The sequence below is a fragment of the Candidatus Nitrosopumilus sp. bin_6a genome (genome assembly GCF_054095695.1).
In genome coordinates this window covers 110,512-326,425 of record NZ_JBSWSR010000005.1, presented here as the reverse complement: position 1 = coordinate 326,425, position 215,914 = coordinate 110,512, and the positions used below count along the sequence as shown (strand labels likewise).

The window sequence follows — 215,914 nt, the reverse complement described above, 5'->3', positions numbered from 1 at the left end:
AGGTATGTAGAGGCAACATGGCCAAGATGAATTTCTCCGTTCGCGTAAGGTAGAGCACTTGTAATGATTGCTTTTTTATTCATTTGATACAAGCCAGTGACTGGATCGGGGTTAAGAAGTTTTACCAGTTGTTTGCATACTTTACTTGTTCTGGAGTAAGTTTGTCAATTTTTACATCCATTGCTTTTAGTGCATCAACTGCAATCTGTTTATCAATTTCTTCAGGTACATTGATAATTTTATTTTCCATCTTTTTGTGATTTTTAAGAATATACAGGACAGACAAAATCTGATTTGAGAAAGACTGAGCCATGACTTCAGGAGGATGGCCCTCAGCTGCAACTAGATTTGCAAGACGGCCTTGTCCAATGAGATATACTTTTTTTCCGTTTTTCAATGTACACTCATCAAGATTAGGTCTTACTTCTTTAACAGATTTAGATGATTTGAGTAAAAATTTACTATCAATTTCAACATCAAAGTGGCCAACATTGCCCATGATTGCACCATTTTTCATTTGCATGATGTGCTCTTTACGAATTACACTGGTCATTCCAGTACATGTGATAAACATATCACCAATTTTTGCAGCTTGTGCCATCGGCATCACTTCAAAGCCATCCATATGAGCTTCAAGTGCTTTTACTGGGTCCACCTCAGTGACAATAACTTTAGAACCCATTCCTTGACATCTAGAAGCTACACCACGTCCAACCCAACCATAACCTACAACAACAACACGTTTTGAGGCCATCAAAAGATTCATTGCACGAAGATAACCATCGATTGTACTTTGTCCAGTGCCATACCTGTTGTCAAACATGTGTTTTGTATATGCCTCATTGACCAAGATAACAGGATAGCGGAGTTTTCCTTGATTTTCTACTGCTCTAATTCTTGTTACACCAGCAGTTGTTTCTTCAGTAGCTCCTAAAATTTTCAGATTTTTAAATCGTTTATCAAAATGAGCTTTGATGTTCATGTCAGCACCATCATCAGTGAGAATTGTTGGACTGTGTTTCAATACCTGATCAATGCACCAATCATATTCTTTTACTGATTGTCCATGCCAAGAATAAACATGAATGCCTTGAGAAGCCAAAAATGCAGCAATGTCATCCTGGGTAGTTAAAGGATTTCCACCACAGCAAGCAACCGTTGCTCCTAATTCTTTTGCACCCATTAGTAAAACAGATGTCTCTTTAGTAATGTGAAGACAAAATCCCAAAGTAATTCCTTTCAGAGGTTTTGTTTTCTTGTAACGATTAATGGTATTATCAAGAATTTGCATGTGTGATCTGGCCCATTCATAAGACAGTTTTCCTTCTTTGATTAATTTTGGACTAGACTTTACTTTGCTCAATAAATCAAACCATCTTTATGACTATAAAATTCTATCATGCGAATGTAAATAAATGACAAGAATCACACAAAAATATTGACTTGGAAGAAAATTGCAGATAAAGGCGCAGTGGAAGCAGGAAAAGGAAAAGCATTCAAAGTAGATGGAAAACAAATTGCAATTTTTAATCAAGACGGATATCATGCAATAGATGATCTATGCGTTCATCAAGATGGATCTATCGCACCAGGAAAACTTGATGGAGATATTGTAGAGTGCCCACTCCATTTTTGGCATTATAATATCAAGACAGGGGAACTAACAGACTATCTTAAAGATGTTAAACTAGAAACATATCCAGTAGAAGCCAGAGATGACGGAATCTATATCGATATTTAATCATAAAATTCGTATGTAAATTAATAAAAAGACATTCTAATTTCGGTCATGATTTTTGTAATGTCAAAAAATTACAAAATAGATGAAATTCCACTAATGGAATGTTTGCATATTTCTTTTATGTCTAGAATAAATCATTAAATTATGCAAAATAGAATTGTTTTCTCAATACTTTTAGGCATTATAGTGGTAGGAACATCACAGATTGTGTTTGCCGAGGAGATAGAGAAAACAACACACATTGCAGTAGATGAAGAGAAATTTGAGCAACCAAAATCAAAATACAATAATCAAGAAATAGTATTTTTGGGATTTATTGAAGATTATGCTAGAGGAGATCAGGTCACAATCAACATAATTTCTCCAGATGGAACACAAAATGCAATTAACACATATGCATCTAAAAAAGGAGACATCTACATAATACTTCACATTACACAAGATTCTCAAATTGGAGTTCACCAAGTAAATCTAGAGTATAGAGGAGTCGAGATTGCATCAACTACATTTGAGATTCTAGAAAACAATTAAGATTTGCAGCAAAGGTTTGAACTATAGTTATGGGAGCAAAAGAGAGGGACCAATCCCCCTCTAGTGCTAGGTATGGGTTATGTTGGGCACAGATTATTATTCTGTAATTGTATTGTGCCAACAAAGTATATGGAATATTGTGTGTTCAAAATGAGCAAACTATGATTGGATATCAGGAATAAGTTTTATTCTTACATCATTCCAAAAAATATTGTTGAATCAAAAAATCATAGATGATATTAAAAATCAAAATTATTCTGAAATTACGGAGATTATCGAAAAGTTTCTTTTAGAACAAATTGATAAGAATCACGCAAAAGGAGTCATCTTAGGATTAAGTGGAGGGATAGATTCAGCTGTTTTAGCATACATTTGTAAAAGAAAATTACAAGACAAAACGCTTGCATTGATAATGCCAGATACATCAATTACTCCAAAATCAGAAACAGAAGATGCACTCAAAATGATTTCACTGACAGGAATAGAATACAAGCTGATTGACATCAAGCCGATTGTAAATGAATATTCGATGTATCTTGAACCAAACGAGAAAGCAAAGGGGAATTTAAGGGCCAGAATTAGAACAAACATTTTGTATTATTATGCAAATTCAAAGAACTACCTTGTATTAGGATCTAGTGATAAAAGCGAATACATGATAGGGTATTTTACAAAATTTGGAGACGGAGCATCAGACATCACACCAATTATTTCATTGTACAAACTACAGGTAAGAGAAATTGCAAAATATCTAGGGGTGCCAGAAAAGGTGATTGTAAAGAAAAGCAGTCCTCATTTGTGGAAAGATCATGACGCAGAAGAAGAGTTAGGTGTATCATATGAAGAAATAGATTCTATTTTGTATTGCCTGTTTGAAAAAAAGATGTCAATTGATGAAACTGAAAAAACCATTCAGATCGATAAAAAAATAATTGAGAGAATAAATCAATTGCACACGAACAGTGAACATAAAAGATTGCCATCACAGAAACCAGATAGAGATTAGAATGAAAATCCAAGATACGTTATCAAAGGCATTGCAAGAAGTAGACATTTCAAAAAAAGTCAAAATTTATCTTTGTGGAGTGACAGTTTATGATGAATCTCATATAGGACATGCAAGAACAATTATTGTTTTTGATGTCCTTAGAAAATACCTTGAAAGCAAGGGAATAGAAATTGAGTTTATTCAAAACTTTACAGATGTAGATGACAAAATCATCAATCGTGCCAATGCAGAAAATAAAACTGCAGAAGAGATTAGCACAAAATATATCGAAAATTACTATAATGACTTTGATGGATTAAATGTAAAACGTGCAACAAATTATCCTAAAGCAACGGAGCACATTACTGAAATTATAAAATTCATTGAGAAATTAATTGAAAAAGGTGTTTCATATCCAACAAAAAATGGAGTGTATTTTTCAGTATCAAAATTTCCAGAATATGGAAAGTTATCTAAAAAGAAAATTGATGAGCTCCAATCAGGAGCTAGAATCGAGGTAGATGAGGAAAAAAAAGATCCATTAGACTTTGCAGTGTGGAAATTATCAAGCAAAGAACCAGTATGGGACAGCCCTTGGGGAAAAGGACGACCTGGATGGCACATCGAATGCTCAGCAATGAGTATAAAGTATCTTGGAGAGAATTTCGATATTCATGGAGGAGGAAGAGATTTGATATTTCCCCATCATGAAAATGAGATTGCACAGTCAGAGTCATTTACAGGTAATCGATTTGCAAAAATCTGGATGCATGTAGGAATGGTAACAATTGATGGAGAGAAAATGTCAAAATCCATTGGAAACATCAAATCGATCAAGCACGTGTTAGAAAATTGGGGATCAAACATTATCAGATTATTCTGTTTGTCTGGTCACTATTCAAAGCCAATAGATTATTCTGAAGAATTACTAAAAGAGAATCTAACAAAATGGAGACAAGCAGAAACTTGCTACTATGAGTTAATTCATGCAAATGGTGAAAATAATGAGAATGCAACTGAAATGGTTCAAAAATTAGGCTCAGAATTTGATAGAGCATTGGAAGAGGACTTTAACACACATCTAGCATTATCAGCGTTTTTCCAACTAGTCAAAGAAGCAAATAGACTAGCTGCTGAAGAAAAGTTAGGAAAAGAAGATGCAAAAATAATCAAGGCAGAATTTCAAAGAATGTTGAAAATTTTAGGACTAGACATTCCAGAGATGACAGACAGTGTGAAACAAGAGATTAACACCATGATTCAAAACAGAGAAAAATTTAGACAGGAAAAACAATTCCGAGAAGCAGACCAAATTCGGGACAAACTCAATGAGATGAATGTGGAATTAATAGATCATAAAGGAAAGACAATCTGGATGAAAAAAGAAAACATCAAAGCTGAAAAATAAAGAAAAGAATTAAGGATTAACCTTTGCTAGTTTGCCCTCGATTCTGTCATAGTATCCATTTTGGTCCATAGCAGGAACATAAAATGTTGTAGAAATTACATCTCCAACACCTGCATCACAATCTGTCACAACAACAGAATAACCTAAAACAGATTCACCAACACAGCCATAATCAGTAACAGCAATGACCGATACGTCTTCAGTAACTAGTGTTGGAACTATATTCCAAGGAGTCAATGTGAAAACGAGCATTACGGATCCCAAATTCTCATTTAGTATCATCCATAATCCTATTCAAACCAAAATTTTTTGCAGTTGTAGCATTTTTTTGAAGCAATTATCTCAGATGTAGTTACAGCTTTAACTTTTTTAGAACCACATGTAGGACACCTTAATTCTGTCAAAATATCAAACATCCTTCATTCTTTTAGAATAATCATAATTGAAAATTTTTTCAGGAGTGATTTCAATTGCTACTTCAGTTTTTGCATTATTTTTTAAATACTCTGATAAAATAGATTTTTTCTCTCCAAGGTATTTTGCCATCAAAATTAAAAGAATTTTTTCTCCATCCTCAGGTATAATTTTTGCAATACCATTACCACGAGTTCCTTTGTATGGAGGTTTGTCCGTTGCAATCTCAAAACCACATTCAGGGTTATTTAGCAAGTATGAGACAATTTTTGAAGAACTTTTAGTTGCACAATATATTTTTCCATTAATTTGCTCATACCAAAGAGAAATAATATTTGGAGTTCCATCAGGTTTCAAAAAAGCTAATCGGATTGGAATTTTTTGATCAGAAATCAAGTGATCAAAACTAAGTTTATCCATTTTTTGCATTAATTATTCACCAGATCTTCCAATTACTGATTTCGTATAGCAATGATCACAAGACCATTCATGAAATGTCTTGCCACATGATTTGCAAGTTGAAAATATTCTTAATTCCATATTCGTATATGGTTTTAATCATATATAACTAGTGTTAATTTTATAAACTGGTGCCAACTTACCACTAGGAATGATATTTATCACTAGTTAAATACAATTAGCGCGCAATAGTCACATGGCAGAAGAACAAGAATGGGCAAATCTACTTGCTGAAGTTTTTGACAAACTAACTGAAAAACATGCCTCAATCACTTATGATTTTGACGATCTAGAGATGAAAGGTAAAGTCGAAAAAAACGGCAAAGTTGTTCCAACAGGTACAGTTTCTCTTAAAGGGAAATTGACAATTACAGCAAAATGAGGTTTGTGAGAATGGTCAAAAATAATCTCTCAACCAATTTTTTATCTTACTTACAAAATGGAAATCTCAAAATATCCACAGATGATAAGCCTTCAATTCATTTTAGTGTAAGTGGCAATCTAAAAGTAATTAACATAATTGATCTTCCAATAAAAATTCCTAGAAAACAGGGAATTATCAAAAAGCTTTCAGAAGCTAAAGAATTAGCTAAAAATATGAACAAGAGCGGAATGACTTTGGAAATTCAACTACAAGGTAAGACGGTGTTAAAAATTGGTAAAGATGCAAATCCCAAATTAGCTAAAATTGTTACATTAAGCAGCCATATCGAAATTAGAGATTTGAAAAAATTAAAGAGATTAAGTGAAATTCTTTGAAAAAAATTGTTTTCTTTGGAATTGGTCTTTTGATTATTGTTTCAATTAATCCTGCATTTGGTCATAAGCTCATTCCACATGATGATTCCCATAGAGATTTTGATACTGCATTACAAATTCCTGATCATAAAATTTCATGGGCAATTTATGAAAACTTAGGCACAAATGAAGCAAAATTTTATACGTTTGATGCCAAACAAGGAGACCCATTCTATGCGAGTATTGTAATTCCAAAAATAGAAGGGTTGGAAAATTATTCTCCAACACTCGTATTAATGAAAGAGAATAATTCAAACATACAAAAAATTATTTATGAAAAAGGATTTCCAGGAAATGAATTCTATGAACCATTTGGTCAAGTGACATATTGGGAAAGACAGGAATTAAAAGCAGAAATACCAGACAATGGAAAATATTTCATTATTGTCACAGACGAAAAAAATCAGAGTGGAAAATATAGTTTGGCAGTTGGGACAATTGAAGATTTTTCAGGTGAAAATATGTTTACATTATTACCCAAAGCATGGTTAGACACAAAATTATTTGTAAATGATTATGTTTCAATAGCAATTTTATTTGTGATTATTTTCATGCTGTTTACTATTCCAACAATAATCATAATAAAAAAAAGAAAAATGAAAATAAAAGCTTAAGCTAATTTTAGAAAATTTACGCACAGAAAAATTAGTTCAGTCTAATTAGTTTTGTCTAATTTTCGAGTTGTTTAATAGAATTAAAAACCAAGTAACTCCATGAATGTATGGAATAAATTTTGGAACTGGTATGAAAATAAAATTCTTGGAAGTGTAATTGTAATTGCAATTATTCAATTCATTCAAGTACCTCATATGATATGGAATGCAGACATTATGTTAGAAGCAGGTCTTGTTTCAAGAGTACATCCTGTAATTGATTGGTTCTTGTATGGAGTAGACCTTATTGAAATCATTTCAATTGTAAATGTAGGAATGATCATGTTTAGTTTGCTCAAGAAGAAAAAAGCTCAAAAAAAGATATCTGTAAATGCAAAGTAACTAATTTTTTGCATTCCAAATTACACGTTGAGGGAATGGAATTTCTATTCCATTATCATCCAAGGCTTTTTTAGCAACTTTGAGTAAAATTGGACCCACCTGATCCCAATCATCTCTAGGATGCCAGACTAAAATTTCGATATTTACGCTTGAATCAGCTAGCTCATTGATTCTAAATTCAGGTTTAGGTAACATTAGAACGTATTTCATAGATTTACGAATTTCTTTATCCATTACAGATATTGCACCTTCAATATCTTCCTTATAGGCAATTCCAATCATTGCCTCAGTTCTTCTTACAGGTGTGGAAGATAATGAGCGAATATTTGAAGTGAAAAAAGATTCGTTAGGAATTCTAATTATAGTTCCATCAAATTTTTTAACACGAACAGAAAAAGTGCTAATATCTAACAAAGTGCCAGAAACATCAGAGCCAGGAATTTCAATCTTATCGCCTTGTTTTACAGGTTTTTCAATCATCAAGAAGATTCCTGAGATTAAATTAGAAACTACAGATTGAGTTGCAAAACCAATTACAATACCAAAAATCCCTCCAGCAACAAGCAATCCAGAAAAGTCAACGCCAGTAGTAGACGTAAAAACCAAAAATGAGAGAATTATGATTCCAAAATAAATCAGCCTGCCAAAGTTTTTTGCAGAATCTTGTGGTAATTTAGGAGCATAATATTTTGTAAATAAGACTCGAACAGTTCGTGCAATAATTATACCAACTGCCATGATAATTGCGCCAATGAATAATGTAAGAAGTGTCAGCCCCCCAGTGATCTCTATATCAGATAAACTGGATAGAAATTCCAAAGCCATCATTCAACACCCATATCCATATGTTTTACAGTTTCTATTTTTTCATAGGTTGGGGATAAAATAAAATCAGTTTGAATTTTTTCAGAATTTACATCAATTATTTCAATGGTAAGTTTTTTCTTCATCACAGCAAATAGAGAGTCAAATATTGCTTTTGAGTCTTTATAATAAATGGAATTTTCAGACATTTGAAAAACAACTTTGCCAATACTGAGACCTTTAGATAATTGATTTTGAAGATTTATTTTCAAAACAGCGTTAATGAAAGGAATGGAATCGTCGTATGATTCGACTATCTCAGTTTTAGCATACTTGCACAAAGTGCCAGATTCAGGAGGACCATAAAGACAGAATCGAGAATTTAGAGGATCGCATGTGAAACAATCCAAAGAGTCCTTATGATTATCATGTACAAGGAAAACACCAATTTCAATAGGACAACGTAAGAAAACAGTTGCAGAAGAATCTTCAGACAAAAAGACAGGCGTGTCAATATCCAAATACATGAAAGAAGTTCTCATAGCAGGAAAATTCAAAGGCCTAATTGGACACAATTCAACTTGAAGTTTAGACGATTTGATAGGAATTATCTTCTCAATCAAATCATCTTCAGAATCTCTTCTTGTGTATGAAAACACATTTTCACTGATTTTTTTGATTTTAATCTCAACATTTGGGAGGTTTAAGTCTAGAGATTCACCAATATCATATAATCCATAATTTGAAAAAGTGTTATCCATAGTTTCAGCACTCATCTTTTCAACATTAACAATAAAATCTTGAATTTAATCTCTTGTATCATAAAAAATAATGTATTTAAAAATAGGAAAGAAATGGATTTTACTCCAAATATAGAGGAATGCTAATGCTTCCAAATCCTTCACTTACTCTAAAGTAGTAATCCCTACTTGAATCATATTCAAAAGTAGTTCCACCACCACCAATGTTTGGTCCAAAGAAGAAGTTGAAGAATTTTGGTTCCCCAGGTTTTAGTACCAACTGACCGTTTGTAAAGTCCATCTGAGAGTATTTGTAATCAGAATTACCGTTTGTAACATCATAGTTACAGATTGCAGGTCCAGTACAAAACAGTGCTTCGTTTTGATTAGAACCAGTATTCTCTACTAACATTCTAAGATAAAGCATTGCTTGACCAGAAGAGGTAATTTCAAAACTACTTCCTTCAGTATCAAGTCCTGCCCAATAGTAAGTTATTGGACCTGCTTGATAAGACTGAGAAATCAGCTTGTACTCATATGAGGCAATCAACTGTTTTGCAGATCTTTCACAGTTGAGTCTATCATAGGCCTTGGTTATTTCAGCACATCTATTCAATTCTGCCTGAAGTAATCCTAATTCTGAATCATCAGAAAGATTGGAAGTTTCTGTAGAAATAGATTCAGAGACATTTATTATTCCTAAGGAAATCAAATGTTGAATTCCATTTACAAATTCATCATCAGAGATGATTCCATCTGCCCACCATCCAGCGTTGTTTTTTACCCAATCTGGAACACCATCAGATGTTTGAGAAGATACGGGTGCTGAAGCAACTGTAATAATTCCATCGTTAATCAAAAATTCAATACCTGAAATGAATTCAGATTCGGATATTGTACCATCTGCCCACCATCCAGCGTTGTTTTTTACCCATGATGGAACTTCTGCATAAACAGATGAAACATTTGATGCAATTATGATCATTGCAGCGATTGCCATAATCGTTGTTTTCATTAGGATTATTTTTCGCTGATAGTATTTAAGCTAGTGCCAATAAACAAGCTAGTGGTAACATCATTGCAAGAAGTATAGTGCCAAAGGATTGAAAAAGAGATTTTCCTTATATATAAAATGAAAAGAACTTGAAAAGTGCAAAAAAAATCATCAGATCTTGAAATCAAAAAAGTCTCAGAAAAGGAGGTAATAGAATATGTGCTTGAAAGATTTGAAGAGGTAAAAAAATCAAACAAAGTAAAAAACCTAGTATCATTTCAAGCCATGAACAAATACATGATTATGGTGCATAGCCAGCAAGAATTAAAAATTTTAGGAAATATTGTTGCAAGTAATAAAAAAAATAATTTTTCAAACATTTTACAAGAATATGAAGAACATTTGAAAAAGGTATTTGAGAGCCAACCCACAATAAAAAAACATAGCAACGTAATCATGCACATTTTCGGGTATTTCTCAGACAGTTTTAGTAATCAAGAAAAAAAGAAATTTTTTGAATCATTGACAAAATTTCAAAATGAAGAAATATCAATTGGAGAAATTCTTTATGAAATAAATCCAACAGTATATCGATTTGACAACACATATCTTGCCAGTCAGACATATTTTTTACTATATTCAAATCCAGAACCTCAAAATTTATTTAAATTATTATAGAAAAGATTCTAAAAAAAATCAGAAATTGTTTTTTGTCTGATCAATTCTACAATATGGCCATGGGAAATCCATTCAGATTTACTTATACTAGTTTTATTTGATGCCAAAACCAATGCATTTTCAAAATTATCTGCAATCATATGAGTTTGATTCATTGCTTCGCGTATACCTTCTCTAACCTGCCATACACCTACAGGAATAGTATATTCTGGACGAATTTCTCGTAGAATTACAACACCAGCCTGAATTTTTTTTTCTTTAAGATACTCCAACACACCTAATTTTGCTGCAAAATAGGCACCGGCAATTGCAGGGGGATGATCAATCCCACGAGCATCCTCATAATCTGAACCAAATCCCAATATCCCATCAGAATACCAAGCCTCAATCATCTCATAGACCCATCGATGAGGAAATAACACAACAGTGAAGATATTTCCCAAATGTTCATATGAAAAAATCCGATGAGAGTCAATCAATCCATAATCTAAAACATCATCAGTAAGAGATTTGCAAATAATATCATCAGTTGCAGTAATACTCCATTTAGTAGGAACTAATTTTCTTTTCTGACCCAACATTCCAATGCTAAAACATTTCTGAATTTTTGATATCTCAATTCCAGAATTATACAAATTCAAAACAGCATCCTGAGCTTTCAAATCTTTATCATAGTATGTTTTTTCGATAGATTTTACAGAAGAAGTTCCAGAAAATTTTGCTGTTTTGATTTCACCAATAGGACCAAAAGGAGCACTTTCGCCATCTAATGAGACTTTTGGAGAAGTGGTTTTTTGAAAAATTAAATCAGCATCAGTAGCTTTTGAAGACATTGTAACTTCTTGAAGATTTTCAATATAACGTCCTTCAGTTTGGTCTATTGAGATTTTTTGCACACCCCTGACTAAATTTAGTCTAAAATTTACTATGTCCTCTAATGATTTTCCCTTCCATCGTTCAGGACTATCAAGCAAACTAGTATCACCATGAATTGGAGGGACCATAGGACCAACAAAGACTTTAGGATAATCATAAGATCCAACAAAAACAGAAGGAGGACTAGTACCACTTACCGAATCAGATGAAAATAGATTTCCATATTTTGAAATAGACTCATGCCATTTAGACAAGATTTCACGGCGTATATTTTGAGAATCTGAAGACATGATTTTTCGTGCTTAAAATGAGCCTATTAACGTGACTAGTGAGAAAAATTGATGGTTTGTTAACGGATGGTGTTTAAAGGATCACCAATAAGAAAAACAGTGGCCGTAAATAGAATTGTTTCATTTTTGCCTAGTGCGACTGAATTAATTTATGAATTAGAAGAACAGGATAAGATTTTTGGAGTCACACATGAATGCAAATACCCAAAAGATGCAGGTTACAAATCCAAATTAATCAACACAGTTATTGATTCAGAAAAATTAACCAGCAAAGAAATTGATTCCACAACATGTAAGTTGTTAAATGAAGGAAAAGATATTTTTGTACTAGATGAAGAGAACTTAAGAAAAGCCAATCCAGATTTAATTATATCACAGGAGATCTGCGAAGTGTGCGCTGCACATACCAATCTAGTCAGCAAGGCAATGGAAATTTTAGACACAAAACCAATTCTTTATTCCATGGATCCTCACAACATGAAAGAGATCATAGAAACAGTTAGAGAATTAGGAGAAATTCTAGAATGCAATCAAAAAGCTAAAGACATTACAAATTCACTTGAAAAAAGAATTTCCTACATCAAAGAATTTACTAATATAAAAAAACCAAAAGTGCTTGCAATTGAATGGATAGAGCCATTCTTTACTGCAGGACATTGGATTCCAGAAATGATTGAAATTGCAGGAGGCATCAACATGATAAGTAAAACAGGGGAACATTCCAGACGATTGACCATAGATGAAATAATCAAGTCAGAGCCAGACATCATTGTTTTAATGCCATGCGGTTTTGATTCAAAAAGAACAATATTGGAATATAATCAAATCCTAAAAAATAATGATGCTTGGAATTCACTAACGGCAGTAAAAAACAACAAGGTTTTTGCAGTAGACGCAAATTCATTTTTTAGCAAACCAAGTATTAGAACAGTTGAGGGAATAGAAATTCTTGCAAAAATCATTCAGCCTGAAAAATTTGCTAATTTGAAAGTCTCGAATAAAGGATTCAGGATTATTAAGAGGGCCTAAAACAGGCTCAAAAAAAGACTGTCACATAACATAACACACTACTGGTTATCTCCAATTTTAAAAGAATTATCACATGATGAAAAATTTTGCAGGAGATGCCAAAATCAGTGATTTGTTAAAAATGACAAATGAAGTAATTGGGAAATTGAAAAAAGAAATCATATAAAATCTAAAGAGGATGTCCCTTATGTTGATAATCTATTACTTTATGGAATAGATTATGGGAAGATATAACGGTTAGAGAGGCAAAGAATATCCCAATGAAATTTCTCACAGTCATCAACTCACCAGGTTGAGCTGCAATCAAAGAGGTTTCAAAAACGACATAAAAATTATCAAGTAACCAAAATGCGAGTGTTGTCCAAGATAATAAACCTGCCAAAAAATATCCCAAACGTGTTTTATTACGAATCAAAAGTATGGATATGAAAATAACAGCATACCACACGGTAGATGCAATTAACCAAAGTGTTTGATAGACTTCAGGTCTATCGTCAAGCCAATAATATGATGTCCCAATTATAGCCAATGCAATAAGAGAAAATTGAATCAATTTTTGATTAATTTTAAAACCAGTCTTTTCTTCTTTCAAATTTAACTCAGGAGGAGATGACTTCATTTCATTTGTAGCAATTTCAATAGATTCACGAACGGATTTCAACTTTAAAGGAATAATTTTTGTGATTTTGTTATCTGTTACAATTGTGTCATGTACAAGACTGTCAATTAGTGGCCTTGCAAGAGATGCTTTGACAGGAGTAATTAGATCGACCCAATAAGAAGAAAGTCGAGTTGTCAAGAAGGGAATTTGTAAAATAAATAATTTTTTATTCAAAAATGAAGAATATACTCTCATTAATTCTTCATAAGTCATTTTATCAGGACCGCCAATTTCAAATATTTGCCCTTCAGTATCAGATTTTGAAAGACATTCTGCCAAATAATAAATCACATCATCAACAGCAATAGGTTGAGCCAAAGATTTTACCCAGGAAGGACAAACCATAATTGGAAGACGTTCAACAAGATATCGGAGCATCGCATATGAGCCTCCCTGAGCACCAATAATCAAAGATGCACGAAATTCAGTTACAGGAATATTACCAGATGCAAGTATCTCACCTACTTCTTTGCGACTTTTCATGTGTGGTGATAAATCTAAACTATCATTTACTAATCCTCCAAGGTAAATGATTCTTTTAACACCAGCTTTAGTTGCAGCATAAAGAAAATTCTGAGCTTGGATTCTTTCTCTAGATGCAAATTGCATCCATTGATCTTTACTTCCCTCCATAGAGTGGAGTAAATAATAAGCGACCTCTATCCCTTTCATAGATTTAGATAACTGATCTTTGTCAAATACATCGGCCTGAACATATTTTACATTTTTAGAATCATTCAGTTTTTTTCTACTTAAACCTGTAACAGTGTATCCACGAGAAGAAAGTGCAGAGATCAATCTAGAACCAATAAAACCAGTTGAACCTGAAACGAGTATTGAGTAAGGAGAGGATTGTTCAAATATTTTTTGGGGCAAGATTTGTGGCATGATTATTGAAGATCCACTGAAGATAAGAGCAATAAACTATCCAATTTGTAATTCATGGACATTTTCCATAATTAAATTATTTAAACTAGTGGTAATCAAAAATACTAGTGCTAAACACAGTATTATGAAGAACCTGCAGACATTATAAAATAAAGAATAAATGGTTAATTAGCACTATTTATCATAATTAGCACCAGTTAAATAGTATTCAGTGAAAAAATCAGCATGGTCTACATAAGGGCTAAAAAGGTAAAAACAGATCAATATCTATATCTGGTCAAAAGTGTATGGGATTCGAAAAAAAGAACATCTAAGCAAGAGATTCTAAAATACCTTGGAAAAGCCTCAGATGTAATTAAAGACGACATCCCAATAGAATATAGAAACGATCCTAAATTGCTATCAGTTCTAGCATCATTTAATCCAAAAGATATCAAAAAGAGAGAAGAAGCTACAAAAAAATCAAAAAAACAACTCTACAAGAAACTGACAGAAGGAAACATAGAAGACTCGATAAAAATTTATGAAGAGTATGTCAAAATTTTTAGCTCAGCAGATTTCTTTGACAAAATCTTAAAACCAGTAATGTATGACATTGGAGAACATTGGTCAACAAACAAAATCAGCATAGCAACAGAACATGTAGCCAGCAACATCGCACAAACATTAGTAAAAATAATAATGGATAGAGTTTCAGGATCTGCAAACAAGAAAAAGATATTGATATGTGTACCATTAGGAGAAGAGCATCATTTAGGTTGTGATGTTTTAGAAACATATCTATCAATTAAAGGATTCAAAATTTACAATATGGGAACATCGCTTCCAACAGAATCAATAATGAGTTTTATAGAATATAATAGACCAGACATCATATTCATTTCAATCACTTTGCAAGACAATATTTCTGCGGGACAGAGACTAGTTAAGAAAATTAAGGAGGAGTACAAGATCCCCATTCTGATAGGAGGTTATGCAATGCAATCAGAAAAAATGCCAAAGTTTGACGGAATAGTCGTTAATTCAACATTAGAAGAACTCCCAAAAATAATTAGAACTGCATAGTAGATTATGATCTTAGATAAGATTCGATTTTAGGTGCGCATAAAATAGAACTGTGTGCTGCAGAATCAGTGCCTATTCCATAACTAATTGTAGAATCACCCACAAAGAAAAGGCCTTCAATTCCAGGTATATTATGAGGCATTTTTGATTTCCAAACTTTTCCAGGCTCCTTTACTACAGATTCCACAAGTTTCCAAGCCATAGGACGCTCCCAAATTAATTCAGAATTAAAAGTAGGGTAAATTGAGGAAATTTCCTCTTTCATTTTATTTACAATCTCTTTAATTTTTTGTGGATTATCCGTATCTTCTGAAGGAACAGGAGTGCCTGCAATTATCAAATGTTCTCCAGGAGGCGAGACGGAAGGAGTAATGTTAGAAATGAAGAATATTCCTTTAGTAGTATATTGATCACCTACAGGAAATATCACTTGGCGAGAATCTATTTTGGATTTTAATGCAAAATGAACTTCTACAACTGAAGTGGTTTTGTTTAACTTGTTAATTTTTTGAAGGAACTCTTCTTCAATGATATTTTTATCAAATAATTCATTTAAAGCATCATATGCAGGGTATGAAACAACCACACATTTTGTACGAATTAATTCATCATCACCAGATAGTCCTCTTACGACAACACCAGTGACTTTAGAATTTTCAATAATTATTTTTTTAATAGATTGTCTTGTTTTAATTTCACAATTTTTAGAATGAAGATAATCATATAAAACATGAGAGATAGAATCATACCCACCATTAGCAGGATATGCGAATTCACTGGTTCCTCCTTTAAACGGATTAGCTCGGATTATGGTTCTTGTGAATTCACCTAAAGATATATGATCTGCAGTGTCAGCAAACGCCAACATGCATATTGCTTCAAAAAAAGCATTTGTGTCAGAATCTAAATCGGAAGTAATGCTAGTCAGAGAAACATTATCCCAAGATTCTGTTTTTTCAATAGAAGTAAATGCAAGAGGAAGAAGTAATTTCAGAAGTTTGATTCTACTTTTTAGAGGCAATAAAGAAAGCTTTAGTAAATCCAACATACCTTTTGGATATTTATGGAATTCATTTTCAGAATGAAAAGCAATATCATCAACTTTTGCAAGCTTTAATTTTGATTCGATTTTTAATTTTTTTAATACACTAAATATTGCAGATTTTTTATAAAAGGGCATAATATGAAACCCATTATCTAAAATATGATTTTTAAATTTTATCGAGGCGGTTCTGCCACCCAATTTTGAAGATTTTTCCAAAACACGAACGTTATGTCCTTTTTCGGCTAATAATGCAGCAGCAGTCAGACCTCCAATGCCAGCACCAATTACAATTATGGGGGTGCTCATGGTTAAATTCTACAATTTCAATATAAAAACAAGTGCCAATTTTTTGTCATAGTGCTAATTAATGATAACCCGAATTTATTTTAGCATAATTCTCAGAGCAGGCAATAAATTTACTCATAACCCCATCCATTTTTTTTGCCAAAATTAAATCCAGAAAAGGAATGAGTTTTAGAAATCCATTAAGCTGCAAGGATATACAAATCTTAATTTCAGTTCCGTTTTCAAATATTTCATAATATTCAATAAATGATGTTCCCTTTAGAGGGCCAGATAAAATTAATACTTTGTGCATGTTAGGAGGTAAAACTACATGTTTAGTTATGACATCCAAAGTTTTCCCTAAAAAAGATATTTTTTCAAGAACAGTTTGTTCAGAATTTTCAACATTGATGATTTTTAGAGATTTAAAATAATTTGGGATTATCTTATGGAATTGAGACACATTTGTACTAATATTAAAAATAATATCCCGATTTAATTTGCTGTATCTTAAAAGATTAAAAGTTCTCATTATGCAGCTTCCAATTTAACATAATCCCACAAATTTGATTTTGAAATATTAACTTGAGAATCAAATTGTTTAATTAAAAAATAGACTTCTGCCAAAGAAGATTTTACAGCATCAGTTTTTACAGGATCGGTAATTGGGAGTAATCTTATAGTAGTTTTATTTTCAGTAGTCAATATTTGAATAAAATATTCCTGATGTCTTTCATCAATAACAACCGTAGGTAGTAACGCATTCAAGCCATTCTTTTCAACATATATTGTAGAAATTTTTATCAATGGAGACTTTTGAAATACGGGTGAAAAAAAATTTGCAAATTCAAAAAGATCAATCTTTCTATCCATGGCAATGTGAGGCATTTACAAAGTCTTTGCAATCTTTTTATTTATACAAGAATTAAAAAATCCACTAGTGCCAAAATTCATATAAGATAACCACTTTTTGGTAGGTTTTAGCACTAGATAGTAAATTATTGCCGGCTTAAATAATTTAAAACCATAATCTATTCATGTATACAGAATTAGTGCACCAAAAAAATTGTAAAAAAAATTTAGTTATTACAGATCTCCATACGGGTGAAATTGCATGTAGTGGTTGTGGTTCTGTATCTTCTGAAAAAATGATAGACCAAACTGCAGAAACTACAGGTCTTAATTCAGAGCAATATCAATCAAATTCAAGAATAGGTATGAAGACATCGTTAAAAATGGCAGATAGAGGATTATCTACAATAATAGAATCTCAAGATAGAGATTCTACAGGTAAATCACTATCAAATGAAAATCGTAGAATGTTTTACCGTCTAAGAATGTGGGATAGAAATAGTCGCTCTGCAATATCAGTCAAATCATTTCAAAAAGCATTTACATTATTAGATGGAATTGGTTCAAAATTAGCATTACCAGAATCAGTAATAGAAGAAACAGCTTATTTGTTTAGAAAAATAGCATCTAAAAAAATTCTTGCGGGAAGATCCACTACATCCATGTTATGTGCAACAGTCTATGCTACATGTAGATTAACAGATACGCCAAGAACACTTCAAGATGTTGCAGATGCAGGAAATATAAAGAAAAAGAATTTGCAAAGGATTTACAGATTTATTGCAAAAGAATTAGACTTGCATCCTGAGGCATACAATCCAACTGAATTTGTCAACAGAATATCAAAAGAGGTCAACATATCAGAAAAAACAGAAAGATTGGCATTTAAAATTTTGAACTTGTCTATTCAGAATAAAGTCTCAACAAGTAAAAACCCAATGGCAATGGCAGCAGCTGCGGTTAATTTGGCATCCGTAATGAATCATGAAAAAGTAACACAATTAAAAATTTCAGAGGCATCCGGAATTAGTGCTGTAACCATCAGAGACAGAACCAAAGAAATCAAAGAAAAAATAGGAGGTGAAATTAATGGGTAGAACGTGTAGAGGAATTTGCCAGATGCACAAGGCAGAATCAGTACCAAACAAAGTCAGGTACGAAATAGGCCAGAAAAGATGTACTTTCTGCGGAATTTTTTTGAAAATAGATGAAACAAGATGTATTTGCTGCAAGGCAGTATTGCGAACAAAGCCAAGAAGTAAAAAGCAATAAAGTTTATTTTTTTACTGCACTGACTAGAGAGACTACATCTCTATCCCTTAGTTGGTAATCTACAGGTAGTCTCAGATTATATCGCAAATCTTTCCCATAAAGAAGTCCTTTTGTTAAATCAGAGTGAATTTCCTTTGCAAGATCACTGATTGTTGCTCCGTCTTTTAACAAAATCAGATCAGGTAATATTCTTCCTTTTTTATCTGCCATGTTCTTTTCATCAGCTACAGGATAAATAGAATTCATCTTAAGAAGTTTGAATACTGCAACGTTGATTGCAAATTGAACACCAGTCCTCATATATTCTCCCATAATTTCACTTTTAATGAAATCCAATGCATTGCGTTGTTTTTCATTTAGATCATGAGATTTTATTATTTCAAATGTTTCAGAACCAGGAGAATATTTTATCAATCCTTTTTGTTCTGCGCGTCTGAGAACAAATTCACTATCTCCACTGACAGGAATTATGATAGAATCATTGTATCTTTCTCTTAATCGTGCAAAATTCTTGTCAGCACCTTCAACATCAACCTTGTTTGCAACAATCAGTGTGGGTTTTGAAATTTTTCGTAAATGCGATGCAAATTTTTTGCTGTCAACCATATTGAAATCATCAAAAGTGGTTTCTTCAAGACCTGTTGCATGAAAAGTATTTTTCACATGGGTTTTAGTCACACCAATACCACGATAGAGATCAGTAATAGCATCTAATACATCAGTACCAGTTTTTATCAATTTTGAAACTTTGTCTCGGTTTCCTTCTAGAATTTTATGATACCACATGATTAATTCCTCTTCTATATCTGCAAAATCAGAAATTGGATCTCCAGTTCCAACTTCAGTTATTTTTCCAGTTGAATCAATCCCACCAGAAGCATCTACAACATGAAGTAATGCATCAGACTGTGCAGCAATAGAGAGGAATTGATTTCCAAGGCCTTTTCCCTTCCAGGCATCTTTAATCAAACCGGGCAAATCAATTAGTTCTATTGGGATATATCTCCAGCCATCAAGGCATTTAGAATTATTTGGATTATCTTGAATTTTAAATTCAGGATGAACACATAATGAAATAGCATGTGCAACTCCAGACACAGGAGATTTTGTGGTAAAGGGATATGATGAAATTTCTTCTGAGGATAAAGTTGCAGAATTGAAGAAAGTGGTCTTCCCAGTGTTAGTCTTGCCGATTAATCCAATCTTGATAGGCATGAAATTATTATCAGTTCAGAATATTTATCTCTGCCTAGCAAGAGGAAGTTTTTTTCTTTTTGATCTTCTCCAAGGTTTGATTCAATTCTTTAATTGCCCATTCAATATCAGAAATATCTTCTTCAGAAAGAGAAGACTTCCATTTTTCCAATACTGTGTTTGTGATTTCAGAACAATTGTATATTAAATTCCAAAAAGGATGATGTTCTGCAGTAGTATATGCAAGTTCAGTTACATCACCAAGACCATTCTGAGCTCTTGCCAAAGAAGAAATTCTTTCACCAAATATTTTGACAATGTCATTTTCAAGATCTTTTTCTATTTTTAGAGGAATGTTTTGATTTTCATATTTTTTTGTAAATTCCAACAAATCATGGTAAAAATCTTCAAAATCAGTCATTGTAATAATCTCTGGTGTTCAGCCAACATGCATCGATTAAAAACCACTTTGATTCCTGCTTTTTTTGCCAGATCTTCAGCTTCAGAATTATGAATTCCTTCTTGAAGCCAAATCACTTTAGGTTTTTTCTTTATTGCTTCTTGTATTACTGGCAATACTTGATCAGAAGGTCTAAAGACATCAATTATGTCAATTTCACCATTAATCTCAGAAATTGAACAATAGCATTTTTTTCCCAAAATTTCATCAGTTGTTGGATTTACTGGAGTGACATCATAGCCGTTGTCTGCCAAATATTTTGGTACATAATGTGCAGCTTTTGAAGAGTTTTTTGACATGCCAACTACAACTACTTTCTTTAACGAAAGAATTTCACGAATACGATCATCAGATGAAGGATCTTGTTCCACAAAAATCATAAAAGAATCATGAATATAATTTTTGAACTTGAATCATGTAAACAAAGAATTTTTTAATAGAGACGAGATAAAAAAGATGTGGAATCAGAACCTAAAGACCTCATAGTATTAGGAGCAATAAAACACGGAGTAAAAAAATTTGAAAAAATCCAAAAAATGACTCAAATTGAACCTAAAGAGTTGAATTTAATTTTAGAACAGTTAGAAAAAAGAGGCCTCATCCAAGCCAAAGAGAAAAAAGGATGGTTTGGGACAAAAATAGAAATTACAACTACTGACAAAGGCAACAAAGAAGTAGATGAAAGAGTCCATGAGATTCAAACAAAATGGAACCAAATGTCATTATTGTACAAGACAGGAGATAAAGACAAACTAAAAGAAGAGATGGAAAACAACAAATCATTCATTCCTACCATGATGTTCTTTGGGATAATGGATATGATGATGTTTTCTATGATGTTCAGTATGATGGGTATGGCAATGTCTGATTATGTTGCGCCTGAAAATATGCCAGACACAGCAGATGGAGGCATGGGGGATGCAGAAATGGATGATGGTGGATTTGATTTTGACATCGGATTCTAGTTTGTGTTTTATACTTGAACGAAAAATAAATCATAGTTGATTTACAATTCTTTTGACAACCCAGGATTAGTCAAAGTATTGAGATTTTTACAAACTCACAATACAGAATATCTATCTGGTCAAGACTTGAGTGATGTATTGCACATAAGCAGAGTAGCAGTATGGAAACATATCAAAAAAATTCAAGAATTAGGATATATTGTGGAATCAAAACAAAAGTTAGGATACAAGTTAATCTCAAATTCAGAATTATTACTGCCATGGGAAATTACTACAAATTTAAAAACAAAGACAATTGGACAACAGGCATACTATTTTGATTCAATAGATTCAACTCAAAATCAGGCATTAAAAATGGCAGACGAACCTGCAAATGCAGGGGCAGTAATAGTTGCAGCAAAACAGACAGGAGGCAGAGGCAGATCTGGCAGAAAATGGGTTTCACCTAAAGGAGGTATTTGGATTTCAATTATCCTTCGACCAAAATTTGACATTTCGATTACAACATTATTTCCCATAGCATCAGCACTTGCATTGTCAATTGCAATAGAAAAAATATTTTTTATAAAACCAGAATTAAAATGGCCTAATGATTTAACAATAAAAGGCAAAAAAGTAGCAGGAATGTTAGTGGACGTATCATTGGAGTCAAATAAGATTGAAAACTTGGTGTTAGGGGTTGGAATTAATTTTAATGTTAATGTAAAACAAATTGAAAAATCACTTAAAGAAACTCCCAATTTTTATGGAGTGGCGTCATTGAAGAAAGAAAAACAAGAAATCAAACCAGTACAACTTGTTCAAACATTTTTGCTAGAATTAGAAAAAATTTACAAATTATTAAATGCTAAACAAACAAAGAAGATTATTTCAGAGTGGACAAAAAGGTCATCAACAATAGGAAAAAATGTAGAATTAGACACCACCGATGGAAAAATCACTGGAAAAGCAACCAAGATCGATGATGACGGGGCATTAATAATCACAGCAAACAGCAAAACACACAAAATTATTGCTGGAGATATTGTACATTTATCAAAATAAAATTATTTTTTCTTGGATTTTGTTTTAGATTTTGTTGTTTTTTTAGAATCTACAATCAGAGAAGATTGTTCTTTCAAAATATCCTTAAGATCTTTTTGGATATCAAAAACAGAAGACAACAATTCTTCAAGGGCCGATGAATATTGTTTATATGCAATTAGCAATTCAGATTTTTTTTCATTGGCTTTTGAGAGATATTCGTTTGAACGTAGTAAATTAGTAGTTTGAATCATTTGAGGGATATCAGTTGTAGGTTCGCCCAATTCATCTAAACTTGTTTGAATTTCTTGTATCTTTTTACGTAATTCATAAATGATTTCGCCAGCACCAAGATTTGTCAATATAAAAATACATAATCATTATCAATTAAAGATTTTCCAAGATATCGAAATTAGTGAGACATCCTTGAAACGGACATTGGAAGAGTACAAATTAGAAATAAAGTATAAACAAAATCAAACATGCTTAAACATAAGATGAAAATTGTTTATTTTTTATTTGTAATTTTATTTAGTTCATCCTTTTTTCTTCAAAATGCTACTGCTCAAAGTAATGAAGATCCAGAAACCATGTTTTACTTAGCAAAAGAGCATTTTATCAATGGAGAATATCAAGAAGCAATTATCATTTATGACGAAATATTAGAAATTGTTCCCAATAATATTTCAACATTAAAAATGAAAGGGATTGCTCAAAGTAATCTTGAGCAGCACACTAGTTCACTTAAACAATTCTTCAAAATATTACAACACAAACCAAATGATGCTATCTCATTAACTGGAATGGGAGTAGGTTTTGGAAATCTTGGAGAATATCAAGAAGCAATGACATATTTTGAAAAAGCATCAAAAGAAAAACCAAATAGCATTGTGATAAATAATTATAAAGAATTTATCAATAACGTAATTTCAAAATATCCATACATACCTACCGAAAAACCAAAAGAATTAGAAGAAATCACATCAATCCCAGAATGGGTACGGCCTATTGCAAAATGGTGGTCTGAAGGAAATATAGAAGATTCTGAATTCAATTCAGCATTAATTTATTTAATCGAAAAGAAGATAATTCAAATTCCTCATGTAGAAGCATTTGGAAAATCAGATGAAAAAATCCCTCAGTGGATTAAAAATAATGCAGGATGGTGGGCAGACAAACAAATAGATGACAAAGCATTTGTCTCAGGCATCCAGCATTTAATAGAGAATGGAATTATTACAGTTAACATTGATAATACATCACAAAAATCTCAAGAAAAATTAGATCACGAATTTTATTTATTTGAAAAATACCTAAGAGACATTTCAAATAATATTTCTAAAGAGAAAAGATACATAGAATATGCTAATCCAAGTCAAGATGTCATAAAAAAATTCCTCAGAGATTACGTAAGATGGAATTTTGAAGAAGAGGTAAAAACAGCATCAGACAAATTCCCTTATCCAATAATCGAAATTGAAGATGAAACATACATTATTCATTACAAAGTTTTCATTAATGAACAGCCATCTGGACTACCATTAGATCATGTTAGCACATTAAAGAATTCTTTTGAATTTTGGGAAGACACAGAGTTGAATTTAGACATCTCCAAAAAAAGTACAAGAGCAAAATTTGAAATTACAAATCTCAAACACGAGGCAAACATTTGGGTAACATGGGTAGTCAGAGATATCGGAAATGGAGTATTAGGCCATGCACATCTAGGAAAAGGAGTAGTAGAAGTCACATTGGGAGACTACAATTGTGATGGGAGATTCCAATTATACGATCTCAGCAGCGTTGAAAGAATAATGACACATGAACTAGGTCATTCAGTTGGACAGATCCATGTAAACGACAAAAACAACATCATGTATACATCATTTACTCCATCATATGCATACTGTCTACTAAGTTAAGATTGAAAAACCAATAGACATTCTAAGAAACAAGAATGAGTGTTAGCTTGACCTACACACAATTAACCTGCAGATAGTATGTAAAATGGATAATAAGGTATTTTTGAAATTATCAATATTATGCTTAAAAATCCAATGACTGCAGGACCAAAATGTCCATCATGTGGTGATAAAAAAATGGTCACAGACCAAAATACAGGAGAATTATTTTGTAGTAAATGTGGATTGGTAGTTACAGATAAGATTGCAGATACAGGTGCTGAGTGGCGTTCCTTTTCAAACGATGAAGGTAACAAGGCAAGAACTGGAGCTGGTACATCTCTGACAATGCACGATATGGGGCTATCAACTGTGATTGGGGCAGCAAACAAAGATGCAACTGGAAAGCCATTATCTGCAAGTGTAAAAAGCTCAATTGAAAGACTGAGAACATGGGACAGCAGAAGTCAAGCACATTCTTCTGCAGACAGAAATTTAAGACAAGCATTAAATGAAATGGACAAATTAAAAGACAAACTTGCTTTAACAGATGCAGTGATTGAGAAAGCAGCTTACATTTACAGAAAAGCTATGGAAAAAAAATTAGTTCGAGGTCGTTCGATTCAAGGATTAGTTGCAGCATGTCTTTATGCATCATGTAGAAATACAGAAACACCAAGAACGTTAGATGATATTGCAAAGGGAATAAACATCAGAAGAAAAGATGTTGCAAGATGCTATAGATTGATTTTCAGAGAATTAGAACTAAAAATGCCAGTGGTTGATCCAGTTAAAGGAGTATCAAGAATTGCAAGTATTGCAGATTTGAGTGAGAAAAGTAAACGTAAAGCAATTACGATTTTAAATCAAGCAAAAGATCTAGGCATGGTTGCAGGAAAAGATCCAATGGGAATTGCCGCAGCAGCACTTTATCTGGCATGTATTAGCACAGGAGAAATTAAATCACAAAAAGATATCTCAATTGCATCAGGAGTTACCGAAGTAACAATTAGAAATAGATGTTCAGGTTTGAGAAAAATGCTTAATGATTAAAAACACAAAGTATCATTCTTGTGTTCTATGAAACTCTAATTTATCCCAAGGAAAAACTACGTATGCATTGTTATTTGTTTTTTTAGCATAAACAATCTGTTTAGGATATTTTTTGCCACGTCTTGCAAATAAAGTAGCAAAAATTAATTTTGAAGGATTATCAACCTTAGGAATCATTTCATTGAAGGTATTCCCAGTATCAAAAATATCATCAACAAACAAAGAATCGGATGAAATCTTTTTTTTATCCACATATATTTTCTTAATGCCAAGATGGTCTGCAAGTAAACGTGAAGGAACTAATCCACCTCTGCTAAGAGTAGTAATGCTAGAAAAAGTTCGTGGTAATTTTAGAATTTTTTTAGCAAGAATTTCAACAAGAGATTCAATCTCATCCCAACTAACACTTTGTGTAGACATTATTTAGTCGTAAGATTAGAAGGATTAAGTTGTTGTGAATGATACATCCAAAGAAGAATTTTATCATTAGCAACCTTTGAACAACAATTTGTAAACACCATCTTACATTGTTTCTAACCATCAAGAAAATATACAACCCCACACAATACAAGGTTTCAAAATTGGCGAGCCTGTGAAAATACACATTGTAAATCGATTTTGGTATTTTGAAGACACATTCAGTACATTTAGTCTAATTTAACAATCGAACTATTTATTGCGCTCTGTAATAATAGATATCTGTGCAGACAGATTCTTCAAAAACCACAATGGATTACTATAAACACCTGTCATTATTTTGGACAGACCTAATACATTTGATGTCCAGCAAACCACAGGCTTTGACATCCACAGGACCAATGAGGGCATTTGCGGCAAATTCAAAAAAAGTAACTACAGAACTAATTGAAATCAACGAAGATTTGATGGGATTTAACCAATACCTTACAGAATATTATAAACAATTAGCAAGCGCATGGGAAGTTGCTCAAAAGAAAGTGAATCTAAAAGCCCCCGAAGTCCCGCAAGATGTCGAGCAAATTGAAGCATTCAAGAGAATTTGGATCGATATATTCGATAACGACTTTACCGAATTATTTGATTCTAAGGAATTTGGGGAAAATTATGGAAAATTAGTATCAAAAGAATTAGAATTAACTAAGCACTGGAACAACATTACAAATGTAGTTTTGCAATCAGTAAATCTTCCAAGCAAAGAAGAGATTGATGAAGTTTACAAAGAACTTCATTCATTGAAAAAAAGAGTTGGGAAGCTTGAACTAGAGTTAAAGAAAAGAGAGGTAAAGAAAAATGCAAAGTGAATCTAAAATTGATCCAAAAATCATAGAAGAAGTTTTGAAATTCAGTAAGAATGTAATTGATGCCCCAAAACTTGTGTCTGCACCTGATGAAATCAGTTTAGAAGTGACACCTCACGATACAGTATTTGAGTTAGACAAGACAAGATTATTGCATTACAAATCGCTTACAGAAAAACAACACAAGACACCCCTTCTAATATCATATGCATTAATCAACAGATATCACATACTAGATATTCAACCAGAAAAAAGCTGGGTAAGGAATCTTCTTCAGCAAGGATTTGACATGTATATGTTAGATTGGGGAACGCCAACCAGCATGGACAAATATCTTGATTTTGATGATTATGTTAATGGGTATCTGGATTCAGCTGTTGAATATATTAAAAACGAATCATCAAATGAAAAAATTTCATTGCAGGGATATTGTACTGGAGCAACAATTTCAACGGCATATACCGCATTACATCCAGAAAGTGTGAAAAATTACATTGCCACGGCGCCTGTAATTGATGGATGGCGAGATACTACAGTCATAAGCAATCTTGCAAAGCACATGGATGTGGATAAAATGGTTGAAACCATAGGCAACATGCCTCCAGAGTTTATGTATTATTGTTTTTCAGTACTAAAGCCATTTGAGCAAGGAATAGAAAAATACGTTAAATTTTTCAAAAATATTGATAACAAGAAATTCGTAGATAATTTTCTCAGAGTTGAAAAATGGTTAGGGGACACACCTCCAATTCCAGGAGAATTATTCAAACAGTGGATCAAAGACATCTATCAGGACAACCTGTTAATTCAAAACAAAATGCACATAGGAGGAGAACACATAGATTTGAAAAAAATAGACATGCCCACATTCACACAAATTGCAGTAGGAGATCATCTAGTATCACCAGAGTGCAGTATGCCGCTACACTATGCAATTGGAAGTGAAGATAAAACATTGAGAATGTATCCCACAGGCCATGTAGGAATGATAGCTAGCTCATTGTCACAAAAGAAAGTTTTACCAGAATTAGGAAAATGGTTAGCTGAAAGATCATAAAAAAGGAAAAAAATTAAAAAAATAGGTTATTCACTAGTTTGCTTTTGTAGTGAATGCAGAAATCCAAGATTGGAGAATGTTTCTGTTTAGGTCAGCAAATGATTTTGCATTATCGTTGAAAGTCTTTATGTTTTGTTGTGTTGCATCGATAGTTGCAAGGGTCACTTGATTTTGTATAGAGGCTGCCTTTACAAATTCTTCTGTAGTATCATTAATTACTTTTAATGTTGCTTCAGGAATATTTGCTGCAATACCTGCTTTCTTTACATATTCTTTTTGTAGTGTGATAGTTGAATCTACTACGTTTTCATATGCTTGAAGATATTCCTGTTGCACATTAGTGATTGATTGATGATATTGTGGTACTGATTGTTTAATACCGTTGAAGAGTTTGTCAATATTTTCTTGATATACAGAAAATACATCTTTGGAATTTGTTTGTGTTGTTTCGTTTTTACTCATTGTTTCACCTCCTTATTTTTTGATTTTTTGGCTATAGGCAAAATAATGACTTGAACTAAATCACCATCACCTAAACCGAGGGCATTACGTTCAGCTTCAGGAATTGAGATTCTGCCATTGCTACTAATTGTAGTTTTGTAAGCACCCCAATTCATGAAAGATGGAAGCATTTGTCCTATGCTAAACATAGTATCCATGCTTTTGCTTTGCATAGTAGACATGTTATTCATCATGTTAGATTGAGTTTGTCGTGCAGTTTCAGAAACGCCTTTGAGAGTTTCTAAAGGATTGAAAGTTTGGCCAGATTGATTTGTCATCAAAGAACCAAAATTTTTCATAAATTCTGCTTGAGCACGTCCACTTTTTTGAATCCAAGATTTAAACATCTCAGAAGGGTCGTATAGGTTTTGATTACCACTCATAGGTAATGAATGGAATCAGATGTATTTAAACAGATCTAAATCCCATTTAAAAACTCCAAAGCCTTAGAAGCAAAAGTTTCAGGGTCTTGAACGTAAGGAGTATGGCCAATCCCATCCATTCTAAAAAATCTACAGTCTTGGATTGATGAAACAAAACTATCAGCATAATCAATAGGAATTACAGGATCTGCAGAACCCCAAATTATCAAAGTAGGAGTCTTAATAGATCCAAGTTTTGTAGAAATGTGTTTAGAATTTTTCAAACCTAATACAGTAGACATGAATGCAAGTTTTGCATTAGGCAATTGCATTCGCTCAACAAAACTAGTAATAATTTCGCGTGGAATTTCTTCTCCAGATCCCTCCATCAATTCAAATGCATTTTTGGCAGTTATTTCACTAGGATATAGTGCTGCCATGACATAGGCATCAAGTGCAGGAGTTGATTGCTGCATAGCTCCAGCGGGAGAAACAAGAATGAGTTTTTCAATTTCGTCAGGATGCGTTGAAGTATAAGTAACTGCAATTTGACCTCCTAAGGAAGATCCAATCAAGTTTAGACGAGAGATTCCAGTTTGCGCAAAAAATTTTTCTAAAAAATCAGAAAAGAATTCAGGAGTATAATCAGTCTGAGGTTTATCACTTAATCCAAATCCTATCAAATCAGGAACAATCACAGTATAAGTTTTTGAAAAAAGTGGAAGTACATTTAGCCATCTCTCAGCGGATGCCCCCAATCCATGGAGCAAAACAAGAGTGTTTTTGGAATTGCCAGATTCCAAATACCGAATTTTATTTCCGTCAATTTTGAGGAATTTTTCTTCCATTATTTTAGCAAGAAATGTCATGACTAGATAAGTTTTCAGAAATTTGTCGATCAGTCACAATAAAGACAATGGAAATTTTTAGATGTTTGAAGTGTGTTTTTCAACATCGATGTTTGAGAAAGATTGTGATAAAACAAAAGATTTCAAAAATTTTGGCTTCATTGGATAGATCTAAAAATTCCAGTTGTTGTAAAATAATCTAAGAAAATCCGTGTTTTTTGAAATATTTTTGATGGTATTCTTCTGCCTTGTAGAATGTAGGGGCAGGGACTATTTCAGTAACAATAGGATTATCATATTTCCCTGACTTTTCAAGAGAATGTTTTGAATTTTCAGCTATTTCTTTTTGTCTTTCATCATGGTAAAAAATTGCAGAACGGTATTGAATTCCAATATCTGGACCTTGACGATTTAAAGTGGTAGGATTATGATTAGACCAAAATACATCTAAAAGTTCTTCAAAAGAAATTTCATTAGGATCATAATCTACCTCTACAGCTTCAGCATGTCCTGTCTTGTCAGTACACACTTCTTCATAAGTGGGATTTGGTAGTTGACCACCAATGTAACCTACTGCCGTGGATTTAACACCATTTGTTTTGTTTAGCAAATCTTCAACATGCCAAAAGCATCCTGCAGCAAATGTAGCTTTCATGCAAGAAATTGTAGTGAATCAAATTAAAAGTATTCTAAATCATTCAATCAATATAATATCTTCTTGAATCAGATATTTTATGGAATTAATGAACTCTTGTTGAGAAATTAGATCATTTGACCACCAATGAGATGTATTTCTAAACCATGATGGAATATGATCTATGGATGAATCACCATATGAAAAATTAGGAATTACTATGATTTTATTTTGAAGCATAAAATCCAAGCCAGTCATAAACTCATCATCTGAAACATCACCAACTGCCCAATTTTTTGCATATGTCTTTATCCAATCAGGAATAAATGTAGAAAATCCCAATACATCATAAATTGTTTGTTCTGGGAATTGTGAATCAAACCAAGATTGGTATTCAGGTTCATTGTTGTATCGGTCAATATAGTATTGTGGTGATTTATCAAATGAAGGGAAATTCTCAACAGATGTAGGGACATAACCTACAACTTCATCAATTGTGTAAAAGGGAAATTGTGAATCAAACCAAGATTGGTATTCAGGTTCATTGTTGTATCGGTCAATATAGTATTGTGGTGATTTATCAAATGAAGGAAATCCCAAAATTCTCATTTTTGGATTCTCTGTAAAAGAGATGCTCGAATTTTCATGAAGGTTTTCATCTGTTGGAGATATGTCAGTCAAAGAATTTTTGGGAGCAGTATTTTTTGGTTCAGTTGATTGTGGCGGAGTATAATCAGATGTTTTTTGATAATCTATTAATTTTTCAAGATTGCCACCATATGAAATTTTTATTTTGTATTTGCCATTCTCATCCCAAGTTGGACCTCCAGCACGTATAGTTTTTGTAAAAGTTCCATCACTTTTTGGCACAACACTATCAATATGAGCCAGACCATTCCCACTCGGAGTGATTATCTGAACAATTACTGAAAAAAATGCAGGATCATAATCGACAGTTCCAGAAATTTTAATCAAGTCGCCAGTAGAATATGATGATTTGTCAGTAGTAAAATCACCAACAGCGGCAAAACCATATGTAAAACTAGAGAATGCAAAAACAAATAATAAAAAAAATACAAAAAACGAACGCATGTTCAGAGATTAGATTTATTCACATATAATTAAAGAATTCGTCAGATTGAAGAGACTCGTATCTAATTTACATCGGTAAAAATTTCAACTACCTTTTTTGCCAAACTTTCAATGTTAGCAGTAGGTTCAGCAGAAATTAACAAGAGAATTTGTGTGATCGGGAACGGAAAACTCACTAAAACAGCCTTGTCTCTTCGAGCTGCGAGGTAGTTGATAGGACCTAAACTTTCATCATATTCCTTTCTTATGGATGCTTTTGAAACAAATTCTAAAAAGGATTGCAGTCGTGTTTCATCGCCTTCATGAGGCACAAGGCCTTTTTTGAAGCCACCGGCTATCAGATGGCCATCTTTATCCACAATTCCTGCAAAGCGAATCTCAGATTCAGTTAAGAGTTGATTGCATTTTTCAGTATATAGTTTCAATCCAGTATCAGACATGATATTTACATTTGAGATATCAAAAATAAAAACCTAGTCAATTTTAGAATGGATGTAAAGAAGAGTAAACTTATCAGAGAATCCAAAAAAGATCCAGATTGGCCACAAGATTTAAGAAATTTTCACATGGAATTAATAAGTAAAAAATTAACCATAAAATTATTGAAGATACTAGGTTTTGGAATCATTGTAATTGTATTAGTGTCAAGTTTCAGCCTTCAAAATATTTATGGACATGATCCAGATTTTCAGGTAAATACTGTAGTAGATATCTTAAATTTTTGTGAATTTTTTTATGACGAATATCAACTTCTAGGAGTAGACAATTTATCTCAACAACATCCAAGTTTTCCCAATCTTAGAGCATGTGTTATTTTATACAATCATATAGCATGGAACAGCACGCATCCAGCTAGAAATATAGTATTAATATCAGAAATTGAAAAATATCTTGGAGATTCAAGTTACATTAAAGAAAGACACATGGAGATTTCTGAGACCATTCCAAACTGGATTAAGAAAGAATCTCAACTGTGGATAGATAACGTAAATCAAGATACAGATTTTGCATATGGTATTAGAACTATGATTAAAGCAGGCATCCTTTTTTCAGAACCAATAGAAAAAAAATGTGAACAAAAAAAGTTGTGTCTAGAAGAAACAGATTTTATCAAATATTCACATATTGATAAATTCAAAGAGGTTATCACAGTAAAACACGAAGTATATTCCATCATTGATGATGAAATAATTTTAAAAGTTACAGAAACATCAAAGGAAGGAACCGTAACTACACAGATGAATCTTAATTGGAATGGATTGATCAAATCAGAACAATGCTGTAAATTTTATGAATATGTCATACCAATACCATTAAAGTTAGGAGACAACATTTCAAAAAATTTGGAAATCATAGCTGAAACGACATTTACAGTTGATAATCAAACCAGACATGTATGGTTAGCTGAGGATAGCACAGGTCAAAATGTCAAAATTATCGACAAGAATACAGGTCTTGTTTTTTTATATGAATTTCATGAAACAGATGTTTTGTCAGTAGGAGATGAAACAAAGATTACTGATACCAATTTCTTTGATACAAAATATAATGGAAAAACACATCAAACAAAAATTCCAGGATGGTTGAAAATTACAACCATATGGTTATTGGAAGAAAAAATTTCAGAGTTAGAATATTTGCGAGCCATAGAAAATTTGATTTCAAGAGACATACTAAGGGTATAATTACAAATGACATTTCAAGAGAACATAATCAATTATTTTAGATTCAGATGCTTTTTTCATTTTTTGAATTGACTTGAATAATATTTTTTCAACATATGACGGATAACTTTTCAGAATCGCGTCCCTTATTTTTTCCCTATTTTTAACATAATAGTTTGCCAAAGGATCATAGACATTTGAACCAATTAATTTTTCTTCAGAAATTGAAAAACCATTAACTAAAATCAGATTTTTTAGATAATCCATATTGTAATGTTCAGAAGACCAAGTGAATTTCAAGAGACCAAGATCTTTGAAGGAAGCATTTTTGGTGGTTATCGGAATAGCCATCATAAGTAAACCAGATGATTTCAAGATTCTCTTAGATTCAAGAATGAAATCAGACAAAGGTTTGAAATGTTGTGCAGATTCTAATGCAAATACACGGTCAACAGAATTATTTTGAAAGGGTAACTTTGTAGAAGTCGAATTCAAAAATTCTATATTTTTTTGATATCCAGAAAAAAGTAATTGTTTGAAATTGATATTTACGTCATACAATTTAAGATCAGGATATTCATCTCTCCACATCATAGATGGTGCAGATAGACCACTGCCAACATCAACTACATCCATTCCTGCAGATAGTTCTGCCATATTTGCAAAAATACGACAGAGATTTTTTTGTGCAGTGATCGGATCAGAGTGATCTTGTGACCAAAATCCAAAATTAAGCATAGAACCTCCTGTGGCTAATTGCATAACAGGAGAAAGAGAAGTGTAAAGATTCACAACATCTTTTTCATTTCTGCGAAATGTCCATAAAAATAAGTCTAAAGGGTTTATCGATATCAAAAATAATTCTAAATTATTTTAAATATATGACTATTAATTTCTAAGGTAACCCTTCTGAATCCTCAACACAGTGTTTGTGAACCCAATTTTCATCCCTGTTTTTTGCAATCTCTTTTCCAGGTTGTATTTTATCACCGCAAGAAGAACAGGATGTTGCAAACTTTGCTTTCATGAATTAACACCAGCAATGGAAGATAAATCAACTGTGTTGCAAATAATGTCAACCAATGATTAACATGTTTTATTAATTTGAAATATCCAGTTATTACATGAATGATGATTATGGAACAGATTCCAACATCATACTTGCAAAATGGACGGATCGGTTTCTTGCATGGTTAATTGACTTCATAATAATTTCAAGCGTTTCTACAATGATAATTTTTTTATCGTTTGGGTCAATTTATTATGAATTTGATGAAGGGGGTTTATGGGCGGAAAATACACAATATATTCCAGCCAGCATCTTGTTTTTTGCATATTGGGTGATTTTAGAATACAAAACAGGTCAAACAATAGGGAAAAAAATTCTTAATTTAAAAGTCACAGACATTAAAGGTGAAAAACCAAAGTTGGGAGGAATTCTGCTTAGTTGTTTTGGAAAATCATTCCTGTTGCCATTTGATGTAATTCTAGGATTGATTTTGACTAATGAGAAAAGACAAAGGGTTTTCAACAAATTGGGAGACACTATAACTGTAAAAATTAAAGATTCTCAAGATGTATCAGATATGAAATATCTAAAAGATTGAATTTAGTCATATTTTGTTGAATAATTACTTTGAAGAATTAAGCAACAGATCTATTAGCAAGTTGGGATCATTTTGTTCAATGTCTGAAAATCAAAATGAATGGTGGATAGGATTGCCAAAAGAACTTCAGAGAGATATTGAATTAGAAGAATAATAATCGAAAAACAATCCTATAGTGGCAAAGTGAATGTGAAGGTAGTAGGTTTGTTACTCACAGAGATGTCTCCACCATGTTGTTCGACTATACTTTTACAAATCAATAATCCTAAACCAGTACCAGTTGTTTTAGTTGTAAACATCGGCTCAAAAATCTTTTCTAGATTTTTCTCAGGGATTCCAGGACCAGAATCAGAAATTTTTACAGTTAAAAATTTAGAATCTGAAGAAACAGAAACATCAACTTCACCATGTCCATCTACTGCCTGAACAGCATTATTGATTAAATTAGATAAGACCCCCTCTATTTTTCGAGCATCACATTTGACTCTGAAATCACTTTCAGGCAAATTGATAGTGACCCCATAAGAATATTTTACATGGTTCATTGCCAATTTCAGAATACTCGAAAAAGAATTAGACTTCTTTTTGATTTCTGTAGTTCTAGCAAAATCCAATACGTCTTCAATGATTCTATCCATATCAAAGATAGAATTTTGCATTCTTAGCCACTTTTCTTTGTCTTTAGAGTCAAGCTTTGCCAAAATTTCAGGAGTCAACATTTCAGCATATGTGTGCATTATTGTTAATGGATTTTTTAAATCGTGTGCAATTCTACTTGCCATAGTACCAATGGTTGCCAATCTCTCAGATTTTACAAGTTCACTAGTTTTTCTTTCTATTTCTGAAACTAAATCTTCATTTTGTTTAGTTAGTCTTTTTTCCATTATCAAAAGACGTTTTTCAAGTTCTTTTTCTTTGGATTTGTTTTGAACCAATGTTCTGCTAATACATTCATAGAATATAATACAATCAGTTGTATGTATTTTTCAATAACATTGTAAATAGTCGTGTATAGTTTTCACTAGGTAAATTTCAAATAATCATCTTTAGCTTACGCTAGAAAAAATGATCAAATTAAAAATGCATAGCTTTCGCTATGTATGATTAAAAATGAAATCATCGTACAAGTCGTGTATTATGTAATCCACTTGATGAATGAAATGATTCATCGCGCATAGTCTCTATGTAAGTGGCTGAACCGATGTGTTGGTCTATTAGTAAAGGCTGGCTCACCACTCGCCGAAGCTTGTGATCTACACCACCTTCCTATCAACGCAGTATTTTGCTGCCGACCTTCATCTTACGAAAGAATAACTTGTCTCGGGATAGGATTCGTGCTTAGATGCTTTCAGCACTTAGCCTAAACGGCTTAGCTGCCCGGCCTGCCTTATCAGACAACCGGTAAACCAGTGGCCACGCTGCTCTGTTCCTCTCGTACTCGGAGCAACTTCCCCTCAGTTATTCGCGCTTCCATCAGGCAGAGACCGACCTGTCTCACGACGGTCTAAACCCAGCTCATGTTCCCTTTTAATAGGCGAGCAGCCTCACCCTTGGCCCCTGCTGCAGGACCAGGATAGGAAAAGCCGACATCGAGGTACCAAACCGCGGGGTCGATAGGAGCTCTCGCCCGCGACGAGCCTGTTATCCCTGGGGTAATTTTTCTGTCACCTCCGGGCCCCAATAGTGGGCACACGAAGGATCGCTAAGCCAGACTTTCGTCTATGAATTCCGTGCGTTTGGAAATCCATTCAGTCGAGTTTTTGGCTTTGCCCTCTTCAACGGATTTCTGCCCCGTTTGAACTCAACTTTGGGCCCCTTTGATATCTTTTCAAAGGGGTGCCGCCCCAGCCGAACTGCCCACCTGCACGTGTCTCCGGTCTTCACTGGATAAGTGGTACTGCAAAAAGAGTCTGGTGTTACATCGTTGCTTCACTAACATCCCAGAGAATGTTAGGCATAGCTCCCAGATACCCTGTGCAATTCTTACTATACCACAAGCACAAGCTGCAGTAAAACTCCACGGGGTCTTCTCTCCCCGATGGAAGTTGATGGACTGTTCGTCCACCTTATGTGGCTTCACCGGGTTGTAGGCGGGGACAGTGGGGCTCTCGTTGTTCCATTCATGCGCGTCGGAACTTACCCGACAAGGCATTTGGCTACCTTAAGAGAGTCAGAGTTACTCCCGGCGTTAACCGGCCCTTAGCTCGGTTGAACCCAAGTTTTAGGTACCGGCACCGGCCAGGATTCAGCGACTATACAAATCCTTTCGGACTAGCAGTCGCCTGTGTTTTTATTAAACAGTCGAAACCCCCTTGTCATTGCAACCTGCGGTCCCCATTCCTCATGAAGACCGCAGGCATCCCTTATACCTAAGCTACAGGACTAATTTGCCGAATTCCCTCGCCATACGGTATACCCGTAGCACCTTAGCTTACTAAGCCAGCGCACCTGTGTCGGTTCTGGGTACGAACTTGTATCTTGCTAACTACACAATCTTTCATGGTCTCCTGGAATCGAGGAAACTTCGCTAACGCGAAGCCATTCCTACCTCGGACTGGTTCTCGTCATTACGACACTCCCCAATCCTCGAATAGTTGGATACAACGATAGTTGTACAACCCCTATCCGGAAGCGAACCATATAGCTCAAACGCTTGATACAAGGTACTAGAATATTAACTAGTTTCCCATTCGGTGTACTCTGTTGAGGTACATCTTAGGATCGACTACCTCCAGGCTGATAACGCATTGCCTGGAAACCCTTGCGCTTACGGTGGTATAGATTCTCACTATACTATGCTGTTACTGCCGCCAAGATCTGCAATAGAAACCGGTCCACAGGACGTTATCGCCCTGCTTCGACCCAATCACTACGCCAACCTACCACGAATCATCCATTGATGATTATCCAAAGTATCGGTATTTTGCTTTAGCCCCGTCCGTTTTTGAGGCATCCCCCCTCGGCAGGTAAGTTGTTACACACTTTTTAAAGGATAGCTGCTTCTGAGCTTACCTCCCTGCTGTCTTGGCGAGAACACACTCTTTAGCTTGACACTTAGCAAAAATTTGGGGACCTTAACTTCAGTCTGGGTTAAACCCCTTTCGGTCATGAGCCTTACGCCACATGAACCCGTGTCCTTGCTTCTACGATGTATATCCGTTCGGAGTTTGAATGAGAGGTGAGGGATTTCTCCCCCGCGCCTCTCTATCAGTGCTCTACCGGAAACACTATCTCCACAAAGCACGCCCTGCGAGACGCTTCGGTTGGAACTAGCGAGCGCCAGTCTAGATTGGTTTTTGACCCCTATTCCCAAGTCACAACAACGATTTGCACGTCAGAACGTCTTAAGACCTCCAGCGGGCTTTCGCCCGCCTTCATCTAGCTCAGGAATAGATCGACTGGCTTCTAGCCTAGCCGCCATGACTCTACGCACTTTCACACGCTTCCCCTGACTTCTTGCGAAGCTGCGAGAACTCGGTTTCCCTTCGCCTACACTTTGAAAGTTTAAGCTTGCCATGACAGTTAGCTCCTTGGCCCGTGTTTCGAGACGGAACGCGTGACACTGATGATTTGAACATCAAATCTTCAACTCTATTGCTAGAATCTCTAATCTGAAAAAATCACCTTCCATGCCACGCACGTCTGTAAGTAATAGGTTTCATGCACTTTTCGCCCCCCTTCCGGGGTACTTTTCAGCTTTCCCTCACGGTACTAGTCCACTATCGGTCTTGAGAAATATTTAGCCTCGGATGCTACTTTCACCCATATTCATTGCCCACTACCAAGGACAACTACTCGGGTATGAATAGGACCATTCCCACTTCGCCTAAGGGGGTATCACCCTCTTTGCCAGAACTTTTCAGATCATTTCAGCTGTGTTCCAGGATTCCATATTATCATACCAAAACACCACATCTCCCGAAGGATTCAGTTTGGGCTTTTTCCTTTTCGATCGCCTCTACTTGGGAAATCTCAATTGATTTCTTTTCCACGTGGTACTAAGATGCTTCAATTCCCACGGTTCGACTTCCAATACTTGTGTACTGGAATGTGCATAAGCACAAGATTCTCATTCGGACATCTCGGGATCATAGGATGCGTGCGCCTACCCCGAGCTTATCGCAGCTTGCCACGTCCTTCATCTCTCCTCAAGCCTAGCAATCCACCTATTACCGTCTTTACACCGGCATATTCAGCCACATATTACACGACTATGCACGACGATCATTGCAAGTCCCCTGGCAGGGACCCACTACATCCTTCATACATCACTTTTGGTGATGCATTGCATCGATGATTTCAATGTGAAGATTATGTACACCCGTACACTTTCCATGTCTAAGGAGGTGATCCGACCGCAGGTTCCCCTACGGTCACCTTGTTACGACTTTTCCCTTGTCACGAACCCCAAGTTCGATAACGCCAATCAGACGTCACCTCGCTAAGAGCTCACTTCAATGAAACGACGGGCGGTGTGTGCAAGGAGCAGGGACGTATTCACCGCGCGATAATGACACGCAGTTACTAGGGATTCCATATTCGTGAGGGCGAGTTGCAGCCCTCAGTCATAACTGTGGTAACGTTTGAGGATTACCTCATCCTTTCGGATTTGAAACCCATTGTCGTTACCATTGCAGCCCGCGTGTGGCCCCAGAGTTTCGGGGCATACTGACCTGCCGTGGCCCCTTCCTTCCTCCGCATTAACTGCGGCGGTCCCGCTAATTCGCCCCACTACTCCTGAGAGTAATGGTGGCAACTAGAGGCAGGGATCTCGCTCGTTACCTGACTTAACAGGACATCTCACGGCACGAGCTGGCGACGGCCATGCACCACCTCTCAGCTTGTCTGGTAAAGTCTTCAGCTTGACCTTCATTCTGCTGTCTCTCCGGGTAAGATTTCTGGCGTTGACTCCAATTGAACCGCAGGCTTCACCCCTTGTGGTGCTCCCCCGCCAATTCCTTTAAGTTTCATACTTGCGTACGTACTTCCCAGGCGGCAAACTTAACGGCTTCCCTGCAGCACTGCATTGGCCACAAGCCAATGCATCACTGAGTTTGCATAGTTTACAGCTGGGACTACCCGGGTATCTAATCCGGTTTGCTCCCCCAGCTTTCATCCCTCACCGTCGGACGTGTTCTGGTAGACCGCCTTCGCCACAGGTGGTCATCAATAGATCAAAGGATTTTACCCCTTCCTACCGAGTACCGTCTACCTCTCCCACTCCCTAGCTCTGCAGTATTCCCGGCAGCCTGTACGTTGAGCGTACAGATTTAACCGAAAACTTACAGAGCCGGCTACGGATGCTTTAGGCCCAATAATCATCCTGACCACTTGAGGTGCTGGTTTTACCGCGGCGGCTGACACCAGAACTTGCCCACCCCTTATTCATCGGTGTTTCTAGGACCGACAAAAGGTTCCTTTAGCAGAAACCACTCGGATTAACCTTGTCGTGCTTTCGCACATTGCAAAGTTTTCTCGCCTGCTGCGCCCCATAGGGCCTGGGTCCGTGTCTCAGTACCCATCTCCGGGCTACTCCTCTCAGAGCCCGTACCTGTAATAGTCTTGGTGGGCCATTACCTCACCAACAAACTGATAGGCCGCAGTCCCATCCTACGGCGATAAATCATTTGGAACACAAACCATTCCAGATATAGTGTTCTATCGGGCATTATTCTCAGTTTCCCGAGGTTATTCCCGTCCATAGGTTAGGTTGACTACGCGTTACTGAGCCGTCTGCCTTGTATTGCTACAATGACTCGCATGGCTTAGTATCAATCCGATAGCAGTCAGGTCCGGCAGGATCAACCGGATTCTGATTTATTTTTTGTATTTTGATTATTGAAGTACATTTGTACTTTAATTGGAATTGACGGATGCACATAATCTTCACATTTCAGATATTGATCACTTGATCAAATCCTCATTCTTGTATGCGTAACTGGAGGCCCATGAATCACAAAGTGGCATCTTGCCATACTTCATCACGAGCGCCGCCTATTGCGTTACGTATGCAGAAGCCGAAGAATGCAGAAACCATATAAACCATACGTGAAATTATGCCTGATCGGACAAAAAATTGTAAAAATTACATGTTTTTTGAAGGGAATTTTTGCCACAGAGTAAACAATAGAGGTCAATAGTTAAAATGACAGATCTTATTCTGAAAATTGCTTTTGAGTTATATTTCAGAATACAAAAAGAATACAAAAACATCTGCAAAAATATTTGCACAATCATCTAAACTTCATGTAAATGGTGTTTCTCATAACATAAGATTTTATGAACCATATCCATTTGTCGTAAAAGCATCTAAAGAGACAAGCCTTATCGATGTAGATAACAACAAGTACACAGATTATTGGATGGGTCATTGGTCTTTGATTTTAGGCCATGGTCACAGTAAAGTCAAAGAATCTTTGAAAAAACAAATTGAGAAAAGCTGGATGTATGGAACAGTAAATGAGCAAACAATAAAGCTATCAGAGATAATTTCAAAAGCAGTACCTGTCGCTGAAAAAATTCGTTATGTCACATCAGGTACTGAAGCTACAATGTATGCAGTAAGATTAGCTCGTTCTGTTACTGGAAAGAAAGTTATTGCAAAAATTGATGGTGGATGGCACGGATATACATCAGACTTGCTAAAGAGTGTGAACTGGCCATTTATAGAATCTGAAAGCAGTGGAGTAGTAAATGAAGAAAAAATTGTTTCAATTCCTTATAATGATTTAGAGAACTCTCTAAAAATCTTGAAAAAATATTCTAAAGATTTGGCAGGAGTGATCATTGAACCAGTGTTAGGAGGAGGAGGATGCATTCCAGCAGATGCAGATTATTTGAAAGGAGTACAAGAATTTTGCAAGAAAAATAACTCGTTGTTTATTTTAGATGAAATAGTTACAGGATTTCGATTTAGATTTGGATGCCTATATCCTACAATGAAATTAGATCCAGACATTGTGACTTTGGGGAAAATTGTTGGAGGAGGTATGGCAATTGGAGTAATGGCAGGTAAAAAAGAAATCATGGAGTTTGCAGACACCAGAGGTAAGAAAAAGTCCGAGAGGAGTTATGTTGGTGGTGGAACATTTTCTGCAAATCCTGCAACAATGACATCTGGATTTGCAACTTTGTCTGTTTTAAAAAATGAAAAATCAATATATTCCAAAATTAACAATTTGGGAGACTATGCAAGAAAAGAATTAACCAAAGTTTTTGATGGTAAAGTAATAGTCACAGGGAAAGGGTCTTTGTTTATGACTCATTTTGTGAAAAATGGAATTACAGAAATCAAAAATTCTGCAGATGCTGCCAAATGTGACAATTCCGCTCTACAGAAATATCATTTTAAGATGATAGCACATGATAAGATATTTTTCTTGCCAGGAAAGTTAGGTGCGATATCTAATGCCCACTCTAAAGAAGACATCGAGAAGATGGTTCTAGCCTCACAGAGAATATGAAAAAATCTGTAATTGTAGGGATAATTTTTCTAGTAATAATTACAATTATTGTTTTATTTGCATATTCGTACACACAAATTGCGGTTAGTCTCAACGGCGTAGAATTTCAAAGCATAGATTGGGAGCCAATAGACAAAGAGATTTTACTAAAAATAGGATTGAACGTCTTATCAGGGAATTGGTTTGATGCGGCATTTGGTTTGATTCAAGGTATTAATCTGAATTTAATCTTCAGTCTAAGCAACAACGGATTTCTTCCGATATACATCCCAGATTTGCATTATGATGTTTTAGTAAACGATATTTCAATAGGAAGCGGTAACAGTAAGATTAACGCCACAATCAATCCAGGTCAAACAAAAGAGATCATATCGTTTCAAAATATTCAAAAAACCAGCATAGCCCCAGCATCTATTTCCATTATTGACTCAGAGGGATTGATGGATATCAAAGTGAAAGGAACCGCATATTTTCAGTTATTAGGATTTAGAATTCCCGTATCTTTTGAATCAGTAAAACAAATTTCAATTTATGACGAGGTGAAAAACAAGATGAATGCAGAAATTCAGAAAAATCTTGTATCAGAAGATTTGAATTCGTTGATATGTGGTGAGGGCACACATGTTGAAAATGGGAAATGTGTTCCAAATAGCATAATGGAAGGAGTTGCAGATATTTTTGATGAAATAAAAAAACAGGTAGATAATTTGTTAAAATAATATCAGCATTATCAAAAACAAGTTTAGAATCTACAGTAAAATTGGATATTTCATATCAATTATTTATTTTAAAAAGAGTAAGAACAGATTTGTATTTATGGATCATTTGAGAAAAATCTATTTTTCCAAGAAGTCAGTTCTGTAAAAACATCGACATAATTTTCAGATTTTATAGTAACATGAACATGTGCAAAAAAAGATTCAAATTTTCCCTCAAATATTAGGGTGCATTCTTTTTTGAAAAAAGGTACAGTAATTCCAATTTTTTTAAGAGATTTAAATTTGAAATTTTCAATCTGGATTTCATTTTCTTTAAGGATGACTGTTTTTTCACGGAGATTTTTATTAATTGAATCGTCAAGTTTCTTTTTGATAGAATCACTCCACATAGGAGAATCCATAGGCCACCTGTGAACATGGATTTTTTTTACAGCATAATGAAGTAGAAAATCAGTCAACAATGAAATAAGAACCCACCATCATACAAATGTTAATAGATCAACTTCCATTGTAGATGTAAAACGAGATTAAAACAATCATGATAAAGCCAAACTTTCATTAGCAATATCATTTTTGAGAAATCATGGGATTGTTCGGTTCCAAAGATAATGTAGAAGATTTGATGTATAATGCAATGTCATTGATGGAGAAAAACCAGCCAAAAGGAGCAATTTCGTTATTTAACAAAATACTAAAACAAGAATCAAAAAATGCTTCAGCATTATTTAACAAAGGTTTGGCATTAAATCAGATTAAAAAATACAGTGATGCAATTACGTGTTTTGATACATTGCTAGAGATCAACCCAAAAGATGCTCAAGCGTGGAATAACAAGGGAATTTCAATGGCAGAAAACGGAAATATTCAAGCCGCTGCAGAATGTTATGATAAAGCAATAGAAATGGATGCAAAAAATGCTTCATCATATTTTAACAAAGGTGTCTTACTTGACAAACTCCAAGAACATGAAGAAGCGTTAAAGATTCTGGATAAAGCAATAGCAATTGAACCAAGAAAACCAAACGCACTGATCTACAAGGGAATTGTACTCGGTAAATTAAAAAAACATGAAGAAGCGTTGAATTGTTTTCAGAATGTTTGTAAAAAATATCCAAATAATCAAGATGCATTTTTTCAAAAAGGTGTTCAATTAGCAGAACTAGGACAACATGAGAAAGCATTAGGTGTGTTTGACGAGATTTTAAAAAAATACAAAAACAATGTTAATGTAATTTATGCAAAGGCTAGAAGCAAGGCAGCATTAGAAGAATTTCCTGAATCATTAGAATTGTTAAAACAGGCAGTTTCTGCAAACCCCAAAATAATTCGTTCATGGGCAAAAGAAGAGCCCATATTTGTCAAACTACACGCCAATGATCAATTTAGAAAAATAGTGAAACTCTGAATAAAGTCAAAGTATTTTTTTACGTACTGCATCAATTCTGAGTAACCCGACTTTCTTTTTTGGACCAATCAATCTTGCTTCAAAAATAGGTACGTAAACTTCAGAAATATCATGTAAAATGAATTCTTCATTAAGATTTCTCACATCAGCCTCCAAAGGTTTTTTCAAATGATTTTGAAGAATATCAATTGCTGCGTCATGAGCCATTTCAGGTTTTTTTACATTAGAAATATTTTCTTCCAGTAATTCTTTAGGATAATTTTCCATGGTATTGGAATTGATTTTGAATTGAAACTCTATCTCTCTTCCATGAGGATCAAAAGTCAACTCATCTTCTTCTTCAACAAATACATGTTCTTCCAAGTCCATGTCAACCTTATTTTTGCCTCGTTTTCCAACAAATGCCTTTTCCAAGGTAGATTTAGAACGAACCGGAAACACACCATCGCCCAGAATTACCTCATGTACATTTGAATCAACAGAAATCGTATGAGTTGCCGTTCTAAAATAATCTGCAGTGTATTTCCCAGATACTATCAACATGCATTCATAGTATAATTTTAAAGAATGAAAATGAACATCTTCTTTTTTGGGTCTAGATAAAAGAGATTTGAAAAGAGTTGTCTTTTTTTGTTCCACAATTTCGGATGCTTCTTTTTCATCAATATTTTTTTTAAAGACAACTGTTTTTACATCATATTTTGGTTTAGACAAAGATACTGCAATAACGTGTTTGTACCTATTAAACCAATTCTACTAGAGATTAAATAATAGAATTCTTATCTAAATGATATGGCAGCAAAAAAGAAAACAGGATACATTGAGAGATTTTTGAAAAAAGCAGATAAAGCAATTGATGATGGAATTAAGAGAGCAGATGAAGCACTTGAAGATGCGGTAGAATTTGGAGAAATGGCAGCTGCTCAAGCAAAAAAAACAAGTGAAGAATTAACTAGAAAAGCATTAAAAGAAAAAGAACAGATCAAATCAAAAGGAATTAAAAAAATCAATGAAAGCATAGCTGCTGCAAAAAAAGCAACAGGTAAAACAGAAGAAGATTTGATAACACTAGAAAAGCTTGGAAAATTAAGAAAAGACGGAATTTTAACTGAAAAAGAATTCCAAGAAAAGAAAAAGAAAATTTTATCTAGGATTTAAAATGGAAAAAGCAAATATTTCAGGCACTAATGATCAAAGAAAAATAAATCCAGAATGGTTTACTGCAAAAACATGGATGAAAGTATTATCAGAGAAAATTAAATCCAAAGATCAAGACATTTATCATGTTCATTTTGAGAAAGGATCAAGAACTAAACTACATAAACATAATGGGAATCAAGTGTTAATTGGAATAAAAGGGAAAGGAAGTCTAGAGATTTTTAAAAAATACGGCACAAGTAAAGATAATTTTAAAATTAAAAAAATTAAAAAAATTAGCCTTAATGAAGGAGACATTGTACACATTCCAGCAAAAACTCTACATACACACGGTTCTACAGATAAGAAAAAAGAATTTTCTCACATTGCAATCAATATTCTGCCAAGAAAAAATGCAACATACAAAACAGAATGGTATGAATCAGATTTTAAAACAAGAGTTTCAAAAATAATTTAGACAAAATGTCATTGCTTAAAGATTCTGAACTAAACTTTATTGAAGGTAGTGAAGGGACAAAAATTAAACAATATTTTCACCCCCACAACACATTAAATGGAATTAACTACAGTTTAGCTCAATTTACGTTAGAACCAGGAAAAAAATCAAAACTCCACAAAATCAAATCTTCAGAAATTTACTATATTATAGAAGGTACAGGAAATCTGACGATCGAAGGGGAAAAACATGCATTGCAAAAGGATGATTCAGTATACGTTCCACCAAATTCCAAGCAATTTATTGAAAATTCAGGAACAATAAATTTGAAATTTCTGTGTATTGTAGAACCCGCATGGAAAGCAGATGATGAAATTATACTAGAGCAATAAGATACCCTAACAATAGCAATTATTTTTAACATATAACAAATCTCTACATCTAGTGAATACATATCAAGCACTCAGAGTACTAAATGTTGATTCAAGTTCATCACAAGAAGAAATCAAATCAGCATATAGGAAGCTGGCATTAGAACATCATCCAGACAAAAAACAAGGCAATACAGAAGACGCAGAATTTAAGAAAATTACAGAGGCGTATAACCATCTAAAGAAAAATTACAATCAGCATCATTCACCATATCACAGTACATCTGAAACAAAGCAAAAACCCACAGATAATTTTAAAAGAAAACCTCAATGGGGAGCACCAAACGAACAAAAGATTCCAGAACAAGATTGGGGGAAATATACACGAGAATTTGAAGAAGGAGATCCAGATTTTTGGAAAGAATATGAAAAAAAATTTTGGGAAGAATACAATGCAAGAATACGTTCAGATGGAAGAAATGGAGAATATGAAAAATCACAAGAACCCAAAAAACAGCCTGAACTTTTTGTAGATGTAGATGAAAGCTTGTGCATAGGATGTTGTAGTTGCGAGATAATCGCTCCAGATGTTTTTGAGATTAACAAATCCAGCAAATCAAACCCAAAATCATCTGTAATTAATCAGAAAGGTGCAGGAATCAATAAAATAATGAACGCAGCTGAAACATGCCCAACAAAAGCAATTAAAGTGGAAAACAAGATTACAAAAGAAAAATTATTTCCACATTAGATTTTTAGTTTATTGTATAATTCATTCATTTCAGACTCGGATAAATTCACATTGGAATTAAACATACTATGAATTGCTCCAGCAGAATCATCCTTGCTCCTTGGGACTAAATGAACATGAACATGTGGAATTTCCTGGCCTGCATCTTTTCCATTGTGTATTGCAACAAGTGTGGAGCCAGTAATTTTATCGACATTAGATATAATTTCATGTACTAGGGAAAACAAGTCGGTATTTTCCTCTAGACTCATATCTTGAATTTTTTGATGGTGTTTTTTAGGAATGACAAGCACATGCCCCGCTGCAAGAGGGAAAGCATCAAGAAAAGAAACAGAGAAAGGAGTTTCTTTTAGAAATTTTGATTTTATTTCACCAGAAATAATTTTACAGAATACACAATCCACAATAATATAACAAATGTTTTAAAATATTAAATCATCGATTAAGGTTCAACAATAGTTGCCCAGGCCAAATCTTTTCCAAATTTGATCGTAGTCACATCTCCTGATTTCAACGTGCAATTTTCAATTATTTTTGGAATAGCATCTTTAGTTTCCACATAACAAACTCCATCGTCATTTGTCAATATGATCACTTCCTCATAGACATCTTCACGAATTAAATTCCAAAAAGGGAAAACCAGAGTAGACAATACAATTCCAGCAGTAAGGAAAGCACCTACAAACACAAGACTAGTCTTTTGACCTGAACTGAGTTCCAATTACCAAGTACCGCCATCGCCTGCATTAGGATCCATCTTTTTGGCAGGTACGTTTCCATGTGCTTTTTTCATATGTTTTTTTAATCGTTCAGGATCATGTAATTCTGTTCCACATACATCACATTTTGTTTTATGTTCATCATCCTTTTTACGTTTAAACAAGCCCATAATTTTATAAAATTTTGAAATACATTAAAAAGTATCTGAAACACCATTTAAAATATTCATAGTTTTTTTGTATTATTCAAACCCTAGGTATTCAGATACTTTTTTGGGAAAAATAATGAATATGGATGAGATTACACGCCAGAAATTTGTTTAATCATGATACCCATCTTTTTCTTTTGAAACAACCATAGAATCAGATCTACCCATAACATAGAAGTTAAAAAGCATATCATATTGGAATTTTTGGAATCATTTTCTAGAATAATAAAATATGATCAACAATCATGAAATACATTATAAAGGATACACGATTTTTGCTTTATTGTGACAGTAAAAAATATCACAGTTTTAGGATCAGGTGTAATGGGGCATGGTATTGCTCAAGTCTCAGCAACTGCAGGGTATAATGTAGTTCTACGAGACATTAAACAAGAATTTCTAGATAAAGCAATGGAGAAAATAAAATGGAGTTTAGATAAACTAGTTGCCAAAGAAAAAATTTCCAAAGAAGAAGGAGACGATATTTTTGGAAGAATTAAACCAATAGTAGACTTGAATGAAGCAGTAAAAGATGCAGAGTTGGTAATTGAAGTAGTACCAGAAATTATGGAGTTAAAAAAATCAGTATATGCAGAACTAGACAAGGCAGCAGGGCCCGATGTGATATTTGCATCCAATACAAGCACACTGCCAATCACAGAAATTGCAAATACAACATCTCGTCCTGAAAAATTCATAGGAATTCATTTTTTCAATCCTCCACAATTAATGAAACTAGTAGAAGTGATTCCAGGTGAAAAAACTGCACAAGAGATTACAGATTTAACACAAGAATATGTAAAATCAGTTAACAAGCAAGCAGTACTATGTAGAAAAGATGTACCAGGATTTATCATCAACAGATTATTCATTCCAATGGTTCATGAAGCATGTTATGTGAAAGACAGAACAGGATTATCATTAGAAGAAATTGATTCAGCAGTAAAATTCAAACTAGGTTTTCCAATGGGAATTTTTGAATTAGCAGATTTTACTGGAATGGATGTAATTCACAAAGCAACAGTTGAAATGCATTTGCGTGACAAAAAAGTAATCAATCCACACCCACTTGTCGAAAAAATGTTTGATGAGAAAAAACTGGGTCAAAAGTCAGGAGAAGGGTATTACAAATATTCTGATGACAAATATGAAAGAGTTGCACTGTCAGAAGAATTAGCAAAAAAATGTGATCCAATTCAGATTGTTGCAAATATTCTAAACAATGCAGCATGGCTTGTTTCAAACGGTGCAAGTGATATTGAAGAAATTGAAAAAGCAGCACAGTTGGGATTAGGCCTCAAAAAACCATTATTTGAAACAGCAAAAGAGATAGGCATTAAAAAGATCGTAGAAGAATTAAACAAACTAGCTGATAAACACGGGGAATTTTACAGACCAGATCCGCTTTTGGTATCTATGCAGTAATTAATTCTAAAATCGTCTTTACAGCTTCTTGTGCATTATCCACACCCAAAATTTTTACATTTTTTCTGTGATCAATATATCCATCAATGTATTGTGCTACAGGCCCATTTAGATTTCTAATTGCAACCATAGGTTTTTTGTTCATATATGCAGCACATGTTTCAGACAGAGTTCCAGAACCACCGCCTACAATTATGACACCATCAGCAGTTAGAGCATTCAAAAAATCACGAGTCAGACCCATGCCAGTAGGAATTACAATATCACAATATTCGTTGGCCTCAGAAGCATCTGCTTGAGGAATTATACCCACAGTCAGGCCACCAGCATCTTTTGCACCATGAGCAGCTGCAGTCATTACTCCCCCCAAACCTCCTGTGATTAAGACAGAATCAGATTTTGCAATCTCCATTCCAACATCATATGCTACTTTTTCGTGTTCTGGAGTACACCCATTAGTATTATGACCAATCACCAAGATCTGTCTTTTCTTTGCCATGATCAAAGTTATGAAAGTGGTTTGAAATATCTTTCCAAGAGAAAAGGATATTAGTAAAAAATGTAAACATAATGTATGGAAAGACGTTCAATGCCAGTATGTTTCACTGAGAAACAGTACAAAATGATCGAAGAGTTTGCAAAGAGAAACGGCATGTTAAATGCAAGTCAAGCTCTTGAGAAAATTCTAAGCCAATAAACGCTTTTTTGTTATTTTTATTTTATTTACATTTATAGATTATATCATATAATAATGATCAAAGAAAATGGGATTATTTAGCAAAAAACCATCATTTTGTAGTGTATGTAACAAAGAACTGACCCACAAACACAAACCAAAAAGAGAATGGAACCTCAAAGGTCCACTTTGTGGAGATTGTCATTTTGACAAATCAAAAGAATACTATGAAGGAAAAGTAAGACAACCATGTGTTATCTGTGGAACAACTCAAAAAATCACTGATTTGTGGGAGCCTAGATGGCAATGGGATATGGAAGGGTTGTTATGCAAAAAATGTTTTGATGGCAAAGAAGAAGATCACGGTAAGAAGAAAAACTTTTGTTCATTATGCCAAGGTAAAATGGGCTTAATCAGATACAATCCAAAGGGAAGCTGGAAAATTGAAGGTCAGCTATGTAGAAAATGCTGGGATGAAAAAAAAGCAGAGTTTGGATGAATTGGGATTCTTTAAGAAAATCAAATGTGATTTGTGTGAAAAAAAATTTTCAAAAGAAGAAGAGAGAATGAATCATAAACAGATAATCCACGGTAAAGATTTACAATACGATTGCAAAGAATGTAACAAATATTTTTCAAATATGGAAGATATGAGAACTCATTTACAAAGAGAACATAGTTACAAAAAAGACAGATAACTAGATTGCTTTTACTGTTTTGACTACTGGTGGTCTTACTTTAGTAAATACTCTGAATCCACAAATACATTTGATTTCAGGTAATCGTGACAACTCAGTGTTTGAAACAACAGTTCCACATCTCAAACAAGCATAATTTACTTCAAAAGTTTCAACAGGAGTTTCTTCCACTTCGCTTAATTCTTCGTCAACCATGTTTATCATCAAAATTTCTATAATTTAAGGCTACCAAATTATGTTAAAGATAATTCAATGTAAACGTCATCAGGAATTTTTAGTCGCATTAATTGTCTAATTGCCTTATCATCAGCATTTATGTTGATAATTCTTCTATGCATCTTCATTTCCCATTTCTCATAAGTTTCAGTTCCACTACCACATGGAGATTTTCTAGTTGCAACATGTAGTCTCTTTACAGGAAGTGGTGTTGGACCTTTGACTTTGACACCAGTTTTTTTACCAATACCCATGATTTCGCCACATACGCCATCCAACTTAGGTAGACTCGTAGAGGTGAGTTTAACACGGGCGGTTTGTGTCATAAAAATACGCCTATGGTTTGTACTCTTCGGTAATTTCCTTTACAATACCTGCTGCGATAGTTGCACCCATATCTCTAAGGGCGAATCTACCCATTTCAGGGAATTCTTGGAAAGTTTCGATACATGTTGGTCTCACCGGTCTGATTTTGACAATTGCAGAATCTCCAACTTTAAGGAATTTTGGATTTTCTTCTTCAACTGCACCAGATGCAGGGTTGATCTTTTGGAGGAACTCAGTAACAGTTGCTGCAACTTGTGTAGTGTGTGCATGCATTACTGGTGTATATCCAGGAGCAATTGCTGTTGGGTGGTGAATTACAATAATTTGGGCTTTGAATTCTTTTGCAACGTTTGGTGGGGCATCAGGAGTACCAAGAACATCTCCTCTCTTGATATCTTTCTTTTCAATACCTCTAAGGTTGAAACCAATGTTGTCACCTGCTTCTGCAGATGGCATTTCAGTGTGGTGAGTTTCAATTGATTTGATTTCACCTAGTGCACCTGAAGGCATCACAATGATTTTTTGTCCTGCTTTCATGACACCTGTTTCTACTCTACCTACAGGTACAGTACCTACACCAGTGATGGAGTAAACGTCTTGAATTGGAACACGTAATGGTTTACCTGTTGGCTTTTCAGTAACAGTAAAGTCATCAAATGCTTCTAACAAAGTTTTACCTTTGTACCAAGGCATATTCTCAGTCTTTTTAACCAAGTTATCACCTTTCCATCCAGAAACTGGAATGAATGGTACATTTTCTAATTTGTAACCAACGGATTTGACTAGTTTTTCACCTTTCTCTTTGGCTGCATTGTATGCATCTTCTTTGTATTCGACTGCATCCATTTTGTTGATTGCAACAATTAGTTGGCTTACACCGAGTGTTTTGAGCAAGAATGCGTGTTCTCTTGCTTGTCCACCTGCTGCAATAGCAGTATCAGTTTCACCTTCTTTTGCTGAAAGTACTAGAATGGCTGCATCTGCTTCAGAAGCACCAGTAATCATGTTTTTAATAAAGTCCCTGTGACCAGGAGCGTCAATCAAAGTAAAGAAGTACTTTGGTGACTCAAACTTTTGGAAAGCTAGATCGATTGTAATACCTCTCTCTCTTTCGTCTTTAATGTTATCCATAACCCAAGCGTACTTGAAAGTATCACCTTTTCCGGTCTTTTCGGATTCTGCTCCGTGAGCTGCAATTGTTCTTTCATCTACAACTCCAAGATCCATCAAAAAATGACCCATAGTAGTTGATTTTCCATTATCAATATGTCCTGTAACAATCAGGTTCAAGTGTGGTTTATCTGCCATATGAAATGCCTAATCGAGGGCATTTATTACTGTTATGAATTTTTTAAGAAAAGTTAGAAAATTTTCAATTAATTACAGATCATAAAACTTTGCTAAAAGCACATAAATCAAAGGGGTAAAAATTAGATTTATGAAAATTACAGTTTCAGTTATCAAAGCAGATGTCGGCGGAGTTGGCGGACATACAAAACCAAGTGATGGTCTAATAGAAGCAATTAGAAATACCGTCAAAAAGTCATCAGATTTACTTATTGATTATTACATCGGATATTGTGGTGACGATACCCATATCGTAATGACACATACACATGGAGTAGATAATCAGCAAATTCACAAATTAGCATGGGATGCATTCATGGCAGGAACTCAAGTTGCAAAAGAAGAAGGACTCTACGGTGCAGGACAAGACTTGCTAAAAGATTCTTTTTCAGGAAATGTAAAAGGAATGGGTCCAGGTGTTGCAGAAATGGAATTTGAAGAAAGACCAAATGAAGCGTTTACTGTATTTGCAGCAGATAAAACAGAACCAGGTGCATTCAACTATCCAATTTACAGAATGTTTGTAGATGCATTAAGCAACACAGGACTTATCGTAAACAAAAGTCTAGCAAAAGGAGTAGTAATGAACATCATGGATGTTGAGAAAGCTCAGATTGCAGAGTTACATCTATGGGAGGACAAGCCAACAATTGAAGCTGCATTAATGTATCCAGGAAGATATGTCGTAGATTCAGTTTACACAAAAGATGGTGAACCAATACTTGATGCATCAACTGACAGACTACACAACATTGCAGGAACATATGTTGGAAAAGATGATCCAATATGCATAGTTAGAACTCAAAAGAATTTCCCAGCAACAGAAGAAGTAGGAAGTGTATTTAACAATCCACACTATGTTGCAGGCAATACAAGAGGCAGTCACAACATGCCACTAATGCCTGTAAAACTAAATTCAGCAGCAACAATCAACTTTTGTATTCCAATTGTAGAAGCTTTGGTTTTCAGCATGCATAACGGAAAACTTACAGGTCCATTTGACGGATTCTCAACACCAGACTGGGATTACATTAGAGAAAATGCAACAAAGAAAGCTATGGCAATTCGAAGTCAGGGATTCATTCATCCAGCAACTCTAGTACCATCAGAATTAGAATATGCTGAAGGGTATAGGGCAAGAATGGATGTTCTTGAAAGTAAAATGAAACCAATGGAAGAAACATCCAGTGGTGAAAAGAAAGAAAACTATGAAGATCCAGACTAGTAATTTCAAATATTGCTAATCATAAGAAATAGTTAAATCGAAAAACCACATAGTAAAGACATAGTCATGAATGCTTTTCAGAAGATTTTTGATTGGAAAACGTATATTTTTACAGCACTAGCAGTCATATCTTTTTCAAGTTTTGTGGCAGTATTATTTGGACAGACAATCCCAGGGATTATTTTAGCATTTTTTAAAATTGCTGGAGAATATGTAATTTTAGGAGCAGTGTTTATTTTTGCACTAGCGTGGCTCCTAAAAGCAAAACCACATAATCGTCCAAAGAAATATTCTGTAATCCCATTTGATGTATTTGGAAAAAAGAGTATGATAGAAGGCATCAGAACAGAATTTACAACACATGATGTAGCATGGAGTTTTATGAAGCAATACAAAGAATCATACCCACTTTACAACTTTGCACTAGTTTCAGATCTTCCAAAGTCAGACAAACCAACAATCTTCAGATACATCTAATTCAGACTTTTATTCAAGATTACATAGAGAAATGAAGTGGAGTTTGCAATTCTAGCTGAATCGTTTAACAAGATGGAATCTACTGCAAAAAGATTGGAATTAACACAAATCCTAGTAGAATTATTTAAAAAAACACCTCACGAAACAATTTCAAAAATAGTATATCTGATTCAGGGGAAGTTAAGGCCAGACTTTGAAGGAATAGAGTTAGGGGTTGCAGAAAAACTTGCAATAAGAGCCATTTCAAAATCATCAGGCATTCCAATAAAAAAAATTGAAGACGAGTATAGAAAGGGAGGAGACTTGGGGCATGCATCTTCAATAATTTTAGAACAAAAAACTCAAACTACATTTCTTGTAGAAGACATTACAGTTGAAAGAGTCTACGAAACACTATTCAAAATTGCAAAGTTAGGCGGCTCTAGGTCTCAAGACATGAAAATGAAATACATTTCTAGTTTGTTAAATGATGCAACACCTCTAGAAGCAAGTTTCATTTTGAAAATTTTGCTGGGGACACTTAGACTAGGAATTGCAGAAAATACAGTGATGGATGCATTAGCAGTAGCGTTTTCAGGCAATAAAGAGAACAGGAAAAAACTACAACATGCATACAATGTTTCAAGTGATTTAGGTAAAGTTGCAGAAACAATTGCAACGAAAGGATTAGAAGGAATCGAAAAATTTGAAATTATTTTATTCAACCCCATTAGACCAATGCTAGCTGACAGAGTTAGAAGTGAAGAAGAAGCAATTGAAAAAATGGGTGATGAATTTGCAGCAGAATACAAGCTAGATGGGGAAAGAGTTCAACTACATATTGAAGGAGATAAAGTAGAATTATTTTCTAGAAGTCTAGAAAGAATTGAAAGTTATTATCCAGACATAATAGAAAAAATTCCCAAGAATATTCAAGCTGACAATATAATTTTGGAAGCAGAAGCAGTAGCAATCAATGAGAATACAGGAGAATTTCTACCATTCCAAGAACTAATGCACAGACGAAGAAAATACAAAATAGAAAAAGCTGTAACAGAGTATCCTATCACAGTAAACTTTTTTGATATTTTATATTGTAATGGGAAAAGTTGTGTAGAATTAAGTTACAAAGAAAGAAGAGAAAAGCTTGAAAAACATGTTAAAGAAGACGAATTTGCAAAATATATCCCAATGAAGATAGTGAAAAACCAGAATGAGATAGAAGACTTTATGGAAAACAGCATCAACGCAGGTAGTGAAGGGTTGATGTTAAAGATGCTAGACAAACCATATCAAGCAGGCTCTAGAGGAAGTCACTGGTTAAAACTAAAACGAGAATACAGAAACGAATTAGGAGACAGTTTAGATCTTGTAGTGATAGGAGGATTCTTTGGCAAGGGCAGAAGAACAGGAAATTATGGAACGTTGCTTTTAGCAACTTATGATGAAGACGAAGATGCATTTCCAAGCATTTGTAAAGTTGGAACTGGATTTTCAGACGAATCTTTAGATCAACTATATCAAATATTACATCCAAATGTTTCAATTAAAAAAAATCCGCGCATCATTAGTGATATGGAAGCAGACGTATGGTTTGAACCAGAGTTGGTTATAGAGATCGTTGCATCAGAAATTACACTCAGTCCAATTCATAAAGCGGCATTCAATACAATTCGAAAAGGCTCAGGGCTAGCTTTGAGATTTCCAAAATTTACAGGAAAGATCAGAGTTGAAAAAGCAGTTGAAGATGCATCGACTAATGAAGAAGTCATCACATTATACAAAGGGCAGAAAAAAGTAGCGCATGATAAAAGTTTGATGTAATCGTGCTCAAAAAATATCAAAAACCATAGAGGATTTAAATTACCTCAAAGTATTTTCACTTATGTTATGTATAGCGGAGAGCTTGAAGTTCAAGCAAAAAGAAAGGCTATAGCAGTTTTACAAGACGAAATCAACAGAATTCTAAATGCATCCAGAGAGCTTGCAACACTTCCTGAATTGATGATGAAAAAAGACAAATCTGGAATCAAAAACACACTAGAACAAATTTCAACAATTGAAGAAGAAGTAGAGAACTTGAGAAGAAAAATCACACGTGAAGTTGCAGATGTTGGAGGATTGATCATGAACAGAGAAAATCTTCTAAATACGGCATATACAATGGATGAAATTGCAGGTTACATCACAGGCATTTCATTCAAACTATCAAATGTGAAAATCACTACCCTGAAAAGTGCAAAGCTGGACCAAGACATTACAAAATTGATTGAGTTGGTTGTAGACGAAGTTTACAAACTAAATGAAATCATTCGTAGTCTTAATACAAACACTGCAAATGCAATCGAGTTAGCTCAAGAAACTCAAACAATTGAAAGAGAAATAGATATCAAATACAGAGCAGCCACAATTAAACTTCTCAATGAAGTAACAAACACAAAAGAACTGTTATTGATCAAAGATGTAATAGAAGGAATTGAAGAAATGTCAGACAAATGTCAAAGAGTGTCAGATTCTTTTATTCTATTAGCATTAAGCCTATAATCAACCAAATTCTCACACTTTCACTTTATTTTAGTTTCTAAAAATACCTCATCTTATTAGAGAATTCATATACAGAGAATTACATCCAATTATAATGAAATGTGAACTAATTGAAAATAGAATCATAGTATGGGATATTGAAAATTCACGAAAACTTTTCAGCCAAGGATATTATGGAAAACCAATTGGAATTCCAAAACCAAAAATTGAAGAAATAGATGCACCGTTAATTTTAGATCTTATAGAAGGACTATATCTATTGGAAAATAAAAAAATCACAATTACAAAATCAAAACAAAAAATTTCAACAGAGCAACTAGTTGAAATTTGTAAAAATGAAGTTCATGAATTTGATAAAAAATATCTAGTATACAAAAATTTCAGAGACAAAGGATACATCATCAATCCAGGAATCAAATTTGGATGCGACTTTGCAGTTTATGAGAAAGGGCCAGGAATTGATCATGCGCCATTTTTAATCCAAGTATACACACGAAACGAACCAATCACTTCTACAGGAATTGTTCTGGCAGGAAGACTAGCATCATCAGTAAAAAAGCAATTCATTTTAGCAATTCCAAAAGGCAAAGACAAAGTAGATTTTTTAGCGTTAGACTGGTGGAAAGCTTAGACAGACTTTATGTGGCCTGCTATTTTATCATAAATTTCAAAAAGCTCTTTTGTAATTCCAAAAGCAATGTGATTGTCCCATTTACTTCTAATTCTAACTGCTTTTACAGTAGGTTCAACATAGATAGTGGCATCTTTAACAGATTGTTTTGCTATCATTTCATTTAGTTCTGTATCAGCATTTAGTTTTGATGCTAGACTACCAGAGCCAATCCATTCAACCTTTGTCACAGATTTTGAGGCAAAATGGCCTTTTGTAGTAAGTTTAGTTTTTGCAACATAGTTATTGTAATTACGGCCAGTTTCTTTTTTTACTATGAATTGAGCTTGAAATCTATCTAAAGCGCCCCATGGTAGTGGATTTGGATCTTGCATGATTATCCCTTTTGAATTATTTGTACAACATCAATATTTGAATTCTTGATATCAATACATCCGCGATTAGTTACCATTCTAGGTGTTTGAGCAAAATATCGACTATAGTAATCATCTTTTTCAACTTCATCAGTTCCAATTTCTTTGGATTCGGAATCAACACCGATCTCTTTTAACATATCAGCAAATTTTTCAGGCCATGATTGGTAGACAAATGTGTCTGACTCTGTATCATGCATTATTCATCTTGAATCATACCCACAAATAAAGATATCAAGAAAAACGACAGAGATCAATCGAATTAAATATCACAGAAGTTTTGGTACGTTATCCAATGTTAAAATTTCAAAATAAAATTGCTCTGGTTACAGGAAGCGGCACTGGAATAGGCAAAGCCATCGCCACAAAATTCATTGAGGAAGGGGCCAGCGTAATTATTCTTGGAAGAAGAAAAGAACCATTAGAAGAAGCAGCAAAAGAACTAGAAGGGAAAATTCCCCAAGGCAGCAATGCTTCAGTTAGAATTTTTGCAGGAGTAGATGTTGCAGATGAGGCAGCAATGAATAGTATGTTTGACACATTAAAAAATGAAAATACAACAATAGATTACATAATTAACAATGCAGGAGTTTCAGGCCCTGTTACATGTTTTTCAAATGCATCACTAGAAGAATTCAAAAGCACGATAGGCATTCACCTCACAGGCACATTCTGGGGTTCTGTGCAAGCATTAAGAGTCATGAAACCAGGAGGTAAAATTATCACCATCTCCACATTCTTCACAGAAGAAAAACCATTAGAACAAAGACCATATAGATTTAGAAGTCCATATACTGCATCACAAGGTGCAAAAAACAGATTGGCAGAGTTGATGTCTTGGGAATTAACAGATAAAGGAATAATTTCAATAGCAACAAATCCGGGACCAGTTCATTCAGATAGAATTTACAAAACAGTATATCCAAAAGCAGCAGCAGAGTTTATGAGAGTAAGTGGATTTGAAGACCTAATTCCAACTGAAGTGGATGAAGCAAATAAAGAGTTGCTTCCATTATTAGGAGAAGATGAAAAGGTCATCAAAGAAGGGATTGCAGCAGCAGCAGCAAAACTTGCAAATGGCAAAGATGTTTCAAAACTTACAGAGACATTTACTAATTTACTAAACAAAATACAAATCATTGCAGAGAAAGTTCAAAATAACACATCACATATGATTGCAAATAAAGAATTTCTCTCACAAGGACAAGTGGCAGAAACTGTTCTCAATTTATGTGATGATGAAATTGCAAAAATAATTAACGGCAAAGTAATTCCGGGAGATAGAGTATTTTATCCAGTTAAACCACATATCGGTACTGCAACACCGGGAGTTCATCAACCAGACTTTACAGGAAAAGCAGTTGTTTTTACAATTGATGCAACAGACAAGACAGACGCAGAGCGAGTAGAGTTTTTGGCACAACATGTTGAGAAGAACGGGGGAAAAGTAGCTTGTTTCATTTCACAGACAACATCATCAGAACTACAGGAATACATCAGTAGCAAATTCCATTCCCACATAGTGGATTTGAAGAATCCAGAAGAAGTTGCCAGATGGTTAAACACTGCAAAAACCAACATAGGAGACATTTTAGGCGTGATTCATATAACTGGAAATCTTCCAAACATACCAAAATTAACAGAAGTCACAAGAACAGAATGGGAATCATTAACTGAGAAATTCATTTCAACCCCAGCAACTGTTGCACAAAGAGCATTAGAGCAATTTGTCCCAGGAGGAAGTAAAGATCCTCGCCTTTACAAGGATGCCAGAGGATCTATTATGATAATTGGTCCAGATTTGCCCATAGGTAAGAAAGTTACAGGAACACAAAGAGCACAAGTAGAAGTTTTCAGAGGTGCACTAAGACCATTCACAACTACGGTTAATCAAGAACTAAGTGATGTTCTAAAATCAAAAATCAGAATGTTTACAATTTTCCCAGGAACAGTAGACGGTTCAGAACCAAACAATCAAAAAATTGCAGACGCATTTAATTTCCTAGTAACAGACAATGCATTATCATCAGCAGAAATTGTCTTTTGTGTTGATGAATCAAGATAAGAATGAAAAAATTTTCAGAGTTTAGAGTAGGGGATTCATTTTATTCTACATGCAGTATCTCAGATAAAGAGTTAGAAGAGTACCTAAAATTTTCAAGAGTAAAAAATGCATTTTTGGAAGAAAAACGAAAGGGAGAGCAACAGTTAGTTTCTGGAAGAGCAGCACTGTCAAGAATGGAGGGAGAATTTACAAGATTAAGTCAGATTTATGGCAATGATATTATTTTAATCGGAACAAACGGAGATCCCGAATGGGAAAATAGGAGTACACGATTTCTTAGACCACTATACACAGACGAAGTATTGAAATTGAAATTTACAGTATCTCAAAAAGAAGACATTGACGAAGAGTACGGTAAAATTTTTGTCGATTATGAAGGAACGAATCAGAATGATGAAACTATTTTAATTTCAAAAAAAAATATCTATAGAATCAAGAAAGAACCTCCAAGATAAAAGTTAAAGAAACACAATAGTCAGCCATTTCAAACTGTATTTTATCTCCGTTTAGTCACAATTAAAAGTAAATTCCAGATAAAGAGTCAAAGAATAATTTTGCAGATGCAATTAGAATTACAAGTGAAACAAGAATCTGTAGATAGCGTTCCTTGATATCAAGTGATAGTCTTGCTCCAACTAAACCTCCTATAAAAGAACCAAATGCAAGCAAACCAGATTGAAGAAAGTCAGGATGGCCTAACAAGCTATGTACAATAACACCGGAGAAAGATGCAAACAAAAGGATCATTTGAGATGTAGGAGCAGCTTTTTTCATAGCCATTCCCATACCTGCCACCATTAAAGGAACAAAGATTATTCCACCACCGATGCCAAAAAATGAAGAAATAATTCCTGCAAAAAAGCTTGCGCCAATAGCAAAAATCATTAATTGCTTAGATGTTTTTTTCTCTTTGCTTTCAATTTTTTTTCTCAAAAATATGTATGCAGCAGATGCAATCAATACAAATCCAAATAATATTTTAAAAACATCTGGGGCGACATTAGTAGAAAACAATGCACCCAAAACAGTTCCTGGAATGGACAACAATCCAAGTTTAAGACCTAAAGAATATTCTATTCGTCTTTGTTTTGAATAAGAAATTGTAGATGCAACTGAATTGCTTAATGCAGCAAATAGACTGTTACTTGCAGCAACAGTTGGGGGAAATCCTAGAAATGTCAAAATAGGAACAACAATTATCCCACCACCAAGACCAATCATTGAACCTAAAACCCCAGCAGCAAACCCCAAAGGAATTAACCACAGTTGATCAATCATGATAATGTCAATCAGAAAATGGTCTATTATATAATTAAACTACTTTAAGATGACCAATGTCTGTAAAACAGAATTTTCCTTGGAAGTTATTTCCAATATTATTTGATGCCCATGTAAATTATCAATTTTTGATTTGATGTTTCGGCCATTGGAATCAGAATAAAACTTCTGAGCAGCCTCCAACCACGCAGTAATTGACGGATAATCTACAGATTCTTCTTCCCAGCAATCACAAACAAGATTTTTAATCATAGTCTCAAATATTGCAGAGATCTCATCAGGATTAGAATTCAAAGTTTTAGTTTCAATATTAGCTACTGCCATAAAGGGTGATTGTATGTCACCTCCGATGTTGATGTTTCCAAGAGGAGTCCCTTCAGAATCTAATACAGCAGTAGTGGTGCAATATTCAACAGTTCGTAGAAGTCCATCTTCAAAAAATGTACAGTACTGACTAATGGTATGATCGGTGATAGGGGCAGGTGCAGATACAAAAATATTTTGTTCTGTCAAAGAATCTTGAATTTTTTCAATATCATAATATGTAAACCCAGAGCCATAGATTGATTTTGATTCAGAGGGTGTGTCATAGAGAAGTAACGAAGTTAGAATTGCAATTATGGTTATGATAAAAACAGGAATTATGATTAACTTGTTCATAGTCTGTGAATTTTTTATTCAAAGATAAGGTTTTGCAATACTAAATTGAGATTATTGTCAACTTGGAATCTTTGGTGATATTATTTTGATCAATAAATCCAGATGTTACTTCAAGAACATACAATGCCTCATTATCAGGAACAACACTTTGACATGTAGTTATTTCTAATGCAGTTTTACAAGGAGGTACATTTTTTTCAATATGTACAATGTTCCCGTATTGATCAAACCAAATCATATCTAAAGGGAATTGCATGTTTAACATCCAAAGAGAATACAGTCCGGGTTCATCAAATACAAATATCATTCCTTGATCATAAGGCAGTTGATCTTGGAACATTAATCCACGGACACGTCTTGGTTCAGAGTCTGCAATTTGTACCTCAAGTGCAATATCATCTACCAAAATTGTACCTCTTGGAAATTCAACAGATTCTAATTTACTATCACTAGGAAGAGTAAGTATCCCAATGACTCCAATTATCACAGCAGCTATTGTTATAGGAATTAATGCCTGAGCACGAGTAGTCATAGACAGCCTACTCTAATCCTTTTAAAATATGTTAGAGCGCCTAATACCCAACAATCGTTCAAACGTCAATAATAATACTGAAAGATTCTCACATAGCAGACAATTTAAGAACTCCAACTGCATAGATTTTGTGTTGGTCCATTATTTTATTAGCAAAATTAAGCACACACCACAAAAACCAACTTATTGTATTAATTGCCAAAAAACAGATCTTAAAGATGATGCAGTTTTAGCTACAACTGGACCGTCTGAGAAATATGCAGACTATGTTCCATCAACTTTATGTCTATCTTGTGAAACTTTGATGATAATAACATCCAATCCAGGTGCGGTCATAGGAGTCAACCATACGACTGGAAATCAAGTCACCATACGAAACTGACAATACAAACTATAGAAATTCTTACCAAATTATTTCACAGTACAGATCAGTTATATCTGTAAAACATGCAATGAGACTATGAGTATACATTGTGAATGCGGTATTTGCGGACACAGAATTGAAAAAGAATGTGATACAAATCAATGAAGCTGTTGTACTAATTTTCACGTACGTTCCGGATAGAAAATTTGTCGGTTGGGGATTGGAATTATTTTAGCAGTATTTTTATTTCCTGTTTTAAACATGTGTTAAATTAATCAGAGTCAAGACTTGCAATGTCATAATCTTTTTTTCCATCGGTGTCAATATTATCGCATTCAGGAATAGACATTGAAGTCTGATCATCTTGTTTTACTAAATAATCCAACAGATTCATAACAACTTTCAATTCTTCTTACTGATAATTATTTTGCTTTGAATTAGTAGGCATTAAAATTTAGAGAAATAAAAAATCAAAAAGATTAGAATCAAATATCATAATAGGGTCTTCTAAGATCACATTACTGAATTCTTAAAATCACTAATTGAGGACATTGTATTTTTTGTCTGATTCCCAATGTCATGTATAGTAGAGCCATTGTATTTTTTGTCAAGATACCGCCCTGCAAGAATCATCGGTCCTCCAATAGCACAAGTAACTCCAGTTGGTTCAGGTATCCATAACATCAGAAATCCAATTTTCTGTAATTTTTTACCAGGGGCAGGAGCTTTTTGTAGAGCACCTAATGAACGAGCAGTATGCTTGTCATCCATATTAGTTACTTCAGCATACAAATTTGCTCTTCGTTTGGCAGAATCTGAGAATTTTTTTAATTTATCTAGACGTTCCTTTAAGGGGTCAACCATTCCAACCTTGATTTAGAAGAAAATAGTTAAGAAACAAAGATCAACTCCGGTCACACTCAAGTCAACAAAGAGTAACTAAATTCTACTCAAAAAGACACTCAATTATAATAGATTTAATTTAGATACAAAGACAACATGAAATCTAAAAATTCCAAAAGGTTGGATTCAATTAAAGCAGCACACCAGTCAGAAAGAACCCGCTCTAGTACAAGAATGGAGGATTATTTGGAAATAATTTCAGAATTAGTTGAATTGAAAGGATATGCCACAACATTAGATATTTCAAGATATATGAATGTCAGTGCACCAAGTGTTACCAAAATGCTTCAGAGATTAGATGAGAATGGATTTCTAGAGTATGAAAAATATCACGGGATTAATCTAACAGAAAAAGGAATAGAGATTGCAGAGGGAATTAGGCAAAAACACGGAATATTATTGGAATTCTTTGAGATTTTGGGAGTAGGGTATGATACAGCAAATCAAGATACCGAAGGAATTGAGCATCACCTAAATCCCAAGACAATCAAACAGTTGAGAAAATTCATTACATTCTTGAAAGCAAATCCAAAGATCATTGAAAATTTTAAAAATCTTTAAGATAAATTTTGATATCGTTTTGAGATCTTGTAAAATCCATCAAAGTGCGTGCAACATCAGAACGTTTTGGTATTTTGATTTGTCCTTTTTTCCCAATTCTTACAGATGCAATAAATTTCTCATTTGCATAAATATCAGCATGCATTGAACTGAAATCTCTATTGACAGTTAACAGTAATGCAGTTTTTGACTCAGAAAAACTAAATGGTAAATCATTAGAAGTCAGCGAGATCTCATCAGATGATTTTTGAACTACGTCAATATGGACTCGAAGTAATTTTTCAATTTCATTAATGTTTGAGCCTCCTCTGCCAATTATTGCAGGAATGTATTGTTCATTAACCATGACTTTGACTCTATTATCAGATAAAATTTCAACTTCCGCACGTGGATCATATCGCTTGAATGTTTCTTTGATTTTATCTTCAGCTAGTTTTTCAATTCCAACTTTATCAGCCTTTTTCCCTACAGGAACAATGACATTTTCTTCACCAAATGTGTAAATTTCATGTTCCAAAACATTATCTTCAAAATTCCTAATTTCAATTACAGGTCTTGCTAAATCAGATTCAGTCATACCAGTTGGAACTTTGACCTTTAATTCCAAATCATATACTTTTTGAATTCCACCGTCTTTTACAAAAACTACAGTATCCAAAACATTTGGGATAATTCCAAGTTCGATTTTTCCAATAAACCGTTGAATTGCATCTAATGGAGAATTTGCATGAATTACACCCACCATGCCAACTCCAGTCAATCGTAAATCAGCAAAAGTTCCAAAGTCTTCTTTTCTTCTTACCTCATCAAAAATTGTATAATCAGGTCTTACAAGTAGTAAAATATCTGCAGAGTTATCAAAACTTCCATCAAGTTTACTATATTGGGTAATCCCAGGATCAACTTGCAAGTCACGTGGAGATTCAAATGTTTTTACGATTTTTCCTTTGTTATGGTAAAAATTTGCAAGGCCAGATGCAAGTGTACTTTTTCCAGACCCAGGAGCACCTGAAATCACAATACCTTCTGCACTATCAGAAAATCGTTTCATTAATTTTTCAGAAATAGTATAATCATCAAGGGATAATTTTACAATAGGATGAACGATTGTAATCTCAAAAGATTCTGAGAAAGGAGGATATGTAATTGCAATTCTATAATCTCCATGTTGGACTACTGAAGCACCATTTTTAGAAATCTCCAACGTACTAGAATCATGTACATTAACTACATCCAAAATCTGAGATGAAATCATTTCCAAATAGTCTTTTGAAAGAATCTCATCGTTTATCTTCGTCAACACAAATTCTCCAGGCTTGCCTTTTTTTCCTAAGGGATATTGATTTTCTTTAAGATGTATACTCATAGTGTCAGAATCAAAAAATTTTAAAAATTCCAAAGATTCATTTTTAATTTCTGATTTTAAAAATACCGTTTCAACACCTTCAGCACGAGCAACTAAATGTTGAACATTGTCAGAAGTGTACAATATAGCATCATTCTGTTTAGCCATATCGACAATCAAAGAATCAATTCTACCACTACTGGCAAGTTTTATGTCATCAGATGAAGGATGAGAACCACTAACAACAACATTCAGCCCATGACTTCCAGATAAAGACTTGAGTTTTTGAATTCTTTCCAGTCCAATGAATCCTTGCTCTTTATTTTTTGATGCCTGAGATTGAAGTTCATCAAAAACAGCTTGAGGTATTAAAATTTCGGAATTTCTAATACTACCAGATTCAATTTGTGCAATTAATTGACCATTAATTATCACGCTAGTATCAGATACAATTTTTGTCAAGACCTTATCAACTAGAATTATTACAATGGCCTAAATTACTTTGCTAAAATATCAGTAATTGCTTTTAAGACAAGTTTGAAATCAAAAGGTTTTGAGATATAAGATGATGCGCCATTATCCAGACATCCCTGGATAATTTTTTGATCATCACTAGCAGTAATGAGAATTATCTTAGCTTTAGAATCAAATGCAATTATTTCCTTAATAACACACAATCCATCCTTTTTTGGCATTGCCAAATCTAACAAAATCAAATCAGGTTTTATCTCCTTGTACATTGCAACAGACTCCGCACCGTCAATGGATTCACCAATCACTTCATGACCTCCAATAGTGAGAATATCTTTCATAACAAGTCTAATTGCATCAGAGTCATCAGCAATCAAAATCTTTGCCATGATAAAATAGACTCAATGCCATTTTAAAAAGATTAACTAAGATAACAAAGTCTCGATTTTTGAAATTTTTTCATTTACTTTTTTAGAATCAGATTCAGGCTCAATCATCAATGACATCATAAAAGGAAAGATTTCAGATAATAAAGAAAATACACCTTCAGCATTAACATCAACCAATTTTTTCAATAAAGAATCACTGGATTTTGCAACTTTTCCAAGAGGGTCCTTGCCCATCATAGGAGCTAGCCCCATAATCTTGTGAGTATGATTCTGTAATTGGGGAGCAATCATAACAACATCATGATCATTTTTACACCCAGCCAAAAGATCATTTAATGCATCAATTTCTTCATTTATCTCTCTTTTAGCAACATCCAAGAATTCATCAGACATGTCAGATAATTGGGAACTTGTGCCATTATTTTTATACTCTGTGGTAAAGAAAACAAGTTGTGAAATTAATTAGTAAGACATACTTGCTAGTAACAATACTAATTTTTGCAGCAGGGGTAAACTTGTTCTTATTTTATGAGGACAGCGATACAGAGACAAACCAATCAATTGCAATTCTAAAATTGGCAGATGTAAAAGTAAATTCTGAAATAATTGCAACGTCGGCAATATCAGTAGCTAGTGGAAACACACAAGATAGAGAAATACTAGAACAGAAAGCTCAGAAAGTTGAAAAAACAATCAATACCATAGGAACCGGTGGATTACTAGATGGACGAACAGCAGAAAAAAGTCCTCAAACATTAAATTCAAAATATAAAAAATTAACAACCTCATGGAAAAATTTTAAAGACTCTACAAATCAAGTTGAAGAGATAACTGTTTTTGATCAAGAAGCTTCAGATGCAATTAACTATATTTTAAATAAAAATAACGATTTAGTTTTAACAACAAACAATCTCTTCAAAGAAATAGAAAATTTGGATAGAGATTACACCAGACATAAAGAAATTGTAAAGGATCTAGCAGAATACAGTAAGATCATTGGACAGCAGACATTATTGATTTCAATTGGAGAAGATACTAATGCCCAAGAAGAATTGAAAGAGAAGAGACTAAAATTCGAAATAGGAATTAGGAAAATATTGCAAATATCCACTTTGGATTTGGATGTAGAAAGTGTCGGAGAAAAACATGAAGAATTAATTCCATTGCCAAGAGAAAAATCCAATTCATTGCGAGAACTTGATCCACTATGGGAATCAATGCAACCAAAGATAGCAATTTTAGAAGAACGTGCATTGCTTTCTCCAGAATTCAATTCAGCAAAAAAAGACATGATTGCCAATAAAGAAGTGTTTTACTCAGATATTGACGATATTCTTCAAAGCTGGAACATAGAACTTACAAAACATCAAACTAATGAAATAATGATTATTCAAATAATTTCAATCATAGATGTAGTAATTTTCTTTTTAGTGCTATTTTTAATTAGAAAATCATTAGCACCATTTGAATCAATAACTCAAGCCATTTCAAAGATTAAAGACGGGATATATGGAGAAACGATTCAGTATTCAGGCACAGACGAAGTAGGACAGTTGGTGGAGAACTTCAACATGATGTCCAACACAATTAAAGAAAAAGAAGAAGCAGCAAAAAAAACAGATATTGCAAAAGATGAATTTTTAGCAATGATCACTCATGAACTAAAAACGCCGCTAGTTCCAATTCAAGGATATTCAGATATTTTACTTAGTGAACATTTGGGGAAATTAACTGACAAACAAAAAGAAAGAGTAACCATCATCAAATCAAGTTCTGAAACACTGCTTGCAATGATTTCAGATTTACTTGATGCGCAAAAATTAGAACTTGGGCAATTAAGAATGACAAAAATAAAAAGTGGAATTAGAGACACGATTGATAAAGCTATAAAATCACTAAAGACAGAAGCAGATTCAAACAACATAGAAATCTTTTCAGAAGGAGAAAATATTCAAGTAGAACATGATCCAGAAAGAATCACACAAGTTATTACAAATTTAATCAAAAACAGCTTAAATTCAGTAGAGCCTAACAAAGGAAAGATTGAGATCAATATAGAAAATGATCAAAAAGAAGTAAGAATTCATGTTAAAGATAATGGAAAAGGAATACCACAAGATAAGCAAAAAGATCTGTTCAAAAAATTCTATCAGGTGGATGCGACACTAACAAGAGAGGGAGGAGGCAGTGGATTAGGACTGGCCATTTGTAAAGGGATTATAGAGAACCATCATGGGAAAATATGGGTCAATAGTGTTCCTAATCAAGGGGCTACATTTTCATTCTCAATTCCAAAAGAAGATCCTGCTGAAAACAGAACACCACTATAATCTGCTTAAAGAAAACATACTTTCAGAACTAAAATCACTCACACTCTTAACAAAATGGATATTTTGAAAACCAAAGTATGGAAGAAATCACGGCTAAAAATAAAGAGTTTTACGATAATTGTACCAAATATTTTGAATTTTTACGTAAAAAAGGCACTACAGACTATGATTTCGAGGATGAATACTATTTCACCATGCCTGCAATTTCAAGTCATAGATAGCATAAGATTTACGAACCGCATAGAATTCTAGATGGTGTGGATTCAAGATTACAAGATTTTGCAGACAAGGCAGTCAAATATTCAGAAAAACTAGGAGTTCAATATTGCGACGCCAGGGCAGAGCAACAGGAACAGAAATCAGTGTTAATAGAGAATAATGAAATAGAATACGTTAGAACAAATGAGGATAGAGGAATAGGAATAAGAATCATCAAGGATGGAACCTGGAGATTTTTTTCAATTACCAACCCAGAATCATTTGAACAAATCAAAGAAAAGATAGAAAAATCAGTCAAAGACATATCCAATAACACAAAAAACAATATTGACCTTTATCCAAATATTTCAAATAAAACAAAAATTAATTACCCAGTTTTAAAAAAGCCCACATTAGAAAACATAATTAGTTTAGGACTAGAAGGCAATAAAATTATTTTAGATACACCAAAAATCATCAAGTCTATTGTTAATCCACGATATACAATCAATTCAAAATATTTTGTAAACACAGAAGGATCAGAAATTGAACAGAATTTTACAGATACAATAATAGAAATGACTGCAGTGGCTCAAGAATCAGGAATTACACAGTCAATTAACATAACTGAAGGAGGAAGAGGGGGCCTAGAACAAATAACTAGCAAAAATAAAATCCAACACAGCGCAAAAGAGATTTCAATAAAAGCATCACAATTGACAAATGCACAACTAGTAAAAGAAGAAAAAGCAACTCTAGTAATGAACCCAGATTTTGTTTCATTGCTCACACATGAAATACTTGGACATCCATCAGAAGCAGACAGAGTTTTAGGAAAAGAGATGGCATGGGCAGGAGGGGCATGGTGGAAAAACAAACTAGGAGAAAAAATAGCATCAGAGAACCTGAATGTGTTTGATGACCCAACTATCAAAGAGAGTTTGGGGTGGTACTATTTTGATGACGAGGGAGTAGAGACTAAAAGAACAACCCTAGTTGAGAAAGGAATTTTAAAAAACCACATGCAAAATAGAGAAACGTCAAAAATATTCAATTCAAACCCCACAGGCAACATGAGGGCAACAAATTATCGATTCATGCCACTTATTCGCATGGCATGCACATGCATAGGTAACGGAGATTGGGACGTGGATGAAATAATCAAAGGAGTCAAGCACGGATATTTGATTTCAAATATGAAAATTCCTTCCATAGACATGAAACGATACAACTGGAGCATATCATGCCAGTATGCGCAAAAAATCGAGAACGGTGAAATCACAGACATGCTAAGAGACGTCATCGTTATGGGCACAGCGCCAGAATTTTTTGAGTCAATTGATGCATGTGGTAATGATTTTACTGTAAGGCCAATTACTAATTGTGGAAAAGGAGATCCAATGCAATCAATGATAATGGGTAATGGCGGTCCAACAATCAGAGGGACTGCAACAATAAAGAGTGTTAATTAAAAATGAACCAAAAATTACAATCTATCAAACAAAATGTTATTGAATGTGTAAAATGCGATCTATGTAAAACTAGAACAAATTCAGTTCCAGGGAAAGGAAATTTCAAGTCAAGTGTAATCTTTGTAGGAGAAGCACCCGGAAGAAATGAAGATAAAAACGGAGAACCATTCATAGGAGTTGCAGGGAAAAAATTGTCAGCAGCACTAGAAGCCGCAGGTGTGTCAAGAGAAGATGTATACATTACAAACATTGTAAAATGCAGACCCCCAAAAAACAGAGTTCCAACTTCAACAGAAAGAGAAACATGCCAAGATTATTTGAAACAAGAAATATCCATCATAAAACCCAAAATTATTTGTATTTTGGGAAATACAGCATTCAATTCACTCTTAGGAGGATCAGAGATTACAAAATTCAGGGGAAAGATTGTTCTAAAAGACAAACAATTGTATTTTCTAACTGTTCATCCAGCAGCTACAATTTACAATCAAGAATTAATCAAAGTGTTAAACAAAGATATTTTAAAATTATTTGATTTAATCACAGAGTTAAAAAATAACAAAGAAATTCAGACAGATATTGACTATACTACCTAGAGAATTTTATTCAAAAGACACCGTTGCTGTAGCAAAGAATCTTTTAGGGAAAAAAATTATCAGGAAAATAGGGAGTAATGAAATTTCAGGAATAATTACAGAGACTGAAGCATATAGACATAAAGATGATCCTGCAAGTCATGCATTTACAAAAGTTACAAACAGAAACAGAGTGATGTTTGAAGATGTTGGAATAGCATATGTGTATTTTACATATGGAATGTATTTTTGTTTCAATATAGTGGCACGAGCACCAAAAACAAAGGCAGGAGCAGTGCTTATTCGTGCAATCGAGCCTGAAAAAGGCATAAACATTATGCAAAAAAATAGGAAAAATGCAAATTTAAGAAATCTTACAAACGGTCCAGGAAAGCTAGCACAAGCTCTTGCAATAACTAAAGAAGATTACGGAGTAGATTTGACAAAAAAATCAAAGTTATACATCACCGAAGGGATAATGCCAAAGAAGGTAATTGCCTCACCAAGAATTGGAATCAGTAAAGCAGTTGACAAGATGTGGAATTTTAAAATGAAAACCTAGTCTTTGTTGTTTTCATCCAAAGTCCAGGGAGCAAACTTTCCAAGAATTTTTGCCCAATCCAATCTTAAAAGCAATATTATCACAGAAGTCATCATGACACCAAAAATAATCATGCCAATGTAAACAGGTGTTGCATCATCAACATTTTCAAGGAATGGCTCCACCAAAGACAATCCCAAATGATGCGAGATAAACACAATAGAGTAACTTAGAACAATTTTTCCAGTCAATGTTGCAATAAAGAATCTCTTAGGATTGTATTTGGCCAATCCAAGAGGCACATAGACTAGATCATCTGGGATAGGAGTTGCAGCAGCAAAAAATGCTGCGCCTGCACCATATCTTTTGATCAACCTTTCAAATGGGCGCATTCTCTTTCGAGTTTTTTCATTGATTATTTTTCGTCCACCATAACTGACATAGAAAATTATTTGCTTTGCAACAGTTGCTGTAATTGCAGAGACTAATGCCAATATATGTAGATCATATTGATTGCCAACAGACATTGTTGCAAGAAGTAAAAATCCAGGAAGAGGTACAAAAGGTATCAAAGAACCAAAGAAATTGACTAGAGCCAGGAGGGAATATCCAACATCAGGTGCAAAGGGGAACAAGTCAACAAAATCCACAAATCAGACTGTTTTCAGGCTTTATTTAATTAAATCTAGAAAAAAATCATACAATTCATTAAAATATCATCTTTTCAGAACATTATCAAATGTCAAAGAAAGATTTTGAAAAAATATGTGATACAATAGCAGGAATAAGCCCATACATCAGATTTGTAGGCGTAATTGGAGAAAGTGGAGAGCTACTAGCATACAAAAGAAGACCGGATTTGATTCCACTTTTAAATGAAAAAGACACACAGTATCAGTTCTCACATATTGCCATTAAGACAGATTTGGAAGGATTCTTTGATAAAAACTTGGGAGAAATTGAATTTGTTTGGGAAGAAAGGAAGAAAGTCCAAACCATTTCATTTGCAATTAAAAAATCAAGAGTATGGATTTCAATTGATAAAAAAGTCATTAGATCTGAAATGCTAAGAATAATTGATTCATGTTTGCCTATTGTAAGAAAATTCTCAAAGTAAATTGAAATGCCCTTATTGTGAAATTGATTTGGATTCATTAAGCATGACAGACGGATTAAAACACATACTTGAACATAAAAAGAAAATACAAAATTAACATATTTGAGTAAGTCTAACTAAAATCATGGAAGAATCAGACGAGATTCAAAAATTAATCAATGAAACAAGTCTTAAAATAAATTCAAAGAATTATGAAAAAATGAATGCAAAAGAAATCAGCAAAGAATTAAGGGCCATTATGAAATTTGAACAAGAAGCATATAAAAAAATCGAAGAGTTTGGAAAAACTCATGAAAATCAAGACCTGGTAGAATATGCTAAAATGATTTCCAGAAATACTACTGCAAGAGAAATTGCAGAATTACAAGAGACATATTTAAAAAAAATTGACGAAGAATATCTAAAATAAGTTATGTTTCTTCTTCATATAACCAACATCTAACATAGCCAGTTTCAGTTTTAAATTTAGGTGGTAGTTCTTTGCATTTTTCAACAGCTAGTGGGCATCTTTCAAGAAATCTGCACTGTGTTGGAATGTCAAGCAAACTTGGAGGTAGTCCTTTGATGTATTTTGGAGTGTTGCCACTTAATGTGGGAATAGATTCCAAAAGACCTTGGGTGTAAGGGTGTTTTGGGTTTTTGTAAATTTGTTCTGAAGATCCAAATTCAACCATCTGTCCTCCGTACATTATGCCAATTTTATCAGCAATTTCAGATAAGACTGCCAAATCGTGCGTAATTAGCATCAAAGACATGCCATCTTTTTTTAGAGATTTTAATAAATTGATTATCTGAGCTTGGATTAAAACATCCAATGCAGTAGTAGGCTCATCGGCAATTACAAATTTTGGTTTTAAAAGCAAAGCCATTGCAATAACCACTCTTTGTTTCATTCCACCACTTAATTCATGAGGATATTTTTTCAAAACATGCTCATCAAGAGAAACAGAATTCATTGCATCCAAAATAATTTTCTTCGAATCGCCATCAAATTTGTGCTGTTTGAGAATCTCCACAAACTGTTCGTTTATTGTAAATACAGGATCCAATGAATTCATAGCACCTTGAAATACCATAGAAATTTTCTTCCATCTCATTTCATCATTAAATTTAGATTCATCCATCTCCAAAATAGAATTGCCATCAAAGATAATTTTTCCACTAGTATTACCTGAAAGCATTCGAATTATGGACAAGCCTAATGTGCTTTTTCCGCATGCACTTTCACCAGCAATTCCAATTGATTCTCCGGAATTCAACTCAAAATCAACATCATCTACAGCATAAACTGGTCCTTTTGATGATGAGTATGTAGATGATAATCCGTCAACTTTTAGAAGTGTCATAATGTTCTTAGATCCAATCTTGAATTTTTATTTTGCACTAAGGGATATAAACAACATTATCGGAATGAAAAAGTCGATTCAAATGAAATTACCAATTTGTGGCTTTGATGCAAAAAACGCAATTCTTTGTCCCCAGTGTGAAAGCAAGGTGGAATCAGGAAAATTAACCAAGGCAGATGTAGATGCATCAATGAATCTTGCAAATATTGCAAAATCAAATAAAGAAATTGAAAATTTTACATTATATTCGTGCAAAGAATTTGATGGGAATTTTGTATTATCATTAGCAAAAAACGACATCATGATCATCAGACAAAGCCGTACATTATATCGAATATTACAGGAGCAATTCAAAGGGAAAATTTGGCTTGTGGAGGCAGATGAGACAGATAAGCGATTTATCGAGGATTTGTTCTTTCCAACTAAAATTTTATCAATAAATGCAGTATGGGCTCCAGGAGGAGTTCAAAAGACAAAGGCAGTGGTTTCAGGCAAATGGACGCCTAAATTTCCAATAGATACTGAAAAAGTCGTTCACATAGTCAAAAATGCCCGAAACCTTGACATTGAGATAGAATTCGAGGATAAAAGATAGAGATGGTGTTTGTAAAAACTCACGATATTTCAGAATTAAATCAAGACTTAATCGGCAAACAAGTTGTTTTGGGGGGATGGATTGAAGATTTAAGAAAATTGGGGAAAATGTCATTTATCACACTGCGTGATGTGTCAGGAATTTCACAAGTCATTGTAAAGGGGGAGTTAAATGACAATCTAGGAGAAATTAATCGTCAGAGCGTTGTAAGCATCAAAGGGATTGTGCAAGAAACCAAAGCCCGAGATTTTGCATTTGAGATAAAGGCAGAAGAGATTGAAATATTGGGAAAAGCCATTCATCCATTGCCAGTAGATCCAATAGGAAGACTAGAAAGTAATATCGATACAAGATTAAATCATCGCGCACTAGATATGCGAAATCAAAAGACGGCGTCAATTTTCAAATTGCGTCATCATGTTTTACAATCACTACGAAAAACTCTGGCAGAAAAGAAATTCATAGAGATTACAACACCAAAAATAATAGGAAGTGCCAGCGAAGGAGGAGCAGATTTATTTTCATTAGATTATTTTGGAAAAACAGCATATCTTGCTCAAAGTCCACAATTATACAAAGAACAGATGACAATTGGACTAGAAAGAGTATTTGAGATTTCAAATTTCTATAGAGCAGAGAATTCCCACACAGGAAGACATTTGACAGAATTTACCAGTATTGACATCGAAGCTGCATTTATGGACTATGAGGACGTCATGAATGTTTTAGAATCACTTGTGCTTGCAGTTTACAAAGATGTTTCAGAAAAATGTAAAACAGAGCAAGAGGCAATTGAGCATGAAATTAAAGTTCCATCATCACCATTTGAGCGAATTACATATTCTCAGTGTATTGAAGAATTGAAAAAAGAGGGGGAGAAAGTAGAATTTGGAGACGACTTGCTTGACTCTCATCTTAGAATTATAGGCAGAAACCATCCAGGATTTTACTTTTTGACAGACTGGCCAATGAAATTAAAACCATTTTACATCAGAGAAAAAGATGAAGATGCAACACTTTCGCGTTCATTTGATTTACAGTATGGATTTTTAGAATTGTCATCAGGAGGAACAAGACTTCACAATCCAGAGATGCTAAAAGAGAGATTAAAAGAGCAAGGCCTGGACCCAACACAATTTGCAGACCATCTTAAAACATTTGATTGGGGAATGCCACCACACTCTGGATGGGGAATGGGTTTAGACAGACTAATGACCACACTTATCGGAATAGACAATGTTCGAGAAGTTGTCTTGTACCCAAGAGATCCGGATAGATTGAGTCCATAAATATCTCAAAATTACAATATTATCTAATAAACAAATCCAGAGAATTTTTGAATTTCAACAACATGAATCATGGAAATGAACCTAACACTTGTCACCGCAGCCAAAATCATTTTTTTGGTTTGCCAACATTAATTGCCACAATTCCTGGTCAGTAAATCCTGCTTTTTTCTTTGCACAATCAAGACAATATCGCTCTTTAGGAGATGAGGGATTTTCAATAAAATTCTCCTCTCCCAATACACACACATTACAATCATCCCCTGAACAAGTATACTGGTCTAGATGATTTTCACAATTGCATGCCATTTTATCTGTTCTTTGCAGTATTGTTTACATATTTTTTATTTTCTAAATCATTGATCGTTTTAACTCAAGATAGTTTCCAATACGCTTAAGTTCATTATTCTTTAACAAAATTCATGATTGAACAAATAGACGCAAAAAAAGTTGTAGAAGTCATTGGAAACAATCTCATCGGGGTATCTCATGATTCAAGCAGTTTTGCAAAATTGCCGGATTCATTTTGGGGATACTTTGCAAGAGGTCACGACAAAAAAGGGACATTTGGAGTGATTGTGACTTATTCTGAAGAAGGTAAAGACGTAGACGAACTAATCAAAATGTATGAAGAATGGGCTGCAAAAAACAAGACCAAAAATTCAGAATAATTTATTTTGTTTCTTTGAGTAATTTACGATATCCCTGACACTCTTTGCAGATAGGCTTTCCTTTGTATTTTGGATTCCCATCAGAAATTTTTAGTGTGCCTGGTACTACTTTACAAATACAACAAACAACCATAGCATTATGCTAAAAAATCCAATTAATAAAAATTGATATTTTCTGAAAATAAATAAATTCAAAGAAAAGAATTCAGAATAGTGTACAAATGTGATTATTGTGGATCATCTTTTGGGGATAGAATATGCTACTTTTGTGAAAAAGATTGTTGTACAAATTGCATGACAGATGATAGAACACGTTGTAAGAACTGCTACATTCAAAAACGAAAATTAAGCCCAAGGCAAATAATCAAGAAAAACAAGCCTCTTTTGATTTTTGTAGTATTGTTGTGGCTGTATGCTGTATTTCCAGGCCCATTCATTCCAGGACTAGATCCTAATTTTTACGTGATTTCCGTGGTTGCAGCAGTGTTAATTATGATTCCAGTTGGATTTGCAATGTTTTTTTGGTCACTAAATCCCCCCAAATCAGACATAAAAAAAAGAAAAGATTAGCAAAAAATCAAATTTATTACACTTTTTGATCCTTAACAAAAAATTAAAACAAATTTTCATGAATGCAAATTATCAAGTGTTTTTGTGGATAGTTCAAAACCAGAAAAAAACACATGAAGAATACATTCAGAAAATATCTTAGATCCCAAATATTCTTGCCACTAGGTGGGAATTATGATCAATGTTAAATATGATTTTGACGTAATAGATATGACGAGAAACCGTTGTTCTGCGTAGTAGAATGATAGGTCTGGAAAACACATCATGTTAGGAAATACGTCCTTGAATCAAGCGTGTTTTCCATGTATCTCGTTGTTTTCAAATTTCTATTTCACCACTGTTTTTCAGATGGGAATCCCAATAAACTTCAATTGATTCAGTGTCAACACATGGTCAATTTTTCGTTTTCAAATAGGATTATCACACATGTGTTTCCAGTGGAAATAATTTGCCACAACTGAAAATAAAAAAAATAATTTCAAATAAGATTGCAGATATTGGTAAATTTCAAATTTATGAAAAACAAGTAAATCTCAATGCTGACAGGAAAAGGATGTGGTTTGGTCAATTAGATGGTATTGATCAAAAATTAAACAAATCTGTTCCTTTATCATTTAATCATTTTTTATTAGAGCAGATTTGATCTAAATAAAAGGAACAATTTATCCATTAGATGTATTGTATTTTCTTCCTGTTTCAATTAATTCTATAATCCTATCCAAAGAAATTGGGGTGTAATCTACTAATTCTGCACAAACATTTACTGTCTTATTTTTTTGGTTGATAAATGGATGATCTTTTAGACTGTTATTGTGCTTGTCTCCATGAATAATCCATCCGTCATATCCATTTGGCCTATGTGGATCATGCATTAAGAGAAATTGATATTTTTTGTATTGGATTCCATAATGTGAATGAATTACTGTAGCACGATTAATGATGTCCTTGTCATGATTTCCTCGGATGTAGCATATTTCTCCATTTAGTTTACTCAACCAATAATCTATGGGTCTTCTGTCTCGTCCATGAGACAGATCTCCTAGAAAAAACACTTTGTCATTATCACCAACTGTATGATCCCAGTTCTCAACTAGTGTTTGATTCATCTGTCTTGTAGAATGAAATGGTCTTTTACAATATTTGATGATATTTTTATGATCAAAATGCGCATCACTAAAAAGATAAATTTTACCCTCTTTTGTAATATCTTCAAATTTCCTATCAGTTGTTTCACGAAGTTTTTCTAATTTTTTAATTGTTTTACTATGAATGTCTCTATTTAGCGAATCAGTACGGTTTAACAGCTTTTTTAATATCAGATCATATTCTGCTAAAATTCTACTGTTTTTGAGAATTGTAATTCTTAGAACATACTGCTCCATTTCAGGAATTCTCCATGTTTGCAAATAATCCCAAATTCTATGGAATTTTCTTTCAATATCTTTTAGAACTAGAGTAGAATGAAAAGTAAAATTCCTATCATTGTCAAATTTAGTAGTATTGCAAAATTGGTACAGCCTTTCAGCAATTTCCAATCTTAGATTTTTTAGTTCCTCAGAAGGTTTTATTCGAACATAAATTACTCTGTCTTCAAAATTATCAAATCCATCTATCTTGAATTTAACTAGATCATATTTTTTACAAATATCTACAATTTCGTGTACTAGTCTTTTTTCATCTTTTGTCTTTAATGGACCAGCAAGTGTGATGTGCGGAACTATTTTTTTCCTAGTGACTCCAAATTGTTTTGTAATGTTTGATTTTAATTCTTTAATGGATTGCTTTGCATATCCTGAAAATCGAAATTCAATTAGATAGCTTGGTTCTCTAAATTTCATTTTCCCAACTATTTTCTGATAAATGGGATCTGAGGGTCCACCATTAGGCATGTTTCTTCACGGTTATTCTGTGATTTCATCTTTGTGTATTTCAAATAGGAATCAGAGAATTAACAATACGCTTAAGTTCATACAATCATTAGAAAATTATTGAAACTTTGGCTAAAAATGCTGATTATAGGAATTGTAATCCTTTTTGTCGGTGCTATGATTCCAGTAAATGGAACATATGGTTTTGGTGGAATGTATGTAGTAGGGTTGGGATTGTTGTTGATTATCGGCGCAATTGTTGCATTGGGTAGAAGACTAATGGGTCGAATGGTAAGTGAATAATTTTTCTAAAATACTAGAGGATTCAAAAGATATGCCTGATTTTACGCTTGTTTGCATAAATAATGTGAAATTATGAAAAAAGTATGAGATTAATTCTGATTGCAAGTTTGGCATTGATGGTGGTGTTTAGTTCAACTTTACCTGCGTTTTCACAAATAGGTTCTAGAGACATTATGCAAGAATATTGTCAAAAGAATTGGGATACAGATCCTTCTGGTTGTTCAGAGTATATTGTTAATGGCCGTTTTGAGATCCCTCAACGTTCGGAAACTCCTCAGCAAACTCCAACAATCCCATCTCAAACATCTGAAATTATCAAGTTAAGTGATGACTCAATTACAATAATTTTAGTGGGGTTGGCAGTAATTATTGCAATCGCTGTTGTAACTTTTAAAATTATTAATAATAAAAATGATAAACCATCAAAAGTTAAACAAGTTCCAAACCCTGTCATTGATGATAAAAAACTCCAACAAAAGAAAGAGCAACATAAACAAGAAGAACAAAAACGTTGGGAACAGTTTCAAGCAGAAGAAAAAATTAGAAAAAAAGAATATGCCAAGTTAGAAGAAGAGCGTGCAATGGAGATAAAGAACGAAAGGAAATTAGATAAACATCAAAGAAAGGAGGAAGAGATAAAACGAAAAGAAACAGAAGAGAAAAGAAAGTTAGAGGAAATAGAGAAAAAGCAAATACTAGAAGAAAAAATTAAAAACAATGAAAATCTCTATGATCCTTCGGTGATTGAATCATTAAGCGATTCAGCATCAGTTAGAGTTTTTTATGATTTAGAAAAAAAAGATGCAAAGTATTGGAAAGAAACTGACATCTTAGATAGAATCCATATCAAAGATAGTGAAATCCGTAATGAAATAAAAATAAAACAAAATAAAATTACTTGGAGGATTTCAGTTGAGAGGGGTGGCAAACATCAATTTGCAAAATTAATTTCAGGAGGAAATATTGACTTTTGGGATCATGATGTTGGAGGATATACATTACAGGTTCACCTCTCAAAGCCTGAAGAATTTCTTAAAGCAATTATAATGAAGCACATCAGACGTAGTAATCCCAGTATGGAAATTCATGATAGTTCACACTCTATCACTGGAATACTCATTAGGCAAGATGCAGATCATCATGATGCATCTAACATATTGAAAAGAGTTATCGAGAAAACTTGTAATGAGTTAACCGAGTTTGGAGATGTCTTAGTTGAGTAGTTTTTTGAGGAGTACTGATGTTGGGTTTCTGTAAAAGATGCCGAATGCGGTTTGAGGGTTCAAACTGCCCAATTTGTCATAGTAAAAAGCAAACTAATGCCAAACCTGCGGCTATTGGTGTTGTAATAATCGGGACTGTAATTATGCTGGGAGTTTTAGTGTATGCTGGTGAAATTCAAATTGATCAAGCAAATTTAGAACAATCTATTGAAACAATGCCTGGGAATATTCAAGATGTTGGTAACACAGTTGGAAACATTGCATCTGAAACCAGTGAAAAATTAAGCAACACAATTAGAAAAAACATTGAAATTTCAGATATAGAACCTACGATTAATCAAATCACAAAAAAAGTTACAGAAATTAAAGAAAATATTCCAGAATCCGCTCAAATTCAAAATACCATTATCCAAAAACCATCACATGATTCATCAATGATAGGGAAATTGGTCCACCAATATACAAATGAGCAAAGAAAACAACACGGATTAAATCAATTATCAGTTGATAGAAATCTTGAAAAAATTGCCTATGACCACAGTCATGATATGGCAATAAATAATTTCTTTGATCATGTAAATCTAAAAGGAATGGAGCCAACAGACAGGGCAAACAATGCTAGATATTCTTGCGTAAAAGATTATGGCAGTTACTATACTGACGGAATTGCTGAAAACATATTCCAAAATAATCTGTATAATTCAATATCATACATTAATGGAATTCCAACATCTTATGATTGGAACACAAATGAAGATATCGCAAGACAAGTAGTCAGCGGGTGGATGAATTCTCCTGGACATCGTGCCAATATTTTAGAATCAACTTATGACCGAGAAGGAATAGGTGTCGCAATTGCCGATGATGATAAAGTGTATGTGACTCAGAATTTTTGTTAATCTCTAAATCAACATGCTTACAACTCTAAATCGCAATGTATTTGAATTTCTTATTTGAAAGAGTATAGATCTCTTTAAAAGTAGCTAGTTTGAGAAAATGATATTGAGAAATTCATATTTTGTTCTTCTAGTAGTTGGATTTAGTTTATTGTTTGGTGCAAATTCTGCTTTTGCAGATCACTCAGAAGTCACAATTAATACCGCATCAGGTTCTGGCGCTCCAGGATGTGAGGCAACATCTTCAGGATGTTACAGTCCAAGTACTGCAACAGTTGATGTTGGCGGTGTTGTTATCATGACAAATACAGACAGTGCAGCACATACATACACATCAGGAACTCCCGACGGGGGACCTGATGGAGTATTTGATACCAGTCTACTAATGGTAGGTGGATCATACGAATGGAGTCCAGAAACTGTAGGTGAACAACCCTACTTTTGTATGGTGCATCCTTGGATGGTCGGTTTAATTATAGTTCAAGAATCTTCTTCATCTTATACTCCAACACCAAAACCAACACCTGCACCTGCCCCAACATATTCAATTCCTCGTGGAACTGATGTAACTGTTGCCAAAGGAAGTGGAGTACCCGGATGTGAAAATTCAAACTCTTGCTATACACCATATCGATTTACTACTACAGTTGGAAAAGAAGTAGATTGGTTTAATGCAGATTCTGCAGCACATACTGTCACAAGTGGGACACCCAACGGTGGACCTGATGGTATATTTGATTCTAGTTTGTTTATGGGTGGAGGCACATTCTCAGTTACATTTAGAGATGCAGGAACATACGATTATTTTTGTATGGTACATCCATGGATGGTGGGTCAAGTACTAGTAAAAGAAATTCCTACACAAACTCCTACACCCACACCAACTCCAATACCAACAACTCCAGGTACAATTTCAGTCTCAACTGATGATTATCAATATAGTCCAAATGATCTTGTAACCGTCAAAGTATCTACCTCAAAAAGTGCCAATGTTGCAGTTAGCGTAATTGGTCCTGGTGGAGATAGTATTGTTTCACGTTCAGTCTCTACTGATTCTCAAGGAAATGGTTCTTTACAATTCAAACTACCTGACTCGTCACAAAGTGGATCATACAGAGTTGATACAACTGCAACAATTTCCGGAAGTAAAGTTTCAGATTCTACGACATTTACCGTAAAATCCAATTCAGCAAGAATAGACATCATATCATTACAGCCAACTGATCAACAAGGAAATGCAGTATCTTCATTTACTAAAGGCAAACTAGGATTTGTCAAAGTTGTACTAAATTCTGATTCAAATACAAACTCACTTGTAACAATTAATCTATTTGATTTAGAGTTAACTAGTTTAGGAATAGGATCTTTCAAAACAACACTTGGTTCAGGACAATCTGAAATGACTTTATCATTTTTCATTCCAAATGATGCATCAACAGGAAGTGGAGATATTTATGCAAATGTATTTTCTGATTGGCCAAGTCAAGGAGGAGTCCCACTTACTGGTGAATCCTCAACTATGGTGAGAATTCAATGAAGTTAGTTTTGTTTTTAGCCGCAATACTTGTAGTGTCGGTCATTCCTGCTTCGTTTTCTGAAATTACAATTAACACAAACAAAGAACAGTTTGCAGGAGGAGATACTGTAGAGATTAACGGTAATGTGGAAAATGGGAATAGTGGTGACTTTGTTGCATTAGAAATTAAAAATCCTGATGGAGAGACAATACTGATTAGAACAGTTACTCTTGGTGATGGCGGTTCATTTTATCTCAAATTTAAAATTCCTGAATCAGGAAAAGCAGGAAGTTATGATATTGTAGCTAATTCAAAACAAGGTGGACAAACCATAACTGAAACAAAAACAATTACTCAAAATTCTGGACAAGCATCCTCTGGTGAAGAATCATCTGATAATGGTGGCGGATGTCTAATTGCAACTGCCACCTATGGCTCAGAGTTAGCTCCTCAAGTACAACAACTGCGAGAAATCAGAGATAATCAACTATTAGGTACCGAATCAGGCACAAATTTCATGAATTCATTCAATGATTTCTATTATTCCTTTAGTCCAGTAATTGCAGACTATGAAAGAGAAAATCCAGTATTCAAAGAGATGGTAAAACTATCCATTACTCCAATGATTAGTTCATTGTCATTAATGGAGTATGCAGATTCAGAAATTGAAGTTTTAGGAATTGGAATTTCATTGATTGTACTTAATATTGGAATGTATTTTGTATCTCCTGCCATGATAGTTTGGAGAATTAAAAAATGAAATCTGCAATAATTATTGTTATGACATCCTTTAGATTCTAAATTTCATCATTCTCTTTTGCTTCTTTCTTAAATTTTTCAAACTGTTCCTTTAAACTTGAAAGCATGTTTGTTGATTTTCTACTTCGCCCTTTTCTCCTACGGGATAACACACTCTCAAAGAACTCTATCTGTGTGCATGACTTCCAATAGTCCATTCCTGAATCATTAATTTTTTTTATGCATCTATTGCAATAGTATTTTTCTCCAGTATTGACACGTCCAATAAATTTTGTAGTTCCACACATACAACATACCTTTTCCTCGTCTATCACAACGTCATTACAATTTTTTAACATTAAACTAATTTCCAACAAATCAACTCCTGTCACATCTCTAGTCACTGTCACAAATTTACCCGTAAAGGAGGGGGCTATTGTTTTTAGAGGTTGTCAGTAATCTGTTTGGTAAATTCAGTAGTGCTACTAGTACCACCGATATCTTTTGTTTTCACACCAGATTTTACCAAATCAAATATTGTGGATTCTAATTTGGCTCCAACCTCAATACATTTGGAATCATTGTGTTTGTTTCCTAACCAATCAAGCATCATCTTGATGGATAGTAGAAAAGATGAAGGATTAGCTATGTTCTGTCCTGCAATATCAAAAGCAGCACCGTGAACTGGTTCAAACAATGCAAAGTTGTCTCCAATATTAGCCGCAGGAGCCATTCCCAAACCACCTACTACTTGTGAAGATTCGTCAGATAAAATATCACCAAACAAGTTAGTAGTCACCACAACATCAAATTGTTCCGGTTGTCGGATCAAATTCATCGCACATGCATCAACATACATTTCTTCAAATGCAATATCAGGATAATCTTTAGAAACATCAGCACATGCTTTTGCAAACATACCGTCAGTGACCCGCATGACATTGGATTTGTGAACACATGTTACTTTTCTCATAGAATCACGCTGTTTTGCAGTTTCAAAAGCATATTTTGCAATTCTCTTAGAAGCAGCTTCTGAAATTATTCTTAAAGCCACTGATGCATTTCCTAAACTGAACTCTTTGCCAGTGTAGAGATCTTCAGTGTTTTCTCGAACAATTACCATATCAATGTCATCACGTAATGCAGGCATGTGTGGATAAGATTTTGCAGGTCGGATATTGGCATAAAGATCAAGCATTCTTCTCAAAACAACAATAACATCAGCTGCACTTTCACCAACAGGGGCCTTCATGCAAGCATCAGATTGTTTTATTGCTGCAACTGTTTCATCTGGAAGCGCTTTTCCAGTTTCAGATAATGCCTTGTCACCGGCAGACAATTTTGTAATATCAAATTTCAAATCAAGACGATCATGAATAGTATTCAAAACAGAAAGTACAGATTCAGATAATTCAGGACCTATCCCATCACCAGTAATTAATGAAATTTTGTACATAGTATGATATCACATCAAGATAATTTTAGGATTATCGTACCTGTTTTTCATGTAGTAATTTTTTAAGCATTATATGATTAATTGCATCAATCACTGCCTTTACTGAAGTAGTTACAATATCTTCACCGACAGATTTTGCAGAGACCTTGTTTCCTAATGCATCCTCAACCTTTACTGTAACCTCACACAATGCACTAGAGCCACCAGATATTGATGCCAATCCATAATCCTTTATTCTGATTTCAGAAAGTTTTCCAGTGATTTTTTGAATTGCATTTAGTGCAGCATCAACAGGTCCAACTCCATAATCAGTACCGACATGATCCTCACCATCTACGTTTAATTTTACAAATGCATAAGGCATTGTCCCTATTCCAGTCGATACAGAGAATCCGGTTAATTGCACAATTTTTTTAAGATCTTTTTCTCCCAAGACTTCACTTGCAATAGAAAGTAATTCAACATCAGTGATCTGTTTACCTTGATCACCTAACACTTTGACTTTCTCCAAGATTTGGTGTGATTGTTCCTCAGTAGGAATTACTCCGTATTCAGATAACATTGCATTCATTCCATGCACACCGGCATGTTTTCCAACTTGGAGCCATCTTTTCCTTCCAACTAATTCCGGACTGATTGGTTCGTATGTAAGAGGATTACTCAATACACCGTGTGTATGAATTCCTGATTCATGACCAAATGCATTGGCACCAACAATTGCCTTGTTAGGCTGAACAATTATTCCAACAGTTTTAGAGATAAATCTTGAAGTATCGTAGATTAGTTCTGATTTGATGTTTGTCTCATATTTTTGTTCATATGGCAAACATTTCAAGGCCATAGAGAGTTCTTCTAATGAAGCATTACCAGCTCGTTCACCAATTCCATTAATTGTAACATGTGCACATGAAGCTCCTGCATGAATTCCTGCCAGGGAATTTGCAACAGCCAATCCAAAATCATTATGACAGTGAACGCTTACTGGAAGTTTTGTAGCTTCTACTGTATCCCTAGTAATTTCTGCCATATATTCAGGAGTAGAGTATCCCACAGTATCAGGAATATTGACACGGTCTGCACCTGCTTTGGCAACATCCCCAAATACTTTTTTCAAAAACTCTCTATCAGTTCTTGAAGCATCTTCGGCTGAGAATTCGACTTGCAATCCACGAGATTTCCCATATTCTACTGCTTCAATTGCTTTTTCAAGAGCCTGATCTCGGGTCATTTTGAGTTTATGTTCTAAATGAATGTCAGACGTTGCAATGAATGTGTGAATATAGTTCAATCCTGCATCTACTGCCGCATCAATATCTTTTTTGATAGTTCTTGTCAATCCAGCAATTTCGCAAGACAACCCTTCACTTGTGATCATTTTTACTGCTTTTAATTCACCATCAGAGATTACTGGAAAGCCAGCTTCAATTGCATCAACTCCAAGTTCATCGAGTTTTTTTGCAATAGCTAATTTTTGATTTGGGGATAAAGATACACCGATTGTTTGTTCTCCGTCTCTTAATGTAGTGTCAAATATTCTAACTTTCATGCTCCGCTCCTTTGCAAAGCAGCAACACCTGTTCGTGCAACATCAATAATGCCAAATGGTTTTGCCAATTCCTCAAATGCCTTAATTTGATCAGGAGTAGCTGTCAATTCAACCATGATAGAGTCTTTTTTCACATCATGGACTTTACCGCCATATGCATTTGCCAATTTGTTTACTTCCATGCTATCATTAGCATTACTGAGTTTTATCTTAAAAAGGCTCAGTTCACGAAAGACAGTTTTGTGCTCATCTAGATGCTCGACTTTAACAGTGTCAATCATTTTATCTAGTTGCTTTACAATTTGTTCAATCTGTTTTTCATCACCATATGTGGTGATAGTCATTTTGGAATAATCAGGGTTTTCAGTAATTCCAACTGAAATACTATCAATGTTGAAGTTTCGAGATCTGAAAAGATGAGTTACCTTAAACAAAATCCCAGGTTTATTTTCAACTAAAATAGAAAGAATAGCCCACATAATCAATCACTAAGAAGGCAAGATCATTTCCGCAAGTGAAGTTCCAGGAGCTACAAATGGCAACACATCTTCTTCAGGATCAATTGGAATGTCAATCACTGTTGCAACATCACTGCTTAATGCAGTTTTAATCGCTTTATCAAGCTCATCCATTGATTGAGCTCTGATTCCTTGAGCTCCATAAGACTCTGCGAGTTTAACATAATCAGGACAACTTTTTTGATCCACACCAATCATTCTTCTATTATAGAAAGTTCTCTGCCATTGAGCTACCATTCCCAATGAGGAATTGTTTAGTACAAATACAATTACAGGAATATCTTCCAACACAGCAGTTGCAAGAGAGTTTTCAGTCATGGCAAAACTTCCATCACCTGCAATGTCAACTACTGGCACATCAGGCCTTGCAACTTTTGCACCTATTGCTGCAGGAAATCCCCATCCCATTGTGCCCAATCCAGTGGAGCTAAAGAAAGTTCCAGGCTGAATTACATCATAAAACAATGAGGCCCACATTTGATGTTGGCCTACTTCAGTAGTTACGACAGATTCTTTTGGTAACAATTCACGGAGTTTACGTAAAATTTTAGCAGCACCCATTTCACCTGGATGAAGTTTCAAGTTTTCTTTCCAATAAGTTTTGGTTTCTTTAACATGTTTAATCCAAGGAGTTTCTTCAGATTTTTTAATAGCACGCTGTAAAAGCAATTTTACCATTACTCTGAGATTTACACGAACATCTCCAATTACAGCAATTTGTGCAGTCTGATTCTTGCCAATCTCTGCAGGATCCACATCCATGTGAATAATTTTCAATCGTTTCTCAAATGCTTCAAAAGTACCAACAGACCTATCAGAGAATCTTGTACCAATTGCCAACACGCAATCAGCTTCGGACATCATTTTATTTGCCTCTGCATGACCATGCATTCCAATTGGACCTAATGATAAAGGATGATTTTCAGGAAATGCTCCCTTTCCTTTGAAAGTAGTTACAACAGGAAGCATCAAAGTTTCTGCAATAGATTGTAATTCAGCAAAGGCTGAGGAAATAATAGTTCCACCGCCAGCTAGTATGATTGGTTTCTCTGCATGAAGTAACATGTCGATTGCTTTTTCAACATTTACAATATCAGGATCTGCCCATGGATGGTATCCTTGAATTTTGAATTCATCTGGAAAATTCATAGGTTCTTCATTTGTCTGGACATCTTTTGGAATGTCAATTAACACAGGTCCTGGTCTGCCAGATTCGGCAATAAAGAATCCTTTTTTTACAACTTCTGGAATTTCGCCAGCTGATCTTGGTTGAAACGCATATTTTACAACAGGATTTGCCATTCCGATAATGTCACTTTCTTGAAAGGCATCTTTTCCTATCATTCCAACAGGAACTTGTCCGGTAACTGCAATCATTGGAGCAGAGTCAGCTTGTGCAGTTGCAATTCCAGTTAGAATATTTGTAGCACCAGGTCCAGATGTTGCAAAGCAAACACCAGGCTTTCTACTGACTCTTCCAAATCCATCAGCCATGTGTGCTGCAGACTGTTCATGTCTTGTTAAGATATGTCTAATATTACAACGAGCAAATTCGTCATACATTGGAAGATTTGCACCTCCAGGTAAGCCAAATACTTGTTTGACGCCTTCTTTTTCCATAGCCATCATCAAGGCTTTTGCGCCGGTCATACTTTCCATTTTATTCATCAAATTAACTTCCATAATTTTAATCTAGTAAATTTTAGGCACACATTATAGTTGAACAATAGCAAGCACAGAGTTGTCAAATATTCCTGTTAATGTAGTGTCCATCGAAATCAGAAAAAATAATCAACTGATAATTAATAAAGATTCTCTAAACAATAATCGAGTTTTTGCATATAATAGTACAGAAGACTTAAACTCAGAATTTTCTTATTCGAAATAGATTATTTTGACAGATAATGAAGAGATCATCAATGTGATTGAAACATTATTTCAAGCTGGAATCACAAAAGAACTATCATCACTAAGAGACATCCACCTAAATGATCCTAGATTTTCCAGCTTTAGTGATTTACCTCCATATGACCTAAAAGATTATCAAAATACAATTGAGCTTGAAGAATTAAAATTTGTCAGCATCTCAGATTATTCCTATGAAATAAAAAATCCAAAAATCAGCATATTTGGAAATACAGCAGTAGTGGCACTAGAATTAATTCAAAAAGGAATGTTAGTGGATACTAAAGCATACACTGGAGAACATATGGAAATTAGCGGACGTGCAACATTTGTACTTGTCAAGCAACCAACTTGGAAAATTGCGCACATTCATTTGTCAAAAATATAGACAGGTAATTATTTCTGGTTTTGATTTGGTTTGTTTTGATTAGGGTTGTTTGATTTCTTTTGATTAGGGTTGTTTGATTTGTTTGATTTCTTTTGATTAGGGTTGTTTGATTTCTTTTGATTAGGGTTGTTTGGTTTGTTTTGATTAGGGTTGTTTGGTTTGTTTTGATTAGGGTTGTTTGGTTTGTTTTGATTAGGGTTGTTTGGTTTGTTTTGATTAGGGTTGTTTGATTTCTTTTGATTAGGGTTGTTTGATTTCTTTTGATTAGGGTTGTTTTGCTTGTTTTGATTAGGGTTGTTTGGTTTGTTTGATTTCTTTCTTGGTTCTTCACTAACTAATTTTTTGTATAGTTTGAAGGCTTGATCAACATTCTGATTATTGTGAACGATTGCTCTAACGGCTCTAATCATTGAAACTGGGTGTTCTGATTGCCAGATGTTTCTACCCATATCTACACCTACTGCGCCACCTTTGATTGCATTATAGGTTAATTGTAAGGCATCACGTTCAGGAATTTTCTTTCCACCTGCAACAATTATTGGAACAGGGCAGGACTGTACAACTTTTTCAAAGTTATCACAATAGTAAGTTTTGACAATGTGGGCTCCTTGTTCAGCAGCTACTCTACATGCCAACGACAAATATCTAGCATCTTTACCAAGTTCTTTTCCAACTGCAGTTACTGCCAATACAGGTATTCCATATTTTTCAGCCTCACTGACTAGTTTTCCAAGATTTACAATTGTTTGATATTCATATTTTGAACCAACAAAGATAGACATTGCAAGAGCACTTGCATTTAGTCTAATTGCATCTTCAATAGATACAGTAATGTCTTCTTGTGATAAATCCTCTCCAATAATACTTGAACCTCCAGATACTCTCAATACCATTGGAGTGCCAGTAGTTGCAGGTACAGATGCTCTTTGAACACCTCTAGTAACCATAAGAGAATCACAGTGCTTCAAGAGGGGGGCAATGACTTTTTTTGGATCCTCTAATTTTTCAGTAGGACCTAGGAAATATCCATGATCTACAGCTAACATTAATGCACGATTATTTTGCGGTTTGATAATACTAGAAAGTCTATTTTTTAATCCCCAATCCATATTTCTTCGATTTTGAAGCAAGAAAAATCCCTTCTTAAGCGTTTCTTATTTTGTAATAATTATTTTCATAGCATTTTCACCAGTACGAGCATGATCAAATGCTTTTTGAGAATCAGAAATTGGATATGTGTGAGTGATTAATTGTTTGACATCAATCTGAGAAGATTCGATTAGATTTAGTGCTTCTTTGGTATCAAAGTCAGATGCAGCATAACTAGTTACAAGCGTGATTTCTTTTGAATAAACTTTGTTCATATCTAAATCCAGTTTTGCACCTTTTGATGGAACACCAAACATCATTACAGTCCCGCCCTTTCGTACCAGATCTATGGCATCGTCTAATGCTTTGAGGCTACTTGTAGCAACTATTGCCACATCTACACCTCGACCATCAGTATGGTCATGAATCTTTTGTTTTCTGTTTTCATCCATAGAATTCATAGATTCAGTAATTTTGAATTTTTTTGCAAAATCTAATCTGAAATCATTTACATCAAAACAGAAAATTTTTGAGAATTTTTTAGCATGAGCAAGCATTACGTGCATCATTCCTGTTGGACCTACACCAAAAATTGCAGCAGAGTCACCTTCTTGATAAGAAAATTTAGACCACGCTCTAACACAGCATGCCAAAGGTTCAATCATTGCAGCTTCTTCAAAACTTATAGAGTCAGAAATTTTTAAGACGCCACCATGTGAAACGTTCCAAGCTGGAACTACATACTCTTCAGATAAACCACATGGAGAAAGATTAGTTTCATAGTATTTCTGACACATTGTTTCATATCCATGATTACAAAAATGGCAGTCATAACATGGAACGTGATGATGTGTGAATACCCTGTCACCTTTTTTGAAATCAGTTACATCAGAACTCGTATCTACCACAATGCCAGCAGGTTCATGTCCTAAACGCATGGAAGGTTGCCCATATTGCCCAAAAACTTTTTCCAGATCAGAGCCACAAATTCCACAAGCTTGCATCTGAACTAAAATTTCACCAGACTGCAACTGAGGTTTTTCTGTTTCATCAACGGAAATTTTAGAAGGTTCTTTAACAGAAGCAGTTTTCATGGTTGAACATTAAAAATTTGATTATAAGTAGATTAAACGCCTAGAATTTTCTTCAACATTACTCTGTAATCAACTTCAGTTTTTTCGCTTCCAGTTGCAGGTAATGCAAAGACCAAAGTTGATTTTTCAGCTCGAAGTGCAGTTAATTCATCGTTAATAGATTCTGTAATATCATCACTGACCAAAACTAGACCGACATCAGAATCATCAGTCAATGTCTTGATTTCTTCTAATGCCTTTTGTGGATTTTCGGAAATTTTTCCTGGAATTCCAGCTAATTGGAAACTAGTTACAAAAGATTTGCTTCCAACAGTAAAGATTTTCACAGTTGAGAATTTTGTCCGTTCTAATTTAACCCTTTTTGGGGATAATAGATCAGGAAAGATTGATTTAGTTTAAAAAATCAGTGAATTCATGGCAGAAATTGACACTCAAAAAGACGTCTATTTGTTCCTGCACGGAAGAATGGATCTTAAAGAAAAAGCCACAAATGCATTGACTGCAAAAGGATTTGCAGCAGACAAAGTCATCATGGCCTTGCCAACTAAAGTTGGAAAAGCAGGAGACTATATGGCAATGTTATGGATGCCTCCAAATCCAGACCACGTCAAGATTCAACAAATTACTAAAGTTGAAGAAGTAAAACCAGAAGGAATGATCGGTCTTTGGAAAGGAGCTTCAAAAGAAGATATAGATTCTATACCATTAGAATAGATTAGCTGAATCCAGCTCCAAACTCATTACCTTTTTCTAAAACATCACTTGAATCAGAATTTTTTAATTTTCTATAAAGCAATGTCTCGTAAACCATCTTCAAGGAATCTTCATCATCTAGACCACAGTCTTCTTTGATCTGATTTTTGTATTTTTCTAGTTTAGAAGCATCTTGCTCATCAGGAGAGATATCGTCATGAACCATAAGATTTGCAATTTTTTCTATTTCAGAATTTTGTTGTTCGTCATTCATGATTCTATAATGATTTTCTAGTTATTAATAAGTTCGAATAATTGATTATTTTAGATCATCAATCAGACCAAAAAGAAAATCAGAGAATTCATCATCAGAAAAAACAATCTCCTCTACCTGATTTTTAGCCCTAGCAAGATGTGCAGATTCCAAATGATAGCAAGTAGTTTTTCCATTTAGTTTACCAAAGTAAAATCCAGGACAGGAACAATAGTTGCAATCAGGATCAATCCAATGTTCCTGACCTTTTCCAACAACAGTCCAAATTTTTCTTTGACTTGGTTCAAAAACATGTAGCTTTACTCGTTTTTCAGAAACAATGGATTCAATTCTTTCCAGGTCTTTGTACACAAGAATTTAATCAGATATCTACAGTATAACTTTGATGTTGCAAACTAGAATCATCCCATCAAAACCGGTACTGGTTTTGGAAGGTGAAAAAAAGAATCTAGTTGTCACAGATATTCATATTGGGTTTGAAAACAATATGGCATCAAACCAAATCTTCATAGGCAAAAACTCAAGCATAAACGAATCAATTCAAGAACTATCTGAAATCATTGATGCAGAAAAACCAGACTCGGTAATCCTATTAGGAGATATAAAATCAAGCATAAAGAATATTTCAAGAAACGAATGGGACGAAGTGCCATTGTTTTTTAAAAAGATACGAGAAAAATGCGATGTAATTCTAATTCCAGGCAATCATGATGCAAATATTCAGAAGTTAGTGCCAGATGACATTTCAATGATAAGCTCTACAGGGATGGTAGAAGAAAACATTTTGTTAACACATGGACACACAATGCCATCAGAAAACTTTTCTCATGTTGATAAAATAATCATGGGACATGTTCATCCAGTTTTTTTTCAGGAAGACTCGGTGATGAATGGTCAAAGAGTATGGGTCTCAATTAAAACAGAAAAAGAAAATATTTTTCCAAACAAAACAGGAGAGATTGAAATTACGATAATTCCATCATTTAACAAATATTTTTACGCGACACATAGAAGACAATACAAAAAATCCATTTCACCAATAATAAATAAAATTAAAGAAATATCAAAAGCAAAAATAATCACATTGGATGGGACAATAATTGGAAACGAATCAAACATTAACCAAGTAATCTGATCAAATCAGTTTAGTTGCAAACAGCCCTTTGAAGGTACAATTAGGACATCTTTGTGATTTTGCCCAGTACCAAATTTCTCAATTTTGCTTAGAACTTTATCGAGTTCATCATCAGAGAATTTTTTGCCACATTCTTTTTTTAGAATACTTTCGTTTATGTTTTTAAAATTAAATGGGATTAAATGGTACAAAAAATGATTTTAATAATCGTAATATCATAACTTCATATTTCCTTGCAGTTTAATAAATTGGCAATTTAATAAATTGGCAATTTAATAAATTGGCAATTTAATAAATTGAAACTCTATCTTTTAATGCAACAGTACCGTTAATCCTTTGTTGTCAAAGAACGGACGTCCGACAAAACAAGAACAGGTTCGGTTAGACGAATCTTTTCGGGACTGTTTTGTAAAGGGATATGATCCGCTCTATGCTGCAACTGTTGTTGGAACAAACAAGAGGACAGCCTACAAATACTATGAAAAACTTTCAGATGAAATCATATCTGTCCAAAAAACAGATTACTTCAAGAGTGTCAAGGAGAACCTTGAGCAATTGATACAGTGTTATGACCACTTGCTTGGAGAACTCCACTCTGTACTTGACGGTATCAATGAAAAATTAACTGACGGGAAGCACACTGAGCTTAACAGGTCCAAGATTGCCGTGATCAAGGAGATCAAAGAGATTCTAAACGAAAAAGCAGATCTGAAGATGAACCTTCCACATCACCTTAATCTTGAGGATATGGTTGAAGAGAGGATCAAAAGATATGTTGAATCTCATTAACTCGATGGATAATGCTCAGAAGAAGGTATCAAAAACCCTTGATTTTTTTGTCAATCACATTTTTGAGATGCACTATCCACAGAAACTTACAAAATTTCGCGGAAAAAAGATTATTCCACTTTATGACTGGGATAATTTGTATCCAAAGGGGGTTGACAAGTTATTTGACTTTCTGCCTGCAGAAAAGACAGACATGCTTCCAAAATTTTTCTGCCTTAGCATGCGTGATGAGGCGAAACTCAAAGACTGGTATCGTGACTATTTTGCATATGTTGCCAGAATTGAAATTGGAAAAGCCAACAGTGAAGGTGGTTCACATCAATGACCTTCTAAGCGTGTTTAATGGAAGAATCAGTGCCCAAATGACTGCTGAGAAGGTAAATTCTGTTGCAGAAAAACTATTGCAATTAAAGTAATGTATGTTGGAATTCCTACTAGTGTAATTGTACTAGGTAGAAAGTTTGCTGTTACATAATCAGCAATACGCTTAAGTTCAAAATTAAAAAGGAAAATTCATGGGATGGTTTGGGAGATTTTGGAAAAACAATGATGATACTAAGGGAAAGACAATAAAGTTCTCTCCTGGAGATGTTGACAAATATACTAATGGTTACACATGTCCTAACTGTGGTGTCTTTTTCAACAGGGCATATGATTACAATTTACATTCGTGTGACAAACAAAAGGGATCTTAGATTCTAAACTCTATTGAAATTCATGTCAAAACAAAAAATGTACAAGTTGGCGCCAAAATTGTTCCATCCATGAAAAACAGAGTAGAGGGAATTGAATTAGGGTGTAATTCTATTCAGAATTTTCTTCAGAATTTTTTTCTTTTTTGAACTCTTGGCGTCTTTTCTGGCTATTTCCGCCACCAATGTTATGTCCACGAGGTAATTTCTTAGTCATATCAATTATTTCCCTATCGTTCATGTATACCTTTGTAGTTTCAATTCTAACAAAAATCAGTAATTCTGTTTCTTTTCCCCTATTTCATTGAGGGAAAAGGAAAATCAATTTGAGAACAGACAATACGCTTAAGTTCATAGAAGATTTAGAATGTTATGGGATTTTTAGACAAATTCAAAAAAGACAAAGAGAAATCAACTGATTCTGAAAACATAGCATCTGAACAAGAAGAGATGAGAGAAGAACAACATGAGCTTGATCTTAAAGAAAACTATGAAAGTGATGAAGACTTTGAAGAATCCAAAGACTAAATTCTAATCTCTTTTTCGTAGCTGAGTAGTTAGTTCAGTCCTTCTTTACAGATATGCAAACTCACACCACTACGATACATTGCTATGCACTATCTGTCTAATAGACTCTCTTTATCTGAGATTGATTCTAACCTACTCAAAAGATAACAAAATAACCCATACTTTTAGGCTCAAAAATCCCTAGATTACTTCTTATGATTTGTAATATGCTAGGATGCAACAGCGAAGCTTATGCACAGGTGATGCACTATTATTTTGAAGAGGGGATTAGAAGACCATTTGCAAAGTGTATCATGAGATTTTGTGTTATTCACGCAAAGATGCTTTCAGAGGATGATGTTACTACAAGGGTTCAGGTTTTACAATGAGAAAGATAGAGATTGGAATAAAGGACAAGGACTATCTTGATTTTCTCTCTATCTGTATTGATGAGGAATTGTCAGTTGAGGAGAAACTCAAAAGCATAATCCGATACCACATAATCACGTACAGGAATAGAGCAAAGCTTGGAAACTCCAAGTTATTTTGATAATACTTAAGTTGACAATTTTTAGATTATTTTCATGAATCTAAAATTACTTCGTAACTTGGGAATAGCAACAGCAGTTGTAATTGCGACGATCTTTGCTGTTGGGTTTCTTGATGAGATTAGTGGTATTCCATAGATTCTAAACTCTAATGGTGCCTAAATTTGTATTTTGAAAAATAATTCTTGTAATCATTAAAAGATAATACACAAATTAAGACATTTTAAAAATTAATCATAATTATCATATGGCTCAATAGGATCTTTTGTAGTCTTATTGGTCCTTAACCACTCTAATGTTTTTACAAAAGAGTCAGCCAATTCCATAGTAGTTAGAACAGGAATTCCTAATTCAAGGGATTTACGTCGTATTTGATATTCATCGTCAAGCATTCCAACATATTTTTCCAATGTAGATGTACTAGGAATGTTTATGATAAAATCAATTTTTCTCTCATAAAGCAAATCAGAAATATTTGGTTTTCTTTCAGGTTCTGAAATTTTATGTACAATCTCAACTTGACCAATTTTTTCCTCAAAGAACTCTGCAGTGTGCTCAGTTGCTAAAATTTTGAAACCCAATTGTTTGAGTTTTGCAATAGTAGGAAGTAATTTTTCTTTATTTTGAGCTCCTCCAACAGTTACTAGTGCAGAGCCTTTGTCAGGCAAATTATACCCAACTGAAGTCAATCCTTTAGACAATGCATCATAGAAGCTATTTCCAAAACATGCAGCCTCGCCAGTAGATTGCATTTCAACACCTAATGCAATATCTGCGCCTTCTAATTGCATAAATGAAAACTGGGGAACTTTAATCCCGTAATTAGTGATTTTTTGCCATTTATTTTCAGGAATGTTAGGTAGAGGTTTGTTCAAAATTGCCTTTGCAGCAAGAGATATGAGGTTTGTTTTTACTAATTTAGAAACAAATGGCATAGAACGTGAAGCTCGTATGTTTAGTTCTATTACATACACATGATCATTGTGAACCAAAAATTGCAGATTAAATGGTCCTTTGATGTTAAATGTCAAAGCAATCTTTTTTGTGTATTCATTTATTGTTTCGATAATTTTGTTACTCAAACGCCATGGCGGAATTACCATCATTGCATCTCCAGAATGGACACCTGCACTATCAATATGTTCAACAATTGCTCCAATCACAACTTCTTTTCCGTTACTAATTCCATCTACATCTACTTCAAGCGAGTTTAACATGAATTTTGAAATTACAACAGGATGATCAGGGGATACATCTGTTGCTTCTTTGACATATGTTTTTAGTTCTTCTTGAGACCAAACAACTTTCATTGCAGCTCCAGATAAAACATAAGATGGCCTAACAATTACCGGAAATTCAACTTCTTGTGCAAATGATTTTGCCTCATTAAGATTGGTAAAAGCTTGCCATCGTGGTTGCTGAATGTGTAATTTGTCTAGTTCTGCACTGAATTTTGAACGATCTTCTGCTCTATCAACATCATGTGCACTAGTACCTAGAATATTCACGCCGTGTTGAGCAAGGCCAAGAGTCAAGTTATTTGCAGTTTGCCCACCAACACATGTGATTATACCTTTAGGATTTTCAAAGTCTACAATATCCAAAATTCTTTCTTCGGTGAGTTCTTCAAAATATAATCTCGTACAAATATCATAATCAGTCGAAACTGTTTCAGGATTGCAATTAACTACTGAAACATTTTTCTCTCCATTTTCTTGAAGACCCCATACCATGTTTACAGTGCCCCAATCAAATTCAACACTACTGCCTATTCTGTACGGACCCGCTCCAAGCACTATAGTGCCTTTTTCATCTGAAGGGATGACTATATCATTAGAATGCCCGCCATATGTCAGATACAGGTAGTTAGTCACTGCAGGCCATTCAGCAGCTAGCGTGTCAATCTGTTTAACAGAAGGAATTACGCCTAATTTCTTTCTCAAATCACGGATTTGATCAGGAGTCTTGTCTTTAGCACGAGCAATTTGCTTGTCAGAAAAGCCAGTTTTTTTAGCCTCCCAAAAAAGAGATTCATCAAGCTCTGATTTTTTGAGTTTTTCTTCAACATCAACAATATGTTTTATTTTTTCTATAAACCAAGGATCAACAGTAGATAGTTTGTAAATTCGTTCAACAGAAATCCCCATCTTTAATGCAATTGCAACATGGTAGAGAACTTGATCATCGTGATGAGATAATTTGTATTCAATATCTTCTTCAGTATATTTTTGTCCGTTAGTACGATTCAAAACTAATCCATCATTTCCAATATCCAACATTCGTATTGCTTTTTGAAATGATTCCTCAAATGTTCTTCCAACGGCCATGACTTCTCCAACAGATTTCATTGTAGGTCCAAGTCGTCTATTTACTAATTCAAATTTGTCAAAATCCCATCTAGGATGTTTACATACAATGTAATCAAGAGAAGGTTCAAAACAAGCAGTAGTATTTTTTGTGATTCTATTAACTAGTTCTGATAAATTATAACCCAATCCAATTTTTGCAGACATGTAGGCCAAAGGATATCCTGTTGCTTTACTTGCCAATGCAGATGAACGTGATAGTCTAGGATTGATTTCAATTGCAACATATCTATCAGAATCAGGATCAAGAGCATATTGAATATTACATTCGCCTACAATTCCAACATGTTTTGTAGCACGCAATGCTGCAGAACGTAGCATATGATATTCATGATTGTCTATTGTTTGTGATGGAGCAACTACAATGTTGTCACCAGTGTGTGCTTTCATGGAAAGTACATTTTCCATGTTACAGACAATTACGTTATTTCCATCATAATCTTGCATCACCTCATATTCAATTTGTTTCCAATGACCAATGTATTCTTCAACTAGAACTTGTTTGACCAGACTAGCTTTGAGACCACGCTCTACAATTTCGTGCAATTCAATCTCATTATACGCAACGCCACCACCTCTGCCACCCAGAGTGTATGCAACTCTGATAATTACAGGATAGGATAGTTCTTCAGCAGCCCTTTTGGCATCTTCAAAATTATTAACAGTCTTGCTTTTCAGCACAGGAACGCCTGCTTCACCCATAGAATCTTTGAAAAGTTGTCTATCTTCGGTTCTCTGAATGCCTTTAATCTGAGTCCCAAGTACATTTACCCCGTATTTTTTGAGAATTCCAGCCTCATCAAGACTAACACCACAATTCAGAGCAGTTTGTCCTCCATATGCCAACATAATTCCATCAGGTCTTTCTTTTTCGATAATAGATTCAACATATTCGGCGTTTACAGGAAGTAAATACACTTGGTCTGCAAATCTAGTATCAGTTTGAATAGTTGCAATGTTGGGGTTGATTAGAACACTGTTTATTCCATCTTCATGAATTGCTTTAAGACATTGACTTCCAGAATAATCAAATTCACCAGCCTCACCAATTTTGATAGCTCCACTTCCAAGTACCAAAATTTTCTTTAATGATTCATTTTTAGGCATCTCTTATTTCTCCATGAGTTGTTTTAATTCTTCAAAAACAAACTTGCAATCAAAAGGACCAGGTGCAGCTTCAGGATGAAATTGTACTGCAATGCAATTTTGTTTTTTGTGTTTAATTCCCTCTACGGTTTTATCATCAGCGTTTGTAAACCACAATTTAAAATCAGATTTTTCAATAGATTCTGGAGTAATACCGTATCCATGATTTTGACTTGTTACATATACTTGATTATTTTCAAGATTGATACAGGATTTGTTTTGTCCTCGATGCCCGTATTTTAGTTTGTAAGTTTCAGTGTTTCCTGCAATGCCAATTATTTGAGCACCCAAGCAAATACCTAGTGTAGGCACATTGTTTTCGATTAATTTTTTAGCAGTATCAATTGTGTCAGGACATTTTTGTGGATCACCAGGACCGCTACTTAGAACAACACCATCAGGGTTATACGACATAATTTTCTCATATGGAGTATTCCATGGAACCAGTATTGCTTTATAGCCAAGTTCTAAAACATTTCTTAAAATTGCATTTTTTGCACCAGTATCAACTACAACAACAGATTTTTCGTTATTGCCAAAGATTTGTTCTTCTTTTGTAGATACAGCATCCATGAATTGTTCGGAATTGTAATGTTTTGCAGAAACAAGTTGTTTTTTTATAGATTCAACATCAATTTCAGTATCAGACACAACAAGTGCTGCCATCATGACACCGCTAGTTCGAAGTTTTTTTGTCAATTCACGAGTATCAATGCCTGAAATTCCAGGCACTTTTTCATTATTCATCCATTCATCCAAAGTCATAGAAAGATTCCAATGACTAGCAGTTAGTGATAGTTCATGAACAACTAATCCACGAATTTGTATTTTATCAGATTCAAAGAATTTTGGTATTCCATTATCGTCTTTGACAGATGGATCTGGAACCCCATAGTTTCCAACCAAAGGATAAGTCAAGGTGAGAATTTGACCATTGTATGATGGATCAGTTAGAGCCTCAGTATACCCAACCATCCCAGTATTGAAGACAATCTCCCCAAAAACAGTCGTAGAATAACCAAACCCTTGGCCATCAAGAACAGTACCATCGTCAAAAATCAGCTTCCCAAACTTGTTTGCGTGGTTTGATTTCTTTGTAGTAATTGTGACCCTCGTAAAGTCCGAGTCATTGTGAATTTAAGTTTTATGCGTTATGAAAATTCAAAGAATTGATCGCAAAAAATAAAATTCGATCAGAGGGCTTGGAATTCTTCGCTCCATTTGTGATAAGCGCGAATCATTTCAGTTGAAACACTAGGTTTTCTTCTCTCCATAATATTTTTGAAATCAGCTGTGGTAAGTTCTCTGGGTTGAATTGGTTCCTCACCTTCAACTGGTTCATGATAATCAGGAGCATTAAAAATTTCATGAACTGTTTTTATTTGCGCAGCTTGGCAAATGTCTTTAATGTCACTTGCACTGTATCCATCAAACAGTTTTGCCAATTCAGCATTATTTACTCGGTAATTTTTGTTCAGTTTAGCAGTGTATTGTTCAAAGAGATTTTCTCTTGCCGCTTGTGTAGGTAATGAAACATAAATTCTCTTTTGGAATCGTCTAAGAAATGGCCAATCAAGACTCCAAGGTTTGTTTGTTGCACCAATTACATACAGCATCAAATCTTTTCCTTTTCCATTAACACCATCCATTTCAGTTAAGAATTGATTTTTAGTTCTGACTTCTCCGCCTACCTCACTGTTTCTAGAACCCAATAAAGAATCCACTTCATCTACAAATAAGATAACAGGTTTACCTTCTTTCTCAGCATATTGTCTTGCCATAGCAAATAACTTTGAAACATTCTTTTCTGCTTCACCTAGCCATTTACTCATCATTGATGATGCATCAACATTAATGAAATAACCATCCATCTCGTTTGCAGTTGCTGCTGCGAGCATAGTTTTTCCTGTTCCTGGTGGACCATACAACAACATTCCTTTTGGCCATCCAAGTGGGAAAAGATCAGGTCGTTTAGTTGGATATACTATTGATTCACGTAATGCGCTTTTTGCATCATCTAAACCAATTACCTGGTCCCAAGTAACGTCAGGTTTTTCTTTCATGATTAATTCTTCAAAATCATTTTCGTTTTCTTGTCTTTGAACAGATTTCTTTTGTTCTTCCTCTGAAGCCTTAGGGTCTACTGCAGGTTCAACACCATGAGCCTGTTGTAATGCGGTAATTCTACCATGATAGGAGTTACATCTTTCTTTGTAGATTTGGTTTAATTTACTGGTAGGATATAGTTGCAATAATTTTACGAGAGCATCAATTGCATGTTGATAATGTGTGATGGCCATTCCGCGTGCACCTTGTGAATCAAATTTTATGGCTTCAGAAGCATATTTGCTTGCTGTGTTTTCTAATTCTTGGGGGGCTAAACTCATTCTAATTACCTACGCAGTATCTCTTTGAGAATTTTGTTGGTATCCTACGGTGTGAATCTCTGTGACAAAATTGGTTAAATTAATTGCACTTGTTTCATATTCGTCATAATCAGGTCCATGGTCATATCTTTTTTTAAAATCAGATTTTTCTGAGATATGAGAATGCATGTCTTTGACCTTGTTTATAGAATCTTCAGCTGAGAGAATAAGTTCAGATACTTCATCATCTAAATCATTTAGAGAATTTGCAGTTTCAGTGATTATAGATGTAAAATACTTTAAAATGGAACGCATCTCTTTTTTATCTTCATATTTACACATCATAAAATCAGCAATTCCTACGATTTTATCTAAATCCTGTAATTCATCTAAAGAAAGTTTATCAATTTTTAAATCATCAGATTTTGCCTCAGATAATTTTTTGTCGATTTTAGAAGAAATGGATCTTATGCGTTCAATATCCTTTGAAAAATCTCGTTTTGTGGTTAACATGTCAAGTATTGCATAATTTGAAAAAATCAAGATTAGGATACTGCTTACTTAATTTAGAGCCGACCATCAATTTTACTTCATTAAGCAAAGAAGTGGATTCAGTGTTTGACTGACTAAAATCAAACTTTGCCAGAGTAAGAGCCGCTGAATCAAGCACAATACTTCCCAAATGAACTGAAATTTCAGACAATTTTCTACTACAATTTGGAATAATTCCATATAATTGAGCACTGACTGTCCTGATCATAGGAATTGATGAAGGCAAAACTACAGGAATGCTTCCAACGTTAGAGATTCTTTTCATACTCTTTCTTACTTGTAGTAAGATTTCAAGAGAATACATTACAAGATATTCAAGATTTAATGCATCAGCATGATTTCTGTCTGACTCGTCAAAATCATGAACTAAATCATTATTTTGTTCTTTTAATTCAGACTGTCGGAAATTAAGAACATCAATGATTTCATCCAACAGATTCATAGAATATTCCAATCTCGGAACTAGGGTTACAGAATGAGAGATATTTTCAATCTCTAATGGGTCAATACTGCATTTTACCAACATAGCAAATAGCACTTTTAGATTTTGTATTTTAGGACAGTGTATCAAATTATTTAGTAACCACAGTTACACCAATCTGCAGATACAATTTTGATTTTTTTTGAGTATTTGTGTAAAGGAATTTAGCTCTCAATTTTACCTAATAACAAATCAAACAGAATCATGGTAAATGAGCACGTTTTAACAGTTAGTTTAGAAGAATTTGGATTAAGCAAATATGAAGCACAAGCATATGTAACCCTAATAGCCAAAGGAACCATTTCTGCAAGTGAATTAGCGTACTATTCAGAGATTCCCAGAACAAAAACATACCCAACATTGCTAAAACTAGAAAACAAAAAACTAGTCATCATTTCAAAAAGCAAGCCAATTATGTGCACTGCAATTGCCCCAGAGGATGCTTTTGACGGGATAATTCATGAACAAATCAACAAAGTAAATGCAATGAATTCACTAATTTCAGATTTGAAAAAAGCAAGTGAAGAAAGCAGAAAATCAAGAGGGTCAGAGGAAAGAAGGTATTTCCATATGAGTGCCAACAATGTTTTGTCTCAGATTAAAACGATGATCGAAGGTTCAAAATCATCAATCAAAATCATGACAGATCAATGGGGTTTTGGATTACTAGCTGAATGCAAAGAGCAATTGTTATCAGTATTGAGGAGAAATTTAGATGTCAAAGTTCTTGTTTCACCATCACAAATTTGTTCTGAATCATATAGAACCATTCCAGATGGAGTGGAAATTAGGGCATCAGACATTACACAAAACTGTTTCATTTTTGATGAAACAGAGTTACTAATGATTGACAATGATAATGGAAAAGGAGCTATTTTTTCATCTACAGAAATTTTAGGAATAAATCAAGAGAAGATATTTTCAGACATTTGGAAAAATGCAATTAAAACCAAAGCCCTTGCAGACATGACAAAAACAGAAGCACAAGAGATTTACAAAATTATCAAGACAGTTAATGAATCAGGATTAACACATATTCTAAACTCTACAATGATATCTAAAAAAACAGATGTAGACATGTTAAAACTATTAGAGAAGAATGGGATTTCTTTAAAATCAAAAACGCTGGATGACATAATTGAGATCATAGATGCAGTAATGGAAATTACATGTTCAGGCCATGTTAATTTCGAGGCAAATACCAAAAACATAACTCTAGAATCAAAATTAAACAGCGGACACTCATTGCCATGGGTATCAATTTTGGACGGATGTCTACAAAAACAAGGATACAAGACAAGAACAGTATATCAAAACAATTCAAACAAGGGCGAAAAAGTACTTATCAAAATAAGTAAAAATTAACTCTCAAAAACAGATTCTTTATTCAGAAGAACAATCAGATCTTTTCTGTGATTCTTTATACGCAATATATGAAATAAAGTCTGAAGTACTTTGAAAAGGAGTATTCCCTCTAAGATTTTTCTCAATGTGCGCAGAGACTTTTTTTGCTAATTTTTCACTATCAGTCATTTCTGTATTCCTTTTGAAGTAATTCAAGAGTTTTAGGATCCAATTTTTCAAAACATCGGGTCAATTCTTCTTCGTCTAGTTCCTCGTCATGAAATAACATATTCTAATTAGATTTTTGCCACTCATTACATTGGTAGATAAGAAACATGTACCAAATGCTCAAAATATGATAGTTTTAGAAAATAGATTCAGGTTTAGATAAAACAAAGGACAAACTACGCTCAAAAATTTGCCGTTCACCACCAATAAATAATTCCGATTTAAAGACGAGTCATGCAGATGATTTCAATAAATTATATTTTAGAATGCATCAATGATGAAAAAAACTATTTTGGAGATATTTGGACAAACTGTTTGCACAACAAAAAACGATTCAACAGGAGTAAATTAAAAGAAATATTAAAAAAAATGGAAGAACTAGGGCACATCAAAAAACACGGTTACAAAAATGATGCATATTATGTCAAACATTATCACTATTCACTTGAAGAACATGTAGGTTTTATCAACAATCTAATTTTCACATACGAATCTAGAATTACATCTTCAATGAAAAATTTGGAAAGCAAAAAAATATTTTCAGACATATCCAAAGATCTTACTGCTCGTAAATTCAATAAAAATGCAAAAACAAATTATGAATCATTGCTGACAAGTATGACTAGCATGTTTGAATTGGCATCATCAATCCTATGGACAATAGAGAACACAGAGGATGATGAATTAAAAAAAGAACTAAAAAACTGTTTCAAACAAATCAATGAATTCATGGATGAAACAAATCAGAGATTACTTGAAGGTAGAAAAACAAATGAGAGAATATTGTTGCAAAAAGATTTTAACAGTAAAATTCCAAAATCAGGTCATCTCAAAATTTAAAAAAATGCTTAGTGTTACTAGAGACATTTACTAGATCCTCATCATAAAATGCCTCTAGCAACATAAACTGATAAATTATTTCACATATACAGTAATCACACAGTCAAACAATACAAAAAACCAATTAAAAATTATAAAAACTAAAATCAGACAAAAATTCAGTATCATTATCATGATAGAAGAAAAACTTGAATCATTAGGAGTCAAACTCCCAAACCCCCCAACACCTGCAGGATCATATGTCCCTGCGATAAAAACCGGAAACTTGCTATTTATCTCAGGTCAAATCCCAATGGAAGAAGGTAAAGTGTTATTCACAGGAAAAGTCACAGATGACAACTTAGAAACTGCTCAAAAATCAGCAAGAATGTGTGCAATCAACCTCTTAGCACAGATCAAAAGAGAACTTGGCAGTTTGGACAAAGTAACAAGAATCGTAAGACTGTCAGGGTTTGTAAATTCAGATGCAGAGTTTTACCAACATCCCAAAGTAATCAATCCAGCATCAGACTTGTTCTTTGAAGTATTTGGAGACAAAGGAAAGCATTCCAGAATCGCAGTAGGGGTTGCATGTTTGCCATTAAATTCAATGACTGAAATTGATGCCATAGTAGAATTTTCACAGTAAAGGATTGGAATCTCACCTAGATTAAAAAAAAAGAAAAAGATCCATAGTATGAGATAATAGCATTACCATTCATTTATGGAAACAATTGATATATACAATGAATTTAGAAAAGGTATGCTTAAGACATCGTTATTTTTGCTTTTTGCAGTATCAATGTTTTCCACTTTAGCTTTTGCAGAGTCAACTATAGAATTAGAAACGTCAAAAGATGAAATCAAATCTTTAGAGTCAATTTGGATTACAGGAAAGGTTACTGACGTATCACAATTCAAACCAGTCAAACTCAGAATTATGGGTCCTGATGGAGCAATAGTCTTTGCACCAATAGTAGCAATCAATGACGATGGAGAATTTAGAAAATTACTAAATCCACCAATACCAAGTTTTGCAACAGGAAAATACATGGTTACAGCAAGTCATGAAGATACAAAAATGGTTGCACAGACTCAATTCACAGTTATTTCTCAAGAGATTACAAGGAATCCAGATGCCATACAAACAGAATCAAAACCAATTTTAGAAAAAGAGCCAAAAATCATTAGCGGTATATCCATGCAAGCAGAAGCTGAAAATGGCTCAGACATTATCAAAATTATCGGAAAAACAAGTTACAAAAGTACAGACATTACATTGACTGTAAAATCACCTGCTGGAAACTTGATAACAATTGATCAAGTAACGCCAGGAATAAACGGAAACTTTGATGTAGAAATTAGAGTCGGAGGCCCAATGTGGAAAGAAGATGGAATGTACACCATTACCGCAAACCAAGGTGTCGCATCAGAACACAAAGAATCAATCAAAGTTGAAATCAAAGATGGAGTAGTAGTGCCAGAATTTGGAGTTGTAGCATCATTAGTATTGGCAATAGCAATAATTTCAATCATCATAGCTTCAACAAAGTCAAAGATTGCAATACTTCCTAAATATTAATTCCAGAGCAAAGCAACAAAAACATGTCAAAATTAGATGAAATAGAATTACACAAATGCATCTTACTTGAAACATATAGAAAAAATAAACAACCAGTAAAGACACCAGTTTGGTTTGTAATTAAAAATAATTTAGTGTACGTGGTTACTCGTAGTAAAACTGGTAAAGTAAAACGCCTTGAGAATAACTTGCAAGTAAAAATTGCACCATGTACTTTCAAAGGCAAAGTCACAGGTAAGTGGATTTCAGGTACGGCTAAAATTCTAGATAAAAAACAAACCAACGAGATTGTAAAGATCAGAGACAAAAAGTATGGGTTCATGGCCAAAGTTGCAAAGTTTTTCAGTAAAAACAAGGGAGAACTTTATGCATTCTCAATTAAAATAAACTAAATAATCTTAGATAATTTTATTTCAGTTCTTAATTTGATTTGGATAAATCCTTTTAATAAATTTCAAAAGCATGTATCCATGAATACAGAAGCAAGCCTAAAAGAAAATGTATTACATGACATAACTCATTGGGGCATTAGTGCATCAATCGGGGCAATATTCATCGTACACAGTTTGAAAAAATTTGATCCTAGTTGGCAAGAATGGCTTGCAAGTATTGGCATCCCGCCAGAAATGCAATTGCCAATTGCATTAGCAGAATTCATTGGAGGAATTTTGCTACTAGTCGGAGTACTAACTAGAGTTACAGGTTCTGTTTTTGCAGTGATTTTACTTGGAGCAATATTCCATATCAGATGGGAAAATGGATTTTTTGTCTCCCAAGGAGGATGGGAATGGGACTTGGTAATGCTAGCGGCAGTACTTGCAATAATTGTAGCAGGTCCTGGAAGAATATCAATTTCACATCTGGTGAAAAAAATTCCTAGATTTTTACAGTGATTATTTGATTTGTTTATTTAACTCAGTGATGAATTTCTTTATTTTGGGTTTTGGAATTACAGCACCACATGCTTTGTCATGACCTCCACCAGAGCCGCCAAGACTAGTTGCCAAAGTATTGACAATTTTTCCAAGATGGACTTTACAATCTTTAGAGCCACGAACAGATACTGCATAAATTCCATGATCAACTCTTTCTTTGTATGCAACACCGACATCTTTTCCAGATAAGCCCATTACAAAATTAACAGCGCCACTTGCACCAGCATCTAAAATTTCCATATGGCCAAGATTAGACATTGTTTTCAATCCTACCTTTACTTTAGCAATCATTTGGGATAGTTTTTCGACTTGTATTTGTGCAAACTCAAAAGTGTTAGGTATTGCATGAGGGAATTTGGATTCAGCTAACTCTTCAACAAGATAAAGTAGATAATCTGGCTCTTTTTGATGCCCCACTATATTGTAAGTGAGAACAGTTGCACTGATCAATGCAAATTGTCGGTCATAGATTTGTAACAGTTTTGCACCAATAGGCCTGGTTTCCATGTAATCAGTAATGGCAGCACATGCTGCAACAAATGATGCATGATCATTTAGTTTTGATTTGAATGCAGTGTAAGCTAAAACAGCAGTGCATTCATTGATATCATGAATCACCTTTACTTTAATTTTGTTTAGTGCCTTTACAACGTTAGGATCAATATCATGATGATCAATGTAAGTTACTGAAACTTTGTTTTTTCTCAATCTTGTCATAATATCGATGAATTCATCTTGGGTTTTCTTGCTAAGACCCAAATCACAAATAAATAATGATTTTAATTTTTCATCTAAAACTACTTGGTTTAGTGCTTCCATTTGTCCAGGATAGTCAACTAGTATTGCATCACCACCAAAGGCTTGGCGTATAATTGCAGCAGAACTTATACCATCACAGTCTTCTTTGTGAGAAATACAGATAACTTTGGTTCGTTGTGGTTTTGCAGTTTTTTTAGATGTAGATTTTTTTGTTACTTTTTTTGTGGTTTTCTTTATAGGTTTTTTTGCGGCTGTTTTTTTCACAGTTTTTTTAGATATTTTTTTCTTAACAGTTTTAGTTGTAGATTTTTTAGTTTTAGATACTGCCAATACAGATAGAAAATTTACAGACCCTCATTTAAATGAAGAATGCGATTAAGGTTTACGAGACTGTTTTTTGATATTTTTGTGAATCAAAGATCTAGAATCAAGATATACATCAAAAAATGATACACCCTCAAGTTGAGTTTGATGATCAATTTCTTGAATTTTTTTTAGTTCATCAGATGTTGCATTTAACACCAGGTCATCCAATTTTTGTAAATCTTTACGCTCTTTAGGAGTCAAGTAATTTTTGATTAAAAATTATCATTTATGGTCAAAAGTTGGCATATTAGACTAAATGCTAAATTTCATAGACGTGATCTTGAACGAAAATATATAGAACAAATTTCTAGGCTCATTATGGAAACAAAAAATATCGGCCTTCGAGGAATTGAAGTGGCAGATACAAGAATTTCCAATATCGATGGAGAGAAAGGCAAGCTCATTTATCGAGGATATGATATTTTAGAATTAACCAAAAATTCAACGTTTGAAGAAACAGCATATTTGCTAATTTATGACAATCTCCCAAATAGAAACCAATTAGACGAGTTCAATGCCAAATTGATTGATGCCAGATTAATTCCAAAACAAATGCAAAAAAACATGGGCAATTGGAGAAAAGATGCAGATCCCATGGATATGCTTCAGGCATTTGTGGCAGCACTTGCAGGATACTATGATGAAGAATTTGCAAACAAAGAAGCAAGTTATGATAAGGCAATAAACCTGATTGCAAAAGTTCCAACAATCATTGCAAGTTGGAACAGAATAAGAAACGGATTAGATATAGTAGATCCAGATCCAACTCTGAGTCATGCAGCAAATTTCCTATACATGATGTCAGGGAAAAGACCAGATCCAGAAGTAGAAAAAATCTTTGATGTTTGTTTGATTTTACATGCCGATCACACATTTAATGCATCTACATTTACTGCAAGGCAAGTAGCATCAACTAGGGCCCACATGTATTCAGCATGTAGTGCTGCAATAGGAGCACTGAGTGGAGAACTGCATGGCGGAGCCAACACAGAAGTAATGAAAATGTTATTGGAAATAGGCGACGTTCAAAAAGTAGAAGAATGGGTTAAAAAAGAAATGAGCGCAGGCCACAGAATAATGGGAATGGGTCATGCAGTTTACAAAACATATGACCCAAGAGCTCAAGTGCTAAAAGAGTTATCAAGAAAATTAGCAGAAAAAACTAAAGACCCTTGGTTTGACATTACAGAGAAAATTGAAACTACAACAATTGCTGAAATGAAAAAACAAAAAAACAAAGACATCTATCCAAACGTAGACCTGTACAGTGCATCATTATACTATATGCTAAAAATTCCAATGGACCTCAACACACCGATTTTTGCAATTTCACGTGTCGTAGGATGGGCAGCACATATCATAGAAGAGAAATTTGCAGAAGCAGCACCTAAACCAGCATTGTATAGACCAAAGGCCACATACGTTGGAAAATATTGTGGACCTGAAGGTTGCGAATATCAAACACTGGACTTGAGAAAATAATCTAATTTCTAGTACTTAGCCAATCTTTGGCTTTAGAATTTACATCATGTTTGTACAGAACTTCAAAAACCATATCATAAAATGTGATGCCTTTTTTCTGAGCCTGATCATCTAACCATTTAATTCCATCAGCTAATTCTGGATCATATTCGGAGAATTCGACTAATTCATCGACCATCTTTGAGAAGAAAGCGTGGGATTCAAGCATAAGTACACCTTTCAATCTTTGATCATAAGTGGGGGATTCAAAATATATTAACAAAAGACCCCTTTTTGGTTGACAATTGAACCATGTTTTTTATTCAGATGGAAATGCAACAAAGATTTCATGGATTATTCAAACAGGAGATTCAACTGCTGAGCAAAGTAGGGAACATATAGAAATTTACAAAAATAAAATAACAGATTTGCAATCAAAGTATGTTGCATTACATGTAGGTTTGTTTTGGGGAATCGGAGTTTTCATTATAAAAAATGGAGATTCACTCAAAGTAAAAATCAACGAAAAAACAATGTTTGATCAGTTAACAGAAAAAACGATGATCAGTGATCAGTTTATCCAAAAAAGAAAAAAATTCATCAATCAATTAATCATGCAAAGAAAATTAAAAATCAAGTATGAATTAATTCAGTGATCATCTAAAAATATCAAAAGCAAAAGAGCTTAAGACCAAAAACGATCAGTTACTTGGTGAGAGCTCATTCGCAGTTTGTAATTGGACTACAACATGAATTGATAAAAGAAAGATTTGTTCAAATTCATTGACAACTCCCCACGTTTAATCAAAGTGGCCCTATGAAATCTTCAATAAATTTTTAAAATTTATGTAAAAATTTGAAAAATAACGAAAATCGACTTTTTAGAAACCAATAAAATCAAAAATTTATGAAAAACTTAAGATATTCCATTAAAAATGACGATTAGATTTATTTAGTATACAGAAAGTTTGAGATTAATTATGGCAGGTATAGACAAAGCTGCAATTGGATTTTCAATCGCAATTGTAGTTATCGGTGTTGCATTTGCAATGTATGGAGATGCAGCACAAAATGCCGGTCCCAGTGTCTCAACTCCAACTGTTTCTGAAACAGTTAAACCAGTAGTGGAAGAAAAAATAAAGCCATTAAAAGATGGTTATGAGCGAGTCACATCTGATACAGATCCAGGTTTGGGTCATGAATCACACCAACTTGCAGTATTATTGGCACCAAGTGACATGACATATTCAGGTACACTTCTCTATGATGCATCTGAAAATATTCAACTAGTCACACTTAGAGGACCAATCGGAGCTGATGAAAAACCAGCAAAGACTTGGACTCCAGATGGTGAAACAATCTTTGAATTGACATTCGTTGATCCAAAGAATGCAATAGGTGAATGGGCATTTTCCGGTAATGCTTTAGCAGTTCACACAATGAAGACTACGCCATTCCAGGTTGATTACAAAATTCTAGACCTTACAAAAACAAAAGCTAAGGTTGTAGAACTGAAAGAGGAAGTATCTATGAAAGAATCAACCCCTATGGAAAAACCAACTATGGAAAAACCAGCAGGACCAACAACTCATACAGTTGATATTCCTGTAGGTACTTCAGTTCCAGGATGTGAAGCAAGTAACGAATGCTACTTACCAGCAGACATCACAATCAATGCTGGAGATACAGTAGAATGGATAAACATCGATACAGCAGCACATACAGTAACTGGTGGTAGTCCAGCTGATGGCCCATCTGGCGTATTTGATAGTAGTCTAGTCATGGCAGATGCAACTTATGCATTTACATTCAATGACGCAGGCAGCTATGATTACTTCTGCATGGTACACCCATGGATGGTCGGTACCGTCACAGTGAACTAACTAAAAACTATCCTTTTTTCTTATTTTATTTTGTTTTTCCTAATTGTTCTGTTATACGCAACACCAAATCTATGAGCCTCATCTCTTGCGTGTTGTAAAATTTTTAGTGATGCTTTGTATTTTGGAATTAGAATTGGATTTTTATGTTTAGGAAGATAAACTTCTTCATTTTCTTTTGCTAAAGATATACAAGGCAAATCCAAACCAAGAGACTCCAAAGACTTCATGGCAGAACCAAGCTGTCCCTTACCTCCATCAATTACAATTAGATCAGGGAGTTGAGAGTTTTCTTCCAATAATGCATAATATCTTCTTTTGATGATCTCGCCAATCATTGCAAAATCATCTCTTCCAGAAACGGTTTTGATTCTGAATTTTCTATACCCATCCTTGTTTGGAATTCCTCCAACAAATCTAGACATAGAACCCACAGCAAAATCTTCACCATGGTTAGAGATGTCAAAACATTCAATGATATTTGGAATTACAGGCAGTCCGAGAATTTCTTTTAGTTCAACTAAACCAGGATTGCCACCTTTAGAATGAATTAATCTAATATTTTTTAAGATCAGGTTAATGATCTCTTTTTTCTTTCCTCTGGTAGGAGTTAGGATTTTTACGTCAAAACCAGATTGTTCTGAAAGTAAAGATTCCAATAGTTTTTGATTTTCAGGAAGTTCACTGACTATAATGAATTTAGGTATTTTGTGTGTCGAATAATATTGATACAAAAAATTGGAAAAGGAATTATCGCCTACCATGTCATAAAAGAACTTGTCACTATCTCGTATTACTCCATTGATCATCCTAAAATTCATCACAGTTGCAGACTGATCCTGAATTCCTATGCCGAAATATTCTTCATTGGAATTTTCAACATATTCCATTTTTTGTTTAGTTTGAAGACTTCCAAGCCTAATCAAAGTATCACGGATGTCTTTTGCACGCTCAAATTGCTGTAATTCTGCAGCTTGTTGCATTTCTTCTTCTAATTTTTTTATAAAAATTTGTGTTTGATTTTTTCCTTTTAGAACATCTTGCAATGCTTGAACATGTTTAGGATATCTTTCCTGTGCATCCTTGAATTCACATGGCCCTTCACAATTTCCCAAATGGTATTCCAAACAGACTTTTTTTGGAAGAGTTTTGCAAATTCTAATTTGAAAAGCCTTTCTCAAAGTACCAATAGTGAGTAGTTTTGAACTGCCTTGAGTGAATGGCCCAAAAGTTTTACCTTTGCCAAGAAATTTTCCATCCCTTGTTCTTCTTGAAACCAGCAGTCTAGGATATTTTTCATCAGAAATTCTAAGATATGTGTATCTCTGTTGATCTTTTAATTCAATATTAAATCGAGGCCTGTATTTTTTGATCATGTTTGATTCTAAAAGAAATGCCTCACTCTCATTATCAGTTAAAACAAATTCAATGTCAGAAATGTTTTCAACTAGTTTTTGTGTTTTGTAGTTTTGATTTTTGTTAAAATACGATTTTACTCTATTTTTCAAATTCTTTGCTTTACCGATATAGATGATGGTTCCATCAGTATCTTTCATCAGATAAATCCCAGGTTCAGTAGGAATGGTAAGTTTCGAAATCTCAAAAGTCATTTTTTTAATATTTTCTTCAAATACTTTCCAGTATAACTTCCAGGTGCTTTTGAAATCTCTTTTGGAGTACCAGTTGCTACAACTTGTCCACCTTCATCACCACCTTCTGGTCCAAGATCAATTAGCCAGTCAGAATTTTTGATCACATCCATATTATGTTCAATTACAACAACAGTGTTTCCAAGATTTACAAGACGATTAAGCACATCTAATAATTTTTGAACATCTGCAAAATGCAAGCCTGTGGTAGGCTCATCCAGAATATAGAGAGTTTTTCCAGTGCCTCTTTTTGACAATTCAGACGCAAGTTTGACTCTTTGGGCTTCACCTCCTGATAATGTAGTAGAGGATTGTCCGAGTTTGATATAACCCAATCCAACATCATGCACTGTTTGTAATTTTCGTTTTATTGCAGGAACATTCTCAAAGAAATTTAACGCTTCAAAGACAGTCATATCCAAAATATCAGAAATATTTTTTCCCTTGTACAATACCGATAAAGTTTCAGTGTTGTATCTTTTTCCCTTACATTCATCACATTTTACATAAACATCAGATAAAAACTGCATTTCAATTTGTTTTACTCCATCCCCATCACATGCAAAACATCTACCATCAGCTACATTAAATGAAAATTGCCCAGGGGCATATCCACGTTCTTTAGATAATGCGGTATTTGCATAAAGTTCTCTAATAGGAGTAAATGCCCCAATGTATGTTGCAGGATTTGAGCGAGGAGTTCTACCAATAGGAGACTGGTCAATTGCAATCACTTTGTCAATGTTTTCCAAACCAAGAATTTCTTTGTGAGAGCCAGCCCGTACATTTGATTTGTAAAAATGATTTTCTAGTGATTTTAATAATATATCATTAATCAAGGTAGATTTTCCAGATCCAGAAACTCCAGTCACAGAAACAAAAAGACCAAGGGGGATTTCTACATCTATATTTTTTAGATTATTTTCAAATGCATTCTTTACAATTAACGATCCAGAGCGATTACGAATTTTATTTTCTAAATTTATCAAAGAATTGTTTTTGAGATATGCTCCAGTTACAGATTTGTCATCTTTGAGAATTTGATTAACTGTTCCTTCAAAAACAACATTTCCTCCATGAACACCTGCACCAGGTCCTAAATCTATCATCCAGTCTGAATTTCGGATTACTTCTTCGTCATGCTCTACAACTATGACTGTATTTCCTAGATTTCGTAGCTTGTTTAGCGTTTTAATGAGTCTTGTATTATCCCTTTGATGCAATCCAATTGTAGGCTCATCAAGCACGTATAATACACCAGTCAAATTAGAGCCAATTTGAGTTGCCAATCTGATTCGTTGGGATTCACCACCTGACAATGTAGAACTTAATCTATTCAGAGTCAGATAATTTAATCCAACATTCATTAGAAATTCAAGACGTTCTCTAATTTCTTTTAAGACATCTCTTGCAATGTATTGTTCATTTTCAGTTAATTTCAATGAAGAAAAGAAATCATAACAATGATCAATGGACATATCACATACATCCATTATTCCTTTTTCATTAATTTTGACTGCTAGTGATTCAGGTTTTAATTTTTTACCATTACAAGCATTACAAGGAGTATCCCTCATGAATTGTTTCAGCCATTCTCGTTTAGATTCAGAATCAGTTTCCATGAAAGTACGTTGCAAATTAGATAAAACGCCCTCAAACGTATTTGTAGATTGCCAAGAAGAATCTCCAGATTTTGAACGATATGTAAAATCAATCAAATCATCTGTACCATGTAGAATAATTTGAAGATGCTTTGGTTTGATTTTATCAAAAGGAGTCATCAAATCAAACCCAAATTTTTTACCGACTGCTCTTAGAGCCTGACGTCTAAATGCAGAGAATCTTCCACTCCAAGGCACGATTGCACCATCCAAAATAGATTTAGTTTTATCAGGTACAACTAAATCTGCATCAAACTCCATCTTCACTCCCAATCCATTACATGTTTTGCACATTCCAAAAGGAGAATTAAATGAGAAAGAACGAGGTTCTAATTCACCTACAGTTAATCCACAGTATGGACATGCATTGTTTTGAGAGAAGATTTTTTCAGATTTCTCAGTTGCAATCATTACATCGCCTTTTGATGCTTTAATTGCAGTTTGTATGGCTTCAAAGAGTCTAGATCTTTCGGATTTTTCAGCAATAATTCTGTCAACTACAATTTCGATATTATGCCATTTTTGGCGGTCAAGGGGAGGGATTTCATCATCCAGGCTCAAAATTTCACCATTTAGGCGTATTCGAGAATACCCATCCTTTTTGATTTGTTCAAATAATTTCTCATAGGTTCCTTTTTTTCTCTGAATAATGGGAGCTAAAACCAGGATTTTTTTTCCTGAAAAATCCTTGAGTACAGAATCACAAATTCGTTCTACGGATTGGCTTGAGACTTTACGTCCACAATTTGTACAGTATGGAATGCCGATTCTAGCAAAGAGCAATCTCATGTAATCATAAATCTCAGTTGTTGTTCCAACAGTAGAGCGGGGATTTTTACTGGTAGTTTTTTGCTGAATGGAAATTGCAGGAGAAAGACCTTCAATAGAATCAACATCAGGTTTGTCCATCATTTCTAAAAATTGACGCGCATAAGCTGAAAGTGATTCGACGTATCGTCTCTGACCTTCAGCATAGATAGTATCAAATGCTAATGTGGATTTGCCTGAACCGGATAACCCACTGATTACAACTAGTTTATTTTTTGGGATGTCAAGATCTAAATTCTTTAGATTATGATGTCTTGCTCCTCTGATTTTCAGTTTATTTTCTACCATTTTTAAATTCAATCTCCTTTTCCATTCTTTTTATTCTATCCCTGCATTCAATTGCACGTTCAAAATCCAATTCTTCAGAATATTTTTTCATTTGTGCATCCAAATCAATTATTTCTGTTGCAAGATCATGTACTGATTTTAATTTTGAATCATCTAAGGCAACTTCTTGTTCTGGAACCGATTTGATTATTGTTTTAGGAGTAATGTTGTGCTCTTTGTTATATTGTATTTGTTTTTCTCTACGACGCACAGTTTCATTCATGGCATTTTTCATAGATTCAGTTTTTTTATCAGCATACATTATGACGGTTCCATTTGCATTTCTTGCAGCCCTGCCACAAGTTTGAATCAGGCTGGTAAAATTTCTCAAAAATCCTTCCTTATCAGCATCCAATATAGCAACTAGAGAAACTTCCGGAATATCAAGCCCCTCTCGCAGAAGGTTAATCCCCACAAGAACATCAAATTCTCCAAGACGCAATTGTCTGATAATTTCAGTTCTCTGCAATCCTTCAATTTCAGAATGCATGTATCTTACTCGAACCTGCTTTTTTGAAAGATATTCAGCAAGATCTTCAGCCATTCTTTTTGTCAATGTTGTGACTAAAACACGCTCAGAATTGGCAGATCTTTTGTTGATTTCTTTTATCAAATCATCCATCTGATCTTTTGTGGGCCTGATTTCGACTTGAGGATCAAGTAAGCCAGTAGGTCTTACAAGTTGCTCAGCAATTTGAGAGGATATTTTTTTTTCGTATTCAGAAGGGGTTGCTGAAACAAAAATTGTGTTTTGTATGTATTTTTCAAATTCTTCAAATTTCAGAGGTCGATTATCAAATGCGCTTGGAAGTCTAAATCCATATGTAACCAGCTCATTTTTTCTAGAATGATCACCTTTGTACATCCCATGAAGTTGAGGCAAGGTGACATGAGATTCATCAATCACCATAAGGTAATCATCACCGAAAAAATCCATTAGACAGAATGCTTTTTCTCCAGGTCTTCTCCCGTCAAAATGCCTTGAATAGTTTTCAATTCCAGAACAATATCCCAATTCCTCAATCATTTCCAAATCATATTTTGTGCGCATCTCAAGTCTTTGTTTTTCTAGTTCATTTAATTCAGGCAATCTTGACTTTAATTCGTCTCTAATTGATTTGACGGCTTTTTTTCGGACATCTTTTGCAATCAAATAGTGTTTTGCTGGAAAAATTTTCATTTGATTTATTTTCTTTTTTTCTTTTAGCGACACATGATCTAAAAGCGCAATTTTTTCTATTTCATCTCCAAACATTGAGATCCTAACTAAATCTTGAGAATAAGCAGGAGTGACATCAATTGTATCGCCCTTTACTCTAAAATTTCCAGGAGCCACCTCAGTGTCATTTCTTTCATATCTTGCATCTACAAATCTTCGTATAATCTCGCTTCTCTTAATTTCATCCCCAATGTTCAGTGTAATAGCTAAATCCTCCCAATCACGTGGATTTCCAAGTGAGTATATACAAGATACAGTAGAGACAATGATTGTAGGCTCTCCTGAGAGCAGCATTGCAGTTGCCTCTAATCTCAACTTTTCAATTTTTTCATTTATCTGAGTGTCTTTTTCGATATAAGTGTCAGTTTGAGGAAGATAACTCTCAGGTTGATAATAGTCATAGTATGATACAAAATACCCCACATTGTTTTTTGGAAAGAATTGTTTTAATTCAGAATAAAGTTGAGCGGCAAGAGTTTTGTTATGAGAAATTACAAGAGTGTTCTTGCCAGTCCTTGCAATAACATTTGCAATAGAAAATGTTTTTCCACTTCCAGTCACACCAAGTAATGTTTGAATGGTTTTTTTCTTTACACCATTGACTAGTGCGTCAATTGCTTGAGGTTGATCACCTGTGGGAGCGTAATCTGATGCCAATTCAAATTGAGAGAGTTGTTCCAACAGATACAATCCTTGAAAACTGAATTTAAAGCAATGGTGATATCAAGATAGGATTCACCATACAGGTTCATCAACCATTTTCAAACCAGTATCAGTTACCTGAAACCCCATTATTTTCAATGTTTCACGAGCAGATGGAGAATTTTTCTTCAGGATTTTTTGAGCAAGAATCATCCTGTCATCAGACCTCATGTGTTGGCCAATTTTGTATTTGCCATGCAATGTTTGAGGAGTAACTTTGATTACGCTAACAGCATCTAAAACACGCATATCAGATTGAATCGGATCATATTGTCCCTCAGGCTGATATTTTTCCATCAAGCCGTTTAGTGCAAGTGTTTTCTCTTCTCTATCAGATACAAAAGAAGCCACTCCCTTGATTACAATGCTGATGTACAACGTATCAGCTAAAGACGCATTGTGTGGATCTTCAAAATACGAAGGTAGGAACTCTAGTTCCCGATCTGCCTCAAATCCCACTTTGTTATTTCTAGACATATTATCTAATTTTTCACCTTTTACATGTGAATGCATGTAAACAACATCATTGAGAAACACGAAATTCATAGGGATTATTTGAGGAAATCCATTTACATCGATGCTAGCAACACGTCCAACATGCTCATCGTTCAAAAACTCTTTTACTTTTTCATATGATCTGATTTGAAGAATTCCAGTTAACTGCACAAAGAAAGTAAGACAAATAATATTATAAATCCAGTGTCAAAATTCCTAAAATACAAGATGAATCAAAAACCATCATGGATGATCCGTACCTAAATGAACTAAAAGAAGATTATCAAGGATATTCAAATCAATTAAAAAAATTGAAAAAGAAATTACTAAAAACAAATTCTCCTGAACTGCAAGCAAAAATAATCAAACAAATAGATTCAATTGCAAATAAAATGGAGCATAATCAAAAACAATCAGTTAGAGTGACAAAATCTAGAATTAAGGAAAGAAAAGCAAAATCAAAGCGAAGGGATTAATCATCATCCAATTCTTTTGCCATTGCCTTAATCTCTGAAATCTTACATTCTAATTCATTGCATTCAGTTATGAAGTCCTTGCTCATAAAATAAAATCACAAAAATCATCAAAAGCCAAAAACATTCTAAAACTTGACTTTTTCATTCAAATTCTTCATCAATGTAAATTGCTAAATTTAGGATTAAATCACAATAAGAAAATGAGTGAAATAGATGAAGAAAGAGAAGAAGCCACAAAGATAACACTGAATCTTCTAGAAGAATGGGGTTCTGATTCAAAGTTCATCTGGTTTAGAGAATTGCATAGAATTACTGATATCGACAAAGGATTATTACGAAACATACTCAACGACTTGAAAAAATCAAAAGAAGTCAAAGAAATGCATGGGACAAATAACAGGATATTTTTTTGTTTGAAAAAATATTACATCAAATGCAGAGATGTCGAATACAGATTCAAGGGTAAAGAGATAATGTTAAGGGATGGAAGTAGGACAAAAATCATTCAAGGTTCAACAAATGCAACTGAGCGAACTAGGAAGAGACTAGAAAAGCAAAAAAACAAACGAAGAGCAAAATCATTTACTAAAAAGAAAAGACCTCATAAATCATAAAGAATCTTCAGCTTGACGCCTTGCAAAATTAGATTCTGCACGCTTAATCTTTGCTGACTCTGCAACATCTTCAGTCATATCATACAAATTGTGCAGACCCATATCAGGAGTCAATTCGTCTTCCTTTTCATCATCTAAATCATATTCAAGATTTGCCAAGATTTCCACATTTTCTTCTAAAATATCCAGGCATTTTTTTACTGATTCAGGAAGGTCTTCATCCATAATAATTTCTAGTAACATGTATGCTAAATGATTTTCTGTAGATTATAGAATGTCTTACTGCTTGGCTTTTTCACGTAATACAGGCATTACATGGCTTGCAAATTTGTCAATAGAACCAAAGTAGTTCTTACCCCAGAATCTAATAACAAAGTGATTTACACCAGCATCCATGAATCTCTCAAATGTTGGAATCATATCTTCAGGAGTACCAACTGCAGTAGATGAACGTGCAACACCATCAGGAATCTTGGTTGCTGCTTCTCTCATCTTTACAATCCAGCTCTGATCAGACATGGAGTATTCTGTAAAGTATTTGACGAAATCAAATCCTTCAATTTCTTTTAATCCGTGAACTCTTAAAATTTCAGGCTTGAATAGACTTACTTTGACGGCTTCTTTCATTTTAGCCCATGATGCTTCAGCATCATCAGAGAAGTAAACATCAATATCTAAAGCAAATTGGAAGTTATCTTTTTCTTCTTGGGTTCTGTTGTTCTCATTCATTGAGAACTCGATTTGTTTTTTATGATCTTCAAATAATTCAGGAGTATATCCGATTGGCAACCATCCGTCGCCTAATTTTCCTGTTAATGCAAGTGTACGCTTACCACCAGATGCCATGTAAGTTGGTGGGCGTGGTTTTCTAATTGGAGGTGCTTGTAAACATGCACCTTCGAGTTGATAGTATTTCCCTTTGTAATTTACAGTATTATCAGGAGTTGATTGATACAAAGTATGAATGGTTTCGATTTGTTCTTCCCATTTAGAGACAGGTTTTTCAAATGGAATGCAAAATTCTTTTAGATTTTGGGCCTCACCTGCTCCGATTCCTAAAATTGCTCGGCCTTTTGAAACTCTATCAAGAGTGATTGCAGCTAGTGCAATGTTTGATGGATGTCTTCTAATAGCATCAGTTACACAAGTTCCCAGTTCAACATTATTTGTAACTGCAGCAATTGCAGATAACATAACCCAAGGATCAAGAACAGTTGCATTCTTCCACTGAGGTACGTTAGTGTGGTCCATATAGAAAATTGAATCATAACCAGTTTTATCAGCAAGCATGCATGCTGTCAATATTTGGTCTTCAGTATAGCCAGCTCTTGCAACATTGAGGCCATTTTGAATACCAAATTTGATTTTTTTATCTGTCAAGTACAAGTACGACAGAGTATTAGAATAAAAAGTTTAATCAAGCTGCCAATTTCGCAGTTTATAGATAAAATAGAAAAAAAGTAAAAAATATTGAATTTTTTACAAATTACCTGCTTTGATGTCTTCAAGACACTTTACAACATCATCTTTTGATATTGGAATTGGATTTGGATCCAAGTGACCTTTGTCAGTCATTACAGTGTCAGCAGCTTCTGAAACATCAGCTTTGAGTTCTAGTTTATCAAAGCCTAGTTTTTCCATTGCCTCTTTGAATCTATCGTAGAAGATTGACTTGTTATGCTTGTGTGCAACGGTGGTACAAGAAGATAATGAATATCCATGAGGTACACCTTCATTTGAGAACACATAGGACAAAGCATGTCCTAAAGTTGTAGAGCAGTTACCAAATCCCATTCCAGACAACATTGATCCGTAAGGATAGTTTTCTGGTTTGTCATTCATAATTGCATCATATAGAATCTCAAATGCTTGTTTGCATAGAGTTCTTGTCAAGTCATTACCTAGTTTGCTATCATAGCCTTCGGTTGCTTGAGCACATGCATCACAGACAGAATTGTTTATGACTTGTTGCGGAGTTCCATCCAAGAAGTATGAATCTACAACGGCCATATCGGCTAGAAATCTGTCTTCACGTAACAATTTCTTTTTACCATCAAATTTCAGAACACAATAAGTTGTCATTTCAGCTCCAGTTCCAAATGTAGTTGGAATCAAGATTTTATCTTTTTTCATCTCAGGTGCAGCATATTTTACTACATCCATAGAACTTCCACCACCAAGTCCAATCAGGCATGATGGATCTTTGTCTTTGAATTGTGAAATAACAGCATTGACGTCATCGATTGATGGTTCAGGTTTTACTTGGTCATACAACATGTAATCCTTAATTCCCATTCTTGCAATCCATTTGTCAGAAAGTTCAGGAGGAACTGTTGTGACAATTAGGGCATTTTTTGGATACTCTGTTTCACCAAGTGCATTTTCTCCAAAGTTGATAACTTTTGGAATGCGTACTGTATTCATAACTGAAAGGCATCATTGATTATTATTATATCTTGCATTACCGAGTGACAGTATGATTATCCAAAATTTTGACGACTTGGCAACGACAGACAAGAAAAAAGAGTGTTTGCAAATTTTAGAGGCAGGATTTCAAGCAGCAAATCCAGAAAACATAATTGCAAAATTTGTAACACCTAATGAAATCAAAATCAAAGACAAATCATTCAATCTTGAGAAATATTCGAACATCTATTCAGTAGCATTTGGAAAAGCAGGAGATTCTATGACCAGGGCGTTAAATGCAATTATCCCAATTAAAAGTGGAATAATAGTAATTCCCAAAGGCTCAAAATCAATGATCAAAGGTAAAAAATTCCAGATTTTCAACTCAAGACACCCTAAACCAGATCAAACAAGCGTAAAGGCAGCTAAAGAAGTCATGAAATTTGTTCAAAATAAGCGCAGTGACGAATTGATAATTTTTCTAGTATCAGGTGGAGGGTCTTCACTTTTAGCAATACCAGATGAGATTACTCTAGATGACAAAATACATGTTACAAATGTTCTATTAAAATCAGGAGCTACAATTCAAGAATTCAACTGCATTAGAAAACACCTATCTAAAATCAAGGGAGGAAAGCTTGTTGAAAATATGAAATGCCACGGAGTCAGTTTGGTAATGTCAGATGTTGAAGGAGACGATCTTTCATCTATTGCATCAGGTACAACATACATGGATGACACAACATATGCAGATGCATTGGAAATTATCGACAAATACAAAATAAAATGGAAGATACCAGAAGAGGTTTTAAGATTATTAGAAAACAGGATGAATCAAAAACAAGATGAAACTCCAAAAAAAGCTAAGATTGAAAATTTTGTCATTGCAAATAACGATGATTGTCTAAAAGCAATGAAAGAAAAAGCGGAAGAAATTGGATATACCGTTGACATAAGGCATGTTTTTGGAGACATAAAAAAAGTAGTTACAGAAATTCTCGATAAAATTTCAACTAGTAAAAAAACATGTATTATATTTGGAGGAGAGCCAACAGTCAAAGTTTTGGGAAAGGGTATGGGCGGCAGAAATCAAGAATTAGTTTTAAGATTATTAAAAAATACTCAAAAATCAAAAAAAATAGTTATTGCATCTGCAGGTACAGACGGTATTGATGGCAATTCTGTTTTTGCAGGGGCAATTACTGAAAACGTCAAAATAGATTTAGACACAATGAAAGAATTTCTTAAAAATAGCGATTCAGGAAGATTCTTTCAAAAACAAAAAGGAAACATCATCACCCACGCAACTCATACAAATCTGATGGACATAGGCATGATTTTAAAATAAATCCAAAGATACATGTATAAAAATTTCAATTTTTTTGATTTTTACTAAACAAATGATTAGTCATTAAGAAGAGTCCTTCAAATACCATAATTGACAATTAAAAACATGATGAAAAATAATCGAGGATTCTGTAATGATTTGAGTTGTAAATGTGACTGTCATAAGGGATCAAGTTTTAGAAGAGGAAATAGGAAGAGACAGTATTGTTAGAAAAACAATTCAACCCAGAAATGCTTTACAACAGAGTAGTTCATTTCTATATCGATAAAAAAGGATACACAAAGGATAAAGCAAATCAAATTGCCCAATTGGTAGTACAAAAAGAAGCTCAGAGGCGAATTTGTAAAAATGAAAAATGCAAACACTTTTCCCATGATCATATCAGAAATGCAGAAACGTGTCTAGTTGAAAATTGTGAATGTAACGAGTTTACTAAGTAAAATCATCTAAAGAATTTTCAAGCAATGGTTGTGCACTAATACCACGTTTTCTCAAATCTTCTGCAAATTCATCGACAAAACCATGTATGGTGTATACTTGTTCTGCACCAGATTGAATCACCAAATCAATTAATTCATTGTAATCACAGTGATCACTCATCGGAATAGAGTAATCTGTACGCCGTCCAAAAGAGAATTTAGTTGATTGTGCCCATCCACTAAACCCAATTGTCACAGCACCATATTTTGATTTCATATCTTGAACAAACTTATTTTTACTTGACATCATTGGAGCAACCATTATCCAAGGTTTTTTTTCCAACAATCCTTTTTTTTCAGCCTCAGTGTGCCCAATTCCATCTTTGAGAGATACCCCAAATTTTTGATGTAGTGAATTCATATCTTTTACAGAATCATGCAGATATAGAGGACCCCAGTGACCAAAAAACTGAGTGATGGTTTGTGCTTTTCCTAACTGATAACCCATCAAAATAACGGGTATACCCTTGCCATAAAGTTCAGAAATTAATTCATTTACTTGTTTTAGAGTGTCGTCAAGTTTTGGAAAAACAAACTCAGGTAAACCAAAAGTGCATTCAGTGATCAGAGTTTTACATTTTGGGATTTTTGCTCCTTTGAGAAATCCACGGTCTCTAGTGCAAACATCCCCAGTATAGAAAATATCATCAAAGAGAAGACCTTTAGATCCAAGAATATGGCCACTGTTAATTAGAGAAAAATCATCATGGCATTCAATATGATTTTCCATCTTAAAGCCACGCAAATTAGCAATCTCATTGGTTTCAATAGAAGAGAGAATAGTACCACCATTTTTTGAGGGAAGATGATCAGAATGAGCATGAGAGACAAAATTGATCCCAGCAATATCACCATTTTTTGGATCCAAGTAAACTCGTTGATCATTGACCTCACACAGGATTCCATTTTTTGTCATCCTGACTTTTTTAGGCAACAAAAGTCAAAGTATTTGGATTTGATATAAATTGCAGGTTTGATCTAGTATTGACTAGTTGCTAAATCTAGGAATTCTAATTTCAGGTCGCGGGAGCAACATGGAATCTATCTTAAAGGCAATTAAAAAGAAAAAAATTCCAATCAATCCAGCCATAGTAATTTCCAATAAACCAGATGCAAAGGGACTAAAAATTGCAGAAAAATTAGGGGTAAAAATTGAAGTGATCGAAAGTAAAGGATTCAAAGGGAGCAGAGCAGAATACGATAAAAAAATTATTTCATCTCTGACAAAGCATGGAGTAACACCAAAAAATGGTCTTGTGTGTCTTGCAGGATTTATGAGAATTATCAGTCCAGAATTTGTAAAGAAGTACAAAAACAGGATAATCAACATACATCCAGCCTTGCTTCCTGCGTTTCCAGGATTAAACTCACAAAAACAGGCATTAGAATATGGAGCCAAAGTATCAGGATGCTCAGTGCACTTTGTAGATGCAGGAATGGACACAGGTCCGGTAATCATCCAAGCTGTTGTAAAAGTAGATGAAAAAGATACAGAAGAAACACTTGCAAAAAGAATTCTAAAAGAGGAACACAGGATTTATCCTGAGGCAGTAAATCTTTTTGCCAGAAAAAAAATCAAAATATCTGGAAGAAGAACTATAATCAGCTAGGAATCAGGTCCACCAAAAAAATACAATACTTGGAGTTCTTTTGTATTACCGTGGAAAAAATGTTCCACATCTTTTGCTACAAAAAATAATTTATTTTTAGAAACTTTGTAATCCTTGTTTTTAATTTTTAAAAAACCATTTCCAGAAAGGACAAAATATACTTCATCACTTTCGTGTGGGGTTTGTGTATCTTCTTCTCCAGGTTTTAAAACCAGTATCCCCGCAGCTAAACTTTCTTTGTTGATAAAAGTATCAAAGTAAGAAGAATTGTTTTTTATTTTTTCAATGTATGTGTCTAAGTCATACTCTAGTTTCAATTTTATTCAGCAGCTACAGTGTATGTTTTTCTTTGAGGATCTGCACTCATAAATGAATGTCCAGTTGGATGAATTTTTTCATGTTCAGGGCTTTGGTGCATTTTGATAAATGTCTCTTTGCTCTCATGTTCTACAAGAATTCTATAGCTACCATCAGAAGACTTCAAGAATCTTCTTGAGATAAACCCAGGAAAGTTAGACAATACTTTGTTTGATTCAGCAAACCAGTTTTTGAAATCTTCTTCAGCACCGTCTTTTAGTTGGATATCTGCTATCATTACAAACATGACATGACTAGTAAAACAACCATTTAATTTCTTTTCCATGAATTTCAACATAAATTCCAAGAATTAAATATCTACAAATCAAAATCATGGCATGGTAGGAGTCAGGATTGATGGCAAGATTATTGCCCAATCAGTTAAAGACAGAGTCAAAAAAGCTGTTACAGAGTTGAAAAATCAAGGAATTTCCCCATGTTTAGCCACAGTACTAGTCGGAGATAACCCCGCTTCTGCCACATATGTAAGAAACAAGCACAAAGCATGTGAAGAAGTTGGAATAATAACCAAAGACCATAAACTTGATGCCAACATCACGCAATCAGAATTAACAAAAATTATTGATGAACTAAATTCAGATAACACAGTTCACGGAATTCTAGTACAGCTTCCCCTGCCAAAACAACTAGATGAATTTACTACCACCTCGAGGATATCACCATTAAAAGATGTGGATGGTTTAACTCCACATAATGCAGGATTGCTTGCAATGAAAAAGGCAGCATTAGTGGCATGCACTCCATCAGGAGTCATGGAAATGTTTGATCATCACGGTGTTGATTTAGAAGGAAAAAACATAGTATTGATCAACAGAAGTAACTTGGTAGGAAAGCCACTATATCACTTGCTGTTAGAAAAAAATGCTACAGTAATCACATGTCATTCCAAAACCAAAAATCTAACTGAATTGTGTCAATCAGCAGACATTATAATTACTGCAGTGGGAGATAGAAATAGATTCACACTAACTCCTCAAATGATCAAAGAAGGGGCAATTGTAATTGATGTTGCAATTTCAAGATTCCAAGATAAACTAGTAGGAGATTCAGATTATGACGAGATAATTAAAAAAGCATCTTTTGCAACACCGGTTCCCGGAGGAGTTGGACCTATGACAGTTGCAATGCTTTTAAAAAATACAATCACTGCAGCATCATTGAGTAGTAAAATTGGCCAATAATCCTGAAAAAGAATCACTACGAAATCTTCTTTTAGAAAAAAGAGACAATACATCATTTGATTTAATGAAGATTGCAAGTGCAAACATACAAAAAAAATTAAAAAAAATATTTGCCTTCAAAAATGCTCAAAAAATTGGCGCATACTATCCAATAGGAAGTGAGATATTCACACAAGATATCATCCAAGAATTACTCAGTCAAGGAAAAGAGGTTTTTTTGCCAAAAGTTGTAGGAGACACCATGGAATTTAGAAAAATTACCAGTTTTTCAAGCCTAGAACAAGGTAGTTTTGACATTATGGAGCCAAAAGACGACTGTCCAGTAGATAATAATCTAGACGTGATATTGGTCCCAACTGTAGGAATATCTCCCATCGGAGTAAGATTGGGATACGGTCACGGGTTTTACGATAGATTTTTGGCCAAAAATAAGATTACAACAATTTCACTTACATTAGAAAAACAAATCATCAAAAATATTCCAAAGTCAGATCATGATGTATTAATTGATTGGATTGTAACTGAAGATAAAATGCTACAAACTCAGAGATAAGACAATCCCTTTTTTCCAATATCACATCTATTGTATTTTTGAGACCAATTGATTTTCTCAGCTGCAGAATATGCATTTGTAATTGCAGAATTTAGGGTATCACCTAACGCAGTAACACCCAATACACGTCCACCATTTGAAAGAATTTTGCCATCAGATTTTTTTGTGCCAGCGTGAAAAACAACAGAATTCTTTGGAATAGAATCAAATCCAGAAATTTCATCATTTTTGGAATAAGATTCAGGATAACCCTTTGATGCCAAAACAACACATACTGCGAATTGGGGTTTCCACAAAGCTGTAGGCAAAGAAGACAATGTGCCATCAACACTTGCAACAAAATAATCATACAAATCAAAATCCATCCTCATCGTGATTGGCTGGCATTCAGGATCACCCATTCGAACATTGTATTCTAAAACATATGGTTTACCATCTCTAATCATGATACCAGCATACAAAAATCCTTTAAACAAAATCCCTTCATTTTTCATTGCAAGAATTGTCTTTTCAATTATTTGTTCTTGTATGATTTTTGCTAAATTATCATCAATTATAGGAGTTGGAGAATATGCACCCATCCCACCAGTATTAGGACCCTCATCATTATCAAAAATTCTCTTGTGGTCCTGACTTGAGGCCATAGGAATAGCAACATTGCCATCAGATAGTGCAATATATGATGCCTCAATTCCATCGATTCTTTCTTCAACAATTATTCGATTTCCAGCATCACCAAAGGTCTTCTTTACAAGGATTGTCTGGATTGCAGATATAGCCTCATCAGTATTATCACAGACAATGACTCCTTTTCCAGCTGCCAGACCATCTGCCTTTACAACTACATTGTAATCAAGGGATTTTACATATTCTTGAGCTTTTTTAGGATCATCAAAAATTTCAAAATGGGCAGTAGGAATTTCATTTCGTTTCATGAAATTTTTTGCCCAAATCTTGCTGGATTCAAGTTGGGCTGCTTTCTGAGTGGGTCCAAAAATTGGAAGATCAAGTTTGTTGAATTTATCTACAATCCCTGCGGCAAGAGGATCCTCGGGGCCTACCACAGTGAAACAATTATTTTTTTGAGCAAAATCTGCCAGACCATCCAAATCATCCACATTAATAGGAACATTGTTTTGAGTACCCCCATTTCCAGGAGCAGTAAAAACAGTGTCAACCTTACTGCTTTGAGATAATTTCCAAGACAATGCGTGTTCTCGTCCACCAGAACCTATCACTAAGACATTTACCAACAAAAATTATCGTCCCCCCAATTATATAATCCAAGTCTCAGAAAACCAATTTAGCTTTATAATGCCACAAACATACCAAAATCCAGATGGAACTATCCACCAAATTTGATGCAAAAGCAATAGAAGTTCAGGTGAAAGAATACATCAAATCAATAGATTTGGAAAAACAAATTTTTGCATCAGACAAACCTGAAAAAATTCGATTCATAGAAGGTCCTCCAACAATGAATGGAATTCCACATGCAGGTCATCTTAGAGGAAGAGTCATCAAAGATTTGTGGTATAGATTCAATACACTTCAAGGGAAAAAAATTGAATTTAATGGAGGATGGGATACACAAGGACTTCCTGTGGAATTACAAGTTGAAAAAGAGCTTGGAGTATCAGGAGGCAAGACAGAAGCTATCAAAGAATTTGGAGTTGAGAGAATAGTATCAGAGTGTAAAAAAGTTGTAAAGAAATTCAACAAGACATGGGTAGAAGTTGACGAGTTGTTAGGAATGTCATTTAATCATGAAAAAGCATATTGGACTTTTAGAGATGAATTTATTGAAAGAGAATGGCAAGTCCTCAGAAAAGCATATGAAAACAAAATTCTAGAAGAAGATTTTACAGTAATTGCATATTGTCCAAGCTGTCAGACATCACTTAGTCATGCAGAAGTTAACCAAGGATATGAAGAAGTAAAAGATCCGTCCCTATATTACAAGGTCAAATTAGTCAACGAGGATGCATTTTTGATAGTATGGACTACGATGCCTTTTACTCTCGTTACTGATGCGATGGTGGGGTTACAGCCTGAAGAAGATTATGCATATGTCAAAGTAGAAGATGAAACATGGGTAGTTGGAAAAACCAGATTAGAGGAATTCATGACAGAAGTAAAAGTTGAAAAATATGAAATTGAAAAATTGGTAAAAGGTTCAGAATTTGAAGGGAAAAAATATACTCATCCATTATTAGATTTAATTCCAGAATTAAATGAGATTTCAAAATTAGAGAACTATCATGTTGCAGTATCTGAAACATTTGTTGATGCAAGTACTGGTAGTGGACTAGTGCATTTATCACCTGCAAATGGAGAAGAAGACATCAAGATTGCAAATAAAAGAAAAGTCAAAATTTTTAGCCCCATTGATGATGAGGTAAAATTCACAGACAAGGCAGGAAAATATCAAGGGATGTTTGTAAGAGATGCAGACAAAGGAATTGTAGAAGATCTCAAGGAACATGATGCATTAGTAAAAATTGGCAAAATCAAACACAAATATCCACTATGCTGGAGATCACACCATCCAATTGTCTGGCTCGCAAGAAAAGGATGGTTTTACAAATTAGACAGATTAGAAAACAAGGCAATTGATGCGGCAGAAAGCGTAGAATATTTTTTTGAGCAGCCAAAAAACAGATTTCTTGGAATTATTAAAGAAAGGCATCCATGGTGTATTTCCAGAGAAAGAATTTGGGGATGTCCTCTACCAGTTTGGAATTGTGAAGACTGCGGTGAAAAGAACTGGTTTTTTACAAGAAAAGATATCGTAGAATCAGCAGACAAATTACCTGACGGGCCTAATTTTGAACTACATAGGCCATGGATTGACAACATTACAATAAAATGTAAAAAATGCAACAGCGTCAATACAAAAAGAGAAGAGTATGTGCTAGACACATGGCACAACAGTGGTTCTGCGCCATATTCGTCATTAACTGATGAAGAATACAAAAAAGAAATTCCAGCACCATTTTTCACAGAAGGAATTGATCAAACTAGAGGGTGGGCATATACTCTACTTATTGAAAATGTAATTCTAAACAATGCTCCAACACCACCATACAAAGCATTCTTGTTTCAAGGTCATGTTCTAGATGAAAAAGGCGGAAAAATGAGTAAAAGCAAAGGCAATGTTCTAGAAGGAGCAGAATTACTTCAAAAATACCCAGCAGATCTTATTAGATTCTATTTCATGTGGAAAGCAAGTCCAATTGAACCATTAAGTTTTAGCACAGACGAATTAATGTCAAGGCCGTATCAGGTAATCAACACACTGTTCAATCTTCACCTGTATTTTCAACAAAATAGTAAATATGATAATTTTGACCAAACAAACACAATTGAGTGGGCAAAACAAAACAATCTATTAACATCACCAGACATTTGGTTATTATCGAAACTTCAAAAACTGATTCTGGTATTAACTGAAAAAAATCAGACATGTAAATTCCATGAAGGAGCAAAAGCAATTGACGATTTCATAATTAATAATCTTAGTCAGATATACATTCCAATTACAAGAGGAGAATTATGGGACGAGGATGAAGAAAAGAAAAACAGACGATTGTCAATATATGCAGTTCTCAGTGAAGTGCTCAAAACACTAGATATTTTGATTCATCCATTTTGTCCATTTACAAGTGAGCATCTATACCAAACAGTATTTCCAGGAAAACAAAGCATCCTACTTGACAAATGGCCTTCATATCAAGAATCACTAGTCAATGAAGAGATCGAAGAATCATTTGACATAATGAAGGACATTGTTTCTATATCATCTGCAGCTAGAATGAAAGGAAAACTGAAGAGAAGGTGGCCACTTAATGAGGCCCAAATTTGTGTGAAAAAAGGTCAAAAAACAAAACTAGAACCATTGTCAGAACTATTACAATCACAACTCAATGTTGAAAAATTCATCATTACTGAAACTGAAAAAGAATCAGGCCTAGAGCAAATTTTAGAATTAAAACAATTAGGATTACCGATAAAAGGAATTGTAGAATTGGAAAGAAAAAGAATAGGGCCAAAAGCAAAGCAACACATGGGAAAACTAGTTTCAACATTTAATGAAACAGATCCTGAAGAAATCATTTCATCATTACAAAAAGAATCCAAATATAATTTTGAAATTGACGGGGAAACAATTTCGTTAGATGGCGAGGACTTTATCATAGACTTTGATGCAAGTGAGAATTTTGCAGTTGCAAAAAGAGACAACTACATTGTATTAATTTCAACATCTAGAAACAAAGAGATGATGGCAAGAGGATTGGTAAAAGATATTGCCAGAAGACTACAAACATTAAGAAAAGAAAGAGGATACACGCCAACGGATGTTTTAGATGTAGCATCAATTTTGGAATTAGATGAAGAGTCACTTGAAATGATAAAAGAGAAAGCCAAAGAACTAGCATTTTTAGTCAGAGTCAAACAAGTCAACTTTACTGATTCTTGTAAAGAATACAAAGAAGACGATATCGATGGGCAAAAAATTAGAATTTCAGTAGAATAGATATTTCAGATTCAGAATGAGTGCACTGCAAACACATTTTTTATTTATCATCATTGCAAGATAAATTCAAAGTCCAGAGGAGCAAAACACGAGGTTTCCCTAACCCACATTTTCCCACATCTCCTCTTGAAATCAAATTCTAAAAAGCATGAAATATTTTTATTACAACAACTAAACCCATAATCAAATGTCCGAATCAAAACCAAATGTTGTTGGGATAAATGTTCTAAAACAAAATGGCCTTGATGTCGATGAATTGGTAAAAGAGTTAATCAAAAATGCAGCAGTTGAATTTACTGCATACTATTACTTTACCAATCTCAGAGCACATTGTACAGGCATGGAAGGTGAAGGACTGAAAGGAATTATCGAAGATGCAAGACTAGAAGATCTTAGCCACTTTGAATCATGTATTGAAAGAATCTACCAATTAGGAGGAGCTCTTCCAAACGATGCAACAGAATTTATCAAAATTTCTGGTTGCGAATTCTTACAACTCCCAGCAAACCCAACAGATCACAAGGCAATTCTAGAAAAATGTCTCAAAGCAGAACAAGGAGCAATAGTCAATTGGGATAAAATTTGCAAGATGACTTTAGGCAAAGATCCTGCAACATATGATATTGCAAAAGATATTCTCGCCGAAGAGATCGAACATGAGTCTTGGTTCCTAGAGCTAATCTATGGAAGACCATCTGGACACATGAGAAGAAAGTATGCAGGAGAAAGACCACATACAAGAAAACATTCTAGAGCATTAGATATGGCATAAGTGCCAAATCATTTTCTTTATTTTAAATTCTAAATTAATGTGATTTTATTAACGACATGTTGTGAAGATGCGTTGTTTTATTACGGTTAAATAGAAAAATGACGTATTACTATCATGGTAAAGCAGATCAGTCTGGATGCATGGCAGATTCAGCATTTATCAGATCTGTTAGAAAAGGGGTCAAACATAGTAGCAAAGACAAACAAACCAATAGTCCTGTATAGACAAACTCTTGAAGAAGAGGAAGAGTCCTATGAAGAAATTGTTTGTACACTTACCAATGGATATGTAATTGAGCAAATGGTCACATCAGGAGGGATATTGGTTCCAAGTTTTCACCAACAGTTTGTATTTACAATTGAGGAATACCCACAAGAATTATTGAGAAAAAGTAAAGATCGCTTTTTAGAAATGATTGATTTTCTAGATGAACAGTTGAAATAGTATCATAGTTAATAAAGACCGTAAATTTCATGATTTTTGCATGCAATTACTAGAATTTCAGGCTAAAGAATTGTTTCGAGAATATGGAATTAATCTCCTTGATAGCATATCATCGACCAATATTGAAGAAGGTCGAAAACATGCAAAAGAATTAGGATATCCATTTGTAATTAAAATTCAGGTTCCAGTCGGAGGCAGAGGAAAAGCAGGAGGCATTCAAAAATGTCAAAATGATGATGAATTTGAGTTGAAATATCCTCAAGTGATGGATTTGACGATTAAAGGTGAAAAAGCAAGGGCAATTTTACTAGAAAAGATGGCAGATATCAAAAAAGAATTGTATCTATCATTGTTTTTGAATCGTTCAAAAAGATGCTATACCATCATTGCATCAGCAGAAGGAGGAGTTGAAATTGAATCAGTTAAGAATCAGATTATCAAAGAAGTGGGATTAGGAGACGTATCTGATGAACTTGCAAGAGAAGTTGCAAAAGAAATGGGATTAGAAGGAAACACCGCAGAACAGTTTGTCGACACACTAAAAAAATTATCAAAACTCACAATTGAAAAAGAAGCAGAACTTGTGGAAATAAATCCATTAGCGATTATGCAAGACGATACAATCATGGCACTTGATGGTAAATTTGTAACAGATGATAACAGTAACTTTAGACATCCAGAATTGCAAAAATATCAAGAGAAAACAGCTATTGAAGAACAAGCAGAGAAGAGCGGGTTTTCCCTTGTAGAATTAGACGGAGATATTGCAGTTGTTGGAAACGGTGCAGGTCTTGTAATGTCAACGCTAGACATGTTATCAGACAATGGTGGAAAACCAGCATGCTTCTTAGATGTAGGGGGCGGTGCAACAACAGAGTCAGTGTATGAAGCATTAACTTTAATCAGCAAATTAAAAAGAGTGAAAGGAATTCTAGTAAATCTATATGGTGGAATTGTCAAGACAACCGTAGTTGCAGAAGCATTTCTCAAAGCATATGAAAACAACCTAATTGACTTGCCAGTCTTTTCAAGACTAAAGGGAACAGAATCAGAAAAAGCAAAAGAAATGCTTCAAGGTTCTAGAACTAAAATATTTGATTCTGTTGAAGAAGCAATTAACGCAGCAGTGATGGGAGTAAAGAAATGACAGATATTTTTGGACTACTAAAAGGAAAACCAGGAGAGCCCGATTATGAAAAAAAGGGCGTAATTGTTCAAGGAATCACTGGAGCGTATGGTTCACTGCATGCAAAACAAATGATGGCATATGGAACCAATGTTGTTGCAGGAGTTACCCCGGGTAAAGGAGGCCAAAAATTTGAAGACAAAGTTCCAATTTACAATACAATGCAAGAAGCTGTGGATGCAACAAATGCAAAAATTTCAATAATCTTTGTTCCAGCAAAATTCTTTCTAGGAGCTGCTAAAGACGCATTAAATGCAGGAATCAAATTACTTGTTGCAATTCCAGAGCATGTTCCAATTAGAGATACGATGGAGACATTAGAGTTAGCAAAACAAAAAGGAGCAGTAGTCATTGGACCAAATACACCAGGAATAATGATTCCAGAGTTAATTAAAATTGGAATTATGCCACCGATGCCTTTCAAAGCAGGAAAGATTGCAGTATTATCAAAAAGCGGAACATTGCTCTATGAGATTTCTGATGCATTAACAAATTCCGGATTTGGTCAATCAATCACAATTGGAATCGGAGGAGATCCAGTAAATGGCACAAGACTAATTGATGCGTTTGAGATGGTAAAAGACATTCCAGATTTAGAAGGACTTGTAGTGGTAGGAGAAATCGGAGGAGATTCTGAAGAAATTTTGGCTCAAAGAATTATCGATAGTGGATTTAACAAACCAACTGTAGCATACATTGCAGGAAGAGCAGCACCTAAAGAAAAGAGAATGGGTCATGCAGGTGCAATTGTGATGGGAACTTATGGTTCAGCAGAATCCAAGGTATCCATGTTTAACAAGGCAAACATCCCAGTAGCCAAAAGACCTGCACAAGTACCAGTATTATTAGCAGGAAAGATGGAAAAATCCGATTAGAATAAAAGAGAGAGATTAAGGAGAAAACTAAATGCCAGTTACAGACCCAGAAAAGAAAAGAATTGCTCAGCAAGCACGTCTTGTAATGAAAATTTGTTTCAAATGTGGGTGCAGAAATGATATCGATGCCACACGATGCAGAAAATGCAGAAATCCATACTTACGACTAAAGAATAGAAATCTCGGCGTTAAGAAATAGAATCAGGGATTCATCAATCTTTGCCTATAATCTACAATTGCAGACTTTAATTCAGTGTAATGTTTCTTTACAAATGATTTTGCGGCTTCAGGATCATCCAATTCTTCAAAAATCAGTTGCAAGTCATCAGGCAGTTGATCATTCATCTGATACAAAACTCGGGCAGCATCCACATATTGCCCCAAATTATCGGCATATTCAAAAGCCAATTTCATCCTATCAATTATTGCATCAAATTCTTGTAATGACATGATAGTTATTTTTTAAATCAGTAATAAAGCCCAAGGTAATTGTAACATATCCAGATAGCAAAGACAAAAAAACTCCTTTAGATTAATTGAATTGGACCGGTCGTCTAGTTTGGTTTGGATGACGCACTCACACTGCGTAAGGAAATTAATTTCCCGCAAAGGTCGTGGGTTCAAATCCCATTCGGTCCACCATTTCATTTATCGAAGGACACATGAATTAGATTCATCATCAAAAATTGTTCCAGGACCGCATTTTGAATCGCCAGAATCAATTGCATCCAATACCAGACCAGGCACACATGCATTGGTGTCAGGATCAAGAACAGTTCCATCACCACATTTTGAATCATACACACCATAGAAAATTTCTTCATTTTCAATGGAACTAATTGTATCAGACGATGATTCCAACGAACTATCAAAATAACCTTGAGAATAGGCAGTTGCAAAAATAATCAAGATCAAAACGGGAATTCCTACAAGTATGAGCATTTTTAACGGAATTAATTTTTTAAAATTTGAAGATACAGATTCTTCAACCATAGATTGTTTATTTGATCCAACTTCAAATAACGATGAACCGCAAATCATGCAAAAATTTGCACCTAGTGGACATTTTTTTCCACATTTCCAACAATGAATGATTTCCTCATCTACAGGTTCATTTTCAAAAACAATAGGCTCATCAGATGAAACGTCAGAAGTGTGTTTTACGAGATATTTCTCCTTCAAACCTTTGAGATAATTTTCATCAGTAATCCAAATTTTTCGATTTTGGATGTAAGTTTGTTTGATATGTTCTAATCTATATGGATCACCGACACCTAATTTCAGTAAAGAGTTAACGTCATCAACAATATCTGGAGATTCCATATGATTTGCTTTACAAGTCAAAGTCATTAAATACTAATTGGAAATGTCATTCCAAAAAACAAAATTGACAAAAAATGTCCAAAATGAGAAAAGTCCATTTTAGTATAAAGGAATAGTAATGATTAAAATCTAAAAGACGAATCAAGCCTATGAATATTTACCAAAGGAAAATAGAGGTAGAAACATCCAAAGAAATCCTCTTAGCGACAATTCTTAGCAATAAAGAAAATTTAGACACTCACATGATTGCCAAAGCCATCAAAGATTTTGTAAAAAATCATGAAAAATACAATATGGAAAAAAAGGAATGTTTGGCATTGATTTCAAAGACAGAAAATAACAATTTCAGGCTAGAAAAAAGACCAAAATAAGAAACGTCATATGTAGCCATAACAAAAAAGGAATAGAATTAGGCATAATTGGGGCTTCAAAGTATCTCAAAATCAAAATTTAATCAATAGCCTGATTAAAATTAGATAGAAATGTCAAATACAGCATGAAGGCCAGATTTAATGGAAAATGCTCAGAATGCGGAGATGTCATTAAGACAGGTAAAGAAATTCTAAAAAACAGCAAAGAGCAATGGGTTCACAAAGCATGCTGTGATTTAGAGGAAGAACTACCATAATCCAATCAAACTGGAATGAATTAGTAACAAATTTTTTAAGTGACTTTGAAAAACTATGATTGAAATGAATGGTAAAACAAATCTCTTGTTAATTGCATCAATTATGACAGTATTTGGAGCAATGTTAATTCCAGCAGAAATATCTGCTGAGACCAATCAAATCACTGTAACACCGATAAATGATAAAGTTAGTTTAGAAGAAACAATCACTACAATGAATGTTCCTTTAGACAACAAACTCCCATGGGGATTTGTAAAGGGGGAGGCATCAGATGTAGCTGAAAGATATCCAATCATCATTCAATTTTACAAAGGAGAAGATCCCGTTCACTTTGCACAAATAGATGCAAAAGGGGATGGCTCTTATGAATACAAATTCAGAGTCAGAAATCTTGATTCCAGTACAGGAGAATTTGTAAATGTGTTTGAGGGAGAATACACTGTAAAGATATACAAAGTCATTCCAAATACAAGTGATTTTGTATGATCAATATTTTGCCAAATACACCTATGTTATAAAAAAGAGTAATTATTTCATAGAATTCATATACTGAATATCCAGACCAAGAGCTAGAAAATGAGTAAGAATTTTTGGCACGACATAGAACCAGGTACAGACATTCCAGAAATCATTAATGCTATTGTGGAGATTCCCAAAGGATCCATGAACAAATACGAATACGACAAAAAGCACAACATGATAAAATTAGACAGAGTATTGTTTTCACCATTTCATTATCCCGGAGATTATGGTCTCATTCCCCAGACATTGTCTGATGACGGAGATCCATTAGACGCACTAGTGTTGGTTACAAACCCCACATACCCAGGAATCTTAATTGAAGCAAGACCAATAGGATTACTTCAGATGAAAGACGATGGAAAGTTAGATGACAAAATCATTTGTGTTGCAACTAATGATCCTAGATACCTACACACTGCAGACATTACAGATATCGAAGACCATTATCGTTCAGAAATTGCACATTTTTTCCAAGTTTACAAAGATTTGGAAGGAAAGAAAGTAGAAATCATAGGATGGAAATCTGCAAAAGAAGCTAAAACAGTAATCATTGAATCGATAAAAAGATACAAAGATACTTTGAAAAAATATTAACATGACAAAAGAATGCGAGCATTTTTCCCAAGAAAAAAATGTGTCTCAGAATACAAAAAGTTGTGAAGAATGCGAAAAAGAGCACCTTCCAGTTGTAGCATTAAGAATGTGTTTAACATGTGGACATGTGGGTTGTTGTGATTCATCTATTGGGAGACACGCAACAAAACACTTTGAAGAAACAGGTCATCCAGTGATGCAAGCAGTTCCTGAAAAGATTTGGAAGTGGTGCTACATTCACGAAGAATATTATTAATTTAGATACTTTTTTAGATTAAATAATTTAGATCAAAGCCTAATCGTAAACCATTAAACCTTTTTCTTCAAGCAAAGCATGAATTTGGTTTACAGAGCGATGAACATCTTTTTCTAATTTTGCTCCTACACAAACTAATTTTCCAGATGCAAATATGAGAATTACCGTTTTTGGATCAAGCATCCTATGGATTAATCCAGGGAATTGTTCTGGCTCGTACATACTTCTAGGAAGAGTTCTGGCGGCTTGCTCCAAATTGACTTTACCTCCAAGATTGATTGAAGATACAATATTTTGTATTGACACTATTGGATCATTTTTAATTTTGATTTTTCCTTTTCGTAATATTTTGACTACCTCAAACACGGCAGTTTCTGCTAATTCTTGTGATTTTGCACCTGTACACACCATCTTTCCAGAGCCAAAAAGCAATGTTGCAGTTTTAGGGTTTTTCAGTCTAAACACAGCACCAGGGAATTGTTCTGGATGGTATTCAACTGCAGGGAATTTTTTAGTAATATCTACTAGGTCTAATTTTTGTTCAATTGTTGCAGAAGCAACAACATTGACAATTGCAATTACAGGTTTTGTTTGAGTCATTTTCTTATTTTCCTCCCAGCATATCCATATTTTGGTCTAATCTCAAGCCTTTGTATCTATTTCTAATTGTTACTTCAGTTACATTTGCAGCCTCTGCAATATCTCGTTGAGTTTTATCTTCGCCATTTTTAACACATGAAAGGTATAATGCGGCAGCTGCTAATCCCATAGGATCTTTTCCTGCAGATTCCTCATGAGCTTGTGCATCTTTGAGTACTTTGACAGCATAACGTTTTGTTTTTTCAGTAATTCCAATAGAGCTTGCAATTCTTGCAACACATTGAACAGGATCCACTACAGGCATTTTTAGCTCCAATTCCTGATGTAGAATTCTGTAACATCTTGAGATATCTTTTTTCTTGATGTTACCTGCATCTGAAACATCTTTTAGAGTTCTAGGAGTTTCAGTATCTCTGCATGCAGCATAAAGAGAAGCTGCAATCAATGCAGATATGGAACGTCCTTTTACAAGACCTTTTTCCAGTGCTTTTCTGTAAATGTATGATGCTTTTTCAATTACTGTATCAGATAATGAGAGTTTGTCTTTTAATGTGGATAATTCACTTAATGCTTGTCTGAGATTTTTGTCTGAAGAGGCATTTACTTTACTTCTACTATCCCAAGTTCTTAGTCTTTCAATAGTACTTTTCATAGTAGATGTCAGAGGTTTGCCAGAAGAGTCTTTGTTCATAGGACTGATAATAGTTGCAAGTCCTCTATCATGCATTGCAAGTGATGTGGGAGCTCCAGTTCTAGTTGGATCTGATCCTCCTTCTTTTGAAAATGATCTCCATTCAGGTCCAGAGTCTTGCAGGGTCTCAGTGATTACGTAACCACATTTCCCACAGAATCTTTCACCAGTTACATTGTCAGTCAACATAGAATTTTTTCCACAACGACCACATGTCGAATCAGCATTGATAATTTCTAAAACCATAAAGATTACTTCTTTTATGCTAATGATTTCCTATATAAACGACTTATTTTACGACTTTTGGGGAAGATATTGAGCCCAAATTTTAGGAACAAAATTTTTGCAAATTACAACTAGATGGCAAAAAGTCTCAAAAAATACCAAAAACAAGAATTTTTAGAATAATGCCAACAATACACATATTCATTTTTTAATAGTTACAAAACAGCAAATTCAGATGTCATCATATCAGTTGGGTAAATGGGATCTCACAAAACTAGTAAAAAATCCAAAAAGTCCAGCATTTCAAAGACAGATTAAAGAATTGGAAAACCAGGCAAAAAAATTTGAAAAGATTAAATCAAAATTAGATCCTAAAATGTCAACTAAGCAATTCATGAACATACTTCATCAAGTTGAAGAAATTTCTGAAAACATGAATAGAATTGGAGGTTATGCATCATTATCATATTCTTCAGACACGCAATCAGACGAAGCAACATCTCTAATGACAAGAATGTCAAAACTTGGGGCCGAAATATCAAATAAAATTTTGTTTTTTGATTTATGGTGGAAAACCCAAGTTGACGATAAAAATGCAAAAAGACTAATGAAAGATGCAGGAGAAATTACAGAGTATCTTTCTCATAAAAGACTATTTGCAAAATATGCATTAAGTGAACCAGAAGAGAGAATCATAAATACATTAGATGTGACCGGAATATCTGCGCTTGTAAAACTGTATGACAAGATTACAAATTCTTTTGAATATAAAATGAAAATCGGAAATAAAACTAAAGTGATGACAAGAGAAGAACTTACAAATTATGTTAGGAGTAACAATCCAAAGATTAGAGAGACAGCATACAAAACGATTCTTTCGAAATACTCTGATAATAAAGGAGTCGTTGGAGAAATATACCAAAACATAGTTCTTAATTGGAAAGATGAAGGTATTGAAATTCGAGGATACAAGTCACCAATTTCAATGAGAAACATAGGAAACGATGTAGACGATAAAACTATAGAATCACTACTTGCAGTATGTAAAAGAAACTCGCCTGTTTTTCAGGAGTTTTTCGTTCAAAAAGCAAAGATGCTAAACATGAAAAAATTACGAAGGTATGATTTGTATGCACCAGCAGCAGCAAATATCAAAGAGAAAAATTATTCATATGACAAATCAGTGAAATTAGTTTTTGAATCATTGGGAAAATTCAGTAGTACACTGGAAGAGTATGCCAGAAAAGTATTCAATGAGAACCATATTGATTCAGAAGTAAGACAGGGAAAACGAGATGGGGCATTTTGCAGTACTCTTTCGCCAAAAATCACCCCTTATGTATTGGTGAATTTTACAGGCAAGTCCAGAGATGTGTTTACCCTGGCACATGAATTAGGTCATGCTGTACATAGTCAAGCGGCACAAGACAGATCAATTCTTGTTCAAGATGCACCATTGCCTCTAGCAGAAACAGCATCAACTTTTTCGGAATTATTATTGTATGATAATTTGTCTAACAAAATTTCAGATAATGAAAAGAAAGTAATGCTGTCAGAGAAAATCGATGATCTATATGCAACAATTCTAAGACAATCATTTTTCACAATCTTTGAAATAGATGCTCATAAGCAGATAGGAGAAGGCACCACAATAGATGAAATATCAAAAACATATTTGAACAATCTCAAAGTTCAATTTGGAAATTCTGTTAGTTTGACAGATGACTTTGCAATTGAATGGAGCTGTATTCCTCATTTTTATCACACGCCGTTTTACTGTTATGCGTATTCATTTGGTAATTTACTAGCTCTGTCTTTATTCCAAAGGTACAAAAAAGAAGGAAAGGACTTTGTTCCAGCATACATCAGCATTCTTGCAGCAGGAGGTTCAAAGAAACCAGAAAAACTTCTTTCAGAATACGGATTTGACATATCTAGTCAAAAATTCTGGCAGGAAGGATTTGATTATGTCAGAGACCAAGTAAAGACACTATCTACATTAAACTAGTTTTAGAATAAATGGGGCTGACAGTCCAACGCATGGACTGCCAGCTTGTTCCCCGAACGGTTTGAATTCGATGTCATTTCAAATACAATGATGATCTGATTTAAACGTTTGAAATTATTTAGTCTAATTTCTTAGGTTTTATCTTTCTGATAGAGCCTGCCAAAATCCCAATAGTGATTCCCAATTGATAAAGAAAATACAGTAAAACTTCAAAAGTACTGGGAGTTAGATCAGTGAATCTACTTACAGCAGTCAATATCAACAAAAGGGCACTGAAAAAGAAAACAAATCCTTTTGTAATACCAGTAAGATTTGTGAATTTCAAAACAACAAAACTCATGACTGTCACAGATATTGCCAATACTGTCAAAAAGCCAGTATTCATTCCAAAAATCAAGAAAAGTGAAGATATGATTTCACCAGGACTGCTTGCAGACAGATTTGAAAGAGTGATTTTTTCAGGAGAAGCAAAGCGCGGAACACTCAAAATTGCATTTGTTAGAAACAGAATAAACATCGTAACAGAGACAGTTTTAACGCGATTTTGCAAACGCGGAAATCTGACAAGTATGGCCCTACCAAGTATTATTCCTTGAAACAATCCAATGCCAAACGCACTCAAAACAGCAACCAGTTGGATTATAGGATGAAGAAGAAAATCCACTAAAACAGGAATCAATGCCATATTATCCAAATAATTGGATTAATGGGAATATTAGTTACTAGATATCACGTATTTTACAAAAAATGAAGAAGAATCAAGTTGCTGAACAAGATATAGACAAAATAGGAGTAAATTTAATAATTTCACATATAGAAACACAGCCGATGCAGCAAAAAATTATTTTCCTTGCGATTATTGCACTAGTTGGAATTTCAGTGAATTATGCATATTCCCAAGAAATAGGCCTTGCAACATTTCAGGAGACGGCACAAGTCATCATAGATAAAAGAATTACACAAAATGTAACATCATCAATCACATTACAAAGTACTAGCATTCAAGAAATTAAAATTCCAGCAGAGTTAGAACAAAGAATTAGAGAAAACGAAAATATTTCAGCAGTAATAATTACAAACCAGGACAAATGTGTTCTAGGTGTTAATGGGGAATCGTGCATCATAATCAACGTAAAAAGAAATCCAGAAGATACCAACTTTTTAAAAATTCAAAATTCAACATTGAAAATATCAGAGCAATTTATTGACGAGATAAACGACATTTTTGATACAAAAGCAAAACTGCATTCTACATTTATTCAACCTAGTGACGAAACAAATACAGCACTACAAACATCAGGAGTGGTTTCAGGCAAAGGAACAATTTCTGCAGTATATACCATGCCTATGGAAGACACCGATTCAATGTACGAAAAGATCTCAGCAATTTTAATTCCAAAAATCATCAGAGATTCGGGAGGATTTTATGATGCAGCAAAAAATCTTTCAACAGATGAAAATGCAAAGATGACATTTTCCATAATCCCGTCAGGCAGTAAATCATTGCTTCAATTGAGAGTATCAACGACATATTCTGGAATCGCACCAAGTATCGATAAAATCGATCCACTGGAATTGCTAAAGACAAATGAACTGAAAAGATCAGAGTATTTCTCAACAGGATTTTACCCTCTAAATTCAATAGTTCAGGTAGCAATTATTTCATCTGAAAACACAAACATTTCAGATGTGAGAGGAAACATCATTCCAACTCATATAATAGATAATGAAAAAATCCCAATAGACATTACAAAAAAAGGCTGGGTTTTTGATCCTGAAGAAGGACAGATGATTCAAGGAAAATACATTTTTGGCAAGGAAACAACCGTGAGCAGTAATGAATTAAAATTTTCACTTGGTGGGGATAGCATGTTAGAAGAAAAGCAAGAATTTGACGAATCAATTTTAGTTGTAATTATAATTACAATAGTTGCAATAGCTGCTGCGTTATTTTATCTTAAAGGATATAAAAAATAATTACAACAAAAGAACAGCTGCTGCAAAGACTGTGGTCCATTTTCCATCTTTGTCGCCCTTAGTAGCTGAAGTAATGTTATGAGTTTTGTAGATTTCTCCAGAAATTGACCATTGCTGCCTTTTTTCATTCCATGCCTTGTCAGCATCAAAAGGAATTCCTAAAGAAGATGCAAGCATTTGTGCTGCAATATCTTCAGCATAATCTCCTGCTTGAATTTCATTTTGTCCAAATGCCTCATATTCAGACAAGTATCCATATCGTGCTTTGTCCTTTGGCTGAGCAAGACCCACAGATGCAGAGCATACTCGATGAGGTTCATTTGTTTGATTCTTAGAATAAATAGTAAACAAGATTTGTCCAGGTGAAATTTTTTTCAACCCTTCTTTTCTAGAAATCAGTTTTGCCTTTGGAGGAAATATGCTGGAAATTAAAACAAGATTAGTTCCTGCGATTCCTGCATCTCGTAATGCATATTCAAAACTGGTCAATCTGTCTTCATGAACGCCTTTGCCTTTAGTAAGAAACAAATTCTTTGCAACTAAATCTAGCATTTCTGAATTCATGAAAGATAGTTATTATTTATACTTTAATTGGACATGACGAAAAAGCATTTTCAAATGAAACATAGAATTAATCATTTTTTCTTTTTCTTTCTTTTATCAGGTTCTTTCTGAATCTGAGTCAAAAGAATGAAGGTAAAGAACGCACCCAGCCCGATGTTTATCACACCCATAAAAGTAATCATAAGAGTTTGTTGAGGCCCAGCAATTGGAGATAGTCCAATAACAATACCAATGGAGCCAGTTGCAAAAAACATCATCATCAAAACCTTGACTCTAGTAGGTTCGATGTATCTCATATGAGGTATCAAAATATAGGATTATTATAAACTGACGGCAAATTTAGCGATTTTCGAATAAAGATCATTTTGAAACGAACCACAGGTAACACTTTAAACCTTCAAAAATTTCATTTTACTTCGTGCCAATGTAGCTCAGCCTGGTAGAGCAATTGATTTGTAATCAATAGGTCATGGGTTCAGATCCCGTCATTGGCTTTTCAAATTTTTAAATCGGTCTTTAGCCAAAATTTGGCAATACGATTAAGTATGCTAAATGTTCAATGAATTGAAATGAGTTTTGAGGAAGAAACTAATCAAAAAGTATCAGTTAAGAAATCCACGTTTAACGGAATGATGGTAGGGATAATCATCTTAGTGGGAGTTGCTGCATTCTTTGCAGGATCGTATACATCAAATTTCAACCAAATTTCAGAAGAAGATCTTGACGATGCAATAGCAAAATTGGAATTAAAATTATTACAAAATCAATTGCCCACAAAACAACCATCAGCGCCTGTAAAAATTTCAACAGATGATGATCCCATCATAGGAAATCCAGACGCTCCAATTACAATTGTGGAATTTTCAGATTTTCAATGTCCATTTTGTGCAAGATTCCACACCCAGACATTACCATTAATTCTTGAAGAGTATATCGAACAAGGAAAAGTAAAATTGGTTTTTAGAGATTTTCCAATACAAAGCATTCATCCAAATGCATTACCTGCATCAGTTGCAGCTGAATGTGCAAATGAACAAGGAAAATTCAGAGAAATGCATGATGCATTATTTGAAAAACAAAACGAATGGAATAAACTAGATACTGTGGATGCATTATCATTATTCAATCAATATGCAACAGACATGAAATTAGATCAAGAAGAATTTGATTCATGTCTTTCTAGTGGAAAATTTATTCCAGAAATTAAAAAAGATCTTGAGGATGGAAGAGAATATGGAGTTTCAGGGACACCAGGATTCTTTGTTGGAAATGATATTGTAGGATATGTTGAATTAAAAGGAGCCCAGCCATTTGAGAGTTTTAAAAAAATTATTGATGCTCAATTGGATGCATAAAGAATAACAAGCGTTTATTAGACATAAGGAGGGATCATGTATCAGAATAATGACGAGTAGGCAATGAGCTTTTTCGTCATTGCCAAAGAGAAAAAAACAAAATGACAAAATTTCAAGATTTAGGATTAAGCGACGAGATACTAAGAGGAATTACTGATCAAGGCTTTGAAGAAGCATTCCCAATTCAAGAAGCAGTAATTCCAGTGTTACTTTCAGGCAGAGATGTGGTGGGACAAGCTCATACAGGCTCTGGAAAAACAGCAGCATTTGCATTGTCAATGTTGCAAGAGATTCAGCCCAAACAAGGAATTCAGGGATTGATAATGGCACCTACAAGAGAACTTGCAATGCAAATCAGCGATGAAATCAAGAAATTTGGAAAATATACAGGAATCAAAATAGCTACAGTCTACGGAGGACAAGGAATGGGAATTCAGTTAGATGCCCTCCATAGAGGAGTTGAAATTGTAGTAGCAACACCAGGTAGATTGATAGATCATCTCAAAAGAGGATCAATAGAACTCAGAGATATTTCATATATTGTTCTAGATGAAGCAGATACCATGTTAGATATGGGATTTGTAGAAGATATTTCATTTATTTTAGATTTAGCCCCAGAAGACAGAGTGATGGCATTATTTTCAGCAACAATGCCAACAGAAATTTTGAGATTGTCTGAGGAATATCTAAAGAATCCAAAACAATTCTTGTTAGATGCAGATGATCTCAGCGGAGAAGGAATAGACCAATCATATTTAGTGATTAAAGACAGAGACAAATTCAAGTACCTACTTGATTTCATAAAACCAACAAAAGGTCAAAGCATAGTATTTTGTTCTACAAAATACAGAACTCGTGATGTGGCAAAATTCCTCCATCAAGAAAAATTCAATGCAGTTGCTATTGAAGGGGACATGTCACAGCATAGAAGAGAGCAATCAATGGGAAAATTCAGAAGCGGTAAAGCAGACATTCTTGTAGCAACAGATGTGGCATCAAGAGGTATAGATGTTCCAAGAGTAGAATTAGTGATTAATTATGATGTGCCAAATCAAGAGATGGCATACTTTCATAGAATTGGAAGAACCGCCAGAGCAGGTGCAAAAGGTAAAGCAGTTACATTTGTATCATATTCATCAGTAGGAGATTGGAATCTAATCAAGCGCCAAATCAAAGTGCCAATTAGAGATTTAAATCAAGAAATGGGAATACAAATTTCAATTCCAGATCCACTGAAAAGACAAACCCCATCAAGAAGGTATGGGGGCCAATCCAGATCTAATTATTCCAGAGGAGGACGATCTGGAGGATATGGAAGATCAGACAGAGGCAGCAATCCAAGAGACGATAGAACTAGAAAAAGAAGAGACTCAGATAGCAATAGAAATAGCTACGGCGGACGCAGTAGATGGTAGCACTAGAAAACTTAAAGACAGGAACTCCATAATCACAATCAGACAATGCATAAAGGATTCATTTTATTAAATTGTGATCTGGGAGCCGAGGAATACATCGTTGATGAATTAAAGCAAATGCAAGACATTACTAACGCATATCTAACTTTTGGTGCATATGATGTAATTGCAGAAGTAAAAACAGACAATCAAGAGGAATTTGAAAAAGTCATTGCAACCATTAGGAAACTGTCCAGAGTCGTAAGTACAATGACATTAAATGTAATCATTCCCGAATAATTGATCTAAGCTAGATTGTCAGTTATTATTTTGTAAAAACTATCAAGATTTCAATTGGTTTGCACGCCAAGTTGTGTTTTCCGACCTAGTGGCTTTGGTTGCTAGTCGTAAAACCAACCGTTAGCATCTTCGGATGCTAACGACATTATTTCTTTATTCAACAAAAATTCTAATTTTGATTTTGTACTTTTTCTCATATGACCAAATTTTTCCCATGACAATATGATAATCAATCCAATGATTTCCTGTTTTTCCAACATCATCTAGAAATTCACTAAATTCCATCATAAGATAATTTCTGCATGTAAAATTCTTAAACCAATTTGCATAGGCCCTCGAGGTGACTTGTCAAATTAGTTCAAGTCCCTTCTTGAAACATGCCTGAGATACGAAAAAATTAGCAGTTTTTGTATAAATTCTGATGAGTAAAAACAAGGATTCAGTCTTTGAAGAATATGAAGATCTGTACAAATTAACTGCAAAAACTGCAGATGACCACATAGAATTTTACAAAAAGAAGGAAGCCATACCTGAAGAAACCCTATTTGATATTTGGAAGAAACTATCTCAACAATCAGAAAATTTTGATAAAAGAGATTGGACAGAAAACTGGCATAATTGGCACAAGAATCTACAAGGATTTGAAAGGCATCAATTTGAAGCTAGATTCTTGATTCAGCATTATCTTACTGACGTTCTTGAAGAATTGATAGACAGATTAGTTCAAAGATTTGAGAAATCCATCAGATTAAGTGAAAGAATTACAGAACCATCACCAAAGACAGAACTTTCTGAATTAATAAAAAAAGAAGTAAAACGACAAGTAAAACAAGAATTATCAAAACAAAAAATAAAGAAAAAGTGAGTCCACGGGGATTCACCTACCAAATTGGGAATGAAAATGGACGCAGAATTAAACAATGAAACTTTATTCTATGCCTAAAATTTAACCCTAAACCTCAAAATTTCTCTTTATAGACCATATTTCTGAAATTTATCTTTCAGATCTATCTATCCAGTGAGCACAATTGTCATTATTCTTCCAAGTATGCCTGTTCTAGAATCCATTAATGTCATAGCTGGCAATATTGTCATGGTATATAACAAATGTAATTAAGATATTTGTAAATGAATCACAAAATTACTTTTACTTTAATTCCATTGTTTGTAATCATAGTTTTTTCATTAACAATTCAGGATAGTTTTGGAGAATCAAGGCATGAATGTAGGGTTTCAGCAACTAGTGATAAATCCATGACTCCCGTTGAAAGACATTATGCTCTACAAACTTGTTCAACATCAGAAGGTGGAATTTCATCTTTTGAAAAATATTACTCTGAAGAATTGCATAATGAATGTACAAGAATACTCAAAGAAAATACCCGCCTTAACCATATTGCAAGGTTAAATGATCTTGAAGAATGCAATAAATTACAAAAGATTGACGCTTCATCAAAATTACAAAAAATTACTAAATTTTCAAAAGTGACAATCGCATATTGTGATGAAAAATATGAAATTTTCCTATTAGTGGGTGCCAAAAAAATGTGGAATCAGGCTGGAGGAACAACACAACAATGTCTAAAATTATATTCAGCACCCATGTGGAATTCTACAACAAATGACAGGTACGCTCAACTGCACAATTTTCTCATAGATGAAGTTAGAAAAAATATTGAAGAGAGTGAAGAATTAAGACAACAAGGTGTGGAAGAAGCAATAGCATCTAATTCTGTTTTCTTCCTTCTCAAATCCTCCTTTGATGAACAAAAAGAAAAAATCGAACATATGGAAAATCAACTACAAGAAAAAAATATCATTCTCAATTATTCTCAGATGGATCTTTTTAATGAAAAATACGAAGATTGTTTGAAAATCATTTATGATGACGCACTTTCATCATATGAAAAAATTAACGCATTGGATGAATGCTCTAGAATCCAAACAGCAAAATCCATCACATTTGATGAGAAAGAAATTACAGAATATAGTAAACGTATAGTGCAATTTTGTGAAAGTTCTCGTGAAAAATTTCATGAATTAAGTAGAAGTGATTATTATGCTTCAATGAATAGTCCTCTTACAAGTAAATGTGTTATGCTATACACACATCCCATAGACAGATACAATCAAGAGGATAGAACTCAAATGCTGGAAAAATTTGTGTATGATAAAATTATCAAAGACAATCATAGGTATATTGAGGGAAAGCGTTCTGTTATAGATGCTAATCTAAATGCAGCAATGTTGCCTATTTTATCTGATTTATACGCATATCAATTACAAAAAATTGAGATGCTAGAAGACTTTCTAAAAACGGAAAAAATCGAGAATACCAATGATGAAAACTGATCAACTAAATGGCACATTTGCAGGATTTGGACAGTATGACGTTGCTGAAAAATTAGAACTACAGTTACCACAAACTCAAATCAAAATAGAACGTAAATCTGACAGCCGATTTTCATATTACAGAAAAAACTCGGAAAATCACGAAATTAGAAAATCAATCCCACAAACAAAAGATAACATCAGGATTGAGTTATGTCCTATTTTACCAATTCATCTTCCTTCTAAAAAGACGCATGATCTGATATTCCTACGTTTAGAAGAATCAATTTTTGTAGAAAAAAAATCAACAGCTAATATACTGATACAGTTTCCAATGGAGATTGGAGTTTATGTGCTAAATTCTACTGATGAATCAAAAGAGCTTTTTGATTGTTTTACATGTGAGCCAATTCACTCTAGATTTGCATTATATGGAACTCCTGAAAACGGAAAACTCTGCATGTATTCCAAAGTAAAACTTTTGGAAAAAGATGATTCAGATCCTTATGTTTTTGCAAAAATGAAAGTAAATATCACTAATGAACTGGACAATGGAGTATTTATCGGAAAATTGGTATTTCCAGTTACAAGTCATAATTTCTATTATGGAGATAAATCATCTGAAGTTCATGTTGATGATATTACATGTACTGTAAAACATGATGAAAACACTGATGTCATTAAAATTAATCATAAAGCATATTCAAAAACAAAGAAGATGTTAAAACTAGTATCCTATTCTAAAAACAGCGATAAAAAACAATACACCATGGACAAGGGATTTGATTAGATGGTTCTTGAAATTTTAGATACACAAATAATGGAAGGAATGACGGTTTGGGGTTTACTAGTAACTGTGATTATTGTTTTTGCAGGAGTAATCATTGCAAGAATAGTTCGAATGATTTTCAACAAAAAATTTTCACCAAACATGCCTGTTCACACGGTAAAGACTATGAACAAATTACTATACTATGGTATAATCATCGTCTTTTTGTTTGCAGCAACTGCAAGTCAGGGAATAGATATTGGAGGGCTTGTAGTAGGTGCAGGATTTCTGGGAATCGTAATTGGATTTGCAGCTCAATCTGTCGTATCTAATATGATCTCAGGAATTTTCTTGTTAATTGAAAAACCTGTAAAGCAAGGAGATACAGTAGAAGTAGTAGATGCCAATGTAATTGGGAAACTAATTGACATTAGTACATTCTCGTCTAAAATCCAGCAGTTTGATGGAACTGTAGTGAGAATCCCCAATGAAAAGATGTTCACATCTAATCTTCGCTCATTCATTTTATCTGAAGTACGAAGAAGTGAGGTTACGGTAGGCATTGGATATGGTGAGAATATTGACAATGCATTATCTGTTATAAAAAATGCAATAAAACAAAATGTCAAATATTCCTTAATGGAGCCTGAACCAGACTTTCTGATTTCTGAACTTGGAGATAGCAGTGTCAACATATTGGTTCGTGTTTGGCATCCACGTGATGATCTTTTAGAAGTGATGCCAAATTTACTCAAAGTAATCAAAAATGCACTAGATGATGCTGGAATTGAAATCCCATTTCCACAAAGAGTTGTTTGGGACGGAAAAGAATAATGTCAAAAATTATTTTGTATGGGAGTATAATCACTGTGGCTTTGTTTCTGATTGGTGTAGCGTTACTATCATTTACAGATGTATTTTCAGATTATTGGTTAACAGGTATAGGATTGATGGGTTTGGCTATTGTGATAATCGTAATTACACTGGTTCTAAAATTTAAAGATTAAATTTTATAATTACTGCTTATTGTTAAATGAAAATTTGTGTTTAATACAGAAGTTCAAACCCAAAAAGGCCCAGATACTAAATTGGTGACAATTTGTGATTCAGAATTTAGTCCGTCAAAGGGCCTTAATGTTTTAGTTTGATTCCCTCCATCAAAAATCAAGAAACTTGGTTCACAGACCAATCATCATTTTACAAACATTGGTCAATTGGAATTTGTTACAAAAAATTCATTCAAAATCTACAGGCGCATAATTGTTATATGAGTAAATTCAGGATTGTTTCAAATTGCAGAAAATTGATTACGAAGCACCAGTATGGGTGTTAAATTACAATAATCCAAAGCCACTTTTAGATCATGCCATACACATGCTTGAAAGACATGGCGTTAAACGTGAAGATATGGAAATTACAGAGACGCCAACTGCCAAAGTCGGTTCAATAGTTGTAGAAATTTGGCCATATGAGTTGGTAGTAGGAAGAGTGAGAACTACAAGAAACGATTCTTTTATCAGCGGTACAGAATTAACAATTGAATTAAAGTTAGACGAGAATGGGAATTACATAGATTATCTTTGAAAAAAAACAAAATACAAAACATCACAATTGCCATAATAGGAATTATAATCATTTTATCAATAATTGCATACAACTATTCAGCAGAACAGACCAAGCAGAAAGGATTTCAATTTGGTAACGAGTTAGCACAAATTCAACAAGATGTTGCAGAATTGCAAACAAAATTTTATTCTGAAAAAATCAAATGGGATGAAGGAGATATCACTAAAGAAGAATTGTTGGAATACTATGACAAACATATAACAGAATTTGAAAAAATCATTTCCAAATATGATCAGTTGTCACCACCAAAATTATTTGAAAGTTCTGTAGAATTGTTCAAGATTTCATCTGAGACTCAATTAAAAAGCGATATTGAATATATCAAATGGATTTCAACTGGTGATGAATCAGCGAAAGTAAGATCAGACACACAAATTCAAGAAGCTTATGAATATGAAAATTTAGGATTGGTTGAATTTCAGCTAGCTAAATCAGGAATAGTAGAATTTAATGAAGATGACAAATTTTCTCCACCAGATAATGTTCTCAAACAAAAAGTAATTCAGATTTCAGAAAATATGAAAAACAAATGTGACATCGAATTTAAAAATGAAGAAAATGAATTTGACTCAGACAGCATAGAAGTCGAGTGGTTTAACTGCATAAATGAAGCTGAAAAATGGAAAAAAGACCACCTTCCTTAAACAAACAGGATCACAGCAAACTAGATTTTTGCAACAATTCCAAAGTTTCGAAAAGTTCCTCAAGTAAGGATACTTTTTCAAGAGGAGTGGGTTTTGAAAAAACTATTGGAAATGTAATTGTTAACATGTCCTGATCAGTATGAGATATTCGAATCGAATGAGATTGGCGATTAGTTTCAGATAAGAAATTCTTCCATTTTTGTAAATGAGCATTCACCCGTAGTACTTGCTCTTCTACATTTTCCAAAGAGGTATCCAAATCAGTATCAAATAATCGAAATTTTACACATGGAATCATCAAGAGCCCACCTGAGATCTTTTCATGGTTTTTTATCATAGACAAAATAATTTCTTCAGAGTTATCTTTTGAGAAAACATCTCCATAATCAGGATCAAAATATCCTGCAATGAGTTTTTTTGAATCATATATTCGAAAAAAACCTTCATCTGATTCTAATTTCCACAACACCATGAAACCGATTTATGAATAAATAAACGATTAATCAAAGACAATTAAATAAACTAGGAAATTAAGAAAAAACAGATGACAATTTCAAAGGAAAATAGAGATTTCATAGACAGTCTAGTAGACTATTACATTAATGAATCAGAATCTTACAAGCAAATAGCAGAAAACTTTGTTCCTGAAATAGAATCAGTTCCAGATACAGCATTTGGAATAATCACAGGATGTGTATATTCTGGATTTTTACAAGCATATCAAAATCAACAACAGACACCAGGGCTAGACGACATGAGAGAATTTAATCAGATAATAAAAGAGCGTGCAGCATTAATCAAAAAAGCCATCCTTGATCCTCCAAAACCAGAGACACATAAAAAAGAAGAGGAGCCTGAAAATCAGACAGACAGTGATTTTAATTAAAAAGAGTGCCCAAATGGACACTCCTTATGACTCCTGTTGGACGCAGTACTATCGCAGGTGTATGAATACAGTTAGTATGCGATAATAGACATAGCAAATTTTCTATTAAAACACTTACGTAGAAATCATCAGTGAATAAATTTTAAAAATGAAGAAAATCAGCATGATTTAATTCCAACTATTTTTAGTAAAAATTATGAAAGTTGATGGAAGCAAAATAATATTCGGGTTAGGAGTATCTGCAGCAGTAGTCACAGCAGTAGTTGCATTGTATTTTTCAATTCGTTAAAGATAAATCATCAGAAAATAGATCATTTCACATGCCAGATACAAATGAATTTAAAATTACACAAATAGTAGATAACGGTCAGATGGTTCAATTAACTTTGATTGAAAATATTTCAACTGAGCCAATATCTCAAAAACAGATGATAATTGAAAATGTTTCAAAAAAACTAGATTCAGAAACTAAAGAGCAAGTAATGCCATTATTAGAAGCAATTTTACAAGCACAACCAACAGTAAATATAAAATCATACCAGCAAACTCAGATCACAATTGCAATGCCAAAGTCAAGATATGACAACATGGGAAGACCACAAGTCGGAAATATCATCGAAGTAGATTTAAAAAAGAACTAAAGATTGGATTGAATTTCATCAAGAGTGTAAAGTGGTAAAGAACAAGCAAAATCCTTACAAACAAAAACAGTTGTTTTATCTTCAAAAGATTTTCCTGCAAAGAAAGGATATTTTGAAAGGTTCTCTAATTGTGAAGCATTATGAATAGTTATTAAAATAGAATTTGGCAAATAATCCAAAAGAAGGGATTCGCATATTTTGGAATTTTCAGTGTTTACGAGTGTAATTTCAACAGGTTTTTCAACGTATATCAGAATTGTATTTAGCAAATACCCAAAACCAAAGGGATTTTCTGCAGCCATTTGTGCCTGAGATTCCATAACTTTCGTGGCAATTTTCAGAAAAGCAGGGTCTTGTGACAGGTGATACAATCTAAGCATGACAAAAGCAGATACAGAATTTCCAGAAGGTAAAGACAAATCATAGTTACTCTTTGGACGAATAATCAATTTTTCATGATCATCAGAAGTCATAAAGAAACTATTATTTTCAGAATCCCAGAAATGATTAACTAAATGATGACCTAATTTCAAAGACAATTGCAGATATTTTTCATCAGGTTCAATTTCAAACACATCAAGTAATGCATTGATAAAATAAGAATAATCTTCTAAATATCCATCAATTTTTGCAGTTTTGTTTTTGTATGTTCGTAATAATCTATCATCAGAAAGTAAATTGTTTTCAATAAAAGAAATACAGTTTTTTGCAGCATTTAGATATCTCATATCACCTGTAACACGATAACCTTTTGCAAACGCAGTAATCATTAAAGAATTCCAAGAAACTAAAATTTTGTCATCCAGTCCGGGAGGAATTCTAGAAGAACGAGTTTTTAATAATTTTTCAGAACACAGATTAATTATTTTTTTAACCTCAGTTTCAGAAAGTCCAAAATTAAAAGCGACTGTAGAGATGTTCAGATTATTACACAAGATGTTATTTCCCTCCCAATTTCCACCATCAGTTACATCATAGTATAGGCAAAACAAATCAGCATCATCCCCAAGAATTTCTTTAATCTCACTTTTCTTCCATACATAGTATTTTCCTTCAACACCTTCAGAATCAGCATCATATGCAGAATAAAACCCACCCTCAGGAGAAGTCATTTCACGTAAAACGAAATCCAGAGTTTTTTGTAAAACTTCAAGGTAAAAAGGATCTTTTGTAATTTGAAATGCCTCAACATAGTTTACTGAAATCAAAGCATTGTCATAAAGCATTTTTTCAAAATGTGGAACTAGCCATTTTGCATCAGTAGAATATCTAGAAAAACCACCTCCAATTTGATCAAATATTCCCCCATTTGCCATTTTTTTGAGGGTTTTGAGCGCAAATTCGGTGAATTTGGTTAATCCAGTAAGTTTTGCATATCTAAAAAGAAAAGAAACATTTGCAGCATTTGGAAATTTTGGAGCAGAACCAAATCCACCATAGGTTGCATCTCCCAATTGGAATAGATTCATTGCAGCCTCATCAAGAATAACCCTTTCTAATTTTGATGGAATTTGAATCGTTTCGGCTTTATCTAATGCGCCAAGAAATTTTTCGGCAGATTTTTCAATATCTTTAGGTTTTTCTTTCCAAGCTTGGGAGAGTTGTCTGCAAATACTCCCAAACCCTGGACGTCCATAAGAATCCAGAACGGGGAAATAAGTTCCAACATAGAATGGTTTTTGATCAGGAGTAAGAAAAACACTCAAAGGCCAACCTCCTTGACCTGTTGCAATCTGACAAACTTTTTGATATATGTCATCAATGTCAGGTCGTTCTTCTCGATCAACTTTGATATTAATGAAATTTGCATTCATAAATTCAGCAACGTCTTGATTTTCAAACGACTCATGAGCCATGACATGGCACCAATGACATGAACTATATCCAACACTAAGAAAGATTGGCTTGTTTTCATCTTTTGCCTTTTTTAATGATTCCTCATTCCAACCATACCAATCAACAGGATTGTTTACATGTTGAAGGAGATATGGACTTGTTTCAGACGCAAGATGATTTTTTACCACAAATGATCATATTCGTTATGATATTTGTACCTAATTGGATTATCCCCAAATTCCCTTGCCTTCAGTTAACTCATAAATTCTAACATTGATTTTTCCAAGTAATTTTACTTTAGATTTGTGAGCTTTTTTATCATGACTGTAATCTTTTTTTTCAACTAATTCTTGTAATCTTTTTAATTGTTCTAAAGACAGTTTTTTGAATTCATGTTTTGAACTTGTTACTATTTGCAACAGTTTTACCCTTTCACGATCTTCATCCGTAATTTCAGCCATAATGGAATTGTGTGATAGTCCTTTATTTTTCTAATGAGCGAATCTTAAAATTCAGCAAATAATTTTTTAAATCATGGAAAAAATGCGCGCAATGGTACTTGAAAAATGCGCAAAAATTGAGACCAATCCATTGAAACTAACCCAAATTGACAGACATGAAATTAAAAGACCCAATGAAATTCTAATCAAAATCGAAGCCTGTGGAGTTTGTCATTCACAATTACATGGAATAGAAGGTGATTGGCAAGATATCGGGATTCCGCCAGCACTACCAACAGTTCCTGGACACGAAGTTGTGGGCAAAGTAGTTGAAATAGGAGACAATGTCACAAAATTCAAAGTCGGAGACAGGGCAGGAATCACTCCATTGTTAGAAGCTTGTCAAGAATGCCAATACTGTAAAGAAGAAAAAGAGTATCTCTGTGAATCATCAATAATCCTAGGAGAATCAACCAAAGGTGGATATACAGAATATGTCACAGTGACTGAAGATTTTGCGACAAAAGTTCCAGACAATATGAAAGCAGAATATGCAGCCCCATTATTTTGTGCAGGAATTACATCATACAAAGCAGTAAAGGCTGCAGAACCTAAACCAAATAAAAAAATAGGAATTTTCGGAATTGGAGGGGTAGGTCATATGGCAGTACAATTTGCCAAAGTAGAAAATTGCAAAGTTATTGCTTTTTCTAGATCTCAGAAACATCTAGACGTTGCAAAAAGACTAGGGGCAACAGATGCAATAGTTTTTTCTGAAGATCAACAAGAGTTTCTAGACAAGTTAAAAGAAAAACACGGTCTCTTAGATGCGGCGATTGTCTTTGCACCAGCTGATATTGTAACTGATACTGCAATTAAATCAGTAAAAAAAGGAGGACTGATTGTAATTGCAACAGTAGGGAAAAATCCTACGTTTATGGCATTTGAAGAAAAAACAATTCGTGGAACATTGATAGGCTCGACAAAAGACATGGAGCAGGTCATAAAAATTTGTGATGAAAAAAAGTTAGAGGTAATCTCCCAGGTATTTCCACTAGAACAAGCAAATGAAGCACTCAAAAAACTAAAAGATTCAGAAATAGAAGCTAGGGCAGTCCTAATCCCATAATATTGGGCTTAAATATCAGTGAAACAGGTTTTTGATATGAATTGTAATCGATGCCATCATACAAATGAAGTACATGATAATAATGAAAAAAGCAATTCGTTAATGAAAGCAGGGAAATGTCAGATTCCATCATGCACATGCCAGCAATATTTAGATCCTATCCAAGAAATTGACGAGGATCTTTTATAACAATTCATATATTAAAATTATTTTAGATTACCATGGACAAACATAAACCATCAGATGAAATGATTAAAGATTTAGATAATTTGTTATCAAAGCTTAACGCCATGGAAATTGTGGCATCAAATGAATTTGAAAAAAACTCAATTAAAATTCAAAGAGCTTTGATTGAAGGTCAAATACATTCAATAAATGAATTCCAGCATTTAAAAAAAGCATTAGATTTATTGACTCTGCAATTATTTGATGTTCAAAATAAAGTCAAGTAATACGAGTGTCACTTAATCCACAACCAGTACATCTAAACAGCGTGGATTTTTCAAGAATTTGTTCAGGCAACATTTTAGCCCCACAACAAAGACACAGGGTTTTCTCTGTGTCTTGATTTACATTTTCAGATTTTCTTACAACATAATCAGGTTTTTTTTCAGGAAGAATAGCAATGTTGCAAGCAGGCTTGTAGTTAGAAATTATTTTATTCATTATATTTTCTCGATATCGAGTACTCGAATCAAACAAAGGCAATATTGCCAGATGTAGTGATTTTTCGGATCCTGAATTATCAATCCAGCATTTGTAACTTTGATGTTGAACAAAAAAGGACTTGTCATCAGTCTTTTCACAGTCACCAACAAAAAGAACATTGAATTTTTCTTTCTCTCGTGAGAGAATTAAATAGACCAATTTCTCCATTGGAGGCCCCCATTCCTCAAGAGGGATAGGTCCAAGAAACTCATATTGGAGGATTTGTATGCTCAATGCAGTTAATTTCGAGTACTTTCTTTTCATCTTTTCTAAAAAAATCCACTAGTGCCAGAAATTGATCGCAGATATTCAGCTTGAAAAGATTAAATTCAAGAGCTATTGATTTTCCATAAATGAAAGAGCCTCACAATTATGCAAAAGTTGGATATTCGATGATAGTAGTAGCTGCAAGTTTAGCAGCAATTGGCATAATTGCACTCTTTACTGCAGATGATGTGTTATTATCAGATAACATATCAAGAGAACATACTGCTCATTTTAATGAGTGTAAAAAGAATGATTTCAAGACAGACGGTTGTGAAAAATATTGGGATAGAATCAACAACCAAGCATCAGGAATTTATGTAGATCTTGAAAAATAGATTAAAATCCATTAGAAAAATCTTCTAGCATATTTTGATTTTTAGTAAGACGATTCATTGCAAAGAATGCTCCGCCAACAATTCCTGCCTGATAAAAGGTATACAAAAAGACTCCAGATGAAGTGGGGTCTGATTTTGTGAAACTCAAAACAAGCATTGTGAAAAATACAAAAGTTCCGACAAAGGTTATCATTCGATTTAGAAATCCGGAGTTCATTCCAACAATTCGTTTAGTTGCACCGGCCATCAAACCAATGCTTGTAATAATCAAAAATGTTGCACCGCCATTTGCAGTGACGAAATTATTTAACCAAGGTAACAAGCCGTCATCAAGTATTGTAATATCAGGCATTATACTTCCACCATTAATTGCAAAATTAACAGAGCTGAACATACCCCCAATTACAAAAAAGAACAAGAAAATTTTTACAATAGAGCGCTTAATCGGACTACGTATTTCAGAGGGTTTTACAGCCCTTTCAGTTATCCTAACACCATAAAGAAATCCTACAGCCATTGCAGGAAAAAACATGATATTGATTAGAATTGGAGACTCTTTGTTAATAGATTCAATTTGAGGGTGAAATATCAAAAATAAGATTATTGCAAGAGAGGCAGAAGAACCAAATAGGATTAACCCAATATTGTTGTGACTGGAAGGTTCTTTATAATCACTCCAATTATACATTTTACTTCATCATAAGAAAATAATTAAAAACCAAATCCGAAAATCATTTGCTCAAATTATCAATTCTGTTTACCCTTTTTTACTAGAAAAAATGAAAAGTTTCATGAAAGGTGGAAAAACACTAGCAATTATAGGAATCATAATAGCGATTTTTGGCATAATTTTTCACCTCCAAGGGCATTCAGTCATAGGACCAGAATCATCATTCATGTATTCAAATCCAAACTGGGTCACATATGGAATCCAAATGGCAATTCTTGGAATTATTATTTTGAGTATAGGGACAATAATTTTCAAAAAAAACTAGTTTGTGACACGTAGAGTCACAGTACTTCTAATGTTTTTGAGTTTTCTTATCTTAGATGTAATTATTTCATTAATTTGAGAAGAAGAGTCTACTACAAACTCAGCCACAACATCATAATTACCAAAAGTAATTAAACAATTTTTGATTTCAGGAATTTCTTTGAGTTGAGAATAGAGAGATTGTTCTTCTCCGACCTCACAACTGATCAACATGTATGCCTTTTCCAACTAAATCATATTTTCTTTAGACCAACATAAATACATCTAAAGAATATCATTGTAAAGTATATCTTAAAAACCAGCAATAATAGGGTCGGCAGGTTTCATAATCTCTCTTAACAAGATTGTTGCAAAGGATCCTCTAGACAACGAAAATTCGACAAGATTTTCATGCGAAGAGTAATCAGTACAATGAATAGCAGATTGTCTAAAGCCACCCTCACTGCTAACTTCTTGCATTTCCTTTATGAAGAAATCTTTGGGTGAAATTTCTTCTTGTTCCAGTATTTTAGAAATTTGAAAATCAAATCTTGTTTTTTTGTAATATGAATAGCCAACAAAGGGCAATGCCAAATTCTGATCCAGTCCTTTGACATATTTTCCAATAATTCCATTGTGATCAAAACAAACATCACCAGATTGAGCCTCAAAAAGATTTTCACCATCCAAAAATGCAGCACTAAGGGATTGATTAAAAATAAAAGATTGGTAAGCCTGAATGTAAAAGCGCCTTAAAGAAACAGGAATGGATCTGATTGCACGTATAGAGTCACCATGATCAATCATTTCTTTTAGAACTATTCTCTCAATGTCCATCTGAATCGGAACTTGATCAAAATAGCGTTCATAATTTGCCTTATCAGATAGTTTTTCCCGAATTTCATTATTTTCTGCAGAATCATAAGAAGAAGTAAATGACAGAATCAAGTCAATTGCTTTCTCAAAATCCATTTGCAATATTGCCTTGCCAATAAGATGAGTCACAGGTCTTTTTGAGCCAAAACGCTGGTATCCATAAAAATTAAGAACTTTGTCATATTCAGTAAATGACTCTAAACCGTTTTGACAATCAGAAATTTTCAATTTAAAATGATTTCCAATCATATCTTTTTTTGATAGAGGTTTTTTTACATATCCGAGTTTTTCAAGAGAGTATTTGTCACTAGAAAAACCATCTATTGTCTTTCCTTTAGTCGAAGAGCACACAAATTGTTCTGTTATTGCGGATGCATCTTTTAGTCCAAGAGATTTGAGACGAATCCCTTTTTGTCTAAAAATTCCAGATAAGGCATGATTTGTATCAATTTTTTTCTTTTTTAATTTGTAGACAGCATAACCATTTTGATCATTGATAGAATTTTTTATTTTTTCAGAAAGTAATTCAGATACTTGAAAATCTTCAGGTGCAACTCTAATTTTTCCTCCAATACCAGAAAATTTTGTACTATATACAGAAATGCCTATTTGTGAATCGATATCAGGTGTCACTCTATTGTCACTGTAACATATTTGCTAATTGCAATATCAGGTAATTGTGCACCAAGTAGAACTTTGTATGTTCCAGGTATGGCATCATCAGACACTGCAAATATGACAGAGATTGGGCGAGATACGCCAGAATCTAGTTGGAATGAATTAGGCGTATCATCCAAAACAACATCCAAAAAGTCATGTGTAGAAGAGGAAATTAATGAAATACCAGATAGATTTTCTTCTGACTTGGAAGATATAGTAAAATCAAGTTCTTGTGAATTTCCAGAAGAAATTATGAATGAATTAGATTGCAACTGAATTTCAAGAGGGAGAGGAACAGTAGTATCAACTACACCGATATTGTTTTCAACCCACTCAGTGAACCAAATTTTTTCACCATCAATGGTGAAATCAAAAATTTGTGCTACACCGCAATCATCAATCACACCATTTCCAGGATCACAGTCTGCCCAATACGGATTCTTTGAAGGCACATGGTATTCTACAAGAGTTTGAGATTTAGGATCCATTACAGAAATATTATTGGCAGTTTGTTCATTGAAAACTATTCTTCCTTGATCATCAGATTCAATCCAATAGGGTCTAGAAATAGGAGTTTTAACAATTCCAGTCTGATTACCAAACGTACTTTGCAGTGGAACTGCTGTAGAATATTGTGTAAATTCTTCTGATACAGGATTAAAGCTAAAGAAGGAAGAAGAAGTGGTATCTGCCATCCAAAGAGTTCCATCATCACCAAAGGCTGCACCGTTAGGAGTGAGCAATGCTACAGGCAATTGATAGATTTCAATAAAGTCAAGAAGTGGAAGGAATTTCTCATCTGAATTTGCAACAGATTCAAGATATCCATTTTGATTAAATTTTACCAAAACCCCCCCTTGTTGATATAACCAATTTGTAAACCAAACATTGTCATCGGCGTCAATTGCAAAATCAGCAGTTACAGAGTCATCCACAGGAGAAGGGATACTCAGATAGTTAACATTGTCATCAGACTGATTTGGATCTAAGAAAGTAAGTTTGTTTCCAGTAAAATCATTTATTATTATTTGAGAACCATCAATTTGTAATTTTTGTGGCAATGAATTTCCTTCTGAAGGATATGATAATCTATCATAAGTTTCATCAAGTGTTGAAAATTTCCATACAGAATCAAAAGATTCATCAGTGTACCATATAGAACCATCTGGAGCATAATCAATTCCCCACATCATTGAACGACCACCTGGAGGCCATAAGGAATTATCATATTCAGTAAATGTTTCTGAAATAGGATCAAACTTAGCTATGTTTCCAGTATTGGTTTCAACAAACCAAACATTACCATCATAATCAGTGACAATGGCTAAGGGGTTAGTACATAGTGTAGGAATAGAAAACTCTCTAACATAATCAGTCGATTTTGCATTACTTGAACCACAAAACTGAGCTCGTTGTTCATCTGGAAAATTATCTGCAGGAGTACCAGTGATTGTGAAATCAGGATTTGTTCCAGGATCTATTCCAGGAAACGCAATAACAACACCAGAAGTAACCATAATGCCACCTAGGAAAACAAATGCAAAAATTCCCTTTGTCTGTTTTTTCACAAATTTTCTCACATAGTGTTGTTAATATCTTATTCCAAGAAAAATCAATTATAATAATTTCAGAGATCCAGTAATTTTATCAATCAGATTTTCAGGAGCAGGGCCAATTGAAATACAAGTGGTAGTTCCAGGAGCCAGTTGAGTATGTCCGGCATCAGATACTTCAGACCATGGTAAATTCAAATCAATTGCATGTCTTTTTACTTCTTGTAATTCTTTAATTCCAGAAACTTTTACGACCACCTTCTCTTGACCTCCCCACCATTCATTATACCATTCTGGATGAGATTTTCTAACATGTTCTGCTCCAAGTACACACGCATGGCCCACTTGAGCTGCAATCTTCCCTTTACCCATATCAAGATCAGTTCTAACAACGATTACCTGTTTAATGTCTCCCATGTAGTTATCAAAAGTATGCTTAATGAAAAACTTTTGAATTAAATAATTGACAAAGAAACAAAATCTGTGAGCTTTGATGTAGTAATTGCAGGAGGAAGTGTTGCAGGCTTGCTATGTGCCAGAGAAATTTCTTCAAAAGGATTTTCAGTTCTAGTAATTGAGGAAGACTATGAGATTGGCACTCCAGAACACTGTGGAGGATTAGTGAGCTTGTCAGGATTGGAGGAACTAGGAACAATACCATTCAAAAAAACATTTGAACACATGATAGAATCAGCCAAAATCACATCTCCCAATGGGAATAATTTTACAATTAATTCGAAAAAACAAAAAGTTGTCGAAATCAGCAGAAGGGAATTAGACAAACAAATAGCATTTCAAGCTCAGAAAAATGGCGCCGTAATCAAAGTCAGAACGAGTTTTCAAGAACTTACAGATAAAGGAATTAGAACCAATGAAGGAGAGATAGATTGTAAAATATTTGTGGATGCACGAGGAGTTTCCTCATTAATTCATAAAGACAGAACAGGAATTTTATCATCTGCTCAATATGAAATCTATGCAGATTGGATAAAGAAAGGAAAAGTAGAAGTGATTTTTGATCAAGAAAAATACCCAGGATTTTTTGCATGGATCATTCCATCAGGGGAAGGTAAAGGAAAAGTAGGAATTGCAGGACGAGCAATCAATGTTTCAGAAACCATGAATACTTTCCTCAAAGACAAAGGAGAGTTTTCAACAATAAGAAAAATTTTTGCACCAATTTGGATTAAAGGTCCCATCAAAAATTTTGTGGATGGCAAAACAGTTATCGTCGGAGATGCTGCAGGACAGGCAAAACCAACTACAGCCGGAGGAATTTTTACAAGCGGTATGGGCGGAGTTTATGCAGGACGAGCAATTTCAGAATTTTTAAAGACAAACAACAGTGAGAGTCTAAAAAAATACCAAAAACAATGGACAGAAAGATTTGGGAAGGAATTTGAAAAACAAGTATTGGCAAGAAAAGTGCTGGAGAGAATTGACAATAATACAATCAACAAATTATTTGAAACAATTACACCTGAGATCATTAAAGAAATTTCAGAGAAGGATGATTTTGATTTTCATACGGGATCAATTATCAAATTATTGGGATTGAAAGGTTCGATTAAAACTGCCCAAACCCTAATCGGCGGAGAAATTAAAAAATTACTAAGTTAAGACAGTACAATTTCTAAGGAAGGTATAAATGATGTTTACAGAAATTTGGGGTATGTCTTCTACTATTTCATTACCGACATGCAGTTGCTGTCACAGACATATTATGCCTAATGATAAATGTGTAAAATTCAATTGCCCTAGTTGTGGCACTGATTTAATTTGGAGATGTCAAAGTTGCAGAGAAGCAGCAAGAAACTATACTTGTTCTTCATGTAATTTTCAGGGACCTTAGAGAAATGACTCAATTACTATTTGTAACAAAAATTCTTCCAAATGGAATGGAAGTTGATTTAGATAAACTAGCTGAGACCATCAAAACAGTATTGCCAGAAGGGATGTCCATGAAAAGACATGCAAAAGAGCCACTAGCATTTGGTTTAGAATGTATCAAAGCAGAATTTATTTTAGAGGATAAGGAGGGTCAGAGTGATGCCCTAGAGAACGCAATAAGATCAACTGACGGTGTAAGTGAGTTTGAAGTTCTCAATATGAGTAGAATGTCAGTTGACATGAAATAGGTGATTTTTTGGCACGCAAAGAAGAACCTTTGCAAATGAGAATTGGGGAAGCAAAACAAAGAGACGTAGGAAAAAAACGTGCACGAATTGGTCCTGATGCTATGGACTTTCTAAAAGTAACACCAGGGGACATTATTGAAGTGATGGGTTCAAGATCTAGCTGTGCAGTTGTTTGGCCAGTAGACGAAGATGAAAAACTACCAGACATCATAAGAGTAGATGGGCAAACAAGAAAAAATGTTGGCGCATCACTGAATGATTTTGTAAAAATCAGAAAGGTGACATCAAAATTTGCAAAAACAGTTTCTTTGACTCCAGTGAATGATTCAGTTACAGTAGATAAAGAATTCACAGACTTTGTAAAAAACAGATTGAAAGGATTGCCAATTGTTCATGGCGATGAAATTTCAGTAATGATTTTAGGAAATTCAATGGATTTTAAAATTACAAAAACATCTCCAAAAGGAGTAGTCAAAATAGATAGAACAACAAATCTTAGCATTTCAACAGAGACCTCAGTGGACAGAAAAGTCAGAGTGACATATGAAGAAGTGGGAGGATTAAGGAAAGAAGTAAAAGCTATGAGAGAAATTGTTGAATTACCATTAAAACATCCAGAATTATTTGCAAGATTAGGAATTGAGCCACATAGTGGAATTTTACTTTACGGACCACCTGGATGCGGTAAGACATTGCTTGCAAAAGTAATGGCAAGCGAATCAGAAGCTAACATGTTTCCAATTAACGGTCCAGAGATTATGAACAAGTATTATGGCGAAACTGAAGCAAAGCTAAGAGATATTTTCAAGGAGGCAAAAGATAACTCGCCAAGCATTATTTTCATAGATGAAATTGACGCCATTGCACCAAAAAGAGAAGAAGCGTATGGAGATGTAGAAAAAAGAGTCGTGGCGCAATTGTTAGCACTAATGGATGGGCTAAACGATAGAGGAAATGTCATAGTTCTAGGAGCTACAAACAGACCAGACAGTGTGGATCCCGCACTCAGAAGACCAGGAAGATTTGACAGAGAATTTGAGATCTCAGTACCTAATGAAGATGGAAGATTGGAGATTCTTGAAATCCACACAAGAGGAATGCCAATTGCAGACGACATAGATCTTAAAGATTTGTCTGCAGAGCTGCACGGATACACAGGTGCAGATATCAAATCACTTTGCAGAGAAGCAGCATTAAAATCAATTAGAAGATATCTTCCAGAAATTGATCTTGAAACTGAAAAAATTCCCTCCGAGGTTCTACAATCAATGCAAATTAAATTAATTGACTTTTACGATGCAATGCACGAAGTAGTTCCCACAGCAATGAGGGAATTTTATGTTGAAAGACCAAAAGTATGGTGGAAAGATGTTGGAGGGTTAGATGATATCAAAAAATCACTTACAGACAATCTAATAATAGCAATGAAAGAGCCAACCAAATTTACAAAAATGGGAATAAAACCACCAAAAGGAGCTTTGATATACGGACCACCTGGATGCGGTAAGACATTACTTGGTAGAGCATTAGCTACTGAGACAGGGGCAAATATGATTTTGGTCAGAGGTCCAGAAATATTATCCAAATGGTTAGGAGAATCTGAAAAAGCTGTACGAGAAATTTTTAGAAAAGCAAAATCATCATCACCATGTGTTGTAATTTTTGATGAATTGGATTCAATAGCACGTTACAAATCAGGTGAAGGAGGAACAAGTGAAACTATTCTCAGCCAACTACTAACGGAAATAGAGGAAGGGATTTCATCAAGAGTGGTAGTAATTGGAATTACAAATAGGCCAGACGTATTAGATAATTCTTTGCTAAGAACAGGCAGATTGGATTTAGTCCTTTACGTAGCACCTCCTGATGAAAAAGGAAGATTAGAGATCATTAAGATCCTAACACGAAAGATGCCATTAGCAAATGATGTAAAATTACAAGAGATTGCTGTAGCCACTCAAAATTACACAGGGGCAGATTTGGCCGCATTGTGTAGAGAAGCAGCAGTAGAAGCAATGAGAAACAACTCAACAAAGATTTCAAGTCATGACTTTGCAAATAGTTTGAAACATGTAAGACCATCTATCACTAAAGAAGTAGACCAATGGTACAACACAATAAAGGAAAGTATATCTAATGTAGTACCAAAGACAGGAGATAAATCATTTTACGGATAAAATATGGCAATACCAATAAGAAACACAGTATTTGACAAGATACAAGAATCCAATCGTCTCACAGATGTAGAGCTTTCCAAGAGTTTGGCCAAAGACGGACATGTGATTGCCGAAGACAGGTTCAACAAAATTCTTTTAGATTTAGAAATATTAGGGCTGATCACGGTATCATGGATTACTAAAGATGAGCGCAGAATAGAAGTAGTGGTTGTTGAGCAAGAAGTAGATAAAATAGAAGAGATGGCAAAGGAAACTATGGAAAGCGATTATGAAGCTAGTTTTCCAGGTGTAGATAAATAATTTTTAAAACAACGGGATGTGGAATGCTGCATCTAATGCAACAGCTACGAAAATTATTGTAAGATATGGTGCAGTTACTTTGTATGCCTTCCAAGCAAATTCAGATGTAGGAGTCTTTGTTAGTTTATAGTGATAAACAAGCATCAATCCTCCAGAAACTAGTGCAATGACAGTGTAAACAATCCCCATACCATCTGGAATAAACGATAGTATCAAAGAATATGGGATTAAAATCAAAGTGTTACCTAAAATGAATTTGGATGTTTTTTGCATTCCAATCACTACTGGAAGCATTGGAACTTTTGCTTGAGCATATTCATCTTTAATTTTCATTGCAAGACACCAGAAGTGAGAAGGAGTCCAAACAAAAACCAAAAAGCCAACTAAGAACCCTAACAAATCCATACTGCCAGTAGCTGCTGCCCATCCAGCCCAAGCTGCAGCACTACCTGCAATACCACCAATTACAATGTTTGAAGTGTTCTTTCGTTTTAGCCAAACAGTATAGATTATCACATATGAAAAAATTCCAACTGCAATAAAGAATGCAGATACTGCGTTTAATGCAAAATAACCATAGATGACAGATATGCAACTAACTGCTAATCCATAAACCAAGACATTAGATGCTTTCATCCTGCCAGATGGAATAGGTCTGGTACTAGTTCTAGTCATTTTAGGATCAATGTCTTTATCATAATAGTGATTTAGAGCGCTAGAGCCAGCTGATGCTAATGCACCTGCAATGATAATATGCAGATATGCCCAATAATCAAGTTCTGGAACATTTGGAACTAGTTTACTTGCAGCATACATAGATGTGACTGCGGTTATTACTAAAAGAACAACAATTCTGGGCTTTGATATCTCCAGTATTTCATTAAATCCCAATTCAATCTATCCTATGCCAAAGCCATTTAATTTCTTCGTCTACAGATCTCTCAAATTGCGCAAGGAATAAGTATCTCAGCCCTACCAGCTATCTTAAATGAGTAATTGGGACCTCATGATGCCAGGAATGGGACTTACAGCTATAGGGTTAGCTGGTCTTACATTATCATATGCAGGCATTGCTCATACATTCATTGATGGGATGCATGCTCTTACTGGCCTTACCATGTTTGTGGGGTTGATTTTTTTAGCAGCAGGAATCTTAGACGGAGGAGTTTCAACCAGTAATAGAGCCAAAGCAACGACTTTGGTAATTTTGTCAATATCATTAGGATTTGGAATGTATTCCATGGTTCTTAACACATCAAACTATACAGTTACTATTGCAGGAATTTTAATGGCAATCGCATTCCCTGCAATTATAATTTCATACCTCTACATGAAACACCCCACAATAGCAAAGCCAATTGGCGCAATTGTATCAATGGCAGCTGCAACCGGAATTATCATGTGGGTGTCATTTGGAATTTTCTCAGCTCCAGATACATACATGATTCCACAGCAAGTGGGAGTAGAAGAACCTGCAGAAGATCTTACACCATCAGGGCCAATATTTGCAATTGAGATTCTTGCAGAATCAGTACAGGAAGGAAATCCAGATTATGAGCCAGATGTTGCAATAGTACAACAAGGACATGTAATTGAATGGACTAATGCCGACACTGTTGCACATACAGTAACTAGTGCATCAGACTTTGGTGAAACATTTGATTCTAGTTTGATTAATGCAGGTGAGATATACACACTTGATACAAATGATTTAGAAATTGGTGAATACGAATATTTGTGCATAGTACATCCTTGGATGGTTGCAACTTTAGTTATCGAAGCTGCAAAAGAACCAACCAAAGTTATAATTCCTGAAGGAGCAGCAATTCCAGAAGACGGACAAATATACTATGATCCTGAAATACTAGACATCACTGTGGGAACAACAGTAGCATGGGATAATGTAGATACCACAGTGCATACAGTAACATCAGGAATAGCACCAGAAACAGATGGCATTTTTGATTCAGGAATGATGTCAGCAGGAGATGTTTTTGAATTTACATTTACAGACGCAGGAACTTATGATTATTTCTGTACATTCCATCCATGGATGGTCGGAACTGTTAACGTAGAATAGATTTGCATAAAATCAAATTATCAGAATCAAATAAAACAATTCTTTCAGAATATTCAGAAAATCAAAAACCCAACGAATCATGTGCTTTATTATTTGGCAAAGACAACACAGTGCAAGAACTCTTTTTAGCAGAAAATATTGAAAAGTCGCCTGTAAACTTTACAATTTCAAATAAACAATTAATCGAAGGATATAGTATAGCAGAAGAAAAAAAGATGGATGTCATAGGCATATTTCACTCACATCCAGATTCAGAAGCATATCCATCAAATACAGATAAAAAATTCATGCAAAGTAATCCAGTTGCATGGGTGATTTATTCAGGAATCAATAAAAATTTCAGAGCATATATTCTTGAATCAGATATTATAGAAATTCCAATAGAATAGTCTAAGATTTCAAGACGAATGTTGCCTGCTCACTATGAATATTATTGAGAATTGTTTTGTCAGGTGAAACAATTTTACCAACAATATTGACAGGAGATGCAGGAGTAATTTCTCCAGGAGTTCCTATTGGCGTGGGACCATAAAATAAGCAAATTGCTTTTCCAGTTGGCCAATATGCGACATCAAAAAGTTCCACAGTGGATTTTGCATTTTCTTCAGGCTGAGAGACGGGGGATTTTGAAGTATAGATTTCATCACCCCAAACATTAAGATCAACTGTAAAAGGCAATTTTTCAACAAAGTCATGAACAGTTTTTGGAGAAGTAGAATCATCTAATTCCAAAAGGATGTTAGAAGAGTTTGTGATTTTAAGAATCACTGAATATTTCATAAATATCAATAAAAAAACGATTAGAAAACCATTCCGAAATTATACATTGTCAGATTTTTAATTAGGTTTAACATATTCAGAATGATCACATTTTGGACAATAATATTCAGTAAGCATATTTTGTTTACTCCCACGTCTTTTGGAAGGCTTGTTTTTGAGATCCATTTCTACATCACATTTTTTACAAATTTTCATAGTAACACACCAAATAGTTTATTCATGTTGATTTTTCTTTATTCAGTCTTAAAAATAGACCATGTATTTTCACACATGAGAACATTGAATGAGATTATCTATCAAAATTAAATCAAACAAATTCAGAGACATTCTTGGATAGAAGAGCATTATTTTGAATTAAATATCCCTTTTTTTAATTATATTTATGGAAATTCACGTATACGACACTTATGTCAAAGCAGCAGATGGTCATACCATGCACTTTGATGTAATTACTGGTGAAAAAGATCACGACAAAGCCATTACATATGGAAAAGAGTGGTTAGAATCCATCGGTGAAGGACAAGCAGAAATGACTACTAATGAATGTCAATTCTGTCATTCACAAGGTGCACCAGAGCCTGTTGAACAGGCAATTAAGGAAAAAGGCTACTTTATCCAAAAGATGGAAGGCTGTCCTTAAACATTTTTTCCTTTTTCTTAATGAACATATTTTTTAGATCAATCATCAAAGAGTTAGCATGACTGAAAACAAATATTCAAAGTGGACTGTTGAAGGAGATAAGAAAACAAAATGGGTTTGCGGATGTTTTCAAACAGCAGATAATTATTTCAAATTCTGTGACAAGCACAATTCAACTTTGAAAAAAGCGATTCAATCTCAAATTGATGAATTGGATATGACACTAATCGTAGATGATTAGATAGCAATGATTGCAACAAATGCAGATACGAATACGATTGCAATTGTGTTTAGTAGTTTGATTACAGTGTTTAGTGCTGGACCAGCTGTATCCTTATATGGATCACCAATGATATCTCCTACAACTGCGACTTTGTGAACTTCAGAACCTTTTTCTCCTTGCATTTCAACCAGTTTCTTTGCATTATCCCATGCACCACCAGTATTTGCCAAATGATATGCAAGTAAAATTCCTGTAACAACTGAACCCATCAACAATCCAGCAACTGCAGTTGGACCTAACAAAATTCCTAGAATGATTGGAGAAATGATTGCAACAAGTGCTGGTTTATACAATTCTTTAATTGATGCAACAGTAGCAATATCTACACATTTTGCATAATCAGGTTTTGATTTACCAGTAAGTATTCCAGGATCTGCTTTGAATTGACGTCTTACTTCATCAACCATTTTTCCAGCAGCACGAGACACACCATTAATGAGTTGGCCAGTAATTATGAAAGGAATCAAACCACCAATTAGTAATCCAACAACAATTGCAGGATTGGTCAAACTATAATCCAAGTCTAAAACACCTTCAAAGACATGAGCAGCTTCAAACTGGAATGCCTGAATCATAGCCAATGCAGCTAATGCTGCACTTGCAATAGCAAAGCCCTTAGTTACTGCCTTTGTTGTATTTCCTACAGCATCAATTTCATCTGTAACCTTACGGTTTTCTTCACCCATTCCAGTCATCTCGACAATACCTCCGGCATTATCAGCAATTGGACCAAATGCATCAATACTGAGAACAATTCCTGCAAGACTCAACATGGCCATTGCCGTTAATGCAGTACCAAAAATTCCATAAAGAACTGGATCTGCACCTTCAGGAGCGGATGCAGATGCAATACTATACGAGATGATAATTGCAACAACTAGTGTAATCATGAATGGTCCAGTAGATTGCATTCCTTTGATAATTCCCATCAATGTCAAAGATGCATAACCCCATTTTGCAGAATCTGCAATTTCTTTAACAGGACCTTTTTTGTAACTTGTATAATTGTCAGTGATTTTTTGAATAATAGGAACCAGAATTACACCAATTACAGTAGACCCAAACAAAGCATATGCTGCGGTAGATTCACCAATGAATTGAGTGATAAAGACATAGTTTAATCCAACTGCAATTGCAGCAGAAACATAAAATGAACGATTAAGAGGTTTCATTACATCTGTAATATTCTTTGAGCCAACAATTACTACACCAATAATTGATGCAATCATTCCTGATGAACCGATTAAGATAGGATAAAGGAAAAAGTTTGGTGCGCCAATCAATGCTGCAATGAGTAATGCTGCAAGAATTGTCACAATATATGATTCATAAACATCAGAGCCCATACCTGCTGCATCACCAACGTTATCTCCTACATTGTCTGCAATGGTTGCAGGGTTTCTAGGATCATCTTCTGGAATATTTGCTTCAACTTTTCCAACCAAGTCTGCACCCATGTCTGCGGCTTTTGTGAATATACCACCACCAATTCTAATGAATAATGCAATAAGACTAGCACCAATTCCCACTCCTGCAATTGTGATAGGGTCAGGATAAATCAAATAAAGTCCGGTAATTGCTAATAATGCCATTGCTGGAACAGCTAAACCAACTGTTGCTCCACCTCTAAAGGCCATGGCAAACGTCTTTCCAAGACCGGAACTACTTAGATTAGCAGCTCTGACTGCAGCTTTTACTGTAATTTTTAATGAAATAATTCCTGCAACTGCAGAAAGTGCTGCACCTACTGCAAATGCAATTCCATTTGAAGGCGTTAAGAAAATACCGATGATTAAAGATAATGCGATGGCAACAGGAACAATAATTTTCATTTCTCTTTTTAGAAATGCAGATGCTCCTTCTTTGACGGCGTTGGAAATATCCATCATCTCTTTTGTTCCAGAAGGTTGCTTGGTAATCCATGCAACCAAGCCACCTGCAACTAAAAATGATGCAATTCCTGCAATAAAGGGCAGAATTTGTGCTATTTCCATGTTATACTCAGCCTGCCAAATCCTGTAAATATAAATCAAATAGCAGAGATCTTGCTTCGTTTTCTATATGGAGGAAATATTTTTCCTTTCAGCCCTTGTCTTACCAATTTGTTGAATCGTTTCCCATGAGCAAGATATGGAAATCTCATATGGATCAATTCATGAACAATGGTATTCTCAAGAGTTTTTTCGTCGGGAATCTTTCTTACATTAATGAAAACAAGATTATGTTGAAGATATGACACTCCATAATACTTGTAAGCCGACGTACGTCTACCTTCTGTCATTTCTTTTGGGGCATCCAATACTTCTTTGGTGGTTAGTAAAATTTGAGGTTCAGGGATAGAGAATCGATTTGAGTAAATACCAACTTTTTCTAAAATTTGTAACGTAAGATCAGGATCAAGTTTCACAACAGTACATCATGAAATCTGCGTTTATCTTGAAATGTCAATTGTTGTATGAAATTTGGTGTATTTTGGTTCTGTAAATTATGAATTAATAGGGTCAGAGGTTATGTGGAGTAATCATCAATCATACAGCCACCGTCTCATCACACCCCGATTATTCCATTAAATCAAGTAGTGTTTGTACTTTATTTCTAATTTCGGTAGTAATCTTTACAATTACCAACCCTTCATGAGGTTGACCATACATCACAACAGCATTTTCAGGCGCATGAATGCATACTGGAAGAACTAAAAGATCTTCCTCGCCATTAACAAAAATCCTCACAGGAGATTTCATAGAAAATGCTTTTTTGATTACATCAATACTTTGTGGAGTGATTTCAGCTGCGGGATTATCAACTGTTAGTTCAGTTGCATTTATCAAATTAGGGGATTCTCTTTTTTCTCTCTTTTCTTGTCCGTCAATGATTTGTAGTGAAGGGATTAATCCAAAATCAATCATTTTTTCAGTTGTTCTGTCACCCACAGTTATGATGTACGAATTATCTGTCAGATGTTTTTGAATTTCACTTTTTTGAGTATGACTTTCAGGTAATAGGATCCCCAAAGGAATTTTCATTTGGCCTCTAAGAGAATCAGGTAATTTCACAGGAATCAGGATTGGTTTGCACTTGCCTCAGGTGCAGGATCCTCACTGGCATTTTCAGAGGCCATCTCATCTTGAAGTTTGGCTGCAAGGATACTACATTGTGCTGCAATATTTTTTGCGCTTTTCCTAAACGCTTCAGCACTTGGTGAATCAGGATTGGTAATCATAATTGGTTTGCCCAAGTCAGAGCCAGACATAATTCCAGAATTTAATGGAATTTCTCCTAAGAAAGGCATGTTAAATTTTTCACTGATTTTCTTTGCTCCACCTTCACCAAAGATGTAATGTTTGTCATTACAGTTTGGACAAATAAAGTGACTCATATTCTCAACAACACCAATGATTGGAACATTTAGTTTTTCAAACATTGAAACTGCCTTTACTGCAACATCACTTGCGACATCTTGAGGAGTTGTAACTACAAGAATTCCTGTAATTGGAATAGTTTGTGCAAGGGTTAATGGAATATCACCAGTTCCAGGAGGAAGGTCTACAATCAAGTAATCTAATTCAGACCAATTAGTATCTACAAGAAATTGTTTCAAGATTCCAGAAATAATCGGTCCACGATAAATTGCAGCTTGGTTTGATTGATCAGCAAAGAAACCAAATGAGACAACTTTTAATCCATTTGAATCTGCTGGTTGTAATTTATTATCTTCAACTTCCATGAATCCGTCTTTCATTCCAAGCATTAATGGGATACTAGGACCGTAGATATCAGCATCTAACAGACCAACTTTGGCTCCAGATTGTGATAATGCTAATGCTAAATTTAATGAAACAGTTGATTTTCCTACTCCGCCCTTTCCACTTGCAACACCAATAATATTTTTGACAGTTGCCATTCCAACATCATCTTCTAATGAACGGCCTTCCATGACTTTGGCAGTGACTTTCATATCAAAATTTTTCAAGTCAGAAAGTTCAGCAATTGCTTTTCTGACATCATCTTCGATTTCGACATTGAAAGGACATGCAGGAGTTGTTAATTCCAGAGTAAATTTAAGATCACCATCATTAAGTTCCAAGTCTTTAATCATACCCATAGACACGATGTCTTTTTTCAAATCAGGGTCAATCACAGTACTTAGCTTTTCAAGAACTTGATCGATGCCAACCATTGCGTCAAAAAGGCATTCTGCATTATTTAAACATAAGTTAGACATCAAAAGAAATTATCAATTATTTCAAAAATATCAAAAATCTTTGGGAATTTGAGCCTAAAAACACCTAAACATTCATAAATTGAAATTCGAGAAAAAATGTACATTTGTTTTCTATATCCACCCTAGTTGATGTTGTTAGGATTCCTCCAAGCTTGTTTGGAACCACACTCAAAAAGGCCGCAGTCAACATTCTCAAAGAAAAGTACGAGAGTATGATTAATGCAGATTTAGGATATATCATTATGATTTTAGATGCCAAAGTTGATGAAATGGGAAAGATGATTGCCGGAGACGGGGGAACATTTCACAAAGTCGAATTTGAAGCTTTGACATTTTATCCAAAACTCCAAGAAATAGTTCAAGGAGAAATTGTAGACATTACAGACTTTGGAGCATTTGTAAGAATTGGTCCAACTGATGCATTACTTCACTTGTCACAAGTTATGGATGATTATCTAAAGAGTGATGTTAAATCCGGAATGATTTTAGCAAATCAAAGTGGTAGAACACTCAAAGTAGGTTCTACACTACGTGCAAGAATTACTGCAGTATCATTAGGAAAAGCAGCTGCAATGGGCAAAATAGGAATCACATGCAGACAACCATTCCTTGGTGCAGATGAATGGATTGCAGAAGAGATAAAGAAAGCCGGCGGTGGCAAAGAGCCAGCAAAGGAAGAAAAAGTAGAGGCTAGTTAAAATGGCACGAGAGATGGCTTGCCGTAAATGTAAACATGTAACAACTCTCAAAGTATGTCCAAATTGTAAATCATCAGATTTGACACCAGATTGGAATGGAGTTGTGTTAGTAGTTGATCCAACTAATTCAGAAATTTCAAAAACATTAGGAATTACAACTAAAGGCAAGTATGCAATTAAAGTAACATAAAATCTTTAAAATCATATTAACATTTCATCATTATATTGGCATTTAATTCAAAAAAACAGTTATCTCAATTTCTAGCTGAAGATATCGGTAAAGGAGACATCACCAGTAAATTATTACCAAAGAAAAAAATTTCAGTGAGAATTATTTCTCGAGAAAATGCAATTATTGCAGGTGCAGCGTATGCAAAAGAAATTTTCAGATTAAAAGGGTGCAATGTAAAAATTTTGAAAAAAGACGGTTCTAGAATAAAACAAAATCAAACCATAATGACAATCACAGGTAACGCAGGCAATATACTAACATGTGAGAGAACCGCATTGAACCTACTTACAAGAATGAGTGGAATTGCGACCCAAACAGATGCTCTTGTAAAAAAGATTCCAAAGAAAACAAAGTTGTATGCTACACGAAAAACGGCTCCAGGGCTGAGATATTTTGACAAGGAGGCAGTAGAGATTGGAGGAGGTAAAAAACACAGACTGACATTAGATGAGATGGTCATGATCAAAGACAACCACATCGCAGTAGGAAATTCATTATTATCTTTGATTAAAAATGCAAAGAAAAAATACAAAAAGTTTGAGGTGGAGGTTGAAAATACATCAGACGCAGTATTAGCTGCAAGTGAAGGAGCTAGTATTATCATGCTAGATAATTTTACACCAACGCAAATTAAAAAAACAATCATAGTTCTCAAAAAACAAAAATTGCGAAACAAAGTGATGCTTGAAGCATCAGGTGGAATTAATTCAAAAAATATTTCAAAGTATGGTCAGACAGGAGTAGACATTATTTCAGTAGGAAGCATAACAAACTCGGTCAAAGGAATTGATATGAGTCTAGAAATCTAAGAATTTAGTTGATTTAATAATTCAGATACGGATTTGTTTTTTGGATCAATTTCTTGAATCTTTTCACAGCACTGTATTGCTCGTTTGTTTTCACCGAGTTTCTGATGAGAATATGCTTTTAACAATAATGCATCAACATCATATGTAGCAATTTCAAGAGATTTGTCAAGATATGAAATTGCAGTTTTGTATTTTTTTTTCAAATAATAAATTCCACCCATTGTAAATAATGCATCATGGTTGTTTGGAACTTTTTTGATATATTCTGCACCTGATTTCAGAGCAGCGTCATATTTTTTTTGTTTTGCCAGTTGTTTGAACTCCTTAAATTTTTCAGCATTCTTTTTTTGAATAGGATCTTTTGGAGTTCTAGAAAATAATCCAACCAAAATAGTCACACGCAGTTTAACTTATTGCAAGCATTCTATCTATAGCCAAACGAGCTTTATCAGCAATCTCTTTTGGAACAGTAACAACATTTTTCTCATTTATCAAGGCATCATATACTTTTTCAAGAGTAATCATTTTCATGTATTGGCATTCTGCCTTTTCAGAAGCGGGAACGAATGTTTTGTCTGGATTTTGTTGTCTCATTCTGTATAAGATTCCTGTTTCAGTTGCAACAACAAAATTTTTTGCTTTTGATTCTTTTACGTGATTTAGCATACCTTCAGTGGAGAGAATTGAGACTTTTTTATTATCATAACTTCCATCTGCAACATCATACATCATAGGGGTAGTGCAGCTACATTCAGGATGGATGACAAATTCAGCATCTTTCATTGATTCTAATTTCTTTGTTACATCTTCAGGAGTGATTCCTGCATGCACATGACATTCACCGGCCCAAATATGCATATTTTTTCGCCCAGTCACTTTTGCGACATATGAACCCAAAAACATGTCAGGCAAAAATAAAATTTCTTTGTCTTCTGGAATTGCTTTAACGACATTGACAGCATTTGATGATGTGCAGCAATAATCAAGCTCTGCTTTAATTTCAGCAGTAGTGTTAACATATCCAACTGCTATTGCATTTGGATGTTGTTTTTTCCAATTTCTTAATTCATCTACAGTAATTGAATCAGATAAAGAGCAACCAGCTTCCAAGTCAGGAATCAATACTCTTTTTTGAGGACTAATAATTGCGGCAGTTTCTGCCATGAAATTTACACCACAGAAAAGAATTGTTTTTTGTGGAACTTTGGCAGCTTGTCTAGATAACCCTAAAGAATCTCCAGTAAAATCAGCCACATCTTGAACGTCAGGAATCTGATAATTGTGTGCTAGAATTACCACATCTTTTTCTTTTTTTAGTCTCAGAATCTCATCTTTGAGTGCCGATGATTGTTGTACAAGCATAAACAGTTCAAATTGGAATTGGTAGGGATTTAAAGAATGGGAAGTAGACCGTAATTTTCTAAAAAACTAGCAAATGTGGCAAGAATTTCCCCCTTTTTGAGCGTGATTTTATCTAATCTGTGTAGATAGAGAGTTTTCCTATCCACACTTCAATTTTTCTCAATTTCAGTAATTCTTTATTCATTTTATTTTCAAGAATGAGTCAGATTATTTCTACACAAATTTTGTTTTATGTGCCAATCTGAATGTCATCTGAACAATATCTTTTCAAGGTCTCAATTGCAGATAATATCGCCAATCGGCTGGTTTTGGGATTATTAACATCAGGATAATTTTCAATGGTAAAAGTCATCTTTCCAAATTTTCCTTCAGCAACAATATGATGAGTATTTTTATCAGTATTAGGATCCGCGACTATTTTCACCCCCGTTTTTTCACTACCAATTCCAGTCAAAGAAAGCAATGCAGCCACATTGATATTTGCAGGAAATAAAGAAACGGCATCTTTTGCAATTCCTTCATAGATTACAGTAGATGTATTAATTTCATCTAAGTTGATATCAGATGTTTCAAAAAACTTTGCTCCCTTTAAAGAACGAGGATGTTTTGTTGTAGTGATTGATATTGATTCAAGTTCATCCTTTACAGACTTTATTCCATCCAGTCCTGCAATTGCACCTGATGGAAGATATATTGTTTTTTTGAAATCTTTGCAGGCATCAGACAAGATATCGTATATTGATTCATCAAGTAGTGCTCCAACACTCATGATCATAAGATCTTTCTTGTTTTGTAAAACACTCAATGATACATCCATTACTGCATCCTGGGATGCTGCTTCAACAACAATGTCAACAGGGTTTGAAGATAGCAAGTGTGAATTTTCAACGATTTCAGGTTTGTTTGTTAATTTTTCAACCAATAATGTAGATTTTTCTTTTGATTCATCAAAAACATGTGTAAGTGTTGCAGGAATTTGACCAGAATCAATTGCAAGTGCAATTTGAGTACCCATTGCACCACATCCTAACAAGCCTATTCGTTTCAAGCAATCATTCTAGAAAATATCACTTAATTAATCTAAAATCATGAGGCATTATTTGTCAAAATTTCCCATAATCCATCATTTTCTTGGTTTTGTTTCAATCATTCAAAATCCCAACCATCCACAAAAACAATTTCATCCATTCCTAAATTCACCATAGTGAAAGGCATATTCTTTGTTAATTGCATTGCAGGTTCATATGAATTCAAAAAATTACACGTCATGCATATCCAACTGCCACCATCAACATGTTCCATTATTTGTTGAAGATCCTCACCTTCACAATTATAACATCTTGAAGGTATCTCATCTAATTGTTTGGCCCTGCAAATCAAGAGACGCCCATCTGGATCATAATCTGTCATGTCAAATTGGCGTGATTTTATCACTTAATTAATTCTAGTCCATTGAGAAACAATTGAAGATTTACGTGCAAAGTAAATCAAACCAAGAATAGAAACACCTAGAATTAAAATGGCATATGCTCCAAATTCTGGAATCACCCTAGTTCCTATAATTTCAATTTTTTTAGTATCTTCTGAAATAATAAATCCAATTACATAATCATTTGGAAATTTCATCAAATCATATCTAGTGTCGACGCCATCAATTAGAACTGTGTATTTTTCATTCTCAGCATAAAGTACATCTTGAGGAGTTCTGACCCAAAAATCAGTTTTTTCAGGAACAACTTCCATGATGATTTCAATTGATTTTCTTTCTTGATTAATTTCCATTGAAGATAATGTTGGGAAAAGTGATTCAGAGCCCATGGCATCTAGGCTTCCATGATATCCATAGTAAACATCATAAGATTTTTCATCAAAGGTGAAAGTTACTTTTTCGGACTCTAGTTGAGAGATGTCAAGATACTGAGCATATGCATTAGGGTTAAAGATGTGCTCTGCAAATGCAAAGCTAGATGCAGGAGTCATTAAAAGTAAAAGCAATCCAAAGATAATTCTAATCATGATGAATAATTACAATTTATCAAATATAATAAAGTAGCAAATTCTCAAGTATGGTTTTTAGAAGGAATTATTCTCAATGCTTTTTAACAAAATGATTTCTGATATCAATAATGAAGAATAATTTCAAAAATGTTGCTTTGATAGGGGTTTTTTCAATGATAATTCTTACAGTAGGATTTCCAGCAAATGCAGATGTAGAGTCTCCAAGAAAGCAGATGCAGCGGGGAATATCAGCTGATGAGGTCATATGTAGAGAAGGCTTGGAGTTGATAATCAGAACAAACGGTCTTGCTGCATGTGTAAGACAAGAAACTGCTGAAAAAATGCAAAAAGCAGGCATGTTGTTTGTACCAGTAAAATTTGCAGATTTGTCAAGAGATCTAAAAACAGTTGCTGCATCTGAAATAGAGATGCAAACAGTTCCTGCATCAAATATGGCAATAGTGAATTTTTACATTACAGATCAAGATTTGAATTTGGCACATAATGGGGTTGAAGTTGTTTCAACTGAAGGATTGTTTGAGTTTACAATCAATGGCATTCCAATCAGTGGTCCAAAAAATATGATTGAGACAGGTCCAGATACAGGTCAATTTTACATCAAACTAGAGTTACCTGAAACTATCAATGGAAAACCTCTTAGCCAGAAGGATATTGTTTTGATAAAATATTTGGATGAATCAGATTATTCAGGAGATAGAAGAGTACTTGTAAAATCAATTCCACTTTCAAAGACATTTGCAAACATGGAATTATCTGGAGGAGGTTCAAGAATAGGTCACGAATTCACTGTAAGAATTTATGAACCAGATGCAAACCTTGATTCAAAAAATGAAGACAAGATATCATTGAGTAAATTAGAGTTTCGTGGTGAAGGAGGACTACGAACCACACTTTCTAATCCAAAGTTTGATGCAAATAGAGGATATCTTGTAGAAACAGGACCCAATACCAGTACATTTGAAGTGATAATCAAAATTCCTCGAGAGATAGATGGTAAAGTGATGCACATCGGAGATACATATGAAATTAGATATATCGATACAAGCACACCTTCTGGAACTAGTGAAAAAGTTATTCTGAAAGGTAGAATCGGATAGAGAAGTTATTGGCCGCATCGTGGTCAATTCACTCACGAAATTTTGACCGATTGAAGTTTGGTTGTTGTGAGTGAATCAGTTTTTGATTTTGGTTGAATCATCCCCTATATCGGTTGAGATATTTTTAGATGGTTTTGGTTTATGACCATGTCTGAAATTTAATGGGACATTTAGATACAGTTTGCTTTTATCTAATAGGGAATTTCGAATTAAATTCAATGCCTTGATTCTTTCAGAAGCAGATTTTCCCTTATCATATTCTTGCCATGCTTGTCTTTGAAGTTCTCGTATTGTAAAAAAATCTTCAAGGGAATTATCAACAACTTCATTATAATAGATTTCTGCAAGACTCGAGCCAGCATTTTCTCTAATTTGTTGTTTATATCGACGTAATGTTCTCTCAGATATTTCAAATCCTTTTTCTTTTAAATTAGCAAGGATTTCATCATTGGTCATTCGGTATGCAATGTATTTTCGAATTAAATCAAATGTTTTTTCTTTTTGATTAGAATTAAGATGACTCATTTCTTCATCAACCCCCTGATTGCATCAATTTTTGTAATCAATCCAACAACTTTTCCATTTTCAGACACAAGCAAACACTTTGAATCATCAAATAATGACAAAAGATTCTCAGTGATTTTTGTGTGAACATCGATAATTATTGGAGGTGTGCTCATCACATCTTTTACTCTAGTAACAGTCAAGGGTTTGTGTTCTCTATTTTGAAGAAATTTGACTAGAGAGTTTTCAGTTACAAGCCCGACACAACTGCTTCCTTCAAGGACAGGAATTTGACTGTAATCTTTTTCATGCATTATCTTTATGACATCTTCAGCATAATCAGATTTTCTTGCAAATGCAAGATTTTTCTTGTAGATTTTATCTGCAGTGATTAATTTACCCAGATTCTTTTGAGATTCTTTATCTAATTCTTGAAAAATCCTTACTAGAACATCATAACTAGGTTTTGTGTTATTTTTTTGATTCTCAATCATACTCAAAAATGATGATGGGATATCACATTTTTTTGCCAGTTGTCTCTGACTAATGTTCAACTCTTCTCGGAGTTTTTTGATTTCAGTTAGTTGTGGTATTTGAAACATACAGTAATATCGTCACCATAGCATATAAGATTTAGAGATAGGGTGATATGTATTACATAACTAATTCAGTACTAGTTCAAATGCAATAACTACAATATAGTTACATGTCAAAACAAAATACAGAATCATTTGACACATACAATACATGTGCAAGTGAAATAAAAAATAAGATCCTCAAAGAAGGAATTTGGAAACCATATACAAACAGAATCAAAAATTTACTGTTATGTCAAGACAAATTCTGGGAATTATACAATGCAGAATCCAATCTTGAAAAGAAAAGATTGGTTTTAGAAGATTTGGTGAATCTGCAACCAGTAATTGCTGATTGGTACAATTCATCAAAGAAAATCATTGAATTTGAAACAAACTCAGGAGTCTGTCAATGACATACTATTCTCCAGGGATAAAGTATCATTGTCCTCAATGTGAATCTTGTTCCATTGGATTCATCATAGAACCAAAATTCAAAGAATGGTTAGATATGATGAGACTAATTAATTCTAACAAAGTCAAACTAAGTGACTTGTACAAAGACTATAAGGAAAATCCAAATTCTTTAAAATGGATGTGTTACAAATGTCGGGATTGTGGAATTGTACAAAAAAGATAACTAGTATGAAAAATTCATACAACATATGACTTGGAGTACTGCAGCAGATATCAAAATAAGAAAATTCAATCCAGAGACTGCATCAAAAGACAAAGTAAAGCGCAAAAAAGCATTAAAGCATGAAATTGGAAAAAATGTCAGCAAACAATATAGAAAAATTTTAGAGCGATTATCTGAAAAAGAACTTTTCATTGATGTCTGTTTTTATCTACAAAAAGCAAAAAACTCTGGAAATACAAGAAAAGATCTGGACAATCTAGTAAAGATTCTACTAGATGCATTATCTGAGAACATGGTTAATGGTCAAAACAAGATGAGAGGTCTAGGATTTGTCAAAGATGATTCAGAGATTTTCAAGATTCATTGTGAGAAAAAAATAGTAAATGATGAGAAAGATATGGGAATCGATCTAAAAATCTCTTATAGAAATGCAAAATCTGAGGCTAGATAGTATCTACAGTATGCATACTATACTCATGTTTCTTAATACCATTCTAATTTTAGTTTGATCTATGAAACAAATTGAATTTACCATAACTAACAGTCAGATTATTACTCTAGGAAAATATCATACCACTCAGATGAGAGAAGTTAGACATGATTGAAGATCCAGTAAAAAGCATGATTGAAGATTTGGGTGCGCATTTATCACAAAAAGAGCATTCAGATATTGTACTAAACAATGGGAATGGGAAACAGTTTCTCATTGCACCATCAGAGTTTTCTGAAATAAAACCAATAGATAATCCACGAAAAATCGCATTTGTGGATGGGGGAGATGGACCACTAGAAGAATCACCAAACTTTCTCATTACAATTAATCGAGTGTATTTTTCTATGTTCCAAGGCAAAAAAAGAATAAAGCCCAAAGCCAATCCACGTGTACAGTTTTTCTCCAGTGTTACATCAAATATTCAAACCATTGATGGAAAAAAGACTGTAAGTTATGATACAAAACTATTCCCTCACACTACAGAAGACAAAAAATTCTTACCTGCAGAATCTGATTTAACATCAAACACTGAAAGTACTACAGTACTTCAAGGTGCAAGGTTGAATTCTTTGGGAAGGCGATTTGCTGAATGGCAATTAGCAATTCATGTGGTACAATCTGAATTAGAAAAAGGAGACATGATTGTAATGGATGGATCTCTGCAAACTAATTTTAAAAATGAATTAAAGTATGCAAACAGATTATATGATTTGGCAAAAAGTAAAGGAGTGATTGTTTGCGGTTTGGCAAAGACTAGCAGATTAATTACAGAGTCTGGTCATCCGTTATTAGCACGAGTTGCAGAGATTTCTGAAGATGTATCTTTTGGGAAATGGTATGTAAAAATTGCCGAAGAAGTATCTGCAGATGATAGAGGATTTATGTTGGCAGTAAAATTTCATCCTCAATCAAAATTTGTATTTAGATTTGAGATTCTACGAGAGCAGTTCTTAGAGATGAGTTCAGAAGAATTGAATTCAGTGTTAGGTAGCTTGGTTGAGAATTCCCAGGATGTAGCCATGATTGGCTACCCATATGGGGCAATTGATGCAGACAGATTTGCCCAAGTTAGGCGTGATGAATTGGGAATGTATCAAGGATTCATACTGGCTGAGAAACTTCGCCACCCTGAATGGAAGAGATTGCAAAAGTATAGTGCTAGTCTAGGGGCACATAATGATTTGAACGGAGTGACTAGTTAATGGATGAGTTGTCAGTTGTGGGTCAAGTAGTTGGAGGAAGTTTTGGAGATATTGTAATTCGACAAAAGGCTGGAACTGATTTAGAGATTGGAGATTTGATGGTTTCAGAAGAGAATGGTTCATTTTTGATTTTACAAGTATTTGCATTACAGTATGGCTCTCAAATTCAAGACAAAATGCAGCAAATGATGTCAGGTGTTAATTTAGAGCAAGGAGTAGTTGATGCTCACTTTTATGAGCCTGATTTTGTAAATTATGTTTTGGCTCGAATAAAACCATTGGCTCGAGTGTACAGAGAAAACAACGATGTTAAAATTCCAAAATCATTGCCTTCATTTTTTAACAAATTGCGATTAATTGACAAAGATGATTTGAAATTCTTGCAAAAGGAAAAAGATTCCATCTTTGTTGGACATATTCGAAGTGGAAGTAAGGTAATTACAGAAGCTGAAGTTTGGCTGCCAGCTGAAGATGTATTTTCACATCACGTATTGATTCCAGCAACTACAGGTCGTGGAAAATCAAATTTAGTTAAAACCATACTCTGGCATGTTTTAGATACGAACAAAGTTGGTGCGTTGGTCTTAGATGCACATGATGAATATTTTGGACGAACTGGAATTGGATTAAAGGATCATAACAGAGCCAAAGATAACTTGATGTATTATACGCCATCTCATCCTCCAGTTGGGGCAAACAGATTAACAATTAATTTGCAATCAATTAGACCTGAACATTTTGAGGGAATTGTGGATTTTTCAGATGCACAATTCCAAGCAATTAGAATGGCATACAGACAACACCGAAATAATTGGATTAGAGAGTTGATGTTAACTGATGCAGTTTCAGCAGGAATGGAAAGCACATCACCTGCCAGAGGCGACTTTACTGCAGCAACAATGATGGTAGTTCAGCGTAAATTACGCCTATTATTGAGCCTAGAAAAGGATGAAGAAGGCGTTGTTTATTCAAGGCATGAGGTATTTGATAGTACCACAAAAGGACTAACAACAGTAGATGATATTGTAAAAGAGATCGAGAAAGGAAAAGTCGTGGTCTTGGATACATCACGGTTGGGAGATGAAGCAGAATTAATTGTTGGAAATATTATTGCATCAAAATTATTACAAAAATACAAAGATGCAAAGGCAGCAGGAGATTTGGAAAGAAAACCAGTTGCCACCATAGTGATTGAAGAAGCACCACGTGTTATTGGAGAGGATGTACTGACATCTAAAAATGACAATATCTATGCAACCATAGCTAAAGAAGGACGAAAATTCAAAGTAGGATTAACCGCAATTACACAATTAAGCAGTGTAATTCCTAGGACAATCTTGGCAAACATGAATACTAAAATTATTTTAGGAAACGAGATGAAGCAAGAAAGAGAGGCAATAATAGCATCAGCTTCTCAGGATCTATCTGAGGATGACAAAAATATTGCAAGCTTGGATAAAGGTGAGGCAATTATTTCTAGTATCTTTGTGCCATTTGCAATGCCAATTAAAGTTCCTCTCTTTGAAGACATTGTAAAAAATAGAAGTACTGTATCAGACACTGGCAAAACAAAGGTGTTCTAGAGTGAAATTTGCGCATTTATCGGATATACATCTGGGTTTTCAAAAACACGAATCATTGCAGAAAATAGAGCAGCAAGTATTTGAGAAAGCAATGGATGAATGTATAACTCGCAAAGTAGATTTTATTTTAATTCCAGGGGATTTATTTCATGTAAATATTCCAGAGATGCGAGTTCAAAAGTTTGCATTTGCAAAATTTCGTCAAGTGCATGATGCTAAAATTCCAATCTATGTCGTTTATGGGAGTCATGACTTTTCTCCAGTGTCAAACTCTGTAATTGATTTGTTAGCAGAAGTTGGATACATTACTAAAGTTACTCGTGCAACAAGTAATGAGAATGATACAATATCTTTGGACTTTTTAATAGATGAGAAAACTGGCGCCAAGATTGCAGGACTGTCTGGCTTGAAAGTTGGAAAGGACAGAGAGTGGTATGAGAAACTAGATAGAGAATCTTTGGAGACAGAGACAGGCTTTAAGATATTCCTGTTTCATGGTGGAATTTCAGATATGAAGACTGATTCAGGCATGGATGGGGACCATATGCCACTATCTTTGCTACCTAAAGGATTCTCATACTATGCAGGGGGTCACATGCATAAATTCAACCATCAGTCATTTGAAGGATATTCAAATGTCGTATATCCTGGAACACCATTTGCAGGGTATCATGCAGATTTGGAAGACAATGCAAATGGGCAAAAGCGAGGCTTTGTACTAGTAGAATTTGATGATGTGATAAAGTCAGTTGAATTTGTAGAGATTCCAAATACTTTGTATGAGATTATACAAGTTGATGCAAATAATAGAAAAGCTGAATCAATCAATCAAGAGTTGATGGAGAAAACTAGAGATATTGATCCTATAAACAAAGTTGTAATTATTAAAATCAAAGGAGAGTTGACATCAGGCAAGACTGCAGATGTAAATATTTCAGCAATCAGAGATGAATTAAATTCACGCAATGCAATGGTAGTTAATGTTTCAAAGAATGGGTTGACTTCAAAAGAGTATTCCATTACAGAAGCAAAAGGTGCAAACAAAGAAGAGATTGAAACCAATGTATTTTCTGAAAATATTGGACAGTTACGTTTTGAGTATCCAGAATTACTAAATGAAGAAGGAATTAAACTTGCAAAAAAACTGTTACGTGAATTAGGACAGCCAGTACTAGTCAATGAAAAGAAAAATGAATACATTCCAAGAATTCGAGATAATGCTTTGGCACTTTTAGGATTAGATAAAGATGATTCTCAATAGTATTATAATTGATAACATTCGAAGCTATGAGCATGAGGAAGTAGAGTTTCCTCGCGGTATCTCTTTGTTTGAAGGAGACATTGGTTCAGGAAAATCAACCATACTCATGAGTATAGAATTTGCATTATTTGGTTTAGGTTCTCAAAAAGCAGAATCGCTATTGGCAAAAAAATCAGATTCTGGAAGTGTGATTTTAAATTTTTCAGTAGATGGTGAAAAGTATGAAATCAAACGAACTCTGTTAAGAAAGAAATCAGGGGTAAATCAGGATCCCAAAAATTCCTGGATAAAGATTGATGACCAAAAAGAGCCACTATCACCATCAGAATTAAAGCAGCGAGTCTTGCAGATTTTAAAATTCAACGAGCCTGCAGACCCAAAAGCTGAGAGTAAAATATTCAGATACGCCATATTTACGCCTCAGGAAGCCATGAAAGAGGTCCTATCAGACTCTGCAAAGCGTCTTGAAACAATTCGTAAAGCCTTTGGAATTGAAGACTACAGCATTGCAAATTCTAATGCTCGTGAAGTACTATCAGAAATCAAAGGTAAAGTGGGCGTCTTTCAAGAACGATTTAGCAATATTTCAGAATTAGAAAGTGAAATTACAGAATCAAATAAAATAATCTCAGAGACAGAGAAAACAATTTCTCAAAGTAAAGCTCAAGTTACTACACTACACAAAGATGAAGAAGAGAAAAACAAACAACTCAAGGATTTGCAGACAAAAATCAATGAGAAAATAAAACTAGAAACAAACAAGGAAAATATTTCAGAGAAAATTGAAGAATCTAAACAAGATATTGAAAAAATAGAACAAGATTTTATTCAAATGGAAAAAGATTTGAAAGAGAATAATGAGAAATTTGAAGAATTAATGGAGATTGAACACCCTGGAACAACTAAAAGTATTTCAGATATTACTTCTGAAATAAAAAAACTCCAGGAAATTAGCAATGAGAAGATACGAATCGATACAGAAAAGAAATCAATTACTGAAGACATTGCTCATCTAAAGGAGACATTAGGTGAGAAGATAAATTCAGAGCAATCAAATTTGGAGAAAACATTGCAAGATTTACAAAAAGAAAAGAAAGATTTGAAGAAATTCTTGGATGAAATAAAACAGAAACAAGATGAAATTAAAGAAGAACAAATTCAAAAAACTACACAAAAAAAATCCCTAGATCAAGAGATTGCAGATTTTTCAGCATTAGGAAATGCTTGTCCCACTTGTAAACAAGAAATTACAGAAGAGCATCATCATACACTAGTTGATGAAAAACAAAAGATATCAGATAGTTTAGAGAAGGAAATAAAATCAATTACTGATTCATTTTTTGAATCAAGTTCTAAATCAAAAGAGATTCAATCAAAATTAGATTCCTATGAAGAGGAAATTTTGAAGATCGAAAAAAGTCTTCCTGGAATTTCAGAGTATACTCAAAAATCCTCAAAACTAAGCCAAATTGAGGCTGAATTTGAAGAGATTTTATCTCAATTTCCAAAAGAGTATGGAGATAATCCAATAGAGTGTCTAACTGATCTTAAAGATCAAATTACAGAATATGAGAATGCGCAAGTTCAGATGCAGCAGATTGTGAAAAACAGATCTAAAGTTCAAGAAAAAATGGAATCAGAACAAGGAAGAATAGATATTCTTCTATCTTACGTTAAAGAAAAAGAATTAGAGTTAAGAGAAATTCAAACGCAGTTAGAAAAGTTTGAGACATTAGATAAAAAAACAGAATCAACAGAAAAAGAACTTGGTGAAATCAGGGAGAAAATTATCAAATTATCTGCAATTGTTGCAGCATCTGAAGAAAAAGTGAGTAATGAAGAAAATAAAATCTTACAAAATGAGCAAAAAATATCTGAATCAAAAAAATGGGAAGAAAAATACAAGAAATTTGTACAATTCCAGGAATGGTTAGAGTTATTTTTCATTCCAGCAATATCTCAGATTGAAAAACAAGTATTGTTATCAATTTGGCAGAATTTCAATGAAACATACACAAGATGGTATTCTATTTTGGTTGAAGATCCTACTAAAGAATCAAGAATTGATGAGAACTTTACTCCAATTGTAAATCAAGATGGGTATGAACAAGAGGTAGGTTATTTGTCAGGAGGTGAGAAAACAAGTATTGCACTATCTTATAGATTAACTCTGAATTCCCTAATGAGAAAAGAGACAGAATCAATGAAATCTAATTTATTGATTTTAGATGAACCAACAGATGGATTTTCTAAAAATCAATTAGGAAAGATTAGAGAGTTATTAGACGAGTTAAAATCAGAGCAAATTGTGCTTGTATCTCACGAAAAAGAATTAGAGGCATATGTTGACAATATTTTTCAGATTTCAAAAGAGAATGGGTTATCAAAAATTTCTAGAATGAATTAATTATCTAAATAGTCTTTAACATGCACTGTTTATCCAGATTTATTTTTTGAGAATCATCAAGTGCAGAATCTAGGCATACAAACATGGTATTTTGCTCTAAATCCAAATTTTTAAGAGATTTTTCATCAATTTTTTTATCTAATGTGGCATAAAAGAAAAATTCATCATCTGAAACCTTGTAGATTTTATTGGGTTTTGAAGAAAATTCTTCAATTTTAGAATTTAATGAATATCCTTCTTTGATAATGATTTCATAAAGAACATCAATGTCTTTGTATTTTTCAATTAGTGGATCTTCAAACAATTTGATTTGTTCTTTGAGTTTTGCTTCATCTTGAACATCTTCCCAAATTTTGTAGTTTGATTTTGTAAGTTTAAAGACTTTGAATCCAAGATCTTGATTTAATTTTTCGTCTAACTTTTGTTGTTTCATATCATCTTTAATTTTTTTAATTACACGACGTAATCTTTCTTTAGAAATATCAGAAATAAATTTAAAATTGTTTTTAAATGCAATAGATTTTTTTGCCGTGGGTTCAGGCATTTGAACACAAATAAATTTTCTGTTCTGTAAATCATTAAAATTTAATTCAAAAACAGCATTGGCAGTAGTTCCTGAACCAGCGAAGAAATCCATTATAATTCCAGAAGAATTAGAGAGTTTTATCAAATGTTTGATTAAAGAGATAGGTTTAGGATTATCAAATAACCGTAAACCAAAAACATCTTTAATGTTAGTAGTACCTTCTCCGGTTTGACCGATATTATAACGATAATTTAAGATAGTTCTTCCTTTTTTTGTTCTTTCAGAACCATCTTCGTTAATTAGATAAATCTTGTAATAAACCATCCATCCATTTTTAGTTTCTTTAAAAATTATGTTGTTATTCTTTAATTCTTCTTTGAAACGTTTAGAACTATATCTCCATGCACCATCACCATCTCTTGGCCAAAGTTCAGTGCCATCAGGACACTTAATTGAATAGCACAAGTTAGGTCTTGCTTCTTTAGTTGAATTTGGTCCTCTTAGAAGTAAACCCTCAGTTGAATAATATCGTCCCTGTTCATCCGGTCCTTCATAATCTAACGTTTCATCATAAGTTAAATCTAAACCACCAAATGATTCATGTTCGATATTTTTTGCATAGCATAAAATATACTCATGTTCAGTTACAATATTTTTACTATCACTACCACCTCCTGCTTTTTTATGCCAAATTAAAGTACAAATATTATTTTCAGCACCAAAAATTTCATCTAAAATCAATTTTAAATTTGAATATTCATTATCATCTATTGAAACAAATAAGATTCCTTTCTCAGTTAAAAGATTCCTTGAAAGAAATATTCGAGGATAGATCATAGAAATCCAATCAGAATGAAATCTTCCTGACGTTTCAGGATTTGTTGTAAGAGGGATTTTATTTTCTGTTTGGCCAGTTTGTTCCAAGTATGAGTTTAAACTATTTTTAAAATTATCTTTATAGATAAAGTCATTTCCAGTATTATAAGGAGGATCAATATAGATCATATCTACCTTTTCAAAATAAGACTTTTGAAATAATTTCAAAACTTCTAAATTGTCACCTTCGATAAATAAATTGTGAGTTAAATCAAAATTTACAGATTCTTTTTTATCAGGAATTAAAGTACCTTGAGAGATAGTTTGAATATTTTTTAGTGATTCTGAACGTCCAGCCCATGAAAAAGAATAATTTTCATTACCTGAATCAACAAAATCTCCCAATGTTTCTTTTAATTTTTTAAAATCAATTTTTCCTTCTGCAAATACATTTGGAAAGATTTGTTTTAATTTTAAAATATTCTCGTCTAAAACATTTTTAGAGTCTTTCTTTATTTTTTCTACCATTTAATCATCCCGAAATCTCTTTCACTTTACCATCTATCAGTTTTTCAACATCTTTTATCAATATTGATGCATCTACATTATCTCCAGTTTTATCATAATGTTCTTTAAGGTATTCAATGCCTCCGTCTGCAATCTTTAACATATCTTGCCATTTTTCATTATCATTTTTACCTTCAGCCATTGTAGCATAAATCATCTCAATTATGGTTTTAAGATCAGAGCGTTTTTTATCATGAAAATGAGAAAACCTTACCATTTCAAATGGTTTTTCAGTTAAATTTCGTTTATTATTTAAAAATCCTAAAACCAAACCTACTACAAACAATTCAGCTTTTCCATTAAATTTACTATCAGAACCCTCACAGAGTTTTTTGTAAAAATCAGAAAATGCAGTGAATATTCTTTTTTCAGGTTTGATATAGTTCAATTTTCTCTCCTTGTGATCAAACTATTTTCTACATCAGTCAAGTCTCTTTTAATGTCATACTCAAATCTAATATGAGGTCTAATCAATTCAATCAATCTATCATCTAGTTCTCTTGGTTGATACAAAACAATTACTTGTTTTCCCATTTGAGGGTAACTACGAACTATATTTTCTGCATGAACATCATCTAGTCTTGCTAGTGGAGTATCAATAATTATTGGTGCCTCTTTTGCAGTAAATTTGTTTAATGCGGCAATGAAAGAATGTGCAATAACTTGACTTTGACCCGCACTAGGTCCACGTTCCCAAGCTGGAACAGTACTATGATCTTTAATTTTTAAATGTAATCGATAATGGTCATCAAGCTCAATTCCAGTATAAACATCAGGAGCATTTGTAATATCTTTTAAAAATTGTGATGCAATATTTTCAATTTCAGATTTTCTTGATGCTACTATTTCATCAATAAATTCATTAATTGATTTTAAAATCAATTCAATTAACATTCGTCTTTTATTTTCCTTATCATATTCTATAGAGATGTTCTTATTTGACAAAAATCTTATTCTTGAATCATATTGCCTCTTTTCTTCATCTCTTTTAGAGCGTAAATCAGAATTTTTTATTCGTTTTTGTCTAAGATTGTTTTCACAGATTTCATATTCATTTCTTATGTTTGAGTATTCATTACTTTGAGAACTAGATTTGGTCCCAAGTTCTGCATTCTTTGATTCAATATCAGACTCTAGTGAAATTTTTTGCTCTTTAAACTCACTTAGTTCGGTAATTAATCTCAGATAATGTTCTTTATTTTGATTTATTCCAAATTTATCTAATAACTCATTAGCACAGTTTTGTATGTCTTCAAATTGATTTGTTTCACTGTTTGCTATATCGGATAGAATAGTAATTGATTTTTCATCCAAAGGTCTATCGCAAATACAGTTACTTTTTTTCAAAATATCAGATGCAAGTTTTTTTGTATGAGAATCAAAGATAGATTTGGTATTATCTTTAAATTTTTTTAAGAATGGAATTAATAGCCAAATTGCCAATTCATTATCATTGAAATTACGCAAGGATTCAAGTGTATTTGATATATCTTGTTCTGCTTTTTCTAATTTTTCTTCGCTAATCTTTTTCTGTTCTAGAATTTCTTTGACTTCTTCAAATTGTCTTAGTTGAGTTTCAAATTTGGATTTTTGTTCTTGCAAAGTGTTGATTTGGGATTCCATATCTTGTATCTCATTATCTTTTTTAGAAACGCTTTCAGATAGTTTATCCAAATCTTCTTTTTCTCCACGATATTCTTCTTTTTTTGCAAGTTCGTTTCGTACCTTTTCTTCCTGAATTGTTTTGACTTTTTGAAGATCATCTACTGCATTAAGTAATTCTTTAATTCCAAGTAACATCTCAATGGCACTTTTGATGTTGGGTTTTGGAGGATTTTGTGTATATCCTTGAATTTCTTCACCATCAAACAAAAAGAATTGTGATGCTTCTTCAGGTAAAATGTATTCAATGAATCTTTTTTCATCTTCAATTGATGTGATTGATTCAGGAGTGCCATTTGTAATTACTGAGAAATCATAATTTGTAATATCTAGATTTTTGTCTAATAGTGTTTTTTTAAAATCTATACTTCGTGTGATCTGATAATTTTGATCATTGTGTTCAAATATTATCGTAACAGCTGTTCGTCCATCTTCAATTTCTCGTTTTGTTCGATTAACATGTTTTTGATATTGTAATGTTGAAAATTCACCATAAAGACAAAACTGAATTGCTTTGTATAGAGAAGTTTTACCTGTATCATTTAGTCCTTGAAGTAATATTACATTTTCATTATTTGTAATAGATAGATCTAAACTAATGACTCCCTTGTAAGGACCATAATTTTCAAGATCAATTCTCTGTATAATCATTCTCTTCTATTGCCTCTCTTAATTTTTCTGAATCCAATGAATCTGCATGTTGATTTATCAGTCTTAGAATTTTTTCATCCATGTTTCTTTTTCTACCTTTGTATAGAACTAGTCTTTCCTCATTGTAGATCTGCTCAAGAATCCCTTCAGGTAATGAGAAATTGGATTCTTTTTTCTTTAATTTAGATAGAATTTCTTTCTCAGGGCTACTCAAGGTATCTAATTTCTATGAAATTCATAGTATTGAAGCTTTTGGCCAATCTCATTGATGACATCTAATCGATTATCAGCACAATCTGCCATTGTTTTTACACGATTCATTTCAGAATCTATCATTTTTCTTGCGGCATCATCTTGTTCAGGTAGGTATTCTGAAGGTGGAATTACGATAATATCGTAGATATTAGCTATTTTGACCCTACTTGTTGCTCGAAGTACTCGTCCACGTCTTTGGACAAATTCACGAATACTTGTAGAACTAGAAACTATTACACATGCAGAACAGTCAGGTACATCTAGTCCTTCATCAAGACATCGAATTGCTAAAAGTAATTCAATTTGTCCTTCTTTGAAAAAATTTAAAGATTGAATTTTTTGAGAGTTGTTCATATCACTTTTGTATTTAACATATTTTTTTCCTGTTTGATTTAAAACAGAAATTAAATCATCCATTTGTTCAGTATCTTCACAAAAAACAAGAATTTGATTTTGTTTAATTGAATTACACCAATTTTCAAAAACATTTACCTTGTCTGCAGTCTTTTTTTTAATTAAAGCACGTTCTTCAAGCAATCTTTTATGAAATGGGGTTAAAGGTAATGAGATTCCAGCTTGTTTTTCTTTTTGTTTATGTTTTGCAGTTTCCTGACCAATTTGTTTAGTTAAATCATAATATTCTTGGAATTCTTCTAAATTCATCTCAGCAAATAATGGATGATATGTATAGTGTGCAAGGTATCCGTCATCGATAGCCTGCTGAAGATCATATTCAAATATAGTTTTTCCAAAATATTCCAAGATCTTTTGATTTCCTTGATCATCCCATTGTCGTTCAGGAGTAGCACTGAGTGCAAGTCGACGTGATGAATCTATATTGAAAATATTTTGAAGATCAGGTGCACCCAAGTGATGTACTTCATCAGCAATTAATTGAACATGTTCTGATGGAATATCTTTCCACAAATTTACAAAATCTGTATTTGATGCAGTTTTATTTGTACAAAGAATGTATGTGCGATTTTTAATTTGTTCGAGATTAGAATTTAATCTATATGGTGCTAATTTTGGTCCAAGTAGTTCCTTCCAATTTGATTTCTCAGTTCCTGCAATAATTATTGCAGCAGAATTATCAAATTTCTTTATTTCAGATTCCCATTGTTGGATTAGCGGAACAGTTGGTGCACATATGATAGTAATAGTAGATTTTGAAGCCATTTCAGATGCAAACAAAGAGGTTATTGTCTTACCAGAGCCTGTTGCCATTGCCAAAATACCATGAAAATGATTATTTTTCCAGGCATCTAATGCAGTTTTTTGATGTTCACGTAATTCCTTTTTCTCCACAGGTTTTGAAGAGATGATGGTTTTAGATGAAGGATAGTTTATGTTTAATTCATCCAAATTCTTTGGTGCAATTTTGATTAATTCGTTTTTGATTGCAGTTGGAATATCATACGTTTGACTTTTTTTTGCTTTATTACTCCAAAATTTATCAAACTCTTTGAGATCTTCATACACGTATTCTTGTTGTCCTTCTAACCATTCTTTGAAAATTTTTATCTCTTCAATTGAATAAAGCCACCCAGTAGCAGATTCATTGATTGAGCCACTAAAAGAAACTAAATTATTGCCATCATCAAATATTCCCACTTTCATATGAAACATACCAGATTTAGTTGGAACATTTTCTGAATCTAATTCATCTTTTTCATTTACTAGATCAACAATTTTTATTTCAAGTAGGTTATTTTTTAGCATCCATCCTAATGCTCTAAGATGATCTGTTTGCAATAAATCATCTAATTCAGATAATTCTTTTTGAAAATTCTCTGATAATATCTCTTCTTTAGTTTTATTATGAGTTTTTAGAATTTCTAAATCATTTTTACTAAAATATGAACTTGTAATTAGTTGCATTTTACCTCCATTTTTTGCAAATTCAACTATTCCTCTTGCTGCAACTGAAAGACTAGTTGAGGAAAAGAATCCAGCAATCCTCTTGTAAGAGACAGAATTTTGTAAAATTGGAATATAGAAATTTTCTAAAACATCATCTTCATCAGAATCATATTTAATTTTTAAATGAAGATTTTTAAAATTTGAATTCAAAAAAACTCATTGACATACAGAAAACCATACTAAAAAACATGACTTGGTAACAGTATTCAAAGTATGCATACTATTGTCATGTTTCATAATAATACCAAATCCCTACCTAAAACATGCAAAAACCAACAATGTACCCACGAATCATCAGAGAGTTTGAGGATGAAAGAGATGAAGAGCCACTCTTTTATTCTCGAAACTAAGAGATTCCATACTTTAGGATTTAATGAAAATGAAATTTGATAAAGAAAAATTATTGGCAATTGAGCATATAGGATCCCCATTACTAGTAACTGCAGGACCTGGAAGTGGGAAGACTCGAGTAATTACTGAACGAATAAAATTTCTTTTGAAAACAGGATTAAAACCATCAGAAATTCTCTGTTTGACTTTTTCAGAAAAAGCTGCAAATCAACTCAAAGAAAGATTACAAGATGATGAAGACATTAAAGAAAAAACAGATATCTCAGAAATGGAAATTAGTACATACCATTCCTTTTGTAGAAATTTCTTAATTGATAATACTGAATCTACAGGGCTTGGGATGAAAGGGGGTATTTTAGATAGACCAATGTTTCTAGTATGGGGAGTTCAAAATATTGATAAATTCAAATTTGATGATCATGTGGAAATTGGAAACAATGCAGCAGAATTAATTGAAAAAATGATTGATGGAATTAGTGTCTTTAATGATGAACTAATCACCCCAGAACAATTACAAAATTATGTTGATAAAAAATTAAAAGATACTGAACTAATCAAAGATGTTGAAGAGTACGATTACATTCACATGCTAAATAATTTAGTAAAAATCTACAAGGAATATGTGAATTTTAAAAAAGAAATTGATGTGATGGATTATGATGATTTGATTGTAGAGGCAAACAAACTTCTCAGTAATCCAAAAAAACCAAATGTACTAAAACAAGCTCAAGAAAAATACAAGCATATCCTAATTGATGAATTCCAAGACAATAACTATGCACAATTTTCAATTGTCAAAAAATTAGGAAGTAAAGGAAATGTTACAGCAGTTGGGGATGCTGATCAGAACATTTACAGATTTCAAGGGGCATATACTGAAATTTTCAAAGATTTCAAAAAAACATATCCTGATCATACTGAAGTATTATTAGCAAAAAACTGGAGAAATCCAAAACATGTCATAAATGTCTCAAATCAACTACTATCCCAAGATAAATTCAGAGAAAACAAGGAAATTGTGCCTACAAAAGATGATTCTCAGAAGGTAAACGTTGTAGAATGTACATCAGAATTTGCCCAAGCAGAATTCATCAAAAACAAAATCAAAGAAATCAAAAAAGACAATTCCGATTATACGTTTAATGATTTTGCAATTTTATCAAGAAAACAAAGAGATGGTCTTAATGTTGCACAAATTTTAGCATCCGAAGGAATCCCTGTAAAATATATCGGAAAATCTGAGATTCATAATTCTCCAAATGCCAAAGTTTTATTTTCATTTCTAAGAATCATTGCAAATCCAATGAAATCAATGACTAGTATTACTAGAATTTGTCAAGAGTATGGTATATCAGAACAAAATATTTCAAAAATTAATCATGAAGCAATAATTAGAGCACGTAGTAAAACTGATGGGGATTATGCATATGATGTATTATCTGATTTAAAAGTTAATGATCTCACTCAACAAACCGAATTAAGAGAAATTTTTTCTCTAATCAAAGAATTCATAGAGATTTCAAAAAACAATTCTCCATCAAATACCATTTATCAAATTATCAGAAACAAGACTGACATTTATAAAAAAATTGCAAATGATGATTCAATTGAGAATTTTATTGAGCGTTCAATACTCAATGATATAATTAATAGTGCATATGATTTTGAAAAAATCAATCCACAGGCAAGAATTAAAGAATTTTTAGAATTCATTGACGAATTAGAAAAATTTGACATTGAAACAAAAAGAGGTGATGTGGATTCTGAGGCAGTTCAAGTATCTACAATTCATAAAAGCAAAGGATTAGAATTCAAAACTGTCTTTATCATTGATGTTGCAACTTACAAAATCCCTCTAAAATATACTGCAAAGCCATTTTATGTTCCCAGAGAACTTGCAAGTGGAGTTCTTCCATCAGCTGACCCCAAAGAAGAATTCCTAAGAGAAGAGAGAAGAGTGCTATACGTAGGCATGACTAGAACCATTGAGAATCTGTTTTTGATGTATCCTACTCAATATGAGAATAGATCAAAGGTAAACAAGGCATCAAAGTTCCTTCAACCATTAAAACCAGAAAAAAATGAGGATATTGATTTTATCAAATATGATTCAAGTTCAAGTGATACAATTTCTACAACATTTGATGCAGTAGAGATTATCAAAAATGAACAAATGGCTCAAGTTATCAAACATTTACACAGTGAACAATACGAAAGTGCAGTTCAAAAAATTCTAGATTTGGGAAAAATAGGATTCTTTCAAAAAAATAAAACGACTAGTGGTTATTCATATGAAAAAATTATCAATCAAACCCCTAGTGACGATATTGAATCAAGATTAAACGGAAGCAATCCTGAAAAATTAGGCTTTACAAAAAAGAATTTATCATTTTCAAAGTTTGAAACATATGAAAAATGTCCAAAACAATTCTGGTATCAACATATTCTCAATGCCTTACCTGAAAATCAAGAAGCATCTGCACTTTACAAAGGAAGTACGTTTCATGAGCTAGTAGAATACTCTGCAAAAAGACAAAAAGATGGAGAAGTCGATGATGTAAAAAAACTATTAGAAGAGTTAGAAACAAAATGGGATCCAACAAAATATCTAACTAGTCCAATTCAAAAGGAAAAACAAGATAAACAATCACTAGTTCCTGCATTAGAATCATATCAAAAATGGTCCAGTTCAAATCCAAATGAGATTGTTGCATTAGAATTACCATTTACTACATACATTGGAGGTTATCAAGTAAATGGAGTTATTGATAGAGTCGAGAAAACTCCAGAAGGAGAATATGTTGTTGTCGATTACAAAACAGGTGGAAAAAACAAAAAAGTTGATGCTGCAAACAGTCCTCAATTGAATTTGTATGCTTTGGCACTAAAAGAGAATCCAGACTTTGGAAAATATCCAAGCAAGGCCATATTTTTCTACGTTGAGAAAACTGAAGGAGAGCAATTATTCGAATACAAAGTGGATCCTGCCAAAGTGGAAGAAATCAAGGCTATCTTTGAAGGATATGTCAAAGCAATTCAAGATAAAGAGTTTGAAGCAACCCCTGAAATGTTTGCATGTAAATGGTGTGAGTATTCAGATATTTGTGAGGAGGCTTTGAAATGACAAAAAATGGAAAAATAACTATCTTTAAAGCTGAAGAACTAATGCCACATTATCCTTCTTAAATTAAGAAGTTCTATTTGTGTCAATTAGAAACAAATTTTTCTTGAAATAACCTCTTTCAGTTGCTTTTTTAATTCTAATTTCCTCTAATTCTTCTTTTGAAATTCCTTTTAGTTTGGCAATTCTGTAAATCACTTCCAAAATATCTGCCAATTCTTCTGGATTTTTGTCATTTTGATATTCTGCTACCTCTTCAGAGAGTTTTTTCTCAATTTCTGCCAAAAATTCTTCATCAGATAGCGTCTTTACATTACAGGAATAGCCATCTTTTTGAATAATTTCAGGGATTTTGTCTCTAATTGCTTTGTTGTATTCCATATCTATGCCTAATTACCGCCTGATTTCTTCTTTTTGTAGTATGAGCTGGGATTAGATGGAATATTGTCTGGCTTTTTACCTGATTTAACAAATTCAGACCAATCAGAAGAATTTTTCAGATTATGCTGTTTTGCTAGTTCTCGAACTTTATTTCTAGCCTCATTAAACGGAAGATATCCTGTTTTTGAAAACTCTGTATGACGTGATATTGCTGAATTAATTTTATCAATAATTATTGGTTTTTCAAAGTATGTCATATTTAGAACCAGTGAAAAAACATCTCCCTTTTTAGTTACTACACCATTATCTACCAAAACTCTGTACACTGGGACTGTTCGATAAAAACTAATGTCTCTTTCTGAATTATTTTGTTTCCATAATTCTTCTGCAATCTGTTGTCGAGTTTGACTACCCTTGAGTAACAATAATTTGATCATTACAAGTTGATAATTTCCAACAAATCGTTTTCTTTGAAGTTGAGTTTGAATAAATTTAATCATTTTTTCATATGTGTCTACAGGGGTTTTTACCATTAGTATTCAGATGTTTCTTTTTTTCTTGCTTCAATGAATGTAAATGGCCCGATTTCCTCATCTTTGTATATTTCAAAGTTGAGTTTTTTGATTTCATCTCTAATACTTTCAAGCCTAGAAGATAACGATTTTGTAGTTTCAGAAATAAACAACAACCCACTTTCATTTAGACATCTTGATGCTTCTATTAGATTGTCTTGCCAATTTTTACCCATTAAAGATAATGAAAATAATGCGACATCTAGACCTCCTTTCTTGATATATTCCGAAACATCTGTCATATCACATGAAATTACATGTGAATCAATTGAAACATGATCAAGATTAATTACTCTACTACCAATGGATTCAGCAACCTTTGCTTCTCCACAACCAAAGTCACCTATAATAAAACGATCAGATAGTTTTTTGATTCTTTTAATCCATTCATCAAATGGAATGACTCTCCAATTCTTTCGCTCTTCTCTATAATTTCTATGATATTCATGCCATTCCTCAGGATTTGTCAATAACCTCTGATGAGTGGTAGATGTTCTTTCAGTATTGATTTTCTGATTTTGTTTTGTAAAATCACCGTATCGAGATTGTCTCTTTTTGATTTCTGTAGGTAAGAGAATTCTATTCAGATCACGCCTAGTAATACATGAGATTTCGCCTTTTTCTAGGCGTGCAAGCCAACTTATTGCTTCCTTTGATGCTTTAGAAGCAGAAATGAGATTCTTTTCAGGGAGTAAACCATCAACTGCACAATCTGCCAAAGTACGTTTGAATTTAAGACGATTTAATTTCATTTCATCATATGCATATCCACCAATGCTTGCCTTGATGTGGTGTATGTTGACTTTATTTTTCCCCTGACCAGTTCTTACAATTCTACCAATAATTTGTTGGTATAATGCATGAGTCCATGGTAAAGTATTGAAAATCAAATTTGTACATACTGATTGTAATCCATCAACACCAGTAGAAATCGGCCTTGATGCAATTAGTACCTGGAATTTTTTATCAAGGAATCTCTGGAGGCCTGTATGATCATCTCCTGTGTAAAAACCATAACTATAATTTTTTTCTTTTACTGCTTCTGCAATTTTTTCAAGTATTGTTGGTTTCCCTGGAATAGCAGTTCCGACATATTCACTGTAAATAATAGTTGGACCATCAATTCTTTTTACGATTTCAGGTATTCTTGCATCTGTTAGATACTGTTCAATTGCTAATGGTCTAGAGTTGAGCTCTGCAAGACTTGTACCTGTAGGTCTTTCTGCTTCAACTTCCACAACATTTTCAGCAACTGTGATTTGGTAATTTGGTTTGTGTCTGATAGAATTTAATGTAATTTTTTCATATAATGTAACAGCGTTAGGAACAGTTGGTCGTGTAGAAATATCATCATAAATTTTCCCACTCATCAATTCCAATAATGATTTTCCTTCATGAATATTGTTTACAACCGGCGTTGCAGACAACCCCAACACTTTGAGATTTGGATTTTTCTTTCGTGCTAATGTCAATAAAAATTCCAACACTTCTCGTCTCTTTGATTTTGATTTTTCTGTATCATTTGTTACTTTGGAGAAATGAATCTCATCAAGAACAATAAAATCGATTTTTTGTTTTCCTAAAAGATACACATCATCTCGAGAAGACTCTTGATTTAGTTTATCGTAGTTAATCACCCAATATTGGTGCCTAGAATCATCTCTTTTTGCAGAAAATACGTCCTTGTGTGTAGTTACATGTGAATCAGAAAAAATTTGCTCTGCATTTTTCTTCCAATGTGATACAACATCATTTGGACAAACAATTAGAGTTACTTTGCTATCAATCATACGACTTGCAAGGATGGCTGAGAGAGTTTTCCCTGCACCTGTACCTGAAAAATTTCCAAAATATGGTAGTTGTTTTATTTTATATGCAACATATTTTTGCATTAAAAATGGCTCTACAAGTTTTTTACCATCGCTGAAAATATAATTTTCAGGAATTTTTAGATTTTTTGAGTTTTCATAATCTTCCAGAAAAGTCTTGATTACTAAATTTCTGTATTTGTTGTCTTTCTTTTCAATATTTTTTAATTGAGTAATTGTTTTTTCTGGTTCCAAAAATGCATCTTTCCATAATTGATTAATTGAATATGCAACATAGAACTGAATTGCTTCCTCATCAACTGAAATGGAATCAAGAATTTCAGTTGTAGATAAAATTTGTTCAATTGGAGTAATTACATCGGAATCTAAAGTTGTATTATCATCAATTAAATTTGCAAGTTCTTCTGATGTTGCTGTACCAATTTCTGATTCTACAATTTCTGCATCAGGATCTATTTCATCAGGAGAATATCGTGAAATGTCTGGGGGGATTTCAGATTCTGAATTTGCATAATCTTCTATTGCTTCAAGACCTGCTTTTGTTTTACTTGCTTTGGCCAGATTATTTAGAAAATCTAAGTGTCTGTTTCCATTAAGATTTAGGACTCCTTTTCGTAAAAGAAATGAATACAAAACTGCCTCATCCCATTGATAGATGACTTTACTGTCAATTAGTGAACGAAGTAGTTCTTTAACTGCTCTAGGAGAACCTACTGGTGCTTCTGTGCCTAGCCAATCATAGATATCTACCCATGATTCACTTTCTTCAGAATTTTTAGTCAATGGTAAGGCAATGTTATGCTTGTATTAATCTCATAAGTTTGATTTTCATTTTTTCTTTTTGATCAAAATTTACCTATGTGTACCTATCCAGTCTTTAACACCTTTCCAATCTTTTTTGTAAGTAATATTTGGACTAGATGGTATGTCATCTGGTTTTTTACCTGATTTGCAGTATTTTCTCCATTCAGTAAAGCTTTTCAATTTTAGTGAACGTGCAAACTGTCTTGCAGATTCAAATGAACTGAATTCTTTGTTGAAATTTGCAATTGTTCCACTTGCTAAAAAGTCCCCCCAACCATTCCAATCTTTTTTGTAACTATTTTTTGGAGCAGTTGGTATATCTTCTGGTTTTTTACCTAATTTACAATACTCTTTCCATTCAGTTTCACTATCCAATCCCAAATTCCTTACAAATTTTCTTGCAGATTTAAAATCTCTAAATTTTCTTATAGTTTTTTTTTCTACACGATTTTTTGCATATACTTTTTCTGGACTTTGAGGTATGTTTTTTGGAATACGTCCTTTCTTTACGGCATCTTTCCAATCATCCCATTTCTTAATATTGTATTTCTTTGCTAACTTTCTTACTTCCTCTCTTGCCTCTTTGAATGTAAGATAGTTTTCAGATATTTTTTTAGTACCTAGATTTCCAGTACCTAACCAATCACCATAATTTATCCATCCTTTTTTGAAAAATGTTTGTCTAGGATCTGCAGGTATGTCGTCTGGTTTTTTACCTGATTTAGCATACTCCCGCCATTCTTTTTGTCCATTCAATCCTAAACTATGCACAAATTTCCTTGCATCTTCTAACTTTCTATACTCTCTGGTATTGTCTGAAACTTTTCCAGTTCCTAACCAATCACCCCACGAAATCCATTTCTCATAAACTTGTTGAGGATTAGAAGGAATATTTTTTGGTTTATTGTCTGATTTACAAAATCGTCTCCAGTCACTTGCACTTGTAAAATTTAATGAATTTACAATACTTCTTGCATCTTCTAACGAAAGAAATTTTTTAGAGGAAACTGTATTTGCTATACTTCCTGTACCTAAGAAATCCCCCCAACCAATCCATCCTTTATTTTTGTAATGTCTATTTGCAGATGTAGGGATATCTTGAGGTTTCTTTTCTGTTTTACAAAAAGCAAACCATTCTCCTTGATTCTTAAAATTTAATTTTCTCACATATGTCCTTGCATCTTCAAAATTCCTAAATTCTTTCTTCATTTCTTTGTCCTCTTTTTTGAATAGGCTTGCTCTGGATGTAATGGAATGTTACTGGGGATTTTTCCTTCAGCGTATGCTATTTCCCAATCCTTCCAGTTTTTTATATTGTATTTTTTTGCCAATTCTTTTACCATAGTTTTTGCATCTGTGAAAGGTAAGTATTTTTTAGATTTTTCAATTGAAGATATTGTTCCAGTACCCAAAAAGTCGCCCCAACCTTTCCAACCTTTGTTTTTGTATACTGCATTTGGATTTCTAGGTATGTTTTTGGGGTTTTTATCTAATTTACAAAACTCCATCCATTTTTCACCATTCTTAAAATTCAAAGAAATTGCAAATTTTTTTGCATCCTCAAACGAACAAAATTGTTTATTCATACTGGCGATATTCCCAGTTCCTAAAAAATCCCCCCAACCTTTCCAACCTTTGTTTTTGTATACTCCATTTGGATTTGCAGGTATGTTTTTGGGTTTTTTCTTTGATTGTACAAATTTTTTCCATTCTCGACCTGTCTTCAAATTTAATGATTGTGCAAATTTTTTTGCAATATCATATGACGAATATTCTCTATAAGTTCCTCCCAAAAATTTCTGCCAACCCTCCCATTTGTTTTTGTATGCCAAATTTGGTGCTCTGGGAATCTTATCTGGAATGTTATTTGTTTGAATAAATTTTTTCCAATCTGAACCTGTATCTAAATCAAATTTTTTTACAAATTCTCTTGCATCTTCATAAGACAAAAACTGTGATGACATATCTTTACCGGACATATTTTTTGTACCAAGCCAATCTCCCCAACCAATCCATCCTTTGTTTTTGTAAGTTTTGTAAGGTACAGATGGAATATTTTTTGGTTTGTTATCTGATTTACAATATGCTCTCCATTCATTAGCACTTGAAATATTTAATTTTTTTACAAATTTTCGTGCATCTTCAAACTTTAGATAATCCCTAAAATTTGTAGCAATTTTGTTTGTTCCCAAAAAGTCTCCCCAACTGATCCACTCTTTCTTGTATTTTTGATCAGGTGCTCTGGGAATATCTTTGGGAATTGTATTATCTTTACAATACTTTTGCCATTGCTTGTATGATTTTAATTCTAAAGATTGAGCAAACTTTCGTGCATCTTCAAAACTTCTATACTTCTTCATTTTTCAATAAAAATAGGAAAATCTTGATTTTAAAGACATTGATTAATTCTTAAAAATGGAAACCTTTTTAGCTGATTTTATCTATAATGATACTATGAGCGCCATTAAAGGCGACATTATGGTATCTGGTAAAGTGTTAAACGTTACCTAAACAATTTAGAAGGTAAATTCCTCAACTTTCCAATTCCCTTTATTCCTAATCGAATGAAATTATCATCAATCCCAAATCGCTCAAAGATTCTTCGATAAAAATAACTTCTACCAAAGGAAACAGTAGCATATACTGCAGTAATTGCAATATTTGCAGTAAATGGGTCCTCTTGAATCCAACCAACAGATAGTGGTAAAATCATTATTCCCAAGCCATAACCTATGGGATAACTGCCAAAGGAATTGACAAATGCCTCAGACATACTTTTTGAGTGAGTATCTTTAGATTTAGATATCAAAATCAAAATCTCCTTTCTTGTGTTTCAAATTATATTCTAAATTACCTATAGCAAAGTTTACTCGCTCATAACCATAAAGTAGAGTGTGGAGAATCTGTTGTTTTTGAGTAATATCATCAGCAATACCATGGTAACGCCATAACAAATCAATCACTCTTTGAATCCCAACTATGGTCTCCAGGTGGTGTTCCCGAATATTTTTTGAGACGAATCTATTTTTAGCATCCTTGTTTGAAAAAGATTGTTTTGTTTTCTGAGACCACTCTATCTCTTTGATCAGATTTCCATCATCGTCAAAAATTGATTGTAAAATAAATTTGGCATTTGATTCATCTACTGTATTGTAATCTTCATCAAAATATTCAGTCTTTATCATCTCATCTTCTCCCGAATATCATCTGAATACTCTTTCATTGATTCATTTGGCTCATCATATTCTGCATGTTCATCATAGATTATTTCCTCAGCAGGTGCAACTGCGGACTGGATGATTCCTGGGAGATAATACAAAACGACTAGTGCCACACTGATCAAAGGATTTACAAATCCCAATCCAATTGTCAACATCCAAAACAATACTTTGTGTATAGAATTCATTGATCATAGACCTCCTCAATGTTATATCCCTGATCATAATCAAAAGAATCATCAGCATCAGATGATTCAGGTTTTTTCTTTTTTCTAATCATTTTTTAATCTCCTTTTGAAATAGTTCATAATATTTTGTAATTTTTTCTAGGTCTACAAATCTAAACAAGGCATAATTGTTGTGATCATTTTTCTCCCTTACCATCAATCCAAATTGGGCTTCCATTTCATCAAGGTCCAATTTTTCAAGGTCAATCATATCAAATTCCCCCTACCATTGATGGATGAAATGCTGCGACTCCAACAAACGAACATGCTTTGAGAAGCATCCTATCAAAAGTGACTAGAACAAAGTCTTTTGCTTGGCACAAACTCAAGATTTTGTTATCGCCATTGTGACAAATTTGAAATTGTTCAGTTATTTGCTCAGCAGATAAAACATCAGAGGATTCAATTTTAGATAATTCTATTTTTCGTCCTAGAAGATGAGATAATTTTGCAATTATTTTCTCTGAAGAATAACCACGTACTCGCTTCACCTCACCTAATACGACATCACAGAGGATGATTTTAACGGATTTACCTCTAAGACGGGCTTTGAGTCCAGAGGCGACTTTGGGTTTCTCCATGATATCGATTACGACACAGGAGTCAAGTGCTATGCTTTGTGTTTGATTCATAGGATAACTTGGGCATGGGAATTATTATATAACATCACAATAGTATGCATACTATAGATACTAAATGACCAATCTAGCCACATTTCGAGTACACATTGCCCCTTTAGGCTTTGAAGTAGACAGGATTACCATTCCCCTCAAGCAGACAAAGGCTGACAAATTGTGGTTGTTGGCACACGATAATCGATCAGATGATCTATCTGCCCCATATCTGGAGAAAATAAAAAAAGAATGCAAAAAACTCGGAGTGGAAGTAAAGATTGCATACTCAGACAGACTAAGCATATTCAAAGCAATAAAATCAATCAAAGATATCATTGAAGAAGAGAAAAACAATTACATCTATGTCAATGTAGCATCAGGGAGTAAAATTCAAGCAATTGCATGCATGATGGCATGTATGGTTTTAAAAAATTGTGATAATCTAAAACCGTTTTATGCACAACCTGAAAAGTATGCAGCCTTTGAGGGAAAGCAGCAGTCATTTGGCATTAAAGATACAATAGCACTTCCAACATATGAAATTCAGACACCAAAACCAAAACTACTTGCAGCCTTGAAAATTGTCTTTGAACAAAAAGGTCAAAAGATGACAAAAAAAGACATGGCAAAGATTGCAGAAGAGCAAGGAATCATTACAATTAATTCAGAGGAAAAAAATCATTCACAGGCAAGATTTGCAAGTCTTGATAAAAACATCATTGCACCACTAGAGAAAGAATGGAAGTTTATTGAAATTGAAAAGATTGGGAGAAACAGATGGATAAAAATTACTGAAGAAGGGCAGAACGCTGCAGAGTTTTTAATTTGATATTACCAATATTTAGTAATAAATCGATTTAATTGTTCGCCGTTAATTAATTCCACATTATTTGAAGTTGCTAAATCATATGCAGATTTTGTAAAATCACTAGTTGTAACTACCATACCTCTAGAGGCATGGTAAAATTTTAATGAACCAGTTATTTGTTGTACAGCTGAATTATTTACCTTTTCAGAATATCGTTTAGCCTGAACCGCAATTATTTCAGAATTTTTTTTAATGATTAAATCAGCACCTTGATCCCCAGAAGCCTTTGTAATTTCAACAGAATATCCCATTTTATCAAATAATGTGCCCAAAAAATGCTCAAATTGTATTCCATCCATTGAATTTACATCAGGAATACTATCATCAGAAAGATTTCTTTTGAATGAATTAATTTGCATTAATTTTTGTCGTTGCAATACATTACCCAATACATTACTTTTCCAAACAATTCCATCCTCTCTAAAAATTTGTATTAAAAGAGGCAACCTGGAATCTATTTTAGAATCAGTGATTTCTAAAAAGGCATCAATATAATTATCAAGAGATTTCGGATCATAATATTCATGAATTTTTGTCTTTAGATAATTTTTGTATCCAATAAAAGATTCCAAAATGCATGTTTGTTTTAGATAATAAGCGGAAATTTTCAGATGAGTTGGAGAAACATCATACTTTGTTCCAGTTAACGATAGAGGAGATGAGATATGTTGAATTTCATGAATAAGTAAATCCTTTAGTAAATCTAGTTCATCGAGATTAAAATTATCGGGCAAAAAGTATTTTTTTAAAAAATTCATCAGATGATCAAATGTATTAGTAGAGTCTAGAATATTGTATAAGATATAATATCCAAAAATATCTTCTGAAAAAACTTTTCTTTGAAATAATCCAAAATCCCCACTAGCACCAAATTCTTCCACAATTGTTTCTTTTTTTATTCTTGTTTTTTTCAAATTAACAATTTTATTTGGACGTACAGTAGGAAGTACCTTCATCCACATTTCATAAAAGATAGAATGGGATGCAATGATAAGATCTCTATAAAGTTCTGTTTCTTCATCAGAAAATTGTTTTGATTTTGAAGTATTTTGAACCAATATAGAAATATCTTTAGCACTCACGTAAGGATAAACATCTAGCGTAATTTTATCATTAACAGAATATACATCAAGATAATTTTTGACAAAATTATAAAACGGTTCCAAAAATAATTTGGATTCAGTTCCAGGAATTTTCATAAAATCTAATAGATCATAAGTAAAATGTGAATAAACCTCATTGATTTTTTCTTGTTCAGATTTACCAAATCCAAATACCATGTAAGAAAATCATAAAATCATCTATTAAATGTTGAAAGATTAATTTAATTCAGTTTCCCATTTGGTTCGTAATTCTGGCATCTCTTTGTGTAACCATTCATACCATTTGACAAATTCAGCAGTTTCATTTGTAATATAATTTTCAATCTCATCATATTTTTTTGCATCATACCACTCAATCAATGGAGAACCACTGTGTTTTTTTCCAGTAAGTTTGTCAAGACCAGATCCCTTAAACTCACCTTTATTCATTAAAATTCCAATACTTCTCAAATCAACGCAAGGTCTAGATAGAATTGATATTGGAAACAGATCATCATATCTGGAAGACTTTTCCAAAAGGAATTTGTGTTCAAATCCCAAATTATACCCGACTGGAACAAAATCAAATGAATATTTGGCAGTAATTGGAGAATCATCTATGAATTTTCGAAGCATCTCTTTTTCTCCCAATTCCCACTCTTTGAGGACAGTCAATTCACCTAGTTGCTTGCCTGTTCCACGCTCAAGTTCTGCATATTGAATCGTGATAATCTTGTTTTGGACCTCATCTAGTCCATTAGTCTCAATATCAAGATAGTATGTCCCCATACACGAATCCTGGAATTATGCGTATTTTACTATGATCCTCATACCTAACAGTATCTAAAGTATGCATACTATTGACATGGATCATAATAACACCAAACACGAATTCTATACATGAAACAAGAAAGCATAATTCAAAAAATCGAATTAAATTCTAGACCTTCTTTTTATCCTAGAATTATTCGAGAGTTCGAAGACGAACGAGACGAAGAACCAATGTTCTACGGAGGATACTAGATGGAAAAAAATGACATCAGAGAATCACTCGGAGACAGATTGGATGTTGTAGATATGGAATACGACATTAAGCGAATGCTAGGAGAGTTAAACTATCACAAGTCTAAAGCTAAAATTTTCGAGCAGACCATCAAAGCACGACAAGAGGAACTTGAAAAAATGTTGGAAATTCCAAAAAGCAATGTGGATAATGGAGAGATGTACCAATGAAGATTACAAAAATTCTTCCAAAACCATTTGCAATAGGATGGCAAGAGTATGATCTCAATAAAGTAGAATCATTATTAGAATATCACAGAACAATTGTTCAGAATTTGGAGCAACGGCTAGTTGACGGTCAAGAAGAACTGCAAAGACTAAGGAGAAAAAATAATGACTGAATTCAAACTTGAAGCGGTTCAAAAAGTAATTATTCAAGAAATCTCCCAAGATGATCTAGAAAATTTCCTATACATTTGTCGCATTAGCAACATACCAAATGCAATTTGGGTCGATGGAATGATCATATTACTAGTTACAGCACATGCCACAGAAAAAAATACTGAGCGATTCTTTGAAGGTAATAGGATTTATGAAAGAGTGATTTTTGTAAAATATCCAAAATATTCAAAGACTGCAAAAGGGAATGGTGGAAGTTACGAACTAGCATTAAGAAATTATATGAACATTCCACGGTTTAGAGAATTTGCAAAGTGGATTAAATCACAATCATGCTGGAATATTGAACCGGAGAAATTGAAATGATGAAAAGAAAATTCATTCTCAAGATTCTGAGTAAAGTCAATAGTGAAAATATTAGCCTCGGAATAGATTCATTCAACAAGGCAATTCAAGATTTTGGCGACTCTATGGATTCCATAACCAGGGAGTTCTCAGCAGACATTGAGAAATCAAATGGAGAATCCAGGATCAGAGAGGAAAAGAACAAGGAGAATCTAGACAAAATTTGGGGGAAAAGAAGATGAACCCTCATTTAAGATCAAACCAAACAATCCAGCAGGTAATTGAGAGCGAATTAGAAAGATGCGACGTGTTATCTGATGTGAGATATCAAGACATCACATATCACATGGATAACAGAGGCAAGACGGTGCATAGGAAAGAAAATGCGCAGATTGACTTTCTAAAAGCAATGAATGAGATGAAAAATTTGGACTGGAATTATGGGAATAATTACATTACTTTTGATAACAACAAGACTAGAGAATGCGTCCAGTTTATTCGCAAAGATAGAGACTGGTGGTATGCCGAAGTTCTAATTAATTCTGGACCAAATTGGGACGGATATGCATGGAGTTGCGATACAGAATCAAAACCAATAATGGATATGCTGAGATTGTTTTTTGAAGAGGTCCCATGGTTTGGGATGCTTTCCTGGAAGATGAGGAGGTTTAAGCATTGATTCCAGTTGAAATTGATTCAAAAAATGCACAAACATGGTCTGATATTGGAATTGAATTGTACAAAAAAAAGATGCACAAAGAAGCATTGCAATGTTTTGACAAATCACTAGTAATTAATCCAGAAAACTATAATGCATTAATTTTCAAATCAAGGATTTTGTTTGTTCAACAAAAGATCAGAGAAAGTGTTGTTTGTCTTGATAAAATTCTCAAAAAACATCCAAATTCAAGCGAGGTCTTGCATCTAAAGGGGACTCGCAATGCAGCATGGCTTGGAAATCTCAGAGTTGCAATTGAGTGTTTTAAAAAAGTCATCAAAAACAATCCAGAGCATTCCATGTCATCATACTGGCTTACTCAAGTGTTAACTGATTCTGGAAAATTTAAAGAAGCACTAAAAGTTGCAAACAAGCTACTAGAACTAAAGCCGGATTCAGAGCCTCTTAACTATTGTAAAATACACATTTTAGGGAATTTAGAAAGATTTGAAGAACAAATTTTTGCATGTGATTTGTGGCTAGAAAGAAAACCAAAAGACAAGGGAATCATGCATGCAAAGGCAAATGCACTTGCCAATTTGAAAAGATTCAGAGAAGCAGTAATTTGGTACGATAATGCTTGGAGAGACCACAAAAACTTCTACGGACTAGAAAACAAGGTACGAGCACTAGATGCAATAAAGACAGGAAAGGTATCAGATTTGCCTTTTACTTATCATAATGATGGGAAAAAATTCAATTTTTCAATTCTATACAATTCATGGGATGAAAAAAGAAAGGTTTGGAAAAAAAGACGTGAAATGGAGGGGACTGATCAATGATAAAATTATCATGTCCTGAATGTAAAAGCAATAGTGTTGCTTTGATATTTTATGGATATCCTGGAGACATTGACTGGTATCTCAAAGCAATAGACGAGAAAGAGATTGTTGGTGGGGGCTGTATAGTAACAGACCATGACCCAAAGTGGGAATGCAACAACTGCTATCACAGATGGGGAGAACGTGAAGAATGAACCAATGGAGTAGAGAGCAAATCATGAAAGGTCTAAGGGAATTAGTTTCTGAGATGAATTTTATTAAAAAATCTGAAGACTATGACGGTAAGAAAGGTGGCTTGTGGACTATTGGTACAGAGAGTGGCTGGATTTTCAAAGACATTCTGCCGTTTAACTACGAATTAGAATATGGTGAAATACTGGTATCTGAAGGTACACGCATAATTCCAAATCACAGTGGAATGAAAGTAAAAGAGATGTACATCTATGGAATACATCGAGAAATTTACAGTTGGCTTGAGGAACGTGGATGGTATCACGAATGGCGTGATTCTCAGACATTATTTTTCTGGAAATACACAGAAGACTCTGATAAAGAAATTAAAAAGAATCTTGAAAATTATCAAATCTATCTGGATACTCATGAAATAGATGGTATCGAAGGCGAGATAATCAAAAAGTTGAATGAAAAATTCAAGGGTGAAAAATGATCAAGCCATCATGTCCTGAATGTAAAAGCAATAGTGTTGCTGTGATATTTTACGGATATCCTGGAGACATTGACTGGTATCTCAAAGCAATAGACGAGAAAGAGATTGTCGGAGGTGGTTGTTTAGTAACAGACCATGATCCAAAGTGGGAATGCAATGATTGTCATCATACATGGGGAGAGCGAGATGAGTGATTTTCAAGCAGCATATGCATTTGTGGGGATTATTTCATTTGTTTTAGGAATTGCATTTTTCTTCATTGATGGAATGCTCATATGGTCAATTCTATTTTTCAGTCTAGCAATGATTCTAGTATTGATTAAAGTAACATGGAATATTGCAGGCTGGGCAGAAAACGTTACAAGAAAGTTAGGGGAAGACTAGTCATGGGTACTGACGAGATTCCACACATCGACAGTGTCAATGATTCGATAAAAATTCTGATTCAAGAAGTAAGATTGCTTAATCAAACCATGTCTGAAATCAAAAACAAACTAGATAAAATTGCAAATGACACCTACAGAATTCCGTAAATATTGATGGGAATTATTCAATATTAATGCCAATTATCAAATATTTCAAATTCAGAAACACCAATGCAGTTTATCATAATTACGCATGACTCAGAGATCTTTGAAGATTCTACAGTTGAGTAAATTTACAAGTTTGAATCATCTGAACAAGGAAGTAGTGTGACATTACTCAATTGATTCATAATCAATTGCTTGACATAGATTTTGGGTAAGGTAAACAATTATCACTAGGCAGTATAATTACCACTAGGAGGCATATTTATCACTAGGTTAA

274 protein-coding genes, 2 tRNA genes, 2 rRNA genes and 1 pseudogene are annotated in these 215,914 nt (G+C 33.9%); 149 read left to right on the top strand and 130 right to left on the bottom strand.

The window, feature by feature from the left end; genetic code table 11:
• Window positions 1–83, bottom strand: an 83-nt coding sequence (locus ACW9XA_RS07755) for a class I tRNA ligase family protein (RefSeq protein ID WP_457763785.1), incomplete at its 3' end; no start/stop codon positions are given.
• Between the two features lie 38 nt (window positions 84–121).
• The gene (locus ACW9XA_RS07750) at window positions 122–1,363 is read right to left on the bottom strand and encodes an adenosylhomocysteinase (protein WP_457763772.1); all 1,242 of its coding nucleotides are present in this window, start codon (window positions 1,361–1,363) and stop codon (window positions 122–124) included.
• 75 nt (window positions 1,364–1,438) lie between these two features.
• Here ACW9XA_RS07750 and ACW9XA_RS07745 point away from each other — a divergent pair, with 75 nt between their 5' ends.
• The 4 genes from ACW9XA_RS07745 to cysS all read left to right on the top strand — a co-directional run bounded on the left by ACW9XA_RS07745 (window position 1,439) and on the right by cysS (window position 4,668).
• A complete protein-coding gene (locus ACW9XA_RS07745; protein ID WP_457763771.1) occupies window positions 1,439–1,741 on the top strand; it encodes a Rieske (2Fe-2S) protein in 303 nt (100 codons plus the stop codon).
• A 144-nt stretch (window positions 1,742–1,885) separates the two neighbouring features.
• Complete coding sequence (locus ACW9XA_RS07740) at window positions 1,886–2,272, top strand: hypothetical protein (RefSeq protein WP_457763770.1); 387 nt, start codon at window positions 1,886–1,888, stop codon at window positions 2,270–2,272.
• 214 nt (window positions 2,273–2,486) lie between these two features.
• Complete coding sequence (locus ACW9XA_RS07735) at window positions 2,487–3,278, top strand: NAD+ synthase (protein WP_457763784.1); 792 nt, start codon at window positions 2,487–2,489, stop codon at window positions 3,276–3,278.
• Window position 3,279: 1 nt separating this feature from the next.
• Entirely contained in the window at window positions 3,280–4,668 is a 1,389-nt protein-coding gene (gene cysS, locus ACW9XA_RS07730) for a cysteine--tRNA ligase (RefSeq protein WP_457763769.1), read from the top strand.
• Window positions 4,669–4,677: 9 nt separating this feature from the next.
• On the opposite strand, the gene ACW9XA_RS07725 is transcribed toward cysS, so the two are convergent.
• Window positions 4,678–4,950 carry a hypothetical protein gene (locus ACW9XA_RS07725; RefSeq protein ID WP_457763768.1) on the bottom strand — a complete coding sequence of 91 codons (273 nt, stop codon included), beginning with the start codon at window positions 4,948–4,950 and terminating at the stop codon, window positions 4,678–4,680.
• Window positions 4,951–5,076: 126 nt separating this feature from the next.
• Window positions 5,077–5,511, bottom strand: a complete 435-nt coding sequence (locus ACW9XA_RS07720) for a pyridoxamine 5'-phosphate oxidase family protein (protein WP_300326936.1) — start codon at window positions 5,509–5,511, stop codon at window positions 5,077–5,079.
• Window positions 5,512–5,737: 226 nt separating this feature from the next.
• Between ACW9XA_RS07720 and ACW9XA_RS07715 the strand changes: the two genes are divergently transcribed.
• From ACW9XA_RS07715 to ACW9XA_RS07700, 4 genes are all read left to right on the top strand, one after another.
• The gene (locus ACW9XA_RS07715) at window positions 5,738–5,923 is read left to right on the top strand and encodes a hypothetical protein (protein WP_300326937.1); all 186 of its coding nucleotides are present in this window, start codon (window positions 5,738–5,740) and stop codon (window positions 5,921–5,923) included.
• An 11-nt stretch (window positions 5,924–5,934) separates the two neighbouring features.
• Window positions 5,935–6,300, top strand: a complete 366-nt coding sequence (locus ACW9XA_RS07710; protein WP_457763767.1) for a hypothetical protein — start codon at window positions 5,935–5,937, stop codon at window positions 6,298–6,300.
• Window positions 6,297–6,953, top strand: a complete 657-nt coding sequence (locus tag ACW9XA_RS07705) for a hypothetical protein (protein ID WP_457763766.1) — start codon at window positions 6,297–6,299, stop codon at window positions 6,951–6,953. Before ACW9XA_RS07710 ends, ACW9XA_RS07705 begins: the two co-directional genes overlap by 4 nt.
• A 99-nt stretch (window positions 6,954–7,052) precedes the next feature.
• Window positions 7,053–7,334: a hypothetical protein gene (locus ACW9XA_RS07700; RefSeq protein WP_457763765.1), complete on the top strand. Its 282-nt coding sequence runs from the start codon at window positions 7,053–7,055 to the stop codon at window positions 7,332–7,334.
• Here the strand turns inward: ACW9XA_RS07700 and ACW9XA_RS07695 are convergent, their stop codons facing one another.
• The 3 genes from ACW9XA_RS07695 to ACW9XA_RS07685 all read right to left on the bottom strand — a co-directional run bounded on the left by ACW9XA_RS07695 (window position 7,335) and on the right by ACW9XA_RS07685 (window position 9,893).
• Entirely contained in the window at window positions 7,335–8,159 is an 825-nt protein-coding gene (locus tag ACW9XA_RS07695) for a mechanosensitive ion channel family protein (RefSeq protein WP_457763764.1), read from the bottom strand.
• On the bottom strand, window positions 8,159–8,914 hold the full coding sequence (locus ACW9XA_RS07690) for a DUF432 domain-containing protein (RefSeq protein ID WP_457763763.1): 756 nt from the start codon (window positions 8,912–8,914) through the stop codon (window positions 8,159–8,161). The genes ACW9XA_RS07695 and ACW9XA_RS07690 overlap by 1 nt, the downstream gene beginning before the upstream one ends.
• A gap of 85 nt (window positions 8,915–8,999) precedes the next feature.
• On the bottom strand, window positions 9,000–9,893 hold the full coding sequence (locus ACW9XA_RS07685) for a peptidase (protein WP_457763762.1): 894 nt from the start codon (window positions 9,891–9,893) through the stop codon (window positions 9,000–9,002).
• A 135-nt stretch (window positions 9,894–10,028) separates the two neighbouring features.
• On the opposite strand from ACW9XA_RS07685, the gene ACW9XA_RS07680 reads away from it, so the two are divergent.
• Window positions 10,029–10,550, top strand: a complete 522-nt coding sequence (locus ACW9XA_RS07680; protein ID WP_457763761.1) for a DUF1722 domain-containing protein — start codon at window positions 10,029–10,031, stop codon at window positions 10,548–10,550.
• Window positions 10,551–10,558: 8 nt separating this feature from the next.
• Here ACW9XA_RS07680 and ACW9XA_RS07675 read toward each other — a convergent pair whose 3' ends face one another.
• A complete protein-coding gene (locus ACW9XA_RS07675) occupies window positions 10,559–11,716 on the bottom strand; it encodes a hypothetical protein (protein ID WP_457763760.1) in 1,158 nt (385 codons plus the stop codon).
• 66 nt (window positions 11,717–11,782) lie between these two features.
• On the opposite strand from ACW9XA_RS07675, the gene ACW9XA_RS07670 reads away from it, so the two are divergent.
• Window positions 11,783–12,745, top strand: coding sequence for a cobalamin-binding protein (locus ACW9XA_RS07670; protein ID WP_457763759.1), 963 nt, complete (start codon window positions 11,783–11,785; stop codon window positions 12,743–12,745).
• Between the two features lie 169 nt (window positions 12,746–12,914).
• Here the strand turns inward: ACW9XA_RS07670 and ACW9XA_RS07665 are convergent, their stop codons facing one another.
• Complete coding sequence (locus ACW9XA_RS07665; protein WP_457763758.1) at window positions 12,915–14,294, bottom strand: NAD(P)H-binding protein; 1,380 nt, start codon at window positions 14,292–14,294, stop codon at window positions 12,915–12,917.
• A gap of 225 nt (window positions 14,295–14,519) precedes the next feature.
• Here ACW9XA_RS07665 and ACW9XA_RS07660 point away from each other — a divergent pair, with 225 nt between their 5' ends.
• On the top strand, window positions 14,520–15,359 hold the full coding sequence (locus ACW9XA_RS07660; protein ID WP_457763757.1) for a cobalamin B12-binding domain-containing protein: 840 nt from the start codon (window positions 14,520–14,522) through the stop codon (window positions 15,357–15,359).
• A gap of 4 nt (window positions 15,360–15,363) precedes the next feature.
• On the opposite strand, the gene ACW9XA_RS07655 is transcribed toward ACW9XA_RS07660, so the two are convergent.
• The 3 genes from ACW9XA_RS07655 to ACW9XA_RS07645 form a co-directional block, all read right to left on the bottom strand.
• Window positions 15,364–16,710 carry a phytoene desaturase family protein gene (locus tag ACW9XA_RS07655; RefSeq protein ID WP_457763756.1) on the bottom strand — a complete coding sequence of 449 codons (1,347 nt, stop codon included), beginning with the start codon at window positions 16,708–16,710 and terminating at the stop codon, window positions 15,364–15,366.
• A gap of 58 nt (window positions 16,711–16,768) precedes the next feature.
• Window positions 16,769–17,152 carry a hypothetical protein gene (locus tag ACW9XA_RS07650; protein WP_457763755.1) on the bottom strand — a complete coding sequence of 128 codons (384 nt, stop codon included), beginning with the start codon at window positions 17,150–17,152 and terminating at the stop codon, window positions 16,769–16,771.
• Between the two features lie 68 nt (window positions 17,153–17,220).
• A complete protein-coding gene (locus ACW9XA_RS07645; protein ID WP_457763754.1) occupies window positions 17,221–17,577 on the bottom strand; it encodes a hypothetical protein in 357 nt (118 codons plus the stop codon).
• Window positions 17,578–17,726: 149 nt separating this feature from the next.
• On the opposite strand from ACW9XA_RS07645, the gene ACW9XA_RS07640 reads away from it, so the two are divergent.
• Window positions 17,727–18,638, top strand: coding sequence for a transcription initiation factor IIB (locus tag ACW9XA_RS07640; protein ID WP_457763753.1), 912 nt, complete (start codon window positions 17,727–17,729; stop codon window positions 18,636–18,638).
• Window positions 18,631–18,813: a hypothetical protein gene (locus tag ACW9XA_RS07635; RefSeq protein WP_457763752.1), complete on the top strand. Its 183-nt coding sequence runs from the start codon at window positions 18,631–18,633 to the stop codon at window positions 18,811–18,813. Before ACW9XA_RS07640 ends, ACW9XA_RS07635 begins: the two co-directional genes overlap by 8 nt.
• Before the next feature lie 3 nt (window positions 18,814–18,816).
• Here the strand turns inward: ACW9XA_RS07635 and ACW9XA_RS07630 are convergent, their stop codons facing one another.
• The 3 genes from ACW9XA_RS07630 to ACW9XA_RS07620 are packed head-to-tail and all read right to left on the bottom strand — an operon-like array spanning window position 18,817 to window position 20,847.
• Window positions 18,817–20,028 carry a redox-regulated ATPase YchF gene (locus tag ACW9XA_RS07630; protein ID WP_457763751.1) on the bottom strand — a complete coding sequence of 404 codons (1,212 nt, stop codon included), beginning with the start codon at window positions 20,026–20,028 and terminating at the stop codon, window positions 18,817–18,819.
• 34 nt (window positions 20,029–20,062) lie between these two features.
• Window positions 20,063–20,428, bottom strand: coding sequence for a hypothetical protein (locus ACW9XA_RS07625; RefSeq protein WP_457763750.1), 366 nt, complete (start codon window positions 20,426–20,428; stop codon window positions 20,063–20,065).
• A complete protein-coding gene (locus ACW9XA_RS07620; RefSeq protein ID WP_457763749.1) occupies window positions 20,425–20,847 on the bottom strand; it encodes a CoA-binding protein in 423 nt (140 codons plus the stop codon). The genes ACW9XA_RS07625 and ACW9XA_RS07620 overlap by 4 nt, the downstream gene beginning before the upstream one ends.
• Window positions 20,848–20,925: 78 nt before the next feature.
• Here ACW9XA_RS07620 and ACW9XA_RS07615 point away from each other — a divergent pair, with 78 nt between their 5' ends.
• Entirely contained in the window at window positions 20,926–21,432 is a 507-nt protein-coding gene (locus ACW9XA_RS07615) for a winged helix-turn-helix transcriptional regulator (RefSeq protein ID WP_457763748.1), read from the top strand.
• Window positions 21,433–21,468: 36 nt separating this feature from the next.
• The gene (locus tag ACW9XA_RS07610) at window positions 21,469–22,476 is read left to right on the top strand and encodes a biotin--[acetyl-CoA-carboxylase] ligase (RefSeq protein ID WP_457763747.1); all 1,008 of its coding nucleotides are present in this window, start codon (window positions 21,469–21,471) and stop codon (window positions 22,474–22,476) included.
• A 2-nt stretch (window positions 22,477–22,478) separates the two neighbouring features.
• On the opposite strand, the gene ACW9XA_RS07605 is transcribed toward ACW9XA_RS07610, so the two are convergent.
• Window positions 22,479–22,817: a hypothetical protein gene (locus tag ACW9XA_RS07605; protein ID WP_457763746.1), complete on the bottom strand. Its 339-nt coding sequence runs from the start codon at window positions 22,815–22,817 to the stop codon at window positions 22,479–22,481.
• 120 nt (window positions 22,818–22,937) lie between these two features.
• Between ACW9XA_RS07605 and ACW9XA_RS07600 the strand changes: the two genes are divergently transcribed.
• Together ACW9XA_RS07600 and ACW9XA_RS07595 are read left to right on the top strand one after the other, a co-directional pair.
• Window positions 22,938–24,377 carry a matrixin family metalloprotease gene (locus tag ACW9XA_RS07600; RefSeq protein WP_457763745.1) on the top strand — a complete coding sequence of 480 codons (1,440 nt, stop codon included), beginning with the start codon at window positions 22,938–22,940 and terminating at the stop codon, window positions 24,375–24,377.
• 120 nt (window positions 24,378–24,497) lie between these two features.
• Complete coding sequence (locus ACW9XA_RS07595) at window positions 24,498–25,409, top strand: transcription initiation factor IIB (protein ID WP_457763744.1); 912 nt, start codon at window positions 24,498–24,500, stop codon at window positions 25,407–25,409.
• A gap of 12 nt (window positions 25,410–25,421) precedes the next feature.
• Here the strand turns inward: ACW9XA_RS07595 and ACW9XA_RS07590 are convergent, their stop codons facing one another.
• Window positions 25,422–25,829 carry a phosphoribosyltransferase gene (locus tag ACW9XA_RS07590; RefSeq protein WP_457763743.1) on the bottom strand — a complete coding sequence of 136 codons (408 nt, stop codon included), beginning with the start codon at window positions 25,827–25,829 and terminating at the stop codon, window positions 25,422–25,424.
• Between the two features lie 359 nt (window positions 25,830–26,188).
• Between ACW9XA_RS07590 and ACW9XA_RS07585 the strand changes: the two genes are divergently transcribed.
• Both ACW9XA_RS07585 and phaC read left to right on the top strand, forming a co-directional pair.
• On the top strand, window positions 26,189–26,689 hold the full coding sequence (locus ACW9XA_RS07585) for a poly(R)-hydroxyalkanoic acid synthase subunit PhaE (RefSeq protein WP_457763742.1): 501 nt from the start codon (window positions 26,189–26,191) through the stop codon (window positions 26,687–26,689).
• The gene (phaC, locus tag ACW9XA_RS07580; RefSeq protein WP_457763741.1) at window positions 26,679–27,743 is read left to right on the top strand and encodes a class III poly(R)-hydroxyalkanoic acid synthase subunit PhaC; all 1,065 of its coding nucleotides are present in this window, start codon (window positions 26,679–26,681) and stop codon (window positions 27,741–27,743) included. Before ACW9XA_RS07585 ends, phaC begins: the two co-directional genes overlap by 11 nt.
• A 33-nt stretch (window positions 27,744–27,776) precedes the next feature.
• Here the strand turns inward: phaC and ACW9XA_RS07575 are convergent, their stop codons facing one another.
• From ACW9XA_RS07575 to ACW9XA_RS07550, 6 genes are all read right to left on the bottom strand, one after another.
• Window positions 27,777–28,205, bottom strand: a complete 429-nt coding sequence (locus ACW9XA_RS07575) for a hypothetical protein (RefSeq protein ID WP_457763740.1) — start codon at window positions 28,203–28,205, stop codon at window positions 27,777–27,779.
• Window positions 28,202–28,627, bottom strand: a complete 426-nt coding sequence (locus tag ACW9XA_RS07570) for an AbrB/MazE/SpoVT family DNA-binding domain-containing protein (RefSeq protein WP_300326140.1) — start codon at window positions 28,625–28,627, stop codon at window positions 28,202–28,204. Before ACW9XA_RS07570 ends, ACW9XA_RS07575 begins: the two co-directional genes overlap by 4 nt.
• Before the next feature lie 35 nt (window positions 28,628–28,662).
• Complete coding sequence (locus ACW9XA_RS07565) at window positions 28,663–29,454, bottom strand: alpha/beta fold hydrolase (protein WP_457763739.1); 792 nt, start codon at window positions 29,452–29,454, stop codon at window positions 28,663–28,665.
• Window positions 29,455–29,653: 199 nt separating this feature from the next.
• Window positions 29,654–30,109, bottom strand: coding sequence for a peptide-methionine (S)-S-oxide reductase MsrA (msrA, locus tag ACW9XA_RS07560; RefSeq protein WP_457763738.1), 456 nt, complete (start codon window positions 30,107–30,109; stop codon window positions 29,654–29,656).
• Between the two features lie 39 nt (window positions 30,110–30,148).
• The gene (locus ACW9XA_RS07555) at window positions 30,149–31,180 is read right to left on the bottom strand and encodes a hypothetical protein (RefSeq protein ID WP_457763737.1); all 1,032 of its coding nucleotides are present in this window, start codon (window positions 31,178–31,180) and stop codon (window positions 30,149–30,151) included.
• Window positions 31,181–31,242: 62 nt separating this feature from the next.
• The gene (locus ACW9XA_RS07550; protein ID WP_457763736.1) at window positions 31,243–31,620 is read right to left on the bottom strand and encodes a DUF6659 family protein; all 378 of its coding nucleotides are present in this window, start codon (window positions 31,618–31,620) and stop codon (window positions 31,243–31,245) included.
• A gap of 162 nt (window positions 31,621–31,782) precedes the next feature.
• Here ACW9XA_RS07550 and ACW9XA_RS07545 point away from each other — a divergent pair, with 162 nt between their 5' ends.
• Window positions 31,783–32,865: a hypothetical protein gene (locus tag ACW9XA_RS07545; RefSeq protein ID WP_457763735.1), complete on the top strand. Its 1,083-nt coding sequence runs from the start codon at window positions 31,783–31,785 to the stop codon at window positions 32,863–32,865.
• On the opposite strand, the gene ACW9XA_RS07540 is transcribed toward ACW9XA_RS07545, so the two are convergent.
• Window positions 32,866–33,699 carry a methyltransferase domain-containing protein gene (locus ACW9XA_RS07540; RefSeq protein ID WP_457763734.1) on the bottom strand — a complete coding sequence of 278 codons (834 nt, stop codon included), beginning with the start codon at window positions 33,697–33,699 and terminating at the stop codon, window positions 32,866–32,868. It abuts the gene before it with no gap.
• A 40-nt stretch (window positions 33,700–33,739) separates the two neighbouring features.
• Window positions 33,740–33,871 (bottom strand): hypothetical protein, encoded by a 132-nt coding sequence (locus tag ACW9XA_RS07535; protein ID WP_300325879.1) that lies wholly within the window; start codon window positions 33,869–33,871, stop codon window positions 33,740–33,742.
• Between the two features lie 97 nt (window positions 33,872–33,968).
• Here ACW9XA_RS07535 and ACW9XA_RS07530 point away from each other — a divergent pair, with 97 nt between their 5' ends.
• Window positions 33,969–34,451: an RDD family protein gene (locus ACW9XA_RS07530; protein WP_457763733.1), complete on the top strand. Its 483-nt coding sequence runs from the start codon at window positions 33,969–33,971 to the stop codon at window positions 34,449–34,451.
• Between the two features lie 16 nt (window positions 34,452–34,467).
• Window positions 34,468–34,605, top strand: coding sequence for a hypothetical protein (locus tag ACW9XA_RS07525; RefSeq protein WP_457763732.1), 138 nt, complete (start codon window positions 34,468–34,470; stop codon window positions 34,603–34,605).
• 16 nt (window positions 34,606–34,621) lie between these two features.
• Here ACW9XA_RS07525 and ACW9XA_RS07520 read toward each other — a convergent pair whose 3' ends face one another.
• From ACW9XA_RS07520 to ACW9XA_RS07510, 3 genes are all read right to left on the bottom strand, one after another.
• Window positions 34,622–35,386, bottom strand: a complete 765-nt coding sequence (locus ACW9XA_RS07520; protein WP_457763731.1) for a sensor histidine kinase — start codon at window positions 35,384–35,386, stop codon at window positions 34,622–34,624.
• A gap of 259 nt (window positions 35,387–35,645) precedes the next feature.
• Window positions 35,646–38,642 (bottom strand): 23S ribosomal RNA (locus ACW9XA_RS07515).
• A gap of 150 nt (window positions 38,643–38,792) precedes the next feature.
• Window positions 38,793–40,263, bottom strand: a 16S ribosomal RNA gene (locus tag ACW9XA_RS07510).
• Together the 16S and 23S rRNA genes form the textbook arrangement of a ribosomal RNA operon.
• A gap of 355 nt (window positions 40,264–40,618) precedes the next feature.
• On the opposite strand from ACW9XA_RS07510, the gene ACW9XA_RS07505 reads away from it, so the two are divergent.
• Together ACW9XA_RS07505 and ACW9XA_RS07500 are read left to right on the top strand one after the other, a co-directional pair.
• On the top strand, window positions 40,619–41,914 hold the full coding sequence (locus tag ACW9XA_RS07505) for an aspartate aminotransferase family protein (protein WP_457763730.1): 1,296 nt from the start codon (window positions 40,619–40,621) through the stop codon (window positions 41,912–41,914).
• Complete coding sequence (locus tag ACW9XA_RS07500) at window positions 41,911–42,633, top strand: hypothetical protein (protein ID WP_457763729.1); 723 nt, start codon at window positions 41,911–41,913, stop codon at window positions 42,631–42,633. Before ACW9XA_RS07505 ends, ACW9XA_RS07500 begins: the two co-directional genes overlap by 4 nt.
• 95 nt (window positions 42,634–42,728) lie before the next feature.
• Here ACW9XA_RS07500 and ACW9XA_RS07495 read toward each other — a convergent pair whose 3' ends face one another.
• Window positions 42,729–43,091, bottom strand: a complete 363-nt coding sequence (locus tag ACW9XA_RS07495; RefSeq protein ID WP_457763728.1) for a hypothetical protein — start codon at window positions 43,089–43,091, stop codon at window positions 42,729–42,731.
• Window positions 43,092–43,216: 125 nt separating this feature from the next.
• Here ACW9XA_RS07495 and ACW9XA_RS07490 point away from each other — a divergent pair, with 125 nt between their 5' ends.
• Entirely contained in the window at window positions 43,217–44,038 is an 822-nt protein-coding gene (locus ACW9XA_RS07490) for a tetratricopeptide repeat protein (RefSeq protein ID WP_457763727.1), read from the top strand.
• A gap of 6 nt (window positions 44,039–44,044) precedes the next feature.
• Here the strand turns inward: ACW9XA_RS07490 and ACW9XA_RS07485 are convergent, their stop codons facing one another.
• Window positions 44,045–44,752, bottom strand: coding sequence for a hypothetical protein (locus tag ACW9XA_RS07485; protein WP_457763726.1), 708 nt, complete (start codon window positions 44,750–44,752; stop codon window positions 44,045–44,047).
• Between the two features lie 78 nt (window positions 44,753–44,830).
• On the opposite strand from ACW9XA_RS07485, the gene ACW9XA_RS07480 reads away from it, so the two are divergent.
• The 4 genes from ACW9XA_RS07480 to ACW9XA_RS07465 are packed head-to-tail and all read left to right on the top strand — an operon-like array spanning window position 44,831 to window position 46,754.
• A complete protein-coding gene (locus ACW9XA_RS07480) occupies window positions 44,831–45,196 on the top strand; it encodes an SHOCT domain-containing protein (RefSeq protein WP_457763725.1) in 366 nt (121 codons plus the stop codon).
• A gap of 1 nt (window position 45,197) precedes the next feature.
• Window positions 45,198–45,653, top strand: coding sequence for a cupin domain-containing protein (locus ACW9XA_RS07475; protein WP_457763724.1), 456 nt, complete (start codon window positions 45,198–45,200; stop codon window positions 45,651–45,653).
• Window positions 45,654–45,658: 5 nt separating this feature from the next.
• On the top strand, window positions 45,659–46,024 hold the full coding sequence (locus tag ACW9XA_RS07470; protein WP_457763723.1) for a cupin domain-containing protein: 366 nt from the start codon (window positions 45,659–45,661) through the stop codon (window positions 46,022–46,024).
• A gap of 52 nt (window positions 46,025–46,076) precedes the next feature.
• A complete protein-coding gene (locus tag ACW9XA_RS07465; protein ID WP_457763722.1) occupies window positions 46,077–46,754 on the top strand; it encodes a DnaJ domain-containing protein in 678 nt (225 codons plus the stop codon).
• On the opposite strand, the gene ACW9XA_RS07460 is transcribed toward ACW9XA_RS07465, so the two are convergent.
• Genes ACW9XA_RS07460 through ACW9XA_RS07450 form a run of 3 tightly spaced genes read right to left on the bottom strand, consistent with a single transcriptional unit; the run spans window position 46,751 to window position 47,643 of the window.
• Window positions 46,751–47,158: an HIT family protein gene (locus ACW9XA_RS07460; protein ID WP_457763721.1), complete on the bottom strand. Its 408-nt coding sequence runs from the start codon at window positions 47,156–47,158 to the stop codon at window positions 46,751–46,753. The two genes, ACW9XA_RS07465 and ACW9XA_RS07460, sit on opposite strands and share 4 nt — an antisense overlap.
• A 38-nt stretch (window positions 47,159–47,196) precedes the next feature.
• A complete protein-coding gene (locus tag ACW9XA_RS07455) occupies window positions 47,197–47,475 on the bottom strand; it encodes a hypothetical protein (protein ID WP_457763720.1) in 279 nt (92 codons plus the stop codon).
• Window positions 47,476–47,643 carry a hypothetical protein gene (locus ACW9XA_RS07450; RefSeq protein ID WP_300326907.1) on the bottom strand — a complete coding sequence of 56 codons (168 nt, stop codon included), beginning with the start codon at window positions 47,641–47,643 and terminating at the stop codon, window positions 47,476–47,478. It lies immediately after the preceding gene.
• 324 nt (window positions 47,644–47,967) lie between these two features.
• Here ACW9XA_RS07450 and ACW9XA_RS07445 point away from each other — a divergent pair, with 324 nt between their 5' ends.
• Window positions 47,968–49,107 carry a 3-hydroxyacyl-CoA dehydrogenase NAD-binding domain-containing protein gene (locus ACW9XA_RS07445; protein WP_457763719.1) on the top strand — a complete coding sequence of 380 codons (1,140 nt, stop codon included), beginning with the start codon at window positions 47,968–47,970 and terminating at the stop codon, window positions 49,105–49,107.
• Here the strand turns inward: ACW9XA_RS07445 and ACW9XA_RS07440 are convergent.
• Complete coding sequence (locus ACW9XA_RS07440) at window positions 49,097–49,606, bottom strand: TIGR00725 family protein (RefSeq protein WP_457763718.1); 510 nt, start codon at window positions 49,604–49,606, stop codon at window positions 49,097–49,099. The genes ACW9XA_RS07445 and ACW9XA_RS07440 overlap by 11 nt on opposite strands.
• Window positions 49,607–49,681: 75 nt before the next feature.
• On the opposite strand from ACW9XA_RS07440, the gene ACW9XA_RS07435 reads away from it, so the two are divergent.
• The 3 genes from ACW9XA_RS07435 (at window position 49,682) to ACW9XA_RS07425 (ending at window position 50,481) form a co-directional block, all read left to right on the top strand.
• A complete protein-coding gene (locus ACW9XA_RS07435) occupies window positions 49,682–49,804 on the top strand; it encodes a hypothetical protein (RefSeq protein WP_257719708.1) in 123 nt (40 codons plus the stop codon).
• 67 nt (window positions 49,805–49,871) lie between these two features.
• Window positions 49,872–50,282 (top strand): hypothetical protein, encoded by a 411-nt coding sequence (locus ACW9XA_RS07430; protein ID WP_457763717.1) that lies wholly within the window; start codon window positions 49,872–49,874, stop codon window positions 50,280–50,282.
• A complete protein-coding gene (locus ACW9XA_RS07425) occupies window positions 50,257–50,481 on the top strand; it encodes a C2H2-type zinc finger protein (RefSeq protein ID WP_457763716.1) in 225 nt (74 codons plus the stop codon). Before ACW9XA_RS07430 ends, ACW9XA_RS07425 begins: the two co-directional genes overlap by 26 nt.
• On the opposite strand, the gene ACW9XA_RS07420 is transcribed toward ACW9XA_RS07425, so the two are convergent.
• Genes ACW9XA_RS07420 through tuf form a run of 3 tightly spaced genes read right to left on the bottom strand, consistent with a single transcriptional unit; the run spans window position 50,482 to window position 52,332 of the window.
• On the bottom strand, window positions 50,482–50,685 hold the full coding sequence (locus tag ACW9XA_RS07420; RefSeq protein ID WP_457763715.1) for an RNA polymerase Rbp10: 204 nt from the start codon (window positions 50,683–50,685) through the stop codon (window positions 50,482–50,484).
• Window positions 50,686–50,714: 29 nt separating this feature from the next.
• Window positions 50,715–51,023, bottom strand: a complete 309-nt coding sequence (gene rpsJ, locus ACW9XA_RS07415; RefSeq protein ID WP_008299200.1) for a 30S ribosomal protein S10 — start codon at window positions 51,021–51,023, stop codon at window positions 50,715–50,717.
• Between the two features lie 10 nt (window positions 51,024–51,033).
• Window positions 51,034–52,332, bottom strand: coding sequence for a translation elongation factor EF-1 subunit alpha (gene tuf / locus ACW9XA_RS07410; RefSeq protein ID WP_457763714.1), 1,299 nt, complete (start codon window positions 52,330–52,332; stop codon window positions 51,034–51,036).
• Between the two features lie 130 nt (window positions 52,333–52,462).
• Between tuf and fbp the strand changes: the two genes are divergently transcribed.
• The 5 genes from fbp to endA all read left to right on the top strand — a co-directional run bounded on the left by fbp (window position 52,463) and on the right by endA (window position 57,227).
• Complete coding sequence (gene fbp, locus ACW9XA_RS07405; RefSeq protein WP_457763713.1) at window positions 52,463–53,596, top strand: fructose-1,6-bisphosphate aldolase/phosphatase; 1,134 nt, start codon at window positions 52,463–52,465, stop codon at window positions 53,594–53,596.
• Window positions 53,597–53,662: 66 nt separating this feature from the next.
• Complete coding sequence (locus ACW9XA_RS07400) at window positions 53,663–54,073, top strand: hypothetical protein (protein ID WP_457763712.1); 411 nt, start codon at window positions 53,663–53,665, stop codon at window positions 54,071–54,073.
• A gap of 36 nt (window positions 54,074–54,109) precedes the next feature.
• The gene (locus tag ACW9XA_RS07395) at window positions 54,110–55,876 is read left to right on the top strand and encodes an ATP-dependent DNA ligase (protein WP_457763711.1); all 1,767 of its coding nucleotides are present in this window, start codon (window positions 54,110–54,112) and stop codon (window positions 55,874–55,876) included.
• A gap of 66 nt (window positions 55,877–55,942) precedes the next feature.
• Entirely contained in the window at window positions 55,943–56,596 is a 654-nt protein-coding gene (locus tag ACW9XA_RS07390) for a DUF47 domain-containing protein (RefSeq protein WP_300325135.1), read from the top strand.
• Window positions 56,597–56,690: 94 nt separating this feature from the next.
• Window positions 56,691–57,227 (top strand): tRNA-intron lyase, encoded by a 537-nt coding sequence (endA, locus tag ACW9XA_RS07385; protein ID WP_457763710.1) that lies wholly within the window; start codon window positions 56,691–56,693, stop codon window positions 57,225–57,227.
• Here endA and ACW9XA_RS07380 read toward each other — a convergent pair.
• Both ACW9XA_RS07380 and ACW9XA_RS07375 read right to left on the bottom strand, forming a co-directional pair.
• Window positions 57,224–57,601, bottom strand: a complete 378-nt coding sequence (locus tag ACW9XA_RS07380) for a hypothetical protein (RefSeq protein WP_457763709.1) — start codon at window positions 57,599–57,601, stop codon at window positions 57,224–57,226. The genes endA and ACW9XA_RS07380 overlap by 4 nt on opposite strands.
• A 2-nt stretch (window positions 57,602–57,603) precedes the next feature.
• On the bottom strand, window positions 57,604–57,840 hold the full coding sequence (locus tag ACW9XA_RS07375; RefSeq protein ID WP_457763708.1) for a hypothetical protein: 237 nt from the start codon (window positions 57,838–57,840) through the stop codon (window positions 57,604–57,606).
• Window positions 57,841–57,935: 95 nt separating this feature from the next.
• Here ACW9XA_RS07375 and ACW9XA_RS07370 point away from each other — a divergent pair, with 95 nt between their 5' ends.
• Together ACW9XA_RS07370 and ACW9XA_RS07365 are read left to right on the top strand one after the other, a co-directional pair.
• Complete coding sequence (locus tag ACW9XA_RS07370) at window positions 57,936–59,705, top strand: SDR family NAD(P)-dependent oxidoreductase (RefSeq protein ID WP_457763707.1); 1,770 nt, start codon at window positions 57,936–57,938, stop codon at window positions 59,703–59,705.
• 2 nt (window positions 59,706–59,707) lie between these two features.
• Window positions 59,708–60,160, top strand: coding sequence for a hypothetical protein (locus tag ACW9XA_RS07365; protein ID WP_457763706.1), 453 nt, complete (start codon window positions 59,708–59,710; stop codon window positions 60,158–60,160).
• Window positions 60,161–60,221: 61 nt separating this feature from the next.
• Here the strand turns inward: ACW9XA_RS07365 and ACW9XA_RS07360 are convergent, their stop codons facing one another.
• From ACW9XA_RS07360 to ACW9XA_RS07350, 3 genes are read right to left on the bottom strand one after another with little or no spacing between them, the layout of a single operon-like run.
• Entirely contained in the window at window positions 60,222–60,983 is a 762-nt protein-coding gene (locus ACW9XA_RS07360) for a sulfite exporter TauE/SafE family protein (RefSeq protein WP_457763705.1), read from the bottom strand.
• 39 nt (window positions 60,984–61,022) lie between these two features.
• Window positions 61,023–61,643 carry a hypothetical protein gene (locus ACW9XA_RS07355; protein ID WP_457763704.1) on the bottom strand — a complete coding sequence of 207 codons (621 nt, stop codon included), beginning with the start codon at window positions 61,641–61,643 and terminating at the stop codon, window positions 61,023–61,025.
• A gap of 40 nt (window positions 61,644–61,683) precedes the next feature.
• The gene (locus tag ACW9XA_RS07350) at window positions 61,684–62,175 is read right to left on the bottom strand and encodes a DUF192 domain-containing protein (RefSeq protein ID WP_457763703.1); all 492 of its coding nucleotides are present in this window, start codon (window positions 62,173–62,175) and stop codon (window positions 61,684–61,686) included.
• A 130-nt stretch (window positions 62,176–62,305) separates the two neighbouring features.
• Here ACW9XA_RS07350 and ACW9XA_RS07345 point away from each other — a divergent pair, with 130 nt between their 5' ends.
• A complete protein-coding gene (locus ACW9XA_RS07345) occupies window positions 62,306–62,557 on the top strand; it encodes a hypothetical protein (RefSeq protein WP_457763702.1) in 252 nt (83 codons plus the stop codon).
• Between the two features lie 253 nt (window positions 62,558–62,810).
• On the opposite strand, the gene ACW9XA_RS07340 is transcribed toward ACW9XA_RS07345, so the two are convergent.
• Window positions 62,811–62,933: a hypothetical protein gene (locus tag ACW9XA_RS07340; RefSeq protein WP_457763701.1), complete on the bottom strand. Its 123-nt coding sequence runs from the start codon at window positions 62,931–62,933 to the stop codon at window positions 62,811–62,813.
• 119 nt (window positions 62,934–63,052) lie between these two features.
• Window positions 63,053–63,403 carry a hypothetical protein gene (locus ACW9XA_RS07335; protein ID WP_457763700.1) on the bottom strand — a complete coding sequence of 117 codons (351 nt, stop codon included), beginning with the start codon at window positions 63,401–63,403 and terminating at the stop codon, window positions 63,053–63,055.
• A gap of 135 nt (window positions 63,404–63,538) precedes the next feature.
• On the opposite strand from ACW9XA_RS07335, the gene ACW9XA_RS07330 reads away from it, so the two are divergent.
• Entirely contained in the window at window positions 63,539–64,003 is a 465-nt protein-coding gene (locus ACW9XA_RS07330; RefSeq protein ID WP_457763699.1) for a metal-dependent transcriptional regulator, read from the top strand.
• On the opposite strand, the gene ACW9XA_RS07325 is transcribed toward ACW9XA_RS07330, so the two are convergent.
• The 3 genes from ACW9XA_RS07325 to ACW9XA_RS07315 are packed head-to-tail and all read right to left on the bottom strand — an operon-like array spanning window position 63,990 to window position 66,601.
• Complete coding sequence (locus ACW9XA_RS07325; protein ID WP_457763698.1) at window positions 63,990–65,810, bottom strand: ATPase, T2SS/T4P/T4SS family; 1,821 nt, start codon at window positions 65,808–65,810, stop codon at window positions 63,990–63,992. The genes ACW9XA_RS07330 and ACW9XA_RS07325 overlap by 14 nt on opposite strands.
• A 35-nt stretch (window positions 65,811–65,845) precedes the next feature.
• Complete coding sequence (locus tag ACW9XA_RS07320; protein ID WP_457763697.1) at window positions 65,846–66,208, bottom strand: response regulator; 363 nt, start codon at window positions 66,206–66,208, stop codon at window positions 65,846–65,848.
• Window positions 66,209–66,244: 36 nt separating this feature from the next.
• Complete coding sequence (locus ACW9XA_RS07315; protein WP_457763696.1) at window positions 66,245–66,601, bottom strand: hypothetical protein; 357 nt, start codon at window positions 66,599–66,601, stop codon at window positions 66,245–66,247.
• 59 nt (window positions 66,602–66,660) lie between these two features.
• Here ACW9XA_RS07315 and ACW9XA_RS07310 point away from each other — a divergent pair, with 59 nt between their 5' ends.
• The 5 genes from ACW9XA_RS07310 (at window position 66,661) to ACW9XA_RS07290 (ending at window position 71,345) form a co-directional block, all read left to right on the top strand.
• Window positions 66,661–68,538 (top strand): HAMP domain-containing sensor histidine kinase, encoded by a 1,878-nt coding sequence (locus ACW9XA_RS07310; protein ID WP_457763695.1) that lies wholly within the window; start codon window positions 66,661–66,663, stop codon window positions 68,536–68,538.
• A gap of 77 nt (window positions 68,539–68,615) precedes the next feature.
• The gene (locus tag ACW9XA_RS07305; RefSeq protein WP_457763694.1) at window positions 68,616–68,759 is read left to right on the top strand and encodes a hypothetical protein; all 144 of its coding nucleotides are present in this window, start codon (window positions 68,616–68,618) and stop codon (window positions 68,757–68,759) included.
• 36 nt (window positions 68,760–68,795) lie between these two features.
• Window positions 68,796–70,208: a TldD/PmbA family protein gene (locus ACW9XA_RS07300; RefSeq protein ID WP_457763693.1), complete on the top strand. Its 1,413-nt coding sequence runs from the start codon at window positions 68,796–68,798 to the stop codon at window positions 70,206–70,208.
• Between the two features lie 2 nt (window positions 70,209–70,210).
• Entirely contained in the window at window positions 70,211–70,804 is a 594-nt protein-coding gene (locus ACW9XA_RS07295; RefSeq protein WP_457763692.1) for a uracil-DNA glycosylase, read from the top strand.
• A complete protein-coding gene (locus ACW9XA_RS07290) occupies window positions 70,788–71,345 on the top strand; it encodes a DNA-3-methyladenine glycosylase (protein WP_457763691.1) in 558 nt (185 codons plus the stop codon). The genes ACW9XA_RS07295 and ACW9XA_RS07290 overlap by 17 nt, the downstream gene beginning before the upstream one ends.
• Here ACW9XA_RS07290 and ACW9XA_RS07285 read toward each other — a convergent pair.
• The gene (locus ACW9XA_RS07285; RefSeq protein ID WP_457763690.1) at window positions 71,342–71,974 is read right to left on the bottom strand and encodes a VTT domain-containing protein; all 633 of its coding nucleotides are present in this window, start codon (window positions 71,972–71,974) and stop codon (window positions 71,342–71,344) included. The two genes, ACW9XA_RS07290 and ACW9XA_RS07285, sit on opposite strands and share 4 nt — an antisense overlap.
• Before the next feature lie 89 nt (window positions 71,975–72,063).
• Here ACW9XA_RS07285 and ACW9XA_RS07280 point away from each other — a divergent pair, with 89 nt between their 5' ends.
• On the top strand, window positions 72,064–72,441 hold the full coding sequence (locus ACW9XA_RS07280) for a hypothetical protein (protein ID WP_457763689.1): 378 nt from the start codon (window positions 72,064–72,066) through the stop codon (window positions 72,439–72,441).
• 124 nt (window positions 72,442–72,565) lie between these two features.
• A complete protein-coding gene (locus ACW9XA_RS07275) occupies window positions 72,566–72,850 on the top strand; it encodes a hypothetical protein (protein WP_457763688.1) in 285 nt (94 codons plus the stop codon).
• Window position 72,851: 1 nt separating this feature from the next.
• On the opposite strand, the gene ACW9XA_RS07270 is transcribed toward ACW9XA_RS07275, so the two are convergent.
• The gene (locus ACW9XA_RS07270) at window positions 72,852–73,787 is read right to left on the bottom strand and encodes an ABC transporter ATP-binding protein (RefSeq protein ID WP_457763687.1); all 936 of its coding nucleotides are present in this window, start codon (window positions 73,785–73,787) and stop codon (window positions 72,852–72,854) included.
• 82 nt (window positions 73,788–73,869) lie between these two features.
• Between ACW9XA_RS07270 and ACW9XA_RS07265 the strand changes: the two genes are divergently transcribed.
• Window positions 73,870–74,382 carry a transcription elongation factor NusA gene (locus tag ACW9XA_RS07265; RefSeq protein WP_457763686.1) on the top strand — a complete coding sequence of 171 codons (513 nt, stop codon included), beginning with the start codon at window positions 73,870–73,872 and terminating at the stop codon, window positions 74,380–74,382.
• Between the two features lie 2 nt (window positions 74,383–74,384).
• Complete coding sequence (gene aspS / locus ACW9XA_RS07260; protein WP_457763685.1) at window positions 74,385–75,671, top strand: aspartate--tRNA(Asn) ligase; 1,287 nt, start codon at window positions 74,385–74,387, stop codon at window positions 75,669–75,671.
• A gap of 81 nt (window positions 75,672–75,752) precedes the next feature.
• On the opposite strand, the gene ACW9XA_RS07255 is transcribed toward aspS, so the two are convergent.
• On the bottom strand, window positions 75,753–75,977 hold the full coding sequence (locus ACW9XA_RS07255) for a hypothetical protein (RefSeq protein WP_457763684.1): 225 nt from the start codon (window positions 75,975–75,977) through the stop codon (window positions 75,753–75,755).
• 113 nt (window positions 75,978–76,090) lie between these two features.
• Here ACW9XA_RS07255 and ACW9XA_RS07250 point away from each other — a divergent pair, with 113 nt between their 5' ends.
• Window positions 76,091–76,339 carry a hypothetical protein gene (locus tag ACW9XA_RS07250; protein WP_457763683.1) on the top strand — a complete coding sequence of 83 codons (249 nt, stop codon included), beginning with the start codon at window positions 76,091–76,093 and terminating at the stop codon, window positions 76,337–76,339.
• 1 nt (window position 76,340) lies between these two features.
• Here the strand turns inward: ACW9XA_RS07250 and ACW9XA_RS07245 are convergent, their stop codons facing one another.
• The gene (locus ACW9XA_RS07245) at window positions 76,341–76,472 is read right to left on the bottom strand and encodes a hypothetical protein (protein WP_457763682.1); all 132 of its coding nucleotides are present in this window, start codon (window positions 76,470–76,472) and stop codon (window positions 76,341–76,343) included.
• A 161-nt stretch (window positions 76,473–76,633) separates the two neighbouring features.
• Between ACW9XA_RS07245 and ACW9XA_RS07240 the strand changes: the two genes are divergently transcribed.
• Window positions 76,634–76,909 carry a hypothetical protein gene (locus ACW9XA_RS07240; RefSeq protein ID WP_457763681.1) on the top strand — a complete coding sequence of 92 codons (276 nt, stop codon included), beginning with the start codon at window positions 76,634–76,636 and terminating at the stop codon, window positions 76,907–76,909.
• Window positions 76,910–77,357: 448 nt separating this feature from the next.
• Complete coding sequence (locus ACW9XA_RS07235) at window positions 77,358–77,552, top strand: hypothetical protein (protein ID WP_457763680.1); 195 nt, start codon at window positions 77,358–77,360, stop codon at window positions 77,550–77,552.
• Window positions 77,553–77,571: 19 nt separating this feature from the next.
• Here the strand turns inward: ACW9XA_RS07235 and ACW9XA_RS07230 are convergent, their stop codons facing one another.
• Complete coding sequence (locus ACW9XA_RS07230; RefSeq protein WP_457763679.1) at window positions 77,572–78,798, bottom strand: 2'-5' RNA ligase family protein; 1,227 nt, start codon at window positions 78,796–78,798, stop codon at window positions 77,572–77,574.
• Between the two features lie 99 nt (window positions 78,799–78,897).
• Here ACW9XA_RS07230 and ACW9XA_RS07225 point away from each other — a divergent pair, with 99 nt between their 5' ends.
• From ACW9XA_RS07225 to ACW9XA_RS07205, 5 genes are all read left to right on the top strand, one after another.
• A complete protein-coding gene (locus ACW9XA_RS07225) occupies window positions 78,898–79,080 on the top strand; it encodes a hypothetical protein (RefSeq protein WP_457763678.1) in 183 nt (60 codons plus the stop codon).
• A gap of 83 nt (window positions 79,081–79,163) precedes the next feature.
• Window positions 79,164–80,303 (top strand): hypothetical protein, encoded by a 1,140-nt coding sequence (locus ACW9XA_RS07220; protein WP_457763677.1) that lies wholly within the window; start codon window positions 79,164–79,166, stop codon window positions 80,301–80,303.
• 44 nt (window positions 80,304–80,347) lie between these two features.
• Complete coding sequence (locus tag ACW9XA_RS07215) at window positions 80,348–81,202, top strand: CAP domain-containing protein (RefSeq protein WP_457763676.1); 855 nt, start codon at window positions 80,348–80,350, stop codon at window positions 81,200–81,202.
• A 103-nt stretch (window positions 81,203–81,305) separates the two neighbouring features.
• Window positions 81,306–82,736, top strand: coding sequence for a plastocyanin/azurin family copper-binding protein (locus tag ACW9XA_RS07210; RefSeq protein ID WP_457763675.1), 1,431 nt, complete (start codon window positions 81,306–81,308; stop codon window positions 82,734–82,736).
• On the top strand, window positions 82,733–83,476 hold the full coding sequence (locus tag ACW9XA_RS07205; protein ID WP_457763674.1) for a CFI-box-CTERM domain-containing protein: 744 nt from the start codon (window positions 82,733–82,735) through the stop codon (window positions 83,474–83,476). The genes ACW9XA_RS07210 and ACW9XA_RS07205 overlap by 4 nt, the downstream gene beginning before the upstream one ends.
• Window positions 83,477–83,513: 37 nt before the next feature.
• On the opposite strand, the gene ACW9XA_RS07200 is transcribed toward ACW9XA_RS07205, so the two are convergent.
• From ACW9XA_RS07200 to ilvB, 5 genes are read right to left on the bottom strand one after another with little or no spacing between them, the layout of a single operon-like run.
• A complete protein-coding gene (locus ACW9XA_RS07200; RefSeq protein WP_457763673.1) occupies window positions 83,514–83,864 on the bottom strand; it encodes a hypothetical protein in 351 nt (116 codons plus the stop codon).
• A 32-nt stretch (window positions 83,865–83,896) separates the two neighbouring features.
• On the bottom strand, window positions 83,897–84,910 hold the full coding sequence (locus tag ACW9XA_RS07195) for an isocitrate/isopropylmalate dehydrogenase family protein (protein ID WP_457763672.1): 1,014 nt from the start codon (window positions 84,908–84,910) through the stop codon (window positions 83,897–83,899).
• Between the two features lie 31 nt (window positions 84,911–84,941).
• Complete coding sequence (locus ACW9XA_RS07190) at window positions 84,942–86,456, bottom strand: 2-isopropylmalate synthase (RefSeq protein ID WP_457763671.1); 1,515 nt, start codon at window positions 86,454–86,456, stop codon at window positions 84,942–84,944.
• Window positions 86,453–86,935, bottom strand: coding sequence for an acetolactate synthase small subunit (gene ilvN / locus ACW9XA_RS07185; protein WP_457763670.1), 483 nt, complete (start codon window positions 86,933–86,935; stop codon window positions 86,453–86,455). Before ilvN ends, ACW9XA_RS07190 begins: the two co-directional genes overlap by 4 nt.
• A gap of 9 nt (window positions 86,936–86,944) precedes the next feature.
• Window positions 86,945–88,642, bottom strand: coding sequence for a biosynthetic-type acetolactate synthase large subunit (ilvB, locus tag ACW9XA_RS07180; RefSeq protein ID WP_457763669.1), 1,698 nt, complete (start codon window positions 88,640–88,642; stop codon window positions 86,945–86,947).
• 226 nt (window positions 88,643–88,868) lie between these two features.
• On the opposite strand from ilvB, the gene ACW9XA_RS07175 reads away from it, so the two are divergent.
• Window positions 88,869–89,267 (top strand): YybH family protein, encoded by a 399-nt coding sequence (locus ACW9XA_RS07175; RefSeq protein ID WP_457763668.1) that lies wholly within the window; start codon window positions 88,869–88,871, stop codon window positions 89,265–89,267.
• Here ACW9XA_RS07175 and ACW9XA_RS07170 read toward each other — a convergent pair.
• The 4 genes and pseudogenes from ACW9XA_RS07170 to ACW9XA_RS07155 form a co-directional block, all read right to left on the bottom strand.
• The gene (locus ACW9XA_RS07170; protein ID WP_457763783.1) at window positions 89,218–89,598 is read right to left on the bottom strand and encodes a bacteriophage T4 gp5 trimerisation domain-containing protein; all 381 of its coding nucleotides are present in this window, start codon (window positions 89,596–89,598) and stop codon (window positions 89,218–89,220) included. The genes ACW9XA_RS07175 and ACW9XA_RS07170 overlap by 50 nt on opposite strands.
• A gap of 16 nt (window positions 89,599–89,614) precedes the next feature.
• Window positions 89,615–90,397: pseudogene (gene lsrF, locus ACW9XA_RS07165) on the bottom strand (3-hydroxy-5-phosphonooxypentane-2,4-dione thiolase); the annotation flags it as partial.
• Between the two features lie 24 nt (window positions 90,398–90,421).
• Window positions 90,422–91,450, bottom strand: coding sequence for a zinc-dependent dehydrogenase (locus ACW9XA_RS07160; RefSeq protein ID WP_457763667.1), 1,029 nt, complete (start codon window positions 91,448–91,450; stop codon window positions 90,422–90,424).
• Window positions 91,451–91,482: 32 nt separating this feature from the next.
• Window positions 91,483–91,776 carry a V-type ATP synthase subunit F gene (locus ACW9XA_RS07155; protein WP_026090104.1) on the bottom strand — a complete coding sequence of 98 codons (294 nt, stop codon included), beginning with the start codon at window positions 91,774–91,776 and terminating at the stop codon, window positions 91,483–91,485.
• Window positions 91,777–91,864: 88 nt separating this feature from the next.
• Here ACW9XA_RS07155 and ACW9XA_RS07150 point away from each other — a divergent pair, with 88 nt between their 5' ends.
• Window positions 91,865–92,164: a hypothetical protein gene (locus ACW9XA_RS07150; RefSeq protein WP_457763666.1), complete on the top strand. Its 300-nt coding sequence runs from the start codon at window positions 91,865–91,867 to the stop codon at window positions 92,162–92,164.
• Between the two features lies 1 nt (window position 92,165).
• On the opposite strand, the gene ACW9XA_RS07145 is transcribed toward ACW9XA_RS07150, so the two are convergent.
• The gene (locus tag ACW9XA_RS07145; protein WP_457763665.1) at window positions 92,166–92,417 is read right to left on the bottom strand and encodes a hypothetical protein; all 252 of its coding nucleotides are present in this window, start codon (window positions 92,415–92,417) and stop codon (window positions 92,166–92,168) included.
• A gap of 45 nt (window positions 92,418–92,462) precedes the next feature.
• Window positions 92,463–92,768, bottom strand: a complete 306-nt coding sequence (locus ACW9XA_RS07140; RefSeq protein WP_457763664.1) for a hypothetical protein — start codon at window positions 92,766–92,768, stop codon at window positions 92,463–92,465.
• Between the two features lie 34 nt (window positions 92,769–92,802).
• Here ACW9XA_RS07140 and ACW9XA_RS07135 point away from each other — a divergent pair, with 34 nt between their 5' ends.
• From ACW9XA_RS07135 to ACW9XA_RS07120, 4 genes are all read left to right on the top strand, one after another.
• Window positions 92,803–93,552 carry a metallophosphoesterase gene (locus tag ACW9XA_RS07135; protein ID WP_457763663.1) on the top strand — a complete coding sequence of 250 codons (750 nt, stop codon included), beginning with the start codon at window positions 92,803–92,805 and terminating at the stop codon, window positions 93,550–93,552.
• A gap of 339 nt (window positions 93,553–93,891) precedes the next feature.
• Entirely contained in the window at window positions 93,892–94,341 is a 450-nt protein-coding gene (locus tag ACW9XA_RS07130; RefSeq protein ID WP_457763662.1) for a hypothetical protein, read from the top strand.
• The gene (locus ACW9XA_RS07125; protein WP_457763661.1) at window positions 94,325–94,666 is read left to right on the top strand and encodes a hypothetical protein; all 342 of its coding nucleotides are present in this window, start codon (window positions 94,325–94,327) and stop codon (window positions 94,664–94,666) included. The genes ACW9XA_RS07130 and ACW9XA_RS07125 overlap by 17 nt, the downstream gene beginning before the upstream one ends.
• Before the next feature lie 190 nt (window positions 94,667–94,856).
• On the top strand, window positions 94,857–95,036 hold the full coding sequence (locus ACW9XA_RS07120) for a hypothetical protein (RefSeq protein ID WP_457763660.1): 180 nt from the start codon (window positions 94,857–94,859) through the stop codon (window positions 95,034–95,036).
• 109 nt (window positions 95,037–95,145) lie between these two features.
• Here the strand turns inward: ACW9XA_RS07120 and ACW9XA_RS07115 are convergent, their stop codons facing one another.
• Window positions 95,146–95,274: a hypothetical protein gene (locus ACW9XA_RS07115; protein WP_457763659.1), complete on the bottom strand. Its 129-nt coding sequence runs from the start codon at window positions 95,272–95,274 to the stop codon at window positions 95,146–95,148.
• A 131-nt stretch (window positions 95,275–95,405) separates the two neighbouring features.
• Between ACW9XA_RS07115 and ACW9XA_RS07110 the strand changes: the two genes are divergently transcribed.
• On the top strand, window positions 95,406–95,561 hold the full coding sequence (locus tag ACW9XA_RS07110) for a hypothetical protein (protein ID WP_457763658.1): 156 nt from the start codon (window positions 95,406–95,408) through the stop codon (window positions 95,559–95,561).
• 757 nt (window positions 95,562–96,318) lie between these two features.
• Here ACW9XA_RS07110 and carB read toward each other — a convergent pair.
• The 5 genes from carB to ACW9XA_RS07085 all read right to left on the bottom strand — a co-directional run bounded on the left by carB (window position 96,319) and on the right by ACW9XA_RS07085 (window position 103,044).
• Entirely contained in the window at window positions 96,319–99,561 is a 3,243-nt protein-coding gene (gene carB, locus ACW9XA_RS07105) for a carbamoyl-phosphate synthase (glutamine-hydrolyzing) large subunit (RefSeq protein ID WP_457763657.1), read from the bottom strand.
• A gap of 3 nt (window positions 99,562–99,564) precedes the next feature.
• Window positions 99,565–100,662, bottom strand: coding sequence for a glutamine-hydrolyzing carbamoyl-phosphate synthase small subunit (carA, locus tag ACW9XA_RS07100; protein WP_457763782.1), 1,098 nt, complete (start codon window positions 100,660–100,662; stop codon window positions 99,565–99,567).
• Between the two features lie 131 nt (window positions 100,663–100,793).
• Complete coding sequence (locus tag ACW9XA_RS07095; protein WP_457763656.1) at window positions 100,794–101,987, bottom strand: AAA family ATPase; 1,194 nt, start codon at window positions 101,985–101,987, stop codon at window positions 100,794–100,796.
• Between the two features lie 9 nt (window positions 101,988–101,996).
• A complete protein-coding gene (locus tag ACW9XA_RS07090; RefSeq protein WP_457763655.1) occupies window positions 101,997–102,479 on the bottom strand; it encodes a hypothetical protein in 483 nt (160 codons plus the stop codon).
• Between the two features lies 1 nt (window position 102,480).
• On the bottom strand, window positions 102,481–103,044 hold the full coding sequence (locus ACW9XA_RS07085; RefSeq protein WP_457763654.1) for a hypothetical protein: 564 nt from the start codon (window positions 103,042–103,044) through the stop codon (window positions 102,481–102,483).
• Window positions 103,045–103,203: 159 nt separating this feature from the next.
• On the opposite strand from ACW9XA_RS07085, the gene ACW9XA_RS07080 reads away from it, so the two are divergent.
• From ACW9XA_RS07080 to ACW9XA_RS07055, 6 genes are all read left to right on the top strand, one after another.
• Entirely contained in the window at window positions 103,204–104,364 is a 1,161-nt protein-coding gene (locus ACW9XA_RS07080; RefSeq protein ID WP_457763653.1) for a TrmB family transcriptional regulator, read from the top strand.
• Window positions 104,365–104,811: 447 nt separating this feature from the next.
• Window positions 104,812–105,411, top strand: a complete 600-nt coding sequence (locus ACW9XA_RS07075; protein ID WP_457763652.1) for a hypothetical protein — start codon at window positions 104,812–104,814, stop codon at window positions 105,409–105,411.
• Between the two features lie 172 nt (window positions 105,412–105,583).
• Complete coding sequence (locus tag ACW9XA_RS07070; RefSeq protein WP_457763651.1) at window positions 105,584–106,039, top strand: RidA family protein; 456 nt, start codon at window positions 105,584–105,586, stop codon at window positions 106,037–106,039.
• Window positions 106,040–106,114: 75 nt separating this feature from the next.
• Window positions 106,115–106,972 (top strand): PEFG-CTERM sorting domain-containing protein, encoded by an 858-nt coding sequence (locus ACW9XA_RS07065; RefSeq protein WP_457763650.1) that lies wholly within the window; start codon window positions 106,115–106,117, stop codon window positions 106,970–106,972.
• A gap of 23 nt (window positions 106,973–106,995) precedes the next feature.
• Complete coding sequence (locus ACW9XA_RS07060) at window positions 106,996–107,364, top strand: PPOX class F420-dependent oxidoreductase (RefSeq protein WP_457763649.1); 369 nt, start codon at window positions 106,996–106,998, stop codon at window positions 107,362–107,364.
• A gap of 78 nt (window positions 107,365–107,442) precedes the next feature.
• Window positions 107,443–107,865 carry a DoxX family protein gene (locus ACW9XA_RS07055; RefSeq protein ID WP_457763648.1) on the top strand — a complete coding sequence of 141 codons (423 nt, stop codon included), beginning with the start codon at window positions 107,443–107,445 and terminating at the stop codon, window positions 107,863–107,865.
• On the opposite strand, the gene ACW9XA_RS07050 is transcribed toward ACW9XA_RS07055, so the two are convergent.
• The gene (locus ACW9XA_RS07050) at window positions 107,866–108,996 is read right to left on the bottom strand and encodes a DHHA1 domain-containing protein (protein ID WP_457763647.1); all 1,131 of its coding nucleotides are present in this window, start codon (window positions 108,994–108,996) and stop codon (window positions 107,866–107,868) included.
• Window positions 108,997–109,041: 45 nt separating this feature from the next.
• Entirely contained in the window at window positions 109,042–109,233 is a 192-nt protein-coding gene (locus ACW9XA_RS07045; protein ID WP_457763646.1) for a hypothetical protein, read from the bottom strand.
• A 117-nt stretch (window positions 109,234–109,350) separates the two neighbouring features.
• On the opposite strand from ACW9XA_RS07045, the gene ACW9XA_RS07040 reads away from it, so the two are divergent.
• A complete protein-coding gene (locus ACW9XA_RS07040; RefSeq protein ID WP_457763645.1) occupies window positions 109,351–110,514 on the top strand; it encodes a citrate synthase in 1,164 nt (387 codons plus the stop codon).
• Between the two features lies 1 nt (window position 110,515).
• Here ACW9XA_RS07040 and ACW9XA_RS07035 read toward each other — a convergent pair whose 3' ends face one another.
• The gene (locus ACW9XA_RS07035; protein WP_026090100.1) at window positions 110,516–110,722 is read right to left on the bottom strand and encodes a hypothetical protein; all 207 of its coding nucleotides are present in this window, start codon (window positions 110,720–110,722) and stop codon (window positions 110,516–110,518) included.
• A gap of 76 nt (window positions 110,723–110,798) precedes the next feature.
• Between ACW9XA_RS07035 and ACW9XA_RS07030 the strand changes: the two genes are divergently transcribed.
• Together ACW9XA_RS07030 and ACW9XA_RS07025 are read left to right on the top strand one after the other, a co-directional pair.
• Complete coding sequence (locus ACW9XA_RS07030; RefSeq protein WP_457763644.1) at window positions 110,799–111,149, top strand: hypothetical protein; 351 nt, start codon at window positions 110,799–110,801, stop codon at window positions 111,147–111,149.
• A gap of 324 nt (window positions 111,150–111,473) precedes the next feature.
• A complete protein-coding gene (locus ACW9XA_RS07025; RefSeq protein WP_457763643.1) occupies window positions 111,474–112,376 on the top strand; it encodes a cupredoxin domain-containing protein in 903 nt (300 codons plus the stop codon).
• A gap of 20 nt (window positions 112,377–112,396) precedes the next feature.
• Here ACW9XA_RS07025 and uvrC read toward each other — a convergent pair whose 3' ends face one another.
• From uvrC to ACW9XA_RS07005, 4 genes are read right to left on the bottom strand one after another with little or no spacing between them, the layout of a single operon-like run.
• Entirely contained in the window at window positions 112,397–113,983 is a 1,587-nt protein-coding gene (gene uvrC / locus ACW9XA_RS07020) for an excinuclease ABC subunit UvrC (protein ID WP_457763642.1), read from the bottom strand.
• Complete coding sequence (gene uvrA / locus ACW9XA_RS07015; RefSeq protein WP_457763641.1) at window positions 113,980–116,799, bottom strand: excinuclease ABC subunit UvrA; 2,820 nt, start codon at window positions 116,797–116,799, stop codon at window positions 113,980–113,982. Before uvrA ends, uvrC begins: the two co-directional genes overlap by 4 nt.
• Complete coding sequence (gene uvrB, locus ACW9XA_RS07010) at window positions 116,786–118,738, bottom strand: excinuclease ABC subunit UvrB (protein ID WP_457763640.1); 1,953 nt, start codon at window positions 118,736–118,738, stop codon at window positions 116,786–116,788. The genes uvrA and uvrB overlap by 14 nt, the downstream gene beginning before the upstream one ends.
• Window positions 118,739–118,792: 54 nt before the next feature.
• On the bottom strand, window positions 118,793–119,425 hold the full coding sequence (locus tag ACW9XA_RS07005; protein WP_457763639.1) for a pyridoxamine 5'-phosphate oxidase family protein: 633 nt from the start codon (window positions 119,423–119,425) through the stop codon (window positions 118,793–118,795).
• 74 nt (window positions 119,426–119,499) lie between these two features.
• On the opposite strand from ACW9XA_RS07005, the gene ACW9XA_RS07000 reads away from it, so the two are divergent.
• Window positions 119,500–119,730 carry a hypothetical protein gene (locus ACW9XA_RS07000; protein ID WP_457763638.1) on the top strand — a complete coding sequence of 77 codons (231 nt, stop codon included), beginning with the start codon at window positions 119,500–119,502 and terminating at the stop codon, window positions 119,728–119,730.
• Between the two features lie 200 nt (window positions 119,731–119,930).
• Window positions 119,931–120,344, top strand: coding sequence for a hypothetical protein (locus ACW9XA_RS06995; RefSeq protein ID WP_457763637.1), 414 nt, complete (start codon window positions 119,931–119,933; stop codon window positions 120,342–120,344).
• Here ACW9XA_RS06995 and ACW9XA_RS06990 read toward each other — a convergent pair.
• The 3 genes from ACW9XA_RS06990 to ACW9XA_RS06980 form a co-directional block, all read right to left on the bottom strand.
• Window positions 120,339–120,569 carry a hypothetical protein gene (locus ACW9XA_RS06990; RefSeq protein WP_457763781.1) on the bottom strand — a complete coding sequence of 77 codons (231 nt, stop codon included), beginning with the start codon at window positions 120,567–120,569 and terminating at the stop codon, window positions 120,339–120,341. The two genes, ACW9XA_RS06995 and ACW9XA_RS06990, sit on opposite strands and share 6 nt — an antisense overlap.
• 54 nt (window positions 120,570–120,623) lie before the next feature.
• Complete coding sequence (locus ACW9XA_RS06985) at window positions 120,624–121,730, bottom strand: LLM class flavin-dependent oxidoreductase (RefSeq protein WP_457763636.1); 1,107 nt, start codon at window positions 121,728–121,730, stop codon at window positions 120,624–120,626.
• A gap of 93 nt (window positions 121,731–121,823) precedes the next feature.
• Entirely contained in the window at window positions 121,824–122,768 is a 945-nt protein-coding gene (locus ACW9XA_RS06980; RefSeq protein ID WP_457763635.1) for an iron-containing alcohol dehydrogenase, read from the bottom strand.
• Between the two features lie 52 nt (window positions 122,769–122,820).
• Between ACW9XA_RS06980 and ACW9XA_RS06975 the strand changes: the two genes are divergently transcribed.
• Both ACW9XA_RS06975 and ACW9XA_RS06970 read left to right on the top strand, forming a co-directional pair.
• The gene (locus tag ACW9XA_RS06975; RefSeq protein WP_457763634.1) at window positions 122,821–124,098 is read left to right on the top strand and encodes a glycerate kinase type-2 family protein; all 1,278 of its coding nucleotides are present in this window, start codon (window positions 122,821–122,823) and stop codon (window positions 124,096–124,098) included.
• A gap of 203 nt (window positions 124,099–124,301) precedes the next feature.
• Window positions 124,302–124,538 carry a hypothetical protein gene (locus ACW9XA_RS06970; protein ID WP_457763633.1) on the top strand — a complete coding sequence of 79 codons (237 nt, stop codon included), beginning with the start codon at window positions 124,302–124,304 and terminating at the stop codon, window positions 124,536–124,538.
• On the opposite strand, the gene ACW9XA_RS06965 is transcribed toward ACW9XA_RS06970, so the two are convergent.
• Entirely contained in the window at window positions 124,531–125,493 is a 963-nt protein-coding gene (locus tag ACW9XA_RS06965; RefSeq protein WP_457763780.1) for an exonuclease, read from the bottom strand. The genes ACW9XA_RS06970 and ACW9XA_RS06965 overlap by 8 nt on opposite strands.
• A 76-nt stretch (window positions 125,494–125,569) precedes the next feature.
• On the opposite strand from ACW9XA_RS06965, the gene purN reads away from it, so the two are divergent.
• Window positions 125,570–126,187, top strand: coding sequence for a phosphoribosylglycinamide formyltransferase (gene purN / locus ACW9XA_RS06960; RefSeq protein ID WP_457763632.1), 618 nt, complete (start codon window positions 125,570–125,572; stop codon window positions 126,185–126,187).
• On the opposite strand, the gene ACW9XA_RS06955 is transcribed toward purN, so the two are convergent.
• Window positions 126,184–126,504: a cupin domain-containing protein gene (locus ACW9XA_RS06955; protein ID WP_457763631.1), complete on the bottom strand. Its 321-nt coding sequence runs from the start codon at window positions 126,502–126,504 to the stop codon at window positions 126,184–126,186. The genes purN and ACW9XA_RS06955 overlap by 4 nt on opposite strands.
• 2 nt (window positions 126,505–126,506) lie before the next feature.
• Window positions 126,507–126,791: an antibiotic biosynthesis monooxygenase family protein gene (locus ACW9XA_RS06950; RefSeq protein WP_457763779.1), complete on the bottom strand. Its 285-nt coding sequence runs from the start codon at window positions 126,789–126,791 to the stop codon at window positions 126,507–126,509.
• 91 nt (window positions 126,792–126,882) lie between these two features.
• Here ACW9XA_RS06950 and ACW9XA_RS06945 point away from each other — a divergent pair, with 91 nt between their 5' ends.
• Both ACW9XA_RS06945 and ACW9XA_RS06940 read left to right on the top strand, forming a co-directional pair.
• Window positions 126,883–127,746: a bifunctional 5,10-methylenetetrahydrofolate dehydrogenase/5,10-methenyltetrahydrofolate cyclohydrolase gene (locus tag ACW9XA_RS06945; RefSeq protein ID WP_457763630.1), complete on the top strand. Its 864-nt coding sequence runs from the start codon at window positions 126,883–126,885 to the stop codon at window positions 127,744–127,746.
• Entirely contained in the window at window positions 127,736–128,299 is a 564-nt protein-coding gene (locus ACW9XA_RS06940) for a 5-formyltetrahydrofolate cyclo-ligase (protein WP_457763629.1), read from the top strand. The genes ACW9XA_RS06945 and ACW9XA_RS06940 overlap by 11 nt, the downstream gene beginning before the upstream one ends.
• Here the strand turns inward: ACW9XA_RS06940 and purD are convergent.
• Window positions 128,290–129,552, bottom strand: coding sequence for a phosphoribosylamine--glycine ligase (gene purD, locus ACW9XA_RS06935; protein WP_457763628.1), 1,263 nt, complete (start codon window positions 129,550–129,552; stop codon window positions 128,290–128,292). The genes ACW9XA_RS06940 and purD overlap by 10 nt on opposite strands.
• An 86-nt stretch (window positions 129,553–129,638) precedes the next feature.
• Between purD and ileS the strand changes: the two genes are divergently transcribed.
• The 6 genes from ileS to ACW9XA_RS06905 all read left to right on the top strand — a co-directional run bounded on the left by ileS (window position 129,639) and on the right by ACW9XA_RS06905 (window position 136,312).
• The gene (gene ileS, locus ACW9XA_RS06930) at window positions 129,639–132,836 is read left to right on the top strand and encodes an isoleucine--tRNA ligase (RefSeq protein ID WP_457763627.1); all 3,198 of its coding nucleotides are present in this window, start codon (window positions 129,639–129,641) and stop codon (window positions 132,834–132,836) included.
• Window positions 132,837–133,023: 187 nt separating this feature from the next.
• On the top strand, window positions 133,024–133,608 hold the full coding sequence (gene dps, locus ACW9XA_RS06925) for a DNA protection during starvation protein (protein ID WP_457763626.1): 585 nt from the start codon (window positions 133,024–133,026) through the stop codon (window positions 133,606–133,608).
• Between the two features lie 114 nt (window positions 133,609–133,722).
• Window positions 133,723–134,052, top strand: a complete 330-nt coding sequence (locus ACW9XA_RS06920) for a hypothetical protein (RefSeq protein ID WP_457763625.1) — start codon at window positions 133,723–133,725, stop codon at window positions 134,050–134,052.
• A 40-nt stretch (window positions 134,053–134,092) separates the two neighbouring features.
• Window positions 134,093–135,199: a succinate--CoA ligase subunit beta gene (locus ACW9XA_RS06915; protein ID WP_457763624.1), complete on the top strand. Its 1,107-nt coding sequence runs from the start codon at window positions 134,093–134,095 to the stop codon at window positions 135,197–135,199.
• Window positions 135,196–136,113: a succinate--CoA ligase subunit alpha gene (locus tag ACW9XA_RS06910; protein ID WP_457763623.1), complete on the top strand. Its 918-nt coding sequence runs from the start codon at window positions 135,196–135,198 to the stop codon at window positions 136,111–136,113. Before ACW9XA_RS06915 ends, ACW9XA_RS06910 begins: the two co-directional genes overlap by 4 nt.
• 31 nt (window positions 136,114–136,144) lie before the next feature.
• Window positions 136,145–136,312, top strand: a complete 168-nt coding sequence (locus ACW9XA_RS06905) for a 50S ribosomal protein L40e (RefSeq protein WP_014965473.1) — start codon at window positions 136,145–136,147, stop codon at window positions 136,310–136,312.
• Between the two features lie 2 nt (window positions 136,313–136,314).
• Here the strand turns inward: ACW9XA_RS06905 and ACW9XA_RS06900 are convergent, their stop codons facing one another.
• Complete coding sequence (locus ACW9XA_RS06900; protein ID WP_457763622.1) at window positions 136,315–136,563, bottom strand: hypothetical protein; 249 nt, start codon at window positions 136,561–136,563, stop codon at window positions 136,315–136,317.
• 93 nt (window positions 136,564–136,656) lie between these two features.
• Between ACW9XA_RS06900 and ACW9XA_RS06895 the strand changes: the two genes are divergently transcribed.
• Window positions 136,657–136,755: transfer RNA gene (locus ACW9XA_RS06895), tRNA-Val, on the top strand.
• 6 nt (window positions 136,756–136,761) lie between these two features.
• Here ACW9XA_RS06895 and ACW9XA_RS06890 read toward each other — a convergent pair.
• The gene (locus ACW9XA_RS06890) at window positions 136,762–137,436 is read right to left on the bottom strand and encodes a zinc-ribbon domain-containing protein (protein WP_457763621.1); all 675 of its coding nucleotides are present in this window, start codon (window positions 137,434–137,436) and stop codon (window positions 136,762–136,764) included.
• Between the two features lie 149 nt (window positions 137,437–137,585).
• Between ACW9XA_RS06890 and ACW9XA_RS06885 the strand changes: the two genes are divergently transcribed.
• The 5 genes from ACW9XA_RS06885 to ACW9XA_RS06865 all read left to right on the top strand — a co-directional run bounded on the left by ACW9XA_RS06885 (window position 137,586) and on the right by ACW9XA_RS06865 (window position 139,437).
• The gene (locus tag ACW9XA_RS06885) at window positions 137,586–137,807 is read left to right on the top strand and encodes a hypothetical protein (RefSeq protein ID WP_457763620.1); all 222 of its coding nucleotides are present in this window, start codon (window positions 137,586–137,588) and stop codon (window positions 137,805–137,807) included.
• 125 nt (window positions 137,808–137,932) lie between these two features.
• Window positions 137,933–138,064, top strand: coding sequence for a hypothetical protein (locus ACW9XA_RS06880; protein WP_300324248.1), 132 nt, complete (start codon window positions 137,933–137,935; stop codon window positions 138,062–138,064).
• A gap of 55 nt (window positions 138,065–138,119) precedes the next feature.
• Window positions 138,120–138,551, top strand: coding sequence for a hypothetical protein (locus ACW9XA_RS06875; protein ID WP_457763619.1), 432 nt, complete (start codon window positions 138,120–138,122; stop codon window positions 138,549–138,551).
• 90 nt (window positions 138,552–138,641) lie between these two features.
• Window positions 138,642–139,181 (top strand): inorganic diphosphatase, encoded by a 540-nt coding sequence (locus ACW9XA_RS06870; RefSeq protein WP_457763618.1) that lies wholly within the window; start codon window positions 138,642–138,644, stop codon window positions 139,179–139,181.
• A gap of 1 nt (window position 139,182) precedes the next feature.
• Complete coding sequence (locus ACW9XA_RS06865) at window positions 139,183–139,437, top strand: UBP-type zinc finger domain-containing protein (RefSeq protein WP_457763617.1); 255 nt, start codon at window positions 139,183–139,185, stop codon at window positions 139,435–139,437.
• 39 nt (window positions 139,438–139,476) lie between these two features.
• Here the strand turns inward: ACW9XA_RS06865 and ACW9XA_RS06860 are convergent, their stop codons facing one another.
• Window positions 139,477–140,037, bottom strand: coding sequence for a TATA-box-binding protein (locus tag ACW9XA_RS06860; RefSeq protein WP_179360338.1), 561 nt, complete (start codon window positions 140,035–140,037; stop codon window positions 139,477–139,479).
• Between the two features lie 4 nt (window positions 140,038–140,041).
• Window positions 140,042–140,974: a transcription initiation factor IIB gene (locus ACW9XA_RS06855; protein WP_457763616.1), complete on the bottom strand. Its 933-nt coding sequence runs from the start codon at window positions 140,972–140,974 to the stop codon at window positions 140,042–140,044.
• A 214-nt stretch (window positions 140,975–141,188) separates the two neighbouring features.
• Here ACW9XA_RS06855 and ACW9XA_RS06850 point away from each other — a divergent pair, with 214 nt between their 5' ends.
• The 3 genes from ACW9XA_RS06850 (at window position 141,189) to ACW9XA_RS06840 (ending at window position 144,938) form a co-directional block, all read left to right on the top strand.
• Entirely contained in the window at window positions 141,189–142,961 is a 1,773-nt protein-coding gene (locus ACW9XA_RS06850) for a M3 family oligoendopeptidase (RefSeq protein ID WP_457763615.1), read from the top strand.
• Window positions 142,962–143,194: 233 nt separating this feature from the next.
• Window positions 143,195–143,557: a hypothetical protein gene (locus tag ACW9XA_RS06845; protein WP_457763614.1), complete on the top strand. Its 363-nt coding sequence runs from the start codon at window positions 143,195–143,197 to the stop codon at window positions 143,555–143,557.
• Between the two features lie 232 nt (window positions 143,558–143,789).
• Entirely contained in the window at window positions 143,790–144,938 is a 1,149-nt protein-coding gene (locus ACW9XA_RS06840) for a hypothetical protein (RefSeq protein WP_457763778.1), read from the top strand.
• On the opposite strand, the gene ACW9XA_RS06835 is transcribed toward ACW9XA_RS06840, so the two are convergent.
• Window positions 144,939–145,502, bottom strand: coding sequence for a pyruvoyl-dependent arginine decarboxylase (locus ACW9XA_RS06835; RefSeq protein ID WP_457763613.1), 564 nt, complete (start codon window positions 145,500–145,502; stop codon window positions 144,939–144,941).
• Window positions 145,503–145,573: 71 nt separating this feature from the next.
• Window positions 145,574–145,798 (bottom strand): hypothetical protein, encoded by a 225-nt coding sequence (locus tag ACW9XA_RS06830; RefSeq protein ID WP_457763612.1) that lies wholly within the window; start codon window positions 145,796–145,798, stop codon window positions 145,574–145,576.
• Between the two features lie 124 nt (window positions 145,799–145,922).
• On the opposite strand from ACW9XA_RS06830, the gene ACW9XA_RS06825 reads away from it, so the two are divergent.
• The 4 genes from ACW9XA_RS06825 (at window position 145,923) to ACW9XA_RS06810 (ending at window position 148,551) form a co-directional block, all read left to right on the top strand.
• Window positions 145,923–145,996 (top strand) — tRNA-Thr (locus tag ACW9XA_RS06825).
• Between the two features lie 75 nt (window positions 145,997–146,071).
• Window positions 146,072–146,857 carry a thioredoxin domain-containing protein gene (locus ACW9XA_RS06820; protein WP_457763611.1) on the top strand — a complete coding sequence of 262 codons (786 nt, stop codon included), beginning with the start codon at window positions 146,072–146,074 and terminating at the stop codon, window positions 146,855–146,857.
• 101 nt (window positions 146,858–146,958) lie between these two features.
• Entirely contained in the window at window positions 146,959–148,272 is a 1,314-nt protein-coding gene (locus tag ACW9XA_RS06815) for a DEAD/DEAH box helicase (protein WP_457763610.1), read from the top strand.
• Window positions 148,273–148,317: 45 nt separating this feature from the next.
• Window positions 148,318–148,551 carry an Lrp/AsnC ligand binding domain-containing protein gene (locus ACW9XA_RS06810; RefSeq protein ID WP_457763609.1) on the top strand — a complete coding sequence of 78 codons (234 nt, stop codon included), beginning with the start codon at window positions 148,318–148,320 and terminating at the stop codon, window positions 148,549–148,551.
• Between the two features lie 101 nt (window positions 148,552–148,652).
• Here the strand turns inward: ACW9XA_RS06810 and ACW9XA_RS06805 are convergent, their stop codons facing one another.
• Window positions 148,653–148,814 carry a hypothetical protein gene (locus ACW9XA_RS06805; protein WP_457763608.1) on the bottom strand — a complete coding sequence of 54 codons (162 nt, stop codon included), beginning with the start codon at window positions 148,812–148,814 and terminating at the stop codon, window positions 148,653–148,655.
• Window positions 148,815–148,972: 158 nt separating this feature from the next.
• Here ACW9XA_RS06805 and ACW9XA_RS06800 point away from each other — a divergent pair, with 158 nt between their 5' ends.
• The 7 genes from ACW9XA_RS06800 (at window position 148,973) to ACW9XA_RS06770 (ending at window position 153,921) form a co-directional block, all read left to right on the top strand.
• Complete coding sequence (locus ACW9XA_RS06800; protein WP_457763607.1) at window positions 148,973–149,416, top strand: hypothetical protein; 444 nt, start codon at window positions 148,973–148,975, stop codon at window positions 149,414–149,416.
• 263 nt (window positions 149,417–149,679) lie between these two features.
• Entirely contained in the window at window positions 149,680–150,903 is a 1,224-nt protein-coding gene (locus ACW9XA_RS06795; RefSeq protein WP_457763606.1) for a hypothetical protein, read from the top strand.
• Window positions 150,890–151,672 carry a DUF432 domain-containing protein gene (locus ACW9XA_RS06790; protein ID WP_457763605.1) on the top strand — a complete coding sequence of 261 codons (783 nt, stop codon included), beginning with the start codon at window positions 150,890–150,892 and terminating at the stop codon, window positions 151,670–151,672. Before ACW9XA_RS06795 ends, ACW9XA_RS06790 begins: the two co-directional genes overlap by 14 nt.
• A complete protein-coding gene (locus tag ACW9XA_RS06785) occupies window positions 151,673–152,485 on the top strand; it encodes a mechanosensitive ion channel family protein (protein WP_457763604.1) in 813 nt (270 codons plus the stop codon).
• A complete protein-coding gene (locus ACW9XA_RS06780; protein ID WP_457763603.1) occupies window positions 152,485–152,658 on the top strand; it encodes a hypothetical protein in 174 nt (57 codons plus the stop codon). Before ACW9XA_RS06785 ends, ACW9XA_RS06780 begins: the two co-directional genes overlap by 1 nt.
• 286 nt (window positions 152,659–152,944) lie before the next feature.
• Window positions 152,945–153,235, top strand: a complete 291-nt coding sequence (locus tag ACW9XA_RS06775) for a hypothetical protein (protein ID WP_300324212.1) — start codon at window positions 152,945–152,947, stop codon at window positions 153,233–153,235.
• Complete coding sequence (locus ACW9XA_RS06770) at window positions 153,232–153,921, top strand: hypothetical protein (RefSeq protein WP_457763602.1); 690 nt, start codon at window positions 153,232–153,234, stop codon at window positions 153,919–153,921. The genes ACW9XA_RS06775 and ACW9XA_RS06770 overlap by 4 nt, the downstream gene beginning before the upstream one ends.
• A gap of 10 nt (window positions 153,922–153,931) precedes the next feature.
• Here ACW9XA_RS06770 and ACW9XA_RS06765 read toward each other — a convergent pair whose 3' ends face one another.
• On the bottom strand, window positions 153,932–154,393 hold the full coding sequence (locus ACW9XA_RS06765) for a hypothetical protein (RefSeq protein WP_457763601.1): 462 nt from the start codon (window positions 154,391–154,393) through the stop codon (window positions 153,932–153,934).
• A 72-nt stretch (window positions 154,394–154,465) separates the two neighbouring features.
• Here ACW9XA_RS06765 and ACW9XA_RS06760 point away from each other — a divergent pair, with 72 nt between their 5' ends.
• Together ACW9XA_RS06760 and ACW9XA_RS06755 are read left to right on the top strand one after the other, a co-directional pair.
• Window positions 154,466–154,807, top strand: a complete 342-nt coding sequence (locus ACW9XA_RS06760) for a hypothetical protein (protein ID WP_457763600.1) — start codon at window positions 154,466–154,468, stop codon at window positions 154,805–154,807.
• A gap of 320 nt (window positions 154,808–155,127) precedes the next feature.
• Window positions 155,128–155,448 (top strand): hypothetical protein, encoded by a 321-nt coding sequence (locus ACW9XA_RS06755; protein ID WP_300324199.1) that lies wholly within the window; start codon window positions 155,128–155,130, stop codon window positions 155,446–155,448.
• Here ACW9XA_RS06755 and ACW9XA_RS06750 read toward each other — a convergent pair.
• Complete coding sequence (locus tag ACW9XA_RS06750; RefSeq protein ID WP_457763599.1) at window positions 155,445–157,472, bottom strand: thioredoxin domain-containing protein; 2,028 nt, start codon at window positions 157,470–157,472, stop codon at window positions 155,445–155,447. The genes ACW9XA_RS06755 and ACW9XA_RS06750 overlap by 4 nt on opposite strands.
• Window positions 157,473–157,511: 39 nt before the next feature.
• Window positions 157,512–157,745 (bottom strand): hypothetical protein, encoded by a 234-nt coding sequence (locus ACW9XA_RS06745; RefSeq protein ID WP_300324193.1) that lies wholly within the window; start codon window positions 157,743–157,745, stop codon window positions 157,512–157,514.
• Window positions 157,746–157,818: 73 nt separating this feature from the next.
• Between ACW9XA_RS06745 and ACW9XA_RS06740 the strand changes: the two genes are divergently transcribed.
• The 3 genes from ACW9XA_RS06740 to ACW9XA_RS06730 are packed head-to-tail and all read left to right on the top strand — an operon-like array spanning window position 157,819 to window position 159,305.
• Window positions 157,819–158,853 (top strand): alcohol dehydrogenase catalytic domain-containing protein, encoded by a 1,035-nt coding sequence (locus ACW9XA_RS06740; RefSeq protein ID WP_457763598.1) that lies wholly within the window; start codon window positions 157,819–157,821, stop codon window positions 158,851–158,853.
• A gap of 36 nt (window positions 158,854–158,889) precedes the next feature.
• Complete coding sequence (locus ACW9XA_RS06735; protein WP_457763597.1) at window positions 158,890–159,042, top strand: hypothetical protein; 153 nt, start codon at window positions 158,890–158,892, stop codon at window positions 159,040–159,042.
• Between the two features lie 32 nt (window positions 159,043–159,074).
• A complete protein-coding gene (locus ACW9XA_RS06730; protein ID WP_300324183.1) occupies window positions 159,075–159,305 on the top strand; it encodes a hypothetical protein in 231 nt (76 codons plus the stop codon).
• On the opposite strand, the gene ACW9XA_RS06725 is transcribed toward ACW9XA_RS06730, so the two are convergent.
• A complete protein-coding gene (locus tag ACW9XA_RS06725; RefSeq protein WP_457763596.1) occupies window positions 159,298–159,825 on the bottom strand; it encodes a hypothetical protein in 528 nt (175 codons plus the stop codon). The two genes, ACW9XA_RS06730 and ACW9XA_RS06725, sit on opposite strands and share 8 nt — an antisense overlap.
• 89 nt (window positions 159,826–159,914) lie before the next feature.
• Between ACW9XA_RS06725 and ACW9XA_RS06720 the strand changes: the two genes are divergently transcribed.
• Window positions 159,915–160,163: a hypothetical protein gene (locus ACW9XA_RS06720; RefSeq protein ID WP_300324177.1), complete on the top strand. Its 249-nt coding sequence runs from the start codon at window positions 159,915–159,917 to the stop codon at window positions 160,161–160,163.
• 1 nt (window position 160,164) lies between these two features.
• Here the strand turns inward: ACW9XA_RS06720 and ACW9XA_RS06715 are convergent, their stop codons facing one another.
• Complete coding sequence (locus ACW9XA_RS06715; RefSeq protein WP_457763595.1) at window positions 160,165–160,851, bottom strand: hypothetical protein; 687 nt, start codon at window positions 160,849–160,851, stop codon at window positions 160,165–160,167.
• A 103-nt stretch (window positions 160,852–160,954) separates the two neighbouring features.
• On the opposite strand from ACW9XA_RS06715, the gene ACW9XA_RS06710 reads away from it, so the two are divergent.
• Complete coding sequence (locus ACW9XA_RS06710) at window positions 160,955–161,158, top strand: hypothetical protein (RefSeq protein WP_457763594.1); 204 nt, start codon at window positions 160,955–160,957, stop codon at window positions 161,156–161,158.
• On the opposite strand, the gene ACW9XA_RS06705 is transcribed toward ACW9XA_RS06710, so the two are convergent.
• The 4 genes from ACW9XA_RS06705 to pth2 all read right to left on the bottom strand — a co-directional run bounded on the left by ACW9XA_RS06705 (window position 161,155) and on the right by pth2 (window position 164,642).
• Complete coding sequence (locus tag ACW9XA_RS06705) at window positions 161,155–161,385, bottom strand: Lrp/AsnC ligand binding domain-containing protein (RefSeq protein WP_457763593.1); 231 nt, start codon at window positions 161,383–161,385, stop codon at window positions 161,155–161,157. The genes ACW9XA_RS06710 and ACW9XA_RS06705 overlap by 4 nt on opposite strands.
• A 63-nt stretch (window positions 161,386–161,448) precedes the next feature.
• The gene (gene truD / locus ACW9XA_RS06700; RefSeq protein WP_457763592.1) at window positions 161,449–162,645 is read right to left on the bottom strand and encodes a tRNA pseudouridine(13) synthase TruD; all 1,197 of its coding nucleotides are present in this window, start codon (window positions 162,643–162,645) and stop codon (window positions 161,449–161,451) included.
• Entirely contained in the window at window positions 162,642–164,240 is a 1,599-nt protein-coding gene (locus tag ACW9XA_RS06695; protein ID WP_457763591.1) for a Vgb family protein, read from the bottom strand. The genes truD and ACW9XA_RS06695 overlap by 4 nt, the downstream gene beginning before the upstream one ends.
• Before the next feature lie 48 nt (window positions 164,241–164,288).
• Entirely contained in the window at window positions 164,289–164,642 is a 354-nt protein-coding gene (gene pth2, locus ACW9XA_RS06690) for a peptidyl-tRNA hydrolase Pth2 (protein WP_457763590.1), read from the bottom strand.
• Between the two features lie 66 nt (window positions 164,643–164,708).
• Here pth2 and ACW9XA_RS06685 point away from each other — a divergent pair, with 66 nt between their 5' ends.
• Genes ACW9XA_RS06685 through ACW9XA_RS06665 form a run of 5 tightly spaced genes read left to right on the top strand, consistent with a single transcriptional unit; the run spans window position 164,709 to window position 168,840 of the window.
• Complete coding sequence (locus ACW9XA_RS06685) at window positions 164,709–165,845, top strand: NAD(P)/FAD-dependent oxidoreductase (protein WP_457763589.1); 1,137 nt, start codon at window positions 164,709–164,711, stop codon at window positions 165,843–165,845.
• Window positions 165,846–165,897: 52 nt separating this feature from the next.
• Window positions 165,898–166,077, top strand: coding sequence for a zinc finger domain-containing protein (locus tag ACW9XA_RS06680; RefSeq protein ID WP_014965538.1), 180 nt, complete (start codon window positions 165,898–165,900; stop codon window positions 166,075–166,077).
• A gap of 4 nt (window positions 166,078–166,081) precedes the next feature.
• Window positions 166,082–166,363, top strand: a complete 282-nt coding sequence (locus ACW9XA_RS06675; protein ID WP_457763588.1) for an elongation factor 1-beta — start codon at window positions 166,082–166,084, stop codon at window positions 166,361–166,363.
• Window positions 166,364–166,371: 8 nt separating this feature from the next.
• Window positions 166,372–168,540 carry a CDC48 family AAA ATPase gene (locus tag ACW9XA_RS06670; protein WP_457763587.1) on the top strand — a complete coding sequence of 723 codons (2,169 nt, stop codon included), beginning with the start codon at window positions 166,372–166,374 and terminating at the stop codon, window positions 168,538–168,540.
• A gap of 3 nt (window positions 168,541–168,543) precedes the next feature.
• Complete coding sequence (locus ACW9XA_RS06665; protein WP_457763586.1) at window positions 168,544–168,840, top strand: hypothetical protein; 297 nt, start codon at window positions 168,544–168,546, stop codon at window positions 168,838–168,840.
• Window positions 168,841–168,843: 3 nt separating this feature from the next.
• On the opposite strand, the gene ACW9XA_RS06660 is transcribed toward ACW9XA_RS06665, so the two are convergent.
• Entirely contained in the window at window positions 168,844–169,731 is an 888-nt protein-coding gene (locus tag ACW9XA_RS06660; protein ID WP_457763585.1) for a heme o synthase, read from the bottom strand.
• A gap of 97 nt (window positions 169,732–169,828) precedes the next feature.
• On the opposite strand from ACW9XA_RS06660, the gene ACW9XA_RS06655 reads away from it, so the two are divergent.
• Window positions 169,829–170,920 carry a plastocyanin/azurin family copper-binding protein gene (locus tag ACW9XA_RS06655; protein ID WP_457763584.1) on the top strand — a complete coding sequence of 364 codons (1,092 nt, stop codon included), beginning with the start codon at window positions 169,829–169,831 and terminating at the stop codon, window positions 170,918–170,920.
• A 2-nt stretch (window positions 170,921–170,922) separates the two neighbouring features.
• Entirely contained in the window at window positions 170,923–171,309 is a 387-nt protein-coding gene (locus ACW9XA_RS06650) for a Mov34/MPN/PAD-1 family protein (RefSeq protein WP_457763583.1), read from the top strand.
• Between the two features lies 1 nt (window position 171,310).
• Here ACW9XA_RS06650 and ACW9XA_RS06645 read toward each other — a convergent pair whose 3' ends face one another.
• Together ACW9XA_RS06645 and ACW9XA_RS06640 are read right to left on the bottom strand one after the other, a co-directional pair.
• Window positions 171,311–171,700: a cyclophilin-like fold protein gene (locus tag ACW9XA_RS06645; protein ID WP_457763582.1), complete on the bottom strand. Its 390-nt coding sequence runs from the start codon at window positions 171,698–171,700 to the stop codon at window positions 171,311–171,313.
• Between the two features lie 57 nt (window positions 171,701–171,757).
• Window positions 171,758–171,895 carry a hypothetical protein gene (locus ACW9XA_RS06640; protein ID WP_457763581.1) on the bottom strand — a complete coding sequence of 46 codons (138 nt, stop codon included), beginning with the start codon at window positions 171,893–171,895 and terminating at the stop codon, window positions 171,758–171,760.
• 187 nt (window positions 171,896–172,082) lie between these two features.
• Between ACW9XA_RS06640 and ACW9XA_RS06635 the strand changes: the two genes are divergently transcribed.
• Window positions 172,083–172,340, top strand: coding sequence for a DUF2024 family protein (locus ACW9XA_RS06635; protein WP_109876710.1), 258 nt, complete (start codon window positions 172,083–172,085; stop codon window positions 172,338–172,340).
• Between the two features lie 58 nt (window positions 172,341–172,398).
• The gene (locus tag ACW9XA_RS06630; protein ID WP_457763580.1) at window positions 172,399–172,581 is read left to right on the top strand and encodes a hypothetical protein; all 183 of its coding nucleotides are present in this window, start codon (window positions 172,399–172,401) and stop codon (window positions 172,579–172,581) included.
• On the opposite strand, the gene ACW9XA_RS06625 is transcribed toward ACW9XA_RS06630, so the two are convergent.
• The 4 genes from ACW9XA_RS06625 to ACW9XA_RS06610 all read right to left on the bottom strand — a co-directional run bounded on the left by ACW9XA_RS06625 (window position 172,578) and on the right by ACW9XA_RS06610 (window position 176,800).
• Window positions 172,578–174,617 carry a sodium-translocating pyrophosphatase gene (locus ACW9XA_RS06625; RefSeq protein ID WP_457763579.1) on the bottom strand — a complete coding sequence of 680 codons (2,040 nt, stop codon included), beginning with the start codon at window positions 174,615–174,617 and terminating at the stop codon, window positions 172,578–172,580. The genes ACW9XA_RS06630 and ACW9XA_RS06625 overlap by 4 nt on opposite strands.
• 35 nt (window positions 174,618–174,652) lie before the next feature.
• Window positions 174,653–175,030, bottom strand: a complete 378-nt coding sequence (locus ACW9XA_RS06620; protein WP_457763578.1) for a hypothetical protein — start codon at window positions 175,028–175,030, stop codon at window positions 174,653–174,655.
• A 151-nt stretch (window positions 175,031–175,181) separates the two neighbouring features.
• The gene (locus ACW9XA_RS06615; RefSeq protein ID WP_457763577.1) at window positions 175,182–175,646 is read right to left on the bottom strand and encodes a GTP-dependent dephospho-CoA kinase family protein; all 465 of its coding nucleotides are present in this window, start codon (window positions 175,644–175,646) and stop codon (window positions 175,182–175,184) included.
• 35 nt (window positions 175,647–175,681) lie between these two features.
• Window positions 175,682–176,800, bottom strand: a complete 1,119-nt coding sequence (locus ACW9XA_RS06610; RefSeq protein ID WP_457763576.1) for an Mrp/NBP35 family ATP-binding protein — start codon at window positions 176,798–176,800, stop codon at window positions 175,682–175,684.
• 149 nt (window positions 176,801–176,949) lie between these two features.
• Between ACW9XA_RS06610 and ACW9XA_RS06605 the strand changes: the two genes are divergently transcribed.
• The 3 genes from ACW9XA_RS06605 to nadC are packed head-to-tail and all read left to right on the top strand — an operon-like array spanning window position 176,950 to window position 178,584.
• The gene (locus ACW9XA_RS06605) at window positions 176,950–177,543 is read left to right on the top strand and encodes a DNA-directed RNA polymerase (RefSeq protein WP_457763575.1); all 594 of its coding nucleotides are present in this window, start codon (window positions 176,950–176,952) and stop codon (window positions 177,541–177,543) included.
• 1 nt (window position 177,544) lies between these two features.
• The gene (gene spt4 / locus ACW9XA_RS06600) at window positions 177,545–177,733 is read left to right on the top strand and encodes a transcription elongation factor subunit Spt4 (protein WP_014965554.1); all 189 of its coding nucleotides are present in this window, start codon (window positions 177,545–177,547) and stop codon (window positions 177,731–177,733) included.
• A 32-nt stretch (window positions 177,734–177,765) separates the two neighbouring features.
• Window positions 177,766–178,584, top strand: coding sequence for a carboxylating nicotinate-nucleotide diphosphorylase (nadC, locus tag ACW9XA_RS06595; RefSeq protein ID WP_457763777.1), 819 nt, complete (start codon window positions 177,766–177,768; stop codon window positions 178,582–178,584).
• Here the strand turns inward: nadC and ACW9XA_RS06590 are convergent.
• From ACW9XA_RS06590 to ACW9XA_RS06570, 5 genes are all read right to left on the bottom strand, one after another.
• Window positions 178,581–178,982 (bottom strand): tetratricopeptide repeat protein, encoded by a 402-nt coding sequence (locus ACW9XA_RS06590; protein ID WP_457763574.1) that lies wholly within the window; start codon window positions 178,980–178,982, stop codon window positions 178,581–178,583. The two genes, nadC and ACW9XA_RS06590, sit on opposite strands and share 4 nt — an antisense overlap.
• 7 nt (window positions 178,983–178,989) lie before the next feature.
• Window positions 178,990–179,946 (bottom strand): quinolinate synthase NadA, encoded by a 957-nt coding sequence (gene nadA / locus ACW9XA_RS06585; RefSeq protein ID WP_457763573.1) that lies wholly within the window; start codon window positions 179,944–179,946, stop codon window positions 178,990–178,992.
• Between the two features lie 229 nt (window positions 179,947–180,175).
• Window positions 180,176–180,994 carry an aspartate dehydrogenase gene (locus ACW9XA_RS06580; protein ID WP_457763572.1) on the bottom strand — a complete coding sequence of 273 codons (819 nt, stop codon included), beginning with the start codon at window positions 180,992–180,994 and terminating at the stop codon, window positions 180,176–180,178.
• A gap of 98 nt (window positions 180,995–181,092) precedes the next feature.
• Complete coding sequence (locus tag ACW9XA_RS06575) at window positions 181,093–181,356, bottom strand: hypothetical protein (RefSeq protein ID WP_457763571.1); 264 nt, start codon at window positions 181,354–181,356, stop codon at window positions 181,093–181,095.
• Window positions 181,357–181,380: 24 nt separating this feature from the next.
• Window positions 181,381–181,962 carry a PEFG-CTERM sorting domain-containing protein gene (locus ACW9XA_RS06570; protein WP_457763570.1) on the bottom strand — a complete coding sequence of 194 codons (582 nt, stop codon included), beginning with the start codon at window positions 181,960–181,962 and terminating at the stop codon, window positions 181,381–181,383.
• Between the two features lie 110 nt (window positions 181,963–182,072).
• Here ACW9XA_RS06570 and ACW9XA_RS06565 point away from each other — a divergent pair, with 110 nt between their 5' ends.
• Window positions 182,073–183,062, top strand: a complete 990-nt coding sequence (locus tag ACW9XA_RS06565; protein ID WP_457763569.1) for a hypothetical protein — start codon at window positions 182,073–182,075, stop codon at window positions 183,060–183,062.
• A gap of 75 nt (window positions 183,063–183,137) precedes the next feature.
• Here ACW9XA_RS06565 and ACW9XA_RS06560 read toward each other — a convergent pair whose 3' ends face one another.
• Window positions 183,138–183,587 carry a hypothetical protein gene (locus ACW9XA_RS06560; RefSeq protein ID WP_457763568.1) on the bottom strand — a complete coding sequence of 150 codons (450 nt, stop codon included), beginning with the start codon at window positions 183,585–183,587 and terminating at the stop codon, window positions 183,138–183,140.
• A complete protein-coding gene (locus tag ACW9XA_RS06555; protein ID WP_457763567.1) occupies window positions 183,584–184,168 on the bottom strand; it encodes a CBS domain-containing protein in 585 nt (194 codons plus the stop codon). Before ACW9XA_RS06555 ends, ACW9XA_RS06560 begins: the two co-directional genes overlap by 4 nt.
• A gap of 104 nt (window positions 184,169–184,272) precedes the next feature.
• Here ACW9XA_RS06555 and ACW9XA_RS06550 point away from each other — a divergent pair, with 104 nt between their 5' ends.
• The 7 genes from ACW9XA_RS06550 (at window position 184,273) to ACW9XA_RS06520 (ending at window position 191,727) form a co-directional block, all read left to right on the top strand.
• The gene (locus tag ACW9XA_RS06550; RefSeq protein WP_457763566.1) at window positions 184,273–184,557 is read left to right on the top strand and encodes a hypothetical protein; all 285 of its coding nucleotides are present in this window, start codon (window positions 184,273–184,275) and stop codon (window positions 184,555–184,557) included.
• Complete coding sequence (locus tag ACW9XA_RS06545) at window positions 184,554–184,781, top strand: hypothetical protein (protein WP_457763565.1); 228 nt, start codon at window positions 184,554–184,556, stop codon at window positions 184,779–184,781. Before ACW9XA_RS06550 ends, ACW9XA_RS06545 begins: the two co-directional genes overlap by 4 nt.
• Before the next feature lie 25 nt (window positions 184,782–184,806).
• Window positions 184,807–185,232: a RusA family crossover junction endodeoxyribonuclease gene (locus ACW9XA_RS06540; RefSeq protein WP_457763564.1), complete on the top strand. Its 426-nt coding sequence runs from the start codon at window positions 184,807–184,809 to the stop codon at window positions 185,230–185,232.
• A gap of 146 nt (window positions 185,233–185,378) precedes the next feature.
• Window positions 185,379–186,476, top strand: coding sequence for a DNA double-strand break repair nuclease NurA (locus tag ACW9XA_RS06535; protein WP_457763563.1), 1,098 nt, complete (start codon window positions 185,379–185,381; stop codon window positions 186,474–186,476).
• Window positions 186,476–188,059 carry an ATP-binding protein gene (locus ACW9XA_RS06530; RefSeq protein WP_457763562.1) on the top strand — a complete coding sequence of 528 codons (1,584 nt, stop codon included), beginning with the start codon at window positions 186,476–186,478 and terminating at the stop codon, window positions 188,057–188,059. Before ACW9XA_RS06535 ends, ACW9XA_RS06530 begins: the two co-directional genes overlap by 1 nt.
• Before the next feature lies 1 nt (window position 188,060).
• Window positions 188,061–189,320, top strand: a complete 1,260-nt coding sequence (locus tag ACW9XA_RS06525; RefSeq protein WP_457763561.1) for a metallophosphoesterase family protein — start codon at window positions 188,061–188,063, stop codon at window positions 189,318–189,320.
• Complete coding sequence (locus ACW9XA_RS06520) at window positions 189,307–191,727, top strand: AAA family ATPase (RefSeq protein ID WP_457763560.1); 2,421 nt, start codon at window positions 189,307–189,309, stop codon at window positions 191,725–191,727. Before ACW9XA_RS06525 ends, ACW9XA_RS06520 begins: the two co-directional genes overlap by 14 nt.
• A gap of 4 nt (window positions 191,728–191,731) precedes the next feature.
• Here ACW9XA_RS06520 and ACW9XA_RS06515 read toward each other — a convergent pair whose 3' ends face one another.
• From ACW9XA_RS06515 to ACW9XA_RS06495, 5 genes are read right to left on the bottom strand one after another with little or no spacing between them, the layout of a single operon-like run.
• Window positions 191,732–193,597 carry a site-specific DNA-methyltransferase gene (locus tag ACW9XA_RS06515; RefSeq protein WP_457763559.1) on the bottom strand — a complete coding sequence of 622 codons (1,866 nt, stop codon included), beginning with the start codon at window positions 193,595–193,597 and terminating at the stop codon, window positions 191,732–191,734.
• 4 nt (window positions 193,598–193,601) lie between these two features.
• Window positions 193,602–194,024, bottom strand: coding sequence for a hypothetical protein (locus ACW9XA_RS06510; RefSeq protein ID WP_457763558.1), 423 nt, complete (start codon window positions 194,022–194,024; stop codon window positions 193,602–193,604).
• The gene (locus tag ACW9XA_RS06505) at window positions 194,021–195,949 is read right to left on the bottom strand and encodes an AAA family ATPase (protein WP_457763557.1); all 1,929 of its coding nucleotides are present in this window, start codon (window positions 195,947–195,949) and stop codon (window positions 194,021–194,023) included. The genes ACW9XA_RS06510 and ACW9XA_RS06505 overlap by 4 nt, the downstream gene beginning before the upstream one ends.
• A complete protein-coding gene (locus tag ACW9XA_RS06500) occupies window positions 195,930–196,163 on the bottom strand; it encodes a hypothetical protein (RefSeq protein ID WP_457763556.1) in 234 nt (77 codons plus the stop codon). Before ACW9XA_RS06500 ends, ACW9XA_RS06505 begins: the two co-directional genes overlap by 20 nt.
• Before the next feature lie 5 nt (window positions 196,164–196,168).
• A complete protein-coding gene (locus ACW9XA_RS06495) occupies window positions 196,169–198,277 on the bottom strand; it encodes a DEAD/DEAH box helicase family protein (RefSeq protein ID WP_457763555.1) in 2,109 nt (702 codons plus the stop codon).
• A 229-nt stretch (window positions 198,278–198,506) separates the two neighbouring features.
• On the opposite strand from ACW9XA_RS06495, the gene ACW9XA_RS06490 reads away from it, so the two are divergent.
• Complete coding sequence (locus tag ACW9XA_RS06490) at window positions 198,507–201,602, top strand: ATP-dependent helicase (RefSeq protein WP_457763554.1); 3,096 nt, start codon at window positions 198,507–198,509, stop codon at window positions 201,600–201,602.
• Between the two features lie 63 nt (window positions 201,603–201,665).
• Here ACW9XA_RS06490 and ACW9XA_RS06485 read toward each other — a convergent pair whose 3' ends face one another.
• The 10 genes from ACW9XA_RS06485 to ACW9XA_RS06440 form a co-directional block, all read right to left on the bottom strand.
• Window positions 201,666–201,980 carry a hypothetical protein gene (locus tag ACW9XA_RS06485; RefSeq protein ID WP_457763553.1) on the bottom strand — a complete coding sequence of 105 codons (315 nt, stop codon included), beginning with the start codon at window positions 201,978–201,980 and terminating at the stop codon, window positions 201,666–201,668.
• Window positions 201,981–201,988: 8 nt separating this feature from the next.
• The gene (locus ACW9XA_RS06480) at window positions 201,989–202,513 is read right to left on the bottom strand and encodes a hypothetical protein (RefSeq protein ID WP_457763552.1); all 525 of its coding nucleotides are present in this window, start codon (window positions 202,511–202,513) and stop codon (window positions 201,989–201,991) included.
• Window positions 202,513–205,164, bottom strand: coding sequence for a DEAD/DEAH box helicase family protein (locus ACW9XA_RS06475; protein ID WP_457763551.1), 2,652 nt, complete (start codon window positions 205,162–205,164; stop codon window positions 202,513–202,515). The genes ACW9XA_RS06480 and ACW9XA_RS06475 overlap by 1 nt, the downstream gene beginning before the upstream one ends.
• A 69-nt stretch (window positions 205,165–205,233) precedes the next feature.
• Window positions 205,234–206,394, bottom strand: coding sequence for an integrase repeat-containing protein (locus ACW9XA_RS06470; protein ID WP_457763550.1), 1,161 nt, complete (start codon window positions 206,392–206,394; stop codon window positions 205,234–205,236).
• A complete protein-coding gene (locus ACW9XA_RS06465; protein ID WP_457763549.1) occupies window positions 206,391–207,545 on the bottom strand; it encodes an integrase repeat-containing protein in 1,155 nt (384 codons plus the stop codon). Before ACW9XA_RS06465 ends, ACW9XA_RS06470 begins: the two co-directional genes overlap by 4 nt.
• A gap of 143 nt (window positions 207,546–207,688) precedes the next feature.
• Window positions 207,689–207,994 (bottom strand): DUF7220 family protein, encoded by a 306-nt coding sequence (locus ACW9XA_RS06460; protein WP_457763548.1) that lies wholly within the window; start codon window positions 207,992–207,994, stop codon window positions 207,689–207,691.
• Window positions 207,984–208,370: a hypothetical protein gene (locus ACW9XA_RS06455; protein ID WP_457763547.1), complete on the bottom strand. Its 387-nt coding sequence runs from the start codon at window positions 208,368–208,370 to the stop codon at window positions 207,984–207,986. Before ACW9XA_RS06455 ends, ACW9XA_RS06460 begins: the two co-directional genes overlap by 11 nt.
• On the bottom strand, window positions 208,367–208,591 hold the full coding sequence (locus tag ACW9XA_RS06450; RefSeq protein WP_457763546.1) for a hypothetical protein: 225 nt from the start codon (window positions 208,589–208,591) through the stop codon (window positions 208,367–208,369). The genes ACW9XA_RS06455 and ACW9XA_RS06450 overlap by 4 nt, the downstream gene beginning before the upstream one ends.
• An 88-nt stretch (window positions 208,592–208,679) precedes the next feature.
• Entirely contained in the window at window positions 208,680–208,841 is a 162-nt protein-coding gene (locus ACW9XA_RS06445; RefSeq protein WP_457763545.1) for a hypothetical protein, read from the bottom strand.
• A 1-nt stretch (window position 208,842) separates the two neighbouring features.
• Window positions 208,843–209,262: a PIN domain-containing protein gene (locus ACW9XA_RS06440; protein WP_457763544.1), complete on the bottom strand. Its 420-nt coding sequence runs from the start codon at window positions 209,260–209,262 to the stop codon at window positions 208,843–208,845.
• 64 nt (window positions 209,263–209,326) lie between these two features.
• Here ACW9XA_RS06440 and ACW9XA_RS06435 point away from each other — a divergent pair, with 64 nt between their 5' ends.
• On the top strand, window positions 209,327–210,073 hold the full coding sequence (locus ACW9XA_RS06435) for an HFX_2341 family transcriptional regulator domain-containing protein (RefSeq protein WP_457763543.1): 747 nt from the start codon (window positions 209,327–209,329) through the stop codon (window positions 210,071–210,073).
• 2 nt (window positions 210,074–210,075) lie between these two features.
• On the opposite strand, the gene ACW9XA_RS06430 is transcribed toward ACW9XA_RS06435, so the two are convergent.
• Window positions 210,076–211,392 carry a restriction endonuclease gene (locus ACW9XA_RS06430; protein ID WP_457763542.1) on the bottom strand — a complete coding sequence of 439 codons (1,317 nt, stop codon included), beginning with the start codon at window positions 211,390–211,392 and terminating at the stop codon, window positions 210,076–210,078.
• A 39-nt stretch (window positions 211,393–211,431) separates the two neighbouring features.
• Window positions 211,432–211,983 (bottom strand): ribonuclease H-like domain-containing protein, encoded by a 552-nt coding sequence (locus ACW9XA_RS06425; protein WP_457763541.1) that lies wholly within the window; start codon window positions 211,981–211,983, stop codon window positions 211,432–211,434.
• A gap of 111 nt (window positions 211,984–212,094) precedes the next feature.
• Here ACW9XA_RS06425 and ACW9XA_RS06420 point away from each other — a divergent pair, with 111 nt between their 5' ends.
• The 12 genes from ACW9XA_RS06420 to ACW9XA_RS06365 are packed head-to-tail and all read left to right on the top strand — an operon-like array spanning window position 212,095 to window position 215,640.
• Window positions 212,095–212,217 carry a hypothetical protein gene (locus tag ACW9XA_RS06420; RefSeq protein ID WP_457763540.1) on the top strand — a complete coding sequence of 41 codons (123 nt, stop codon included), beginning with the start codon at window positions 212,095–212,097 and terminating at the stop codon, window positions 212,215–212,217.
• Window positions 212,218–212,427, top strand: coding sequence for a hypothetical protein (locus tag ACW9XA_RS06415; protein ID WP_457763539.1), 210 nt, complete (start codon window positions 212,218–212,220; stop codon window positions 212,425–212,427).
• Window positions 212,424–212,597: a hypothetical protein gene (locus ACW9XA_RS06410; RefSeq protein WP_457763538.1), complete on the top strand. Its 174-nt coding sequence runs from the start codon at window positions 212,424–212,426 to the stop codon at window positions 212,595–212,597. Before ACW9XA_RS06415 ends, ACW9XA_RS06410 begins: the two co-directional genes overlap by 4 nt.
• Window positions 212,590–212,961 carry a hypothetical protein gene (locus tag ACW9XA_RS06405; RefSeq protein WP_457763537.1) on the top strand — a complete coding sequence of 124 codons (372 nt, stop codon included), beginning with the start codon at window positions 212,590–212,592 and terminating at the stop codon, window positions 212,959–212,961. The genes ACW9XA_RS06410 and ACW9XA_RS06405 overlap by 8 nt, the downstream gene beginning before the upstream one ends.
• Window positions 212,958–213,182: a hypothetical protein gene (locus ACW9XA_RS06400; RefSeq protein WP_457763536.1), complete on the top strand. Its 225-nt coding sequence runs from the start codon at window positions 212,958–212,960 to the stop codon at window positions 213,180–213,182. Before ACW9XA_RS06405 ends, ACW9XA_RS06400 begins: the two co-directional genes overlap by 4 nt.
• The gene (locus tag ACW9XA_RS06395; RefSeq protein WP_457763535.1) at window positions 213,179–213,619 is read left to right on the top strand and encodes a hypothetical protein; all 441 of its coding nucleotides are present in this window, start codon (window positions 213,179–213,181) and stop codon (window positions 213,617–213,619) included. The genes ACW9XA_RS06400 and ACW9XA_RS06395 overlap by 4 nt, the downstream gene beginning before the upstream one ends.
• Window positions 213,616–214,440 carry a tetratricopeptide repeat protein gene (locus tag ACW9XA_RS06390; RefSeq protein ID WP_457763534.1) on the top strand — a complete coding sequence of 275 codons (825 nt, stop codon included), beginning with the start codon at window positions 213,616–213,618 and terminating at the stop codon, window positions 214,438–214,440. The genes ACW9XA_RS06395 and ACW9XA_RS06390 overlap by 4 nt, the downstream gene beginning before the upstream one ends.
• On the top strand, window positions 214,437–214,634 hold the full coding sequence (locus ACW9XA_RS06385; protein WP_457763533.1) for a hypothetical protein: 198 nt from the start codon (window positions 214,437–214,439) through the stop codon (window positions 214,632–214,634). Before ACW9XA_RS06390 ends, ACW9XA_RS06385 begins: the two co-directional genes overlap by 4 nt.
• Window positions 214,631–215,107, top strand: coding sequence for a hypothetical protein (locus tag ACW9XA_RS06380; RefSeq protein ID WP_457763532.1), 477 nt, complete (start codon window positions 214,631–214,633; stop codon window positions 215,105–215,107). The genes ACW9XA_RS06385 and ACW9XA_RS06380 overlap by 4 nt, the downstream gene beginning before the upstream one ends.
• On the top strand, window positions 215,104–215,301 hold the full coding sequence (locus ACW9XA_RS06375) for a hypothetical protein (RefSeq protein ID WP_457763531.1): 198 nt from the start codon (window positions 215,104–215,106) through the stop codon (window positions 215,299–215,301). Before ACW9XA_RS06380 ends, ACW9XA_RS06375 begins: the two co-directional genes overlap by 4 nt.
• Window positions 215,294–215,491, top strand: a complete 198-nt coding sequence (locus ACW9XA_RS06370) for a hypothetical protein (protein ID WP_457763530.1) — start codon at window positions 215,294–215,296, stop codon at window positions 215,489–215,491. The genes ACW9XA_RS06375 and ACW9XA_RS06370 overlap by 8 nt, the downstream gene beginning before the upstream one ends.
• Before the next feature lie 2 nt (window positions 215,492–215,493).
• A complete protein-coding gene (locus ACW9XA_RS06365) occupies window positions 215,494–215,640 on the top strand; it encodes a hypothetical protein (RefSeq protein ID WP_457763529.1) in 147 nt (48 codons plus the stop codon).
• Window positions 215,641–215,914: the final 274 nt, after the last annotated feature.

Excerpts from the sequence above, each read along its gene's own strand:
- ACW9XA_RS07740 (WP_457763770.1), top strand. The coding sequence starts at position 1,886 with ATGCAAAATAGAATTGTTTTCTCAATACTTTTAGGCATTATAGTGGTA.
- cysS (WP_457763769.1), top strand. The coding sequence starts at position 3,280 with ATGAAAATCCAAGATACGTTATCAAAGGCATTGCAAGAAGTAGACATT.
- ACW9XA_RS07725 (WP_457763768.1), bottom strand. The coding sequence starts at position 4,950 with ATGATACTAAATGAGAATTTGGGATCCGTAATGCTCGTTTTCACATTG.
- ACW9XA_RS07720 (WP_300326936.1), bottom strand. The coding sequence starts at position 5,511 with ATGCAAAAAATGGATAAACTTAGTTTTGATCACTTGATTTCTGATCAA.
- ACW9XA_RS07715 (WP_300326937.1), top strand. The coding sequence starts at position 5,738 with ATGGCAGAAGAACAAGAATGGGCAAATCTACTTGCTGAAGTTTTTGAC.
- ACW9XA_RS07710 (WP_457763767.1), top strand. The coding sequence starts at position 5,935 with ATGGTCAAAAATAATCTCTCAACCAATTTTTTATCTTACTTACAAAAT.
- ACW9XA_RS07700 (WP_457763765.1), top strand. The coding sequence starts at position 7,053 with ATGAATGTATGGAATAAATTTTGGAACTGGTATGAAAATAAAATTCTT.
- ACW9XA_RS07695 (WP_457763764.1), bottom strand. The coding sequence starts at position 8,159 with ATGGCTTTGGAATTTCTATCCAGTTTATCTGATATAGAGATCACTGGG.
- ACW9XA_RS07690 (WP_457763763.1), bottom strand. The coding sequence starts at position 8,914 with ATGAGTGCTGAAACTATGGATAACACTTTTTCAAATTATGGATTATAT.
- ACW9XA_RS07685 (WP_457763762.1), bottom strand. The coding sequence starts at position 9,893 with ATGAAAACAACGATTATGGCAATCGCTGCAATGATCATAATTGCATCA.
- ACW9XA_RS07675 (WP_457763760.1), bottom strand. The coding sequence starts at position 11,716 with ATGTCTTCAGATTCTCAAAATATACGCCGTGAAATCTTGTCTAAATGG.
- ACW9XA_RS07670 (WP_457763759.1), top strand. The coding sequence starts at position 11,783 with ATGGTGTTTAAAGGATCACCAATAAGAAAAACAGTGGCCGTAAATAGA.
- ACW9XA_RS07665 (WP_457763758.1), bottom strand. The coding sequence starts at position 14,294 with ATGCCACAAATCTTGCCCCAAAAAATATTTGAACAATCCTCTCCTTAC.
- ACW9XA_RS07660 (WP_457763757.1), top strand. The coding sequence starts at position 14,520 with ATGGTCTACATAAGGGCTAAAAAGGTAAAAACAGATCAATATCTATAT.
- ACW9XA_RS07655 (WP_457763756.1), bottom strand. The coding sequence starts at position 16,710 with ATGAGCACCCCCATAATTGTAATTGGTGCTGGCATTGGAGGTCTGACT.
- ACW9XA_RS07645 (WP_457763754.1), bottom strand. The coding sequence starts at position 17,577 with ATGCCTCACATTGCCATGGATAGAAAGATTGATCTTTTTGAATTTGCA.
- ACW9XA_RS07640 (WP_457763753.1), top strand. The coding sequence starts at position 17,727 with ATGTATACAGAATTAGTGCACCAAAAAAATTGTAAAAAAAATTTAGTT.
- ACW9XA_RS07635 (WP_457763752.1), top strand. The coding sequence starts at position 18,631 with ATGGGTAGAACGTGTAGAGGAATTTGCCAGATGCACAAGGCAGAATCA.
- ACW9XA_RS07630 (WP_457763751.1), bottom strand. The coding sequence starts at position 20,028 with ATGCCTATCAAGATTGGATTAATCGGCAAGACTAACACTGGGAAGACC.
- ACW9XA_RS07625 (WP_457763750.1), bottom strand. The coding sequence starts at position 20,428 with ATGACTGATTTTGAAGATTTTTACCATGATTTGTTGGAATTTACAAAA.
- ACW9XA_RS07620 (WP_457763749.1), bottom strand. The coding sequence starts at position 20,847 with ATGATTTTTGTGGAACAAGATCCTTCATCTGATGATCGTATTCGTGAA.
- ACW9XA_RS07600 (WP_457763745.1), top strand. The coding sequence starts at position 22,938 with ATGCTTAAACATAAGATGAAAATTGTTTATTTTTTATTTGTAATTTTA.
- ACW9XA_RS07595 (WP_457763744.1), top strand. The coding sequence starts at position 24,498 with ATGCTTAAAAATCCAATGACTGCAGGACCAAAATGTCCATCATGTGGT.
- ACW9XA_RS07590 (WP_457763743.1), bottom strand. The coding sequence starts at position 25,829 with ATGTCTACACAAAGTGTTAGTTGGGATGAGATTGAATCTCTTGTTGAA.
- ACW9XA_RS07585 (WP_457763742.1), top strand. The coding sequence starts at position 26,189 with ATGTCCAGCAAACCACAGGCTTTGACATCCACAGGACCAATGAGGGCA.
- phaC (WP_457763741.1), top strand. The coding sequence starts at position 26,679 with ATGCAAAGTGAATCTAAAATTGATCCAAAAATCATAGAAGAAGTTTTG.
- ACW9XA_RS07575 (WP_457763740.1), bottom strand. The coding sequence starts at position 28,205 with ATGAGTAAAAACGAAACAACACAAACAAATTCCAAAGATGTATTTTCT.
- ACW9XA_RS07570 (WP_300326140.1), bottom strand. The coding sequence starts at position 28,627 with ATGAGTGGTAATCAAAACCTATACGACCCTTCTGAGATGTTTAAATCT.
- ACW9XA_RS07565 (WP_457763739.1), bottom strand. The coding sequence starts at position 29,454 with ATGGAAGAAAAATTCCTCAAAATTGACGGAAATAAAATTCGGTATTTG.
- msrA (WP_457763738.1), bottom strand. The coding sequence starts at position 30,109 with ATGAAAGCTACATTTGCTGCAGGATGCTTTTGGCATGTTGAAGATTTG.
- ACW9XA_RS07555 (WP_457763737.1), bottom strand. The coding sequence starts at position 31,180 with ATGCGTTCGTTTTTTGTATTTTTTTTATTATTTGTTTTTGCATTCTCT.
- ACW9XA_RS07550 (WP_457763736.1), bottom strand. The coding sequence starts at position 31,620 with ATGTCTGATACTGGATTGAAACTATATACTGAAAAATGCAATCAACTC.
- ACW9XA_RS07535 (WP_300325879.1), bottom strand. The coding sequence starts at position 33,871 with ATGAAAGCAAAGTTTGCAACATCCTGTTCTTCTTGCGGTGATAAAATA.
- ACW9XA_RS07530 (WP_457763733.1), top strand. The coding sequence starts at position 33,969 with ATGAATGATGATTATGGAACAGATTCCAACATCATACTTGCAAAATGG.
- ACW9XA_RS07500 (WP_457763729.1), top strand. The coding sequence starts at position 41,911 with ATGAAAAAATCTGTAATTGTAGGGATAATTTTTCTAGTAATAATTACA.
- ACW9XA_RS07490 (WP_457763727.1), top strand. The coding sequence starts at position 43,217 with ATGGGATTGTTCGGTTCCAAAGATAATGTAGAAGATTTGATGTATAAT.
- ACW9XA_RS07480 (WP_457763725.1), top strand. The coding sequence starts at position 44,831 with ATGGCAGCAAAAAAGAAAACAGGATACATTGAGAGATTTTTGAAAAAA.
- ACW9XA_RS07475 (WP_457763724.1), top strand. The coding sequence starts at position 45,198 with ATGGAAAAAGCAAATATTTCAGGCACTAATGATCAAAGAAAAATAAAT.
- ACW9XA_RS07470 (WP_457763723.1), top strand. The coding sequence starts at position 45,659 with ATGTCATTGCTTAAAGATTCTGAACTAAACTTTATTGAAGGTAGTGAA.
- ACW9XA_RS07450 (WP_300326907.1), bottom strand. The coding sequence starts at position 47,643 with ATGGGCTTGTTTAAACGTAAAAAGGATGATGAACATAAAACAAAATGT.
- ACW9XA_RS07440 (WP_457763718.1), bottom strand. The coding sequence starts at position 49,606 with ATGGCAAAGAAAAGACAGATCTTGGTGATTGGTCATAATACTAATGGG.
- ACW9XA_RS07435 (WP_257719708.1), top strand. The coding sequence starts at position 49,682 with ATGGAAAGACGTTCAATGCCAGTATGTTTCACTGAGAAACAGTACAAA.
- ACW9XA_RS07430 (WP_457763717.1), top strand. The coding sequence starts at position 49,872 with ATGGGATTATTTAGCAAAAAACCATCATTTTGTAGTGTATGTAACAAA.
- ACW9XA_RS07425 (WP_457763716.1), top strand. The coding sequence starts at position 50,257 with ATGAAAAAAAAGCAGAGTTTGGATGAATTGGGATTCTTTAAGAAAATC.
- ACW9XA_RS07420 (WP_457763715.1), bottom strand. The coding sequence starts at position 50,685 with ATGATAAACATGGTTGACGAAGAATTAAGCGAAGTGGAAGAAACTCCT.
- rpsJ (WP_008299200.1), bottom strand. The coding sequence starts at position 51,023 with ATGACACAAACCGCCCGTGTTAAACTCACCTCTACGAGTCTACCTAAG.
- tuf (WP_457763714.1), bottom strand. The coding sequence starts at position 52,332 with ATGGCAGATAAACCACACTTGAACCTGATTGTTACAGGACATATTGAT.
- fbp (WP_457763713.1), top strand. The coding sequence starts at position 52,463 with ATGAAAATTACAGTTTCAGTTATCAAAGCAGATGTCGGCGGAGTTGGC.
- ACW9XA_RS07400 (WP_457763712.1), top strand. The coding sequence starts at position 53,663 with ATGAATGCTTTTCAGAAGATTTTTGATTGGAAAACGTATATTTTTACA.
- ACW9XA_RS07390 (WP_300325135.1), top strand. The coding sequence starts at position 55,943 with ATGTATAGCGGAGAGCTTGAAGTTCAAGCAAAAAGAAAGGCTATAGCA.
- endA (WP_457763710.1), top strand. The coding sequence starts at position 56,691 with ATGAAATGTGAACTAATTGAAAATAGAATCATAGTATGGGATATTGAA.
- ACW9XA_RS07380 (WP_457763709.1), bottom strand. The coding sequence starts at position 57,601 with ATGCAAGATCCAAATCCACTACCATGGGGCGCTTTAGATAGATTTCAA.
- ACW9XA_RS07375 (WP_457763708.1), bottom strand. The coding sequence starts at position 57,840 with ATGCATGATACAGAGTCAGACACATTTGTCTACCAATCATGGCCTGAA.
- ACW9XA_RS07370 (WP_457763707.1), top strand. The coding sequence starts at position 57,936 with ATGTTAAAATTTCAAAATAAAATTGCTCTGGTTACAGGAAGCGGCACT.
- ACW9XA_RS07365 (WP_457763706.1), top strand. The coding sequence starts at position 59,708 with ATGAAAAAATTTTCAGAGTTTAGAGTAGGGGATTCATTTTATTCTACA.
- ACW9XA_RS07360 (WP_457763705.1), bottom strand. The coding sequence starts at position 60,983 with ATGATTGATCAACTGTGGTTAATTCCTTTGGGGTTTGCTGCTGGGGTT.
- ACW9XA_RS07355 (WP_457763704.1), bottom strand. The coding sequence starts at position 61,643 with ATGAACAAGTTAATCATAATTCCTGTTTTTATCATAACCATAATTGCA.
- ACW9XA_RS07350 (WP_457763703.1), bottom strand. The coding sequence starts at position 62,175 with ATGACTACTCGTGCTCAGGCATTAATTCCTATAACAATAGCTGCTGTG.
- ACW9XA_RS07340 (WP_457763701.1), bottom strand. The coding sequence starts at position 62,933 with ATGAATCTGTTGGATTATTTAGTAAAACAAGATGATCAGACTTCAATG.
- ACW9XA_RS07335 (WP_457763700.1), bottom strand. The coding sequence starts at position 63,403 with ATGGTTGACCCCTTAAAGGAACGTCTAGATAAATTAAAAAAATTCTCA.
- ACW9XA_RS07330 (WP_457763699.1), top strand. The coding sequence starts at position 63,539 with ATGAAATCTAAAAATTCCAAAAGGTTGGATTCAATTAAAGCAGCACAC.
- ACW9XA_RS07320 (WP_457763697.1), bottom strand. The coding sequence starts at position 66,208 with ATGGCAAAGATTTTGATTGCTGATGACTCTGATGCAATTAGACTTGTT.
- ACW9XA_RS07315 (WP_457763696.1), bottom strand. The coding sequence starts at position 66,601 with ATGTCTGATGAATTCTTGGATGTTGCTAAAAGAGAGATAAATGAAGAA.
- ACW9XA_RS07305 (WP_457763694.1), top strand. The coding sequence starts at position 68,616 with ATGGAAGAAATCACGGCTAAAAATAAAGAGTTTTACGATAATTGTACC.
- ACW9XA_RS07295 (WP_457763692.1), top strand. The coding sequence starts at position 70,211 with ATGAACCAAAAATTACAATCTATCAAACAAAATGTTATTGAATGTGTA.
- ACW9XA_RS07280 (WP_457763689.1), top strand. The coding sequence starts at position 72,064 with ATGTCAAAGAAAGATTTTGAAAAAATATGTGATACAATAGCAGGAATA.
- ACW9XA_RS07275 (WP_457763688.1), top strand. The coding sequence starts at position 72,566 with ATGGAAGAATCAGACGAGATTCAAAAATTAATCAATGAAACAAGTCTT.
- ACW9XA_RS07270 (WP_457763687.1), bottom strand. The coding sequence starts at position 73,787 with ATGACACTTCTAAAAGTTGACGGATTATCATCTACATACTCATCATCA.
- ACW9XA_RS07265 (WP_457763686.1), top strand. The coding sequence starts at position 73,870 with ATGAAATTACCAATTTGTGGCTTTGATGCAAAAAACGCAATTCTTTGT.
- aspS (WP_457763685.1), top strand. The coding sequence starts at position 74,385 with ATGGTGTTTGTAAAAACTCACGATATTTCAGAATTAAATCAAGACTTA.
- ACW9XA_RS07255 (WP_457763684.1), bottom strand. The coding sequence starts at position 75,977 with ATGGCATGCAATTGTGAAAATCATCTAGACCAGTATACTTGTTCAGGG.
- ACW9XA_RS07250 (WP_457763683.1), top strand. The coding sequence starts at position 76,091 with ATGATTGAACAAATAGACGCAAAAAAAGTTGTAGAAGTCATTGGAAAC.
- ACW9XA_RS07245 (WP_457763682.1), bottom strand. The coding sequence starts at position 76,472 with ATGGTTGTTTGTTGTATTTGTAAAGTAGTACCAGGCACACTAAAAATT.
- ACW9XA_RS07240 (WP_457763681.1), top strand. The coding sequence starts at position 76,634 with ATGACAGATGATAGAACACGTTGTAAGAACTGCTACATTCAAAAACGA.
- ACW9XA_RS07230 (WP_457763679.1), bottom strand. The coding sequence starts at position 78,798 with ATGCCTAATGGTGGACCCTCAGATCCCATTTATCAGAAAATAGTTGGG.
- ACW9XA_RS07220 (WP_457763677.1), top strand. The coding sequence starts at position 79,164 with ATGAGATTAATTCTGATTGCAAGTTTGGCATTGATGGTGGTGTTTAGT.
- ACW9XA_RS07215 (WP_457763676.1), top strand. The coding sequence starts at position 80,348 with ATGCGGTTTGAGGGTTCAAACTGCCCAATTTGTCATAGTAAAAAGCAA.
- ACW9XA_RS07205 (WP_457763674.1), top strand. The coding sequence starts at position 82,733 with ATGAAGTTAGTTTTGTTTTTAGCCGCAATACTTGTAGTGTCGGTCATT.
- ACW9XA_RS07195 (WP_457763672.1), bottom strand. The coding sequence starts at position 84,910 with ATGTACAAAATTTCATTAATTACTGGTGATGGGATAGGTCCTGAATTA.
- ACW9XA_RS07190 (WP_457763671.1), bottom strand. The coding sequence starts at position 86,456 with ATGAAAGTTAGAATATTTGACACTACATTAAGAGACGGAGAACAAACA.
- ilvN (WP_457763670.1), bottom strand. The coding sequence starts at position 86,935 with ATGTGGGCTATTCTTTCTATTTTAGTTGAAAATAAACCTGGGATTTTG.
- ilvB (WP_457763669.1), bottom strand. The coding sequence starts at position 88,642 with ATGAATAAAATGGAAAGTATGACCGGCGCAAAAGCCTTGATGATGGCT.
- ACW9XA_RS07160 (WP_457763667.1), bottom strand. The coding sequence starts at position 91,450 with ATGAAAACTGCTTCTGTTAAAGAACCTTCTAAAATTTCCGTTGATGAA.
- ACW9XA_RS07150 (WP_457763666.1), top strand. The coding sequence starts at position 91,865 with ATGGCAGAAATTGACACTCAAAAAGACGTCTATTTGTTCCTGCACGGA.
- ACW9XA_RS07145 (WP_457763665.1), bottom strand. The coding sequence starts at position 92,417 with ATGAATGACGAACAACAAAATTCTGAAATAGAAAAAATTGCAAATCTT.
- ACW9XA_RS07135 (WP_457763663.1), top strand. The coding sequence starts at position 92,803 with ATGTTGCAAACTAGAATCATCCCATCAAAACCGGTACTGGTTTTGGAA.
- ACW9XA_RS07125 (WP_457763661.1), top strand. The coding sequence starts at position 94,325 with ATGTTGAATCTCATTAACTCGATGGATAATGCTCAGAAGAAGGTATCA.
- ACW9XA_RS07120 (WP_457763660.1), top strand. The coding sequence starts at position 94,857 with ATGGGATGGTTTGGGAGATTTTGGAAAAACAATGATGATACTAAGGGA.
- ACW9XA_RS07115 (WP_457763659.1), bottom strand. The coding sequence starts at position 95,274 with ATGAACGATAGGGAAATAATTGATATGACTAAGAAATTACCTCGTGGA.
- ACW9XA_RS07110 (WP_457763658.1), top strand. The coding sequence starts at position 95,406 with ATGGGATTTTTAGACAAATTCAAAAAAGACAAAGAGAAATCAACTGAT.
- carB (WP_457763657.1), bottom strand. The coding sequence starts at position 99,561 with ATGCCTAAAAATGAATCATTAAAGAAAATTTTGGTACTTGGAAGTGGA.
- ACW9XA_RS07095 (WP_457763656.1), bottom strand. The coding sequence starts at position 101,987 with ATGAGTTTAGCCCCCCAAGAATTAGAAAACACAGCAAGCAAATATGCT.
- ACW9XA_RS07090 (WP_457763655.1), bottom strand. The coding sequence starts at position 102,479 with ATGTTAACCACAAAACGAGATTTTTCAAAGGATATTGAACGCATAAGA.
- ACW9XA_RS07085 (WP_457763654.1), bottom strand. The coding sequence starts at position 103,044 with ATGTTGGTAAAATGCAGTATTGACCCATTAGAGATTGAAAATATCTCT.
- ACW9XA_RS07080 (WP_457763653.1), top strand. The coding sequence starts at position 103,204 with ATGGTAAATGAGCACGTTTTAACAGTTAGTTTAGAAGAATTTGGATTA.
- ACW9XA_RS07075 (WP_457763652.1), top strand. The coding sequence starts at position 104,812 with ATGATTTCAATAAATTATATTTTAGAATGCATCAATGATGAAAAAAAC.
- ACW9XA_RS07070 (WP_457763651.1), top strand. The coding sequence starts at position 105,584 with ATGATAGAAGAAAAACTTGAATCATTAGGAGTCAAACTCCCAAACCCC.
- ACW9XA_RS07065 (WP_457763650.1), top strand. The coding sequence starts at position 106,115 with ATGGAAACAATTGATATATACAATGAATTTAGAAAAGGTATGCTTAAG.
- ACW9XA_RS07060 (WP_457763649.1), top strand. The coding sequence starts at position 106,996 with ATGTCAAAATTAGATGAAATAGAATTACACAAATGCATCTTACTTGAA.
- ACW9XA_RS07055 (WP_457763648.1), top strand. The coding sequence starts at position 107,443 with ATGAATACAGAAGCAAGCCTAAAAGAAAATGTATTACATGACATAACT.
- ACW9XA_RS07040 (WP_457763645.1), top strand. The coding sequence starts at position 109,351 with ATGGAAACAAAAAATATCGGCCTTCGAGGAATTGAAGTGGCAGATACA.
- ACW9XA_RS07035 (WP_026090100.1), bottom strand. The coding sequence starts at position 110,722 with ATGCTTGAATCCCACGCTTTCTTCTCAAAGATGGTCGATGAATTAGTC.
- ACW9XA_RS07025 (WP_457763643.1), top strand. The coding sequence starts at position 111,474 with ATGGCAGGTATAGACAAAGCTGCAATTGGATTTTCAATCGCAATTGTA.
- uvrC (WP_457763642.1), bottom strand. The coding sequence starts at position 113,983 with ATGACTTTTGAGATTTCGAAACTTACCATTCCTACTGAACCTGGGATT.
- uvrA (WP_457763641.1), bottom strand. The coding sequence starts at position 116,799 with ATGGTAGAAAATAAACTGAAAATCAGAGGAGCAAGACATCATAATCTA.
- ACW9XA_RS07000 (WP_457763638.1), top strand. The coding sequence starts at position 119,500 with ATGGATGATCCGTACCTAAATGAACTAAAAGAAGATTATCAAGGATAT.
- ACW9XA_RS06995 (WP_457763637.1), top strand. The coding sequence starts at position 119,931 with ATGAGTGAAATAGATGAAGAAAGAGAAGAAGCCACAAAGATAACACTG.
- ACW9XA_RS06990 (WP_457763781.1), bottom strand. The coding sequence starts at position 120,569 with ATGGATGAAGACCTTCCTGAATCAGTAAAAAAATGCCTGGATATTTTA.
- ACW9XA_RS06980 (WP_457763635.1), bottom strand. The coding sequence starts at position 122,768 with ATGAATACAGTACGCATTCCAAAAGTTATCAACTTTGGAGAAAATGCA.
- ACW9XA_RS06975 (WP_457763634.1), top strand. The coding sequence starts at position 122,821 with ATGATTATCCAAAATTTTGACGACTTGGCAACGACAGACAAGAAAAAA.
- ACW9XA_RS06965 (WP_457763780.1), bottom strand. The coding sequence starts at position 125,493 with ATGACAAAAAATGGAATCCTGTGTGAGGTCAATGATCAACGAGTTTAC.
- ACW9XA_RS06950 (WP_457763779.1), bottom strand. The coding sequence starts at position 126,791 with ATGTTTGTAATGATAGCAGATATCCAACTAAAAGACGGTGCTGAAGAA.
- ACW9XA_RS06945 (WP_457763630.1), top strand. The coding sequence starts at position 126,883 with ATGGTAGGAGTCAGGATTGATGGCAAGATTATTGCCCAATCAGTTAAA.
- ileS (WP_457763627.1), top strand. The coding sequence starts at position 129,639 with ATGGAACTATCCACCAAATTTGATGCAAAAGCAATAGAAGTTCAGGTG.
- dps (WP_457763626.1), top strand. The coding sequence starts at position 133,024 with ATGTCCGAATCAAAACCAAATGTTGTTGGGATAAATGTTCTAAAACAA.
- ACW9XA_RS06920 (WP_457763625.1), top strand. The coding sequence starts at position 133,723 with ATGGTAAAGCAGATCAGTCTGGATGCATGGCAGATTCAGCATTTATCA.
- ACW9XA_RS06915 (WP_457763624.1), top strand. The coding sequence starts at position 134,093 with ATGCAATTACTAGAATTTCAGGCTAAAGAATTGTTTCGAGAATATGGA.
- ACW9XA_RS06910 (WP_457763623.1), top strand. The coding sequence starts at position 135,196 with ATGACAGATATTTTTGGACTACTAAAAGGAAAACCAGGAGAGCCCGAT.
- ACW9XA_RS06905 (WP_014965473.1), top strand. The coding sequence starts at position 136,145 with ATGCCAGTTACAGACCCAGAAAAGAAAAGAATTGCTCAGCAAGCACGT.
- ACW9XA_RS06900 (WP_457763622.1), bottom strand. The coding sequence starts at position 136,563 with ATGTCATTACAAGAATTTGATGCAATAATTGATAGGATGAAATTGGCT.
- ACW9XA_RS06890 (WP_457763621.1), bottom strand. The coding sequence starts at position 137,436 with ATGGAATCTCCAGATATTGTTGATGACGTTAACTCTTTACTGAAATTA.
- ACW9XA_RS06885 (WP_457763620.1), top strand. The coding sequence starts at position 137,586 with ATGAATATTTACCAAAGGAAAATAGAGGTAGAAACATCCAAAGAAATC.
- ACW9XA_RS06880 (WP_300324248.1), top strand. The coding sequence starts at position 137,933 with ATGAAGGCCAGATTTAATGGAAAATGCTCAGAATGCGGAGATGTCATT.
- ACW9XA_RS06875 (WP_457763619.1), top strand. The coding sequence starts at position 138,120 with ATGATTGAAATGAATGGTAAAACAAATCTCTTGTTAATTGCATCAATT.
- ACW9XA_RS06870 (WP_457763618.1), top strand. The coding sequence starts at position 138,642 with ATGAGTAAGAATTTTTGGCACGACATAGAACCAGGTACAGACATTCCA.
- ACW9XA_RS06865 (WP_457763617.1), top strand. The coding sequence starts at position 139,183 with ATGACAAAAGAATGCGAGCATTTTTCCCAAGAAAAAAATGTGTCTCAG.
- ACW9XA_RS06860 (WP_179360338.1), bottom strand. The coding sequence starts at position 140,037 with ATGACTCAAACAAAACCTGTAATTGCAATTGTCAATGTTGTTGCTTCT.
- ACW9XA_RS06855 (WP_457763616.1), bottom strand. The coding sequence starts at position 140,974 with ATGGTTTTAGAAATTATCAATGCTGATTCGACATGTGGTCGTTGTGGA.
- ACW9XA_RS06850 (WP_457763615.1), top strand. The coding sequence starts at position 141,189 with ATGTCATCATATCAGTTGGGTAAATGGGATCTCACAAAACTAGTAAAA.
- ACW9XA_RS06840 (WP_457763778.1), top strand. The coding sequence starts at position 143,790 with ATGCAGCAAAAAATTATTTTCCTTGCGATTATTGCACTAGTTGGAATT.
- ACW9XA_RS06835 (WP_457763613.1), bottom strand. The coding sequence starts at position 145,502 with ATGAATTCAGAAATGCTAGATTTAGTTGCAAAGAATTTGTTTCTTACT.
- ACW9XA_RS06830 (WP_457763612.1), bottom strand. The coding sequence starts at position 145,798 with ATGAGATACATCGAACCTACTAGAGTCAAGGTTTTGATGATGATGTTT.
- ACW9XA_RS06820 (WP_457763611.1), top strand. The coding sequence starts at position 146,072 with ATGAGTTTTGAGGAAGAAACTAATCAAAAAGTATCAGTTAAGAAATCC.
- ACW9XA_RS06815 (WP_457763610.1), top strand. The coding sequence starts at position 146,959 with ATGACAAAATTTCAAGATTTAGGATTAAGCGACGAGATACTAAGAGGA.
- ACW9XA_RS06810 (WP_457763609.1), top strand. The coding sequence starts at position 148,318 with ATGCATAAAGGATTCATTTTATTAAATTGTGATCTGGGAGCCGAGGAA.
- ACW9XA_RS06805 (WP_457763608.1), bottom strand. The coding sequence starts at position 148,814 with ATGATGTTGGAAAAACAGGAAATCATTGGATTGATTATCATATTGTCA.
- ACW9XA_RS06800 (WP_457763607.1), top strand. The coding sequence starts at position 148,973 with ATGAGTAAAAACAAGGATTCAGTCTTTGAAGAATATGAAGATCTGTAC.
- ACW9XA_RS06795 (WP_457763606.1), top strand. The coding sequence starts at position 149,680 with ATGAATCACAAAATTACTTTTACTTTAATTCCATTGTTTGTAATCATA.
- ACW9XA_RS06790 (WP_457763605.1), top strand. The coding sequence starts at position 150,890 with ATGATGAAAACTGATCAACTAAATGGCACATTTGCAGGATTTGGACAG.
- ACW9XA_RS06785 (WP_457763604.1), top strand. The coding sequence starts at position 151,673 with ATGGTTCTTGAAATTTTAGATACACAAATAATGGAAGGAATGACGGTT.
- ACW9XA_RS06780 (WP_457763603.1), top strand. The coding sequence starts at position 152,485 with ATGTCAAAAATTATTTTGTATGGGAGTATAATCACTGTGGCTTTGTTT.
- ACW9XA_RS06765 (WP_457763601.1), bottom strand. The coding sequence starts at position 154,393 with ATGGTGTTGTGGAAATTAGAATCAGATGAAGGTTTTTTTCGAATATAT.
- ACW9XA_RS06760 (WP_457763600.1), top strand. The coding sequence starts at position 154,466 with ATGACAATTTCAAAGGAAAATAGAGATTTCATAGACAGTCTAGTAGAC.
- ACW9XA_RS06755 (WP_300324199.1), top strand. The coding sequence starts at position 155,128 with ATGCCAGATACAAATGAATTTAAAATTACACAAATAGTAGATAACGGT.
- ACW9XA_RS06745 (WP_300324193.1), bottom strand. The coding sequence starts at position 157,745 with ATGGCTGAAATTACGGATGAAGATCGTGAAAGGGTAAAACTGTTGCAA.
- ACW9XA_RS06740 (WP_457763598.1), top strand. The coding sequence starts at position 157,819 with ATGGAAAAAATGCGCGCAATGGTACTTGAAAAATGCGCAAAAATTGAG.
- ACW9XA_RS06735 (WP_457763597.1), top strand. The coding sequence starts at position 158,890 with ATGAATTGTAATCGATGCCATCATACAAATGAAGTACATGATAATAAT.
- ACW9XA_RS06730 (WP_300324183.1), top strand. The coding sequence starts at position 159,075 with ATGGACAAACATAAACCATCAGATGAAATGATTAAAGATTTAGATAAT.
- ACW9XA_RS06725 (WP_457763596.1), bottom strand. The coding sequence starts at position 159,825 with ATGAAAAGAAAGTACTCGAAATTAACTGCATTGAGCATACAAATCCTC.
- ACW9XA_RS06720 (WP_300324177.1), top strand. The coding sequence starts at position 159,915 with ATGAAAGAGCCTCACAATTATGCAAAAGTTGGATATTCGATGATAGTA.
- ACW9XA_RS06715 (WP_457763595.1), bottom strand. The coding sequence starts at position 160,851 with ATGTATAATTGGAGTGATTATAAAGAACCTTCCAGTCACAACAATATT.
- ACW9XA_RS06710 (WP_457763594.1), top strand. The coding sequence starts at position 160,955 with ATGAAAGGTGGAAAAACACTAGCAATTATAGGAATCATAATAGCGATT.
- pth2 (WP_457763590.1), bottom strand. The coding sequence starts at position 164,642 with ATGGGAGACATTAAACAGGTAATCGTTGTTAGAACTGATCTTGATATG.
- ACW9XA_RS06680 (WP_014965538.1), top strand. The coding sequence starts at position 165,898 with ATGTCTTCTACTATTTCATTACCGACATGCAGTTGCTGTCACAGACAT.
- ACW9XA_RS06675 (WP_457763588.1), top strand. The coding sequence starts at position 166,082 with ATGACTCAATTACTATTTGTAACAAAAATTCTTCCAAATGGAATGGAA.
- ACW9XA_RS06665 (WP_457763586.1), top strand. The coding sequence starts at position 168,544 with ATGGCAATACCAATAAGAAACACAGTATTTGACAAGATACAAGAATCC.
- ACW9XA_RS06655 (WP_457763584.1), top strand. The coding sequence starts at position 169,829 with ATGAGTAATTGGGACCTCATGATGCCAGGAATGGGACTTACAGCTATA.
- ACW9XA_RS06645 (WP_457763582.1), bottom strand. The coding sequence starts at position 171,700 with ATGAAATATTCAGTGATTCTTAAAATCACAAACTCTTCTAACATCCTT.
- ACW9XA_RS06640 (WP_457763581.1), bottom strand. The coding sequence starts at position 171,895 with ATGAAAATTTGTAAAAAATGTGATGTAGAAATGGATCTCAAAAACAAG.
- ACW9XA_RS06635 (WP_109876710.1), top strand. The coding sequence starts at position 172,083 with ATGGAAATTCACGTATACGACACTTATGTCAAAGCAGCAGATGGTCAT.
- ACW9XA_RS06630 (WP_457763580.1), top strand. The coding sequence starts at position 172,399 with ATGACTGAAAACAAATATTCAAAGTGGACTGTTGAAGGAGATAAGAAA.
- ACW9XA_RS06625 (WP_457763579.1), bottom strand. The coding sequence starts at position 174,617 with ATGGAAATAGCACAAATTCTGCCCTTTATTGCAGGAATTGCATCATTT.
- ACW9XA_RS06615 (WP_457763577.1), bottom strand. The coding sequence starts at position 175,646 with ATGAAAATTCCTTTGGGGATCCTATTACCTGAAAGTCATACTCAAAAA.
- ACW9XA_RS06610 (WP_457763576.1), bottom strand. The coding sequence starts at position 176,800 with ATGGTTGGCATCGATCAAGTTCTTGAAAAGCTAAGTACTGTGATTGAC.
- spt4 (WP_014965554.1), top strand. The coding sequence starts at position 177,545 with ATGGCACGAGAGATGGCTTGCCGTAAATGTAAACATGTAACAACTCTC.
- nadA (WP_457763573.1), bottom strand. The coding sequence starts at position 179,946 with ATGCTTGTACAACAATCATCGGCACTCAAAGATGAGATTCTGAGACTA.
- ACW9XA_RS06575 (WP_457763571.1), bottom strand. The coding sequence starts at position 181,356 with ATGACAGATTATGATCCAGATGGGCGTCTCTTGATTTGCAGGGCCAAA.
- ACW9XA_RS06570 (WP_457763570.1), bottom strand. The coding sequence starts at position 181,962 with ATGATTAGAATTATCTTTGGATTGCTTTTACTTTTAATGACTCCTGCA.
- ACW9XA_RS06565 (WP_457763569.1), top strand. The coding sequence starts at position 182,073 with ATGAAGAATAATTTCAAAAATGTTGCTTTGATAGGGGTTTTTTCAATG.
- ACW9XA_RS06560 (WP_457763568.1), bottom strand. The coding sequence starts at position 183,587 with ATGAGTCATCTTAATTCTAATCAAAAAGAAAAAACATTTGATTTAATT.
- ACW9XA_RS06555 (WP_457763567.1), bottom strand. The coding sequence starts at position 184,168 with ATGTTTCAAATACCACAACTAACTGAAATCAAAAAACTCCGAGAAGAG.
- ACW9XA_RS06550 (WP_457763566.1), top strand. The coding sequence starts at position 184,273 with ATGTCAAAACAAAATACAGAATCATTTGACACATACAATACATGTGCA.
- ACW9XA_RS06545 (WP_457763565.1), top strand. The coding sequence starts at position 184,554 with ATGACATACTATTCTCCAGGGATAAAGTATCATTGTCCTCAATGTGAA.
- ACW9XA_RS06540 (WP_457763564.1), top strand. The coding sequence starts at position 184,807 with ATGACTTGGAGTACTGCAGCAGATATCAAAATAAGAAAATTCAATCCA.
- ACW9XA_RS06535 (WP_457763563.1), top strand. The coding sequence starts at position 185,379 with ATGATTGAAGATCCAGTAAAAAGCATGATTGAAGATTTGGGTGCGCAT.
- ACW9XA_RS06530 (WP_457763562.1), top strand. The coding sequence starts at position 186,476 with ATGGATGAGTTGTCAGTTGTGGGTCAAGTAGTTGGAGGAAGTTTTGGA.
- ACW9XA_RS06520 (WP_457763560.1), top strand. The coding sequence starts at position 189,307 with ATGATTCTCAATAGTATTATAATTGATAACATTCGAAGCTATGAGCAT.
- ACW9XA_RS06515 (WP_457763559.1), bottom strand. The coding sequence starts at position 193,597 with ATGGTAGAAAAAATAAAGAAAGACTCTAAAAATGTTTTAGACGAGAAT.
- ACW9XA_RS06505 (WP_457763557.1), bottom strand. The coding sequence starts at position 195,949 with ATGATTATACAGAGAATTGATCTTGAAAATTATGGTCCTTACAAGGGA.
- ACW9XA_RS06490 (WP_457763554.1), top strand. The coding sequence starts at position 198,507 with ATGAAATTTGATAAAGAAAAATTATTGGCAATTGAGCATATAGGATCC.
- ACW9XA_RS06485 (WP_457763553.1), bottom strand. The coding sequence starts at position 201,980 with ATGGAATACAACAAAGCAATTAGAGACAAAATCCCTGAAATTATTCAA.
- ACW9XA_RS06480 (WP_457763552.1), bottom strand. The coding sequence starts at position 202,513 with ATGGTAAAAACCCCTGTAGACACATATGAAAAAATGATTAAATTTATT.
- ACW9XA_RS06470 (WP_457763550.1), bottom strand. The coding sequence starts at position 206,394 with ATGAAGAAAGAATTTAGGAATTTTGAAGATGCAAGGACATATGTGAGA.
- ACW9XA_RS06465 (WP_457763549.1), bottom strand. The coding sequence starts at position 207,545 with ATGAAGAAGTATAGAAGTTTTGAAGATGCACGAAAGTTTGCTCAATCT.
- ACW9XA_RS06455 (WP_457763547.1), bottom strand. The coding sequence starts at position 208,370 with ATGATAAAGACTGAATATTTTGATGAAGATTACAATACAGTAGATGAA.
- ACW9XA_RS06450 (WP_457763546.1), bottom strand. The coding sequence starts at position 208,591 with ATGAATTCTATACACAAAGTATTGTTTTGGATGTTGACAATTGGATTG.
- ACW9XA_RS06445 (WP_457763545.1), bottom strand. The coding sequence starts at position 208,841 with ATGATTGACCTTGAAAAATTGGACCTTGATGAAATGGAAGCCCAATTT.
- ACW9XA_RS06440 (WP_457763544.1), bottom strand. The coding sequence starts at position 209,262 with ATGAATCAAACACAAAGCATAGCACTTGACTCCTGTGTCGTAATCGAT.
- ACW9XA_RS06435 (WP_457763543.1), top strand. The coding sequence starts at position 209,327 with ATGACCAATCTAGCCACATTTCGAGTACACATTGCCCCTTTAGGCTTT.
- ACW9XA_RS06430 (WP_457763542.1), bottom strand. The coding sequence starts at position 211,392 with ATGGTATTTGGATTTGGTAAATCTGAACAAGAAAAAATCAATGAGGTT.
- ACW9XA_RS06425 (WP_457763541.1), bottom strand. The coding sequence starts at position 211,983 with ATGGGGACATACTATCTTGATATTGAGACTAATGGACTAGATGAGGTC.
- ACW9XA_RS06420 (WP_457763540.1), top strand. The coding sequence starts at position 212,095 with ATGAAACAAGAAAGCATAATTCAAAAAATCGAATTAAATTCTAGACCT.
- ACW9XA_RS06415 (WP_457763539.1), top strand. The coding sequence starts at position 212,218 with ATGGAAAAAAATGACATCAGAGAATCACTCGGAGACAGATTGGATGTT.
- ACW9XA_RS06410 (WP_457763538.1), top strand. The coding sequence starts at position 212,424 with ATGAAGATTACAAAAATTCTTCCAAAACCATTTGCAATAGGATGGCAA.
- ACW9XA_RS06405 (WP_457763537.1), top strand. The coding sequence starts at position 212,590 with ATGACTGAATTCAAACTTGAAGCGGTTCAAAAAGTAATTATTCAAGAA.
- ACW9XA_RS06400 (WP_457763536.1), top strand. The coding sequence starts at position 212,958 with ATGATGAAAAGAAAATTCATTCTCAAGATTCTGAGTAAAGTCAATAGT.
- ACW9XA_RS06395 (WP_457763535.1), top strand. The coding sequence starts at position 213,179 with ATGAACCCTCATTTAAGATCAAACCAAACAATCCAGCAGGTAATTGAG.
- ACW9XA_RS06385 (WP_457763533.1), top strand. The coding sequence starts at position 214,437 with ATGATAAAATTATCATGTCCTGAATGTAAAAGCAATAGTGTTGCTTTG.
- ACW9XA_RS06380 (WP_457763532.1), top strand. The coding sequence starts at position 214,631 with ATGAACCAATGGAGTAGAGAGCAAATCATGAAAGGTCTAAGGGAATTA.
- ACW9XA_RS06375 (WP_457763531.1), top strand. The coding sequence starts at position 215,104 with ATGATCAAGCCATCATGTCCTGAATGTAAAAGCAATAGTGTTGCTGTG.
- ACW9XA_RS06370 (WP_457763530.1), top strand. The coding sequence starts at position 215,294 with ATGAGTGATTTTCAAGCAGCATATGCATTTGTGGGGATTATTTCATTT.
- ACW9XA_RS06365 (WP_457763529.1), top strand. The coding sequence starts at position 215,494 with ATGGGTACTGACGAGATTCCACACATCGACAGTGTCAATGATTCGATA.